Raw genomic sequence first — 184,757 nt, 5'->3', positions numbered from 1 at the left:
CCCCGCAACCAAAATCCTTCGCGTAATCAAACGCTTAAGCGCCGCCCTCCGGGGCGGCGTTTGCGTTTCCAACACCCGTGGAAGCACTGTGGAAGCAAGAGGGGCCGAAGTCCCTCATATCGCTTCGAAACTCTAAGGTCGCATGGATTCGTGCTCGAGTCCTAGGTAGTCGCGCAGTGCGCAGATCAAACGTATGAGGTCGATCATGTCCTCAACGAGTGCCTCCTCTGCGACATACCTCTGCAATCGTCCCTTACCTGCTTTGGTGAATTCGCGATGCACGCGTCCCGCCATCTTCTGCTCGCGGATGAGCGCGCCGGGATTTGCATCGCAGAACCCCCGGACCAGATCTTCTGGCAGGAAATCCTCAATCTCCCAATCCAGCCCTGCGCAACTGCCGTTCTGCGCCTCAGCCCGGCGCTGCAGTTCAGGACCCAGGACGCCGTTCGACGCCGGCATGACCGGATGCAGCAGAAACACGTCCCGGTAGTGCTTAACCCGGAAATCCATCTCGCAGAGCATTCGGGCGTGCTTACGGCCCGCGTGGTCGTTGTCAAACAACCCCACGAATTTTCGTTCGGTCATTAGACTTGCTGCGTCTTGGGAAGCCATCTGCCGCAGCGTCTGCAACTCTCGCACTACCCCTTGAACGCCGCCGTCATCCTTCAGCCCCGCTTCGAATATCGCAAATCCAGATTCGAAGAGGTCATGATTGCTCTCGCGTTGCCAAAGATCTCTGGCGAGGCGCAGGTAGCGGACATCGCTCGTCCCTTCGACAAGGACATTAGCCGTGCCGACGTTCCAGCCTTTTCCACTGGCGTATCTCTCTACAAGTCCGATCAACGCTCAACCTGCCGTCAGCGGCCGCAGTAGCGGACCGTTATGGCCGAAGGAGATGAGGCCGCTGATATTTATGCCAGGCCGCAGTTGGGTGCCATCGAACTCGGCTATACGAAACGGGACCCGTTCGTTCTGGAGTTCTTGGACCCTGGCATGAAGTCGTGCTCCGTCTCCGCCCGAGGCGATGCGGGCGCGGACCTGCCGCCTATTCCCCGTGCTCTCGTCGATCAACCAGCGGAGACGGTCCGGAACTTCTACGTAGTGTTCCCCTCGCGCCCAGAGCTGGCGCAATTTCTGGAACCGCCGCGATGCCTCGTGGTGGCGGCTTCTCTGATGCATGAGAAGCGCCAATTCCAGCTCTAGCTGCGGCGAAAGGATCGCCCGGTTGCCATCGAGGGTTTCGAGCAACTCCAGTTGCAGGGCGAAGTCCTTCGGGTGATCCATACAGGCCAAGATGTAGCGCAGTCGGACCGCCTGTGCGTTGGACCGCAACAGTGGATGCCCTAGCCGGGCAGCCGCGTCGATCCGGTTCGCGCGGGGGAAGTCATCCAGCGACATGTCCTCACGCCTGGTTATCCCTTCGCCCAAGGCAGACAGTGCTTGCTGGATTGCCTCGCCTTCAGATGAGGGCTCGGTGTCACGCACCGCCCCGGCTGAACGAAGCAGCAGTTCGAAAGCCTTGTCGGCGAGGCGCGACAGTGCGTTTCGCCGCAACTCTGCGGTCTCTCGCTGCATGGCCCCGTAGACGATACCCAGAACTTCTAGCGCGACACTTGCCGCGCCGTCCGGATCCTCATCAGCCCCTATGAGCCGGTCGCGCGCATAGACTTCCAGAACGTAGGAATTGTCAGGGTTCAGCCTGTAGGCATTACGGGTCGCCCTGTTTGCCTTGGCGCGCAGGGCCGCCACCTGTTCGGCCGGCATTCCGCGACGTGCCTCCACCTCGGCGAGGTCGTGATATGCATGAGCGAGCGAATTGTAGAGGTTCAGGTCAGGCTCGCCGCCTGGGTCGTACTCAAGAGCCAGCGCGGCTTCGATATCCCCAGTGGTGCGCAGTAGCAAATCGGCGCGCTCGTCATCGGTGATCGGGAACATGACGTCGTCCTTTGCGATGCGCCGCCGCGATATCGAGCCATGGTGAAGAAACGTCCGGCTGGTCATCCGAAATGCTTTCGGCATAGTGTCCAGAGCCTCCAGCGCTTCGCGCCAATAGAGGGCGAACTCGCTGCGGCCTTGTCCGGGGTCGATCTTGAAGATGCTAGTGGCGAAGGTTTCGGCCAGTTCCACTAGGTCCGGGTGCGCAAGCATCGGGTTGGAGGCGATCTGCGCTAAAACCATCAGCCGCAGGTGCTCGGGATTCTGCGCCTCAGTCAGCCCGGCCGAAGCGCGGGCGGGGGCATCGTAAAACAGGCCGGTCAAAAGGAACCGTCCCAGTTGATCGTGGATCATCGCCCAGTGGCTTACCGTGTCGAAGCGCTGGCGCACCACGCCCAAGGCTCCGACGGTCGATTGCAGATCAGAGAGTTTGTCACGGGTCGGAAAGTCTTCGGACCGTGGCAGCAGTATTTCAGGCAGAAGCTGGCGCACCGTGCTCATGGCGGCGATGTCGATTATCGCGCGCCGCACAACCGGATCAGCCACCTTCTGCCGAAACTGTTCATAAAGCCAACCTTGTACGGTTTCGGTAAGGTCGATTTGTCGTTGCAGCCAGAATGCCAGCGCGATCCAGAATACGGAATGGCCCGCCGCGGGTCCGACGAGTGAGTGGTTGACGAACGCCTGCCATTCGTGAGCATCGCGCGCTGTGCCAAGTGGTTTAAGAAACCGGTTCAGGTGTCCGCCCAAGTCCATCGCCGCTTCCTGCGAGATCTCGTGGGACAGATCGCAAAGATGTTCCAGACGCTTCTCGGAATAGATGGCGACTGGTAGCAGTGCATCGGTGACGAAGACGATGCAGATCCGGCGCCCAGCCTCCGTGATCTGCCTGGCAAATGTCGCGATATCCCCTTCGCGTCCCTCCCACTGCGACCGATCAAACACGATCAGCCAAGGTGCCTCGTACTGGCGCAGGCCCTTTCCGATTTCAGCCGAAGCGATACTGTTCAAGCAGGAGGTAATGAAATTCGCGACGGCGCGTCCGCTGGGCGCAAAGGGGGCTTGAGTAGCTATCAGCGTCGGATAACCGTCCATGGCCGCACCGAAGGCAAGGTCACGGATGAACGTGGTCGCCCCTGCTCCGGACTCCGCCCGGATGTAGAACATCCGACTGGCCTCCGGTCCGTTACGGTCGAGTTGCCGCAGCGCCTTTGTTACGGTGTTCCTGGCGCCATCGTCCCGAGACCACGGCATTTGCGCAGCATAGGGTCGCCACGAGGCCGACGGATCCTGGAAGAACCCGTTGATTTCCTCCGAAGTCAGCCCCTCTGGCGTCACGTATTCCAGATGAGCCTCGGAGAGCAGTTCGTAATTGCCCAGTAGCGGATGCTCGGGATCATCGCGTCCCGACAGGTCGACGCGGTGTCGGGCCCCTTGGGCATCCCGGACGCGGATGATGAGCCGGTCGTCGGCGCGCTCCGTGTAGCGCCTGTGCAGGGCATCCGACAGCAGCGCCGCGGGGGCTGGCAGCAGCGTAACGCGCCACGCCCCCGCGTCGGCCTGCCATTCGGTGATCTTCTTTCGAGCCTCGGGATCATCGCTGACGATTGTCAGGCCGCACTGGAATCCGTCCTGCCAGAGTTGTCCCAATTCAACGGGCAGCGTCAGATCGGGTCCGCCGAGCACCACGAGATTCCGGACCCCGCGCTGCTGCAACTCCATGATCATTTCCATGCGGCGTGCACGAGCGGCAAACCCTGCCTTGTCGCCCTCGGTGCGGCCGTTGAGCAGAAAGACTGGAAGGCTCCGGGGCGGCAGCACGGTGTTTGAGGGTGGGACATCGATGACGTGCACCAGTCCCCGCCGGCGAACGAGCGGTGACTCGATTGCGCTGTCCAAAGCATCAATAGACTTGAGCAGGCCCTCCGACGCGGTCTCGCTCAGGACGAATTCCCAGGGCAAGCCCAACACCTTCGCGGTCGCTTCTGGGCCTGCCGCCTCTGCAAACGACGGCATCAGCCAAAGGCTGGCATCGCGGGAATCAAGTTCCGCGAGAATCGGAAGAGCGTCAGGAGCCAGAATTTGCAGCCCGTTAACAATCTCGCTCATTATTCGTTCATCCGTTCAAATCGTCGATTGTGCCGCGGGGCTTTCGACAAGGAAATCGGAAATCGCGCAAGATGCAATCTCCGTGACTTCATTTAAGCCAAGACCGTTCCTTCTCGAAGAAACCGACGTCTGGACAAGGTGCGTATCACCCAAGCTATCGTTGATCTGAGCCGCAGCATTGGTCGAGAAAGGCTTGCAGCGGCAGCGTCCTGCGTTGCGCTCAGATAGTCTGCAGCTTGACCATCTTGAGCTTTGTTTTAGGCCATGGCGAGCGTCCCCTTTACCCGTCGATGGCTTCGATTCGACAGTTGGCGTCGGCCTTGAGGAGATTGACTGGCTCAGTCGCCGCACAATATCGCTCAGTGGATAACTTTTGGGGTCGTGAGAATTCACTATCACCTTAGATCTCATGAATGACCGGCTGTGCATCACACACCTCCTTCGCGATTTCGACGACGTGACGGTGATGCGTCAGGTAGATTGCTTGGCCACTTCTACCGATCCGTTCCATCAAGCGGCACGCTGCGCGCGTCCGATCCTCATCAAAGGTCTCGAAAACGTCGTCACAGAAGAAGGGTAGCTGAACGCCCTGTGCTACCATTTGTTCGTAGGCCGCCGCGCGCAGCGCCAGATAGAGTTGGAACCGCGTTCCCTTCGACAAGTCGCCGATCTGCTTGGCGGTGCCGCTCGCATCGACCGCCAACAAGATTTCAGCCCCACCGTCCGGTTGCGTCAGCAGCTTCTGATAGGCGCCGTTCGTGAGTTCCGCAAAGGCGCGCTCTGTGGATGCCATCATGTCGCTCCGGTGCCTGTCGCGATAGCGGCGGATGGCATCTTCGGCGAGGCGTAGACCGAAGTCCAACTCCAGATAGTCAAGAACCGCCTCTTCGATCTGAATCTGCAATGTGGCGCGCCGCTCGACCAGGTCAGCGATCTCTGCGCCGCCGGTAACACTGCCGAGGTCCCGCTCGGCATTGGCTCGGTCCACGGTGGCGGTGGACATCCGCTCTTCCGCGAGGTTGAGATCGGTATCTAGGGACTTCGCTTTCGCCTTGAGCGTTGCAGCGGTTTCATCGGCAAGTAGCTGGCGGGCTTCCTCCACTTTCCTCAGCGAGAGGTCGTCGAGGATCTGCCGTTCGAGCTCGGCGACCCGTTCTCTTTTTGCGATGACGTCAAGGCCCTTGCCCACAGCGACCCGAAGGGCGTCGATTGTGCTGGTGTCCACCGTCTCCGGGAACACCGCACCAAGTTCCGCCACTTTCCTGTCGATGTCTTCGAGCTTCGCCTCGAGTTCAGTTCGCCGTTTTTCACCGTCTTCAAGCTTAGTGCCGAGCTTCTCGTGCTGTGACTTGTCAGCCTGCGCTTGCTCTGCGAGCTCCCGCAGGCGCCGGAATGTGTCGAGAGGGTCGCTCTCCCCGATGCCGAAACGTGCACCAAGGGCGCCAGAGGCTTCCGTGAACCGGCGTTGATCGTCCTTCATCGTGTTAACCTGACGTTCGGCTTGTCGCCGCTTCTCGTTGTGTTCGCGTAGTTCGCGCAGCTGCCCGAGACCGGCGGCAAGTTGGCCGGGTGAGAGCATCTCGCCGAAAAGTTCATTTACCTTTGCGCTCCAGGCCGCAGCAGTCCTCTCGGCGGTGTCCTCAAGGACACCCTGATCGCCTTGCCGGCGTTCGAGATCCTCCTCGAGGGCGGTGGTCTTGTCTGAGGCCGCCCGCACCTCTTCCTGGTGGCGCCGTTCGTTTTCGGCAAGACGCCGCGCGGCGAGCAACGCGGCATCAAATGTCGGGGTCTCCAAAGCGACGAGGGGCGTGAGCGCCTGACGAAGCTGCTCTGCCCGATCCAGCGTCTCCCGGTGGTGTTCGACAAGCCTGTTGTGTTGCCGCTCAGCGGTTATGGCTTTGCTGTGTAGCGCAACCCAGTCCGAAAAAGCCGAAGGGGAAAGCGCCGGAAGTCCGATCTGCGAACATAGACCGTGGACTTGGCTCTCGAGCTCTCGTGCCTGCTCGGCGAGCCCATCGCGCTGTTCCCGGGTCGTCGTCGCGCGTGCTTCCGCGTCCGCCAGATCCTGCAGGAGCTTTCGCAGTTCGCCGAGCTCGCTCGCGTGGGCGAGACGCGCGGCGTTGATGTCGTCCACCGTTTTCATCGACGGTGCAAAGCTGTCCGCGCTCTCTGATGTCAGGGTTTCACGATGTGCTTGCCAAAGGGCGTCACGTCGGGTCCGCGCCGCCTGTTCCTCTTCGTCGCTCGCAATCCTGGCGTCTTCCGAGAGCCGGGTGGTTTTCGCCTTCACGGCGGCGATGTCCTCGTCCAGACGCTCCAACCTGTCGTCAAGGCGTCCGAGCTTCTCCGCCAGATCGGCGTGGCGTTGGGCAGTGTCTGCTGCTGTCGATGGATCGACCGGGCAGACCGGGAGGGCGCTGAAGGTGCATGCACCGATGGAAAGCGAGTCGAGCGCCTGCTCCAGCGCCGTGTCGGCGGACGCGATGGCTTGTTTCGCCGTGGCGACTGCTGGTGCCAGGGCATCGGCGTCGAACCGCTTGAGCAGATCCACCAAACCCATCTGCGGCGGAGCTTCCTGCAATGATTGATGTGCCTTCCGGGCCTGCTCGATTCGGGTCTGCAAGCCCGCGATCTCGCGTTGCTCGGTCTCCCAAGCCGCGGCGGCGTCTCGCATCTTGTCACGCAGGTCTTCAAGGATGGCAATTTCTCCCGGAGACGCGACAAGTGCGGTGACATCGCAATCTTCAGGTGCCCCCAGATCCCGGGCGATGCGTGCCATGTCCGAAAGAGCCTCCTCATGGGCCCGTTCGCGTCTGGGAAGGTCCAAGACCGCCGTTTGCATCCGGCTGCGCAGTTCGTCGAGATCGTCCAGCCGCTCGGCTAGGGCGAGGCGGTCTGCGTCGATCACCAGCGCCGCGCGCGCCTTTTCAGCCCCGTCAAGTTCGTCCAGCAGCCTCCGTAAGTCGGCATCCGCCTGTCCCCGGTCGGTCCTCATCGTGACCAGATCTTCGGGATTGATGTCGATCCGCTCGGGATAGTCGGCGCAGTCGGCGATCTCGTCCGCGAGGCGGTCCATCTCACCCAATTCGGGCAGGGCCCGGCGCAGCGCGGCAATCTGCGCCTGTTCGGCGCGAAGCTCGTCCCGTGCCTGCCGAGATTGCACCTCTTCATCCCTGGCGGCCTGAAGCGCTTCCTTCAGCTTTCGCCATGCGTTGGCGCTGACATCGAGGGTGCGAATGTTGGTCTCGACCTCACTCAACTCGCGCTTCAGTTCCGCGACGCGCGTGGTGCTGGCGCGCTTCTTGTAAAGGCCGTTTGCCTCGGCCCGCGCCTGTTCCAGAACTGCATTGAGGTCCGCGACACCGGCTGCCGCGGAAAACAGCAAACGGCCGATATCGCCTCGCGCGCTGGCGATGTCTTCGCCACCCTTCTCGATGGTATCGTCGTCGAGACAAAGCAGGCTGCGGTAGTCGTCGAGCGACAACCCGCCGAGGTGAGAGGCGATCGCGGTCTCGGGTATGGCCGCGTCGGCCTCTCCCCTGAGATTGCCACTGCGGGACGGCAGTCGCGTAAACAGGCGGGTTTCGCCTCCGATGTCGAGCAGACCGGAAATCCGAAGATTCTGTCGCTGGTGCTGAAACCCATAGGGCTCCCTATGGGGGAAGCCATAGAGAAGACGCAGATAGGCTTCCATTACTGTGGTTTTTCCGGCTTCGTTCGAGCCGTAGATCACATGGAAATCCGAAGCCTGACCGGCTTTCCCAAAATCGAGGACCTTGCCCGTGAAGTGACCAAAAAAGTCGAGAGAGAGCCGTTCGATCCGCATCAGGGCGTGGCTCCCTTCATTCGCGCAAGGATCCGATCTGCGCCGGCTTCTGCGAGACGCCGCGCAAGCTGGTCCATTGCCGCTTCGTCAGGCAACAGCTCGGCACGTCGTTGCGGCGCCAACTCCTGCAGAATGCCTTCAATCTCAGCACGGCAGGTCTCGGAAAACCCGGGTTCCTCGCGGATGGTCTTCATGATCCCAGCCAACTCGTCCGTGGCGCTGTGCCCGGGCTCTGCGGTGTCGGACAGGTCGAACACGACCTTCTCCAGCCAAAGCGTGCCCGTCTCCCGAGCATATTGCGCCGCGGCCTCTTTCCAGACGTCCTGATCGCGCAGAACCTGCCAACGCCGCCGCGTGCGACCGGTCAGTTGCAGACGGATCACGGCGCTTTCCGAAACCAGGTTTCGCGCCGTGTCTCGCAGGGTCCGTCTAAGCATATCGCGCAGGGCGTCGTCGTTGTCGGTATCCGTGGCGTCCATCTGGAGGTGCAGGAACTCGACGGCCGAGGTCGGCACTTCTTCGATCTCGATTGCCTTGTCGATGGTCAACAGCGTGGCGGATTTCGGACCGGGCTCGCCGATATCGCGTCCCTGGGGCGTTCCGGGCATAACGATCCATGGCGCCTTGGAGTGGACTTGCCGGCGGTGAACATGCCCCAGCGCCCAGTAGTCGAAGCCGGCAGCCGTCAGGTCGCCAACCGTACATGGTGCGTAGGGATCGTGGCCCTCTGCACCGGTGAGGGAGGTATGCAACAATGCGATGTTGACCGCGCCTTCGACTGGTGCAGGGAACCTTGGCAGCAGGCTTTCCGGGGCATGACGATTGGAGAAGCTGACGCCGTGGATCCAGACGCCTTCTGCAAGCTGCACCTTGCCGCCACGGCCGTCAAAGACATGCACGTTGTCAGGGAAGCTCAACTCGCCGGTTAGAGGGTTCTCAGCGTCGTGGTTGCCCTTGATATAAAACACGCGGATCCCGCGTTCACGCAGGCGCTCCAGTTGGAGCGTCAGGAAGGCGGCAGTCCGCGCGCTACGCTCTGCCCCGTCGAACAGATCGCCTGCAATAAGCAGGGCGGCAACTTCCTCGGCAAGCGCGGTGTCGACGATCCTGGTTAGCGCGGTACGGCTCGATGTCCGGACCCGATCCCTCAGCTCGGGGTCGCGCAGCGCTAGGGACCTCAACGGGGAGTCGAGGTGAACGTCGGCCGTGTGAAGGATCCTGATCATTTAGTTGCTCCCGGCTCCGAACGTCACATCCCGCTTCGCTGTTGATACTCTTGGGGATAAGGCGTAACAGTTCGCATATCCGCGAACAAGCGGATTGACAGGGAGAAGAAGCGATGAACCGGCCATGTCCGCCGACGGTGTGACCTTCGGCCAGGCGATTTCGAAGGCCCGCAAGGCACTCGGTCTCAGCCAGAAGGAGCTCGCAGCGCGCGTGATGAAGGAAGAGGGTAGCGGGTCGATATCCCCGCAGTACCTCAACGACATCGAGCACGACCGACGCAGCCCCAGCTCGGGGCACCTGATCCGCCAGTTCTCCGGCATCCTGAACATACCGGAGGACTACTTGTACGCACTCGCAGGCCGGCTGCCGGATGATCTGCGACCGGATGCGTCAACCCCGGACAAGGTCGTCGAGGCCTTCGCCAATTTCAGGAAGACGTTGAAAGAGTAAGGAGGTTCGCATGGTGAAGATGATCCGTGACAACACGGGCCGCTTTGCCGAGCGACCCTTCTACCGCGAGCGGGATCTCGACGATGAATGCGAGCGGCTGATCCGCGACCTCCTGCTGAAGCGCAAGAAGAAGATCGAGTATCCGGTCTCGACCGAGGATCTGACCGTGCTGATCGAGATGCACGATGCAGACCTCGACCCGTACGCCGACCTGTCCGCATACGGGTCCGATGTGGAAGGGGTCACCGAGTTCTTCCCCGACCGCGGGCCCAAGGTGTCCATCTCCGAACGGATCGCGGCCGACGAACGACGCGAGAATCGCTTCCGCACCACGCTCACCCATGAGTTCGGGCACGTGAAGTTCCACGGGCCTCTCTGGGCGCAGAAGTTTGCCAACGGCGACCTGCTCGAGCGCGGGGTGAATGCGAACAAGGCGATCTCCAAGCGCGACAACATCCTGGACGCCCCGCAGTCCGACTGGATGGAATGGCAGGCCGGCTATATCAGCGGCGCGCTGCTGATGCCGGCCACGCCAGTCCGTCGCCTCGTTTCCGACTACTGTGGCCCGCGCGAGCTGCATGGCGATATCCACGTTTCGACGGAGCATGCCGCGCGGCTGATCCAGATGGTCATGGAGCGGTTCGCGGTTTCCGAAGAGGCCGCCCGCATCAGACTGTTGAAGCTGAACCTGATCACATCGACGCACGGGCAGCCCTCGCTCTTCGGGCGCTGATCGCGAATCCGCGGAAGTGCGTATTTTTTCGATTGACTCCCTTCAGGCGCGATATACGCTGATTAGCAGATCAGCCGATATATGGAATCGCCAGAAAGGAGATCACGGTGACTGCACTGTCCGCCTTCCTTCGCAAGACGCCCGGCGAGGCGCTGCGCGAATACTTCGACCGGCCGGAGATCGGCCTGCCCACCGAGTTCGACTGGCCCGCATCGGACGCCGACCTCTCCGGGCCGCTTCTCGGCGCCATCGAGAAGATGTCCCGCGTCCAGCGCGACCGGATCTCGAACGACGCCGAGCGCGTCCATGCCTTGTCCGACGAGCCAGGGCAGGCCGCGATCTACAGCGTGGCCGAGGATCCCGCCCTCCTCGACGGGCTCGCGAACCCGCACGCGCGGTCGCTCTGGATGTTCCTGAACGCGCAGGACCGTTTTCGTCATGCCGAGGAAGTTCGCTTCACGGAGGACCGCCGGCGCGGTCGGATGTGGGCCGGCTACATGACCGACGCCGGATGCGTCGTGCAGCGCGACGCGTCGGCCCGCCATGCCTTCGTCTCCGCGATCAAGGAGTTCTCGGGCGCCGCCCATGCCCATGTCGACATCTTCGACCGGGTGAGGACGACGCATGAGGGCGACGAGTGCGACCTGGTGCAGGTGACGATCTACCGCGAGGGACGGCCCGACGATCTGCTCCGCTTCGACGACAAGGGGTCGCTTGTCCGGCAGGCCTATCGTCCCGTGTTCGAGGCCGCAGTGACCTATGAGCCCGCGACCGGCGGCATCGAGGTGATCGCCAACGACAAGGCGACGCGGAGCGAGATCGTGAAGGCGACGGTCACGCACCTCCTCGGCATCGAGTTCAAGGAGAACCGCCTGCCGCTGCGCTGCTATGATCTCTCGGTGCTTCTGAACCCGTATGATTTCCCGGTCGACCCGGAGGACGGGATCGAGGGCGTCGAGGTGCGCGAGCTGCGCCTGATGCCGATCGACGACAGCGATTTCAGGGTGACGCTGGAGAAGCCCGCGCGCGCCGACGAGACGATCTGGACGAAGGCGGAGGAAAGATTCGGGGATCGCACGCCCCTGAGCGAGGGGTATGTGGTCACGCGGGCCAAGATCGCCGTGAAGCTCGCCCGCCGCCCGGGAGGCGACCGCCGGCGGACGCTGACCCTGACGATCACCTGGCCGCATGGCTGCGATCTGAAGGACCGCACCGCGACCGAGCAGATGATCGGCGAGAAGTACCTGCGGCGCTGGGGGGTCCTGGTCGATGACCTGCAGCTCTTCGAGGATTGATCAGGCCGCCCGCCGGCTGCTCTCGTCCATCGCCGGGACCCGCGACGCACGGGTTTCGGCCATGGCGCTGGCGCACATGCGCGGCGCCGGAAAGACGCTGATGGGTGCCGGACTGCTCGTGCAGCGCGGCAGCGCAATGTCTGTCGTTGCCGAGGACGATCTGGACGACACCCCGACGTCCGTCATCGCCCACCCGATCACGGGGCAACATGGGCATCTCGGCAATGCGGCCTGGCATGACGAACAGGCGAGCGCCCGCCGCCGGGTCTATGCGCTGGACATGGCAGCAGCAGCTCGACGGGTGGTCGCCCGGCTCGATTGCTCGCTCGGCGAAGACCCGGTGCCTTACCTCGACGGCGCGGTGCTGGATTTCGGGACGGCGCGGCTGCCGAAGCGAAGGGCACGTGTCGGGATCTGGGTCGCTCGCGGTCTGACGACGCCAGCCGTGTTCGAGGAGTTCCGCCAGCTCGTTGACCGCCGCCCGGCTGATGGGCTTCGGGTGGTCCTCGTTCTCGACCCTCCGGATCGGAATCGCTTCCGCTTCGTCCGGGGCCACGAGTTCGTCGCGCTGGCGGACGTGGTCGATCATGAAGATGGTCTTGCCGTCGCCCCTGAAGTCTTGAGCGCACGCCTGCTGAAGGGTCCGTCGCATAAAGGCCCTGTCTGGGTTTCCGGCGACGGCGGCGTGCTGATCGTGCATGGCAAATGGCACGAATTTACGGGCGGCAAGCAGAAGATCGCCGTCGCCATGCTCGCCGAGGCCAGGCTTGACGGGGATCCGGTGCTGCCCGTCGCGCGCATCTTGGAGGAAGCCGAGTGCGGGCCTTCGGTGAAGCGACTGAAGAACCTCTTCGACGGCCACCCAACGTGGCAGGAAGTGATCCGGGAGAGCGGCTCCAGCGCCTGGCTAGAGGTGTGACGCCACGGAATCACGACGATCAGGCCGTCCTTCGGGGCGGCCTTTTTCGTTTTCGGGGGCCCCGATCTGCATTCCTCCCGTCTCCCCTCCCTCCGCCCTCCCGTTCTCCTCCCGTCGCACACCCCAGTCTCATTCGCAGGCATTCGGCCAATCGCGAAGGAGACGACGATGTCAGTCACGCATCTCAACCAGGTCGAGCTGGCGGCTCGATGGAAGATCAGCCCGCGCACTTTGGAGCGCTGGCGTTGGACCGGTGAGGGCCCCGCCTTCATCAAGATCGGCGGCCGGGTCGTGTACCGGCTCGAGGATGTCGAGGCCTACGAGGCCAACCGGCACTGCTCGAGCACGGCCGACAAGTCCGCCGTGAAGCTGGCGTGAGGGGGCGGCCATGACGATCCCCAACCGCATCACCCTCGACGACCTTCCCACCATGCCGGTGGGCGAGATCGCCGCTCTGCCGGGCGACCAGCTGGCGCTCCTGAAGCAGGACGCCGACGAGCGGCTGCGCGCTGCCAAGAACCTCAGCGACTGGCTCGATGGCGCTATCGCGCTGAAATATGGCGACCAGGCGCAGGAGGCGCGCCGTGCGGAAGGCAAGGACACCGGCACGGTCAGGCTGCAGGACGGCCCGGTCACCGTGGTCGCGGAGCTCGCCAAGCGGGTCGACTGGGACCAGGCGATGCTCGCCGGTCTGGTCGAGCGGATCCGGGCCGACGGCGCCGATCCCACCGAGTATGTCGACATCGCGTTCAGCGTCCCCGAGCGCAAGTACACCGCCTGGCCCACGGACATCCGCCAGGAGTTCGAGCCCGCGCGCACGGTTCGCACGGCCAAGCCGAAGTTCCGGCTGCTGCTCGGCGAGGAGGTGCGCTGATGGCCATCTCGCTCGCATCCCTGCAAACCTCGACGGCTCTGCGCCCGCCGCGCGTGCTGATCCACGGCGTCGCCGGCATCGGCAAGTCCACCTTCGCCGCGTCCGCCGACGCGCCGGTGTTCGTCCTCACCGAGGACGGTCTCGGCAAGCTGCAGGTGCCGCATTTCCCGTTGGCGACGAGCTATGCCGAGGTCGCCGAAGCGCTCGATGCCCTGCTCGACGAGGACCACGCCTATTCCACGGTCGTCGTCGACAGTGTGGACTGGCTGGAGCCGCTGATCTGGGCCGAGGCCTGCCGGCGCAACGGCTGGCAGTCGATCGAAAGCCCCGGCTTCGGCAAAGGCTACGCCGAGGCGCTGACCATCTGGCGCGAGTACATCGACCGGCTGAACGCGCTCCGCGACCGCAAGGGCATGGCGGTCATCCAGATCGCCCACACCGACATCAAGCGCTTCGACAGCCCCGAGCACGAACCCTACGACCGGTACGTGATCAAGCTGCAGGCCCGCGCCTCCGCGCTGCTGCAGGAGCACTCCGACGTGGTGCTCTTCGCCAACTACCGGATTTCGGTCAGCAAGTCCAACGTCGGCTTCAACAAGAAGGTCACCCGAGCGCTCGGGTCCGGTGCGCGCGTCATGCACACCGAGGAGCGCCCCGCCTTCCTCGCCAAGAACCGCTACGGCCTGCCGGAAACCCTCCCGCTCGAGTGGTCCGAGTTCCTGGCCGCCATGCCCCAATCCGCCTGATTACGACTGAAAGGACAGCACGATGGCACGTTTCGACACCGCCTTTGACGCCGCCGGCATCGAGCCCACCACCGCCTACGAGATCCTGCCCGCGGGCAAGTATCGCGCCCAGATCGTCGAAAGCGAGATGCGCGTCACGAAGAACGGGATGGGGAAGTATCTCTGGCTGATGCTCGACATCCTCGAGGGGCCGCAGCAGGGCCGTAAGGTCTTCGACCAGCTGAACCTGGTGAACGCCAACCCGACCACCGTGGAGATCGCGCAGCGCACGCTGTCGGCGATCTGCCACGCCACGGGCAAGCTGCAGGTGAACGACAGCGAGGAGCTGCACCTGATCCCGATGACGATCCAGGTCGGCGTGAAGCCCCCGAAGGACGGCTACGGCGAGCGCAACACGATCCGCTACATGGTGCCGGAGGCCCCGGTGCAGGCGACCCCGCCCAAGCCCGCCGCGACGCAGCCGGCCAGCGCACCCGCCCAGCCGACCGCCCGCCCGGCCACCGCGCCCTGGAACCGCAAGAGCTGACGCCCTCGGCCGCCGCGGGCTGAGAGCTGGCTCACGGCGGCCCGGACATCGCCAGACCCGAGAGACCGACCATGACGAACACCACCGACGCGGCCTGCGCGGCCGCGAACGCCCCCGGCTTGCCTGACGACACCCGGCGCCTGATCGAGATCGAGGACGCCATCGCGAAGATCCGCACGCAGATCGCGACCGCCGATCTGACGCGGCAGCGGACGGCCAGGCCGATCGACCCCGACTGGTTTCACCGCGCGCGCACGGCGCTGCGTCACCTCAACCGCGAGCGCGCCGAGATCGTCGCCCGTCAGGGTGGCCGCCGCCGGCGCGAACGGCTCAAGGACATGATCATCGCCGTCCTGCGCGAGCGCCATGACAGCGCCGCCTGGACCGCGGTGCTGGCGGAGGCGCGGGCGCGGCTCGAGCGGGAGGAGGCGTGCTGATGGCCGAGCTTCCCGAACCCCCGACGCCGACCCTCTCCGCGATCTACGCCTCCTACGAGGCCCGGCAGGGCGACGGCTTCCGCGAACACCTCGGCGCCTCGCTGATCGGCAAGTCCTGCGCCCGTGCGCTCTGGTACGACTTCCGCTGGGCGACGCCGGCGCGGCACACCGGCCGCATCCTGCGGCTGTTCGAGACCGGGCAGCTGGAGGAGGCCCGGCTCGTCCGCGACCTGCGCGCCACCGGCGCGACGGTTCTGGAGGTCGATCCCGAGACCGGGCGGCAGTTCCGCGTCGAGGCCCATGGCGGGCATTTCGGCGGCTCGCTCGACGCCGTTGCACTCGGCCTGCTCGAAGCGCCGAAGACCTGGCACGTCGTCGAGTTCAAGACGCATTCCGCGAAGAGCTTTGCCGAGCTGATCGCCAAGGGTGTCGCGCTCGCCAAGCCCCAGCACGCCGCGCAGATGCAGGTCTACATGCACCTGACCGGCATCGCGCGGGCGCTCTACGTCGCGGTCTGCAAGGACACCGACGCGCTGCACATCGAGCGCGTCCCGGCCGACCCCGATATGGGTGAGCGCCTGCTGGAAAAGGCGCGACGGATCATCTTCGCCCAGCACCCGCCCGAGCGGATCAGCGCGGACCCCGCCTGGTTCGAGTGCCGGTTCTGCGACCACCACGGGCTCTGCCACGGAGAGGAGGCCGCGGCCGTCACCTGCCGGTCCTGCCTGCATTCCACGCCTGTCGAGGGTGGTTGGCAGTGCGCGCGCCACGACCGGCTGCTCGACCCTTCCGACCAGCGCCGCGCCTGCCCCCGGCACCTGTTCATCCCCGATCTCGTCCCCGGCGAGGTGACCGACGCAGGCGAGGACTTCGTCTCCTACCGCATGCGCGACGGCTCGGCCTGGACCAACGACGCCCGCGAAGAGGAGGCCGCCGCATGCTGACCCTGCGCCCCTACCAGCAGGCCGCGATCGCCTCGATCTACGGCTATTTCGAGAAGGAGAGCGGCAACCCGCTCGTCGTGATCCCCACGGCCGGCGGCAAGAGCCTCGTAATGGCGGCCTTCATCGACGGCGTGCTCAAGGCCTGGCCCGACCAGCGCGTGCTCGTCGTCACCCATGTGCGCGAGCTGATCGCGCAGAACCATGCCGAGATGCTTGGGCTCTGGCCCGAGGCGCCGGCGGGCATCTACTCGGCCGGGCTCGGCCGTCGCGATGCGCGGGCCCGGATCCTCTTCGCCGGGGTCCAGTCGATCCACGACAAGGCGACGCGCATCGGCCATGCCGATCTCGTGCTGATCGACGAGGCCCATCTGATCCCCGGCCGGTCGAACACCATGTATCGCCGCTTCCTCAACGATCTGCAGTCGATCAACCCCGCGCTCAAGGTGATCGGGCTGACGGCGACGCCCTTCCGGCTCGACAGCGGCATGCTGCACGAGGGCGAGAATGCGCTATTCACCGACATCGCCTACGAGGTGTCGGTCCGCGACCTGATCGATCAGGGCTATCTCTCCCCGCTCATCTCGAAGCAGACCAAGACCCGCCTCGACGTGACGGGCGTGGGATCGCGGGGTGGCGAGTTCATCGCGCGCGACCTCGAGGACGCGGTCGACCAGGACGCCATAACACGCGCGGCCGTGGCCGAAGTGATCGCCCATGGCGAAACGCGCCGGTCCTGGCTCGCCTTCTGTTCCGGCGTGCGCCACGCCACCCATGTCGCCGAGGAGTTCCGCCGCTGCGGGGTCAGCTGCGCGACGATCTTCGGCAAGACGCCGAAGGACAAGCGTGACGCGATCATCGCCGCCTTCAAGCGCGGCGAGATCAGGGCGCTGGCCTCGATGGGCGTACTGACGACGGGCTTCAACGCGCCGGCCGTGGACCTGATCGCGATGCTGCGGCCCACCAAGTCGGCCGGGCTCTATGTCCAGATGGCCGGACGGGGCACGCGGCTTTCCGAGGGCAAGGAGAACTGCCTCGTCCTCGATTTCGCGGGGAATGTCCGCCGGCATGGCCCCATCGATCTGGTGCGGCCGAAGCGGCCGGGCGGTCCGGGCGACGGGCCGCCGCCTACGAAGATCTGCCCCGAATGCGGGACCATCGTGGCCATCGCCGCTCTCGAGTGTCCCGGCTGCGGCTTCGAGTTCCCCGGTCGCGAGGTGAAGCTCGAGCCGACCGCCTCGACGCTGGAGGTGCTGTCGACCGGCAAGCCGCAATGGGTCGGCGTCACCGACGTCACCTACAGCCGCCACGAGAAGCGCGGCGGGCGGGTCTCGCTGAAGGTCACCTACCGCTGCGGTCTGGCCTTCCACACGGAATGGGTCTGCTTCGAGCACGAGGGCTATCCGCGCCGGAAGGCCGCGAGCTGGTGGCGCGAGCGGGCGCCCGAGTTGGAGGTGCCCGAGTCCGTCGACGAGGCCCTCATCCTGGCGGACGAGCTGCGTCGTCCCACCGAGATTGCCGTCCGCCCCGCGGGCCGCTTTACCGAAATCACCGCCTACAGGTTCGCCCCATGCCTTACTTCCGTGCCGGGATCTGCGCCGTCTGCCATCGAGAACCCCGCGGCTGGGGCTGGTTCGACGCGCGCTTCCGCGTCGCCGACTCGCGGCGCGACACGAGCCGCAGAGACCTCTGCAGCCGGGCTTGCCAGGACATCTGTCACCGGAGGTCGGGCATGATCGATCCGACCCCCAATGAGACGGCGGCCATGGTCGAGGGCGGCAAGGCTGGCGGCGCCTATCTAGACAGCCTCGGCCGGACCGATCTCGCCCTGCTGAGCGAGGAGGAGTGGGACACCTTCGTCGAGGTGATCGTCACCGGCTACTGTGATCATCTGCGCGACCTCGCGGCGAAGGACCGCGCGCGGCTCGATGGCATGATCCCGGAGGTGCCCTTCTGATGGCGAACACCTCGTGGATGGCGCGCGTCGGCGCGCGTCTCGTGACCAACGGCTACGCGATCCTGCCGATCGCGCCCGGCACCAAGAAGCCCGGCCAGTTCGCTCGCGCGGCCTGGCATGACTATCCGCAGTGGAACCGGCATGCGAGCCGCGCCACGACCGAGTTCGAGGTCGCGACGTGGTCGACCTGGCCCGACTGCGGGGTCGGGATCGTCAGCGGTGCGGTCGCAGCACTCGACATCGACATCGCCGAGGACGGTGAGCTGGCGCTGCACATCGAACGCTTGGCCCGCGAACGGCTGGGCGATACGCCGGCGCTCAGGATCGGCAAGGCACCGAAGCGGCTGCTGGTCTATCGCACGCGAGAGCCCTTCGCCGGGATCCGGCGCGCGCCGCTCGAGGTTCTGTGCCTCGGACAGCAGTTCGTGGCCTATGCCAAGCATCCCGATACCGGCCAGCCCTATGCCTGGCCGGACGAGGGCCTCGCGGATCTCGACATCGAGAGCCTGCCCGAAATCGACGCCGAACAGGCAGCGGCCTTCCTCGACGAGGCGTTGGCGCTGATCCCGCCCGAGCTGCGCCCGAAGAGCCTCGGTGCGAAGGGCGCGAACGGGGCCGGGAATCCGTGTCTGCCGGGCCATGCGCAGGCCGGTACGCTAGAAGCGATCCGGAGCGCGCTCGCCTGGTTGCCGAACGCCGAGCTCGACTACGACAGCTGGATGCGCATCGGCATGGCGCTGAAGGGCGCGCTGGGCGAGGAGGGCGCGACGCTCTTCGCCGACTGGTCGGCGCAGGCGGCCAAGAACGACCCGGCCGCGACGGCGAAGGCATGGACGAGCTTCAAGCCCGCGCGGATCGGCGCGGGCACGATCTATCACCTCGCCATGGAGAAGGGCTGGCGTCCCGACCCCGAGCTGCTGCTCGACGGCAGTCAGAAGGTTTGCGCGGCCGACGTGCATCCCGCGGCCGGCCTCCTCGCGCGGCTCGCCCAGTCCGATGCCCCGATGCCGATCCTCGCGCCTGTGCCGTCATTCACGCTGACGATCCCGGGCGGATTGGTCGGCGATCTCGCGCGCTACATGATCGACACGGCGCGAAGGCCGCAGCCGCTTCTCGCGGTGGGCGCGAGCCTCTGCGCCCTCGGCGCGCTGATGGGGCGGCGCTACCGCACGACAACCGACCTGCGCACGAACCTCTACATCGTCGGCATCGCGGACAGTGGCTCGGGCAAGAACCACGCCCGTGAGGTCGTCAACGAGCTGTTCTTCGAGGCCGGACTCGCGCACCACCTGGGCGGCAACAAGATCGCCTCCGGTGCGGGGCTCCTGACCGCGCTCCACCGTCAGCCCGCGATCCTGTTCCAGATCGACGAGTTCGGGATGTTCCTCTCGGCGGCGGCTGACCGCAAGCGCAGCCCGCGCCATGTCACCGAGATCCTCGACAACATGACCGAGCTCTACACCGCGGCCTGCGGGGTCTTCCTGGGCGCGGAATACGCCAACCGGGACGGCTCGAACGAGCGGCGCGACATCGTCCAGCCCTGCCTCTGCGTCTATGGCACGACCACGCCGCTGCATTTCTGGGGGGCGCTGCAGGGCGCCAATGTCGTGGACGGCTCGCTCGCCCGGTTCATCATCCTGCCGAGCGAGGAGGACTATCCGGACGAGAACCGCCGTGCCGGGCTGCGCACGTCGCCGCGACCGCTGATCGAGGGGCTGCAGCGGCTCGCCGAAGGCGGCGGCCGGGCGAGCGGCAACCTGGCCGGCAAGACCTCCGGGCCCGAGACCGCGGTCGATCCCATGACCGTGCCGATGGACGACGCCGCGCAGGCGCGCTTCGACGCGCTCGGCGAGGAGATCACCGCCGAACTCAGGGCGGCGGCGGGCACGTTCCAGACGCCGATCCTCGCCCGGATCGCGGAGAACGCCGCCAAGGTCGCGCTCGTCCTCGCCGTGGGGCGCGATGCGGTCCATCCCGTCATCCGGCTCGAGGATGCCGTCTGGGCCATCGACTTCGTGCGCCACTTCGCACGGCGCACCATCGACGCCGTCGAGCGCCATGTCGCCGACACCGAGACCGAAGCGCATCTGAAGCGGGTGCGCGAGATCATCCGCAAGGCCGGGTCGGCAGGCGTCACCAAGTCCGAGCTGACACGCGCCTCGCAATGGCTCCGGGCGCGCGACCGCGACGACATCCTGCTCACGCTGGTCGAGAGCGGCGACATCGCCACGGTCGAGCAGGAGACCGGGGGGCGGAAGGCCATGCGCTTCCGGGCACTGTGGTGAGCGCCGGGACCATGCTTCCTTCAACGGCCCCCATCCTTCATTTGAAGGAAGTTCCCGGCCAAGTCGCCGTCCCGCAACGGAAATCCGGCGCGGCGGACTTCTTTCAATATTTCACGCAAGGACCCTCGCGCGCGTGGATGGGGATGGAAGCCAGACACATACCCCATGAAGTAACTGAAATATTGAAAGAAGAGATTAATACTCATTCTGCCAATGGCTTGCGGCCCCACTTCCTTCAAGCGGACGGGGTGAAGCCATTGAAGGAAGCGCTGGGCGCTCCCGGCAACGACAACGTGACCCTGACCAGACCTCGCGATCCCGGTCCGGGCGTGCTTGCTGCCCTCATCAGGCAGCCGTACCGCCCCGGCCTCTCACTCGAAGAGGAGGTCGTCATGGACCGCTCCCCACACATCGCCCCGGCGCCTCTCACGGCTGCCGGCACTCTCGACCGCTGCATTCTCGCGCTGGATCTCGGCACCAGCACCGGCTGGGCGTTGCGCTCGGCCGAAGGGCTGATCACCAGCGGGACCGCGAGCTTCCGCCCCGGCCGCTATGACGGCGGCGGCATGCGCTACCTGCGCTTCACGATCTGGCTCACCGAGATCGACCGGCTGTCGGGGCCGATCGCGGCGATCTGGTTCGAGGAGGTCCGCCGCCACGCCGGAACCGACGCGGCCCATGTGTATGGCGGACTGATGGCCACGCTGACCGCATGGGCGGAACTGCGGGGCGTGCCCTATGCCGGCGTTCCCGTCGGCACGATCAAGCGCCACGCCACCGGCAAGGGTAACGCGCCGAAGGAAGCGATGATCGCAGCCGCGCGGGCCCGGGGCTTCAGCCCCGCCGACGACAACGAGGCTGACGCCATTGCGCTGCTGCTCTGGGCGATCGAGACGAACGGGGGTGTCGCATGAGGTGGCATCCTAAAGGCTACGGCGGCCAGCGCCGGGATCCGGACCAGGTGAAGCGCGACGGCTGGCGCGAGCAGGGTGTGCTCGCCGTCTCGCTCGAGGACGCGCGGCTGACCTGGCCGGAACGCGAACTCGTCCGCCAGCTCGGCGAAAAGCTCTACGGGCCGCGCCCCTCCGACGAGGGAGGGCGCCATGGATAAGTGGACCCCGTCCCTCGTCGAGGCCCGTCTCGCCGAGGCGGCGTTCGTGCTCAAGCGCCTGCCTGAGCCGCGACGGCAGGGCTACTTCAGCACGTGGCCCGAGATCATCCATTCCTTCGCCGACAAGGTCGGCCAGGAGCCGAAGCCCATGCGGGTGCTGCCCTCGCCGCAGGCGATCAGCCGGATGGAGGAGACGCTGACCTGGACTGCCTGCCTCGACCCCGTCGACGGCAAGATCGTCTGGATGCGCGCCCATGGTGAGCGGTGGAAGACCATCTGCTGGACGGTCGGGCTGCAGCGCTCGGCCGCCCATCAGCACTGGCTCTACGGGCTCTGCGTCATCTCGCTGAAGCTCAACCGGCGTCGGTTCAACCGCAACCTGCCGAAGCGGCGCGTGATCGAACTGGCCGGTGGCTCGTAATGCTGCGCGCCAGAGGGGAAGGTGTGCGGCGGACAGTTTTCGACGGGACAGAAAACCGGTTCAGGGGCTAGGTTCGGGATAAGCTCGGGAGAGGCGCGCGCGGCGCGGTCCCGAACGAAACCATCCTTTCGTCGGCGGGGTCCGCTAAGAAAGGAAAGGCGCTAATCCTTTCCTTGCGGACCGCTGTCCGCCCCACCACGCCCCTCGGCCGAGTTCGCGGTTCCTTCCGCGCGACCTGCGTATGCTGGCGGGCTTGGCTCGGCATTTCGCCAGCGTCAGGGCCGGATTTTTGGGAAGCCACCCGGAAGCCGGAGCCACCCGCCACCCACGCGAACCCCAATGAACGCTGGCCTCTGGGCCGGATACCCCGGACACCGCCGGACCCCGCGTGGAGTCCAGCTTGGCATCCGGAATCCGGAGTCCGGCCGGCATCCACCTCATCGACGGAAACCACCCGCCCATGACGCTGAACTTCGCCCCCGAGCGGATCGAGATGTGGCCGCTGGCCAAGCTCCAGCCCTACGCGAAGAACGCGAAGGTGCACGGGGCCGACCAGGTCGCGAAGATCGCCGCCAGCATGGCCGAGTTCGGCTGGACCATGCCGTGCCTCGTCGGCGAGGACGGCGAGCTGATCGCGGGCCATGGCCGCGTTCTGGCCGCGACGCAGCTCGGGCTGACCGAAGCGCCGGTGATCGTGCTGGGGCATCTGACCGAAGCGCAACGCCGGGCGTATCGGATCGCGGACAACAAGCTCACGGAACTCGGCAGCTGGGACGAGGCGCTGCTCTCGGCCGAGCTGCAGGACCTGCTGGCGGACGACTACGACCTGTCGCTCGTGGGCTTCTCCGATGGCGAACTCGACAAGCTGCTGGCCTTCGATCCGGACGGGGGCGGTGAAGAAGAAGGTGGCGCCGGGGGCTCCGTGCCTCCGGTGACCATCCCGGAACCGCCGCGCAACCCGGCGTCGCGGACGGGCGATCTCTGGGTCCTCGGCGACCACCGGCTGCTCTGCGGGGACTCGACCAGCGAGACGGATGTCCGCCGCCTGATGAATGGCGAGCGCGCGATCCTGTTCGCCACCGACCCGCCGTATCTCGTCGACTACGACGGTTCGAACCATCCGACACGCAACAAGGATTGGAGCCAGAGCTACGGCGTCACCTGGGACGACAGTTCGCAGGGAGCAGAGCTCTACGACGGTTTCATCGCCGCCGCCGTGGCCGAGGCAATCACCGAGGATGCCGCCTGGTACTGCTGGCACGCGTCCCGCCGCCAGGCGATGCTGGAGGCCTGTTGGGAGAAGGCGGGGGCTTTTGTCCACCAGCAGATCATCTGGGTGAAGGATCGCGGAGTTCTGACCCGCTCGCACTACCTCTGGAAGCACGAGCCCTGCTTCATGGGCTGGCGCCGCCCAAACCGCCCGCCCAAGGTCGCCGAGGAAACGCTGCCGTCGACATGGGAGATGCCCAGCTTCGCCAAGGACGACCGTCCCGACCATCCGACGCCGAAGCCGCTCGACGCCTTCGGCATCCCGATGCGCCAGCACGTCGCCCGCGGTGGGCTCTGCTACGAGCCGTTCTCGGGCTCCGGCTCGCAGATCATGGCGGGCGAAGCCAACGGCCGCCGCGTCTTCGCGATGGAAATCAGCCCGGCCTACATCGACGTCGCCGTGGAACGCTGGCAGGCCGAGACCGGCCGCGACGCGATCCTCGACGGCGGCGGCCGGACCTTCGCCGAGGTGAAGGCCGAGCGGCTGGGCGAGTCCCCGGCCGCGGCCGAGGGGGCCCACGCGGCCTGACGACGTGGATGGCGTGGCTCTACCTTCCTCCGGCCTGCCTGCCGGAGCCGGCGACGCGTGCCTGTTCGGCCTCTCGCTCTGTTCCGGCGCCGGCGGGCTCGACCTCGGACTGCACCTCGCATGCCCCGGATATCGCACTGTGGGTCATGTCGAGCGGGACGCCTACGCCGCGGCCGTCCTCGTGGCGCGGATGGAAGACGCGGCCCTGGATCCGGCTCCTGTCTGGGACGACGTTGCCACCTTCGGCGGCCGCCCTTGGCGCGGCGCGGTGGACATCGTCACTGCGGGCTATCCGTGCCAGCCGTTCTCCGTCGCGGGCAAGCGCAGAGGCGCGGACGACCCGCGCCACCTCTGGCCGCATGTCGCCCGGATCGTCGGCGAAATCGAGCCGCCCTTCGTCTTCCTCGAGAACGTCGCCCATCATCTCCGCCTCGGTTTCCCCGAAGTCGCCGGAGGACTGGTCGGCATGGGCTACCGCCTTGCGGCAGGCCTCTTCACGGCGGCGGAAGTCGGCGCGCCCCATCGGCGCGAGCGGCTGTTCATCCTCGCCCACCGCGAGCGCGACTACCTGGCCGACCCCGCGCGCCTGCTCCGGCACCCGGTCGAGTGGCGGGAACCGGACGGAACTGCTACGGCTCTGGCCGACGCCGCTGGCGGGCGACAGCAAGGGAACGCGGAACCGGACGAGCAATCGCGGCGAGACGGCGCGCCCGCGCAACGACGGGACGACGCTCTGCGATGCGACGCGTCTCTGGATGACGCCGACGGCGCGCGATCACAAGGACGGGGCGACGAGCCTCGCGAACACGCCGGTGAACGGGCTGCTTGGCCGCCAGGTCCTGGTGACGCCGACGGCTGGCGGGAATTCCTGCGACACGCCCCGGACCTTGAACCCGCTGTTCGTCGAGGCGCTGATGGGCTGGCCCACCGGGTGGACCGGCTTCGGCTCTGTGGCAACGGCGTGGTGCCGCTGGTCGCGGCGCATGCGCTCCGAACTCTCGCAGCTCAATTGCTGGCCGATGGATAAGGGGGCGGCGTGAAGACTTGGACGATTCACGAGGCTGCGGACGCCTTGTTGATGACGACTGGCGAGCTGAGCCAGTGGATCTCGCGTGGTCACTACCGGCCCTCCGAGGAGGTCCGACCCGGTCAGCGCCGGCGGTTCGATTGGCGCGATCTCGCGTGCCTCGCGGTCATGGGCGCGCTTCGGCCGCACTGTCTGTCGATCAACGCGATGGGTCTGATGACCGGCGACCTTCGCGAAGACCTCGCCACGATGGACCGGATCCCCGATCGCCCGAGTCTGTTCTTCTTTGCCGCGAACTGGACCAAGGGCAGACACAGACAGACGGTTGGACTGGTTCCCGAAAAGGATCTCTGCACGGTGCTGAGGAGCCATCCCGAGTCCGTGATCGTCGTCGATGTCACGGCCGTTTACCGAGCGGCTCTCGCGAGGCTCCCTTCTGCGGTCGCCGCGGGAGGCGCTGCAGCATGAAACAGAGCCGCTTCATGTCGATGGTCGAGGCCGCGACGAATGTCGTCGTCGGCTACGTTCTGGCCATCGCAACGCAGATCGTCGTCTTCCCATGGTTCGGGATCGAGACGGGTCTTGCCGAGCACATGACCATCGGTCTCGCCTTTGTCGGCGTCTCGCTGGCCCGCGGCTATCTGCTGCGGCGGCTGTTCGAGCGCCTGCGCGGCTGGTGACCGTTGCGCTGGCGGGCGCTCGGTCGCGCTGGTAGCCTTGGGCCATGTCCGAAGGCTGGCAGCATATCGAGATTAACGATCATGGGACCATGGTCGTCCTGCGTCCGATTTCGGACGAGGGGCGCGGCTGGTTCGAGGAGCATGTGGGCGAGCCGGAGCCGGGCGGAATCTACACCTGCGAGCCTCGCATGGCGCAGGACATCCTGCAGGCCGCCGCGCGTGACCTGCTGTCATGGCAATGAGACACCGCCGCCCCATGCGGGACGGCGGCATCGGGTCCGTCGTGGTGTGCGGCGTCAGTCGTCAACGATCATGTAGGTCCTGCCGCGCCCCTCGATCTTTTCGGAGGTGATCGTCAGGCCCAGCTTCTTCTTGAGTGCGCCGGACATGGCGCCTCTCACTGTGTGAGCCTGCCATCCCGTGGCGTCGACGATCTCGTCGATGGTCGCGCCGCCCTCGGCGCGGAGCATCTCGATCAGCGTCTCCTGCTTGGTGCCCTTGCGGCGCTGGACCGGGGCAGGCGGCGTTTCCGCCGGCGGCATCTCATCCTGCTCGTCCGTGATCCCGAGGGTGCTGTAGGCGAGAGGGGTGGCGCGCAGCGTGATCGGGCCGCGCTCCTCGTCGTGCCGCCAGACCGTGTTGAGATCCGTGGCGGCGATTTCCTCGATCAGGCCCTGCTTGAGAAGGCTCTTGCAGACGTTGCCGACGGCGCCGCCCTTGAGGCTGGCGGTGACGGGGAAGATGGCTCCGTCCTCGCGCGCGCAGGCGGTGGACAGAATGACGGCTTGGGCGTCTGAAAGCTGGATCTGGGCCATGGGATCGTCTCCGTATTCGGGCCCGCGACATGCGGCGCCTTCTACGACCCCGAGCCGCGCAGGGCGCGCGGCGGGAGTTCCGGCTGGGCCGGAGATCAGCGGGCGTGTTCGCCCTCGCCAAAGGCGCTGTCGGTGATGCGCTTGAGGAGGCTGGCGTAGTGTTCGAGGGTGCCGACCATCGCCCAGCCCACCTCGTCGGGATGGCAGTTGAAATGGTCGTCGCTGAGCGCCTGCAGGCGGGCGAGCATCTCGTCGATCTCGGCCTTCTTGCCGATGAAGGCGTTCAGGGCCGCTTCCCTGTTCCGGCGCGCCTTCTCGGCGCGGAGTTCGTGGCGGGGGGTGGTGATCGGGTTCGGGCGGGTGGTCATCGTGGTGGCTCCGGGTGAGTTGCATCATCCTTGTGGGATCGAAGTTCGCTCTGTCCGCGAGGCTTATCAACTCGATAAGCACCTGACTTTGAATGATAACCGGGGTTGGCGATGCAGGGCATGAGCGAGCGCCAGTACGCCGCCCGTGTCGGGCTGTCGCGCGGCGCGATCCAGAAGGCGAAACGGGCCGGACGGCTTGTGCTCTTCCCCGATGACTCCATCGACGCCGAAGCTTCAGACCGGCGACGTGCCGAGACGACTGATCTGTCAAAGAGCAGACCGAAGGCCGCAGGCCGTCCAGGCGGAATGAAGCCGGTGCCGGCGGCGGTCATTGCGTCTGCCAACGAGACGCTGCGCGAGAACGGGGTCACCGTTCCGGAGGTCGGTGAAGCCGGCGCCTACATGAAGGCCAAGACCTTCAACGAGATCATGAAGGCTCAGGAGCGCAAGCTCGGGCTCCAGATCAAGAGGGGCGAGTTGGTCGACCGCAACCGCGCAATCTCGCTGGTCTTCCGGCTCGCGCGCGAGGAACGCGACGCGTGGGTCAACTGGCCGGCGCGGGTGGCTGCGCTGATGGCGGCGGAGTTGGGAACGGAGACGGCGGCCATGCAGAAGGTTCTGGAGGCCCATGTCCGCGCCCATCTCGAGGAACTCGCCCAGCCCCGGATCGCACTCTGATGGCAACGCCTCAAGCAGCGAAGCGATAGACGAGAATATCTCGCAGTTCGACGGGGCGGAGGCGCTGCTCCGGGCCTGGGGCCGCGGGCTCACGCCCGATCCCTGGCTGACCGTCTCGGAATGGTCGGACACGCATCGTTGGCTGAGCTCGCGCGCGAGCGCCGAGCCCGGCCGGTACCGGACCGAGCGCACGCCCTACATGCGGGCGATCATGGACGCGCTCTCGCCCGGCGACCCAACGCAACGGGTGGTGTTCATGAAGGCTGCGCAGGTGGGCGCGACGGAGGCCGGCAACAACTGGATCGGTTTCGTGATCCACCATGCGCCGGGGCCGATGCTGGCCGTCCAGCCGACGGTGGAGCTGGCCAAGCGCAACTCGCGCCAGCGGATCGACCCGCTGATCGAGGAGAGTCCGGCGCTGAAGGAACGCGTCCGCCCGGCGCGGGCGCGCGACAGCGGCAACACGCAGCTGTCGAAGGACTTCCCGGGCGGCGTGCTGGTGATGACCGGCGCGAACTCGGCCGTCGGCCTGCGCTCGATGCCGGCGCGCTACGTATTTCTCGACGAGGTCGACGCCTATCCGGCCTCGGCCGACGAGGAAGGCGATCCGGTCGGGCTCGCCGAAGCGCGCTCGCTGACCTTCGCGCATCGGCGGAAGGTGTTCCTGGTCTCGACGCCGACGATCCGCGGGGTCAGCCGGATCGAGCGGGAATACGAGGCGAGCGACCAGCGCCGCTTCTTCGTGCCGTGCCCGCATTGCGCCGCGATGCAGTGGCTGCGGTTCGAGCGGCTGCGCTGGGAGAAGGGCAAACCGGAGACGGCGGCGTACCATTGCGATGCCTGCGACGAGCGGATCGAGGAGCACCACAAGCCGGCGATGCTGGCTGCGGGCGAATGGCGGGCCACCGCCGAGGCCCGCGACGCGCGGACGGTGGGGTTTCATCTCTCGGCGCTCTATTCGCCGTCGGGGTGGAAGAGCTGGGCCGACATCGCGCGGGACAAGGAGACCGCGGCGGGGTCCGACGAGGCCGAGCGGGTGTTCCGCAACACCGTGCTCGGCGAGACCTGGATGGAGACCGGCGAGGCGCCCGACTGGCAACGGCTGGCGGACCGGCGCGAGGCGTGGGCTCCAGGCACGGTGCCCGAGCGGGGGCTGTTCCTGACCGCGGGCGCCGACGTGCAGAAGGACCGGATCGAGGTCGATGTCTGGGCTTGGGGCCGGGGTCTGGAAAGCTGGCTCGTCGACCACCTCGTGCTTGAGGGCGGGCCCGGCGATCCGGTCTGCTGGCAGCAGCTAACCGACCTGCTGGGTCGGACGTGGACGCGTGTCTCGGGTCAGCCCATGGCGCTTGCCCGGCTCGCGATCGACACGGGCTACGAGACCAGCGCGGTCTATGGCTGGTCCCGCCAGGTTGGCTTCGCGCAGGTGGCGCCCGTGAAGGGCGTCGAGGGGTTTACCCGGACGAGCCCGGTGACGGGACCGACCTATGTCGATGCAACCGTCGCGGGCAAGCGGCTGCGGCGCGGTGCCCGGCTCTGGACCGTGGCCACCTCGACCTTCAAGGCCGAGACCTACCGCTTCCTGCGGCTGGCCCGGCCGACGGCGGAAGAGCAGGAGGAAGGTGCTTCGTTCCCGCCCGGCATAGTGCATCTGCCCGGCTGGGCCGACACCGAGTGGATCCGGCAGTTGACGGCCGAACAGCTGGTGACGGTCCGCAACCGCCGCGGCTTCGCGAAGCTCGAATGGCAGAAGCTCCGCGAGCGCAACGAGGCGCTGGACTGCCGGGTCTACGCCCGCGCCGCCGCCTGGATCGCGGGCGTGGATCGCTGGCCCGAGGCGCGGTGGGCCGATCTGGAAGCGCAGCTCGGGGTGGCGAAGCAGGACGGATCCGAAGCCGGTCCGGCAACGGCGCCGGCCGTCCCGACACGAACGATGCAGCGCCGGCGCACGGTGCGCTCGAACTACATGAGGTGATCAATGGCCACGGCCGCAGAGCTCCGCGCCCGGCGCGACGCCCTGACCGCGCAGCGGTCCTCGGGCGTGGCGCGGGTCAGCTATGACGGCAAGACCGTGGACTATCGCAGCGTCGCCGAGATCGACCGGGCCATGGAGGCGCTGGACCGCGAGATCGCAACGGCCGAGGGGCGCCGGATCGTCCGGCAGCTGCGCGTGACGACGGCCAAGGGGCTCTGATCGATGGGCCTCTTGGACCGTTTCCGCCGCCGGTCGGCCGGCGGCCCCGCGTCCTCCGGGCTGTCGCGGCTCCCCCAGAGCCACGGTCCCTCCGGACTGCGCGCCCGCCTCGAAGGTGCGATGGCGAAGCGCCGGCTGCGCGGGTGGAACCCGCCGCTCGAGAACATCAACGCGCTGGTCGCCTCCGGTGGCCCGCGTCTGCTCGCGCGATCGCGCGAGTTGGTGGTAACCAACGGCTATGCCGCCAATGCCTGCGAGGCCTTCGCGGCGAACCTTGTCGGGGACGGGATCAAGCCGTCCTCGCTCATCGGATACGCGGATCTCCGCGAACGGGTTCAGCGGCTCTGGCTCGCCTGGACCGACGAGGCCGATGCGGACGGGCTGACCGACTTCTACGGCCTGCAGGCCATGGTCGCGCGCGAGATGTTCGTCGCCGGCGAATGCTTCGTCCGGCTGCGCCCGCGCCGGGCCGAGGACGGGCTGCTGGTGCCGCTGCAGCTGCAGCTTCTCCAGTCGGAAATGCTGCCCTTCGAGAAGACCGAAGCCGCGGCCAACGGCAACCGCATCCGCTGCGGGATCGAGTTCGATGCGATCGGCCGGCGCGTGGCCTACCACTTCCGCCGCCGCCACCCGGGCGACAGCACCGATCAGGGGGCGGTCATCCCGGAGACGGTGCGCGTGCCGGCAGGCGATGTGCTGCACATCTACCGCCCCATCGACGCGGGCCAGATCCGGGGGCTGCCGCATATCGCGCCGGCGATGGTGCGGCTGTTCCTGCTCGACCAGTATGACGACGCCGAGCTCGACCGGAAGAAGACCGCGGCGATGTTCGCCGGCTTCATCACCAAGACGGCGCCGGAAGAACCCATGATTGGCGAGGCAGAGGCCGATCTGGACGGGGCTGCCATCGCGAGCCTCGAGCCCGGCACGATGCAGGTGCTGCTGCCGGGCGAGGACGTGAAGTTCTCGTCGCCGGCCGATGTCGGCGGCGGCTACGAAGCGTTCCAGTACCGGACGCTGCTGGCGGTCTCGGCCTCGCTGGGGCTGCCGTATCACCTCGTCACCGGGGATGTGCGGCAGGCGAACTACTCGTCTCTGCGCGCCGAACTCGTCGAGTTCCGCCGCCGCATCGGCCAGCTGCAGCATGGCGTGATCGTGCACCAGTTCTGCCGCGCGGTCTGGCAGCGCTGGCTGGAAACGGCGGTGCTCTCGGGCGCGCTCGATGCCGATCCCGCGACGGTGCGGCCGGTGCAATGGATCCCGCCGCGCTGGGACTGGGTCGATCCGCTGAAGGACATCCAGGCGCAGGTGCTGGCAATGGAGGCCGGCATCACCTCGCGGCGCAAGGTGGTCGAGGCGACCGGCTACGACATCGAGGAAGTGGACCGCGAGAATGCCGCGGACGCCGCCCGTGCCGCGGAGCTGGGCCTGCGCTACCGCACGAACCCCGGCGAGACGCAAGGCGCCCGTGCGAAGCCGGCGACGCGTGCCGAGCCCGGCAATGGCGCCGGCAACGATACGGACGACGGCGCCGCGGCGACCGATCCGGCCACCGAACAGGAGTGACGACATGGCAAGCTGGTATGCGATCCGCGCCCGGGGGACCGGTGCGGAAGTGGCGATCTATGACGAGATCGGCGCCTACGGGGTCTCGGCGAAGGGTTTTCTCGCCGAACTGGGCGCGCTGCCTGAGGGCACGCCCATCGATCTGCGGCTGAACAGCCCCGGCGGCTCGGTCTTCGATGCGGTCGCGATCCACAATGCGATCAAGCGCCACGAGGGCACGGTCACGGTCTGGATCGACGGCATCGCCGCCTCGGCCGCCTCCTACATCGCAATGGCGGGCGACGAGATCGTCATGCCCGAGAACGCCTTCCTGATGATCCACGATCCGGCGGGCCTCGTGATGGGCACGGCCGAGGACATGCGTGCCATGGCCGAGGCGCTCGACAAGGTGAAGGGCAGCCTCGTTTCCGGCTACGCCGCGAAATCCGGCCGGACGCCGGAGGAGGTCTCCGCGCTGATGGCCGCCGAGACCTGGTTCGACGCCGCGGACGCGGTGGCGCAGGGCTTCGCTGACCGGCTGATCGAGCCTGTCCGGATCGCCGCGAACTTCGACATCGGGCGCTTCCGCAACGCGCCGCCGGTGCTGGTCGAGGCTATCGAAGCGGACGAGGAGACCGACGGCGACGCTGAAGGCGATCAGCTGTCTGGTGCCGACGACGAGCAGGATGCCGCCCCCGGCGCGCCTCAGCCACCAGCCAATTCGCCGCCGCCGAGCGGCGCGCCGCCGGACCCCGCCACGATCCGCGCAGAGGCCATCGGCCACGCCCGGGCCGTCATCGATCTCTGCCGCCTTGCGGGCCAGCCGCAGATGGCAGGTCGCTTCCTCGAACAGGACGCGAGCCTCGACGAGGTGCGCGCGGCACTCCTGGCCGCGAAGGCCGAAGCCGAGCCCGAGATCGCGCCCCATCACCCGCAGCCCGGCCGGTCCTCGGCCGCGCGCCCCTGGGGCGAGATCGTCGCCCGCACCTTCAAGCTGAAAGGATGACACCATGACCACGCTCGTCGAAGGCACGCACCCCGGCGGCTTCCTCGTCTGGGAAGCCTTCCGCGACTACACCCGCGAGACGATCACCGTCGCCGCCGGCACGCTCGAGCCCGGCACCGTGCTCGGCAAGATCACCGCCTCGGGCAAGTACGCCGCCCACGATCCGGCCGCCGTCGACGGCACCGAGACCGTCGTCGCCGTGCTCTGGGGCAAGGCGGATGCGTCCGGTGGCGATGCGCCGGCCGTCGCTCTCGTCCGCGGCCCCGCAATCGTCAACCGCCACGACCTCGTCTTCGCCGGCACGCCCAGCGAGGGGGAGACCGCGGCCGCCCACACGGCGCTCCTCGCCGCGGGCATCCTCGTCCGCTGACCCAATTCCCTTATTCACGCGCGCCCGGACGCAAAACCGGCGTCCACTTTTGCCTGGCGCGCTCACGACAGGAGGCATCCTCATGGCCACCATGGACATCTTCGAAGGCGATGCCTTCACCATCGTCGAGCTCACCCGTGCGCTCGAGAACATTCCCTTCAAGCCGGCACTGCTCTCGGGCTCGAACCTCTTCAGCCCGCGCGGCGTGCGTTCCCGCACCGTCGTGATCGAAAGCCGCGACGGCACGCTCTCGCTGATCCCGTTCTCGGAGCGTGGTTCGGCTTACGAGCAGCAGGTGCCCGACCGCCGAGAGATGCGTGCCTTCGTCTGCCGCCAGTTCAAGAAGCAGGACGTGCTCTGGGCCTCGGAGATCCAGTCCGTCCGCGACTTCGGATCGGAAAGCGCCACCCAGCAGGTGCAGACCGAGGTGGCCTATCGGCTGCGCAAGCTCCGCCAGGATGCCGAGACGACCTTCGAGTACCACCTCCTGAACGGCATCCAGGGGCTGGTGAAGGACCCGAAGGACCACGCGACGGTCGTGAACTATTTCACTGAGTTCGGCATCACGCCGGCGGCCGAGATCGACTTCGACCTCGACAACGCGAGCCCAGCCTCGGGGGCGCTTCGCAAGCGCTGCCAGGCGCTCATCGAGAGCGTGGAGGACTCGATGGGAGGGCTCTCGGCCGGCGCCGTGCAGGTGCGTGCCGAATGCGGCTCGGCCTTCTTCGCCGATCTCGTGGCCCACAAGGAGGTGCGGGAGACCTATCTCAACACCGCCGCGGCAGCCGATCTTCGCGGTCGCGTGGCGGACGAGGTCAGCTTCGGCGGCATCACCTTCCGGCGCTACCGGGGCGGCGTCGGCTTCACGGTGCCGACCGACAAGGCGTTCTTCTACCCCGAGGGTATCGAGGGGCTCTTCGAGATCTACTACGCGCCAGCCGACACCTTCGAGACGGTGAACACGCTGGGCCAGCCGCTCTATGCCCGGACGATCCCCGACCGGGACCGCGACGAATGGGTGCGGCTGGAGATCGAGAGCAACCCGCTCCCGATCTGCACACGGCCGCAGGTGTTGCGCTCGGCACGGCGGACCTGAGTCAGAGCGTGACGCCGTATCGGGCGTGAAGATCGCTGAGATGCCGGACCAGCCAGTCGGCCGGTTCGGTATCCTGCCAGAAGCGCCAGAGTTCGGGATAGCTCATCGCCTCGAACGCCGGCGATGATCCTGCCACGCGCGCCCTGAACTCCTCGATCTCGTCTCGATGGGCCACAAACTCGGGACCGGCGGTTGGGTTCGCGGGCTCCCAGAACAGATAAAGCAGCGTCACCGGTCGGTCGGGGAAGCTGCGTGCCAGTCCGAACGCATGCTTGATAAGCTGCGCAGCGTCGAGCCAGGTGTACTTGTCTGGCCGATCCCGGAGGCGCAGCATCTCGCGAAAGTATCCCTGATCGCGCCGCGTGTCCCTGATCTGCTCCTCGTAGGCGTGCGAGAATTCGGCCCGGTGGGCCGACAAGTGTTCGGTCAGCTTGGACTCGATCCCGACCACGCCGCCGGGGCCCGAAAGCACGACGTCCAGGTTGGGTGCACGGCCGCCGCGGAGTCCGGTGGGGCATTTCCGTTCGAAGCGAAGATCGTCGAAACCGGCACCCATCGGCATGGCGAGGTCGGCGATCCGGCTCCGAAACGGCGCGAAGCAGTTGACCGCCAGCCCTGATGAAGAATGGGCCGCCCGAAACTTGGTTTCCAGCTCGTTGCCGTCGCCCGAAGACAGGTCTGCTTCGAAATCCTTCAGCGTGACCTGCGGAAGCAGGGTGTCGCGAAAATCTGCAACGTAGCCCTTCGGGTCGAGAGATGTGTCCGGGTGCTGGTGAACGAAAGCCTCTGAAAGAGCTTGAACGGCTCGGATCCTCGTCGGGCGTTCTGAATTCGATTCCTGTTTCATGGGAGCAGTATAGCTATGACCAGCGCGTTCGCATCCGCCCTCGACGCGCTCTTCGCGGATGCGCATCTCGCGCGCGACATCGTCTACACAGCGGAGGGCGGCGCGTCCTCGCTGGTCCGGGCGATCCTGCGCCGGCCCGATGACGTTACCGGCTTCGGCGAGGCGCGGATCTGGTCGGAGAGCACCCGGCTCGATCTGCGCCTTTCCGAGGTGGCCAACCCGCGTCCCGGCGACCGCATCGAGATCGACGGCGAGGCCTTCCTCATCCAGGGCGAACCCGTCCGCGACCGCGAGCGGCTGGTCTGGACCGTGGATCTGAGGCCTGCGTGAAACTGAAACTCGACATCACGCCGGACCTCGTCGCCGCCATGGCCGCCGAGGTGAAGGCTGGCGAGAAGGCCGTCACCGCCGCCATGCGCGAGGCCGGGACCGGGCTCAAGACCGCCTGGCGTGGCCAGATCACCGGCGCAGGGCTAGGCCGACGGCTGGCGAACTCGATCCGGAGCCAGACCTATCCCAAGGCCGGCGAGAGCCTGAACGCCGCGGCGCTGGTCTGGTCCAAGGCTCCCGTCATCATCGGCGCCCACGACACCGGCCCGCTGATCCGCTCCAAGGATGGCTTCTGGCTCGCAATCCCGACCGAGGCCGCCGGACGCGGCCTCCGAGGTGCCAAGCTCACCCCCGGCGAATGGGAACGCCGTCGGGGCCTGCGTCTCCGCTTCGTCTACCGCCGCCGCGGCCCGAGCCTTCTGGTCGCCGACCGCGCCCGGATCAACAAACGCGGCCAGGCGGTGGCGTCGCGCGCGAAGACCGGTCGGAACCAGGTAACCGCGCCGATCTTCCTGCTGGTGCCGCAAGTCAAGCTGCCTAAGCGGCTGGATCTCGACCGGGACGCCGAGCGTTCGCTCGACAGCGTGCCCGGGCTGATCGTGGCGAACTGGGTGGAGGTAAGAAGTTGGCTGTAGCGCGCCGTTTCCAGTTCACTATCTCGCAGAGGGGATTGCCAGCCAGCCTTGGAGATAGGCGGCCACTAATGCAGCCACTATACTCGCAGTAGCTGCGATGAGCCATGAGGCGGCGGTCGGGGCAAACCTCGTGAAAAGGCCCGTGGGCTTCTTCCCGAGATAGATCGCTGCGAAGGGAAGGTAGCGGCCATGCAGCCAGTTGATCGCGAAGGTCAGTGAAAGGACGGCGGCCATGAGGATCGCTCGATCCCGGAGGCTGCCGAGGCCGGGCAGGAAAATAATCGCGCCGACTACAAGGAGTTGATTGATTCCGAAGCCCAGCCTCTTGAAGTTCGTCGTATAGCTCCGCTCCAATGGCCGGATGCTACGCTTCAGCTTCTCAAGCATACCCAACACCCAGGCCTCATCGCCGCCTTGGGTCATGGCCATGTTGATCTGGGGGCCGAATTCGACCAAGGCGATCCTGTCCAAGCCATTGCCTTCGGGCTCCCGCACGTAGAGCTTTATTACGGCGGCCCGGTCTGCACTAAAGTTGAGCGTTTTGAAATCGGATAGAAATCGGGATTGCTCCGTGTCCGCCGTTACAGTGACGACTACCTGAGCGTTCTTGAAATCGCGCTGGATCTCGTCAGCTATGGCGGTAATCTGCTGGCGATCCACCTCGATAGCCTGGAAATGGTGGCGGACGGTGTGCAGTTGATCTGGCAGCGTGCAGGGGTCGGCTTCGACGGCTTGGGTTTGGTCATGCGGGAATAGGACGAAGGTTCCGGCGGAGCCGATACTGGTTGCCCACTCGCCGGTGAGCGCTCCCCTCGCGCCCAAGCTCGCAGTCGCGGTGAGTTGACCAAACGCAACTCCTTCGATCTGCGTCTGCGGCTGGCCGGTTAGTGTAAGCTGATTGCCGTCAAAGGAACCGTTAATCGCATAGACCACCACGCCGACGCCCGGCTCGTTGAGATGAAGCGTGCCGTTCAGTGCATCATCATCGCCGTCCAGCTTGGTAAATAGGTTACCTGTGTTTGTACCGTAAACTCGGCCAGCCCAAAGTCGTCCTAACGCCATCTGACCTATCCCCCAGCAGCAAAACACAGTTGTTGGGCCGAGAGCGGCAACCCTAAGCCAAGACCACCCACCAATGCCCTAACTGTCTTTTGGGAAACGCCAAATGGCAACCATTCGTGAGTCGATCCTCGCCGCGCTGCATGCGCGGCTCTCGGCGCTTCCCGCCACCGCCCTGCGCGGGGAGGTGCTGCCCGAGCGTGTGCCGACCGAAGGCCTGCTGATCCTGCGCGATGGCGAGCCGGGCGAGCCCGAGGTGACGCTGTCGCCGCTGCGCTACCACTACCAGCACCGGACCGAGATCGAGGCGGTCGTGCAGGGTTCCGACCGTGATGTCGCTTTCGACACGCTGACCGCCAGCATCGGCACGGCAATTGCGGCCGACCGCACGCTGGGCGGGCTCTGCGACTGGGTCGAGGCCGAAGCGCCGCGCCCGGTCGATCTGCCGGTCGAGGGCGCGGCAAGTCTGAAGGCCACCGTGATCCCGGTGGTGCTGCACTATTCCACGGCCGATCCGCTCGGCTGACCCCGACAACCCGAGGAGAACACCATGGCACGAGCCCAGGGGGCGCGGGCGCAGATGGCGCTTGCGTTCGAGACGACCTATGGCACGCCGCCCGCGAGCGGCTTCACCCGCATGCCCTTCTCCAGCACCTCGCTGGGTGCCGAACAGCCGCTGCTGAACTCGGAACTTCTCGGCTACGGCCGCGATCCGCTGGCGCCGATCAAGGACGCTGTCACGGCGGACGGCGATGTCGTCGTGCCGCTCGACGCCGAGGCCTTCGGCTTCTGGCTGAAGGCGGCCTTCGGCGCCCCCACGACCACGGGTGTGGAAGCCCCGTATAGCCACGAGTTCCAGTCGGGGTCCTGGACGCTGCCCTCTATGTCGATCGAGACCGGCATGCCAGAGGTGCCGCGGTACGCGATGTATTCCGGATGCGTGCTCGACCAGATCACCTGGCAGATGCAGCGCTCCGGCCTCCTGACCGCGACGGCCCGGCTGGTGGCGCAGGGCGAGACGGTGGGCACGACCACCAGCGCCGGAACGCCCACCGCGCTGGACCTGAAGCGGTTCGGGCATTTCAACGGGGCGATCACGCGGAATGGGACTGCACTCGGCAACGTGGTCTCGGCCGAGATCACCTGCGCCAACAACCTCGACCGGATCGAGACCATCCGCTCGGACGGCCGCATCGACGGGGCGGATCCGTCCATCGCGGCGCTCACCGGCCGGATCGAGGTGCGCTTCGCCGACCAGACGCTGGTGACGCAGGCCATCAACGGCGAGGCCTGCGAGATGGAGTTCGCCTACGTCCTGCCCTCGGGCGAAAGCTTCACCTTCGCGGTGCACGCCGTCTACCTGCCGCGTCCACGCATCGAGATCTCCGGGCCGCAGGGTGTGCAGGCGACCTTCGACTGGCAGGCGGCGCGCGACAGCGTGGTCGGCCGGATGTGCACGGCAACCCTGATCAACGACATCGAGGTATACTGAGAATGCTCACGCTCGATCTTACGAACGCGCCGCGCTGGCATGACCTCGCCCCCGGCGTGCGGGTGCAATTGCGACCGCTGACCACCGCGCTGATGGTGGCGACACGCAGCGACCCGGCCGTCGAGGCCGTACCCGAGGAAGCATCCGACGAGGAGCGCGCGGTCGCCTTCGCCAAGGCTCTCGCGCGGCGGGCGGTGCTCGCCTGGGACGGCGTCGGCGACGCGGACGGCAACGCCATCGACCCGAGCCCAGAGGCCATCGACGCGCTGCTCGATGTCTGGCCGATCTTCGAGGCGTTCCAGCTGACCTACGTCTCGAAAGGCCTGCTGCTGGAACAGGAAAAAAACGCCTCCGCGCTCTCGCCGAATGGTCTTTCGGCGGGGGCGAGCGCTACTGCGAAGCCTGCGCGCAAGCCTGCCCGGACTGCCCGGCGCGGCTGAACCGTCTGGAAACGCCGGAGGGTTGGCAGGTCTGGGACCTCGTCGGTCGCCTCGGCGGCCAACTGCGCGTCCTGCCCGGCGCGGTGATCGGCTGGGACATGTCGGTGGCGCTGGCGCTCGGTGACGCGCTCGGCGTGCCGCCGCTCGCCATGGCCGAACTGCTGCCCGTCATCGAAGCGGTGATGGTCGCCAAATTCAACGAACAGATGGATCACTCCCATGGCGGAAAAACGGGTTAGCGTCCGCCTCGCGGCCGTGGGCGGACGGCAGGTGCGCGCCGAGCTGGAAGGTGTCGGCGAAGCCGGGTCGCGCGGCTTCGGACGGCTGAGCCGGGAGATGGAAGCGGCCAACGCCCGGCTGGCGGCGTTTTCTCGTCGTGTCGCTGTGGCTGCCGCTGCTGCCGTGGCAGCCGTTGCCGCCGCCGGCGTGGCGATGATCCGCTCCGGGCTACAGACGGTGGACGCGCAGGCCAAGCTCGCGCAGTCGCTCGGCACCACCGTCGCCTCGATCCAGACGCTCGAGCGCGCGGGCGAACTTGCGGGCGTTTCGATGTCGGGGATCGAGCAGGCCACCAAGGACCTGACGCGTCGTCTCAGCCAAGCGGCGGCCGGGACCGGTCCCGCCGCCGACGCGCTGGACCGGCTGGGGCTCTCGGCCGACGAACTGATCGCCCTGCCGCTGGACCAGCGGGTCGGCGCGATCAACGCCGCCATCGAGAACTTTGTGCCTGCCGCCGAGCGCGCGGCCGTCGCAGGTCAGCTCTTCGGCGAGGAAGGCTCCATTGCCATGTCGCGGATCGACACCGCGACGCTGCGCCAGGCGACCGAGGACATGCTTGCTTTCGGTGTCGTGGTCTCCGAGCAGGACGCCGACCAGATCGAGCGGACGAACGACGCGATCTCCCGGCTCGGGCTGATCTGGCGCGGGCTGTCTAACCAGCTCGCGGTCGCCGCGGCCCCCGCGCTGGAAGCCATCGCCAACGCCATGGCGGCGGTCGCTAGCCGCACCGGACCGCTCGGCATCGCGATCCGCGGCCTCTTCGACAACATCGGCCGCCTGAGCACCTATGCCGCCACCTTCGCCGCCTTCCTCGCGGGACGCTGGGTGGCGGGGATGGCCGCCGCGGCCCTTTCGGTCCGGGGCCTCGCCACCGCGCTCGTCCTTCTGCGCGGCGCGCTGATCCGGACCGGCATCGGGGCGCTGATCGTCGGCGCGGGCGAGCTCGTCTACCAGTTCACGCGCCTCGTCTCCGGCGCGGGCGGCTTCGGCGAGGCCATGTCGCTCCTGAAAGATGTCGCCGTCGAGGTCTGGGAGCGGATCCGCATGGGCGCCGCTGCGGCGGGTGCCGCGGCCACGGCGATGTTCTTCGACCTGAAAGCCGACGCCGCGTCGGGCATGCAGAGCGCCATCGAGAGCGTCGTCGGCTTCGGCAACACCGCCGCGAACACGTTCGAGGGCGCCTACGAAGCGATCAAGGCGATCTGGGGCCTGCTGCCCGCCGCCATCGGCGATCTGGCGTTCCAGGCGGCCAACAGCCTTGTCGACGGCGTCGAGGCGATGCTGAACGGCGTGGTCGCGCGCATCAACGGCTTCATCGGCGGGATCAATCAGGGGCTGGAAGCGCTCGGCTCAGAGCGTCGCATCTCGCTGGTGCCCGACCTCGACCTTGGCGAGATCGAGAACCGCTTCGAAGGGGCGGCCAGTGCTGCCACGACAGCGGCGCATACAGCGTTCGACCGGGCCTTCGAGGACAATCCGCTCACCGCACCCGATCTCGGTCTGACCGAGGCGGCGAACAGGGCGCTCGAGTCCGCGAACCTCTACCGTGGCGCTGCGCGCGATCTGGCGGAAGGGGCCCGCGCGCCGCTGGAAAGCTGGCAGGCCCTGCGCGATGCCGTGGGCGGCACCGATGAGGACGGCGCAGATGCGCTCACCGAGGCTACCGGTGCGGCCGAGCGGCTGGAAACGGCGCTTGGCGATGCCGGGCGCGCAGCAACAGGTGCCGGTGCGGCCGCCGGAGCTGCCGCTGCAGCAGCGGAGCCCGCGACCGAGGCCGCCGTCACGGGCTGGCAGGCGGTCACCGCCGCACTGTCGGACTACGCCAGCAAGGCCCGCGACATCGGCGGCGACGTCGGCCAGAGCCTCGTCGGTGCTTTCCAGTCAGCCGAGAACGCGGTGGGCCAGTTCGTGCGGACCGGCAAGCTGAACTTTCGCGACCTCGTCACCTCGCTGCTCGCCGATCTCGCTCAGCTGGCGGCGCGCCGGTTCATCCTCGGGCCGATCGCCAATGCGCTCTCCGGCGTGTTCTCCGGGGCGGGCGGGATCTTCGCCAGCGTCCTGCATGCGGGCGGGATCGTCGGATCGGCCGGACGCTCGCGCATGGTTCCGGCTATGGCCTTCACAGCTGCACCCCGGATGCATTTGGGCGGTATGGCTGGCCTCCGCCATGACGAGGTGCCCGCGATCCTGCAGCGCGGCGAACGGGTTCTGTCGCGACGCGAAGCGCAGAGCTACGGTGCGGGCGGGGTCAACGTCACCATCATGGCGCGTGACGCCGAGAGCTTTCGCCAATCGCGCACGCAGGTCGCAGCCGACATCGCCCGTGCGGTCTCGCTCGGACGGAGGGGCATGTGATGGCGTTCCACGAGGTCAGGTTTCCCGACAACATCAGTCGCGGCGCGCGGGGCGGGCCGGAACGGCGCACGCAGATCGTCGAACTCGCCTCTGGCGACGAGGAGCGCAACGCCAGCTGGGCCAACTCTCGCCGCCGCTACGATGTCGCTTACGGCATCCGCCGCGCCGACGATCTGGCGGCGGTGGTCGCCTTCTTCGAGGCACGGAACGGCCGTCTCCATGGCTTCCGCTTCAAGGACTGGGCGGATCACAAGTCCTGCCTGCCGTCGCAGACGCCGGCGCCGACCGACCAGCTCATTGGCACCGGCGACGGCGCGACGACCGCCTTCCAGCTGGTGAAGCGCTACGCCTCCGGTACCCAGACCTGGACCCGCACGATCACCAAGCCCGTCGCTGGCACGGTCCGCATCGCGCTCGATGGCGCGGAGCAGCTCGGCGGCTGGACCGTCGACACGACCACCGGCCTGGTGAACTTCGACAGCGCGCCCGCGGCAGGTGTCGTCATCTCCGCTGGCTTCGCCTTCGACGTGCCGGTCCGCTTCGACACCGATGCGCTCGACGTGACGCTCGACCTCGAGCGGCTCGGCTCGATCACCTCCATCCCGCTTCTAGAGATCCGGCGATGAACGACGAAACCCGCTTTATCGCTGCTGTTCTGAAAGAACTTGCCACATCCACCGCCGTGATCCTCGCCGCCTGGGGCGCACTCGGCGGCGCGACGAATGCGCTGACCACGAAGATGCACCTGCGGGATGCGCTCCGGCACATCCTGCTCGGCGGGCTGATCGCGGCCGGCATGGGGAGCCTCTCCATGGCCGTCATCACGAGCTGGATGGGCCTGCCGCCCGAGGCGATCCCCGCGGGCGGGGCGGCGGGCTCGGCCGCCTATCTCGTCGGCGTCTTTGGGCCGGCCTTCATCGAAGTGCTGCTGGCCCGCCTGCGTCGTGCCAAGCGGGGCGACGGCGATGAATGAGATCGTTCGCCTCGCGCGCTCCCTCCGCTGCGACCCGGCCGACCCCAAAGCGGCCTTCGCCCACCGTCTGCGCATCGGCTTCGCCGTCGCGGCGCTGATCCTGATCCTCTCGCTTCTCCGGTAATTTCATGCACATGACCGACCGGGGCCTTCTGGCCCTCGTCCGGCACGAAGGACTCGTGCCCGGACCCTATCTCGATGTGAAACAGGTCTGGACCTTCGGCATCGGCCACACGGCTGCGGCCGGGCCACCCGATCCCGCCACCATGCCGCGCGGCATGCCTGCGGACCTCGACGCCGGGATCCGCGAAGCGTTCCGGGTCTTCCGGGCAGACCTCGCTGCTTACGAGACCGCCGTCCTGCGCGCTGTGAAGGTGCCATTGGCGCCGCACGAGTTCGATGCGCTGGTCAGCTTCCACTACAACACCGGCGGGGTCGCCAAGGCCGCGCTGACCCGACACCTTAACGACGGCAATCGCGTTGCAGCCGCCGACGCGTTTCTGAACTGGCGGAGACCGGCCTCGATCATTCCCCGCCGGGACGCCGAGCGCGACCTGTTCCGCCATGGCCGATATCCCGGCGGCACGATCCCGGTCTGGTCTGTGGACCGCGCGGGCCGCGTGGACTTCTCCCGGCCGATCCGTCGCCTGACCGAGGATGAGGCGCTGGCCCTGCTTCGGCGACCTCCAACACCGCGGCCGCCGGTTCGAGATCCTGAACCCGATAGGCCGACCGGCTGGTTCGCCCGGCTGGCCGCTCTTGTCTCCAACCTGATCCGGAGGACCTGATCCCCATGCGCTACGTTCGCCCCAACTCGCTTACCTGGTGGGCGGGACTGCTCGCCATGCTCACCGGCATCGCCTCCCTCGCGCTCCCCAGCGCCGGGCCGTTCGGGGAACTGTCCCGCCTCGTCGCGCTGCTCGCAGGCTCGGGCGATGCCTCGCCCGCTGGGCTCATGTTCCTCGGTCTTGGCCTGATTGGCCTGCGCGACCGGATCGAGCGCGGGTTCCGCGGCGATGCTTGAGTTCCTCGCAGGTCTGGTCGTGGGCGGCTGCCTCGGGGTCTTCGTCGTCGCCCTCTGCGTCGCCGCCGCGCACGGGGATCGGGACGGTGGCTGAGGTCCTGATCTGGCTGGTCGCGGCTCTGGGCGCGGTCGGAGGTGTCGTCCTCGGCCGAGTCTGGGGGCGTGCGGAAGGGGAACGCGCGGGCAAACGGGAGGCGGAACGCGATGCCATGGGAGACAAGAACAAGCGCGTCGAGCGCGGGCGGGATGCGGTTCGCGATGGCCGCGGCGCTGGCGATCCTGCTGACCGGCTGCGCCGCAACGATGGGCGCTGGTGACGCTGGCTGCGCCTCCTATGCCGAGGCCCGACTCGCTCGACCACCCGCCGGGACCGTCGCCGCCGTGCCGCCTGCATGGGCAGACTGGATCGCCGATCTCGACGACCGCATGACGGGAACCTGCCGATGAAAAACCTCTCGCCCGCCCTGCTGGCCCATCTCGACGGGGGCACGACCACGCTCGCCTGGTGCTGGCGGATCAGCCGCGCCGATGGCGTCACCTTCGGCTTCACGGATCACGACCGGACGCTGAGTTTCGACGGCACAGACTTCGAGCCGGAGAGCGGGCTGACGGCCTCCGAGGTGCGCTCGGGCTCGGACCTGTCGGTCGATGCACAGGACGCGGAAGGCGTGCTGACCTCGGACCGGATCACCGAGACCGACATTCTCGACGGCCGCTGGGACAACGCCGAGGTCGAGGTCTGGCGGGTGAACTGGGCCGATACGAGCCAGCGCGTGCTGATGCGCCGCGGGGCCATCGGACAGGTCCGGCGTGGGCGGCTCGCTTTCGTCGCCGAGGTGCGATCGCTGGCCCATGTGCTCGGTCAGACGGTCGGGCGGACCTTCCAGGCGACCTGCGACGCCGCGCTCGGCGATGCGCGCTGCGGGGTCGATCTGGAGGACCCGGCCTACAAGGGGACGGGCGCCGTCATCGATCTCCTGCGCGACCGGGCCTTCACCGCCTCTGGCCTCGGCGGCTTCGCCTCCGGCTGGTTCACCTTCGGCACGCTGAACTGGACGAGCGGCGCGAACGCGGGGCGGCGCGCCGAGGTGCTGGGCCACGACGTGACGGACGGCATCGCCATCCTGACCCTGCTCGAAGCGCTGGTGCGGTCGATCTCCGAGGGCGACGCCTTCGCCATTCGCGCCGGCTGCGACAAGCGGATCGAGACCTGCGGGGCGAAGTTCAGCAACACCGTCAACTTCCGCGGCTTCCCGCACATCCCCGGACAGGACACGATCTTGCGCTATGCGACCAAGGATGGCGGCCACGATGGAGGCGTGCTGTGACGCCGGCCGCCCCAGACAGGGTTATCGCCGCGGCGCGCGCTTGGCTCGGCACGCCCTACCACGATCAGGCGAGCCTCCGCGGCGTCGGCTGCGACTGCCTTGGGCTGGCCCGGGGCGTCTGGCGCGAGGTCATCGGCCCCGAGCCGTTCCCGATCCCGCCCTACAGCCGCGACTGGGGCGAGACCGGCCCGCGCGAGGTTCTGGCCGACAGCGCGCGCGCCATGATGATCGAGGTGTCGCCTGCCGAGGCCGGTCCCGGCGCGCTGGTCCTCTTCCGCATGAGGCCCCGCGCCATCGCCAAGCATGTCGGGATCCTGACCGGGCCCGGCAGCTTCCTCCATGCCTACGAGCGGCTCGGCGTGATCGAGGAGCCGCTCACGACATCCTGGCGGCGGCGCATCGCTTTCGCCTTCCTGTTCCCGCAACGCTGAGACCCCGACATGGCAACGCTCGTCCTCGGCGCCGCCGGTGCCGCCATCGGCGGTTCGATCGGTGGCGCGATCCTCGGCGTCAGTGCGGCGACCATCGGCGGCTTCATCGGTTCCACCATCGGCTCGGTCGTCGACAGCTGGATCGTGTCCTCGCTCGCACCGACGCAGCGAATCGAAGGTGCGCGGCTCGACAGTTTGCGCATCACGTCCTCGACCGAGGGGGCGGTGGTGCCACGGCTCTACGGCCGGATGCGGATCGGTGGCAACATCATCTGGGCCACCGATTTCCGCGAGGAGACAAAGACCACCACGCAGGGCGGCGGCAAGGGCGGCGGGGGCGGCAAGGTCAAGACGACCGAGTATCTCTACTATGCCAGCTTTGCCGTGGCGCTTTGCGAAGGGCCAATCACCGGCATCGGGCGTATCTGGGCCGACGGCAAGCCGATGGACCTCTCCGGCGTCACCTGGCGCTGGTATCCCGGCGACGAGACGCAGAGCCCTGATCCGTTCATCGCCGCGAAGATGGGCTCCGCCAACACCCCCGCCTATCGCGGCACCGCCTATGTGGTCTTCGAGGAACTGGCGCTCTCGACCTACGGCAACCGCCTGCCGCAGCTGTCCTTCGAGGTGTTCAGGCCGCTCGCCGATCCCGACACCGCCGAGGGGCTGACCCGCGCGGTCACCATGATCCCCGCCTCGGGCGAGTTCACCTATGCGACGCAGGCCATCCGCAAGACCGATGGCGGCGCGACGGTGCCCGAGAACCTGAACGCGCTGGCCGACTCCACCGACATGGTGGAGGCGCTCGACCGGCTGCAGGCGATGGCGCTCGCGGTCGAGAGTGTCAGCCTCGTCGTCGCCTGGTTCGGCGACGACCTTCGCGCGGGATCGTGCAAGGTGCGGCCGGGCGTCGAGGTGTCGGCCAAGTCGACCACGCCCGGCATCTGGTCGGTGAATGGCGTGAGCCGTGCCAGCGCCTTCCTCGTCAGCCGGGACGACGAGGACCGCCCGGTTTATGGCGGCACGCCGTCCGACTTCGCCGTCGTGCAGGCGATCCAGGAGATGAAGGCGCGCGGGCTGCGGGTCACCTTCTACCCGTTCATCCTGATGGATGTGCCGCCCGACAACACGCTACCGAACCCCTATTCCGACAACGCCGCCGAGACCGGCCAGCCCGCTTTCCCCTGGCGGGGGCGGATCACCTGTTCGCCTGCGGCGGGGTTCGCGGGGACGGTGGACAAGACCGCCCCTGCGGCCGCGCAGGTCGCGGCGCTGTTTGGCGCGGCCACGCCCGCCAGCTTCAGTGTCTCCGGCCAGTCGGTTTCGTGGACAGGTGCGCCGGGCGACTGGGGCCTGCGGCGCATGGTGCTGCACTACGCCCATCTCTGCGCAGCGGCGGGCGGCGTGGACGCCTTCCTGATCGGCACCGAGATGCCGGGGCTGACCACGATCCGCTCGGGCGCCAGCACCTATCCGGCGGTGCAGGCCTATCGCGACCTCCTCGCCGATGTCCGCTCGATCCTCGGGTCCGGGACCAAGATCGGTTATGCGGCCGACTGGTCGGAGTATTTTGGGCACCAGCCGGGCGACGGCTCGGGCGACGTGTACTTCCACCTCGACCCGCTCTGGGCCGATCCGGAGATCGACCTCATTGGCATCGACAACTACATGCCGCTGTCGGACTGGCGCGACGGGTTCGAGCATGCGGATGCGGCCGAGGGTTGGCCCGCCATCTACGACCGTGCTTACCTGCAGGCGAACATCGCGGGCGGCGAAGGCTACGACTGGTTCTATGCCAGCGCGGCCGACAGGTCGGCGCAGGTCCGCACCGCGATCACGGACGGCGCCTCGGGCAAGCCATGGGTCTTCCGCTACAAGGATCTGCGAGCTTGGTGGTCGAACCCGCATTACGACCGCCCGGGCGGCGTGGAGAGCGGGACGCCGACGGCATGGGTGCCCGAGTCCAAGCCCATCTGGTTCACCGAGCTCGGCTGCCCCGCCATCGACCGGGGCACGAACCAGCCAAACGTCTTTTTCGACCCGAAGTCCTCGGAGAGTTTCACGCCGCATTTCTCGCGGGGCTGGCGCGACGACGCGATCCAGCGCGCCTATCTCGAGGCGACGTATCTCTGGTGGGGTGAGGCCGCGAACAACCCGCTGTCTTCGGTCTACGGCGGCCGCATGGTGCACGTCCCCGAATGCGCCGCCTGGACCTGGGACGCGCGGCCCTATCCGTTCTTTCCGGCGCTGACAGACGTCTGGACCGATGGCGCGAACTGGCGGCTCGGGCACTGGCTGACGGGGCGGCTCGGCGCGGTGTCGCTGGCCGCACTTGTCCGGCACCTCTGCCTGCGCGCCGGGCTTTCCGGGTCCCGGATCGACGTCACCGGGCTCTGGGGCGCGGTCGAGGGCTACGCCATCACGGCGCTGGAGAGCCCGCGAGCCTCGATAACCACGCTGTCGCGGCATTTCGGCTTCGACGCCGTCGAGACCGAGGGCGTCATCCGCTTCGACATGCGTGGCCGGCCCTCCGTCGCCACCCTCGCGCCCGACGATCTCGTCGCGCCTCGCGAGGGCGACGTCCTCGAGCTGACCCGTGGCCAGGAGACGGAGCTGCCGCAGGCCCTGAAATGGCAGGTCGCTCGCGCCGACGAGGATTACGAGGCCGCGCAGGTCGAGGCCCGGCGCATCACGGTCGACACGACGCGGATCGCCTCCGAGTCGTTCCCCATGGCGGTGCCGCCCGAGGAGGCCGAACGGCGTTGCCGCCGCACGCTGATGGAGGCCTGGACGGGCCGCGAGAGCGCGGTCTTCCGCCTGCCGCCCTCGCGGCTCGCGCTCGATCCGGCCGATGTCGTCACCTTTGCCCATGACGGCCGCGCCGTCCCGCTGCGGCTCGTCTCCATCGCCGATGCGGACGCCCGAGGCATCGAAGCAGTCCGCCAGGACCGGGAGGCCTATGACCTGCCGCCCGGCGCTCCGCGGCCCTCGGCGCTCTCGCAGGCCGTCGTGTTCGGCGCGCCAGAGGCGGTGCTGCTCGACCTGCCGCAGCTGACCGAGGACCAACCCGCGCATCGGCCCTTCGCGGCGGCGCATGCCGTGCCGTGGCCTGGCGAGATCGCGGTGTTCCGCAGCCCCTCGACGGATGGCTTCGAGCTGCTGACCACGTTTGGCACGCGGGCCCGGATGGGGACGCTGATCTCGGACTTCTACGCGGGCCCGACCTCGCGCTTCGACCTCGGTAACGTGCTGGTAGTCGATCTGCTGACCGGCGCGCTGGAAAGCGTCACGGATCTGACGCTCTTCGGCGGGGCCAACGCGCTCGCGATCGAGAGTGGACCGGACGTCTGGGAAATCGTCCAGGCGGGCGCGGCCGAGCTGATTGCGCCCGGCCGGTATCGGCTCACCCGGCTCCTACGCGGTCAGCGGGGTACCGAAGCTGGGATGGGCAACCCGGCGCCTGCGGGCGCGCGGGTGGTGGTGCTGGACGACAGCCTCGCATCGCTGGCGATCGCTGAGGCCGACCTCGGCATCCCGTGGAACTGGCGCGTCGGCCCGGCGAGCCGTCCGGTCAGCGACGAGACCTATGTCGCGCAGGCTTTTACGCCCGAGGGCGTCGGACTGCGGCCGTTTTCGGTCGCGCATGTCGAGGAGCCGTGGCGTCGCCCCCGCATGCCCGGCGATCTCACCATCCGCTGGACGCGCAGGTCCCGCGCGCTGGCGGCCGACAGCTGGGGCGGGCTTGAGGTGCCGCTGGCCGAGGAGATGGAGGCCTACGAGGTCGAGGTCCTCGACGGCGCAACCGTGAAGCGGGTGCTGAGCACGACAACCACCAGCGCGGTCTACATGGCCGCAGACCAGACCGCCGATTGGGGCGCGCCGCTCGGCGCCGGCGACAGCCTCACCGTCCGCATCTTCCAGCTCTCCGCCCTCGTCGGGTGGGGCGCGCCCAAGACCGTCACGCTCCTGTTCTGAAGGCCATCCCATGTCCGACGCCACGAGCCATCTCCTGCTGCCCTACATCCTCGCGGCGCAGGCCCAGAAGCATGTCACCCACAACGAGGCGCTGCGGATCCTCGACGGGCTCGTCCAGCTCTCCGTTCTCGACCGGGACCTGACCGCGCCGCCCGGTTCGCCTGCCGATGGCGACCGCCACATCGTCAGCTCCGGCGCGACGGGCGACTGGTCCGGCTGGGACCTGAACGTCGCGCTCTGGACCGATGGCGCCTGGCTGCGCCTGCCGCCGCGAACCGGCTGGAGCGCGTGGGTCGAGGACGAGGGCCTGCTGCTGGTCTATGACGGCGCGGCCTGGGTCGGCACGACGCCGGCCGCGCTGCAGAACCTCGCACTGCTGGGGCTGGGGACAACGGCGGATGCGTCGAACCCGTTCTCGGCCAAGCTGAACGCCGCGCTCTGGACGGCGAAGACCGTGGCCGAGGGCGGCACCGGCGGCCTGTTCTACACCATGAACAAGGAGGCCGCTGGCGACGATCTCGGGCTGACGCTCCAGACCGGCTTCGTGACCAAGGCGCTGGTGGGGCTCTTCGGCTCGGACCGCTTCCGGCTCGCGGTCTCCGCCGATGGCAGCACCTTCGTCGACGGGCTCAGCGTCGACAACGCGAACGGCATCGTCGACCAGCCGCGGCTCCCACGCTTCAAGGCCTATACCAACTACGACAACTATGTCGGCGCCGGCGCCTGGACGAAGATCGCTATCAACAATACGGACTACAACGACCAAGGCGCTTTCGACGCTGCGAACAACCGCTTCGTGGCGCCCGTGGACGGCACCTACCTCTTCGGCGCTTCGCTCGTCTACAAGGTGAACGCCAGCACGTCGGCGCGGATGAGCGGCCGGCTCGTGCTGAACGGCACGACCGAGATCCGCGGCTCGTTCGGCGAGATCAGCGGCGCTCATGTCTCGGAGGCGACCGCGCTCTGGCTGCAGACGATGGTCCCGCTTACCGCCGGTGACACCGTCGAGCTGCAGGGCAACTTCCGCGCGGCGGACGGCTACTTCGCGGCCGACCAGACTTCCTTCTGGGGCGCGAAGATCGGCTGAGGGAGGCGCGCCATGGCCCCACAACGCCCAGAGGACGGCTTCGTCCGCATGCCACGAATGCAGACAGAATCCACGCGGACGGCGGGGCGAGGCCAACAAGAATACTTGGCGCTGCTTTGGCTGCAAGGAGCCTACGAACGCGAAGGGCCGCAAGGCCCCGTCGTAGTTGACAACAGTCCTTCAAAGAATCCCGGTACTCCAGCACCGCCGATGAGCACTGCACGGTCCAGCGTTCGGTTGAACAGTTCGCAAGCTGTTTCAGGAACGAAAAGGCAAGAATGGCAAGCGGCACCGTTCAGTGGGTCGCTTGTTGTGCTGACCCCAGACATGCAGAGCGGATCGGACGAACACCACTCGAGCCGTCTGAGCGCGCGAAGGACTGTTCCTGCAATACGCTGCGACAGTCCTTCGCGTTCCAGCCCTCCAAGCGTCCCCTCATTGTCCGAGGTGGCAGTGTAGATCAGAACGCCGGCCATGGGCGTGCCGTCCGCATTGGCATAGAGTCTTTCAAGCAAGGAGGCCGAACCGTATCCGGACGTAATAGATAGCTCTAGCATAACTGCATGGGAAAATGCATGGACAAGAAGGCCCCGTGCGGTGACTGCTTGCGGAGGAGTTTCGTCGGGGCGGCCGAACCGGTTTTGCCAGTCTGCTACCCACGCGTCGTGCAACTCCCGCGCGCGCGTCTTGACCGAGTCCTCTTCTTCCCACTCTGTTACCCTGTCCTCGTTGAGCGCTAGGAAGATGCCTTCTCCTGAGGAAGCGATGGCCGGACGCCAGTTGATCTTTCGCGAAGACAGCGACGCTACGGTCTGGGCGTCCGTCCCGTCGGGCGGGTTCCGCCGTGTGAACCCTTTGAGAGCGCGGACCTCGCGCAAGCGTGGCACGCGAACGACTCTGGACAACCACGGAGCCAGCACATCTGGAACGGCCTCTTCGCGCACTTCGAATGTCTCGCTTGGCGGGGCGGACGCATCGCAGAACTGCCGCCATTCCTCGCGTCTGATCGCCATGTCCGCGCCAGGTGTCTCCGCGTCGGGCAGGCTATCTAAAATTGCGAGCATTGCATCAAGCCGATCACGCGCCTCCGACTCGGGCACATCCGTGAGTTCCGCAAGACGCTTTGCAACCTTCACGATGGCGCGCTCGAGGTCCCGCTCATCACCGTCCTCTGCAAAGTCTTCGCGAGCAATTTGAATCCGGCTCCAGAGGCCGTATTCTTCCAATACAGCGCGGAACGTGTCCGACCACGGCGGGATCGTGAGGACGGAAGCGACGTGGGGAAAGAAGAGGTTGCTGCTGCCACGCAGCGCGGTCGCCACCTCTTTCGCCGGCGCATCGCAGATTTCTCTTGCCTCGTCGCCAAGCCAAGGACGCCCGCCAAGACAGCCACCGGTAATCTGCTGCGCCTTGGTGAAGGCATCGCGCAGGTTGTCCCCCTTACCGCAGTCGGCACAATCGACATAAAGATTTCGAAGGCCGGCGCCGCGCGACCGCAATTTCAGCTTGCCACTTTGGCGACAGCCATCAGCATGCTTGCCCTCGATCCATTCCCGCCATGGAAAATCGTCCAGATGACCACGTTGGCAAATCATCATTAGGCGCGCGGGGACGACATAAATGGTTCTCCCCATCTTGTTGCTGCAAGCTTGACAGGAAAGCCCTGCTCCCCCTGTTTCTTCGAACCATTGGCTCTGATGACGAAGGCCGTGGCATTCGGGGCATTCCTGCCAGGTTGGGAAACGCACGGCGGGTAGGGCCGGAATACGCTCTTCGTCTCCGCGACCAAGGCTAACCGGTGGCTCATAGAGTTCACGCACACCTAAGAGCTTTTCCAGAACGGGCTCCACGATCCTGCGACACTCGTCTTTTTTCCAAAAATCCAATCCAAGCGTGACCCCAGAGACCGGCGCATTCTTCGCGGCGAGATAGTCCACTACAGCGCCGGGGCCGTGGGTCGAGACCAGTTGAGCCCGCCGCAGTTCGCCCATCTTTGGTCCGTTTCCCGTCGGCATTTTACTTTCCTTCTAGATCGATGCGGACCGTCGCTTCCACGCCTCGGAGCGTATTCGGCGTTGGCTTTGGTTGGCGGGACGCTCGCCCCGCAGCGCGGCGTTGCACGGCCTGCTCCATAGACATCAGCAGCGAGGTGTCACCCTTATCACTCCACCACGTGGACAGACCATCGCGTCTGCACCAACTGTCGAGGAACTTCATCAATTCTTCCCGGGTATCCGCAGCTTCGCAGGCTTCTTGCTCGCCGAGGTTACCTAAGCGTAATACGATCTCATCGATGATATTTTCCAATTCTAGTCGGAAATCCTCTGCCCTGCCTGGAGCCTGCCAAAGCTCGGGGTGGCGGTGCGCGGCGATGGCCACGAAAGGCGCGTGCAAGGCACGACTCCTTGCACGAGGCGCGAAAGGCGTGACCGAAGTCGCTTCAACGTCGCGATACAGAGCGGAATGCCATGTTGCGTGTGTTTCGAAACGGCTCCTGTCGCGCGGGCGGTATGCGGTAAACAGACCAAGAACCAACCCATCGGTCCGGTCGCGTCCAACCCGACTAGTGGCCTGGATGTACTCGGAAACGCCTTTTGGCTGACCGTCCACCACCATCAAACCCAGCCGCCCGACATCGACACCGACTGAGATCATGTTCGTCGCAAGCGCAACGTCGATGGCCCCTACCGCATCGTGCCTCCGCTCAAGCTTTGCCAGCGTCTCTCCGATTTGTTCGGACCCGATGCGGCTTGTGATTTCGATCTGTGTATCGACCGACCGGGTCGGCTCGCCTCGATATGCGGCCAGCCGTCTCATCGTCTCCGGTGCGATCACCTGAAGAAGTGAGACTGATCCTCCAAGTTCCTTGAGCGAGTTAAAGTACCCAAGAAGGGTCCACGCGGCGTCGCGTTCGCTGCCGTCTAGCACTGAAGCCGACTGCAGCAATGACCCGCAGACTGCCTGCAGCATCTCAGGCTTTGAATGCCCAATGGTCGATGCACCGACATACAGGCGCCCTCGCTTTTTCGGGTCTTTCTCGACGACGGCAAAGGCAGAATCACCGGCGTCAATGCCAGGCGGTGGGAACTGCATAGTGCGACGAGCAAATAGCGCACGAACCTGCGATGCAGCGCTCCGGATCGTGGCAGTCGAGCCAATTACCTTGGGCGGGTGCCCGTCGCCGGTTGCCAGAATGTCAATGGCAGTCTCGTACAGGCCACTCAAGGTTCCGAGCGGGCCCGAGATTAGATGGAGCTCGTCCTGTACAATTAGGTCCGGGGGATCGTAGGCGCCTGCACCGAACAAAGCCGCCGTCTTTTCGTTCCGTGCCACCTGCGCGAACTTGTCAGCCGTTCCGATGACCAGCGACGGACGTTCGTCGTATACATCGTCGTCGTTCGTATAGATCGGCAGCGGCCCCGCCTCGCCAACCTCGCACCCATCCGTCCCACAGGTAACCTCGACGCCATCGCCCGCAGAATGCCAATCCAGGCTCTCGTCGCACGCGGGACACTTTATTAAGCGATCGGGTCGTCCGACGTCCTTGAGGTTCGCTCCGTCGAGAAGCTTCGCGGCATCGCCCCGCCTGTTGGGTGTTGTAGACTCTCCCAACCAGAGGCCCAAGGAAATTGGCGTCCGAGTGGTGTCGAAGCCCCGCTCGACCCATTCGAGATTGGCGGCGCAGATCATCGCCGCCGCGCGTTCGAACTGCTGCAGTGTCAAAAGTCGCAGGGTGTAGCGCATGATTGTCGAGACGCCTTCACCGTCTGAGCCTCGTTTAAGCCGCCGCGCGAAGATGGTGAAGGCGGTCAATAGAAGGTAGGCTTCGGTCTTGCCACCGCCGGTCGGAAACCAGATCAGGTCCATGATGCCCCGATCCTCGTGGTCGGGTGCAACGCTCGAGGCGGCCGAGAGAAGTACAAAGCCAAGCTGGAACGGCCGCCAGACCAATGTTCGGCGTTGTTCTTCAGGTTTTCTAAGGTTTTTCCAGTCCTGCTGTCGCGCCATAGTCGCATTGGCAAGCTGGAACGCCATCATCAGATCGGCGTCACCTCGGAGGGCGGCAATTCCGCCGCGCATCCTCCGCGCGGCCGTCCAGCATACTTCAAGATGCGTTCTGGCCTGTTCCGCCCTTGCCGCGGACAAGTCCAGAGTCCTCAGGCGCTTTGCCGTTTCTTTGATCCAGACTTCGTAGGAGTCGACAAGCGCCTCGCAGACCTCCAGCGTCTCAGAGCCGCCCTCTGCCAACACGCTCGCCGCAAGACGGTCGCGGACACTTTCAAAACAGACATGACCTAAGGCACTCGTGTCCGGGACGCGGGTCGATGGAAGCCAAGCTGTCGAGACTTCCTTCACCGCGCCGTCACGCGGGTGCCAAGCCGCCGCACAGGTATGTCCCACCGCGTATTCAACTGTATCTCGCCACAGAAGATCTGCCGACCGCTCGTCGGCATCATCGGTGTCCGGTCCGCTGCGCAACGGACGCCCAATGAACCGTGAACCTTCGTCCGCTCGGATCGTCATGCGAAATTCGAAAAGAGCTTGGCGGTTCTGTTCATACCGATCGAGCGACTCGTTCAGCCCCGAGCCCTCGTTGTACACCACAACGGTTATTAGACGCGCGCTCTCGCCCGGTGTACCATGGTCGAACCGCGACTGGACGATGGTCAGATGCAATCCGTCAAAGCCTTCCGATCCATTGTCGGAAAGGCTAAGTTCATCGTTCTCATCGACTGAGATGGGCAAGTCAGTAGAAACGGCCCGTCTCCACCATACTCGACGTGTCCGGCTTGCGCCGTGGTTATCATCTGCGAGCGGTTCTTGTTCATCCTCGTACCGTGCGCCCGTTACCTCGACCGATACGGATGGTATTTCCCCATCCCTCGTCGCCAGCGCGAAAGACAGCCCGGCGGCTGCTGGCCGTGCCGCGGTTTCGATTCTGGCGGCTGTTCCGTTTTCAGCTTTATCTTCCTTTCCTCCGACTTCGGCCCCGACATCGGGTGTGGTCGAGGGCTCTCTCCTGGACGCCTTTGGAAACAATATCCCTGTCATAAAAGCTTCAGAGGGGATATCGGGCAGAGGCCCGGCCAGCGGTGCTGGACCGATTAGGTCCTCAGCCAGCCGGTCGAGCAGCACACGGAAGGGCGCATCGGCTTCGCCAGGTGCATGAAGATTGGTCACGGGTTTCCCTGTCGTTTAAAATTAATCCAGACGAAGCCATCGGTGACGGGCGCTACTTCTAGGCCTTCTTCTCGGGCAATCGTATACCATTCCACCCGGATTTGGCCTCTGGCGACCGGAACAAAGGGGATCGCTTGCACGGCCGCACAGATCGACGCGATTTCTCGACCGAAGGTTTCGGAAAAGCGCGCCAGCTCTACCTCGTTGTCATCAACCTCTGCGAAAACTCCCCATCCGCTTTCTCTCCGCCAACGGAGCAGCGGTGCCCGAACATGGCCATCGGGCTGTCCAAGAACCGTCATCCCGAGTGCGTCGGATGGCCTCAACTGCACCTGAACACCGGTTTGTGCGGCCCGCCAATGCCGCTCTTTCGTCACGCGCATGGTGCCGGTTTCGGGCGCGACGTAGAGGTGGCGTCTGGCGCGCGTCGCTCCGACGTACAGAACGCGAGCTTCCTCGGCAGCCTCGGCATCCGACAAGCCGTCGCGAGGCTCCGGCAGATGCAACTCAACGTCCAGTGCCTCTCTTCCTTTCGCTGCGTGGATCGTGGAAGCGACCTGTCCAATGGGCGGCTCAGGGGCGGGGGCACGCCCGGTCCGCACCGCCTCGGCCATACGCTTGGCATCGTAGCGTCCATCGACGAGCGCCACCGCAAGCGCCTCTGCGACCTTCGTCGTAGCAGGCAGGGTAGGGTTGCTCCGGACAACTTCCTCTATGGCATTGGGGCCGCGACCCTGTAACAGTTCCATCGCGCGTCCCAGCCACGCAGGTGCCAGCTGGATACCGACGTCGGAAAGGCGCACGCGCATTCCGACCTCACCCAATCGCGCCGCATGACGAGCGGCCGCCGCGTGCGACCGGAATAACGCTAGTTCAGCAACGGGCCGGGCCTCCGCAGACCCAGGCGGCGGCCCATCGCTGACCTCGTAGAGAAGCTCGCGCATCTTCGATAAGGCGGCTTGACCAGATGCGGCATCGAGGACGATCCTGCGCCCCTCGCGAGCGAGACGTCGAAGCGATGATCGACTCGTCCGGTGATTCCCTCCAAGTTCAAACCGCTCGAATCCGGATGCCGTAAGAATCGCGTCTATCGCCATCGGTCCCGCGTGGCCGAATTCACGTGCGCGGTAGTCGTAGATCGCCTGCGCGGGATCGCCGAAGACTGTGACGCCACAGTCACCCGGTAACGCCCCAATCAATGCCGTCAGCATATCGCGCCGCGGGCCAACAACGTCTTGCGCCTCGTCTACGATCAGATGCCGACGGCCATCCAGCCATCGCCGCGCGATTCGGTCGTCCCGCGCGATGAGCGTAGTCGCCTGGCGCACCGTACCTTCATAGTCCGTTTCGCCTATATCTTCGGTCGCATGGCTGACGAACAGGCCGGCGATCGAGTCAAGCGTGCGGATGTCTACCACTTCCCCGTCGATGACGGGCACGCGCGCGAGGAGCTCTGCCACTGCGGTCCGTGAATAGGCGATGACCGAGATGGCTGAGGGATTGAGACCGGACTCAAGCAGGCGGCAAATGCGTCGCTGGATCGTGAAGGTCTTGCCAGCGCCTGGTCCGGCGACGACGACAGCGCGAGCTTCGGGCGGAAGGGCGACAACGCGATCCTGAGAGAAATCCGTCTGAGCCGACGACGTCATACCTGCCCATATCCGCAAGGGTCCGTTTAGCTCCTTCCTCGCATGCTCCGGCCAGTGCAGGGTCAGGGCCGACAAACGTCGGAGTTGAGCAGGCTTGCTACTCAAGTCGCCGTCCAGCAAAAAGGCGTCTTCTCCGCGTTCGATCATCGCGACCCAAGCCGAGGCGTCGTCGGACTGTGCGTTCTGCGCGTTCCCAACGAACTGGTCGAGCGAGGAAGCCTCATATCGCCAAGAGGGTGGACCCAGCAGCTCTTCAAGCGTTTCCACGTCGTCTTTCAGACCGTCGTTTACTTCGGCAGACCCATTGGCAAGAGACCGTCCTGCTATGACGCTGACCGCTGTCTGCGCGACCACATAGACCGGCGTGCTGCGCGTGGTGTGGCGAACCACGACACAATGCTCCACAAGCGCTGCGAGCGCCCCGTGGAAGGCATCATCTATCTCCACGCCGATCATTTTGGCCAATTCGGGGGCCGTCGAGACACCAGCCCGCCTGAGCGCGTGGACCATTTCGTCCTGAAGTGTCGTGTCCTCCACCGATTGGGCACCGACGCCATCTCTTGAGGCCGTTAGGCTAAGAGAGCCATCGGAAAATATCCTTGACATGACCTGCTACCCGTTTGTCCCTCGTCCACAACCAGAGTCCTTGAGGTGATATTGGCCGGAGTGGGGTTGGGCAAGCGTGCTAAGCTACGAGGAAATCGATGCGTATCTGGGAGATCGCTACCGTGCTCTAGCCCAAGAACGTGAAGGAGCGCCGGTTTATGCCATCGAACACGGTCTCAACGTGGAGGATGCACGGTCTCTCGCCTCCAAGATCGCACGACGGCTTCGAGCTACTGGAGCGATCGGGTCCGGAATCAGCTGGCCGCTGCTCGCGCTTACAGCCGAGATCGGCTACGCCTACAGGGGGCTGCTTTCCGGCTACTGGCCGCACCTGGAAGCTGCACTTGGTCTGCACTTGTCCGCCAGTGCTCGCGAGACACTGAGCGACCATTATCTTCGTGCGCATCGTGCCGTCGGTCTTGCTCACCCGGACAACACTCCATTTTCGCGGGCATTCCGGCACATCGCGTGGCCGCTCACCAACGCACTGGCCCCTCGCCAGATCCATGTCGGTTTGAGCGAGGCGCTTCTGGAGGTCGCCATGCTGGATCCGGCCGATTCCGCTTTGGTCCGGGCCGTGCAGCAATGCTGTCGACGGAGCGGTTTGCTGGCGCTCAACGATTGGGCGGCCGGAGAGGCACGAGTGGAGTCCGTCGCCACCGCGATACTCGACGCGCCCGACACGCGATTGTCCCGATCGATCGTCGATCGGCTCCAAAACGACATGATGTCCGCAGCGCCTGTCCGCGATACCCTCGTCCGCGCGAGAGTGGAGCGTCGACGGCGCCAGCGGGAACGGTCTCGTGTCACGGGAGAAAAGGTCGAGCCGTACGGGCCTCAAGACGACGATGGCGCGGCGGCGTTGCCGTTTGAACTTCGCGGCGGACTTCGTCTTGGCGCCCGGCTCTTCGCAGCGGACCTGCCTGTCGTCCTCCATGCCCGTACGCCACTTCGCTTCACCCGCCATGAAGTGTCTGAGCCCGAACGCCTTCTCACCGGGGAGACCGCGCGTCTGATTCTTAGTGATGGTGAACAGCTAGTTTTGGACTACCAAGACGAGCGCAACGTACGCCGCACAACCAGCATGAGGTTCACCCGTCCCGACCCAATCCCTTCTCTAATCTCGGTGCACATGGAGCCTGGTATCCCGGTGCTCGCGGACCTTCGTGAAGATCGTCTCTCGGTATTCGTGTCGCTCGCGCAGCCGCCCGACGACGACCGCGCTCGGACATGGCCGCGGGCACTTCTGGACGTCGAGATGCGCCTGGAGCTGCGCATCCCAGGCGCTCCTACCGTTCTCTCCCGCGAAACCCTGCCCACCATCCCCGGGCGGCTTGCAGCGAGAGGCCCGGGCCTGTCCAACCTGTCATCAGGGTTGCGCGGGTTCGAGGACAAGGGGGAGACGATACGAGCGGCGATGCTGACCATTCGGTGGGATGGGGATTATCGGTCGTTTTCGCTCGCGGATGAACAGCTTGAGATTCGATGGTACGAGGCCGAAGACGGATGGCGTGCCTCCTTACCCGACGGGTCCAAAGACCTTCCCGTTCGCCGCGTTCCTGCCGATGATCCTTTCGCGATCCCGGTTGCGAGTGTCCAAGGCACTGCGGCTCAGCTCCTCAAGGTTGACGGGGTTTCGGCTCCAAACTTCATCGTTGCAGGGCCAAGTCACATGCGGATGACCGATGCACGGCCCGCGGCGCCGGACGTTCATCGGCAACTCGGCCGTTCGAACAGCTGCCCGGGACTGCGCGCCGAAACCGAAGCCTGGCTTGGCTGGAGTAGTGCCCGTCCTGTCCACGTTGTGGCCGCGCTCCAGGCACGAGGAGCCGCTGAGGTTGCCGAACGCGCGATTGTGAATACGATGTGTGGCGAAATCTGGTTGAAAGAAGATTCAAGGCCGTCGGAAGGCAAACGGTTCCGTGACAGCCTCGCTGCAGCAGTGATCCGCCTCGATTTGGCGGGGGTATCTGAGCTGCGGGAGGTCGGACAGGAAATCGGAGAAGCGGACCTGAATGGCTTGCCCGCGGCGCTGGCTGACGCTTTCGCCGACGTTGTGCCCCCCAGCTGCCTCGAAAAGACGCTCGACGAGAAATGGGCGGAAAGGGCAGACGAGCGCATAGATAGAGCTTGGAAATCGCTGACACCGGCGCGCGCAGAGCGGTCGGCCCCTCCCGTTGACTTCGAGGCCTACAACACACCGGAGGCCTGGCAGGCCGCAGTCGCTCACGCCGTCCGAAGCAACGGCCGTCACGTCCTTGCCGGGATGATCCTCCCGCCGCGCCTCTCCAACGCGCTTCGAAACATCGACTACCAAAACGTCGAAACCCTCGAAGTCGCTCGCGCCATCGCAGACTTCAGGATCGATCGTGGGAGCCTTGCTCGCCAGGCGCGACGGATCTCCGGAAGCGACATTCCGGTGGCACTGTCGCTCTGGACCGACCCGCGTGCTTTCGCAATGACCGACTGGCTCCCGATCGTCACTGCGCTTTTCGAGGATCGGATGACTGCCCGTGCAATTCGCTATGCCGCTCTGCGGCTCAGAACTGCTCGATGGGAGGTCGAACGACTATGAACGCCTACCTGCGCATGGCCCACGGTGTGCAGGCGCTCCGCCGGCGCGTGGAGCGCGACCACGCGCTTCTAGGCGCGCTAGGGGTCGCTGCAGATCCCTTGCCTCACCAAATGGCCAACGTGGCCCGAATTCTGGAGGCGCCCGAGCTGCGGCATCTGCTGGCCGACGGCGTGGGGCTGGGTAAAACCGTGCAGACCCTTATGATCTTAAACGCCCTGCGCCTCCAGGACCCGGACCATCGGACGCTGCTCGTGGTCCCAGACCATCTGATCGGCCAGTGGCTACAGGAGTTGACCACTCGTGGCCACTGCGAAGCGGCCTTCATCGACGGCAACACCTCGGAGGATGAGGCCGACGTCTCAGTCAGAATTATCAAGCCATCTTCGTTGTCGGTGCATCTGAGGCATGGGTCCGAACACTACGACCTTCTCGTCTTAGACGAGCCGCAGAGCTTTACAGTCGCACAACGCGACACCCTAGCCCGCGCCCGACCCTTCGCCCAGTTTATTGCTTTGACGGCGACGCCGGAGCTTGGCCGACCGGAAATGCTGCATTGGTTCGTCTCCATGTTGGAGCCCCTTCGCAGCGCTACCGCGGACGACCCAACGGAGGTCATCAGGCGGGACGAGATGACAGCCGCGGCCTCGATCCGGTCCGCAGACGAGGCTCGAACCGCGTTTGAGCGGGATGCATTCGGTCGACGTATCTGCCGGTGGTCGCGGGCCGATTGGCCAGACTACATGCCACGCCGAGACTACACTCGCGCCAACGTCCCGACTTTCGTCCGCGAGGCCGGTCTTGCCGCCACAGCGCGAAAGGTGTTGGCGCGCACCGTCGGCAGCGATCCCATAAGCCGAGCACGGGCGCTCCACCGCCTCGGACGGGCGTCTCGCGACGCGCTTGCCGCCCTCCCCAACGATCTTTTCCAGATGCCCGACAGTGCGGATGCGAATATTGGCGACTCCCGACTGGACGCGCTGCTCGACTTCTTGGCGATGATCCGTGCAGAGGATGCTAACGCCCGTGTGCTCGTGGTCGCGGGAGACAACGACACGATGGCCCGCCTGGAACGTATCTTGCCCGCCTACCTTCAGAGCTCTTCGGAAGGCGAACAGACAAGCATCGCACGTCTAGCGCGCGGTGAGCACACCGCGGCCGATGCCGAGGCAGCAATCCGGCGCAACGTCGATACGATCGGCGATTTCGTGAGCGGCTCCGACGACATCCTGCTGCTGGGCGATTGGGCCGAAGCCGGGCTGAATCTCCATCATGGGTGCGAGACCATCGTCCTCTATTCCTGCCCTTGGACCGTCCGCAGTATCGATCAGCTGGTCGGTCGTCTGGACCGGCTACGACCGGGCGCGGCGCTGGCGGCGGAGGCGCGGCAGGATCAGGGGCGTATTCGCATACACGCCATCACATGGGCCGGGTCGCCCGAGGCAGACGTCGTCGATGGTCTCGAACGACTAGGAGTATTCGAGCGCCCAACACCTCCGATGAGCGTGGAGCGCGCCAAAAAGATCGAGAGGCACCTCGGCGCGCTGGCCGCGGGCCGGGAAGCACCGGCTGCCTTGGCTGACCTGGAGCTTATGGGCGGGGACGGCACCGGCGAACTGGCAGCCTCCCGCCTCGCACAGTACGACCCTAACACGGCGGACGCGGCACGGGCGCGCCATCGCACCATGTTGGAACGCAAGAGCCTGCCTGGCGGATTGCGGCCGTCGCGACCGGAACACGGCGCCCGTGGCCCTGAAGAGGCCGAGCTTCTTGCCTGGCTGGAGGCTCTCCGGGCGTCGAGCCTTTTGGACGTGAGGACGGGACAGAAGGACCAATCGGTAGACGGCGCCCGCTTCGGCAGTGTATGGTATGCTGACCTCGGCGTGAAAGACTCCGGCGCAACTCGTGACTTATCGTTGGAACTGTTCGAGCGTCGGAACGAAGGCGACCGACGTTCCAATCCACGATCCGGTCAGGTCGCCTTTCTACACCACAGACGCCATCTTTCCGACCCTCCGCTCAGGATGGCCACGGACCGCGAAGGTGTCGCCCGGCCCTTGCACTTCATAGACCACGGCGACGAATTTCATGAACAGCTTTGCGCCGCGTTCCTGAGTCTGGCGGATACCGCGCTCGAACGGGACAGAGTTCCAGTGGCCTCGGTGGGATATCCGCCCGGTCATTCTGCGCTGTCCGACCTTCGCCCCCTCCTTGTGACGGCAGCGGCATGCAGCCTGTCGCTGCCAATTGACGAAGACGCCCGGTGGGACGGGCTGTTGGACGGCCTGAACAGCGAGGACGCGCGCCATCTGCGCCGCTACGCTCGCGCCGCCTCACAGGCCGACGATCGCTGGCTGCGCCTCGCTGCGCCGACCCGGCTTATCTTGGAAGGACTGGCCATTAACCCTGAGGGGGGCGATCTCGAGCGGTTGCCGGCGTCCCACGTCACAGCCTTTCTTGACCCACGTGCTGAGACAGGGAGGCTCGTAGCGGGTGACCCCGTAACGCTGCCGGACACCGTTTCCCGACTTCGGGACGCCGCGATGCGCAGGCGGGCCAAGGCCCACGCCATCAAGCCGCACCTACCCGATCCGGGGCAGGTCGCACGCAGGTCCGAATTGGTGAAGGCGGAGGCTCACCGCGAGAAAAGTGAGGCCCAAGCGCGCGCAGCTGCTTTCCGTGCGCAGATTTCGTCCGACGAACGGCAGGCGCGCATTGCCGAAGCACGCGCCATGAGGGTCGAACGCGAGGCCGAGGCGCTGGGGGCTTTTGCATCGCGACGGCTCGAGAGGATTGTTGGGGACGAGAAGCTGATTGATACGAGAGTTTGGCAGGTGATCGTGATTCCATTCGAGCGGATTTGAACGTTGAAAACCGATCAAAATAGAGATCGCAGGCAGGAAACAACCTTGTCGTCGCGCCTGCAACCTGCTGGAAACCTAGGACCTTGATAGCCGGTCAAGCATACGATCGATGAGGCTCTTTGCTGCTACTTGGTTGACGGAACAATCGTAAATCAGATCAAAGACTTCCTTGTAGGTGGCCCTTTTCCGTTCAGGCAGGTGCTCGAAAATGTCGCCTTCTGCTTTGCTTGCATAGGCATCGACTGCCTTCTCGATCGTCATAAGGCGTGACCGCATTGTACGGCGATCAGCATCCTCGAAAAGATCAAAGTCCACAGCTTTTCTCATTTCAGACAGCAGCGTGCCGATCTCAGCCTTGATTGATTTGGCGTACCGATCCGAAATCGCCCCTTGCTTGAGGACATCGAGCTTCTCGTAGACCTTGTCGGCCGCGAGCTCGAATGTCTTGAAGCGGTTTCGCTTTTGTGAGGAGACACGGCACTCGCGCGCCACTTCGGCGCCAACAGGTCTTAGGTGAGCGATGATATTGTCGAGATGTGCGTTGCTCTCGAATTCGTCGCGGCGGCCGTTCGGGACGACGCGACCATCAAGCACGTGAACCTCTCCAATGGTCCAAGAACAGAAGCGATCTTCAGGGAATATCTCCAAGAACAGCCGATCATGGCCGACTTGGATATTGCCGACACGAGCGCGCAAACCCCGGACTCCCTGCGCAGCGGGAATCGCACCTTGGTAGTCATGATGAATGAGCCAGCCGACAGCGGCTGGCGCTCCATCGATGCTCTCAATCTCGAAGGTCTTCAGGCTGCGCAGCGAAGCGCGCTTCGTGTCTGAATATTCGACATGGTCGCGATAGGGCCGGTAGACTGGCTCCTCTGATCCGTTGATGTGAATCCGGTACGCCTTGCCAGCACGGCCATGCTGAGAGAGCAGATCAGCGATCTCCTCACCGAAAGAGAATTCGGGCGAAAATGGACAGGGGCAAACCTGGCTCACGAAGCTCTCGATCTCGATCTCGTTGAGCAGTCTGTCATTGGCGATACGGCGCGGTTTGATGAGCTCGACCTCGAAAAAATGCACCGGATAGTCGTCGGGTTCCAGACGCTTAAGCGTCACCGCCTCCCGAACAATTGAGCGCAGGTCGGAGTCCCTATCATTGGATGCCAGCATGCGCTTAACAACGCGTCCGTCCCACGTGGCCTCGAGGACCTTCGTGTCGCCCTTGGCGCGCGAGCGGAACACAAGCTGCTGAACATAACCGAGCGCAGAAAGCCGGCCGACGCCTCGAAACCCACGTGCGTCCGTGCCTCGTTTATCACTTGCGCCAAAGGAGAGCATTCGCCTGGCGAAGGTCTGGTTGGCCAAACCCGTGCCGTTATCGCGGATCACAACTCGCCGGTCGATATGATCGAGATTAATCTCGATCAGGCCGAAATTACTGGAAGCAAGGAGCCCGGCAGCTACCGCATCATCGACGGCATCGGTGGCGTTCTGAATGTACTCGCGGAAGATGGAGAGCGGATTGACATACATGGAGCTGCTAAGGAGCTCCAACACGTCCTTGCCGACGAAGATTTCTGCATCGTCAAAGCCTTCGTCATCGATATGCGCCGCCTCAGCCATGTCTCCGCTCCCGTTTCTTTCTCACGCGTAAATCTGCGTGATGCCTTTCAGCTGTTTCTTCGTATTCGTGGACGGCTGCACATCCTCATCAGTCAGGCCGGCATCTTCGACTCGCTCATCCTCAGGAACCAGATAGGCGTTGATGTCTTCAACACGCCGGCGCTTTTGAGCTTCCCAGATCCGCGCCTCATCTACTTTGGACATGGGTACGAAGAACCGGGCAGCTTCTCGTAGCTTGCCGGCGGCAACCTCGTTCAGGTCACGCGCATAGTCGTTCTTATCGCGCGTACACAGGAAGCCAAGAAGCTCGGTGCGCTCATCGTCCGAAAGCGCCCTCATCGTCGCTTGGAATTCATCGAACTCAGACCGCCCGTCGTACTGTTCATACCAGTAACGATTGAAGATGTAGTGGTGCGGACGAAGCAAAATGTTTTCGAACTCTTCATAGGTGTCGCCAAACGCCTTCCGGAAGAATTCAGGTGCACCACTGACGATGCCGTGCGTTGCCTGCAAGATCACCTGCATCGAGCGCAGGTAATATGAATTCCAATTCTTTCCGACATGTCCGCGATCAGGTCGAGCGACAGGCTGGTAGCGCATCGGGAAAGAAAAGATGCGTATGTTGAGTTCCTCATTGAGCGTTACGTTCAGCCGCATACGCTCAAATAGATCAGCCGGACTGTCATTGAAATTATAGAGCATGTAGTTGGAAAGCTCTGTCAGTCCGGCATCCGCCGAATAGCGGATCGCCTGGGCGTAAGGCTTCTTTACACCTAGATGGTCGAAGGCGATGCGAAGTGGCTTGAGCGCAATCCGTGCCAGCTGCTGCAAGTACATTGGGTCCTTGCACAGGATGCGCGCATCGACGCCTTGGTTGAAGTCTACGCGCCGCTGCAGTTCGTACCGTCCCCGTTTGAGCTTGGCGCCTCGCTCAAATCCAAGATCGATAATTTCAGCGATGATTTCTTTAAAGTTGGCCGAGGCGACCACGTTGTTGTCCATCAGGATCAGGTCACGTTTCTCGCCATAGAGCTTACTCACACCTTCGACGACTTCGCTCAGCGAATTCGTATCGCGCTGAGCACCCTCGAGCTTCGGGACGCCGCAAAATGCGCATTTTCGCACGCAACCTCGCGAGGCGTAGGTGAAGTACGCGTCATTGACCGGATACTGGTACTCGATGTGGTCGAGGATACTGTAGTCTGGGACGAGGTCCTCGATGGGCTTACCGTTCACGTCATCGGCGTAGAGCTCTTCCTCAAATGGGTCCAGGCCGAGTGAGACGGCCGGCGCTTCGCCAAGGAGACCCTTGATGAAGCGGACGCCACGCCAGCGTGGTTCGTCGATAAAGCTCTCATGCATGAGCGAGGCCGCGATGCCGCCGACGAAGACGCGGTGGGCCTGGCCGCCCACGAGGTCGAGGGCATAGTCAATGCTGCGGGCCGTGCGCTCCCACTCGAACGAAAACAGCGTCGTGATGTACACGCGGTCCCAAGCCGTCTCATAGGCCGAGGAGTCCTCGCCCTTTACGAACCGAACATTGTCCCGCTTGCCGTTCGGGCCATGATACTGCGCAATCTTCATCAGACCCAGCGGCGGGTACTTGTTTCTGTAGCCCGGTTCTACAAGAAGGATGTTCTTGTTGGCCATGGTCTGCCTCGATTCGCGTTCTGTTCCACCTTACCTACCGCAGGCCGGCTTGTCGATCTAGCAGTGGTCACTTCGTGGCTCAGTCTGTGTATGGACCTGACGGGACGGTGTTCGCAACCAAATCCTGACTGCGCGGGCACTATATCGTGTAGGAGCATAGATCGCTGGCACAAAATGCAAGCGGCGTGGCACCCTGCCGGCGGGAAGGCCATCGGCAAGCATGCAAGCACCACGACGTGGACCTGATCAGGTCCTATTGGGACGCGGATTTCGCCTTCTCGAGCTGCTCTCGTATTGTTGCGATTCTGGATTCGATCTTCTTCAGTTCAAACTCTATTTTTTGACGAACTCCGGGATTATGCTCAACAATCTCATCGAGCACATCCGGTTCGCAAATCCAAGAGCGGAAGCGTTTTACCTTGCTGAGTTCGACACTGTCGCCGCCGGCATGCTTGGCGTCGGTGTAGGCTTCCTCCACATCCACATCCCCCTTCGAAAATTTCTTTAGGATCTGCGGTGTCTCACAGATAACCGGGAGCTGGTCTCGAATGTCTACTGCGCGGACTTTTCCAGACTTGATAAGCCTTACGACCCTTTGCTCGAAGTCTGCTATCTCATCGCGGGCCTTCTTAATTTTTCTGGACTTCAAGAACTCGTCATAGTGGCTCCAGCGTTCCCGACTTTCGTCCTTGTTGTCCTTCATGAACTGGAAGACATTGACCAGGTGTCTGACATGTTGCGGACTAACCCCAAGCTCGCGGGCTAAGTCTGGAATGTCGATTTTTTGATCGACATGGCGACGGTATACGAAGCCGGCTTTCTCATACGGCGCCCAGTCTTTCTTCCCTTTGACGTGGTACTGCCCGAGCATCGCGTAGACATCTGCGTCGCTTATGTCGGCAGGCAGAATGCGGCAACGAACCAGGTTCCACTTGGCGGGGTTGTCAGCCGCCAAGGAGCGGTAGGCGGCAAGGCGGCTGTTACCTTCGATGACGACAAAGTCACAGTCGCGAACAATGATGGGGTCGATGAGCCCGCCATTGTCTAGAATATCATGCCTAAGCGCTCTGACATGCTCCAGCTTTAACATCGAACGATAGATCGAATTCTGGTCAGGTTCAGCCTCACTGCGGTCTAGCAGGGAATAAACTCTCGGGTTGTCAGGCCAGAAGTTCAGGTCTTCATGCGGTATGTCGCGTGTAACCGCAGGTATCTTCTTCTGCCGGATCAGGATGTAATCTTCGTCCGGACTCATTCTGCCTCCGCTACGGGGTTCAAAATTTCCGCGACTGCACGACCGAAATCGTAGTCGGCGGCATTCTCATAGTCTTCCTTGCTTACGTCAGACTGCAGCAGTTGTGCGGCCAGACGCTTCGCGCTTAGCAGGCTGTCCACCCAGCAATCGATCGTATCATCGCAGATGAGGTTCCATATGTAGCACTCGCGCTTCTGCGAGATCCGGTGAATTCTGTCCTGCGACTGAAGATAGTCATCCAGACTGAAAGACCTATCATAGTAGATGGCATGGTTGGCTACGGTCAGGGTCAATCCCTCCTTCGCGGCACCCGGTGTCGCCACAAGAACGCTTACATCTTCGCAGTTCTTGAAGTCTTCGATGGCCCGGTTTCTTACCTCTATCGGTAGCTCACCGTGCACTCTGACCGCACCGTACTCCGCCAAGCGCTGACACAGCCAATCGGCGTTCCGCACGAACGAAGTCCAAACGATAACCTTGCTACCGTCGTCGGTTGCCTCGCGCACAAGACGGTTCAGCTCAGCGACTTTGCCAGGTTCCTCCTTGTAGCTTTCATCCACGAGCGCCGGATTTGACGTAACCTGTACCAAACGAAGCAACCGTTTCAGGACGGCTTCAGCGTCATCCTCGGTCAGTTGCCCGTCCTGCATGACTTCCGCGCGTGCTTGCTCGCGATAGGTGTCGTAGAGCTTTGCCTGATGCGGTGCCATGTAGGTGGTGACAGTGCGCACCACCTTGTCAGGGAGTTGGATACCACTTGATTTCTTTGTTTCGCGGATGGAAAACGCCCGAAGTTTCTCGAATACAGAAGCGAGGGCATCCGCGAATTTCTTCTGGCGCTCCGGGCTATGGTGAAGGTCGTTGTCCAGTGACAGGTCTGATCGGAATGCTTCGAAGTCTTCGCCGAGCGCTTCGCCCCCATCGAGAAAGAAGACTTGTGACCAAATATCCTCGGGTCGGTTGGCCACAGGCGTTCCTGTCATGATGACCCGCCGCGCAAAGCCTTCCCGAAGTTCATGAAACGCCTGCGTCAGCGCCGCTGAGGGATTCTTGATCTTCTGCGCTTCGTCAAGGATCACGCCTACTCTGCGCGTCTTCAAGAACATTTCAAGGCGCGGTTGTTCGGAGCGCACCATCTCGAAGTGTCCAAGCACAATCCTCGCAGAAGAGTTGAGAACGAAGAAGTTGTGTTTACGATCCTGGCTGAGGATCCCAGGTTTTATATGAGTGTGACTTGCCAACTCTTGCCGCCAGTTTTCCACCAACGCGCGCTTCGTGATGATCATCACCGTATCGACCGTCCTCTCGGCTAGCCAATGTAAGGCAAGATCGACTGCAATCTTAGTCTTTCCGAGCCCTTGCTCGTGAAAGAGGGCTGCGTATTCCAGAGACTTCACGGCCTCGACCGCATCAATCTGGTAAGGAAACGCCTTAAATCTGGCCGTGAGGTTCAATCTTGGGTCGGGGCGCAGCATATCTAGTAGCCCGTATCAATCGTCAAAATGTGCGATCCTACGGCTCCGTAGGCGGCTTCAAGTTCACGCATCAGCTTCGTCGCGGTGGGCCTGGCAATGAATGGAACGGCCAAGTAGAAGAACGCTGCCTTATGCAGCGAAAGATAGCGCACGAAAGTGGCAAGTTGCCGATGGGAGCGAGGTGATATCAGGTCCGACTGCGTTTTGGCCTCTCCGATAACGACGAATGTGCGGGGCACATCCTGAGCGTATAGGTCGGGTAAATGGCCGCCAATGCGCTGCGGGCGCTCGCGCCCCATCTTCTGGTCATCCAGATACAACGCCAAGTTCCCGGCTCCGCCGTGCTTCTCTCTGACGAATGCCGTCAGCCTGGAGACCAATAGAGCGTGCTCGTCGGACTCACCGGACATCAGCCAGCGTCAACGATCAATGATTGCAGGGTCTGCAGAGCATCTATCGCCGCTTCAACGTGCCTCAATGTGGCTCCGTCATCTTCCCTGAATGACTGAATTTCCGGCATCGAATACGCTTTGCTGGCAATCGCAGCGGCCAGTTGTGCAAGGGATGCCTTCTGCAGTTCGACATTGTCCGCCTCGCGATCGAGCGCCCTGATCGCCATCTTCATCCCGTCTTTGAGAAAGATGGCCTTTGCGTTCTTGTCTTTCAGCACTGCAGGAAGTTGCCTCACCTCCTGCAAGGTGTTGATACGGCGATCCTTAATCCACTCAGCAAAGTCCGTGCCCGAAAAGCCGTTCATGAGGATAGCCTCCTGAACGCGAGGGCTCTGGTACTCGACGAAACCGGAAAATCGCTCCGGATCGAACTCGTCCGCTTCACACAGCGGGCGATAGAACTCCTCCATGTCGGCGTAGGCCTGGATCGAGCGCGTTACGTCCCTCTGATTGCCCCCGCAAAGAGCGACGATTCTCTCAAGAGGCATCAACTCCACGTTCTGTAGCTCGTGCAGATATCGCGCTTTGGAGTAGGCATCCCACGGGCGCGGCCCAACAAGATGAGCCTGCAGACGAATGGCATCGATGCTTTCGGGTTCTAGGCCGTTGTGTACCAGAGCGGGTATCTTCGACCAGTCTCCGGTAGCACCCTTCTTGTGGAGATCGCGATAAATCCACAGCCGCGTGTTGCCTTCGATGCAGACGAGCGAGCCGTCTTCTCGCCTATCCACAATGATCGGCTGGCGAATACCGCGATTGGCAATGATGGACTCTCTTAGCCTAGAGGGCGTTGTGGTGTCGGCCAGAGCTGTCGGGCTATCACTCGATGGTGCATTCAGAGCAAGGCCGATATGGTGATCACCGATCACGCCCTCATCGAATATCTCAAGAAATCGGCGAATTCTTGGGTTCGTCGTATCAAGCTTTACTTGATCGATCGGTAGGTTCTGAAACTCGCCGGATGTCATCGTCTTCCTCCGTCACTGGCGGGTTAGGCGTGCCAAAGCGCTTCATGGCCACAACGGCTAGACTTAATCATAATCAACAGCAGCCGGTCCGGGTCAACAGGGCGGAGACTGGTTCACGCCTCGCGGGTTGCCGACAACGTCGGTACTCGTCCCATGCTGATGGGCATTGTCCAAAGCCACCATGGCTTCGGAGCTCCGCATGACGCGCGCATGGAGTGTGGCAAGCGGGCGGCTGTCCAACTGTCTCGACCACCAAGTGTCGATCGATGCCTAGCAGGTGCCAAACAACGGGTGCATGCGAACTGCGCGATCAATCGAAAAGGGGCGCGTCAGCGCGCGATTATCCCAAGGATTGTCTGAGGTTTTGCGCCACTGCATCCGCCGCCATCCGCACCGGTTCGGCCGCGAGGTGGGCGTAGCGTGCCGTGGTCTGGACCTGCGTGTGTCCAAGGAGCTTGCCGATCATCGGCAGGCCCTGACCGGATGCGACGGCCGTGGACGCGAAGGTGTGGCGCAGGTCGTGGATGCGGACGTCCTTCACGCCGGCGCGGGCGCGGACGCGCTGCCAGAAGGGCTGTAGATCGCTCAGGCGCTTGCCAGACAGAGTGCCGAAGATGACCCACGGGTTCCCGTCGATGCGCTGGGCGTCGCGGAGCAGGTCGACGGCGGGCTGTCCGAGATGGACGACCTTGGCGCCGGACTTGGAATCCGGCAGGCGCAGGACGCGCTCGGCCAGATCGACGTGGGTCCACTGCAACGTCATGATCTCGTTCAAACGACAGCCGGTCAGGATCAGCAGGCGGGCGGCGAGGATGGCCGAGGGCAGTTCGATTCCCTCCGCCTCCATCTCGCGCAGCACCTCGCCGATGCGGCGGAGTTCGGCCGCGCTGAGGAACCGCTCGCGCTTCTCCTCTGGGTACTTCCGGATGTGCTTTCGCGGGTTGGTGCCGTCCGGACGCAGACCCCACATCTCGGCGAGGCTGAACATCTTCGAGACCACTTCGAGGCAGCGGTTCGCTTGATAGGGAATGTGGCGGAGGTCGTGATGGAACTTCGCCACGTCCGCCCGGGTGATGCCCGTGACCGTGAGTTGCCCGAGCGCAGGGAGGATGAAACGTTCGAGGTTGCGGCGGTACTCCTTGGCCGTGCTCGCCTTCACGCGGATCGCGATGTGCTCCTTGTCGAACCTCTCGGCCAGCTCCTTCACCATGATCGCCTTGCGCCCCGCGTCGCGTTCGGCGGCGGGATCCGCGCCGTTGCGCGCGGCAGCGACAATGGAGATGGCGCGGTTGCGCGCCTGCTCGCAGGTCAGGACCGTGCTGGGCCCTAAGCTGATCCGCCGGGATCGGCGTCCGGCGCGATACTGGACCACGTAGCCCTTGCGCCCGCTCGGCAGCACGCGCAGTCCGAAGCCGGGGATCTCGCTGTCCCAGACGAAGTATTCGGCGGGTTGGGCTTCTGCGGCGTCAACGAGGCGTTTGGTGATCTTGGGCATGGCGCTCTTCGGTGGTTCTCTCGAAGTTCCAAAGTGCTGAAGTGCGGCCGACAGTCAACGAACACATTGAAAGCGCGAAGAAAAAGGAAATTCCTCGCGTTTCCGCGCAAGGCGTTTTGGCGCGCTGATGCGGGAAATCGACGAGCCCAGCGAATCAGAACGCATGTTCCGGATCCCGCTGGCCGCTGATAGGCTCGGGGAAAAGAACTGGCGATCCGATGGCCTCCAAGACCACCCTCAATGCGAAGAACCTCGAAGCGCTGGGCACCGAGCGCCTGGCGCAATTGCTGATCGAGGTCAGCACCGGCAATGCGGCGGCCAAGCGCAAGCTGCGTCTGGCGCTGGCGGGCGCCCAGAGCCCGAGGGAGGCAGCGCGGGAGATCACCAAGCGGCTGACCAGCATCGCCCGGGCCCGCAGCTTCATCACCTGGAAGAACCGCAAGGCGGTGGTCACGGATCTCGAGACCCAGCGTCGCGCCATCGTCGAGCAGATCGCGCCCGCCGATCCAGACGAGGCGCTCACGCTCATGTGGCGGTTCATGGCGTTGGCCACGCCCGTCTTCGAGCGCTGCGACGACTCCAGCGGCACCGTCATCGGCATTTTCCACCAGGCCTGTGCAGATCTGGGTCAGCTTGCCAAGAAGGTCCGTCCGGACCCGCAGGCGCTCGCCGGCACTGTTCTCGATGCGCTTCAGGACAACGGCTATGGCCAGTATGACTGCCTGATCGGCATCATGGCCCCGGCGCTTGGCGACGAGGGGCTCGCGGCCCTGAAATCGATGGCCGAAGAACTCGGTCGTTCGCCCGTGCCGGTGCCGCCGAAAGACCAATGGAAAGCGGTGGGCTGGGGCACGGGCGGCACCACCTACGAGCACGAGATGCGGGCGCGTGAGCGCACCAGCACGGTCGCCATGGCGCTCAAGGACATCGCCGACGCGCAGGGAGACGTCGACGGCTTCATCGCCCAGTACGATCCGAAGACCCGCAAGGTACCGCAGATCGCGGCCGAGATTGCGCAGCGTCTGCTCGCGGCCGGCAGGGCGGGCGAGGCGCTGGGGTTCCTCGAGCGCGCGGAGCTCGGCGACGGTTTGCGGGTTCCATTGGCCTGGCAGGACATTCGCCTGCAGACGCTGGAGGCGCTGGGTTGCGGCGAGGAGGCGCAGGCGTTCCGGAGGGACTGCTTCGAACGCACACTCTCCGACAGCTACCTGCGGGCCTATCTCAAGCAGCTGCCCGACTTCGACGACATCGAGGCCGAAGAGCGGGCGATGGCGCACGCCATGGCCTATCCAAGCCTTCTTCACACCCTGCAATTCTTCCTCGACTGGCCAGCGCTGGATCGCGCCGCCGAACTCCTGGTGGCCCGGCACGACGAGATCGACGGCGACCACTACGAGTATCTCGCCCCCGCGGCGGAGGCCCTGTCAGAGCGTCATCCGCTGGCCGCGACCTTGGTGCTCCGCGCGATGATCGACTTCACGCTCACCAGAACGCGGGCGAAGCGGTATCGCTATGCCGCCGAGCACCTCGCCAGCTGCGCGCGGCTCGCGGGCGACATCCCGGACTTCGGCGCGTTCGAGACGCACGACGCCTATGTCGCCCGGCTGAAGGAGGAACACGGCAGGAAGTTCGGCTTCTGGTCGCTCACCGCCGCCTGATGGTCGTGCTACCGGAAAATCAGCTCACGGCCCCTTGGAAGCATTGTGGAAGCACGAGGCCGAAAAACGCTGCGCAATCCCGACAGATCGTGCGAAGCGGAGCCTCAGCTCCGGGATCGGCAAGTGTCCGAAATTGCGCAAGAATTCGCGGTTCCGAGTGATTGTTCATGGTTCGTTCAACACGGCTCATAACCTGAAGGTCAGAGGTTCAAATCCTCTCCCCGCAACCAAATACCCTCGCGCTTCCAAACGCTTACGCGCCGCCCTCCAGGGCGGCGTTTGCGTTTGAACCACCCGTGGAAGCAATGTGGAAGAAAGAGGGGCCGAAGTCCTTCATACCGCTTCGTAAATCGGTGCCTGCGATGACCGTTGCTTCCAGTGCGGCTCGATCGGGATCATCGCATCGATGCCGACCGGGATTCCGGTGCCAAAGGCGAGCTCTCGAACATCGACCGCGACCACATCCAGTACCGGGCGCTCTTCGGTCATGAGCACGAACTCGGTGATCCTTCCTGGCGGGCAGTCCCTCGAGGCCGGGTAAACGAGCGCGAGTCGCTTACAGCGGTAGCGACTGGCGTAGGCGTTCATCTGATACGCGTCGCCGCTCGAGACGCCCGAGTTCGGTTCGGCGAGATCGAGGCGCTTCCATTTCGCATCGAAGATGGCGACGCACTTGTCTCCGGTCTGAACGGTAACGTCGGGGCGCAGCTGGAAGCCCGCCGTCGCGAGGTTCTTCACAGGGCTCTGAAGTCCGACAGAAAGGCGAGCACCGGCCTCTACCTGGCAAGCATGCCGGATGTGCAGTCCGAGTACCGTCTCGAAGAGCTTCTCCATGTTGAACAGCAGAGCGGAACCAGCTGCGTCGCCAATGCGAACATCCGGGTATAGGCCTGACAGCAGCCAGTTGGCCCGCGCAAACACCGGCTCCCAATGTCGGATCGTGCGATCGAACCCCAGGGCGCCGACGTCGCGAGCCCTGACCGACCCTACCAATGCGAGCTCCCGCACCGGAGCACGGAAAGGCGGACGACCTACCGACGCCATCCTCCGCGTACCCGGCGGTAGATCCTGCGCGCAGGTTCCTTCAGTCCGATCCGGGCGAGGCCGCGGATGACCTGACGCTTCGTCCTCGATTGCAGGAAACGAGCGCGATAGACGAAGTCCTGCCACGGCGACCGAAGCGCGACGCTCGGAAGCTGGCGGATCCGCTCGAGATCTTCGGCATCCTGTCCGGCCAGACGGCGCGCCTTCATCGCCGTGACCTGGGACAGGCTGATGAACCGCAGCCCCCAATAGAAGAAATGATACTGCGGATCGGTCAGCAATTCGGTCACCGGGATCCCGTGCCGGTCGCCCTTGTGCCATTCGATCCGATCCGTCTGCGGCCCCGGTGCGGCGGCGACATAGTCGAGATCGGACGGCGCCCGCAATCCGTAGAGGCCCATCACCATGCCGGAGTCGATCGCCACGGCATCCGCCGGGACACCGCTCGCGTCGAGGACGCCGCGGAGTTCCTCCGCCAACTGCCGCACTTCCGGGAAGCGGTTCGGCGAAGCATGGTCGAGCATGTGAACGCCATGGGCGTTCAAAAGCAGCCGCGCGAGGTCGAGTGCCTCGGCATGGTCGTCCGTGATGTGGATCGAGTGCTTGCCCAGGCCGAACAACGCGCGGATCTCGTCCTTTAGCGCCACCCGGTCGCGATCGGGGGGCAGGTCGAGAACCAGAACCCGCAACCCGCCGCCTCCGGAAAAGCAGGGCAGCAACTTGCGGTCGATGCCCGGGTGATCCTCCTCGGCGGGGCCGAGCCATGGCTCGCCACGGTAGACTTGGCTCAGAAGGTTATGCGCCCCCCGCGGCGTGAGGGACAGCTCCTTTCGGTAGACCAGCGGGCCGAGCACGCGCGCGACCTCCGCGTCGCGCCCTTCGGCCGCCGGCCAGAGCAGGGCGACCGCCGCATCCGGGGACAGGCGCACGTAATCGGTGACCGCCGCGTCGAGATCGGCGTCCGACATGCCGCGACCCCGGAAGTAGCGGTAGTCGTAGACGAACGGCTCCAGCCCTGTTTCGATCGCGACGATCTCCCGACCGAGATGCATTGCCGCCGCCGTCCGGTGCGCGCCATTCAGGATCGTGCCATCCGTCGCCAGCGGGACCAAGCTGCGCTGCGGGTCGAATCCCTCCGTGTCCAGTGCGGTGAGCGTCTCGACGAAGGAGGCGCGAAACGCCTCGGCCCCGGATTTGGCCGCACTGTCGGGCTCCTGCATTTCGCCGAGGGAAAACGCCTTGATATGCGCGTCGTAGCGGCGACCGGCGGCCTCGGACGGGCGGTCCCCGAGCGATTCTAGAAACGCCCGTTTGATCGCGAGGTCGAGCCGGTTCCAGGTCAGCTTCGGCACCAGCCTGCGGACCGGCACAGGGTCCGGATCGGGCGCCATGCGGCGCAGCAGGAACGGCTCGACCCGCGTGTCGAGATCGGCCCGCGCGATGCCGGTTTCCAGGTTCATCCGCGCGCCCCGGCGACATCGGACGGCGCGGCGTGACGCGTGGCGAGTGCGACCAGCCGGTCGACGACGGCGCCATAGGTCAGGTCCGCGTTCAGCACGGTCTCGGCGTGCCGCCGCGCGGCGAGACCCATGCGCGCCCGTGCCTCCTGATCGGCGATCAGCCGGTCGAGCGCGTCGACGAAGCCCCCATCCTCCCCCGGAGGCACGAGCAGCCCCGTCTGCTCATGGCGGACCAGTTCGCCGATGCCGCCGAGGTCACTTGCGACCGCGGGCAGACCGGCGGCCGCGGCCTCGGCGAGAACCTGGGGCGACATGTCCAGGGCGGTTGGCAAGCAGAAGATATCCATCTCCGGCAGAAGATCTTGGAACAGCTGCTCTTGCGCCATAGGGCCATGGGCGGTGATGTGGCGGCCCGTGACCTGCGCCGCCGGATCCTGTGACACGATATGCAGATGGCATCGCCCGGCCAGCGGTCCCTCGACCCATTCCACGAGGCGGCGCCCTCCCTTCCGGGCGAAGTCGTTGCCGACGAAGACGATGTTCGGCACCCCGTCATGGCTGCGGGGCGGCGCAAAGGCCGACAATTCGACCGAGGGCGGGCTGATCGTGATCGCCTCGGGCGCGACACGGCATTGCGCGACCAGGGAGGCCCCGGCCCAGTCGCTCATCGGAAAGAGATGCGCCGCTCCGCGAAACAGGGCCGCTTCCCGGACGAGGTCGCCGTCGGACCAGGCCGGCGGCTGGCGCAAGGCGTTGATCCCGTGACGGGTGCAATCGAAGGCGAGCGTATAGGGCAGCGCCGCCGGATCCGAGGCGAAGGCCGCCGCCGGCCAATGCGCGGCGACATGGACGATGTCCGGCCGGCTTCGGCGGATTGCGGCCCGGATCTCGCGGCCGAGATGGAAGCGATAGGCATGGATCGGGTCGAGCGGGCGCAGGAGGCGGGACAGGCGCCCGCCGCCGTGGCGCTTGACCGCCAGTGTGCCGAGGCGCGGCGGCTGCCAGCTGAAGATGTCATGGGAGATGTCGGATCGGGCCTCGAGGGCGCGCCGCATCCGCTTGGCATAGGTTTTCCAGCCCAGGACTTCGCTGGCCACGAACAGGATGCGCGGCGGCCGCGATGGGGTGTCGAGGGGCAGGTCCTTAGCCATTGGATTGACCGCGCGCCCAGCCAAGATCCGCGAAACATGGGCCTTGCGTCGCCTCGGCAAAGCTGACGACGCCGCCCTCCCATTCCAGTACGCGGATCCGACCGCTCGCGTCGCGGACCAGATCCCAGCAGAGATAGCGCGCCAGCGGCAGCTTGCGGTGCAGGGAAGTGACGATCTCAACGAATTCGTCGAGCCCGGGCAGGCTGCGACCTGCAAAGCTGTCGCCGGTATCCGGATGCGCTGTGACCGGCGTCCAATCGGCCAGGTAGCCATCGGCGGCCAGCAGACCCGTGCGCCAGTCGACCGGCACCCGCACCTGGCTGGCCGAGATCACATGCGACTCCGCCTTGCGTCCCATCTTGAGATAGGCGGTCCGGACGGAGACCTCTCCGTCGTGCCCGACCACGGTCCCGATCCGCAGGGTGGCGAGGGAGGGCATGTCGATCTGCGCGAAGCTGTCATGGGGGATCAGGCGCGGTTGCAGCACGCCGTTGCCCAGACGCGCGATCCGCGCGGCGTCGAGGTCGCGGGCCGACAGGAATCGGATGCCGCGCCCGAACCCCGAATGGTCGGGCTTGAAGACGAGATCCTTGGCTTGCCCCGCCAGCTCCGACGGGTCGCAGGGCGTGTAGTCCGCCCACATCAGCCGCCCGTTCACGCAATAGGCCAGATCGGGGAAGGCGTCCGACCCGAACAGAGCCGTGTTCGCGGCGCGGTGGCGGGCCATGTGCTGATAGCCACCATTGGCCCGGTCCAGCACCTCCGAGAAATAGTAGCTGACCGGCAGCCAGCCTTCCCGGAATTCACCGCGACACTCCGAGTAGAGATGCAGCCAGGGAGCGTGTTGCCGGGTGCCGAACACGTCGCCGGAATAGGCCTCGGCGCGGCGCTTGAACTCTGACGAGAGCCCGCCGGGCCGGCGCGAGAGCCGCACGAGGCCGGCCCGCGCCTCCGCCAGAGACCGGCGGACCCGGCGCTCCAGCATCGCGCGCTGGATCATGGACCTGGCCGAGGCGGCGACTCCCACGGGCTATCTCCCCTCGGACGCGTCGGGGGCGTCCTTCGGCAGGGGGGGCGGCATCGCGCGCAGGACGAAGACGAACAGGGCCGCGTAAAGCGTGGCATGGGTCGCCGTCAGCGCGACCATCGACCAAGCGGCGCCCGCGATGCCGTAGCTCGGGATCAGCAGGACCGAGACGACCGCCGCCGCCGCCAGGCCACTCGCCGTCACCAGCAAACGCTTCCGAAAGGCTTGGCCCGCGTTCATCGCGGCGACGAGCGGGGCGCTCGTCACGCTCAGCGCCGAGGCGAAGATCACGATAGTCAGCAGGTCGCCGCGGCGATAGTCGACCCCGAAGACCAGTTCCAGCAAAGGATCGCCGGCCAGCCAGGCCACCGCGACCATCCCCGCTCCGAAGCCGCCGCAGACGAGCGACATCAGCCCCACGGTCCGCAGGAAGGGCGCGCGCCGACCGTTGCGGTAATACTTTCGCAGCCTGGGGGCGACCGCGCCGCCGAGGCTGTTGGCGACCATCAGCATCGCCGAATGGCCATAGGCGAGCACGCCAAACAGACCGACGGCGGCCAGCCCGGCATGGCGTTCCAGGATCAGCGGCGGCGCCGCGAGGGCGGCCCGCAGACACCAGCCCGAAAGCCCCAGCGGCAGGATCCAGTAGGCCAGCCGGAGCACCGTCCGGGCCTGCGCCCGCGACAGCTCCGCCCAGCTGGTCCGCGCCCCGATCCGGCCGAGCAGGGGGCGGTCGACCAAGACATAGCTCGCGACCCAGGCCAGGGCCTCGCAAAGCAGAGCCAGCGGCAGGGCGCGGGTGTACCAGAACACGAGGCCGAACGCCGCCAGCCCCATGCCGCCGCGCATGGCGTTTGAAATCGCCGTGAAATCCAGCCGCTCCGCCCGCTGGAACATCCCGTGATTGAGCGCCATCTGCGCGCCCGAGAACTTCACCAGTGCCAGGGCGATGGCGGAGCCGTAGACCAGGAACCCGTCCTGCCCATATAGCCCCAAAGCGATGGCGGCCGTCGCAAGCAGCGCGAAACTGCCGCCGGCCAGCCGCAGCGCGACGTAATCGGCCCGGCTGTAGGAGACGAGATCGTCGACGCTATGCGCGTCCCGCATCCCCATCGAGGTCAGGAAGAAAAGGGGCGTGACGATGGCCGAGGCAAGCGTCAGCGCCCCGACATCCTGCGGCGTGCCGAGCCGGGCCACGAGGATCAGGATGGCGAATTGGGTGACCGCGAACACCATGCGCCCGCTGACCGCAAATCCGATATTGCGACGGAGAGAGGGCGCCCTGGTGCGCGGAAGGGGTCCGATAGACGTCATCGCGATCTAGAAAAAAGGGCGCCGGTCTGGCGGCAATCGATACGCAGGCATCAAACTCTACGATCCGGCTCCCGTCGCTGTCCACCGCTAACGCCCTGCCTCCGGAGACAGGGCGGCGAAACCGTGCAACTCCTTTTGCGCAACAATTCGGCGTGGGGGCGCAATGCGCCGGGTGAAAAGGTAAATTCACAAATCCGGCGCGAAAGATGCCGAAAAGATAGGCGTTTTGGAAAATCCCGACGCCGACTCGCGCCTTGTCTTTGCCGCGGCCTCGGGGAAGTCTTGCGCCGGCCGGAAGGCGAGACAGGAGCCACGCCATGAATGTCGTCGATACCGCGAAATCCCTCCGTCGCGCGATGCTGGATCGTGCCCTTCCGCAGCGTTTCGTGTTCCATCATGTCCCGAAATGCGGGGGAACCTCCGTCGGGCGCGCCTTGCGCAAGCGCTATCTGCTCAGCCAGGCTACGGTCGTCCCGGAGTCGAGTTTTCGCGCATTCGAGGCGTTCACCGGTCGCAGCGACCGCGAGCGCATGCTCGTCGACGTGCTCGATCTGCGCGAACAGATGCTGCTTTATCTGATGTATGAGGATGTGCGGTGCATTTCGCTTCACGTCCGCTTTTCCGAAGTGGCCTATGACCGTTTCCGGGAGCGCTACAAATTCATCACGATCCTCCGCGATCCCGCCGCGCGCTTTCTGTCCCATTACAACTGGAGCTTCGACAAACCCAATGCGCATGCGAGAATTGAAGAGCCGTTAGAGGAATTTCTAACGACGGACCGCGCCCGTCAGATGGGCGCGAGCTACAGCGAGTTTTTCAGCGGTTTGCCCAGCGATGCCGATTTCGGGTCCGCTGAGGCGATCGAGCGCGCCGTGCTCAATCTCAAGAAGTTCTCGGCCGTCGGCCGCCTCGACGATCTCGACGGATTCCGCGCCCAGCTGAGAGACAGGCTCGGAATCCGGGTCAGGATCGGGCACGAGAATCGCGGCGGCAAAGGGCGCAGTTCGCTGACCCTGTCGGACCTTGCGCCCGAGACCAAGGCCGAGATCCAACGGATCTGCGCCCCGGACATCGCCGTCTATGAACGCGCCTTTGCCGGCGGGATGGATGTCAGGGCCTAGCGGGGCCCGTGATCCGTCACTGTCCCGGGTCGCGCCCCCGCGTCGCCGGCCCGGTCCCGGGGGGCACGGCGCCCTTCACCCCTGGCGGCGGAGGCTCGTCCAGCGGTTGAGCGCAAGGAGCGCGGCAAAGGCCATGATGGCCATCCATTCTCCCAGGGCGGGATGCCCCGCGCCACCCGCGACCCAGACCCGGAACATCGGCAGCAGCGGCAGGACCGCCACCCATTCCGGCCGGATGGGGAGCGTCCAGAAGCCCGGACGGGTCACGATCCTGGCGCAAAAGACCAGCCAGAAGGTGAAGAGGCTCAGATAGGCCGCGACCACCAGCAGGAACGCGAGCAGACCCGAATGCATGAAGGCGCCCAGAAAGAGGTTGTGCACCGGCTGACCATGCAGTTCCGCATAGCCGCTCCCGAGCAGCAGGCTGTCGTTTATCCGCGACATCGCCCAGCTATACTGGCCCAGCCGCGCATCGGTGGAATGGTCGGAAAAGGTGAAGCGGTCCCGCAGCGTCTCGACGATCGCGCTGTCTGAGGTCGCGATGATCGCAAGGGCCACGATCCCGCTGATCGTCGCGAAGGCCATCGCGAAGGCACTGAACAGACCGATCCGCCGCGCCCGGAGCGCCCCGATCAGCGCGGCGAGCAGCAGCGAGACCATCGCGGCCAGCAGCACCGACCGCGCGTTCAGCATCAGCAGCAGAACCAGGAAGACGCCCAGGATCAGAAGGCCCGGGCGGTCCCGCTCGCCGGGCACGCGTCCGGCCGCAAAGAGTTGCATCGCGATCAGCAGGGCCACGGCCACCGCGTTCTTCTGCGCGGCGGTGATCACCAGGTCGTCCGTCTCGAACTGGGCGTTGAAGATGTCCCGGAAGAAGGAATAGGTCAGAAACTCCAGATCGCCCGCCGTAAAGAATCGGGTCAGCGCCTCGACCCAGCTGGTACCGAGGCCACGGGCGATGATCTCGGTCGTGACCACGAAAACGACCGGCGCGGCCAGTCCCGAGAGCCTGAGCACGCGGCCGACATCCCGACCGGCGATCAGCATCGCGCCGAATGCGATCCCTGACCCGATGAAGAAGACCTGCCGGATCGGAATGCCCTGGGCCGGGCTGCCCTTCAGCGCGACCATGATGATCAGCAGGTAGAAGACGTAGGGCAGCAGAAACGGCGTCGCCTCGCGGGTGAGGCCGACGAAGCGGGACGCATGCGCATCCGAGACCGCGATGACCGCGAAGGCGAGCAGCACCGCCAGATAGGGCAGCACGATATCGAAGCCGCCGAGCCGCGTGACCTCGATCCATTGCAGCGGCAGGAACGCCATGAACAGGATGGCGGGATTGACGACCACAAGCCGGTCGAAGAGGCCGGGTCCGGGGCCGCGAAGTGCCGTTTCAGACAGAGACACGGGCCTGAGCCGTGCGCTGCGGCGGACCGGACGGGGTGAAGGCCTCATAGGCCTCGCCGTAATAGGACAGCGTCCTCAGATCGACGGCCGTCAGGGCGATGCCGGCGACCCGGTCGGGCGGAAGCGTGGAAAGCGCGGCGCGCGCCACGTTGCGTGGCGTCTGCGCCCAACGGACCACGAAGGCGACGCTGTCGGCCATTTCCGCAAGGATCTGCGCATCGGCCATGTTGGCGACCGGCGGGCCGTCGATGATGATCACGTCGAAGATCTGCCGCGCGTCTTCAATGTACCAGGACAGTGCCTCGCTTGCGAGCATATCCGACGGGTTCCCCTTCACCTCGCCGGCGGGCAGGGCAAACAGGTTTTCCTCGACCTGGAGCGCCTCGTTCAGATCCCATTCGCCGCTCCGCGCGAGTTCGGCGAGCCCCTCTTCGCCGTCGAGGCGCAGCAGCCGCGACAGGCCCCTGCGGCGCAGGTCCGCGTCGATCAGCAGCGTGCTCTGCCCGGCCAGGCGGGCGGAGGTCGCGAGGGCCGCGGCCAGGCTCGTCTTGCCTTCGCCCGGATTGGCCGAGGTCAGCAGCACGACCTTACCCATCTCGGTTTTGGACAAGCCAACCAGCCGGTGCCGCAACGTGCTGACCGCCTCCGAGAATGGCGCCTGGGGCTGGATCGCGGGCAGGTCCAGGGCACTCGATCTGCGCGGCAACCGGGGCACGCAGGCGAGGACGGGCAGTCCCAGGCCCTGCTGCACCTGCGTCACCTTTCGGAAGCCGGTCTCCATCGCCTCGCGGAAGAGGCCGCGGAAGGTCCCGATCGCGGCCCCGAACATCAGCCCCATGACCACGAAGAACTTGCTCGGCGGATAATAGGCGTCGCGCGGGATCGAGGCGGCGTCGATGATCTCGACCCCGCTCGTCAGGAAGCTGACGCTTTCCTCGGCGAGCGCCGTCTCCGACAGATAGCGCTCATAGAGGATGCGATAGGCGGCGGCACGGCGTTCCAGCTCGCGCAGATCGACGCCGAGACGGCTGGCGGCGTTGGTGTTGCCCCCGACTTGGGCCAGTCTTTCCAGCAGTAGGCTCTGCCGTGCTTCCAGGGTCTCGACCTCGTTGCCGATGGCGACCACGACGCGCCGGACCTCCGCATCGAGCTGCGCTTCGGTCGTGGCGATCTCGTCGCGGATCGCATCGAGGCGCGGGTTCTCGACCCCGCGATTGCCCAACTCCGCCTCGCGCCGCCGAAGGCTCAGCACGTCCTCGCGCAGCGCCGCGATCAGCGGAGAGGCCAGGACGTCGGGCAGCAACTGGATGTCGCCGTTGGCCGCCAGGATCTCGCGCGCGCGGTTATAGGCGGCGCGGCGTTCGGCCAGTTCGGTCTGCGTCAGGATCAGCTGGGTGTTGAACTCGGTCAGCTGCTGCTCGCTGAGGGTCTGGCCCGGGGCGCCGCCGATCAGGTCGTTTTCGATCTTGAAGGCCGCGACGGCATCTTCCGCCTCGGTCACCTGCTGCTGCAACTGGACTGCGCGCTCGTCGAGCCAGCCCGACACCCGTCCCGCCCGTGCTCTCTGCGCGGCCTCGCGGCTCCGGACGAAGGCATCGCCCACCGCATCTGCGACCCGCGCCGCAAGCCGGGGGGATGTGGCGCTGAAGGAGATCTCGATGACGTTCGTGTCGTCCTCGCGGCTGACCGACAGGTTTCGCGCCAGGACGCGGACGGCGAAATCGACCTCGGGGTCGTCTTCCGTATCGGGCCCCGCCGGCGGGGCCGGATTGCCGAGTACCCAGCCGCGGATTGTCCCGATCTGCGTCTGGAGCCAGGATTTCGGTTCGCGCTGAAAGAAGCGTTCCTCGGTCAGGTTCTCGGCGATGACGACTTCGCGCAGCAGCCGGCGGGATTCGATGACGAAGATCTGGCCGTCGACATAGCTGTCATCGGTGATCGCCCCCGGTCCCTCGGCCTCCAGGGGCCGGTCGACCGGCTTCTCCACCAGCAGAAGCAGGTCGCTGCGAAAGCGATCCTCGACCTGAAGCACGAGATAGGCCGCCACGATCCCGCCGAGCAGGGAAAATCCCAGAATGCTCAGCCACCACCGGCGCAGGAAGGCGATGCCCTGGCGGAGCACCTCGGCAAGAGCCGCCTCATCGGGGACCGATTCGGCATGGGTGGGCCGGACATCTGTCATCATTTACCCAATCACTCTGGAGTCGGTTGCTTGTAGCAGAAGCCCCGAAGCTGCGAGGAAAAACTCTGTACGGCGATCCGTGACAATCATCGACTCATCCGCCCCCTGACGCGAAATGCGGCAATCCTGCCAAGCCTGCGGCCACCGCTCGGCCACGCCTGCCGGACATCCGAGCGGGAGGGCGGAATCGGCGCGGCGTGCCCGGGGCCTGCCCCGGGGTGGCGCGCCGAATCGGGCCTTCCCCTCCGTCGATCATCTCGTGGACTCAATTGTAACAGTTATGTATCCTCTACTTTTGGGGTGTGGCGCTTCTGTGGTAGTTTTTTTGCCGCGGGGGGGCGTGTGTGTAAGTGGGTGATGAAGGGGAGGCGGAAGAGTTCGGGGAGAGACGCGGACCGCGAGAGGGCCTAGTGCGTCTCCCGCACCGGTCAACCGTCCTGCCTCCTGACCCGGGCTCCGTTCCGCCCCGTCTCGCCGGGAAAGGAAGGCGAGCCATGAAAGTCCTGAACGTCTGCGAGACCGCGCATGGCGGTGTCGGCATCTACCAGAAGGTGATTTCGCGGCTCGAAGCCGACGGGCACGAAATGCACCATCTGCTTCCGGCGCAACATGCCGACTTCGTCGGAAGCGGCCTGCGCCGCCATCTCTTCGATCGGCCCGGCCGCGGTGCCACGGCGGTGCGAAACATGGTCCGCGCCATGCGGCAACTCGTCCACCGTCTCGATCCCGATATCGTCTTCTTTCACAGCACCTTCGCCCTGGCCGGCCTGGCCGCGCTGCGGCTTGGCGGCGACAGGCGCCCTGCGATCTATTGCCCGCATTCCTGGGCCATCTCGACGGTTCGAACGAACGGCTTGAAGGCGCGGCTGGTGCGCGCCGTCGAGGGGCGGTTGGCGGGTCTGGCGGATTGCGTCGTCTGCGTCTCCGAGCATGAGCGGGCGCTGGCCGAGCGGCTTGGCTATCGCGGACGGTTCGTCGTGCTCGAAAACGCCGTCCTGCCGCCTGCGCCAGACGCGGATGGCGCGCTCTTTTCCGATGCGCCCGATGCGCTGCATCTGCTGTTCGTGGGGCGGCTCGATCCGCAGAAGGGCTTCGACATCCTGTTCGAGGCTCTGCGCCGGGCGGATCGTCCCGACCTCAATCTCTACCTCGTCGGCGGTTCCGTGCGCGGAGACGGGGTCACCGGCCCCCTGCCGCACGGCGTGCACAAGATCGGATGGGTCGCCGGGGACCAGATCGACTCGTGGTACAAATCGGCCGATGCGGTCATCGTGCCGTCGCGCTGGGAAGGCTTGCCGTTGGTCATTCCGGAGGCCTTCCGTAACGGGACCCCGGTTCTGTGCTCCGATCGCAGCGGGATGGACGCCCTGGTGCGCTCGGGCGAGACCGGCGCCGTGTTTCCGCTCGATGCCGAAATCCTCGCCGAGCTGTTGCGGGGCCTCGACAAGCAGGAACTGCGCCGGATGCGCCCGGCCTCCCGCGCGGCCTACGAGGCCCGCTTTTCGGCGGACAGGCTGTGCCGTGGGTTGGACGACCTGTTCCGGGAGCTTGCCGACCCCGATCGCAGGCCCGCCGCGGAGAGCGGCCGTGCCCGCGCCCGGAGGGAGCGTGGCGGCGCATCGCATCTGGCCTCCGCCGCCCGCCTCGAAAGCCATGACCCGTCCCAGATCGCGGGGTCACGGGACTCATGAGCCGATCCACGGCTGCGGCCCAGGCGGAGTGGCTGCCTGACCTGTTCATCTGCGGCGTCCCGAAAGCTGGGACGAGCGCGGTCCACGCCTGGCTTTGCGATCACCCGGACGTCGTCGGGGCGCGTGACAAGGAGGCGTGTTTCTTCGTCGATCCGGACAGCCACATCTACCGCCCGGAGGCCAATGTCCGGTCCGACTGGGAGGCCTATCGCCAGCAATTCGATCTGCCCGGCGACCGCCGTCCCGCGGCGATCCTCGATTCCACGCCCGCCTATATCTACCAGGAGACCGCGCTGCGCCATATTCCCGATCTCGCGACGGCGCCGCGATGTATCTTCATCCTCCGCGATCCGGCAGAGCAGATCCGGTCCCTTTACGGGTATTACCGCAACAACTGGTCCTACATCCCCGAGGCCATGTCCTTCGAAGCTTACGTGGCCGCCCTGCATGCCGGAGGCGAGACCTTCGGCGGCAACGAACTGGCCCGGGACGCGCTGGGGAACGCGGATTACCTGCGCTATCTCCGCCGATGGCGCGCGGCGCTGGGGGAGGAGCGGATGTTCGTGGCGACCTTCGACACCCTTCGCCGGGATCCGCGCGGGTTCATGCAGGATCTGGCGGATTGGATCGGCCTGGAACGGGGCTTCTACGACGGTTACGCCTTCGCGACCGAGAACGAGACCTACCGCCCTCGCAGCCGCGCGCTCCAGCGGCTCAACATCGCCGTCCGGGCGCGGTTGCCGAAGGGCCGGGCCTATCACGCGCTGCGCAAGGTCTATCGCAAGCTCAACGCCCGGCCCGGCGGCGAGGAGGTCGCGGCCGATACCCTGGCGACGCTCCGGGAAGAATTCGCCCCGGGTTATGCCGCGCTGGAACGGGAATTCGGGCTCGACCTGTCCGCCTGGCGGGGCGCGGTCGAGAGCAGCCCTTCATAAAGGGCGATGAGCCGGTCGCGATGCGCCTCCGGAGCGACCCTCCGGGCGAGCGCCGCGCTGTCGAACGTCCCGACCGTGTCCAGCCGCCCGAGCGCCGCCACCAGCGAAGCCGTGCCGGGCGTGTCGTAGACGATCCCGTTCTCGCCGTCGCGGATTTCCTCCGCGGCGGCGCTCCAGCGGCCGCAGACCACTGGGATGCCGCGAAGCTGCGCCTCGATCGGCACGAGGGGCTGGCCCTCGTACCACAGGCTGGGAAAGACCAGGGCACGGGCTTCGGAGAGATGGCGCTGCACGTCCTCCGGGGTGACCCAGCCGGTGATCTCCGCCTCCGGGTTCGCCTTGCGGATCGGGTCCGCTTCCGGTCCGTCGCCGACGAAGCGGACGGGCAGGCCAAGCGCCCGCGCGGCCTCGGCCAGTTGCAGCGCGCCCTTTTCGCGCGAGAGGCGGCCGACGAATACGAGGTGGCGATTTGCGCGCCAATCCACTTGCGGCCCCCCGGCCTCGACCGGGTTCGGCACCGAATGCAGACGGACCCCCTCCGGCAGATAGGCTTCGATGGCGCGCCGCTGCGTCTCCGAGATGAAGATGACGTCGCGCAGCCCGCCCGGCAGCTTGCCGGGCCCGGCCGCCACGGCGCCCCGGACCAGCCGCCACATCTTGTGGGCCCGATGGCGCACATCGCAATCGGTGGCGATGCAGGACGCGCCAAGCGGCTTGCGTGTGCAGATCTCGTTGCGGCGATAGTCGTAGAAGCCGCCATTCGGACAGGCGAGGAAATACTCGTGCATGGTGAAGACGCTGCGCAGGGGGCCATCCGCCAGGACGCGACCGATCGCCGGCGACAGCGCCTTGGCGAAACCGTGACAATGCAGCACCGTCGAGGCGGGATCGTGCTCGGCCGTCACCTTTCGGAGCGCGGTCAGCGCGGGGCCGTTCCAGATCCCGCGCGCCATGGCCCGCAGGCGGTTCGGATCGTCGAGAATGGTGCGCTGATCGAGGCAGACGGTCCGGATGCGCGGATGCTCCAGCGCCGCGCTGACCGGCCCGCAGGCGGCGAAGAAGGTTACGTCGATGCCGCCATCGGCAAGCAGCAGGGCGCTGTCGATCGCCACCTTGGCCTGGCCGCTGATGAGGTCGGCGAAATCTCCGACGATCAGCACCTGGCGCAGGCGGGACGGGCGGGCGGTGCTGTCGGCGTCGGTCATCTGGCGTCGGTCCTCTGGGCAGGGGAAACTGACGGGGGTATCGTTCCCTTTCAAGGCGATCATTTGGCCGGATCGCGGTCCTGTCGGCGCAGGGCGGGCGCCGACTGCGGTCTTTGCGGGTCCGGGTTGCCGCTCGGAGGTCGGACAAGCCGTCCCTCCCCGTCCGAAGCGGCGCCCCCATGACCGCCCCGCCGCGTCGCATTCCGACGACAGGCGCGCCGAAATGTCGTCCCAGCCATGAAATCGGCCCAACCTGATCCCAATTCGGCGTAGTCTTTTCCTGCCCTCCGTTTCGGACATGCGCAGGAGATCAGGATTGGCCCGAAGATTTGACAGACGCAACGTCCTTGCCTCGATATTGAACGTAGCGGTCCTGCTGGCCGGATCGGGGTCCGTCTTTTTCGGTCGGCGCGTGCGTCGCGGCGTCTGGCTGCTTCGGAAAGACGATAGCTGATGATCATCGACCTCAATTCCGGGGACGGCCCCGCCGAAGGGGCCTACGATACCTGCATCATCGGCGCCGGAGCAGCGGGCATCACCCTGGCCCGCAAGCTGGCGCAGGCCGGCAGACGCGTCGCCCTCTGCGAAGGCGGTCTCGACTATTACACCGACGCCTCGCAGGACGTGTATCGCGGCGAGATCCTCGGCGATCCTTATTTTCCGCTCGATTCCTGCCGGTTGCGCTTTCTCGGGGGGAGCACGAACCATTGGGGCGGCATGTGCCGTGTCTTCGACCCCGTCGATTTCGAGCGCGGCGATCTCGGCCCCGAATTCGAATGGCCGATCCGGGCCGACGCCATCGCGCCGTTCCTGGCCGAGGCCTGTGCGCTGGTGGATGTCGATCCCGCCTTCGGCGACGGCCCGGTGGATGGCAGCGCGCGGGTCAAGCATATCGATTTCAAGTTCTCGCCGCCGACCCTGTTCGAGCAGAAATACCGCGCCGAGCTGGAGCGGTCCGACCAGATCGACCTCTATCTCGCGGCGAACTTTCTGGACCTGGAAAGCGACGGGCAGACCGCCAGCTCGGCGCGTTTCGCGAATTACGACGGCGCGCAGGTTACGATCCCGGCGGATCGCTTCGTGCTCGCCATGGGGGGCATCGAGAATTCGCGGATGCTGCTCTGGCTCGACGCGCGTCACGGCGGGCGCTTCTTCGACGCAGGCCTGCCCATCGGCCGCTACTGGATGGAGCATCCCCGCACCCGCGTCGGCGAGGCCATCGTCTCGACCTCGGTCGAGGAGCTGGAGTATTTCGGGCTGCGCTCCTCGGTGCTGCGAGCGAACGGGATCATGAACTGCCGTCTGGAGCTGGATCGGCAGGGCCGCGACCGGACACGCCGGCTTCTGAACGAGATCCTGTGCATCGCGCCGGGCCTCGGACGCCGTCTCGTGGCGCTGGCGGATCGCAACCTGGTCTGTGGCGTGCGGATGCGCACCTCCTCCGAACAGGCGCCCTTTGCGGATAACCGGATCGCGCTGTCGGAGGCGCGGGACAAGTTCGGCATCCCCTTTTCTGAATTGCACTGGCGGACCCGGCAGATCGACCGCGACACGATCCTGTCCTCCTGTTTGCTGTTCAACGAATGGCTGGTGGATAACGATCTGGGCCGCATCCGCCTGGAGGACTGGCTGGCGGACGGGGGCGACTGGCCCGAGCACGAGGATTACGGCGGCAATCACCACATGGGCGGCACCCGGATGGGGCGCAGGGATCTTTCGGTCGTGGATGAGAATTGCCGCATCCACGGCTCGGACAACATCTATGTCGCGGGCTCCTCGGTCTTCGCGACCAGCGGCCACGCCAACCCGACCCTCCCGCTGCTGCAATTCACCCTTCGGCTGGCGGCGCATCTGACCGCTTGACCGGCCCTGGCGGCGCGTCTGGCGCAGGGTGGGCACAGCTCGGCATGGGGTTTGAGGGCGGCTTTATCGTTCGGGCGGCGTTCCGCCGCCTGATGATGGGAAGCCAGCGCGGAGAACGGAATCGCGCGCGAGATCAGCGTGATCGGTTGCCGGTCGAGGGGAGCGACGCGGCCGTTGATCCGGCTCGCGGCCGGTTCCGGATCGACTGCGCCGCGCGGTTCCTCGGTGAAGACGGCGACACCGAGATGCTCGGCAACGCGGCAAGCAACGTTCTCGCCTCGGGCGGTGGCAACGACGTCATGACGGGCGGAGAGGGGGCGGACGACTTCGCCTTCCAACGGACCGATCCCCCGCCGGACGCGGCGATCATGGATTTCGATACGCAGGACAAGCTGCTCCTGGACGACCGGTTCTTCGGGTTGGGCGATAGCGGTACCGACCCCAGAGCACTGGCTCCGGCCGACATCCGGGGGCTGCTGAACGACGGGCTCGCCTCGTTCAGCCTGCGCAACAAGCAGCTCTTCTTCGATATCGACGGACGGGACGGCCCTGGCGGCTGCAGGTGATCGCGACCTTCGAAGGCCCGTTACGGCTCGGCATCGATAACGTGATGCTGTTCTGAGCATGTCGCGCGTCGGGACCTCTCCGCAGGCCAGGGGCCGTTCCCATGGGCATCAAGGCCAACCGACGAGGTTTCACGTGCGCGGCGCGCGTGGCGCGTGCATCGCCTTCGGGCAGCCGGTGGGTGTGCGCGGGGCCTGGGATGCGGCGATACCCCGCTGCGAAAGCCTCGGAGCTTCGTCCGCAATGCGGCCTGTCTCGCGCCAACCGCTGCCGCAGTCCATCGCGAACAGCCGCTTCGGGCTGGCCGCGCCGCCGAATACGGCGGCCGGTCTCCCGCCGCTCCAAGCGCTTCGCGCGCCCGGCTGAGATGTGCGGACCGAGCGTGCCGGATCACCTCTGATCGCGGTCCTTTCTTCCCGGCGGCGCTCCGCCCCCGCCGGGACTGCGATGGCCTGTGCGCCGCGCCTCAGAACAGCAGCACGTCGTCGGCGCCCAGCAGGGGTTTGTCGTCGATCACGGCCACGACGTCGCCGCCGAGGCTCAGCTCGCCGGTGCTGCGGTCATAGGCCGCCGCGCCGGAGGCCAGGGCATTCGCGACCGTCTGGGCGTCGGCCGGGCGCGGGTTGATGCCGGGATCGCCGCCGAAGAAGCGATCGTCGATGGCGAGACGGTCACCCGCGGCGAAATCGGTGATCGTCACCGGGTCCCCGCGATTGGCGAATTCCAGGACGAAGACGTCGTCGCCCCCGCCGCCGGTCAGGATATCCTCACCGCCGCCGCCCCGTAGGATGTTGTTGCCGTTATTCCCGAAGATGCGCTGATCGACGTCGTTGCCGGTCACGTCCAGATTGTCGCGGCCGAGGAGGCGAACGACTTCCACTTCGGCGCTGCCCAGATCGATATCGACGCGGCCAAAGACCTGGTCGGAGCCCTCGCCCGGCAGTTCGATGACGGTGTCGCCTGCATCGGTGATCAGGTAGCGGTCGTCGCCGGGACCGCCCTCATGCACGTCGTTGCCCGCCTGACCGCCCAGGTCGTCATTGCCGGCGAGGCCGCGCAAGATGTCGTCCCCGCCGCCGCCAGTGACGGTGTCGTCACCGCTGCCGCCGGTCAGGGTTTCCGCAGAGGCGGTGCCGGTGATCCGTTGGTTCGGGTCGGGGTCACCGCCGCCAGTGTCGCCGCCGCCTCCGGTGCCGCCATCGCTGCCGCCCGCGTCGTCAAGCGCGTCGGCATTGAAGACGTAAATCTGTCCCGGCCGGTCGAAGCCGTCTTCGCTGATGAGTTGTCCGGGTGCGCCGAGCAGCAGGGACGGGCTCTCGCCCAGCTCTGCCGAGGCGATGGCGAAGCCGAGGGAGTCGTCCTCGCCCGCGGTCAGCTCCGTCACCCCGCCATTGGCGACGCCTTCGGCCAGACCGAGATTGTTCAGCGCGTCGAAGCTTGCGAGGGGCGAGTCGCCGTCGCGGCCACGGATGATGTAGACGGTGCCGGCGCCGATGCCTCCCTCGGACAGACCGACGCCGAAATCGTCGATCCCGTCGCCGTCGATATCGCCCAGACCCACAAGGCCGATCCCGAGCGTCCCGAGGATCTCTTCGTCGGGATTGTCGGTCGTGAAGACATCGTCCAGCGCCACCGGCGCGCTCGCGCCCGCAGTGGCGCCGGTCAGGAAGAGATCGGCCGCCGCCGCCAGCCCGCCTTCCTGCACGATCTGTGTCAGGGCGTCCTCGCCGCCGAACAGGCCGTAGATCCCGCCCGCATTGACATCGAGCGTCGCCCCGCGCTGCACGTCCAGGAGCGGCGCGGAGACCGCGAGATCGTCGAAGCCGTCGCCGTTCACATCGCCAAGATTGGACGGGTTGAAGCCCGCCAGCGTGAACTCCCCGGCCCGTAGGCCCTCCAGGAAGATCTCGTCGCGCAGATCGACAGACGCCGCTGCTGTCTCGGGCGCCGACAGCAGAAACAGCCCGCCGGTGGCATAGGGGTCGGGCGCGGCCGGGTCGACCAGCGTGCCGCCGAAGGCGACCCCGATGGCCAGCTCGTCCCGGCCGTCGCCGTTCAGATCCACCATCGCCAGGCTGTCGAACAGGCCGACGCTGCCGATAAAGTCGGGCACCTGGTCCCCGCCTTCGATGCGGGTCGTCACATAGCCGCGCACGAGGAAGCCCTGGCTGCCGTCGCCGCCGACGATGTCGGTGGCCAGATCGACCGTCGGGCTTGGCGTTTCGCCCCCATAGACGACATAAAGACGGCCGAGCCCTTCCCCGGGGTTCGGGATGTCGATGGGGATGTCGAACCCAGGGATATCGGGGATGTCGGGAATATCGGTGATGTCCGGGACCTCGAATTCCGTCCCGTCCGGGTTGTAGAAGGCGCCCGCCCCCTGGAACGTGCCGACCACCACATCGTCGAACCCGTCGCCATTGAGGTCGCCGCCGCCGGCAAAGCTGAGCCCCAAGCGCACGAAATCGGGTTCGCCCGCGATCGTGGTCACATCGGTTACCGGCGCCGCCAGGTCCAGCAGGCCACTGTTCTGAGCGATGGCCTGGGCGGCGTCCGGGCCGCCATAGAGGATCGTGGCGGTCCCCGGGCGGTGGTCGAAGCCAATGTCGAAGAGGCCGTCGGAGGGGACCTCGACGAAGCTGGGCGCCGCGAGTAGGATATCTGCGAAGCCATCGCCATTGACGTCGCCCGCGGCCTTGGCGTCGGTGAAGTCGTCCGTCAGCGCACCGACGATGCCGAAGCCCAGATCCGTCAGCGCCGTCGTGGACAGGTCCAGTGTGCTGTCCCCGCTCACCGCGGCGGCCAGCGCGCTGCCGCCATAGACCACGAAGGCGCCGCCCGCGTCGGTCCGCGGCGCGACCGGTGAGGGCAGGTCCAGGCCCGGCGTGCTGATGACCACGTCGTCGATCCCGTCGCCGTTGAAGTCGCCCAGGGTCTCGACGCGCGCGCCGACCCCGAGGGACGCGGCACTGGAGCCGGGCTCTCCGAGAGCGGTGAAGTTGAGGTCCCCGCTGTCGCCGAGAAGCGTTCGGATATCGATGGCCATGATATGCTATCCCCTGTTGCGTGCCTCCGCGCCGCAGCCAGGAGGCCGTCCGATGGCTCCGTTATCGTCAGACAAGTGCCTGTTACGCAAGGGGAGGAGGCACGGCGGGCGGTTCGGCGACCTTTGGCGCGAAGGGCAGGACGCCGCCGCCTCGGGCGGAAAAGCCAGCCAATCCCGGCCTCTGCGCGGATGTGCCCGTCCTTGGGGTCGCGGGCGAATTCGTCCTGCGCGTCGCGGACCGGAGGGGCCGCAGCCGGGGAGCCGACCGCCGGAAGCAGCCCTGTCAGCCGCCAGGACGGCCTGACGCGCAGTTCGGCGTTGTGACGCGCTTACAGAGCACTAACTAGGGCGCCATGACTGTTTCCGACGTCCCGTCCCCCCGGCGCGCCCCCGCCATTTTGCTGAGTGTCGCGCTTCTCGCGGCCCTGGGCGCTGGCGTCTGGCTGCTGCGCCCGGCGCCGCCGCAGGTGCTGCCCGCGCCGGGGCTCGACGGGCCGGTGGACGCGGCGGGCCTGCGCGGCGAGGGCTATGGCGTGACGCTCGCTGTGCTGGCCGCGGTCTATGCCGCCTTTGCCGAGACGGAGGAGCGGGCGATCTATGACGGGCTGGCGCAGGTCGCGGCGGGCGACGCGCTGGAGGATCTCTACCTGGAGCGGGCGGGCGCGCTGGCGACGGGCGGCCTGCCCGACCAGGTCGTGCACGAACTCAGCCTGACCGACGGCACCTGGCGCATGGAGGGCGAGGTGATGACCGCCGATGTGCGCTGGGCGGTGCTGGGCGAAGTGGGCCATGCCGAGCACACCCATATCCGCGGCAACGCCTACGCCGCCGAGCTGACCATCGCCCCGGCCGAGGGCGCTTGGCGGCTGACCGGCTTCCGCCTGACCGATGTGGACCGCACCGAGGCGGGCACGCTGACGACCCTCCCCGGCGGCGACGCGGGATCTTCCGACGGATGATCGAAATCCGCGACCTGCGTTTCGCCTATGGCTCGGGCTTCGCGCTGTCGGTGCCCGTTCTGGATGTCGCCGCGCGGGAGCGGGTAGCGGTGGTCGGGCCGTCCGGTGCGGGGAAGACGACGCTTCTGAACCTCGTCTCGGGCATCGCGGTGCCCGATGCGGGCCGGGTGACGCTGGATGGGAGGGCGATTTCGGCGCTCCCCGACCGGGCGCGCCGGGCCGCGCGCGCCGCCTCGGTCGGCTTCGTCTTTCAGGAGTTCGCCCTGGTCGACTACCTCTCCGCCGAGGAGAACGTCCTCTACCCCTATCGCGTGGGCACCGGGCTGGCCTTGGACAAAGAGGCCCGCGCCCGCGCCCGCGCATTGCTCGCCGAGTTCGGGCTGGGCGAGAAGACCCGCCGCCGTCCCGCCCAGCTCAGCCAGGGGGAGCGGCAGCGCGTCGCCATCGCCCGCGCCCTTGTGACCCGGCCCAAGGTCATCCTCGCCGACGAGGCGACCGGGAACCTGGACCCGGCGAACAAGGCAGCCGCGCTGGACCTCCTCTTCGCGCAGGCCGCCGAGACCGGGGCCGCGCTGCTGTGCGTGACCCATGACCACGAGCTCTTGCCTCGCTTTGACCGGGTGATCGACTTCGCCGATCTCGGGGGGACGGCATGAACGCGCTCTATCTCGCCGCCGCCAACCTGCGCTTCCACTGGGCGCGGACCCTGGTGCTGGTGGTGGCCGCCGCTCTTGTTCTGTCGGTGCCGGTGTTGACGCGGACGCTGCTGGCGCAGGGCGAGGCGCAACTCGGCGCCCGGGCCGAGGCGACGCCGCTCTTGCTCGGCACACGCGGTTCGCGGCTCGATCTGGTGATGGCGGGGGCCTATTTCACGGACGACCTGCCGGAGCCCACCAACATGGCCGCCTCCGAAGCGGTGTGGGACTCGGGGCTGGGCATCCCCGTCCCGCTGCATACCCGCTTCACCGCGGGCGGCGCGCGGGTGGTGGGCACGACGCTCGACTATTTCGACCTGCGCGCGTTGGAGGTGGCCCAGGGGCGGCCCTTCGCGCTGCTGGGCGAGGCGGTGCTGGGCGCGGGCGCGGCGGCGCGGCTGGGCGCGGGCCCCGGCGATGCCATCCTGTCGGACCCCGAAAACCTCTTCGACCTCGACGGCGCTTATCCGCTGGAGATGACGGTCGTGGGCGTGCTGGCTCCGACCGGGACGCCGGATGACGACGCCGTCTTCGTGGACATCAAGACCGCCTGGGTCATCGCGGGCATCGGCCATGGCCATGACGACATCCTGGCCGAGGGTGAAGACGCGGCGGCCGCCGCCGCCCGCGCCGTGCAATACGCCCGCATCACCCCGGAGAATATCGACAGCTTCCACTTCCACGGCGATCCCGCGACCTACCCGGTCACCGCGGTGATGGTCGCGCCCTATGACGACCGCTCCGCGACGATCCTGCGGGGCCGCTACCTGGATGCCGAGGGACCGGTGCAGGCCGTCGTGCCCGCCGACGTGATCGAGGCGCTGGTGGCGCGGCTTCTGCGCATCGCGGCGCTGGTGGATGCGGTGACGCTGGTGGTCGGCATCGCGGCGGGTCTGGCGCTGGGTCTCGCGCTGTTCCTCTCCTGGCGGCTGCGCGCGCCCGAGATGCGGACGGCCTTCGCGCTGGGGGCGGGCCGTGGCACGATCGCACGCATGGCGCTGGCCGAAGTCGCGCTGGTGATAGCCGGGGCCGCCCTGCTGGCCCTGCCGCTTGTCATTGTCTTGTTGTCTCAGGCACCTACCATCGCAGCCAGGCTGATCGCCCTCGGATCCTGAAGGAGCATTCCGTGACCCGTCTGACCCTTGCCGCTCTTGCGCTTCTGGCCGGCACCCCCGCCGCCGCGCATTACGGCATGATCATCCCCTCCGACCCGATGCTCGCCCAGGAGGAGGGGCGCGCGGTCGACCTGACGATCTCCTTCTCCCACCCGTTCGAGGAGGACGGGATGGTGCTGGAACGGCCCGAGGTCTTCACCGTCACCCATGCGGGCGAGACGACCGACCTGCGGGGCGCGCTGGCCGACGCGACCGTGATGGGCGCGCCCGGCTTCACCCTGACTCACGCGCTGGGGCGCCCCGGCACCCATGTCTTCGCCATGACGCCGGTCCCTTACTGGGAGCCGGCCGAGGACGCCTTCATCCAGCATTTCACCAAGACCTATGTCTCCGCCTATGGCGACGACGAAGGCTGGGACGCGGAGTTGGGTCTGCGCACCGAGATCGTGCCGCTCAGCAAGCCCTTCGGCCTTTGGGCCGGGAACGTCTTTCAGGGGATCGTCCGCCTGGAGGGCGAACCGGTGCCCTATGCCGAGGTCGAGGTCGAATTCTATAACGAAGGCCAGCAGGCCTCCGCCCCGTCCGAGCTTATGATCACCCAGACGATCAAGGCCGACGCGAATGGCGTCTTTACCTATGCCGCGCCCGCGCCGGGATGGTGGGGCTTCGCCGCGCTCAATACCGCGCCCGAGACGATCGCGTTCGAGGGCGAGGAAAAGCCCGTCGAGCTGGGTGCGGTGATCTGGGTCCATTTCGAGGCATGGCAATGATCCGCGCGCTTGTCCTGACCGTCGCGCTCGCCCTGGCCGGACCCGCGCTGGCCCATCGCGTCAACGTCTTCGCGTCGGTTCAGCCTGCCGATGCCGGGGAGGTCGTGGTCGTCGAGGCCAAGTTTTCCTCGGGCCGCATTCCGGCGCTGGGCGAGGTCGTGGTCGAGGATGCCGAGGGCAGGGTGCTCGCGACCTTGCCGCTCACGGACGGCACCGCGCGGTTTCCATTGGACCGGGGCGCGGCGGCGGGTGGCTTGTCGATCACCGTGCGCACCGATGACGATCACGAGGGCTATTGGCTGCTGACCCCGGCCGATCTGGGGGAGGGCGCATGAGGGCGCTCGCATTTCTGGCGCTGCTGGCGGCGCCCGCCTGGGGGCAGGATCGGCCCGTGATCGTGGCCGACAGCTACGCCGTCGCGCAGTTCGCGCAGGCGCTGGCGGGCGACGCCGCCGAGGTGCGGCTCGCCGTGCCCGAGGGGCGCGACCCGGCCTCCTGGCGGCCGAGCCTGTCCGAGATCGTCGAGATCCAGGCTGCCGATCTGATCGTGCTGAATGGCGCGGGGCTGTCGGACTGGACGACCCGCGCGGCGCTGCCCCGGTCGCGCACGGTCGACACGGCGCGCACCCTGTCGGATGCGCTGATCGCAACGGATACGATCACCCACAGCCATGGCGCCGAGGGCAGCCACAGCCATGAGGGGATCGATCCCCATATCTGGCTCGACCTCGATCTCGCCGCGGAGCAGGCCGAGGCGCTGGCGGCGGCGATGGCCCGTGCGCTGCCCGATGGGCCGGTGGCCGCCAATCTCGATGCCCTGCTCGCCGAACTCGACCGGCTCGACGCCGCGGGCGACGCGCTGGTCGAGGGCATGCCGGTGCCCGCGATCACGAGCCATCCGCGCTATGCCTATCTGGGCCGGGCCTATGGGTTGCAGGTGACGGAACTCGACTGGGGGGCGGGCGTCGCGCCCGAGGCCGCGCAGTTGGCCGAGTTGGAGCGGGCCGCCGCTGAGACCGGCGCGCGCCTGCTGATCTGGGAGGCCGAGCCCCCCGCCGCCGCCCGTGATGCGGTCGCCGCCCTGGGGCTCGCTCAGGCGGTGGTTCCGGCCCTCGCCATCCCGCCCGCCGAAGGCGATTTCGTCTCGGCCGTCGAGGCAGGGCTCGTCGCGCTGGCCGAAGCTCTGGCAGCGGTCTCGCCTTAGGACCGGCCCCCGCGCACAGCCGCCCTGCGTCGGGGCGCCTTTCCCTTGCGGCAGCCTGGTCCCATCTCTCCGGGCGAAAGGGGACAGCCCATGCTCGACACCTACACCATCCGCACCCATGACATGCCCGAGGAGATGCGCATCCTGCTCGACCGCTACCCGCGCGAGAGCTGGGCCGACCATCCGGGCTTCGCCGAAAAGACCCGCCATTGGCTGGGCGCGCATCGGATGTTCCGCCGCTTGGCGGCGGGGATCCGGCAGGACGGCGAGTCGCTTCTGGACGGGGAGATGGAGGCCGGGGCCTATGCCGACCGGCTGGCCTATCTCGGCGGCCATCTGATCGCCAATCTCCACGGCCATCACGGCTGGGAGGATCGCAGCTACTTCCCGGAGCTGTCCGCCGCCGATCCCCGCTTCGACGCCGGTTTGGCCCTGCTGGAGCAGGATCACGCCGATCTCGATGCGGTGCTCGACACGTTCGACCGCCGGGCCAATCGCGCCATCGTTCTGGCCGATCTGGAGCCCGCGCAGTTGCGCGACGCCGCCGGGGAGGTCCACGCGACCGCCGAGACCATCGAGGCCTTCCTGGAGCGTCATCTCGGCGACGAGGAAGATCTGGCGGTGCCGATCATCCTGCATCACAGGCTCAGGGGGTAAACCATGGCGAGCGACACTTCGACCCAAGAGGATCAGACCGACGCCGCCAAGCGCCGCGCCGCGGGCGAATTCGTCCGTGGCGTCAGCGGTTTCCGCCATGCCATCGGCGAGGCGGAATTTCCGGCGGAGCCGGGGCGCTATCACCTCTTCGTCGCGCTGAACTGCCCTTGGTGCCATCGCGTGACGCTGGCCCGCGCCCTGCTGGGGCTGGAGCAGGCGATCACGATGGACGTGGCCTTCCCCAACCGCACCGGCGACGACGACCCAGTGGGGGCAAGCCTGTGGGAATTCGCGCCCGACCGCGTCGCGACGCTCACCGGCGCGCCCTTGCCCGAATGCACGCCCGAGACCGGGACGGGCGAGGGGCTGCGTCTGGCCGTGGACATCTATGGACGGGAAGGATCGTCGGAGCGGTCCTTGCCGATCCTCTACGACAAGACCGCTCGGCGCATCGTCAATAACGAGAGCGCGGAGATCCTGCGGATGTTCGACGCCCAGGCCGAGGCCCTGGGCAGCACGCTCCCCCCGGGAGAGCGCCCGCGTCTCCTGCCCGCCGATCCGGCGCGGCGGGCGGAAGTCGAGCGGCTGAACGACCGCATCTACACGGCGATCAACAACGGCGCCTACAAGGCGGGGTTTTCTTCGGACCAATCGGTCTACGCCACGGCCTTCGACGCCTATTTCGAGACGCTCGCCTTCCTGGACGATCTGCTGTCGGACGGCCGTCCCTTCCTGACCGGAGAGACCTTCACCGAGGCCGATCTGCGCCTCTTCCCGACCCTCTACCGGCACGACCCGGTCTACATGGTTCGCATGAAGCTCAACGGCGCGCGGATTCTCGATTATCCGCATCTCTGGCGCTGGCTTTGCCGGGTGCATGGGATGCCGGGCGTGGCGGCGGCCGGGTCGCTGATCCATTGCCGCCAGGGCTATTTCGGCCGGACGGGAAATGGGGTGGTGCCGCTGGGGCCGCAGGTCCCGATGCCCTACCCGGAGGCCTACGCCCATCCGGAACTGGCCGGGGCCGCGCGGCCCTGACCGGGGGCGGGCGTCAGACCGGCACGGTCTCCACCAAAGCGCCCCGGCCCTGCACGACCTGCGCCGAGAGGTGGCATCCGCGGGCGATGGCGTCGGGCAGGGGTGCGCCTTGGGCGAGCCCCGCCAGAAACCCCGCGTTGAAGCTGTCGCCCGCCGCTGTCGTGTCCACGACATCTTGCACCGGGGCCACCGGCACGGTGCCGTCCGCGTCTGGGCTGCGCCATAGGACGGGATTGGCTCCGTCCTTGACGACGACCAGCCGTGCCCCGGCTTCGGCATAGCGCGCGGCGGTCGCGGCCGGATCGGCGTCGCCGAACCAGGTTGCCTCGTCCTCATGGGAGGGCAGGGCGATGTCGGTCCGCGCGGCCATCTCCATGATGGCCTGAGTCATGCTGGCGGCGTCGGGCCAGAGCCGGGGCCGCAGGTTCGGATCGAAGGCGATCGTGGCGCCGTGCCTCCGCGCGGCGTCCAGCGCGGCGATCAGGGTCGCGCGGGCGTCGGGTGCCAGGATGGCTAGCGTGATCCCGGAGAGATAGATCGTGTCGGCCTCCGCCATGGCGGCGGTCAGGCGGGCGGGATCGTCGGCCAGCCGCCGCGCGGCGGACTGTCCCCGCCAGTAGGAAAAGCTGCGCTCCCCGTCGGCGAGGGTGATGAGGTAGAGCCCCACCGTCGACCCGGGCAGGCGGGCGACATGCGCGGTCCCGACGCCGCCGGCCTGCATCGCGGCCAGCATCCGGTCGGAGATCGCGTCGTCGCCCACCGCCGTGAGATACTCCACCGCCACGCCGAGCCGGGCGAGATACCAGGCGGTGTTGAACGTGTCGCCCGCAAAGCCCAGCCGGTAGTCGCCCGGATTGGGCGCGGGGGCCAGCTCGGCCATGCATTCGCCGATGGAGAGAACGCGCATCAGGCCGGGGCGCCGGACGCGGGGGCGCGGCGTGCGCGGGCGGCGCGCGCCTGAGCGGTCCGGCCTGCTGCGGAGGGATCGAGATGGACAAGGGTCATTCCGGCTATGACAAAGCCATTCGACCGGCTTTGTCCAGAATGCGCCCGTTTGGGGGCGCCGCGACCGCTCAGCACCGGCGCCCCCTTGCCCCGCCGCTGAAAGCGCGGCCGCTCCCCGGCCATCAGGCTGCCTTCGGGGGCGATCTGATCGGATAGCGCCGCCGCGGGCTTGCCGTGCGACAGCAGTTCGGAGGCGCCGTCGGAGGCGCGAGGCGAAGCATACGTCCAGCCCCGCCGTCTCCTTCTCCATGGCGCGGGCGGCGGGCTTCGCCCTCATCCGGCGCCGAACCTCGACGCGCGACCGGTTGCGCCCCGCCCCGTCGTGCCGCGAGGGGTCCAGCGCGTGTCCCGCAATCCTTGCCCCGCACGACAAGGACCGGCGCCGTCAGGTCGCGCGGGGTCAGCCTGCGCGCGCCTGCGTTGGGCGGTGACGTCCGCCCAGGCCGGACGGCGCACCTTTGCCGCGAAGATGCAGCCTCGGCGTCGGAAGACGAAGTTGTGCTCGTTCCAAGGCCGTTCACCCAGGGCGCGCCGCAGGCCAGGACGGTGGCCTGGTGGATGGCTTCCGCTTCAGTGTTTCGGGTGAGGGCCTCCGGCGGAACCGCTCCGCCATCTGCATCCCGGCTCGCGGGAGCCGCGATGCACCACCGGGACCGCTCGATGCACAGGAAGTGCCCTGGGGACCATATGCTCCTGCGCCAGCCGCAGCATCCGCTTGCCCGGCTCGAAAGGGGGGGGCGAGGTGGCGACGTCCAGCGCGGTGGCGGGGTCCGGTTCGCCCAGATCGCTCCTCATCCGCGCGCAGCAGCCATCGGTCGAACGCATCGCCGGATGGATCACTCGCCCGACGGCGCTGTGCGTGCGCAGGATCGGGGCCGTCGTCTCGCGCAGCTTGGCGAGGCACGCGGCCTCGTCCGCGTCGGCGGGGGCAGGTTTTCGTGGCCCGCTACCGCGCCCGCCTCCTGGAGCGGCGGGTGGACGGGCGCGAGCGCCGCGGGGATAGGCACGAGGACCATAGCCATCGGTGCGTTCCAACAGGGCGGAGATCCGTGTCTGCCGCAGTTCAGGGTTATTGAGCGAGGTCGCCTGGGGCGCTTCGCCGTCTCGCGAAGGGCGACGGCCGACGTCAACGACGCCGACCGTCTGCGCGAATTTCTCGTGCGATTCTGGCTGCCCTGGGCCGGTCTGCGCGACGAGGCCGCCGCCGGTCCGTGATGGCCCCTCAGCCGCAGTCGGCCAGCGCCTGCGCGAGGTTGCGCATCATCTGCGGATAAAGCATCGGCCCGGGTTCCAGCCCGGAGCCGAGCGGGTCCATCACGGCGGTGCCCGCCTCGGTCCCGTCGAGCACGGTCGCGACCAGCGCGGCGTTGAACTGCGGCTCCGACAGGACGCAGTCGATGCCCGCGCCCGTCACGCGCGCCTGGATCTCGGCGATGCGCGCCGGACTCGGATCGGTCGCGTCGCTGAGCGAGATGGCGCCCGCGGCGGAGAGGCCGAAAGTCGTCTCGAAATATTGATAGGCATCGTGGAAGACGAGGAAGCTCCGGCCCCGGACAGGGGCGAGCGTGGTCTCGATCTCGGCGGAGAGGGCTTCGATCTCCGCCCGCCCGGCGGCGGCATTGGCGAGATAGGTCTCCGCGTTCGCCGGGTCGGCGGCGGAGAGCTTGCCCGCGATCACGTCCAGCCAGGCCGCGGCATTGTCGGGCGCCAGCCAGGCATGGGTGTCGTGCTCGCCATGCGCATGCCCGGCATGATCGTCGTGACCGTGCTCCTCATCGTCATGCCCGTCGTCGTCATGCCCATGGTCGTCGTGCCCGTGCTCATCGTGTTCGTGCTCGTCGTGATCTTCTTCGCCATGGTCGTGCGCCTCGAAAAGAGCGCCCTCGCGCATCGGCAGCAGCGTCACGCCCTCCGCGTCCAGCAACGCCGTGACCTCGGCCCCTTCGGCCAGCGTGCCCAGGGCGTCGGCCAGCCAGGGCGTCAGATCCTCTCCGGTCCAGAACACCAGATCCGCGTCCTGAAGCGTCCGCGCTTCGGAGGGGCGCAGGCTGTACTCATGCGGGCTCGCCCCGGCCGGGATCACTAGCGCAGGGGTGTCGACGCCCTCCATCACCCGCGCCACGAGCGAATGCACCGGCGCGATATCGGCGGCCACGCGGGGCGCGTCGGCCAATGCGGTGGACGACAGAAGGGCCGTGGCTGCGGGGATCAGGGGCAGCGATCGGATCATTTCTCACTCCGAGTAATTGTATAACATTACGAAACCCGTTACACGCGTCCCAAGATCATGACAAGCATCACCGACACCCCCGCGCCCCTCCCGGGTTTTGCTGAGCACGACCATGGCGACTGCATCGCCTCGGCGCTTCGCTCGGTCGAGGAAACTTGCGATGCCAATGGCTTGCGGCTGACGCCCGTGCGCCGCGCCGCGCTCGAGATCCTGCTCCACGGGCACCGGGCGCTGGGCGCCTATGCGGTGCTCGACGCCCTCAGGGAGCGGGGATTCGGCTCGCAGCCGCCGGTCGCCTACCGGGCGCTCGATTTCCTGGTGGCGCATGGATTCGCACATAAGATCGAGCGGCTGAACGCCTTCGTCGCCTGCGTGGAGCCGGGCGACGATCACGCGCCCGTCTTCATGATCTGCCGGGTCTGCGACGCGGTCGCCGAGGCGCCCGCCGCGCCCGCGCGGGCCGCGCTGAGCGAGGTCGCGCGGGCCAGCGGCTTTACCGTCGAGAGGGCCATGATCGAGGTGCTGGGCGTCTGCCCGGGATGTGCCGAGGCGGCGCCCGCATGAGCCTTGTCACGGTCGAAGGGCTGAGCATCCGCTATGGCGGCAAGACCGCGCTCCGTGGCGTTGACCTGTCGATCGAGCCTGGGGAGATCGTGACGATTGTGGGGCCGAACGGCTCCGGCAAGACCACGCTTCTGCGCGCGGTGATCGGGGCGCTGCGTCCCGCGTCGGGGCGCGTTCGGCTCAAGCCCGGTCTGCGCCTGGGCTATGTGCCACAACGGCTGCATATCGACCCGACCTTGCCGATCACGGTCGGTCGTTTCCTGGCCTTGCCCCACCGCGCGCCTCACGGGGCCCGGCGCGCCGCGCTCCAGCGGGCGGGGGTGCCCGATCTGATGGACCGCCAGATGTCCGGTCTCTCGGGCGGGCAATTCCAGCGCGTCCTACTGGCCCGCGCCCTGATCGGAGACCCCGAGATCCTGCTTCTGGATGAGGCGACGCAAGGGCTGGACCAGCCCGGCTCCGCCGCCTTCTACCGCCAGATCGAGGCGGTCCGCGCCGAGACCGGCTGCGCGGTGCTGATGATCAGCCACGAACTGCACGTCGTCATGGCCGCCTCCGACCGGGTGATCTGCCTCAACGGGCATGTCTGCTGCGAGGGCTCGCCCGCCGTGGTCGCCTCCGCGCCCGAATACCGGGCGCTGTTCGGGACGGGGACGGGCGGCGCGCTGGCGCTCTATCGCCACGACCACGACCACGATCATTCCCACGATCACGCGGCGGAGTAGCGCGATGGATCTGCTTGGCGACTTCATGACCCGCGCGACTTTGGCGGGGATGGGCGTGGCGCTGGCCGCCGCGCCGCTGGGTTCTTTCGTCGTGTGGCGGCGGATGGCCTATTTCGGGGATGCGACGGCCCATGCCGCGATGCTGGGCGTGGCGCTGTCGCTGGCCTTTGGCATGTCGATCTTCGCGGGCGCGCTCGTGGTCGCCTTCACGATGGCGCTGACGGTGAACGCGCTGACCGGGCGCGGCTATGCGATGGACACGCTGCTGGGCGTGATGGCGCATTCGGCCTTGGCCTTCGGGCTGGTCGCCGTGTCCTTTCTCTCCGGGGTCCGGATCGATCTGATGGCCTATCTCTTCGGGGACATCCTGGCGGTGTCGCGCCTGGATCTGGCCGTGATCTGGGGCGGGGCGGCCGTGGTGGCGGGGCTGATCGCCTGGCGGTGGTCGGCGCTGCTGACGGCGACGCTGAACGCCGACCTGGCCTATGCCAGCGGGATCGACCCCCGGCGCGAGCAGCTGGTGCTGACCGTGGCCCTGGCGGTCACGGTCGCCGTGGCGATCAAGGTGGTGGGCGTCCTGCTGATCGCGGCCATGCTGATCATTCCGGCCGCCGCCGCCCGGCCCCTGGCCCGATCGCCCGAGGCGATGGCGGTCATCGCGGGCGCCATCGGCGCGGGGAGTGCGATCGTCGGCCTACGCGCGGCCTTCGTTCTCGACACGCCCGCGGGCCCGACCATCGTCTGCTGTGCGGCGCTCGCCTTCGCGGGGACGTCGCTGTGGCGCCGCGCGCCGCTGGGCTGAGCCCGGCGCTCAGTGCGTCCAGGCGCCACGCCGGTTGGTGGCGAAATTGTCGCCGTAGCCGCCGGGCCGGACATTGGCGCGGCGCTTTTGCGGGCGGAGGACGATGTAGTCGATCCGCTCCTCGCGGGCGTAATCCTCGGCCTCCCGCTGGCTCTCGAAGCGCAGCTTGACCTGGGACTGGGTATCGCGCGAGCCGGTCCAGCCGGTCAGCGGGTCCACCTCCCGCGGGGTCTCGGGCACGAATTCCAGAACCCAGTCGCGGGTCTTGGCGGTGCCAGAGGACATGGCGGTCTTGGCGGGCTTGTAGATGCGGGCGCGCATGGGGGCCTCCGGGACGAAGGGAATTGATGTCGTCCTACAGGAACGGACGGCGCGGCGGCAAGAGGCGACGGAGCCGGGGGTGTCAACGCGGCCGACAGATGCAAGCAATTCTCTGACGTGCAAATTTCGGGAATAAAGTGACTTTTCCCGATGCTGACGCGGCACGCACGGTGTTCGAACGCGCCCGTGACATCTGGCTGCACATCGAAGACCCGCGTGACTATGTCGATTACCCGGATCTGCCCTCCGTGAGCCACGAGTTGGGCCGGTCGATCCTCGCTGCCAAAGATGCGCTGGACGAGTTCCTCGCCTCTTTCGGGGAGGCCCAGGCCGAGCTTTCCGTCCTTGCCGCGCAGGCCGAAGCGATCACGCAGGCCGAGACGGCTTGGCGTCTGATGCGCGAAATCCGCCAGGGCGGCGATGCGCTGGCCTCCGACGCGGTCGCCGCGGCGGAGGCGGCCATCGCGGCGCTCGGCGCGAACCGCCCGTCCATCACGTTAATCGAGGAGGCCGCCCAGGCCGTCACCATCGCCTCCGCCGTGCTGGCCGTGGTCGCCCGTGTCGACATTGAGTTGGCAGGCGGGACGCGGGACATGCTGAGGGAGTCGCGATCTTACCTTGGGGAAACCTTCGAGCAGGGCTTGTTCTTCAGGTTGCCAGGCGCGCTTTTCGAGCCTGAAAGCTTGGATGTCGCAACGAAGCAGCCGGAGGTGCAGTTCCGTGGGTGCGAACCACGATTCGGTGACGATCCCTCAACAGGAGAAATTGAGCTCTGGTGGATCGTCTGGAACGGGACCGTTTCGACGCCGCTCTTGCCCTACGAAATATTCCCAACGTCGCGACCCGCTTCCGGGCGGAACCGGCTGGGCGAAATGTATGTCGTGTATCGCGACGGTGACGGACACGAAATCTCGTCCGGCGAAGCCGAGGCGTGGACGTCGTTCGAAGCGCGTGCTGAAACCCACGAGGAAATCGCCCGCGACATCGCGGCCGTGGAGATCCTTGACGCGTTTCACTTCGATCTGCTGGAGGACGCTTATTCCGCAATCGAGTCCTACCACGCGTTCAGCGTGAAGATCCTTACGGACGAGAGCGATCCGTATGACTTCGATGGATCCACTGTCGCAGATATCCTGTTCGATGGTCCTGATGCTTCGCATCTCAGAGGCGAGGACGGCAATGATCGGCTCTTCGGTGGTGTGGGGGATGACAGCCTCTCTGGAGGCGCTGATGACGACCGGCTGGACGGCGGGCCTGGCGCCGACGAGATGCGTGGCGGGCCCGGTGACGATCTCTTCCTCGTCGATGACCCGAGCGACACCGTCTTCGAATCGCGCGGCCAGGGCGGCTTCGACTTCGTCCGAACCTCCGTCGACTTCTCCACCGGCGCCCAGGAGATCGAGCATGTCTTTGCCGAGAGCGACGCGGGCCTCCGCCTCGCGGGCGGCGTCTTCGATCAGCGGATCACCGGCGGGGCGGGTGACGATACGCTCTCGGGCGGGGAGGGCGCGGACGATTTTCTCTTCGACCGCTGGCCCGGGAAGATGACGATCACGGATTTCGGGTCGGGCGACCGGCTGATCTTCGACGATCGGAGCCTGCGCGCGGGGGACGGGCTGGACCTCGCGGAACCGGGGCATGACTTGCGTCCGCTCTCCCGTGCGCTCTCGCAAGCGGTTCAGGAGGCCGACTTGGCCCGATGGGACGCGGAGACCGGCACGCTCTGGCTGGATCTCGACGCCGGCGCGCCGGGGCTGGAGCGGGTGGTCATGCTCGGGGAAGGGGCGGAGCTCCGGCTCGCCGACATCTGGCTCCTCTGACGGCGCGCTTGAACGCCCGCGCCGAGACGACACATTAGGGCCAATCCGTATCGCGAGCGACCCATGGCCCATAACAACGACAACCGTCCCAAGGGCGAGATCCTGACCCTGCCCGAGCGCGACGTGGACATGCAGTCCCGCGCGCCCGCCGCGCGCCCCAAGCTGGAGGGCGGCAAGCGGCTCAGGATGGAGACGGCGTTCAGCCCGGCGGGCGACCAGCCCACCGCCATCGCCGAGCTGGCCCAGGGCATTCTGGACGGGGAGCGGGATCAGGTCCTGCTGGGCGCGACCGGCACCGGCAAGACCTTCACCATGGCGAAGATCATCGAAGAGACCCAGCGCCCGGCGATCATTCTCGCCCCGAACAAGACGCTGGCCGCCCAGCTCTACGGCGAGTTCAAGGGCTTCTTCCCCGATAACGCCGTCGAATATTTCGTCAGCTATTACGACTACTACCAGCCCGAGGCCTATGTCCCCCGGTCGGACACCTTCATCGAGAAGGAGTCCCAGATCAACGAGCAGATCGATCGGATGCGCCACTCCGCCACAAGGGCGCTCTTGGAGCGCGACGATGTGATCATCGTGGCCTCGGTGTCGTGCATTTACGGCATCGGCTCGGTCGAGACCTATGGCGCCATGACGCAGGACCTGATTGCGGGGCAGGACTACGACCAGCGCAAGGTGATGGCCGATCTCGTGGCGCAGCAATACCGCCGCAACGACGCGGCCTTCGCGCGGGGCAGCTTCCGGGTGCGGGGCGACTCGGTCGAGATCTGGCCCGCCCACCTGGAGGATCGCGCCTGGCGGCTGAGCTTCTTCGGCGAGGAACTGGAGGCGATCACCGAATTCGACCCGCTGACCGGGGCCAAGACCGGCAGCATGGACAAGATCCGGGTCTACGCGAACAGCCACTACGTCACGCCGCGCCCCACCATGCAGCAGGCGATCAAGAACATCCGCGCCGAGCTGGAGGTGCGGCTCAAGCAGCTGGTGGACGAGGGCAAGCTCCTGGAGGCGCAGCGGCTGGAGCAGCGCACCAAGTTCGACCTGGAGATGCTGGAGGCGACCGGCGTCTGCAACGGGATCGAGAACTATTCCCGTTACCTCACCGGCCGCGCGCCCGGTGAGCCGCCGCCGACGCTTTTCGAATACATCCCCGACAACGCCATCGTCTTCGCCGACGAGAGCCACGTCTCGGTGCCGCAGATCGGCGGCATGTATCGCGGCGACTACCGTCGTAAGTTCACCCTGGCGGAGCACGGCTTCCGTCTGCCCTCCTGCATGGACAACCGCCCGCTCAAGTTCGAGGAATGGGACGCGATGCGGCCCCAGTCGGTCTTTGTGTCGGCCACGCCGGCGGCGTGGGAGTTGGAGCAGACGGGCGGCGTCTTCACCGAGCAGGTGATCCGGCCCACGGGCCTACTGGACCCGGAGGTCGAGATACGCCCGGTCGACATGCAGGTCGACGACCTGCTGGACGAGATCCGCAAGGTCTCGGCCAAGGGCTACCGCACGCTGGTCACCACGCTGACCAAGCGCATGGCCGAGGATCTGACCGAGTATCTGCACGAGCAGGGCATCAAAGTCCGCTACATGCACTCGGATATCGACACGATCGAGCGGATCGAGATCCTGAGGGATCTGCGTCTGGGCGCGTTCGACGTGCTGATTGGGATCAACCTCTTGCGCGAGGGGCTCGACATTCCGGAATGCGGGCTGGTCGCGATCCTGGACGCGGATAAGGAGGGGTTCCTGCGCTCCGAGACCTCGCTGGTGCAGACGATCGGCCGGGCGGCGCGGAACGCCGATGGCCGCGTCATCATGTATGCCGACCGCATCACCGGCTCGATGGAGCGCGCCATCGCCGAGACCGAGCGGCGCCGCGCCAAGCAGATCGCCTATAACGAGGAACACGGGATCACCCCCGCGACGGTCAAGAAGAACGTCGAGGACGTGCTGGCCGGGCTCTACCAGGGCGATGTCGACATGAACCGCGTGACGGCCAAGGTCGAGAAGCCGATGCATGGCGGCAACCTCCAGGCGCATCTGGAGGGCCTGCGCGAGCAGATGCGCAAGGCCGCCGAGAACCTGGAATTCGAGGAAGCGGCGCGGCTCCGCGACGAGGTCAAGCGGTTGGAGCAGGTAGATCTGGTGGTCTCCGACGACCCGCTGGCACGGCAATCGGCGGTCGAGCAGGCCGTCGAGGATGCGCGCCGGGCCGAAGGGCGGTCGACGGCCGGACGCCCCGGGCAGCGCGGGGGGAACGTGAAGCGGAAGCGGAAACGGTAGGCGGTCGCCTCACCCCGAGTCGCGTCCAGGGGGCCTCCGCGCGGGCGACGGTGGGCATGGTGATGCCCACCCTACGTGCCGTCCCAGTCCGCGCCGATCTGGCCGGCCCGGATCGCGCCATGGATCGACGAGAATTCCCAATCGGCCGCGCGGTCGACCAGACCGTGCTTGACCGGGTTCGCCCAGACGTAGCGGAGCGCCGCATGCCATTCCCGGTCGTCCCTTATCGCGTGTTCCCAGAACCGCCTCTGCCAGATGCCCCGCTCCCGCGCGCGCCACTTGCTCGCGGATCGGCCCGGCTGAGTCTCGACGGACCGGCTGAAGCGATGTTTCAGTTTGCGCCACCGCTCCGAGAAGTCCGCATCGCCGGGTGGGAGTGTCCAGACCGCATGCAGATGATCGGGTAGCACGACCATCGCGTCGCAGCGCACCGGCATGGTGCGGACCGTCGCCGCATAGGCGGCGCGCAGGGCGTCGATCCGTTGCGTCAGCAGGTCGTCGCCGCGGCGGGCGAGGCCGACGGTGAAAAAGTAGCTTCCCCCAGGGATGCGCAGGCGGCGATAGGTCGACATGCGTCCTGCATGGCCGAAACAGCGTGAACGCGCGGTTAACGTAGGGTGGGCATCACCATGCCCACCGCCCGAGGCCGCAGGTCGGGGGCGATCAGTCCCTCACCCCTCCCCCGGCACCCGCACCGTCAGCCCCAGCATCCGCCAGACCTGCATGCCGCCGCGGTAGTAGCGGATGCGCTCGGCCGGGTAGCCGGCCTCGATGATCCGGCGGATCGCGGTCGGGGACTGGCCGCACCAGGGGCCGTTGCAGAACAGCACGACCTCGGATGCCTCCTCACAGAGGAAGCCGTCGAAATCGAGCTCGCAGCCCAGCTCATGCAGGCGGTCGGCCATCTCGTTATAGGGGATCGAGATCGCGCCGGGGATCGTCCCGCCCTGCCAGTCGGGGCGCACGCGGCTGTCGATCACGATGACCTCCGGATCCTGAAGCGCGGCCAGCACCTCCAACTCGCCGATCGTGGCGACCCCCTCGGCGGGCGTCATCGGCTGGATGCAGAAGTTCGGGCAGGGGCGCGAGGTGCGGGCGAACTCGCCCGTGAGTTCGTGCTCCGTATCCTGGATGCGCGAGATCGTTGCCTCGCCCGATTCGGTCGGGACGGTGACGGACATCATGTCGGGCGTGATGCGGACTTCCTCCGCCGCGAGCGGTGTGGCGGCCATGGCCAGAAGGAGGGGGAAGGCGAGGCGGGTCATCGTTGGGCTCCGGTCTGTTTCGCGCTACAGAACCACGCCGCAACGGCGGCGTCACCCCCGGCGTGACAGCGCCCGCACCACGCCCAGGGTCACCACCGCGCCCACCAGACCGACCGCCGCCACCAGCAGGAGTCCCCCCGCGGCCAACACCGTTATTCCCAGCAGAGCCAGCATGAACGGCGTCGCCACCGCCGCCACCGCGCCGATGGCACCGTAGAGTCGCGGGCTGCGCCCCGTGAGCTTGCCCATGAGCAGGCCAACCGCCAGCCCCACCAGCGCCAGGGTCGCCAGCGCGGCGATGCCGAAACCTTCCAGAACCGCTTCCATCTTCCATCCTCCTCCCACCACTGGGCACTGCCGGGGATCAACCCGCCGGGGCCCGGTCGGGTCCCGCGCGGCGCTCTCCCCGCGCCCGCATGGCCAGCCCGTTTTTCGTTCGGGGCATCTCTGCGTCGAAGCCCCAGGCGCCGATCTTCACCTGATGGACCCGCACCGAGCTGCCTGCCTTCACGGTCGCGCTGGTGATGATCTCAGCGGTTTCCTCGGACGTAAAGACACCTCCCAGCACCCGGCTGTCGATCGATGGTATCGGAGCCTCCTGTCACGGCGGGGGGCAGTGGACGAACACGCCGCTGTCGATCACGGCGGTCTGGCCGGTGATCGTATCGGAGCGGCAGAATTGCATGATCTGCCGGGCCATGTCGGCCAGCGCGGTGGTCGTCCCCAGCACCGCCCGCCTTGCTCGGCGACGGCGCGATGGAGGCATCGATAGGCTTCAAGCCCGCCATCGCGGCGACGGTGACGACGCGGCCGCCGGGGGCTGCGCGCAGATGCGGGGCGGCGGCCCGCGCCATGGCCGCGGTGTCGACCAGGATGTCGAGCCCGCCCGCCGCGCCGACTGTCTGCCGCATCGCCTCGCCACCCCCCTTCCGCCCCGTCTCGCCGAGGGGGTGGAGCGCTGCGCCGATGGCGTCATCGGTGACGGGTCGTCCGTTCCAGATGCGCTCCACGATGGCGTTCGCCCGACTACGGTCCCGCGCCGTTCCGGCTTAGCCTTCTGGCCGTCACATCAACCTCGGGGTCGCCGAGGTGGAGGGCTGTGCGGCCCGTCGCCGGGTCATCGGGATGCAAGGGAGGCGTCATGACGCCTCCGGACCAATGCGGCCACCCCAGGCTCGAGGCGCCATCCGAGACCAGCCCTGCGCCAGGCGCGACCGAGGGGCGCCGATGTGCTAGACTGCCCCGACAGCGGGGGGGGTGCTGATGGACAGTTATTTCGATTTGGGGCGCTACAGCCGCCCCGCCAGCGACGTGCCAGAGGCGCAGATCTGGTTCGACCGGGGCCTCGTCTGGCTCTTCGGCTACAACCACGAGGAAGCGATCGTCTGCTTCGAGCACGTGCTGGAGGCCGATCCCGGCTGCGCGTTGGCGCATTGGGGCATCGCCTATGCGATCGGACCCAACTACAACAAACCCTGGGAGGTGTTCGACCCCGAAGAGAAAGCCCCCGCCCTGGCGCGCGCCCATGCCGCCCTGGCCGCGGGCCTCGATGCGGCGCCTTCGGGCAGCGTCGAGCACGCCATGCTGGAGGCCCTGGCCGCCCGCTATCCGGACGATCCGGGCATCGAGGACTATCAGCCCTTCAACGACGGGTTCGCCGCCGCGATGGCGCCCGTCCAGGCCGCGCATCCCGAAGACCTGGACGTGATCTTCGTCACCGCCGAGGCGATGATGAACCGCACCCCCTGGAAGCTCTGGGACCGGCAGAACGGCGTGCCGAACCCGGAGGCCTCGACCGCGACGGTGGTGGACCTGTTGGAGCGGACCTTCGCCGGGCGGCCCGACGCCTGGGACCATCCGGGCCTCCTGCACATGTATATCCACCTCATGGAGATGTCGCCCCATCCCGAACGCGCGCTGCGCCATGGCGACCGCCTGACCCGCCTCGTCCCCGATGCGGGGCACCTCGTTCATATGGGCACCCATATCGACGTGCTCTGCGGCGATTACGAGAACGTCGTGTCGCGCAACCTCGCCGCGGCCGAAGTGGACGACCGGTTCAAGGCCTATGCCGGCGGCGCGAATTTCTATGCGCTCTACCGCATCCACAACCTGCATTTCGCGCTCTATGGGGCGATGTTCCTGGGCCAGAGCGCCGCCGCGATCGAGACCGCCCGGCGCCTGCGCGGGGAGGTCCCCGACGAGGTCGTGCGCGTCTATCCCGACCTCTTCGAGACCTTCGTGGCGGCGCTGCCCCATGTCTATGTCCGCTTCGGCCTGTGGGACCGGATCCTGGAATTGGACCTGCCCGAGGACAAAGAGCTCTACACCACCACGAACGCGCTGATTCTCTACGCCCGCGCCGTCGCCCTCGCCAATCTCGGCCGCCATGACGAGGCCGAGGCCGCCCGCGCCGCCTTCGACGCCGCCTATGCCGTCGTCCCCGAAGAGCGGATGCTGTTCCAGAACACCGCGCGGGACGTGCTGGCCGTGGCCGAGCGGATGATGCTCGGCGAACTGGCCTTCAAGGCCGGGCGCCGGGCCGAGGGGTTGGACCATCTGCGCGCCGCCGTGGCTCTCGATGACGGGCTCGAATACGAGGAGCCCTGGTCCTGGCCGCAACCCACCCGGCACGCGCTCGGGGCGCTGCTGATGGAGGCGGGGGAGTATGCCGAGGCCGAGGCCGTCTACCGTGCCGATCTAGGACTCGACGCCGCGCTGCCCCGGCCCAGTCAGCATCCCCGCAACGTCTGGGCGTTGCACGGGCTGCACGAATGTCTCGAACGGCGCGGCGAAACGGTGGAGCGGCCGCATGTGCGGCTCCTGCTGGATCAGGCGCTGGCCCGCGCCGACATTCCCATCCGGGCCAGTTGCCTCTGTCGGAGCCGCGCTGCCTGAGACCCTTGACACCTGCGCCCCCCGTTAACTCGGCCTTCAGTCCTGATGTCCAACGGTCCGACCGCGCCTTGACGAGACGGTGGGTCGATCACCGTTCTGCGCCGCCTCTGCGCTGGCGGCGGAGGTGCCGATTCAATCGGAACGAAAGGCCCTGACATGAAGAGATTTCTGACCTCCCTGGCCCTGGCCGCACTCGCCAGCCCGGCCGTGGCCTTGGACGACTAGGAAGCGGCCGCCCGCGCCTATGCCGCCGCCGCCGAATGGGTGAGCGACCCGATGCTGGTCGAGGCGATCGCGGCGCAGAACGCCCGGACCGGATCGCTGTCGTTCGACCAGATCAACGAAATGGACGCTGTCTGGCGCGCCGAGATCGGCGCCCTGGAGACGCCGACCATCGATGGTGTGATCGCCGCGCCCGCCTCGGATTTCCTCCGGGCCCGCGTGGCGGAGGCCGGTGGGCTGATCAGCGAGATCTTCGTGATGGACGGGGTCGGCCTCAATGTCGCGGCCAGCGGCGTCACCTCCGACTATTGGCAGGGCGATGAGGCCAAGTTCACCGAGACCTATCCGCTTGGGTCCGGCGCGATGCATGTCGGCCCACTGGAGTTCGACGAGTCCAGCCAGACGTTCCAGGTGCAGGTGTCGATGCCCATTGTCGATGCCGCGGGCACAGTCATCGGGGCCATCACTTTGGGTCTCAACGCCGAAGCGCTCTGAGCGGCGATCGGAACCAGCTGGTCCCGCCACGGGGTGGGGCCAAGGCAGGCACGTTTCGGGGGACAGATGAGACTCACGACGAAACTCAACGCGACCTTTGCCACCATGATCGGTATGATCGCCGTCGCCTGCCTGTTCGGCTGGTGGGGCCTGACACGGATCGCTGACGAAACGCAGCAGCTGGTCGAGGTCGACTCGCGCAAGACGGCCCTTCAGCAAGAGATCCGCACGAATACCAAGGACGTGCAGCGCCTCGTTCTAAGCTATCTCGACGACTACCTCTTCCTCCAAAGCCCCGAGGCGGTCGAAGCCGCGCTGTCACGCACGGATCGCCTGATCGCCGATGTCGACGCGCTCCGCGCTCAGTTGCGCGCGTTGCCGTCCTCGGTGCGGGAGACAGCGCTCTACGACAGGTTCGACGCGGCCTGGGACGCCTATGTTGCGTCTGAGAACGCGCTGCGCCCCATTGCCTTGATCCGGTCGAACCTTGTCGCCGCCGAGGCCTATGCCGGCCCGGGCGACGAAGCCTTCCGCGGCCTTCGCACGGCCATCGACAGCGGGATCGAAGAGGCACAGGCCGCCGGGTCCAGCCTGGTGATCGCCCTCTCTCGCGCGACCCCCAAGCTGGAGGCGATGCGGGCGATCGAGGGCGAAGTCCTGCTGGGCCGCGCGGTGGAGGCCGACCTGGAAGAGCGGATCGCAGCGCTCCAGAGCGAATTGGGCGAGACCTTCGCCGCCGCGGCGCGCCAGGGGGCCGAGCGCGGCATGGAGATCGCTGCGCGTCTTGACGGCCTCTGGCGCGACTACGCAGACGCGTTCGAGCAAACCCTCTCTCTAGCCGCGGAGAACAGCCGCGCCCGCGCCTATGCCGCTTATGCCGCCGCGAACACGGATTTCACGCTTGCGATCGATGCCATCGACGCCGTCGCCGCCGAAGGCGTCGCCGTGCGGGACGCGCGCGTCGCCTCGACCGAAGCGGCCGCCGAGACGGTCCTGCGCGTCTTGGCCGCCGTCGCTGTGGTCTCTCTGCTCTTGGGGACACTTGCCGCCTTCTGGCTGTCCAGGGGGGTGACCTCCGGACTGGCGCGGGCCCGTTCGGTCATCAGCGCGGTCTCCAAGGGGGATTTGCGCACGGATGACGGCCCGCCCCGGCGCGACGAGATCGGTGGTCTATTGCGGGACATGAACGCGATGGTGGCCGATCTCAGCGAGATGAGTCGCGCGGCCGAAGCGATCTCCGAAGGCGACCTGACCATAGACGTCATGCCCCGATCCGAGCAGGACCGGCTGGGCCGCGCGCTGCGCGACGTCACGCTGCGTCTGCGCGAAGTGCTTGGCGACGCCTCCGTCAGTGCCCGCACGGTCTCGGGCGATGCCGAGGCGATGCAGCGCACTGCCGCAGAACTGAGCGCCGGGTCCGAGAACCAGGCCGCTGCGGTCGAAGAGGCCTCCGCCTCGGTCGAGGAGATGACGGCCAATATCCGTCAATGCGCCGAGAACGCGTCGCAAACCGAAAAGATCGCGCGCCGTTCTTCCGCGGACGCCGAAACATCCGGTGAGGCGGTGGGCACGGCCGTGACCGCGATGCGGACGATCGCCGAGAAGATCCTGGTCGTCCAGGAGATCGCGCGCCAGACCGACCTCCTCGCGCTGAACGCTGCGGTCGAGGCGGCCCGGGCCGGCGAACACGGCCGCGGTTTCGCGGTCGTCGCGGGCGAGGTCCGTGGCCTGGCCGAACGCAGCCGTCAGGCCGCGGTCGAGATCAGCGAATTGTCGGAGCGAACCGTCGAAGCTTCGGGCCGTGCTGGAGAGATGTTGGAGAAGCTGGTCCCGGATATTCAGCGGACGGCCGGACTGGTCGAGGAAATCTCAGCCGCCATGCAGGAACAGCGCGTCGGCGCCGAACAGATCAACCGCGCCATCGGCGATCTGGACCGTGTCGTCCGGCAGAACGCGATGGCTGCGGATCGATCCAAAGCCTCCAGCGAAGAGCTTGCAAACCAGTCGATCCACCTCGCCCGGACCATTTCGTTCTTCCATCTCGACCCGGCTGAAGAACGCGAGACCGGGAGCATGATCGACGCCGGCAGGGCCAATGCCGGCATCGCGCCCCAATCGGCGGATGCCGCGCTCGCGCGGGCTGTGCGCGCGGCCTGATCGGCCGCCCGCGCTTCACACATCGCGACGCCGGGTGCGGCGTGGGAATGCACAGACACGGCGGGCTGTGACCTCCTGTCTCAAGTCTCGCGCGCCAGCATGGGATGATCGATCCAGCCGACATAGAAAGCAGGCAGGGCGGTCGATAAGACGTCTTCCCCCACCCCGCAGATCTACCAGTCGAGCTTGGAAAACTCCTGAAAGTCAGTCGCCGTGACCAGGCGTCATGGGGCATGTCCTCGGCATTGGATATTGAGGAGAGCCGTTCTTTTTTACGGCACGGACTGTGGGTGCTTTGGCGGGTTCAGGCGCGCTCTGTCGATCTGATCGAAGTTCAGTGCAGCGGGCCAGCTTTGGCTGGGCGGGGACGATCTCTCAGGCTCCCGAGCATCGAGCGGGTGGAGCCCTCGTCTTCGAGGGCCCGGCGGGACGCCGTTTCTGACAGTCTTCCAAGGGAGACCTTAGGCAGGCGAGGGCTTGGCGATCCGCACAGATATCACACCAGATCTCACCGGATATCGGTGCAGCCTTCGCTGGCGGATCGAGCGGGGAGGCGAGAGCGTGCGTAATTCCGGCTGCGCCCTAACCGGTGGTGACGCCGCATTGGCCGGGGCGGAGGTCATGCGCGGCGAGATGGCCGGATTTCTATCGGGCAACGACCGACGCAAACCAGCCGAGCCACCGGCACAGCTTCGGCGCGCGCGGGACACGGGCTGATGTCGGCGCCCCACCTCCTCGCGTCACGTGGCTCGCGTGGACGGCATGGAGCGTGGGATCTGCCATTACCTGGGCCACGCGTCATGGGTTCGACAGCTCTATCGGCGTCGTCGAGGGCGGGATCCGGAGCGCGGTGTCGGATTGCTCCCCCCGTCCCGCCGCGCCGGTCGCAAGCTCCGGTCGGGCCGAATCGTCGGACGTCAACGATGGCCGCGCCACACCGAGGATTGCCCGGACTCTTGAGCGGAAGAGCATGTTTTCCTCATTGCGTTCGGGTCGCGATGGCAGGGGGGGCGCTCTGGCCTGGGCCGCCGGGGCCTTGAACGAGAACGCGGTCTTGGGATCGGCAAGGACGCATTGATCCGGCCCTCCGCGACGCTCAGCGGGTTGTGGGAGCCGTGCACCCCTGCACCGGAACAGATCGAGAGCAGCCTGCCGGGCTCCATGCGCCTGGGCCTTTCGGCCTGTCCGGCGAAGATGCCGGCGAGGCCGCTGAAAATCCCGGCCGGGTACCGGCTGTATCGGCCCGTTCCACCGTCGCGCGGCACGAGGCGGCCCGGGATCGCATCGCGCAAGGTGGGCGGCTGACGGCAGAGGCAGGCGTTGCGCGAATCTGCGGGGCGACGATCGCGCCGTCCAGCTATGGAGCCAGTGCGCAAGCACGCTCTAACCGTTGAGAATGGGCTGGCGGCCCGCGCTCGGGATGCGCGTTAGGCCTGCGGCGGGCCGGAGATTCGTGGCCGGACTCCTCGGGGCTCCGTTCGAGGCGCTTTCCGTTGCACAGGCGACGTCTGGGACGACCTGGCTTTCGGATGTGGCGACCGGGATCGGCGGCGATGCGATGAAGGCGGGCCTCCGCAAGATCGGAGGCGCGGCCTTCGATCCGCCCCCGTTATGGATGAAAGCCGAGCAGCCTCCTGCGCCCGTGACAGCGTCTGTCTGGGGCGCGGGGACGACAAGGTCTCGACCCGCGGTGGGGAGGCCCGGCGGCGAGGCCCGGACGTGTGGCCATTCGGGGGCGAGATGACCGGATCGCCCATCTGGAGCGGTCGCAGGCCGGTATTGAACGGGCGTCACACGGCCCTTTGCGGATAGGGGGCTGGGCCTTGATCTCCGGCGTCTCTTTCTCGACGCGGCACGGACCGCGGCGCGCTTCTGGACCCGCGTGGGACCGATCCAAGCAGGAGGCGCAAGTCTCAGGCAGAGCTGCCCGCGGGACCGGGTGGCGCCCATTCGCTTCGGTGGCCATTGCACCGCCCTACGGCCCATGGCACCCTGCCTCATGTCACCTGAGACCCTCCCCTCCTGGCCCGACGCCGCCCCCGATCTGATCGCCATCGCCGCGGGGCGCGCCCCTGCCGAGATCGTGCTGCGGGGTGGCCGTGTCGTGCTGGTCCACACCCGCGAGGTGCTGGACTGGCAGGTCGCCGTCGCCCAGGGCCGCTTCGCTTATGTCGGCCCCGATGCCTCCCATTGCATCGGTCCCGACACCGAAATCGTCGAGTTGGACGGCCGCTATCTGATCCCCGGCCTCTGCGACGCGCATATGCATGTCGAGTCGGGCATGCTCACCCCGGCCGAGTTCGCCGCTGCCGTCCTGCCCCATGGCACGACGTCGATGTTCACCGACCCGCACGAGATCGCCAACGTGCTGGGACTGAACGGCGTGCGTCTGATGCATGACGAGGCGCGAGGGCTGCCCTGTTCGATGTTCGTTCAGATGCCCTCCTGCGCGCCCTCCGCCCCGGGATTGGAGACGACAGGGTTCGAGATTGGGCCCGAGGACGTCGCCGAGGCGATGGAATGGCCCGGCATCATCGGCATGGGCGAGATGATGAACTTCCCCGGCGTGATCCGCGGCAGCCAGCAGATGCTGGAGCAGATGGCCGTTACCGCCCGTGCGGGCAAGGTGATCGGCGGGCATTACGCCTCGCCCGATCTCGGCCCCGACTTCCACGCCTACGCCGCGGGCGGCCCCGCCGACGATCACGAAGGCACCTGCGAGGCCGATGCCATCGCGCGGGTGCGCCAGGGGATGCGGATGATGATGCGGCTCGGCTCCGCCTGGTACGACGTCGAGAGCCAGATCACCGCCGTGACCGAAAAGGGGCTCGATCCGCGCAATTTCATCCTCTGCACCGATGATTGCATGGCGGGCACGCTGGTCAATGACGGTCACATGGACCGGGTGCTGCGCCACGCCATCGCTTGCGGCTGCGACCCGCTGGTGGCGCTGCAGATGTGCACGCTCAACACCGCGATCCATTTCGGGCTGGAGCGGGAGCTGGGCTCGATCGCCCCGGGCCGCCGCGCCGATCTGATCGTGACCGCGTCGCTGACAGAGCTGCCCATCGAGCGGGTCATGGCGCTGGGGCAATGGGTCGCCGAGGAGGGGCGGCTCACCGCGACATGCCCGCATATCGCCTGGCCCGAGGCGGCGCGCGCGACCGTCAACATGGCGCGCGACCTTTCCGCCGAGGACTTCGCCATCCCAGCCCCCGCCGGCGCGGCCGAAGGCGACGATGTGCGCGCCCGCGTGATCGGCGTCGTCGAGAACCAGGCGCCCACCAAGGCCCTGACGCGGACCTTGCCAGTGCGAGGAGGGCGGGTCGCGACGGACGAGCACCCCGATACCTGTCAGATCGCCCTGGTGGAGCGGCACCGCGCCACCGGCGGCGTCACCAACGGGTTCGTCTCGGGCTTCGGCTACGACCGGCCGATGGCGATGGCCTCCACCGTGGCCCATGACAGCCACCACATGATCGTCGTCGGCACCTGCCGCGACCATATGGCGCTGGCCGCCAACCGCCTGCGCGCCCTGGGGGGCGGCGTGACCCTCTGGTCCGACGGGGCGGAGCGGGCCTGTGTTCCGCTGCCGATCGCGGGCCTGATGTCCGACAGCCCCGCCGCCGAGGTCGCCGCTCAGGCCGAGGGCCTGATGCAGGCCATGCGGGACGCGGGCTGCACCCTCAACAACGCCTATATGCAGCATTCGCTGCTGGCGCTCGTCGTCATTCCGGAGTTGCGCATCAGCGATATGGGCCTCGTGGACGTGACGCGATTCGAACTGACCGACCTGATCGAGACCTGATGACCCACCATGCCCCCATCTGCGCGCCCGAGCCCGCGGATCATATTGCCTATACCGATGCCGCCGCGGCGGTGGCGCAACTTCAGCACCTCTATGCCAAGGCCACGGCCTTCCTGCGGGACGGGTTCGCCGCCGCGGTCGAGAGCGGAACGCCCGATTGCCGCTATCGCGCCTTCTATCCCGAGATCCGGATCACTACGACGACATTCGCGCGCACCGATAGCCGCTATGCCTTCGGCCATGTGCCGGTGCCGGGGCGCTATGCGGCCACGATCACCCGGCCGGACCTGTTCGAGAACTATCTGACCGAGCAGATTGGCCTGCTGATGCGCTCCCATGAGGTGCCGGTGCATGTCGGCTGGTCGCGCACGCCGATCCCGATCCATTTCGCGATGCTGGGGGGCGACGATCTGACCGTTCCGCAGGACGGCGTGCTGCCCTTCCTGATGCGGGACGTCTTCGACGTGCCGGATCTCGAGACGACGAACGACGCGATCGTCAACGGCGTGGGCTTTACCTTTCAGGACGGGGCACACCCGCTGGCCCCGTTCACGGCGCAGCGCGTCGATTACTCGCTGGCGCGGCTGGCCCATTACACCGCGACCGCCCCGGAGGATTTTCAGAACCACGTCCTGTTCACTAACTACCAGTTCTATGTGGAGGAATTCGTCGCCTACGCGCGGGCTGCGCTGCGCGACCCGGACTCGGGCTATCAGGAGTTGGTCGGCCCGATGAACCAACGGGTCGGACGCGACGACCCCGACGCGCCGATGGTCGATCCGCCCAAGATGCCGCAGATGCCGACCTATCATCTGACGCGAAAGGACGGGGCCGGGATCACGCTGGTCAATATCGGCGTTGGCCCCTCCAACGCCAAGACAGCGACCGACCACATCGCCGTGTTGCGGCCCCATGTCTGGCTGATGGTCGGCCATTGCGCCGGGCTGCGCAATTCGCAGTCCTTGGGCGATTTCGTTCTGGCCCATGCCTATCTGCGCGAAGATCACGTGCTCGACGACGATCTGCCGATCTGGGTGCCGATCCCGGCCCTGGCCGAGGTCCAGGTCGCGCTGGAGGACGCGGTCGCTGAAGTGACTGAACTGGAAGGGTTCGAGCTCAAGCGGATCATGCGCACCGGCACGGTCGCCACCATCGACAACCGCAACTGGGAACTCAGGGAGCAGGCGGGCCCGGTGCAGCGGCTCAGCCAGTCGCGCGCGGTGGCCCTCGACATGGAGTCGGCCACCATCGCCGCCAACGGCTTCCGCTTCCGGGTGCCCTACGGAACCTTACTTTGCGTCAGCGACAAGCCGCTCCACGGGGAGTTGAAACTGCCCGGCATGGCCTCGGCCTTCTACAAGACCCAGGTGAGCCGACATCTGCTGATCGGGATCAAGGCCATGGAATCTCTTCGCGAAATGCCGCTAGAACGACTCCATTCGCGAAAGTTGCGCTCGTTTGAGGAAACGGCCTTTCTCTGAGCGCATCATATTGCCTGCGCCCGTAGAATGTGCCTTCACACGATGTTGTAGGCCCAGCAAATATTGGGCTAGGTTGCCGCGAAACAATCAGAACCTGCACAGGGAGAGCCGCATATGGCACAGAAACCGATGACGAAGACGCAGCTTGTCGCCGCCTTGGCCGAGAAGATGGAGAGCGACAAGAAAAGCGCCTCCGCCGCACTCGACGCGATCACTGCCGTCATCACCGAAGAAGTGTCCAACGGCGGCGCAGTGACCCTGCCCGGCATCGGCAAGATCATGTGCCGCGAGCGCCCCAAGCGCATGGTGCGCAACCCCGCCACCGGCGAGCAGTTCGAGAAAGAGGCCGACAAGGTGGTCAAGATGACCATCGCCAAGGCACTCAAAGACTCCGTCAACGGGTGACGGTCCAGTCCCGTCCGTGACCGGTATCTCGGGCGGCGGGACGGCTCCGACCCCCGCCCCATCCTGGCTCGGATGACATCCGACATGGCTCGGAGCGCACTTTCCGCTCCGAGCCGTTCCCCGCGAAGCTCGCGGGACACAGAGGCGGCGCCTGCCCTTGGCCCGCCATGGACGCGGCGCTAGACCGGACGCCATGTCGGTCGCTCAGTCTTCGGAACCCATCGAGATCCGGTATCGCGTGTCCGGGATGGATTGCGCCAAGGACGCGGCGCAGATCGCACGGGCCGCGCAAGCCGCCGGTATTCCGCCGGAGGCCGTGACGGTGTCCGCGGCGACGCATATCATGACCCTGACAGTCCCTGAGGCGCTCCTGCCCGGGATCGAAAAGGCCGTGGCGACGACCGGCTACGGGTTCGAGCGGATCGAAGGCGGCGAAGATCGGCAGGGCGGGATGCATCGGGATCCGGCCTATCGGCGCGCTCTCTGGATCGTCGTGCTCCTGAATGTCGGCTACGGGCTGGTCGAGATGGTCGGCGGCGTCATCGCCGGCTCGCAGGCCGTCAAGGCCGATGCGCTCGACTTCATCGGCGACGGGGCGATCACTTTCCTGGGGCTCCTGGCGATCGGCTGGAGCCTCGCCTGGCGGGCACGCTCCGCCCTGATCCAGGGTCTCTTTCTCGGCGTGCTTGGCCTTGCCGTTCTGGCCAACACGCTCTGGCGGGTTTTCGTTCAGACGGTCCCGGATCCGTCCCTGATGGGCTTCTTCGGCTTTGCCGCGCTCGTCGTGAACGTGCTCGCCGTCCTGCCCCTGCTCCGCTTTCGCAAGGGCGATGCGAACATGCGGGCCGTGTGGTTCTTCTCCCGGAACGACGCCATCGGCAACGCGGCTGTCGTCGCCGCCGCCGGGCTTGTGGCGGTGCTCGGAAGCGGATGGCCTGATCTGATCGTCGCCTTCGGGGTCGCGGGGCTGTTCCTGCACTCGTCCTGGAGCATCGTCCGCGACGCTCGCCGCGATCTGCGCGCAGCCTGACGCCCGCCTGAGCCGGCCTTCGCCTCCACGCCCCGGCCGCCTTGCCTTCGCAGCGCCGGGAGGCGTATGGGCCCGGCACCGTCCTGACCCGAGTTTCCCATGGATCTCCGCGCCCTCGTCCTCGGCCTGCTCTTCGCGCTGATGTGGTCCTCGGCCTTTACCTCGGCCCGGATCATCGTGTCCGAGGCGCCGCCGCTTCTGTCGCTGTCCTTGCGCTTTGCGATCTCGGGGGCGCTGGGGGTCGCCCTGGCCTATGCCATGGGGCAACGCATGGCCCTGACCCGAGGCCAGTGGCGCGCGGTGGTCGTGTTCGGGATCTGCCAGAACGCGCTCTATCTCGGGCTGAACTTCGTGGCGATGCAGTGGGTGGAGGCGTCGCTTGCGGCGATCATCGCGTCGGCTCTGCCGCTGATGGTGGCCCTCGCCAACTGGGTGATCTTCCGCGAGGGGACGCGGATCCTGGGGGTCGCGGGCCTCATCGCCGGAAGTTTCGGCGTCCTTCTCATCATGGGGACGCGGCTGCAGGGCGGGACCGATCCGCTGGGCGTCTTCTATTGCGTGCTGGGCGCGGTGGCGCTGACCGCGGCGACGCTGTCGGTGCGAGGGGCCTCGGGGGGCGGCAATCTGATGATGGTGGTGGGGCTGCAAATGCTGGTGGGGTCCGCCGCGCTGCTGCCGGCGGGGCTTGCGCTTGAGACCTGGGACGTCACTTGGACCCCGCGCCTGATCGCGGCGTTGGCCTACACGACGCTGGTGCCCGGGCTGCTTGCGACATGGATCTGGTTCCTGCTGGTCGCCCGGATCGGGGCGACGCCGGCGGCCACGTTCCATTTCCTGAACCCGTTCTTCGGCGTGGTCGTGGCCTGGGCGCTCTTGGGTGAAGCGCTGGGCCCGCTCGACGCGCTGGGCGTGGCGGTGGTGACCGGCGGGATCCTGGCGGTGCAGGTCAGCCGGATGCGGGCGGGCTGAGCCCGGCGGTCAGTCGCCCTCGGGGCTCCATTCCAGATCGGTCGCGTCCTCCGAGGAGGTGGCGGGCAGGATGGACCAGAGACAGGCGAACCCTGCGGCGAAGATGGCGGCGAGGCGGAGCATGGAGATCCTCCTTGGTCGTCAGGCTAGCATGCCATTCCGCGGGCCAGCCGCCAATCCCCCCGAGCGGGGCCTAGCCGATCCGGCCGCCCGCATCCCCGACCTGCCCGCGATGGAGAAGCAGGTGGTCAAGCAGGACGCAGGCCATCATCGCTTCGGCCACCGGCACCGCACGGATGCCGACGCAGGGATCGTGGCGCCCCTTGGTGACGATGGTGGTGTCCTCGCCCGACTTGGTGATCGTGCGCCGCTCCGACAGGATCGAGGAGGTCGGCTTGACGGCGAAGCGCACGACCACGTCCTGGCCGGTGCTGATCCCGCCCAGAATGCCGCCGGCATGGTTCGACGAATAGACCGGCCCGTCCGGCCCCATCGAGATCTCGTCGGCATTGTCGCGCCCGGTCAGGCGGGCCGCGTTCATCCCTTCGCCGATCTCGACGCCCTTGACCGCGTTGATCGACATCATCGCGGCGGCCAGATCGGTGTCGAGCTTACCATAGACCGGCGCGCCCAGCCCCGCGGGCAGGCCGCTGGCGGTGCATTCGATGATCGCGCCGACGGAGTTGTGATCGTCCTTGCGCAACCAATCGAGATGGGCGGCGAACTCTTCGGCGGCGACGGGGTCGGGGCACCAGAACGGGTTCTTGCCGATCTCTTCCCAATCGAAGCGCGCGGGGTCGATGTCGAGCGGGCCCATCGCCACCATGTAGCCGGTGATCCGGATCTCGGGCGCCAGCATCTCCAGCGCCGCCCGCGCCACGCCGCCCGCGGCGACCCGCGCCGCCGTCTCCCGCGCAGAAGAGCGGCCACCGCCGCGATAGTCGCGGATCCCGTATTTCTGCCAATAGGTGATGTCGGCATGACCCGGCCGGAATTTCTCGGCGATGTCGCCGTAATCCTTGGACCTCTGGTCGGTGTTGCGGATCATCAGTTGGATCGGTGTGCCGGTGCTGCGCCCCTCGAACACGCCGGACAGGATCTCGACCGCATCCGGCTCCTTGCGTTGGGTGGTGTGCTTGGACTGGCCCGGCTTGCGCTTGTCCAGCCAGTGCTGCAACGCCGCCTCGGTCACAGGCACGCCCGGCGGGCAGCCATCGACGGTGGCACCCAGGGCGGGGCCGTGGCTCTCCCCCCAGGTTGTGACGCGAAACAGGTGGCCGAAGCTGTTCAGGGACATGGGCGCTCTCCTCGGGGCGAGGGCATAGACAGGCGTCCGGCTGCGCACAAGCGGATCGGCGTCGCACCCATCGCGCCGGGCGCGCGCGCCTGCTAAGGGAAGAAACCCAGAGCGGAGAAAGTCATGGCCCCCACGCGTCCTCGCATCGCAATCGTCGGCGCCGGTCTGTGCGGCTTGCGGCTCGCGCAGGGGCTCGGCCATGCGGCCGAGGTCACCGTCTACGAGAAGTCGCGCGGCTTCGGCGGGCGCATGGCGACCCGGCGGGCCAGCCCCTTCGCCTTCGACCATGGCGCGCAATACATGACGGCCCATGGCGCCGAGTTCCGCGCCTTTCTCGCTACCCATCAGCAAGCGGGCCGCGTGCGCCGCTGGACGCCCCGCCTGACCGTGATCGGCGGCGGCGCGCCCTGCGCCTGGACCGCGCCGCGCTGGGTGGCGGTGCCCGGCATGTCCAGCCTGGCCGGCGCCATGGCCGAGGGCATCGACGTCCGCCGCGAGACGGAGATCGCGGGTCTGGCGCGCCATGGCGAAACCTGGACGCTCTCAGCGGCGGAGGGTCCGGTGGCCGAGGGCCTCGACTGGGTGCTGCTGGCCATTCCCAGCGTGCAGGCGGCGCGGTTGGCGCCCCCGGACATGCTGGGGCGCGACGAGCTGGAAGCGGTTCGGATGCGCGGCGCCTACAGCCTGATGGTGGGGCTGGAGGACGCAGCCGAGTTGCCTTGGGATGCCGCGCAGGTCGCGGAGGGCCCGCTTGGCTGGATCGCCTGCAACGGGACCAAGCCCGGCCGGCCCGAGGTCACCTCCATCCTGGCCCAGACCGGCCCCGATTGGGCCGAGGCGAACCTGGAGCGCGACCAGGACGAGGTGCGCGGCGACTTGCTGGACGCCCTGGCGGAGGCGACGGAGTTCGACCTCTCGTCGCCCGCCTATCTGCGGCTGCACCGCTGGCGCTATGCCTCGGTGGCGCGGCCTGCCGAGACGCCCTGCATGATCGACGGGGCGCTGGGCCTGGGCCTTGCCGGGGATTGGTGCGGTACCGCGCGCCCCGGCCGGGTGGAGGGCGCCTTCGACAGCGCCGAGGCGCTGGCCGAAGAGGTGCTCGCCCGCCTGGGCTGAGCGCTCAGGTCACCGTCACGGTCATCTCGCCCAGCCCCTCGACGGCGAGATCGAGCACATCGCCCCGGACGACCGGGCCAACGCCCGCCGGCGTCCCCGACAGGATCACGTCCCCCGCCGCCAGGGTGAAGTATTCGGAGAGATAGGAGATCATCTCCGGCACCTTCCAGATCATCTGGTCCAGGTTCCCCTCCTGGCGCAGCTTTCCGTTGACCCGCAGCGCGATGGCGCCATGGCTCGGGTGCCCCACCTCGGAGACCGGGTGGATCGGCCCCACCGGCGCGGAGCGGGCGAAGGCCTTGCCGATCTCCCACGGACGCCCGGCCTTCTTGGCCACGCCTTGCAGGTCGCGCCGGGTCATGTCGAGCGCGAGCGCATAGCCGAAGACATGATCCAAAGCGTCGGCCACCGCGATATCGGTGCCGCCGGATTTCAGCATCACCGCGATCTCGGCCTCATGGTGCACATCGCTGCTGCGCGGCGGGTAGGGAAAGCGGCCAGAGGGGTCCAGGTCGTCGGGGTTCTTTTGAAAGAAGAAGGGCGGCTCCCGGTCGGGGTCATGCCCCATCTCGACGGCATGGGCGGCATAGTTGCGCCCGATGCAGTAGACCCGGCGCACGGGGAAGCGCGCCTCGGTCCCGGCGACGGGCAAAAGAGTGGGCGGCGGCGGGGCGATCACGGTCTCGGGCATCGGGGCTCCTGCGGATTGGGTCGCCTCCTTCCTAGCGGCCCGGGCGGGGCAGGGCGAGGCGGCGGATTGGACACACAGCCTGCGGGATATTGCGTCCCCCGCGCCAAGAGAAGAGGCGCCATCGCTCTCCGACCCGGGCGCCGAGGACTGTCGGTGATGGAGGGCGATGACGGCCCCGCCCTGATCTCGGTGCAGAAGGCGGGCATCGCGGTCCTTCGGGTCCGGGGGGACGAAGGGGTGCCGCCGGGGCGTTCGGCCTGATCGGGGAGGCCTTGGATTCGGCTCCGTCCGGCGCGGATGTCGTCGCTGGGATCCTCCACATCGTCGGCATCCCTTCCCGGCCAAAGATCGTGTGGCTGCTGTCATCCAACGCCGCTGCATCAGGACGAGGCCGTCGTCACGTTCTGGGTGCAGGCCATGGCCCGTCGGCATGCGGTGGACCTCGCCGCTGCAAGACCCAGAGCCGCGCCGTCCGATGGAGACCGACGCGCATCTTGAAATCTTGGCTGGAGAGATGCGGCCCAACGGGTCCGCCCGTCCCGAGGTCAGATGAGATGGCGGCATTAAAGACCGTCAGGGACCGGGCGGACCCGTCTGCGACAACGAACCACCAACTAATCGCTTTTCATTTTCGGGAGGTAGACCGTGGTGCCCAGGAGAAGACTCGAACTTCCACTCCCTTGCGAGAACTGGCACCTGAAGCCAGCGCGTCTACCAATTCCGCCACCTGGGCATCCACGGTGCGCGGTGGGTATCTCCGGCCTCGGGCGGCGTCAATCCCCTCTGATGGAAAAATCGTCGGGGGCGGGGGCGGCCATCGCCGGCTCGCCCATGCGACCTCGCGGGGCCTTGTCCGGTGGCCCTCCAAAGCGTATCGCTCGATCCGACCGGACAGGAGGCCCTCATGCAGCAGCTCGTCACCATCTTCGGCGGTTCCGGCTTCGTCGGGCGCTATATCGCGCAACGCATGGCCAAGGCAGGCTGGCGCGTCCGCGTCGCCGTCCGCCGCCCGAACGAAGCGCATTTCGTGCGGATGTATGGCGCCGTGGGACAGGTCGAGCCGGTCTTCGCCAATATCCGGGATGACCGCAGCGTCGAGGCCGCCTTGATGGGGGCCGACGCGGTGGTCAATTGCGTGGGCATCCTGGCGGAGGCTGGCAAGAACCGCTTCGACGCCGTGCAGACCGAGGGCGCGGAGCGGATCGCGCGGATCGCCGCCGGCATGGGGCTGCGGCGCATGGTCCAGCTTAGCGCCATCGGCGCCGACGCGGAGAGCGAAAGCGACTACGCCCGCACCAAGGCCCTGGGCGAGGGGGCGGTGATGCGCCACATGCCCGAAGCCGTCATTCTGCGCCCCTCGATCGTGTTCGGCCCCGAGGACCAGTTCTTCAATCGCTTCGCCGCGATGGCGCGGATCGGGCCGGTCCTGCCGGTGGTCGGGGCCGAGACTCGCTTCCAGCCGGTCTATGTCGACGATGTCGCCGCCGCGGCCGAAGCCGCGCTCCAGGGCAAGGCGGCGCCCGGCATCTACGAGCTGGGCGGGCCCGAGATCGCGACTTTCCGGGAATTGATGCAGCAGATGCTGCGCGAGATCCGCCGCCGGGCGCTGATCGTGGCGGTGCCGTTTGCGGTCGCCCGGTTCATGGGGGCCGGGTTCGATCTGCTTCAGACGATCACCTTCGGCCTGTTCCGCAACACCGTGCTGACGGCGGACCAGGTGCGCAACCTCGCCCATGACAATGTCGCGAGCGGCGATCTGCCCGGCTTCGAGGCGCTCGGCATCGAGCCCACGTCGATGGATGCGGTGCTGGAAGACTATCTCTGGCGGTTCCGCCCCTCCGGGCAATATGCCCAGATCAAAGAATCCGCCCGCAACCTGCGGACCTGACGGAACCCAGAGGGCGCGCGGCCAGTTCTCTCCGCCTGAACGGAGGGCACATGGCCAAGAACGGTCGCGATCTGACCGAAGGCCCGGTCTGGAGGGCGCTGCTGGCGGTCTCGGCGCCGATGATGCTGGGCATCGCGGCGGTAATCTCACTCGGGTTGGTGGATGCCTACTTCCTGTCCAAGGTCTCGCCCGAGGCGCTGACGGCTGTGGGCTTCGTCTATCCGGTGACGACGGCGGTCTCGTCGCTCTCCATCGGTTTGTCGGCGGGGGCGGGGCGATCATCGCGCAGGCGCTGGGCCGTAAGGAAGATGCGCAGGACGTGACCCGCCAGGGGCTGCATGCGCTGGGCCTGGGCTTGGGGCTGGCTGCGCTTGCGTCTCTGATCTTCCGGTGCGCCAACGCGCCGCTTTTCGCTGCGCTGGGGGGCGGCGACGGTGAATGCGCGGTCGAAAGCCGGGCACGCGATGGCGCTGTCGCTTCTGCGGGTGCTTGCGGTCTATGTGCCGCTTGCCTGGCTGGGCGTGACGCTGTTGGGCTATGGCGGCGTGCTGGCGGCGGCCGTGGCGGCCAATGTCTTCGGCGCCTGTGCGGTGCTGGTCGCTGCGTGAGCGACCGGCCTTCTGGGCCCGAAGCTGTTGCCGGTCAAGGGGATCGCCCGGCGGAGCCCCGCGTGACCTAGCCGGCGTAAGCGTAGATCAGCAGACCCGTGCCCAGCAGGATGCGGTAGATCACGTAGGGTGTGAAATCGACCGAGTGCAGCAGGCGCATCATCAGGTGCAGTGCCGCCAGCGCCGCGCCGAAGGCAAAGAGCGCCGCGATCGCCCCGTCCCGTGCCAGCGCCCCCGTGGCATCGCCCACTGCGTCGAGCGACAGCAGCGCGCCCGAGGCGAGGATCGTCGGGATCGACATCAGCATCGCGATGCGCGCAGCCTCGTGCCGCTCGTATCCCATCGCCCGGGCGCCGGTGATGACGATGCCCGAGCGCGACGTGCCCGGGATCAGCGCCACCGCCTGCCAGAGGCCGAGCTTCAGCGCCTGGCCGGGGCCCCAGTCGGCGACGGTCTTTTCCTGCCCGCCCGTCTGGTCGCACCACCACAAAAACAGTCCGAAGAGCAGCGTCGTCCAGCCGATCACTGTGACCGAGCGCAGCGCATCCGTGCCGATGGTCAGGCTGATGAGGAGGCCCGCGACGACCACCGGGGCGGTCGCGATCATGAGGCCAAGGGCCAGCTTTTCCTCCGCACCGCGCCGCTGGCGCAGCAGGCCAACCGTGCCGCGCAGGGCGGCGGCCACGTCCGACCGGAAGTAGAGCACGACGGCGCCCAGCGTGCCGACATGGACGGCGACGTCGAGGAAGGTGCCTTGATCCTCCAGCCCGGTCAGGGCGGGCAGCAGGATCAGGTGGCCTGAGGAGGAGATGGGCAGGAACTCGGTCACGCCCTGGAGGGCGGCAAGAAGTAGGAGATGCCAGAGGGCCATGAATTGCTCGATTCGCCTTTTGAAGGCATAGTGCGAATGTGCGGTCGGGAGGGGAAGAGGCGGACTTGGTCCGAACCGGACCTATATTGACGGAAAATCGACGCCTGCCCCGCGCGCCGTGACAAAAAATCCTCAAGTAGGTCAGCATTACTGACTTTCATTCCCTTCGGACCTTGTATAACGGGGAGGTCCGCTCGCTCAGGAGGAGTCCCGCAATGGCCACGAACAAGATGCTTCGTTTCGTCTCGCTCGAGCGTCAGACGCCCGAGAAGCGGACCGCAGCCGACCGGACCGACGATTTCGAAGAGATCTATCGCGAGTTTGCCGCCGACCGCGCCGCGGAGCAAGCAAGCCGCTGTTCGCAATGCGGCGTTCCCTACTGCCAGACCCATTGCCCGCTGCATAACAACATCCCCGACTGGCTGCGCCTGACCGCAGAGGGCCGCCTGCGCGAGGCTTATGAGATCAGCCAGGCGACCAACACTTTCCCCGAGATCTGCGGACGGATCTGCCCGCAGGACCGCCTGTGCGAAGGCAATTGCGTCATCGAGCAATCGGGGCACGGCACCGTCACCATCGGCGCGGTCGAAAAGTATATCGTCGACACCGCCTTCGAGGAGGGCTGGGTCGAGCCGATCAGGCCCTATGCGGAGCGCGAGGAAAGCGTCGGCATCATCGGCGCGGGCCCCGGCGGGCTGGCCGCGGCCGACATGCTGCGCCGGGCCGGCGTGCAAGTGACGGTCTATGACCGCTACGACCGCGCGGGCGGGCTGCTCACATACGGCATCCCCGGCTTCAAGCTGGAGAAGGACGTGGTCATGCGCCGCAACGCGCAGCTGGAGGAGGGTGGCGTGACGTTCGTCCTCAACTGCGAGGTCGGGCGCGACATCACCTTCGACGAGATCCGCGCCAAGCATGACGCGGTGATCGTCGCAACCGGGGTCTACAAGTCCCGGGAGCTGGCAGGCGAGAACCACGACGCCGACGGGATCGTCCGCGCGATCGACTATCTGACCGCGTCCAACCGGAAATCCTTCGGCGATGCTGTGCCAGAATTCGACAGCGGGGCGCTCTCGGCCGAGGGCAAGCGCGTCGTCGTCATCGGCGGCGGCGACACGGCCATGGATTGCGTGCGCACGGCGATTCGCCAGGGCGCGACCAGCGTGAAGTGCCTCTACCGCCGCGACCGGGCCAACATGCCCGGCTCCCAGCGGGAGGTGCAGAACGCCGAGGAAGAAGGCGTTGAGTTCGTCTGGCTCACCGCGCCCGCCGGGTTCGAGGCGGGGGCGGCCGTGCATGATGCGGGCTCGCCGCTGGTGCAGCTGTCGGTGTCCGGCGTGAAGGTGCAGCGCATGAAGCTGGGCGCGCCCGACGCGACCGGGCGCCAGAAGCCCGAGCTGATCGAGGGCGCGGATTACATCGAGCCCGCGGACCTCGTGGTGAAGGCCCTGGGTTTCGAGCCCGAGGAGCTGCCGACGCTGTGGGAGAAGCCCGAGCTGGAGGTGACGCGCTGGGGCACGATCAAGGCCGATTTCCGCACCCATGAGACGCCGCTCGACGGGGTCTATGCGGTGGGCGACATCGTCCGCGGCGCCTCCCTGGTGGTCTGGGCCATCCGCGACGGCCGCGAGGCGGCGGAGGCGATCCTGGACCGCTTCGCGGCGGCCTCCGCCTCGGTCGCGGCGGAATAGGCCCGATGTTCCACTATCGTTACAAGCCGAGCGGTGGGCATGGTGATGCCCACCCTACGGTCGGTCGGCGCGCGATGCGCGGCCCCGCGTGGATCCTGGGCTGAGCCATCATGGGGTCGCGTGTCGAGACCTTGCTCCGTGACGAGGAGTTGACGCTGCGCTGGCTGCCCGGCCGGGCGCCGCGGCTGGTGGTGGCGTTCACCGGCATGCGCGCGGGCTTCGGCGGGACCCCACTCGACGAGTTCGCGGGCAGCGCGGGGCAGGGCGGCGAGAACAACGTGCTGTTCGTCACCGACCGGCGCGCGACGTGGTATTCGGCGACGGGGCTCTGGGCACGCATTCTCGGCGCCGTCCGCCATTTGGTGCGGGAGCGGCGCGTCCAGGAGACGATCAGCCTGGGTACCTCGATGGGGGGCTATGGCGCGATGCTGCTGCCGCGGCATGTCCGCGTGAAGCGGGCCATCGCCTTCGCGCCGCAGGTCACACTGGACCGCGCGGTGCTGGACGACGACCGCTGGCCGCGCATCGCGCGGCCGGTGCTGCGCGATCTGGCCGCGACGCTGCCGGACACGGGCGCGCATTACTACCTGACGGCAGGTGCCGGCTGCGCGGCGGATGTCGCGCATCTGGACCTTTTGCCGGAGCACAAGCGTGTCCATCGCTACGTGCTGCCCACGGGGCGGCACAACGTGGCGGGTGCACTCAAGGAGGCCGGGCTGCTCGGCCAAGTGATCTCCGCGATCATCCGGGGCCGAAAGACCCGGCTGGAGCGGTTGTATGAGACGTTCGCCCAAGTGGCGGCCTGAACCGGAGGATTTCGGATGACCCACTACTTCACGGACTGGGAACGCGAGCAGGTCGAGTTGCGGGCCAAGACGGCGGCGACGACCCTCTACCACGAGGAGTCCGAGCATTCTTCCTGCGGGGTGGGCCTCGTGGTGTCGCTGAACGGCGAACGCTCCCGCCGGGTGGTCGAGGCCGGGATCGAGGCGCTCAAGGCGATCTGGCACCGCGGCGCGGTGGATGCCGACGGCATGACCGGAGACGGCGCGGGCATCCATGTGCAGATCCCCGCCAGCTTCTTCTACGACCAGGTGCGCCGCACCGGGCACGAGCCCCGTCGCGATCAGCTTATGGCCGTGGGGCAGGTGTTCTTGCCGCGCAACGACTTCGCCGGTCAGGAGGTCTGCCGTACCATCGTGGAGACCGAAGTCCTGCGGATGGGCTACTACATCTATGGCTGGCGCCACGTGCCGGTGAATATCGACGTGCTGGGCGAAAAGGCCAACGCGACGCGGCCCGAGATCGAGCAGATCCTGATCTCGGACACCCAGGGCAAGGGCGAGGAGGCGTTCGAGCGCGACCTCTACGTCATCCGCCGCCGGATCGAGAAGGCCGCCATCGCCGCGCAGGTCGCGGGGCTCTATATCGCGTCGCTGAGCTGCCGCAGTATCATCTACAAGGGGATGATGCTGGCCGAGCAAGTGGCCGAGTTCTACCCGGATCTGAAGGACGAGCGGTTCGAGAGCGCCTTCGCGATCTACCACCAGCGCTATTCGACCAACACCTTCCCGCAATGGTGGCTGGCGCAGCCGTTCCGGATGCTGGCGCATAACGGCGAGATCAACACGCTCAAGGGCAACGTCAACTGGATGAAGTCGCACGAGATCCGGATGGCCTCGGCGGCGTTCGGAGACCAGGCGTCGGACATCAAGCCGATCGTGCCGCAAGGCGCATCGGACTCGGCGGCGCTCGATTCGGTTTTCGAGGTGCTGGTGCGCGCCGGCCGTTCCGCGCCGATGGCCAAGACCATGCTCGTGCCCGAAAGCTGGTCGCAGCAGGCGGTCGAGCTGCCGGATGCCTGGCGCGACATGTATGCCTATTGCAACGCCGTGATGGAGCCCTGGGACGGGCCGGCCGCGCTGGCCATGACCGATGGGCGCTGGGTCTGCGCCGGGCTCGACCGCAACGGGCTGCGCCCGATGCGCTACACCGTGACGGGCGACGGGCTGCTGATCGCGGGCTCCGAGGCGGGCATGGTGACCATCGACGAGTCGAGCGTGGTCGAGAAGGGCGCGCTGGGCCCCGGCCAGATGATCGCCGTCGACATGGAGGAGGGCCGTCTCTTCCACGATTCCGAGCTCAAGGACCGGCTCGCCGGGGAGCGGCCCTTCGGCGAATGGGTCGAGCGGATCACCGACCTGGAGCAGGTGACCGGCGGCGTCGCCGAGACCGCGATCCATTCCGGCCCGGAGCTGCGCAAGCGGCAGATCGCGGCGGGCTATTCCGTCGAGGAACTGGAGCAGATCCTGGCGCCTATGGCCGAGGACGGGAAAGAGACCCTGGCCTCGATGGGCGACGACACGCCCAGCGCGGTGCTGTCGGAGAAGTATCGCCCGCTGAGCCACTTCTTCCGCCAAGCCTTCAGCCAGGTCACGAACCCGCCGATCGACTCTCTGCGCGAATTCCGGGTGATGAGCCTCAAGACCCGGTTCGGCAATCTCAAGAACGTGCTCGACGAGGACGGCTCCCAGACCGAGATCCTGGTGCTCGACAGCCCCTTCGTGGGCAACGCGCAGTTCCAGGCGATGTTCGAGCATTTCGAGGATTCGGTCACGACCATCGACTGCACCTTCCCGACGGGCGGCAAGCTGGGCACGCTGCGCGAGAACCTGGAGCGCATCCGCGCCGAGGCGGAGGACGCGGTGCGCTCGGGCGCGGGCCATCTGGTGCTGACCGACCGGCTCCAGAGTGAGGACCGGGTGCCGATGCCGATGATCCTGGCCACGTCGGCGGTTCATTCCTGGCTGACGCGCAAGGGGCTGCGGACCTTCTGCTCGCTCAATGTCCGCTCGGCCGAGTGCATCGACCCGCATTACTTCGCCGTGCTGGTGGGCTGCGGCGCGACGACGGTGAACCCCTATCTGGCACAGGACAGCCTGGCCGACCGGATCGAGAAGGGCCTGCTGGACTGCACCCTGACCGAAGCGGTGGCGCGCTACCGCGCGGCTATCGACGCCGGGCTGCTCAAGATCATGGCCAAGATGGGCATCTCGGTCATCTCCTCCTATCGGGGCGGTCTGAACTTCGAGGCCGTGGGGCTGAGCCGCGCCATGGTCGCGGAATATTTCCCCGGCATGCTGAGCCGCATCTCGGGCATCGGCGTGAACGGCCTGCAAAAGAAGGTCGAGCAGGTCCACGCGACCGGCTGGCGGTCTCAGGCGACGAACGTCCTGCCCATCGGCGGCTTCTACAAGGCGCGGCGCTCGGGCGAGAAGCACGCCTGGGAAGCGCAGACGATGCATATGCTGCAGGCGGCCTGCGACCGGGGATCCTACGAGATCTGGAAGCAGTTCTCCAAGGCGATGCAGGCCAACCCCCCGATCCATCTGCGCGATCTGCTGGCGATCAAGCCCCTGGGCAAGCCGATCCCGATCGAGGAGGTCGAGTCGATCACCGCGATCCGCAAGCGCTTCGTGACGCCGGGCATGTCGCTGGGGGCGCTCAGCCCCGAGGCGCACAAACTGCTGAACGTGGCGATGAACCGGATCGGCGCGAAGTCCGACTCGGGCGAGGGCGGCGAGGATCCGGCGCATTTCGTGCCGGAGCCCAATGGCGATAACCCCTCGGCCAAGATCAAGCAGGTGGCGTCGGGCCGGTTCGGCGTGACCGCCGAATACCTGAACCACTGCGAGGAGTTGGAGATCAAGGTCGCCCAAGGCGCAAAGCCGGGCGAGGGCGGCCAGCTGCCCGGGATGAAGGTCACCGACCTGATCGCGCGGCTGCGGCATTCGACCAAGGGCGTGACGCTGATCTCGCCGCCGCCGCATCACGACATCTACTCGATCGAGGACCTGGCGCAGCTGATCTACGACCTCAAGCAGATCAACCCGCGCTGCAAGGTGACGGTGAAGCTGGTGGCGTCTTCGGGCGTCGGCACCATCGCTGCCGGTGTGGCCAAGGCCAAGGCCGACGTGATCCTTATCTCGGGCCATAATGGCGGCACCGGGGCCTCGCCGGCCACCTCGATCAAATATGCGGGGCTGCCCTGGGAGATGGGCCTGACCGAGGCGCATCAGGTTTTGGCCATGAACAAGCTGCGCGACCGAGTCACGCTGCGCACCGATGGCGGGCTGCGGACCGGGCGCGACATCGTCATGGCCGCGATGATGGGCGCCGAGGAATACGGGATCGGCACCGCCGCGCTGATCGCCATGGGCTGCATCATGGTGCGTCAGTGCCAGTCGAACACCTGCCCGGTGGGCGTCTGCACCCAGAACCCGGAGTTGCGCGCCAAGTTCACCGGGACGGCGGACAAGGTGGTGAATCTCATCACCTTCTACGCCTCCGAGGTGCGGGAGATCCTGGCGGAGATCGGGGCGCGGTCGCTGGACGAGGTGATCGGGCGCGCCGACCTGCTGACGCAGGTCTCGCGCGGCTCGGCGCATCTGGACGACCTGGACCTGAACCCGCTGCTGATCACGGTGGACGGGGCCGACAAGATCGTCTTCGACCGCGACAAGCCGCGCAACCCGGTGCCCGACACGCTGGATGCGCAGATCGTCAAGGACGCCGCGCGCTTCCTCGACGATGGCGAGAAGATGCAGCTCAGCTACGCGGTGCAGAACACCCAGCGCACCGTGGGCACGCGGGTGTCGTCGCATATCGTGTCCAAGTTCGGGATGCGGAACGGGCTCCAGCCCGACCACCTGCACGTGAAATTGCAGGGCTCGGCCGGGCAGAGCCTGGGGGCCTTCGCTGCTCCGGGGCTCAAGCTCGAGGTTTCGGGGGACGCGAACGACTATGTCGGCAAGGGCCTCTCGGGCGGCACGATCGTGGTGCGCCCGCCCATGGCCTCGCCGCTGGCCGCCGATGAGAACGTCATCATCGGCAATACCGTGCTCTATGGCGCGACCGACGGGCATCTCTTCGCCGCCGGACGGGCCGGGGAGCGCTTCGCCGTCCGCAATTCGGGCGCGAAGGTGGTGGTCGAGGGCTGCGGCTCCAATGGCTGCGAGTATATGACCGGCGGCGTGGCGGTGATCCTCGGGGCCATCGGGGCCAATTTCGGCGCCGGCATGACCGGAGGGATGGCCTATCTCTACGACCCGGAGGGCCGGGCGCCCGCGCTCATGAACATGGAGACGCTGGAAGTCTGTCCTGTCACCGTGGCCCATTGGGAGATGCAGCTGCGCGGCCTGATCGAGCGGCATGCGGAAGAGACCGGCTCCAAGAAGGCGGCCGCGATCCTGGCCGACTGGGAGTCGGAACTGGCGAACTTCCTCCAGGTCTGTCCGACCGAGATGCTGGTGCATCTGCCCGCGCCGCTGTCCGAAGAGCGCGGCGCAGTGCCTGCGGAATGAGGGGAAGCGCCGGACCGGGGCATCGAGCCCCGGTCCGGCGCGCGCCGTCGCGCCCCGCGCCTCGGGGCGGCCGGGGTGTTTGGGTCTCTGGTCGGAGGGGGCTCTGCCCCCGCCCTGCGGGCCCCCCGGAGTATTTCGGACCAGAAGAAGGGTTGACCTGACGGGGCTTCGCTGGTCCGTCGCGAGGTGATGGCGAAGACGAAGAAAAAGGCGAAAGCCAAGGCCAAGGAGCCACGGCGCAGCTTGTTCGACCGTTTGGCGGACGGGATCCGGGCGCTGCGGCGTCTGGCGGTGCGCGTGCTGCTGGCCGCTGTCGCGCTGATCCTGCTCTGGGTCGCCGCCTATCGCGTGATCGATCCGCCAGGCACACCTTATATCTGGTCCGAGGCGGATCGTTTGGGCGGGGTCGCGCGGGAATGGCGTGACCTGGACCAGATCGCGCCGGTCATGGCGCGCGCTGCGGTGGCGGCGGAGGATGCCAATTTCTGCCTGCATTGGGGCTTCGACGTCGACGCCATCAAGGACGCCATCGAAGAAGGGGCGGGCCGTGGCGCCTCGACGATCAGCCAGCAGGTCGTCAAGAACGCCTTCCTCTGGCAGGGGCGCAGCTGGCCGCGCAAGGCGCTGGAGGCGATGCTCACCCCGGTGATGGAGGCGTTCTGGCCCAAGCGGCGGATCATCGAGGTTTATCTCAACGTGGCCGAGTTCGGGGAGGGCGTGTTCGGCGTGGAGGCGGCGGCCCGACATTATTTCGGCGTCTCGGCTGATGCTCTGACGCCTGCGCAGGCCGCCGCGCTGGCCTCGGTTCTGCCCAACCCGAAGCGCCGCGACCCGACCGCGCTCACCCCCGCGCTGCAACGCAAGGCCGCGCTTGTGCGCGACGGCGCGGCCACCATCGCCGCCGATGGCCGGGCCGCTTGTTTCGAGAGTTGATCTGCCCGCGCCGTCGGGGCATCCCCGACACATGATCCAGTTGTGGCACTTTCCCCTGTCTCCCTTCTGCCGGAAGGTCCGGCTTGCGCTGGCCGAGAAGAAGCTGGAGGTCGAGCTGATCGAGGTCCCCTATTGGGAGCGGTCTTCGGAATTCCTGCGCCGCAACGCCGCCGGGAAGGTTCCGATCCTGCGCATCGACGGGCTGACCCTGGCCGAAAGCGACGCGATCTGCGGCTATCTGGAGGACACGGTGCCGACGCCGCCGCTGATCCCCTCGGACCCGGCGGCCCGGGCAGAGATGCGGCGCCTCGTGGGCTGGTTCGACGACAAGTTCCACCAGGAGGTGACGCGGAACCTGGTCTATGAGCGCATTCACAAGAAGGTTTCTCGCCAGGGCTATCCGGACGGGGCCGCGATCAAGGCCGGAGTGAAGGCGATCAAGTTCCACCTCGACTACATGGGGTGGCTGCTGGACCAGCGACGCTGGCTGGCCGGACCGGACCTGACGCTGGCGGATTTCGCGGCTGCCGCGCATCTGTCCTGCCTGGATTATTCGGGCGATGTGGACTGGTCGCGGAACGAGGGCGTTCGGGACTGGTATGCTAAGATCAAGTCGCGCCCCGCCTTCCGATCGATCCTGGCGGATGTGGTGCCGGGGTTCCGGCCGACGGCGCATTACGCGGATCTCGACTTCTGACCGGGGCGCCCGCGGCTTGCGGCGGTATTTGAGTATTTCTGAACCCGTGATGGAGGGGGAGGCGCGTTAACCTTAATGCGGCATTTACCTTGAGCGGAGTGAAGGCGCGGCTGCAGGCCGAGGCGAGGGCGGCGGGCTTTGTCGCGATGGGGGTCTGCCGGCCGGATGCGGTGCCCGAGGCGGCGGGGCGGCTGGACAGGTTTCTCGCCGCGGGGCGGCACGGACAGATGACCTGGATGGGCGAGCGGGTCGCGTGGCGCGGGAGCGCGGCGGCACTCTGGCCCGAGGCGCGCTCGGTGGTGATGCTGGCCCATAGCTATGCGCCGGAGCACGATCCGCTGGACGATCTGCGAGATCCGGGGCGGGGCGCCGTGAGCGTCTATGCCCAGGGGCGGGACTACCACGACGTGGTCAAGAAAGCGCTGAAGCGGGTCGGACGGTGGCTGATGGCGGAGGCCGCAGCGGAGGATCCGGAGATCAAGGTCTTCGTCGACACCGCCCCGGTGATGGAAAAGCCGCTCGCCCAGGCGGCGGGACTGGGCTGGCAGGGGAAGCACACCAATCTGCTGTCGCGCGACTTCGGCAACTGGGTGTTCCTTGGGGCGATCTTCACCACGCTCGAATTGGAGCCCGACGCGCCGGAAGGGGAGCATTGCGGCTCCTGCACCCGTTGTCTCGATGTCTGTCCGACCGACGCCTTTCCGGCGCCGTTCCAGCTCGATGCGCGGCGTTGCATCTCGTATCTGACGATCGAGCATCGCGGGCCAGTGGACCCGGACCTGCGTGTGGGGCTCGGCAATCGCATCTATGGCTGCGACGACTGCCTGGCCGTCTGCCCGTGGAACAAGTTCGCCGTCGCCGCCAGCGATTTGCGCTATCACGGGCCGCATCGGGCGCCGGACCTGGCGGAACTGGCCGGGCTGGACGATGCGGCGTTTCGGTCACGTTTCGCGGGCTCTCCGATCAAGCGGATCGGACGGGATCGGATGGTCCGGAACGTGTGTTACGCTATCGGCAATTCCGGGCGGGAGGAGCTGAAACCGGTGGTGCAGGCACTTTGTGAGGACGAGGACGCAGCGGTCGCGGACGCGGCGCGCTGGGCGGTGGAGCGGCTATGGCGGTCCTCCTGAGTTTCGGACACGGCTTTTCGGCGCGGGCGCTGGCGCCGGTACTGATCGACCGCGGCTGGGAGGTGATCGGCACGACGCGCTCGGAGGAGAAGGCCGAGGCTCTGCGCGCGCAAGGGGTGGAGCCGATGCTGTTCGGCGCGCCGATGGAGGCGGCGTTGGGCCGCGCGACCCATGTGCTGGTCTCGGCCGCGCCGGATGCGGAAGGCGACCCGGTGCTGCGCCGCTACGGCCCGCGCCTGCGCGAGATGCTGCGGCGGGGCGAATGGGTCGGCTACCTGTCGACCACCGGCGTCTATGGCGATCACGGCGGCGACTGGGTGGACGAGGAGACGCCGCTGACGCCCTCCACCGCGCGCGGCAAGGCGCGGGTCGAGGCCGAGGCGGCCTGGCAGGCCCTGGCCGCGGAGACCGGCGCGGCGCTGCATATCTTCCGCCTCGCGGGGATCTACGGACCCGGGCGGGGGCCGTTCTCCAAGGTGCGCGCGGGCACGGCCCGGCGGATCGTGAAGCCGGGGCAGGTCTTCAGCCGGATCCATGTCGACGACATCGCCCAGGCGCTGCTGGCTTCGATCGACCGGCCTCGGGCGGGCGCGATCTACAACCTGTGCGACGACGACCCGGCACCCCCCGAGGACGTGATCGAAGAGGCCGCGCGCCTGCTGGGCGTGCCGGTCCCCGAAGCGGAGGATTTCGAGACCGCGGAGATGACGCCCATGGCGCGCAGCTTCTATGCGGAATCGAAGAAGGTCCGGAACGATCGCATCAAGGAAGAGCTGGGCGTGCGCCTGATCCATCCGGACTACCGCAGCGGCCTTGCGGCGCTTCTGCGACAGGAGCGGGGCGAGATGACTCCGGGGACTTTGGCGGGGACCTGATTCGGGTTAGATTGACGCTAGGACAGCCAACAATAAAAAACGGGCATACAGGTTCAATGGTCTCGATTTCACGGCGCACCGTCCTGGCGGGCGGGCTCTTTTCCCTCGCCGGTTGCGGTGGGAAGTTCATCGAATATCACGGCCCGGAGGTGACCCGGGTCGAGGTGCAGAAGGCCAACCGCCGGATGTATCTGCTGCACCACGACAAGATCGTGCAGCGCTATCGCGTCCAACTGGGCTTTACCGCCGAAGGCCCCAAGCAATTCGAGGGCGACGGCAAGACGCCCGAGGGTCGCTATCATATCGACCGGCGGAACCCGAACTCGGCCTATTTCCTGTCCGTCGGCATCGACTACCCGAACGCCGAGGATCGCGCCTTCGCGGCTACTTTGGGCAAGAAGCCGGGCGGCGACATCTTCATCCATGGCTGGGGAGACCGGCCGCGGGGCCGGTCCAAGGATTGGACCGCGGGCTGTGTCGCCGTGACCAATGAGGAAATGCGGCTGGTCTATGCGATGGTGCGCAACGGGACGCCGGTGGACATCTTCGCCTGAGGGCCGACTCGGCCGTCATCGCATAGGCCCACGTGATCGGTTTCGTGGCGGGGCCGCCATGTCCGGCGGCTGGCCCCGAAGCCTAGGAAGGGGGAATCCCATGGCTGAGTTGCGCTACCGCCGCGCCACCGAAGCCGACCTGAGCGCGATCGTCGCGTTATTGGCCGATGACGTGCTCGGGGCGTCGCGGGAAAGCGCCTCATCGGGCGTGGACGCGCCCTATCGGACCGCTTTCGCCGAGATCGATGCCGACCCGAACCAGTTCCTCTGCGTGGTCGAGGACGGGGGGGAGATCGTCGGCACCCTGCAACTCACCTTCATCCCGGGCCTGTCCCGCAACGGGGCGAAGCGGGGTCAGATCGAGGCGGTCCGGATCGCGCGCGACCGTCGCGGCGAGAAGCTCGGCGAGGCGATGTTCGCCTGGGTAATCGATGAGTGCCGGGCGCGCGGCTGCGCGCTGATCCAACTTACCACCGACAAGTCCCGGCCCGACGCCCATCGCTTCTACGACCGCCTCGGTTTCGAGCCGAGCCATGTCGGCTACAAGCTAAAGCTCTAGGGCAGGGGCGCTCAGGTCCCGACAGTGAGCGTCCACCAGATCTTGCCGTTCTCCTCCTGGAAGAAGGCGAAGCCCATGCGACGTGCCTGGGGGTCGAGGATCACGGCGCGGGGGCCGGGCTCCTGCATCCAGGCGGCGATGGTTTCGAGTTCGGACTCGAAGGTCTCGGAGATCGCCTCGCCCAGAAACACACCATCGAATCCGACCGCGCGCACCCGATCGATCGGCGAGGATCCGTCGGAGCCGAAATGCCAGGGCCGGTTCTGAAGCGACATATCCCGCGAATGGGTCTCGGCCGCCGCCGTCAGCCTGTCGTCCAAGGTCAACGGAGGCACACCGGCCCCCTGGCGCAGCGCGTTCACCGCGTCGAGCGCGCGGAACGGGATGCGGCGGGCATCGGCGCCGGAGATACGATAGAGCTTGGGCAGCGGTCGACCGTCGGGCCCCAGTGTCGGCGGTGGCGGCGCGCAGGCCGCCAGGGCGGTTCCGGCAAGCAATATCAGGGCGAGGCGGCGAGTCATGGCATCGTGTCCATACGATCTGGGTGTCCTCATTGGGTTAGCGCGGAGCGGGGGGCGGTGCAAACCGCGGGGCTCCGCCCGGCGGAGCACCGCAACCGGGAGTCACATATCGGCCCATCCCCGTTGGCTCAGCTAGATTGACGTCTTAGGATCGGGATGCGCTTTTCGGAGGAATCCCCATGCTCCATTCGCCGTCCAATGGCCGCCGCGCATTCCTGATCGGCCTCGGTGCAACCGCCCTGACGACGCCCGCCCTGGCCCAGAGCCTGCCCGACACCGTCATCGAGCGTGACCCGCTGAGCCATAAAGTCTTGCGGAACATAGCCAGTTTCCGCGGCCGCCGCTGGCGCGATCATTTCAGGTCGCTGGATAAGGGTGCGATCCTCGTCGATATCGAAAGCCGCACGCTCCATATGTGGCAGCAAGACGGGACCCATTACCTCTACCCGTCCTCGATCCCGGTCTCGGAGGAGTTGACCCGGAGGGGTCGCACGCGCGTGGTCCGCAAGGTCGTGGGGCCCACTTGGCGGCCGACCGCCAACATGCTGCGCCGCAATCCGGACTGGCCCCGCGTGGTGCCGCCGGGGCCCGGGAACCCCTTGGGAACGCATGCTCTCTATCTCAGCTGGGCGCATTACCGCATCCACGGCACCCATGATCCGCGCAAAATCGGGCGGCGCTCCTCTTCGGGTTGTATCGGACTTTACAACGAGGATATCGCAGAGGTCTTTTCTATGGCGACAATCGGCACACAGGTGTTGCTAATTTGACGAGCCATGGCAGAGTGCCGGGGCAGGCCCACGGTGGCCCGTTGCAATGCGCTTCCAACGCTGTTTAACGGGTCGCACGAGGTACAGTCTTGGGTGCCATATGGTGTGGCAGCTGTCGCCTCACCGATGGCGTATCTTGAAGGATAAATCGACTATGAAGAAAATCGCTCTCGCCGCCGCGCTTTCGCTGGCCGCCACCTCTGCCTTCGCGGGCAATGTCGAGCCGGCCCCGGTTGAGCCCGTCGTGATCGTCGAGGACACCTCGTCCTCGGCCGGTGGCATCATCGTTCCGCTGCTCGCGCTGGTGCTGATCGCCGCCGCCGTCGCCGCGAACGACTGATCGAACGACGCGGTTCCGCCGCGCAAGAAAGGGGCGCCTCCGGATCGGGGGCGCCCTTTTTTTGCGTTTTGGGGGCTATGAACCTGGGTCCCAGCCTCGCGGGCTCGGGTCTTCGTGCCGCCGATCCAAGGACGGGGCATGCTCAATCGGCCGCTCGGGCCTCTTCCTTTCGCCGATTCAACCGGTCGCGCGCCCCGTGACGACAAATTGCGGCGAGACGACCAGATAGGTTCCCTCGGATAGGGCGCGGTCCATTTGGCTCACGACCTCGTCCGCCCGCTCCCGATCGATCCGATCGCTCTGCTGAGCATAGCTGGCCATGTTGCGGATCATTCCCATGAGCCGTCCGGTCAGGTCCGCCGTCGCCGAGATCTTCACTTTGATGTCCTGAAAGCCCGCCATGGCAAAGGCCTGGTGAAGTTTGCGCCCCATGTCCGCGTGCCGGCAGGCATGTGACGCCGCTTTGACGACTGCGCGCCAGTCGTCGTGGTCGAGCGGCTCGGCCACCATCATGTACCAGTCTCCGTCGATGGCGTGGGCCAGGCCGCCGGGCTTTAGAACCCGGTGCGCCTCGCTCAGCGTCGCTACGGGATCATCGACATACATGATGGCGTTGCGCGCGGTGACCCGGTCCACGGACCTGTCCGCGAGCGGCAGCCTGGAGCCATCGTTGAGATGGGTCGTTACGCGATCCGCGACCCCATGTGCCATGGCAGTCTCGCGGGTGAGGTCGAGGAACGCGGCATTTATGTCGATTGCCTCGACGTGGCCGTCAGGACCGACAAGCTGTGCCAGCACCGCGGCGACCTTCCCCGGACCGCACCCGAAATCGACCACTCTATGACCGGCTGCGATCCCCGCGGGATCATAGAGGTGCGCGGCGGCGTCGTCCCATGCGAACCCGTCCCGATACGCGGCCATCCTGTCCGGTCCGATATCGATCCAGTGCGCCTTGTAGAATGGCTCTCCACCCATCGCTTGGCCCCCTCTCGGTGCGGTCGTGCGCCTCCCTAGCACGATCCTCCGCTCCGCGCCCGTTCCGGTTGGTCAGGGCCGCTCCGACCTGGAATGCCTCCTGTCCGGCCCAGTGGTCATGAGCGCAAAAAAGAACCCCCATGGCGCGCGGCCACGGGGGTCAAGGTGCACCCGCCGGACATTGGACAGCGGGCGCAGGCGGTACCTGTGGGGTGGGTCTAGCTCAGGCGCTTTCCCGCCATCTCGTCGCGGATCTGCTGGCGCAGCGCGTCGATCGGGACGCGGCGCCCCTCGCGCTTGAAGTGCCAGTAGGTCCAGCCGTTGCAGGAGGGCGCGCCCTCATAGGCCGCGCCGACCTGGTGGATCGAGCCCTTCACCCCGTCGCCGGACAGTGTGCCATCGGCGCGCACCTTCGCCCGGTGACGTCCGTTGCCGGAGAGGAGCTCCTCGCCCGGGCGAATCATCCCGCGTTCCACCAGTTGGCCGAACGGAACGCGGGGCTCGGCGCGCTTGGAGGCCGTGACCTCGAGCGCCGTTTTCTCATAGGGTCGCACGTCGGCGATGCGGGCGGCGGCGAGGTCGCGATACTCGGCCTCGCGCTCGATCCCGATCCAGCGGCGGCCCAGCATCTTGGCCACGGCGCCGGTCGTGCCGGTGCCGAAGAACGGGTCCAGGACGATGTCGCCCGGATTGGTCGCGGCCAGCAGGACGCGATGCAGCAGGCTCTCGGGCTTCTGTGTCGGATGGGCCTTTTCGCCCCGCCCGTTCTTGAGCCGCTCATGGCCGGTGCAGATCGGCAGCGTCCAGTCGGAGCGCATCTGCACCCCCTCGTTCAGCGCCTTCATCGCCTCGTAGTTGAAGGTGTATTTCGACTTCTCCGATTTCGACGCCCAGATCAGGGTCTCGTGGGCGTTGGTGAAGCGCTTGCCCCGGAAGTTCGGCATCGGGTTGGTCTTGCGCCAGATCACGTCGCCCAGCATCCAGAAGCCCGCGTCCTGGATCGCGGCGCCCACGCGGAAGACGTTGTGATAGCTGCCGATCACCCAGATCGCGCCATCGGGCTTGAGCACCCGGCGCGCGGCGCGCAGCCAGTCGCGGGTGAAAGTGTCATAGGCGGCGAAGCTGTCGAACTGGTCCCAATGGTCGTCGACCGCATCCACGAGGGAGTTGTTGGGACGGTGCAGCTCGCCTTTCAGTTGCAGGTTGTAAGGGGGATCGGCGAAAATCAGGTCGACGGAGTTTTCGGGGAGCGCGTCCATCGCCGCAGCGCAGTCTCCGGACAATATCGTATCGAGCGGAAGCGCGTGCGCCCCCGAGTGGTCTTTCGCCATGTCTCTGCCTCGTCATCGCCCCGGTTTGCCGGGTGCGTCGTTGTTGTGAGGGCAGGATGGCGGGTGGCGCGCGGGCCCGCCACTGGCTGCTTGTGGCGGAATTGAGGCAGCAGTCAGGGACACAATATCTTGCGTATGGGTGCGAAGGAGCGCCGATGATGTGGTGTCACACCGTGACATTTTAGCCCATCCAGATGGGCGCTGGTGCCGTAGCCCATATTGGTCTCCCAGCCGTAGCCCGGGAACTGTTGCGCCAGCGCCGTCATGCCTTCATCTCGCCATGTTTTCGCCATGACCGAGGCAGCCGAGATCGACAATGAGCGTGCATCGCCGCGTTTGATCAGATCGTGGGGACGGTCGACCCAGGCGGGGCGGTCGGTTCCGTCGATCAGGAGGTGGTCCGGCTCGATGGCCAGCCCCTCGACGGCGCGGCGCATGGCGAGATGGGTCGCCTGGCGGATATTGAGGCGGTCGATCTCCTCGACGCTGGCCTCGCCGATGGCGATCAGGCCCGCATCGCGCAGAGCGGGCAGCATCGCGGCGCGGCGGCGGGGGGGCAGCTTCTTGCTGTCGGTCAGGCCTTCGGGCGTGTCCCCGGTCAGGATGAAGGCGCAGGCGGTGACGGGGCCGGCCCAGGGCCCGCGCCCGACTTCGTCGAGCCCGGCGACGGCGCGCGCCCCGCGCGCCTTGGCGCGCGCTTCATAGGCGAGGTCGGGGAGGGCGAAGAGATCGGCCATCGCCCCCCTCTGCCCGCGCCGGGCCGCCCGCGTCAATTGCGGGCGAGCCGGGTCGTCCACCCCTCGGCCCTGAGGCAGCGCGCCTCGTAGAGCGTGCGGTCGGGATGGCGGATGAGGCAGGCGGGCGGCAGCGAGCCAGGGAGGACGACGGCGTTCTGCAGGCATTGCGCATCGTAGCCCTCGATGATCTCGACCGCGTTGGAGACGTCGGCGCGGCACTGTTCGGGCAGCAGCTTCACCTCGACCGGGCGGCGGGTCGGCGGGGCCGGCAGGGGGGCCTCGGGCAGCGGCCCGCGCGCGACCTCGGGCAGGGGTGCGGGGGGCGGCAGCGGCGCGCGCGTGACCTCCGGCACGCCGTGGCGCTGCTGGCTGTGGGGGATGCCGACGACATGGTCGTGCCAGCCGCCGCCACTGCCATCGGCATGGACATGGCTATAGGTCTCTCCCGGTTGGCCGGGCTGTGCCGTGCGGGCGGGGCGCGCGGATTGCTCTTCGCGTCCGTTCCGGCGCTCATTGCGGCGCATCGCCTCGTTGAGCAGATAGAGCGCCGCCAGCCCGCCCAGGATCTTGACCGCGTCGTCGCGGTCCAGGTCGGCCCGGGCAGGGAGGGGCGTGAGCGCGAGCGCCAGCGCGGCGAATAGCGGAAGGATCTTCATGGGGCGCATCTCCTGACTGAGTGTGGCGCGGCGGGCGCCGGGCGTCGAGACCCGGAGCGGCCGCCGAAGGGCATGGGCGGGTCAGCGCCCGGCCGTGACGGTCCAGCCTGCGCGCCGCAGGCAGGCGCGGGGATAGACCTGCCGCCAGCCGCGAGGGGTCCGCACCTCCCGCAGGCAGACATCGGGCAGGAGGCGGGGCCGGTCGACGCTGCGCCACATGCAGCGCGCGCCATAGCCGATCTGCCAGCCGTGGCGGCCCTGGAACGGACGTTCGCAGCGGCGGGGCGCCACGCGGGCGTCGCGATGGGGCCAGCGGTCGGCATGCCGGTCCCAAGAGCGTCCATGCCCGGCATAGGGTTGAAGCTGGCGGGGCCGGTCGGGGCGAGGACCGTGCTGGCGGTGAGCTTCCTGGCGCTGCGCTGGCGCGGCGCGCTCCTTGCGGTTGTCGTCGCGATCTTCCAGCGCCTCCTTGAGGCCGTAGAGCGCGAGCAGCCCGCCGAGGATCTGGGCGGCCTGGGAGCCATCGAGCTGGGCTTGGGCCGGGCCCGGAGGAAGGGCGAGCGCGGCGGAGAGGAGCAGGGCGGCGGCGGAGCGGAACATGGGCTTTCCTTTCGGGTCCGGCAGACTGGGTCCAGGCTGGGCGCCGCCCTGGCGGCACGACAATAACGCCGCCCCGTCATGCGATAACGGCCCGGAGGATATTGCCTGCGCCGCGCCGAGCCCCCAGGCTGGCCCCATGTCACGCCTCATCCCCCTCTTGGTTCTCGCCAGCCTCGCCGCCGGGGCGGCGCAGGCCGCCTGCTATGCCGATTACAAGGCCAAGCAAGACAACCCCCTGCGTCTGCATTACGGCGTGATGGAGGTGCCCGACGGCGCCTGTTCGCGCGAAGCCGCCGCCTCCGTGATCGCGTCTCGACTGCGCGACGGCTGGCAGCTACTCGACGTCGTGTCCGTCTTCGGACCCGAGGGCCTCGACCAAAGGAGAGCCAGTGCAGGCGCCTACTTCCTCCGTTACTGAGACGCGCGCGGCCTCGGCCCGCATCCTTCTGATCGGCATCGCCGCCATCGTCGTCATCCTGGCCGGGGCGGCGGTGTTCCTGTTCGCGACGCTGCCCGATGGCAACGCCTTCAACGCGCGGGTCGAGCGGGTCTTCATCGAGACCGACCTCACCAGCCCGGCCGAGATCGGTCTGTTGGAGGTGCTGGCCCAATCGGGGACGGCGTTCGGCGAAGTGCTGGCCAGCTACCGCACGGTGATCTTCGTGCTGCTGGTTTTCGCCTCGGCGCTTCTGATCGCCTGTGTCGTCCTGCTGGTCGCCATCGTGACGCTGAACCGCCGCATGGGCGAGATCGAGCGCTCGGGCATTCAGGTGACGTCGCTGGTTCTGGCGCGGGCCGAGAACGCGGTGATGCTGAACGATATCGAGCTGAAACTGACCGATGCAGCGATGGAGACCTTGGCCGTGCTGGCCGAGGCGCGGCTCGATGGCGACATGCTGACCGGCGCGCAGATCGAGAGCATGATCTCGGGCAAGCCCGAAGCGGATTGCGACGAGGCGGCGGGGGCGACGCGGATCAAGCGGCTGCGCGACAGCCTGGGCAACCAGATCGTGACCCATCTGCTGATCCGCAACATCACGCGGCAGGGCTATGTCCTGGCGCTCGACCCGAAGGTCATTCGCATGATCTGAGGGCGCCCGGCCGGTCGGTCGGATGGGGCGCGCGTCGCCTGCCCGGTCGATGCTGGACGGGACCCCCGCGCCGTGGTCTCTTCCCCCTCGATTTATCAAGGGGCGGGCCGGATGCGTTTTTTCTTCATTCTATTCCTGGTATCCGCGTGGCCCGCCCTCGCGCAGGCGCCGCGCGGCTTCACCATCGCCACGGGGGGCACGGCGGGCACCTATTTTCCCATCGGCTCACTGGTGGCGTCGGCCATCTCGGCGCCGCCCGGCTCGCGGCCCTGCGCGGAGGGCGGGGCCTGCGGCGTGCCCGGCCTGACGGCGACGGCGATCTCAACGCGGGGCTCGGTCGCGAATGTCGAGGCCATCGCCGCCGGCACCTTCGACAGCGGCTTCGTCCAGGCTGACATTGCCACCTGGGCCGCCACCGGAACCGGCATCTGGGTGGGACGGAACCCGGTCGAGGATCTCGTCGCCATCGCAAATCTCTACCCCGAGTCGATCCACCTGGTCGTCGCCGCCGGGTCGGGGATCGAGGGCGTCGCGGACCTCGCGGGCAAGCGGGTCTCTCTCGACGAGCCGGGATCGGGCACCCTGGTCGAGGCCCGCTTCGTGCTGCGCGCCGCCGGTCTGCGCGAGAGTATGATCGACGCGGCCTATCTCCGCGTCGAGGATGCCGCGCGGGCCTTGCGGGCGGGCGAACTCGATGCGTTCTTTTTCGCGGGCGGCTACCCGGCGCGGGTGATCTCGGAGCTGGCCGACGCCGTGCCTATCCGGATCGTGCCGATCTCCGGGGCGGTGGCCGACCGGATCCTGACGGAGTACGAATTCTTTGCCCCGGACGTGATTCCCGGCGGCATCTATGCGGGCCAATCGGAGGATGTCGTGACCGTGGGCGTCACCGCCCAATGGGTCACGCGGCGTGACCAGCCCGAGGCGCTGATCTACGCGGTCACGGCGGCGCTTTGGAACGATACGACGCGCCGCCTTCTGGATGGCGGCCACCGAAAAGGGGCGCAGGTCGTCCTTGAGACCGCGCTCGACGGCGTCGGCATCGACCTGCATCCAGGTGCGGTCCGGTTCTATGCGGAGATCGGGATGCTGAATTAAGGCATCCGCGCCGTCTGCGCGTCTCGCCGCAGGCGGTGGCCTCAGGCCGGGCCGGTCTCGACGACCCGCGTCCCGCGGTTTTTCGCGATCCCTTGTAAGGCCGATGGCAGCGGCCCATCGGTATAGAGCACGTCCAAGTCCGCGAGACCGCAGATCGCGATGGGCGCCTTGCGGTCGAGCTTGGAGTGGTCGACCACCGCAAAGACCCTGCGCGCCCGCGCCAGGGCCGCCTGGGTCACGACGATCTCCTGCGCGTCGAAGTCGAGCAGATCCCCGTCGCGGTCCAGAGCGGAGCAGCCGATCACGGCGTAGTCGAACTTGAACTGCCGCACCGTGTCGGCGGCAAAGCCTCCGATCAGCCCGCCGTCAGCCCGCCGGAGCATGCCGCCCGCGACGACGATCTCGCAGCCGACATTGCCCGAAAGGATGTTGGCGATGTTGAGGTTGTTCGTGACCACCAGCAGGTTCTCGTGGTCGCGCAAGGCGTGTGCGACGGCCTCGGTGGTCGTCCCGATATTCATGAAGAGCGATGACCCGTCGGGAATATCGGCGGCGCAGGCTTTTGCGATCACCTGCTTGCCCTCCTCGTTGAGGCGCCGCCGCTCCTCGTAGACCAAGTTGACCACACCAGAGGGAATCACGGCGCCGCCATGAACCCGTTCCAACTTGCCCGCATCCGACAGTTCCGACAGGTCGCGGCGGATCGTCTGGACGGTCACGTCGAAGCGGCGCGCGAGGTGCTCGACCACCACTTTGCCGTCGCGGCGGGCCTGTTCGAGGATCTCCGCTTTGCGAAAATTTGTGGCCAAAGGAGCATCTCCGATAATCGCGAAAAGACTAGCATTTCAGCGAACATCGCATCAAGCCTCGAGGAAACGTTCCATAAAGTCAATTTATAACAGTTGGTTATCCGGCATGTTCTTGCCGGCGGGCGCCGGAGGTGATCCTGCTGCGACAAAAAAAGGAATAAAAACGAAAGTTCGATTGACAGCTGGTGCTCTCGCGGTCACGATCCCGCCGAGAGGAATGGCGGCGTGCGTTCGTGCGCGGTCCTTAGGGGAGATTTCGCATGACGCTCGTGCTCGACGGTGTGTCGAAGATGGTGGATGGACAGGTCCATGTCTACCCAACCGATCTGACGCTGGAGGCGGGGACGATGAACGTCCTGCTCGGGCCGACGCTCTCGGGCAAGACGTCGCTGATGCGGCTGATGGCGGGGCTCGACGTGCCCAATACCGGGCGGATCGTCTGGCAGGGCCAGGATGTCACCGGCATGCGGGTGCAGGATCGTGGCGTGGCCATGGTCTACCAGCAATTCATCAACTACCCCTCGATGACCGTTTACGACAACATCGCCTCGCCGATGCGCCTGCTGGGGAAGTCCCGCGACGAGATCGACCGGGCCGTGCGGCAGGCCGCCGATCTGATGCGGCTGTCGCCGATGCTGGACCGCAAACCCCTGGAGCTTTCGGGCGGGCAGCAGCAGCGCTGCGCCCTCGCGCGGGCGCTGGTCAAGAATGCGGGCCTCGTCCTGCTCGATGAGCCGCTGGCCAATCTCGACTACAAGCTGCGGGAGGAGTTGCGCGCCGAGATCCCCAACATCTTCAAGGAATCGGGCTCGATCTTCGTCTACGCGACCACCGAGCCGGAGGAGGCGCTGCTGCTGGGCGGCAATGTCGCCACGCTTTGGGAAGGGCGGGTGACGCAGTTCGGTCCGACCCCCAGCGTCTATCGCAAGCCGGTGGACGCGACGACGGCGCGGGTCTTCAGCGATCCGCCGATGAACTTTGTCGATGTGACGGTGCGCGGCGGCACCGTCGATTATGGCGACGGTCAGAGCGCGCCCGCCCCGGCAGGGGCTGCGGACGGGGCATATCGGGCCGGCTTCCGTCCGAACCATATCGACCTCGCGCGCCATACCGAGGCGGCGCTAGAGTTCGGCTGCGACCTCGCCGTGACAGAGATCACCGGATCGGAGACCTTCGTGCACCTGGACCACAAGGGCCATCGTTGGGTCGGGCTGGTCCATGGCGTGCGGGAGTTGACTCCGGGGACGCGGATCAGCGCATTTCTCGATCCGGCCCATGTCTATCTCTTCGACGCAAACGGGGTGCTCGTCGCCCCCGCCCCTTACGCGGAGGCCGCGTGAATGGCCAAGATCACGCTCGACAATCTCGCGCATTCCTATTCGCCCAACCCTTCGGGTCCCGAGGATTACGCGCTCAAGCAGCTCGACCATGACTGGGTCGATGGGGAGGCCTATGCCCTGCTCGGCGCGTCTGGCTGCGGCAAGTCCACGCTGCTCAACATCATCTCGGGGCTGCTGGAGCCGTCGCAGGGGCGCATCCTGTTTGACGGGGTGGACGTGACCCACGCGCCCACGGCGCAGCGCAACATCGCGCAGGTGTTCCAGTTCCCGGTCGTCTACGACACGATGACGGTGCGCGATAACCTCGCCTTTCCGTTGCGCAACCGCGGCGCCGACGCGGCCTATATCGCCAAGCGCGTCCAGGAGATCGGCGCGATGATCGGCATGGAAGCGGTGCTCGACCGCAAGGCGCGGGGGCTGACCGCCGACGCCAAGCAGAAGATTTCGCTGGGCCGCGGGATGGTGCGGGAGGACGTGAACGCGCTTCTCTTCGACGAGCCGCTGACGGTGATCGATCCCCATATGAAATGGGAGCTTCGCACCCAGCTCAAGTCGCTGCACCAGCAGTTCGGGCACACGATGATCTATGTGACCCACGACCAGACCGAAGCGTTGACCTTCGCCGACAAGGTCGTGGTCATGTATGATGGACGCGTCGTCCAGATGGGCACCCCGCAGGAACTGTTCGAGCGGCCGGAGCATACCTTCGTCGGCTATTTCATCGGCTCGCCGGGCATGAACGTGCTGGCGGCCGAAGTGCGCGGCGACCGCGCCGTGATCGGCGGCCAGGAGATTGGGCTGGGCCGCAGCTTCGGCCAGCCCAAGGGCCGCGTCGAAGTCGGCGTGCGGCCCGAGTTCACGCGCCTCGGCGCCGAGGGTCTGCCCGCGACCGTGAAGCGCGTCGAGGATGTGGGCCGACACAAGATTGTGCGCGCCGATGTCGGTGGAACCGAGGTCAATGTCATCCTCTCCGAGGGCGTTCCCGTTCCCGCCGACGCGACCCGCATCGCCTTCGCGCCGGAGGGCGTGAACGTCTATTCGGACGGTTGGCGCGTCGCGCCCGAGGCAGCCACGCCGGAAGGAGCCGCGGCATGAACAAGACGGTCAACCAAAAGGCGTGGTTCCTGGTCCTGCCGGTCCTCGCCCTGGTCTCCTTCTCGGCGGTCATCCCGCTGATGACGGTGGTGAATTACTCGGTCCAGGACAGCTTCGGGAACAACCAGTTCTTCTGGGCCGGCCTCGAATGGTTCAAGGAGATGCTTGAATCGGAGCGGATGTGGAACGCGCTCTGGCGGCAGCTCGCCTTCTCGGCCATCATTCTGGCGATTCAGATCCCGCTGGGCATCATCGTGGCGCTGAACATGCCGAAATCCGGCTTCTGGGCGTCGTTCTGCCTTGTGCTGATGTCGCTGCCGCTGCTGATCCCGTGGAACGTGGTCGGCACGATCTGGCAGATCTTCGGCCGCGTCGATATCGGCCTGCTCGGCTACACGCTCGACGCCATCGGGATCGAGTACAACTACACGCAGAACTTCTACGCCGCCTGGATCACGGTGATCGTGATGGATGTCTGGCACTGGACGTCGCTGGTCGCGTTGCTGGCCTATGCCGGGCTCCAGTCGATCCCGGACGCCTATTACCAGGCCGCCAAGATCGACCAGGCGAGCCGCTGGGCCGTGTTCCGCTATATCGAGCTGCCCAAGATGGCAGGCGTGCTGATGATCGCGATCCTGCTGCGCTTCATGGACAGCTTCATGATCTACACCGAGCCGTTCGTCGTCACCGGCGGCGGGCCCGGCAACTCCACCACCTTCTTGTCGATCGACCTCGTCAAGATGGCGCTGGGGCAGTTCGACCTGGGACCGGCGGCGGCGTTCTCGATCATGTACTTCCTGGTGATCCTGCTGATTTCCTGGGTGTTCTACACCGTGATGACCAACATGGACAAAAGGGACGGGGTATGACCGATACGACGACTTCCGCGCCCGGCTCGGCCAGCATTCCGGGCCGCGCGACCGAAGCGCCGATCGCGGCGCGCCGCAAGCCGCCGATCAAGGGCGCGGCGGTGGTGATGGGGCTCTACCTGCTGTTCCTGATGCTGCCGCTCTATTGGCTGCTCAACATGTCGCTGAAGACCAACGCGGAGATCCTGGGCAGCTTCACGCTCTGGCCGCGCGACCTGACCTTCGCGAACTACGCGACGATCCTGACGGACCCGTCCTGGTATTCGGGCTATATCAACTCGCTCATCTATGTCTGCATGAACGTGGCGATCACGCTGACGGTGGCCTTGCCGGCGGCCTATGCCTTCTCGCGCTACCACTTCATGGGCGACAAGCACCTGTTCTTCTGGCTGCTGACCAACCGGATGGCGCCACCCGCGGTCTTCGCGCTGCCCTTCTTTCAACTTTACTCCTCGGTTCAGCTCTTCGACACGCATATCGCGGTGGCGCTGGCGCATTGTCTCTTCAACGTGCCGCTGGCGGTGTGGATTCTGGAGGGCTTCATGCGCGGCGTCCCGAAGGAGATCGACGAGACGGCCTATATCGACGGCTATTCCTTCCCGAAGTTCTTCGTGAAGATCTTCATGCCGCTGATCGCGTCCGGCATCGGCGTGGCGGCCTTCTTCGCCTTCATGTTCTCCTGGGTGGAACTGCTGCTCTCCCGCACGCTGACGGCGGTCGAGGCCAAGCCCATCGCCGCCACCATGACCCGCACCGTGGGTGCCTCGGGTGTCGACTGGGGCGTACTGGCCGCGGCCGGGGTGCTGACCATCGTGCCGGGCGCGCTCGTGATCTGGTTCGTGCGCAACTACATCGCCAAGGGCTTCGCCCTGGGGCGGGTGTGATGGACGCATTGCGCCCCATCCTCGCCCCTCAGCCCCGGAATTCGGGCGCCTCGGTGAATACTCGCAACACCGATCTTACGCCGACCGGGCCTTTCACCGCCCGGCCCGAGATCGATACGTAAAGGAGGCGCGACATGCTTGACTGGATGGCCTGGACCTGGCCCACGGCGGCCTTCTTCGCGATCATCGCGGCGACGCTGCTGACCTTCACCTTTCTCGCGATCAAGTTCCCGGAGGCCCCGCGGCTGGGCATCCTCCGGATCGAGACGACGCGCGGCGACCGGCTGTTCATTACGCTGCTGGGCTCCGCCTTCATCAATCTCGCATGGCTGGGCCTGTCGGGCTTGCCCCAATACTGGGCCCTGCTTCTCTGCGCGATCTATGCCGCGGCGGTGTTCCGCTGGGTATAACCCCATAACCGAACGATCTTTCAGGGAGGAAAGACATGAATAGACTATTGATGACCACCACGGCGGTGGCTCTGGGCCTGACCGGCCCGGCCTTCGCCGACATGGAGGCGGCGCGCGCGTTTCTCGACAACGAGATCGCGGGCCTCTCGGTCCTCACCCGCGAGGAGCAGGAAGCCGAGATGCAGTGGTTCGTCGACGCGGCCCAGCCGTTCGCCGGCATGGAGATCAGCGTCGTCTCCGAAACGATCACGACCCACGAGTACGAATCCCAGGTGCTCGCCCCGGCATTCTCGGCCATCACTGGCATCCAAGTCACCCATGACCTGATCGGCGAGGGCGACGTGGTCGAGCGTCTCCAGACGCAGATGCAGTCGGGCGAGAACATCTACGACGCCTATGTCAACGACTCGGACCTGATCGGCACCCACTGGCGCTATCAGCAGGCGCGCAACCTGACCGACTGGATGGCGGGCGAGGGGGCGGACGTGACCAGCCCGACGCTGGATCTCGACGACTTCATCGGCCTCGACTTCACCACCGGCCCGGACGGCAAGCTCTACCAGCTGCCCGACCAGCAATTCGCGAACCTTTACTGGTTCCGCTACGACATGTTCACCGACGAGAAGAACATGTCCGACTTCCGCGAGCAGTACGGCTACGAGCTGGGCGTGCCGGTGAACTGGTCCGCCTATGAGGACATCGCCGAGTTCTTTACCGGCCGCGACCTCAGCCATATGGGCATCGAGGGCGACATCTATGGCAACATGGATTACGGCAAGAAGGACCCCTCGCTCGGCTGGCGCTACACCGATGCGTGGATGTCCATGGCTGGCATGGGAGACGTGGGCGAGCCCAACGGCCTGCCCGTCGACGAATGGGGCATCCGGGTCAACGAGAACTCGCAGCCGGTCGGCTCCTGCGTTGCCCGTGGCGGCGCGACCAACGGCCCCGCCGCCGTCTATGCCGTGACCAAGGCCATTGAGTGGCTCGAGAAGTATTCGCCGCCCACCGCCGCGGGCATGACCTTCGGCGAGGCGGGTCCGATCCCGGCCCAGGGCAACATCGCGCAGCAGATGTTCTGGTACACCGCCTTCACCGCCGATATGGTGGGCGATGGGGCCGATGCCGTGCTCGACGAGGATGGCATGCCGCTCTGGCGGATGGCGCCGTCGCCGCACGGGGTCTATTGGACCGAGGGCACCAAGATCGGCTATCAGGACGCCGGTTCCTGGACGCTGATGGAGTCGACCCCGGTCGACCGCGCCAAGGCCGCCTGGCTCTATGCGCAGTTCGTCACCTCCAAGACGGTGGACCTGAAGAAGTCCGATGTGGGCCTGACCTTCATCCGCGAGTCGACGATCAACTCCGACCACTTCACCGAGCGCGCTCCGCGTCTCGGCGGCCTGGTCGAGTTCTATCGCTCTCCGGCCCGCGTGCAGTGGTCGCCCACCGGCACCAACGTGCCGGACTACCCGCGCCTGGCGCAGCTCTGGTGGCAGAATATCGGCGACGCGATGTCGGGCGATAAGACTCCACAAGAGGCGCTCGACGCGCTCTGCGAGCAGCAGGAGCAGGTGCTGGAGCGTCTGGAGCGCGCCGGCGTCCAGGGCGATCTGGGGCCCGTCATGAACGAGGAGCAAGACCCGGAATACTGGCTGTCGCAGCCGGGCTCGCCCAAGGCCAAGCTGGAGAACGAGGACGAGGAGCCGATGACCGTCTCCTATGACGAGCTGATCCAGTCCTGGCAGAACTAAGCCTCGCGCCATCGACTAACCGAAGGGCCCCCGCGCGGGGCCCTTCTTCATTTGGCGGTCTCTTTGCGCCCGACCGGTCCCCCGATCCGCGGCGCCCCCTTCTTCCCTGCTTAAATATCCCGGGGAGCGCGAGGGGCTGGCCCCTCGCCCGCCGACCGGAAACTGGTGCGTCCCGATCACCGACGTACGGCGGCGACGCCTGGACGGAATAGGACGGAACGGGCAAGCTCCGCGCCATGAGGGGAAGAGCCGACATGTCAAACGCCGTCATCATCACCTGCGCGATCACAGGTTCCATTCACACACCCAGCATGTCGCCGCATCTGCCGGTGACGCCCGATGAGATCGCCGAGGCCGCCATCGGCGCCGCCGAGGCGGGCGCGGCCATCCTGCACCTGCATGCCCGCGATCCCGAGACGGGCCGGCCCGATCAGTCGCCCGAGGGCTTCGCCCGATTCCTGCCGCGCATCAAGCAGGCCACCGGCGCGGTCGTGAACCTGACCACCGGCGGATCGCCGTACATGACGGTGGAGGAACGGGCCCGTCCGGCGACGGAGTTCGCCCCCGAGGTCGCCTCGCTCAACATGGGATCGATGAATTTCGGCCTTTACGGCATGCTCGACCGCTACCCGGATATCGCCGGCTGGGAGCGGGAGTTCCTAGAGGGCTCGCGCGACCTCGTGTTCCGCAACTCCTTCAAGGATATCGAATACGTCCTGCGAGAAGCGGGTGCGCGCGGCACCCGGTTCGAGTTCGAGTGCTACGACATTTCCCACCTCTACAACCTCGCCCATTTCGCCGGGCGGGGCTTGGTCGAGCCGCCATTCTTCGTGCAATCCGTCTTCGGGCTGCTGGGTGGGATCGGGACGCACCCCGAGGACGTGCTGCACATGAAGCGCACGGCGGATCGACTGTTCGGCGCCGACCTGCGCTGGTCGGTGCTGGGCGCGGGAGCGGCGCAGTTCCGCATCGCGGCGCAGGCGGCGGCGATGGGCGGGAACGTGCGGGTCGGGCTGGAGGATTCGCTCTGGATCGGGCGGGGGGCGCTGGCCACGTCCAATGCGCAGCAGGTTGAAAAGATGGTCGCGATGCTCGCCGGGTTGGGAAAGCGCCCTGCGACGCCCGACGAGGCGCGGGAGACGCTCGGCCTCAAAGGGGGCGACCGGGTCGCGTTCTGAGGGGGCGCAGACGGTGGCCCGGCGCTGCGCTCCGGGGGGCAGGCCCTTTGGAGCGGGGTGGTGCCCGGCCGGCCGGTCGGATGCCTCCGGCGGGGATATTTAGGCAGGGAAGAAAGAGGGGCTCAGTTCTTCGTCGGCTTGGGCTTGGCGTGTTTCGCGCGTTTCTCGGGGCCTTTGCCGCCGGCAGGGCGGGGGGGCTTGGGCTTCATCGGCTTGTTTGCTTTCTGAGGCCCCTTGCTCTTACCCTTCGGTTTCGGCGCCTGGGGCGGCGCTTCCGCGGGACGGATGCGGATGCCGTCGGACAAGGCGCCGCCGGTCGCGGCGAAGAAGCTGTCGGCGGCATCCTCGCGGATCTGGACGAAGCTGGCATGGGGCGCGATGCGGATCGCGCCGACATCGTCGCGGGTGACGCCGCCGCCTTTGCAGACGATGGCGAGGATGCGCTTGGGATCCATGCGCTTGTGCCGGCCCGCGTCGAGCTCGAACCAGCGGGAGGGTCCGAATTCGCTGGGGGCGCGGGGCGCGGCGGGCTCGGTCAGGTCCTCGGGCGCGGTCAGCCGTTCGGCGCGCATCTTGAGCAGCGTGCGGGCCAGTTGCTCTGGGGTGAAGCGGGCGGTGAGGTCGGCGACGGTCTGGGGATCGGCGCCCTCCTCCTCCCACCAGATGGGATCCTCGAGCAGGCGGTCGCGGTCGCGCGCGCGCACGGCATCGGCGGAGGGGGGCGGGGTCCAGTCGGCGCTGAGCTTGGCCCAGCCCAGCAGGCGGTGCGCCTTGCGCCGGGCCGAGGGGGGCACGATCAGCACCGCCATGCCCTTACGCCCGGCCCGGCCGGTGCGGCCCGAGCGGTGCAGCAGCGTGTCGGAGCCGGTGGGCAGTTCCGCATGGATCACGAGGTCGAGGCCCGGCAGGTCGATGCCGCGCGCCGCCACGTCGGTCGCGACGCAGACCCGGGCGCGGCCATCGCGCATCGCTTGCAGGGCGTGGCCCCGTTCCGCCTGGCTCAGCTCGCCGGAGAGGGCCACGACCGGAAAGCCGCGGTTGGTCAGCCGCGCCGCGAGCCGGTTCACCGCGGCCCTCGTGTTGCAGAAGACGATGGCGCCGGTGCTCTCGTGATAGCGGAGTACGTTGACGACCGCCGCCTCGACCTCGCCCGAGGTGACCTCATGGGCGAGATAGGTGATGTCGGCATGCTGGCGCTCGGCGGCGGCGACCTGGATGCGTTGGGCGTCGCGCTGGAAGGTCTGGGCGAGCCGCTCGATCGCGGGCGGCACGGTGGCGGAGAAGAGCAGCGTACGGCGCTCGGCGGGACAGGCGGCGAGGATGAACTCCAGATCCTCGCGGAAGCCGAGGTCCAGCATCTCGTCGGCCTCGTCCAGCACCACGGCGCGGATGGCCGAGAGGTCGATGGTCCCGCGCCGGATGTGGTCGGCCAGGCGGCCGGGCGTGGCCACGACCACATGGGCGCCGCGCGCGAGCGCCCGGCGTTCGTCCCGCATATCCATGCCGCCGACGGCCCCGGCCAGCGCGGCGCCGTCATAGAGCCAGGCCAGCTCCCGCCGGACCTGAAGCGCCAGCTCCCGAGTTGGTGCCACGATCAGGGCCAGGGGCGCGGCGGGGGCGTCCCAGGTCTCGGCCTCGCCCAGCAGCGTGGGCGCGATGGCGAGGCCGAAGCCCAGCGTCTTGCCCGACCCGGTCTGGGCCGAGACCAGCAGATCCGCCGTCTTCAGCGTGGGGTCCGTCACCGCCTGCTGCACCGGGGTCAGCGTGTCGTAGCCGCGCTGGGCGAGTGCGTCGGCGAGGATGCGTTTCATAGGGCGTGCCTTCCGGGGCCCGGAGCGGGCCGCAAGGGGCCGCCGGTACGGGCTGCGGGGCCGAATGTCCAGAGGATTGCGGGGCGCTTGCCTTGGCCACGCCTCGGGAAGGGCATGGTTTGGGCCAGAACCGGGCGCAGCCTGCGCGGATGTGTCAATCACGGAGGCGCCGTTGGCCGATCTCAAAGGTGTGGCGCTGGTCGTCCTGATTGCCCTTGCCGCTGCGCCAGCCTTCGCGGTGCCGTCCGTCGCCGGAGCCACCGATGGCGCTCCGCGGTGGGGCCGAGATGAGCGCGCTGCCGCTCGTCATGCGCGATCCCGTCCCCTCCGTCGCGCGGGTGCTCGGCGCGGCCCCGGAGGTAAAGCTGGCTGCGCTGGGCGGGACGCGCTCGATCCGGCAGGCTGCCGCCCAGGACAGGGTCGACCGGCTCAGCCCGCTGGCCCTGACGCTTTCTGTCTTTGCGCTGGCGGGGCTGGGCTCGGCCCGGCGTCAGGCGGTCTATCGCTGGATGGTGCGCAGATAGGTCGCGAGCGCCAGCAGGTCCGCGGGGATCGGCGTGCCGATCCCGTCCTCCTCGACGATCACCGTGTCGCCCATGTCGCCCGCGCCGAATTCCGGCATCACCGCGTCCGGGTCGCCATGGCGTCCGAGCCCGTCGATCTGCGCCATGACCCGCACCGTGGGAAAGGCATCGCCCTGGCCGAGCCCGGTCAGGTCCGGTCCGACCACGCCGGTCCCGTCCGCCCCATGGCAATCGGAGCAGTCGCGCGCGAAGAGCGCCGCGCCGCGGGTCGCATCGACCTCCGCTTCCGTCGGCGGGTGCGGTTGGCAGGCGGCGAGCAGGAGCAAAAGGGCGAGAGGGCGCATGGCAGGGCCTTTCGTTGGATGGGCGAGACGGTGGACGGTGCGGGTCGGATCCGAGTCGATCCCGGTCAGATGACCGCCCGCTCCAGGATGGGGGCGTTGGCGACGAGACGGTCATAGCCGAACGGCGCGAGGTCGAGGCTGCGATATTCGCCGTGGATCAGCATTTCGGCCATGGCGCGGCCCATGCCGGGCGATTGCTGAAGCCCATGGCCGGAGAAGCCGTTCATGAAGTGGAAATTCGTGACCTCCGGATGGGGGCCGATCACCGCGTTCTGGTCGAAGGTGTTGTAGTCGTATTGGCCGACCCATTCGGCGATCACCTTCACCGACTCGAAGGCGGGGATGCGCGTGGCGATGATCGGCCAAGCGTGATCCAGCCAGAAGCTGTGATCCATCGAGAAGTCGTCGGGATCGGCCGCGGGGTCCGGATCGGGGTGGCCGCCGGCCAGATAGGTGCCGCCGCCATTTTCGCGCACATGCACGCCGGACGGGTCGATCGTCAGCGGCAGGTCTCGGTCGAGCGGCTGCTCGGCGCGGAAGATCCAGCTGTAGCGGCGGCGCGGCTCGATTGGCAGGGCGAGGCCCGCCATGGCGGCGACCGTAGCGCCGCGGGTGCCCGCGGCGTTGACCAGCGCGCCGCAGGAGACTCGGGTCCCGGAGGCGAGCTGCACGGCCGTGACGCGGCCGCCCGCCACCTCCAGCGCGGTCACCTCGTCCGCCAGATAGGTGACGCCGCGCTTGCGCGCCCCCCGGCGCCAGGTGTCGAACACGGCCTGCCCGTCCCAGAGCCCTTCGGCCTGGCGGTTATGCGACCCCAGCAGGATGCCCTCCAGGTCGTAGAACGGATAGGCGGCAGCGATCTCCTCGGGCGTCATCAGCGCGGTGGGCGTGCCGCAGGCGTGTTGCACGGCCGCGTTCTGGCGGAGGACCTCGGCGAAGGCATGCGTGTCCGCGAGGTAGAGATAGCCGAAATCGCGGATCTTGAGGTCGGGCGCGGCGGGGTCGCCCGTGCGGGCGGGCAGGTCCTCGATGAACTCGGCGGCGAACTGGGAGATACGGATGTTCAGCGGCTCGGAGAATTGCTGCCGGATGCAGGAATTGGTGTGGGTGGTCGCGGCCTTGGCATAGCTCGGGTCGCGCTCGACCACGAGGATCGAGCCGTCGAAGCCCAGCTCGGTCAGCCACCACGCCGCCGAGGAACCCATCATCGCGCCGCCCACGATGATCACGTCGTAGCTGTCCTGCATCGCTGCCTCCGTTCTCGTGCCCAGGGACCCCGGCGGCAGGGGTGTCGTCAAGCGCTGTGATAGGCTGGGGCGCGTGTGAGCGTCTCGCGCAGCACCTCCGCCACGCGGACCAGCTCTTCGGACAGCGGATGGGCGCGCCGACAGGCAAGGCCCAGCCGGCGGCGACGCGGGCCTCGTGGGGGCCGAGCCCGAGGGCGCGCCGATCGAGGCGCAGGGCTTCGGCTGGAAGAACGGCTTCGAGACGGGGGTTGGCCCGCAGACCACCACCTCGGGCATCGTGGGCGCATGGGCGCCGAACCCGACCACCTGGGACATGGGCTATCTCGACACGCTGCTCAACAACGAGTGAGAGTTGACCAAGTCCCCCGCCGGCGCGCATCAGTGGAAGCCCCTGGGCGACGCCATGGCGGGCACCCTCGTCGAGGCTCATATCGAGGGCAAGACGCACCAGCCGATGATGCCGACCGCCGACATGGCGCTGAAGGTCGACCCGGACTATCGCCGCATCTCCGAGGACTATCTGGCCAACCCGGACAAGTTCGCCGATTCCTATGCCCGCGCCTGGTTCAAGCTGTGCCACCGCGACATGGGGCCGAAGGCGCTCTATCTCGGGCCGGAAGTTCCGGAAGAGGATCTGATCTGGCAGGATCCGACCCCGGCCTCCACGACCGATGTCTCCGAAGCCGACATCGCCGAGCTGAAGGCGGCGGTTCTCGCCTCCGGTCTGACCGTGCAGGAACTGGTGGGCGCCGTCTGGGCCTCCGCCTCGACCTATCGCCGGTCGGACAAGCGCGGCGGGGCCAACGGCACCCGCGTGCGCCTCGCGCCGTAGAAGGACTGGGACGCGAACTCGCCCGCGCAGCTCGCCAAGGTGCTCGACACGCTGGAGGAGGTGCGCACCGCGTCCGGCAAGGCGATCACCATCGCCGACATGATCGTGCTGGCCGGCTCTGCCGCGGTCGAGAAGGCGGCGCGTGACGCCGGCCATGACCTGACCGTGCCCTTCACCCCCGGCCGCGGCGACGCGACCGAGGAGATGACTGACGCCGAGAGCTTCGAGCCGCTGGAGCCCCGTGCCGACGGCTTCCGCAACTACCAGGCCGCGGAGTTCCGCATCTCGGCCGAGGAGCTGCTGGTCGACCGGGCGCAGCTGCTGACGCTGACCGCGCCCGAGATGACGGTGCTGGTGGGAGGCCTGCGCGCGTTGGACGCCAACACGGGCGGCGCCAAGCACGGCGTCTTCACCGACCGGCCGGGTGGGCTGACCAACGACGTCTTCACGAACCTGCTGTCGATGGAGAACGAGTGGCGCCCCGCGAGCGACGACGCCCAGGTCTACGAGGCGTTCAACCGCAAGACTGGTGACAAGGTCTGGACGGGCACCCGGGTCGACCTGGTCTTCGACTCCAACTCGCAGTTGCGGGCCATCGCCGAGGTCTATGACCAGGACGATGCGGGCGAGAAGTTCGTGCGCGACTTCGTCAAGGCCTGGGTCAAGGTGATGGAGCTCGACCGCACCGACCTGCACTGACGCGCGAGACAGGCGAGATAGAGGGCGCGGCCGGCGGGCCGCGCCCCTTTTCTTTTGCGCTCCGACCGGTCAGCCCCGCCGCGTGGCGGAGAAGGCCAGGGCCGGCATCGGGATGCGGTAGACCCCGTCCGACAGGAACGCCGCCATCTGCGCCTCCCAGGCTGTCTCGATCTCGTCCAGGACGGGCTTGGGCTGCGCGTCGAGGATGACCGCCGCCCTGACGGCGAATTGCCGGAACCGCGCCGCGAACGCGCCCTCGGGCGCCTCGAAGACCAGGGGCAGTTCGGCCGCCATGACGCTCTCGAAGCCCGCGGCCTCCAGCGCATCCCCCATCGCCTCGACCGAGGACAGCGCGAAGGGCGGCGGGGACGGGGGAACGAGGCTCATATCGGCGTGTTCCCGCATCGTGCCGAAGACGATGCGGAAAAGCGGCGAGGCGGGCGGTCCAACCCAATGGCTGAGCGCCACGCGCCCGCCCGGCCGCAGGACACGGGCCATCTCCGCGAACATGGCGGCGGGATCGCTGGCATGCATCACGCCGAAGGAACAGATCACCGCGTCATAGGCCCCGCCGGGCCGCGGGATCGCCTCGGCGTCCCCGACAGCGAAGGGCACGCCGGGGAAGGCGGCTTGCGCGGTAGTGACCATGCCCTCCGAGATGTCGATCCCCTCGGCCTCGGCGCCCAAGGCCGCCGCCGCGCCCGCGGCGCGGCCCGTGCCGCAGCACAGGTCCAGCACGCGCCGGCCGGGGACCGCTTCGGCCATCGCCAGCAAAGTCGGGATCGCGCCCGTCGTCACCAGACCGGTCGATGCGTTATAGCCTGAGGCCCGCGCCCCCCAGCCGTCCTTCTCGGCGGTCTTGAATGCGTGATATGTCATGATTTTCCTCGCAAGCATTGCCTGACCGGTCCAGGATGGGGGGCGAACTCACCGCGCATCAGGGCCGGGCTGGCCAGAAACGGACCGGTTCGGCCATCGGCGCCCAGCGGAGGTCTCGCCCATGGTCCTGCGCGATTTCGAAGCCGACCCGCTCCGTATCGACGTCCTGGCCGCCGATAGTTGCCGGGGCGCGATCCTCTACGGCTTGTTCGACCTGCTGACCTCGGTCGGCACCGCCTGGTCCTACCTGACCGAAGGCACGCCCAGCCCGCCGATGACACGGGTCCGGATCGTCGCCCGCGACACCGCGCCCTTCCGCTGCATCAGCGGCGTTCCGGTGATGCCCGATGCCAGCCTCGAGGAGGCCGACGATGCCGAGATCGTCTGCATTCCCAACTTTCGTATCGGGGTGGCGACGCTCCCGCGCGACGTGCTCGGGCCGGAGATCGACTGGATCCTGCGCCGCCACGCGGCGGGCGCCCGTCTGGCGACCGCGTGCTCAGGCTCGGCGCTGCTGGCCGATGCGGGCCTCTTGGACGGGGAGGAGGCGACCGCCCATTGGTCCATGGCCGAGCTTTTCGCGGAGCGCTATCCCGAGGTCGTGTTCTGCCCCGAACGCACCCTCGCTTTCGCAGGCCAGGGCGACTCCATCGTGATGTCCGGCGGGATGGCCTCCTGGCAGGATCTCGCGCTCTATCTGATCGCGCGCTATCTCGGGCCCGAACACGCGGCGCGGTCGGCGCGCTTCTACTGCGTCGACCCCAAGCCGGACGGGCAACGCCATTACGCGGCGCCGATGCGGCGGCTGGCGAGCGAGGACGCGGTGATTCAGGACTGTCAGGCCTGGCTCGCGGATGGCTATCGCGAGGCCGATGCGGTCCCCCGCATGATCGCGCGTTCCGGCCTGCCGCGCCGCAGCTTCGACCGCCGCTTCCGGGCCGCGACCGGCTACAGCCCCAAGGACTACCTGCAATCGCTGCGGGTGGAGGAGGCCAAGCAATGCCTCGAACGCGAGGAGCAGAGCGTGGACGCCATCGCCGAGGCGGTCGGCTACGCCGATGCCCGCGCCTTCCGCCGGCTGTTCCGAAAGATGACGGGGCTCAGTCCGGCGGAGTATCGCCGCCGCTTCTCCGGGGCGCGGTTCCTGTCGGCGCGCTAAGGCAAGTTGGGGGCCGATCCGCTCTGGCCTGCCGCCCTGGGGCATGGGTAGAACGAGGGCAATCAAGGAGCCCGCCCATGAACTGCGTCTTCGTCCAGATCCGCTGCAAGCCCGCCACCGCCTACAAGGTCGCGGAGGCCATCGCCCTGCGGGAGATCCATTCCGAACTCTATTCGACCAGCGGGGAATACGACCTGCTGGTCAAGCTCTACATCCCGAAGGACAAGGATGTGGGGCTCTATATCAACGACAACCTGCTCGACATCGAGGGGATCGAGCGGACGCTCACGACGCTGACCTTCCGGACGTTCTGAAAGCACCGGTCCAGACGGCCAGACTGGCGCGCGCCGGATGACGGTCTCGGGGACGCGGCCGGCTGGCCCCCGCGCCCCCGAGATGTTTCGAGCAAGCCGCGGTTCGCGGCTCTCGGACCGGATCGGCCCTCGCGGGGGGCGGTCGGCAATCTGCGGGGCCGCGGGATCGTGGCGCATCTGGCCTCATCACGGGTTCACAAATACTCATGTTCCTTCGCCAGCCCGGGGCGCGCCCTCCCGGTCAGCGGTGCAGCGCCTCGCGTCGCGTGCGCGGCAGGTGCCATTCTGCCATCGTTGCCATCGCATCCTCGGCGGTCTCGACGAAGCGGAACAGGTCCAGGTCGTCATCTCCGATCGTGCCCGCATCGCGCAGCGCCTCCCAGTCGATGATGCGGCGCCAGAACGTCTCGCCGAAGAGCAGGAAGGGCACCCGCTCCATCCGGCCCGTCTGGATCAGGGTCAGCGACTCGAAAAGCTCGTCCAGCGTGCCGAAGCCGCCGGGGAATACGCAGACCGCCGCCGCGCGCACCAGAAAGTGCATCTTGCGGACGGCGAAGTAGTGGAAGTTAAAGGCGAGTTCGGGCGTCACGTATTCGTTCGGCGCCTGCTCGTGCGGCAGCACGATATTGAGCCCGATCGACCGGCCCCCCGCCTCGGCGGCGCCCCGGTTGCCCGCCTCCATCACGCCCGGCCCGCCGCCGGTGACGATGACGTTCTCGGTGCCCCCGGTCTCGGCCAGCGATTTCTCGGTGACCAGCCGGGCGAAGCGGCGCGCCTCCTCGTATTGGTCGGCCAGGCCGCGCAGCGTCTCCGTGCGGGCCGTGTCGCGGGTCTCCGGTCGGGGGATGCGCGCGCCGCCGAACAGCACGACGGTCGAGACGATGTTGGCCTCGTCCATCAGCAGCGTGGTTTTCAGGAGTTCCAGTTGCAGGCGGACGGGGCGCAGCTCCTCCCGGCAGAGAAAATCCTCGTCGGCGAAGGCCAGGCGATAGGAGGGCGACCGGCTTTGCGGGGTGGAGGGGACGCCGACGCTCGTCTCCACGTCCTCACGGGCATGGCGCATCGGGTGGCGGCGGTCGTGTTCGGTCATCGAGGCGTCCTTGCATCCATCGGGTTTGCCGGGTGTAACGCGCCGCGCGGGGATGTCGAACCGCAAAGGCCCGCCCGGGGGCAGATCGAAGGGGAACAGAATGGACTGGCGCAACGAGATCAAGGCCGCGCGCGCGCGCATCGCCGGTCATGCGCGGGTAACGCCCGTGACGAAACTGACGCTGGCTGGGCACGAGGTGTCGCTGAAGCTGGAGCAGATCCAGCATACCGGCAGCTTCAAGGCGCGGGGAGCTTTCAACACGCTGCTCTCCACCGAGGTGCCGGCGGCGGGAGTGGTCGCGGCCTCCGGCGGCAACCACGGCGCGGCGGTGGCCTATGCGGCGGCCAGCCTGGGCCATCCGGCGCATATCTTCGTCCCGGAGGTGGCCGGTCCCGCCAAGATCGCGCTGATCGAGCGGACCGGCGCCACCTGCCACGTTGTCCCCGGCCTCTATGCCGACGCGATGGAGGCGGCCCGCGCCCATGAAGCGGCGACCGGCGCGATGCAGATCCACGCCTATGACGCGGTCCCGACAGTAGCAGGGCAGGGGACCTGCTTTGCCGAGTGGGACGCCCAGGGGCTCGACGCCGAGGACGTGCTGATCGCCGTGGGTGGCGGCGGGCTGATCGCCGGTGCGCTGGCCTGGTGGGGCGGGGCCCGCCGCGTGGTGGCGGTGGAGCCCGAGCAGACCTGCGCGCTGAACGCGGCGCTCAAGGCCGGGGCACCGGTGGATGTGGACGTCTCCGGCGTGGGCGCCAACGCGCTGGGGGCCAAGCGGATCGGCTCGATCTGCTTCGATCTGGCCCAGGGCATCGACAGCGTCACGGTGCCGGACGACGCCATTCTGGAGGCACAGCGCGTCCTCTGGCAGGAGGCGCGGCAGCTGGTCGAGCCGGCGGGCGCCTGCGCGTTGGCGGGGCTGCTCTGTGGGGCCTGGGTGCCGAAAGGTCCGGTCGCGGTGCTGGTTTGCGGCGCCAACCCGGCGCCGGATCCGCTGGGCTGACGCGGGCGCGGCTCTTTCGCGCAAGCGTCCCCGCGCCCGAGGTCGTGGCGTCCGAAAATCCGGCACAGGGTCCGATCCGGTCGCCCTGGAGCGCCGGGTGCTTGCAAAAATCACGGAAACGTGATCCCTGATCGCTACGGGGCGCCCTACCGGCGCGGACGCGCGGACTCCGCATCGGACCGGTCCCTTCCACACATATCCGTCTGACGGAGGAGCGATGACCGAGGGTTCACCCTCTCGGACAGGCGTGCGCCGCTTGGGAGCGGCGCGTGCCGGGCGTCCGATCGAATGGCCGACCTTGCTGCTGCTGGCCGGGGTCCACGCAACCTGGGCCGCGCTGCTGTGGTGGGGGGATGCGATCCCGCCGCTGGCGGCGCTCCTGATCCTCGGGCCGATCCTGACCCTGCATTCCTCGCTGCAACACGAGGTGCTGCACGGTCACCCCACGGCCGATTCGCGCCTGAACGATGCGATGGTGGCGCTGCCGCTGGGGCTGCTGGTCCCCTATCGCCGCTTCCGCGACCTGCATCTGGCCCATCACCACGACCCAAACCTGACCGATCCCTATGACGACCCGGAGACGAACTATCTCGACCCGGTGCACTGGGCGCGGATGGGCGCGCTCTGGCGGCTGGTCTGGCGCGCGAACAACACGCTGCTCGGCCGGATGGCGTTGGGGCCGGTCCTGGCCCAATGGACGCTGATCCGGGAGGATTGGCGGGCGCGGCACGATCCAGCGGTCCGGAGCGCCTGGGCGTTGCATGGCGTGGGCGTGGCGGTGGTTCTGGCGCTGGTGGCGGCGTCGGAGGTGCCGCTCTGGGCCTATCTGGGCGGCTGTTGGCTCGCGATGTCGATCCTGCGGATCCGCACCTTCCTGGAGCATCGCGCGGCCCATGCCCCGCGTGAACGCAGTGTGATCATCGAGGATCGAGGGCCGCTGGCGCTGCTCTTCCTCAACAACAACTTTCACGCCGTCCATCACGCCCGGCCAACGCTGCCCTGGTATCGCCTGCCCGCCGCCTATGCGGCCGAGCGCGAGACGGTGCTGCGGCGGAACGGCGGCTATCGGTATACGTCCTACTGGCCGGTCTTCCGGGACCATCTGCTGCGCGCGAAGGATCCGGTGCCGCACCCGTTCTGGCATTCCGGCAACCGGACGACCGCGCGGCAGGACGCGGCCGCCGTCCTCTCCAGCATTCTGCCGGAAGGCGCCCCGCCCGCCGCGCCCCAGCCGGCGCGGAGCCGTGTCGAGCGGAGTTAAAGCTCCGCTCGGGGGCGCCGGGTCAGAACGAGATCCGTCAGCGTGACCGAAAGCTCCGTCGTCGGGCTCAGGCTCAGGTCGACCCAGGCCGCAGTGACCCCGCCCGCGGCGAGCGGCGTGAAACCGAGGTCCAACTCCGTCCGCAGCCCCGCGCCCTCGGGCCGGAGGCGATCGGTCAGCGCGTCGGTGTCGGGGCCGTGGCGCAGGTTGAGCCGGGCAAAGAGCGCGTCGGCCCCTTGGGCGACCGCATCGATGCGCAGGACATGGCTCCGCGTCAGCGTGGTGGCCGCGTCCCGTGGCAGGTCGATGGCGAATGACAGGTAGCTGCCCGCGAAGGCGCTCAGTGTCAGCTCCAGCGCGAAGGCGGTCGGCCCCTCTGGCGTGGCCCTCTGGTGCAGCGCGACGGCGTCGGCCCGATCGTCATGGAACAGGGTGCATCCCGGGGCGAGCACTTGGCCACCGGGCGCTATGGGCCCCTGCATGCCGCCCAGGGGCCTTGACCAGGCGACGGGGCGCCAAGCCCAATCCGCAAGGGCGGGCCGGTCCGTCACCGCCGGGTCGGAGCGGGGGGCGTGTCCCCCGCCCGCCGCGCCTCTCATTCAGAGGTCCATGTAGACATGGGACTCTTCGCGAGCGCCGGGATGGGTGCAGGCGCCGTATTTGGCCGATCCGACCAGCTGGGCGTATTTCCACAGCGCGCCCGAGGTGTAGATCGTCTTTCTCGGCCCGTCCCAGGCTTCGCGCCGGGCGGCCAGCTCCTCGTCGCTCAGGTCGACCGACAACTCGCCCTTGATCGCGTCGAGCGTGATGATGTCGCCATCCTTCAAGAGACCGATCGGCCCGCCATGGGCCGCCTCGGGTCCGACATGGCCGACGCAGAAGCCGCGCGTGGCGCCCGAGAACCGCCCGTCGGTGATGAGCGCGACCTTCTTGCCCATGCCCTGGCCGGACAGGGCCGCCGTGGTGGCCAGCATCTCGCGCATGCCGGGGCCGCCGGCGGGACCTTCGTTGCGGATGACGATGACCTCGCCCTCCTTGTAGGCGCGGGCCTTGACCGCCTCGAAGGCCTCCTCCTCGCTCTCGAACACGCGGGCCGGGCCGACGAAGCGCTGGTGCTGCGCCTCCATGCCCGCGACCTTCACGATGGCCCCGTCGGGCGCGAGGTTGCCCGTCAGGCCGACCACGCCGCCGGTCTTGGTGATCGGGGTCTCGACCGGGTAGATGACGCGGCCATCGGCCTCGCCCCTTGTCTCGTCGATGACCTCGCCCATGGTCTTACCGGTCGCCGTGATGCAATCCTCGTGGATCAGGCCGGCCTTGCGCAGCTCCTTCATCACGATCGGCACGCCGCCCGCCTCGTAGAGGTCCTTGGCGACGTATTTGCCGCCCGGCTTCAGGTCGACGAAATAGGGCGTGTCGCGGAAGATGTCGCAGACGTCCTGGAGGGTGAAGTCGATCCCCGCCTCGTTGGCGATGGCCGGCAGGTGCAGGCCGGCATTGGTCGAGCCGCCGGTGCAGGCGACGACGCGGGCGGCGTTCTCCAGCGACTTGCGCGTGACCACGTCGCGGGCGCGGATGTTCTTCTCGATCAGACGCATCACCGCTTCGCCCGAGGCGATGGAATACTGGTCCCGGCTCTCGTAGGGCGCGGGGGCGCCGGACGAGTTGGGCAGTGCCAGACCGATCGCCTCGGAGACGCAGGCCATGGTGTTGGCGGTGAACTGGCCGCCGCAGGCCCCGGCCGAGGGACAGGCCACCCGCTCCAGGATGTCGAGCGCGGCGTCGCTGAGGTTCCCGGCCTGGTGGTTGCCCACCGCCTCGAACATGTCCTGAACCGTCAGGTCGCGGTTCCGGTATTCCTCGGGCACGTCGGACCCCGACGGCGCCCGGCCCGGCAGGATCGAGCCGCCATAGATGAAGACAGACGGCGTGTTGAGCCGCACCATCGCCATCATCATGCCGGGCAGCGACTTGTCGCAGCCCGCGAGACCCACCAGCGCGTCATAGCAATGCCCGCGCATCGTCAACTCGACCGTGTCGGCGATGGCCTCGCGCGAGGCCAGCGAGGAGCGCATCCCCTCATGCCCCATGGCGATGCCGTCGGTCACGGTGATCGTGGTGAACTCGCGCGGCGTGCCGCCGCCTTGCTTGACGCCCAGCTTCACGGCCTGCGCCTGGCGGTTGAGCGCGATGTTGCAGGGCGCGGCCTCGTTCCAGCAGGTGGCGACGCCAACCCAGGGCTGGTGGATTTCCTGGTCGCCCAGGCCCATCGCGTAGAAATACGACCGATGCGGCGCCCGGGCGGGCCCCTCGGTCACATGGCGCGACGGCAGCTTCGACTTGTCGGTGGGTCCCTTGAGCATCACGGCCTCCTGAATTCTCCGCTTCGGGGATAGAGAAGCCCCCCGCGCGCGACAAGCGCGATTGCCGGGGCAGAGGGCCGGCGCTACCGTTCCGGAAAACACGCATATCGAGGGAACCGAGCATGTGGACCCCCGCCTTCGCGCGCTTCGTCGCGCCGGCCCGCGCGCGGGCGTCGCTCTGGCGGCTGCTCTTCGGCGTGCTCACGATGGTCGTGATCTACTTCCTGGGCATCCTCGCGATCCTGGCCGCGGTCTGGGGACTGGTGGGGAATGCGGGGCTGAACGGCTGGATGCAGCACATCGCCAAGGCCGACACGCCGACGGCGGTGCTGCTGATGTTAGGCACCTTCCTGGGCATGTTCGCCGGCACCCTCCTGGCGGCGCGGCTGCTGCACAAGCGTCCGATGAAGACCCTGTTCGGTCCCGGCCTCTGGTCCGGCGCGGTCCTCGGCGCCGGGGTCTCGCTGGCGATCTTCGCGGCCAGCTTCCTGATCCCGGTGCCCTTCGACCTGGTGCCCAACGTGCCCTGGAGCCTCTTCCTGCCCTTCCTGCCGCTCGCGCTGCTGGGCCTGGCGCTCCAGACCGGCGCGGAAGAGGTGCTCTTCCGCGGCTATCTGCAACAGCAGCTCGCGGCGCGGTTCGTGCACCCCGCCATCTGGATGGTGGTGCCGTCGCTCGCTTTCGGGGCGCTGCATTTCGATCCGAACAATGCGGGGCCGAACGCGGTCTGGCTGGTCGGGGCGGCGACGCTGTTCGGGCTGGTGGCCGCCGATCTGACCCGCGTGACCGGCTCCATCGGCGTGGCTTGGGGCGTGCATTTCGCCAATAATGCCGTGGCGATCCTGATCGTGGCGCTGGATGGCTCGCTCTCCGGTCTGGCGCTGTGGAAGACGCCCTTCACCGCCGCCGATACCGAGACCCTGCGCCCGCTGATCCTGGCGGATATTCTGACGACCGTGATCGTCTGGGCCGTGCTGCGGCTGTGGATCGCACGGCGGGAGGCGCAGCCCGCATGAGACCTCAGCGGTGAGCGAGGACGCAGGCGCCCGGCTTTGGACCGCCGCGTTCCGGCGCATGATCGCGCCCGCGCGGGCGCGGCCCGGGCTCGGCCGGCTGATCGCGGGGTTCCTCATGGTCGAGGCTCTGTTTTTCGGTGGAGCGGTCCTGCTGCTCGGCCTGACCGCCGATCTGCTCTTCGCACCCGGGCCGAGCGTGACGGACCCGGAGAGCTGGGGCTATCGCTCCACGCCGCTCGGGGTGGTTCTGGTGCTGCTCACGCCCGCCTTCCTGTTCGTCTGGGTGCGCTGGGTGGCGGGGCGCCTGCAGGGCCGGCGGATGGGCGATCTGATCGGGGCGTTCGATCCGCGCCTGCTCGGGGGCGCGGCGGCGATCACGCTGGGGCTCGCGCTCGTCGGCGAGATCCTGATCTGGACCGACCCGCTCCTGCCGAACCTGCCGCTCGGGACGCTCCTGGCCTGGATGCCGCTCGCCCTGCCGGTGCTCTTGCTTCAGGCCGGCGGGGAGGAGCTGTTCTACCGCGGCTATCTCCAGACCCAACTGGCCGCGCGGTTCGAGGATCCGGTCATCTGGCTTGGCGGCCCCGCGCTTCTGTTCGGGCTGGCCCATGTCGATGTCTGGCATCTCGTCATGACGGGGGCGTTCCGGGGCAACGATGGCGGCTGGCTGATCGTTCTCGTCTCTTCCGGCCTGATCGCCGGGGACCTGACCCGCGTGACCGGAGGGATCGCGGCCGCCTGGGGCTGGCATTTCGGGAACAACATCTTCGCGGTCTTCGTGGTGACCTTCGATGGCCCGGTCTCGGGCCTGTCGCTCTATCTGCTGCCCTTCACCGCCGACGAGGTGCCGCTGGGCGCGCTGGTCCTGGCGCAGCTGCTGGCGAGCCAGGTGATCCTCTGGGCGCTTCTGCGGCTGTGGCTGGCGCGCCGGGGCCTGCCGGGCTGACGGCGCCGCTCGATTGCATTCGACCGCGCCCCGGCCTATCTCGCCCCCGTGCCCCGGAGGAGCCCCGCGATGAACTGGATCACCAACTACGTCCGGCCCAAGATCAACTCGCTGTTCTCCCGGCGCGAGGTGCCCGAGAACCTGTGGACCAAGTGCGACGAGTGCGGGACGATGCTGTTCCACCGCGAATTGCACGACAATCTCTATGTCTGCACCAACTGCAACAACCACATGTATATCACGCCGCGCGACCGCTTCACCGCGCTCTTCGACGGCGGCGTCTACAGCGAGGTCGCGGTCCCCGCGCCGATCGAGGATCCGCTGAAGTTCCGCGATCAGAAGCGGTATCCCGACCGGCTGAAGGCCGCGCGCCAGGCCACCGGCGAGACCGAGGCGATGCTGGTGGGCGAGGGCGAGATCCTGAAGACGCCGGTCGTCGTCGCCGCCCAGGACTTCGCCTTCATGGCCGGATCGATGGGCATGCATGTCGGCAACGCCATCATCGCCGCCGCCGAGCGCGCGGTGGCGGCGGGCAAGCCGCTGGTGCTATTCTCGGCTGCGGGTGGCGCGCGCATGCAGGAGGGCATCCTGAGCCTGATGCAGATGCCCCGCACCACCGTCGCCGTCGAGATGCTGCGCGAAGCGGGCCTGCCCTATGTCGTCGTGCTGACCCATCCGACCACCGGGGGCGTCACCGCCTCCTATGCGATGCTGGGCGACGTGCAGATCGCCGAGCCCGGCGCGCTGATCTGCTTCGCCGGTCCCCGCGTGATCGAGCAGACCATCCGCGAGACCCTGCCAGAGGGCTTCCAGCGGGCCGAATATCTGCTGGATCACGGGATGTTGGACCGGGTCGCGCCGCGCTCGGCGCATCGGGTCGAGATCGCGACGGTGCTGCGGATGCTGATGGGTCTCGGGCCCGTCGTCCATGGCGACCTGCCCCGTCCGGTCGAGACCACGCAGATCGACCCCGCCCCCGAGCCCGAGCCCCTGCCCAGGCTGGAGTCCGTGCCGGACGACGCCCCCAAATCCTGAGCGCCTGATCCTTCGCCGGCCGACCGGCGAGGAAGCGGCGGCCGTCCGCCGCGTTTCCCTGCCCCCTGCGAGAGCGACATGCAGACCTCCGACGTGATCCTCGACCGCCTGATGGCGCTGCACCCCAAGGTGATCGACCTCGTGCTCGACCGCGTCCACCGCCTGCTCGACGCGCTGGATCACCCCGAGACGCGTCTGCCGCCGGTGATCCATATCGCGGGCACGAACGGCAAGGGCTCGACCCTGGCCATGATCCGCGCCGGGCTGGAGGGCGCGGGGGATGTGTGCCACGCCTATACCTCGCCCCATCTCGCCCGCTTCCACGAACGCATCCGTCTGGCCGGAGAGCTGATCGGAGAGGACGCGCTGGCCGACCTGCTGGCCGAATGCGAGCGGGCGAATGGCGACGCGCCGATCACCTTCTTCGAAATCACGACGGTGGCCGCGTTCCTGGCGTTTTCACGTCTGCCCGCCGACTGGACCCTGCTGGAGGTGGGGCTCGGCGGGCGGCTCGATGCGACGAATGTGGTGGTCCCGCGCCTGACCGTCATCACCCCGGTTTCGATGGATCACGAGGCGTTCCTGGGCGACAGCATCGAGGCCATCGCGGGCGAGAAGGCGGGTATCCTGAAACCCGGCGTGCCCTGCGTCGTCGGACCCCAGCAAGAGGCCGCGCTGGAGGTGATCGAATATCGCGCCGCCCGCTTGGGGGCGCCGCTCCATGTCTACGGCCAGCACTGGCATGTCGCCGAGGAGAATGGCGGCGTCGTCTTCCAAGACGAGACCGGGTTGATGGACTTGCCTCCGCCGCGTCTGCTGGGCGCGCATCAGGTGCAGAATGCCGGAATGGCCGTAGCGGCGCTGCGGCTGCTGGGCCGGGCCGACGGGGCCGCGGCGGCGATGCGCGACGCGCATTGGCCCGCGCGGATGCAGCGCCTGTCCCGCGGGCCGCTGGTCGAGTTGGCCGGCGCGGCGGGACTCTGGCTTGATGGCGGGCACAATCCGGCGGCGGGCATCGCCCTGGCCGAGGCGTTGGGCCGCTTGCCGGCCCGGCCGACCTATCTGATCTGCGGCATGCTCAACACCAAGGACGTCACCGGCTACCTGCGCCCGCTCGCCGGGGCGGCCGTGCGGCTGAATGCGGTCCCGATCCCGGGCGAACGCAACACTCTGCCCGCCGCCGAGACCGCCGCCGCCGCGCGTAGCGTGGGGCTGGAGGCGGAAGAGATGTCGACGGTCGCGGAGGCGATCGAGGCGATCACCGCCGAGACGCCGGACGCCCGGATCCTGATCTGCGGCTCGCTTTACCTGGCGGGGCGGGTGCTGCGGGAGAACGGATAGACCCGCCCCGGGCGCCGTGCCCGGCGTCAAGGTCGGGTTTGAGGACTTGTGAACCCGTGATGAACGGGATGGCGCGCCGCTGCTTTCAGGGGGTGGACGTGATGACGACTTCGACCCGGCGGTTCGTCTCCCGGCCCTCGGGCGTGTCGTTGGGCGCGACAGGGGCGAAGAAGCCGACGCCATAGGTCTCCACCCGGGCCGGATCGATGCCATAGGGGCCGGTGAGCAGGTCGCGGGCGCTGTCGGCCCGGCGGCGAGAGATCGCCATATTGCCCTCGGCGCCGCCCTCCGCATCGGTATGCCCGACCAGAGCGACGGTGACCTCGGGGTTGGCGCGCAGATAGTCGGCCAAGGCGGCGAGCGAGGGGTAATCGGTGCCCGGCAGCGTGGTCGAGCCGGTCTCGAAGGCGAGGTCCGACAGCACCGCGCGGCCCGTGGCCGCGAGCGTGGCGGCGACATCGGAACTCGCCGTCAGGTCTGGCGTCGGCGCCGGGCGCGCGTCGGAGGTCACGATGGGCTGGGCCGCGTCCACCGGGGCCACGGTCGCGCGCTGCACATAGCCTTCGCCCGCCGAGGTGGAGACGACCAGCGATGTCCAGGCCCCGTCCCGCCGCGCGGAGAGGTAGCGATAGGCGGAGAGATCGACGAACATCTCCGGCGCGCGGGCCACGTCGATCTCGAACCGGAAGAGAAAGCCGCCGCAGGCGCGGTCGGCGCAGGTGAACACGATCTCCCAGCCCTCCGCCTCCAACTGGTCCCGCAGCGGCGCGAGCAGTTGCAGCGGCGTGGCGCCGGGCGCGGCCATCCGGTGCACCTCCCGCACGAGCCGCCCCTCGACCGTCTCGGCCGGCAGGCCGTCGTCATAAGGGCCGGTCGCGAAGCGGTAGCTGGTCAGCGGCAGGTCTTCGGACAGGGTGAGCGTGGCCGGCAGCGGCATGGTCAGCGCGGCGGCGGGCGCCGCCAGCAGCCAGAGCGCCGCCGCCAGCCTCACCGGGCCTGGCCGTGATATTCCGGGTTCGGCGCCATCGCGATGGCCGAGGCGACCCGGTTGGTCATGTTGAAGAAGCCGGCCACGGCGGCCACGTCGAAGATATCGCGATCGCTCAGGCCCGCGTTGCGCAGGACCTGCCGGTCCGCTTCTTCGATGGTCGCCGACGCCTTGGTCATCTTCACCGCGAAGTCCAGCATCGCCCGCCGGCGCGAGTCCAGGGGCGCCACCCGATAGTTCATCGCGATCATCTCGCCCAGGGCGGGGTCGCCCGAGAGTTGCCGCACGGCGGCGCCATGGGCCACGAGACAGTAGAAGCAGCGATTCTCGGCGGAGACGGCGACGGCGATCATCTCACGCTCCAGCTTGTCGAGGCCCGAGGGCCCAAGCATGAGATCGTTATACATCGCCGTGAAGGCATTGAGCTTATCGATATCGAAGGCATAGGCCCGCAGGACGTTCGGCACGAAGCCCAATTTTTCGGTGCAGATGTCGAAATAGCGCTGCGTCTCGGCGGGCAGGTCGGCCTGCGGCAGGTCCAGGGCGGTGGGGGTCATGGCTTGCTCCAGTAGCGGTAGCCGCCGACGCGGGTCATCCCCGCGCGGGCGTAGAGGGCGGTGGCCGCGTCGTTCGACGCCTCTACGGGCAGGGCCAGGGTGTCGGCGCCCTGCGCGGCGGCCCAGGTGGCGGCGTGGCGCAGGCCCAGCAGGCCCACGCCCTTGCGGCGGTGCTGCGGCAGGGTCAGCACGAGGTGAAGGACGGCGAAGCGGTCATGGATGCCGACGAAGAGCGCGCCCGCCGCCCGGTCGTCGGTCCGCAGCAGGATGGCGGTCCGCGGCTCGGGCGCGCGATACATCGGCGCCCGGCGGGCCGCGTCATTGCCATGGGTGTCCCAGAGCGCGGCGCAGATCGCCAGCGGCGGCCAGTGCGGAAAGCCTGAGACCCGGGGCAGCTCACCCAGCAGCGGCGCGACCGGCCCGGCCAGCAGATCCGAGAGACCGCCCGCCACATAGCCGCGCGCGGCCAGCCGCTCGGCCGTGGCGTCCTCCAGATCGTCGATGGTGCCGAAGATCGTGCCGGGGCGCGCCTGCTCGACGGTGGCGATATCGGCCTCGGTCGCGACGGCGCCCTGCACGAGGCGGGCGGATGTGGCGCGCCGCGTCCCCTGCCGTTCGGCGGGCAGATCGAAGGGGCCGAGCCGCTCCAGCCCCGAAGGCGGCCAGCTGGCGCGGATCGCCTCCATGACTTCCGCGGCCGAGGTCACAGCAACGCCTTCAGGCGCGCCGTCGCGGCCTCGACCCGCGCGGCGTCCTCGCCACGGATCACGACATTGGTGCCGAACTTGCCGTCCTTCTGGAACGGGTAGGATCCCATCGACAGGTCCGGGAAATCCTGGGCGAGCGCGCCGAGCGGCGCCGCGATATCCCCCTCGCCCCGGTCGATCCGCGTCGAGGTGGAGGTCAGCGGCACACCGCCGGTCAGCGTTGGCAGGACCGAGGCGACCATCGCCTGGAAAACCGCGGGCACGCCCGCCATGACATGCACGTTGCGGATGGTAAATCCGGGGGCGATGGAGACAGGATTGTCGATCAGCGTCGCGCCCTCGGGGATGCGGGCCATGCGCAGGCGGGCGGCGTTGAGCTCGCTGCCGGTGCGGGCGTAATGCTCGGCCAGCAGGGTGCGGGCGTCCTCGCGGACGTCGACCGCGGCGCCAAAGGCCGCGCCGATGGCGTCGGCGGTGATGTCGTCATGGGTCGGCCCGATCCCACCGGAGGTAAACACCGTGTCCCAGGCTTCGGACAGGGCGCGCACGGCCGCGACGATGGCGTCATGGTCGTCGGAGACGACCCGCACCTCGCCGAGGGTGATCCCGGCCTCGGTCAGCCGCCCGGCCAGATGGTGCATGTTGGCGTCGCGGGTGCGGCCCGAGAGGATCTCGTCTCCGATCACGAGCATCGCGGCGGTGGGGCGGGCAGCGGGCATGGGCGTCTCCTTCCAGACGGGGTATAGGCCGGGGCCATGCGCTTCGCCACACCGCTCGTCCCCGCCACGCTGATCCGCCGCTACAAGCGGTTTCTGGCCGATGTGCGGCTCGAGGACGGGCGCGAGGTGACGGCGCATTGCCCCAATCCCGGCGCGATGACCGGCCAGGCCGCGCCCGGCGGGCGGATCTGGCTGGAGCCGAACGACGACCCCCGCAAGAAGCTCAAGTTCGGCTGGCGTCTGGCGGAGTTGCCCGGGGGCGGCTTCGTCTGTGTGGATACGGGGCTGCCCAACCGCGTGGTCGGAGAGGCGCTGCGGGCCGGCGCGGTGCCCGGGGTCACGGGCGAGGTCCGCTCCGAGGTGGCCTATGGCGCCGGAAGCCGGGTCGATTTCGTGGTCGGCGGCGCTTTCGTCGAGGTGAAGGCGGTCACGCTGCGCCGGAGCGGCACGCTGGCCGAATTCCCCGATAGCGTGACGGCGCGGGGGGCGCGTCACATGAGCGAGCTGGCGGAGGTGGTGCGCGGCGGCGGGCGCGCCGTGCTTCTCTACCTCTTGCAGCGCGACGATTGCGACGCGGTCGGCATCGCCCGGGATATCGATCCGGCCTATGCCGCCGCCTTCGACACGGCCCGTGCCGCCGGGGTTGAGGTGCGGGCCCATGCGACCCGGATCGACACGGGCGGGATCGCGCTGGGCCAAGCCGTTCCGGTCGCTGGTGGATAATCCGTCTTTCTGTCATTATGTGGCCCGCAGCGGCGCAACGGAGGACGATCCCGTGGACGAATTCAGAGGCCGACTGACCCGTGACGGCATCCGCATCCACGAGGATTCGGATTTTGCGGGCATGCATGCCGCCGGACGGCTGGCGGCCGAGATCCTGGACCGGATCGGACCGCATGTCGTGCCGGGTGTCACGACCGGCGCACTGGACAAGCTCATCACCGATTGGGTCGAGGAGGCCGGCGCGACCTCGGCCACGATCGGCTACAAAGGCTATCAGCACGCCTCCTGCATCTCGGTGAACCACGTGGTCTGCCACGGGATTCCGGGCGACAAGGTTCTCAAGGACGGGGATATCCTGAACATCGACGTCACCGTGATCGTCGATGGCTGGTTCGGGGACACCTCGCGGATGTTCATCGCCGGCAAGGCGTCGCGCAAAGCCGAGCGGCTGATCCAGGTAACCCATGACGCGCTGATGAAGGGGATCGAGGCGGTGAAGCCGGGCAAGACCTTCGGCGATATCGGCTTTGCGATCCAGTCCTATGCCGAGGCGCATCGCATGTCGGTGGTGCGCGATTTCTGCGGGCACGGGCTGGGCCGGGTGTTCCACGCGCCGCCCAACGTGCTGCATTACGGCCGCCCGGGCACCGGCGCCGTGCTGGAGGAAGGCATGTTCTTCACCATCGAGCCGATGGTGAACCTGGGCCGCCCCGAGACCAAGGTGCTGGCCGACGACTGGACCGCTGTGACCCGCGACAAGTCGCTCTCGGCCCAGTTCGAGCATTCCGTCGGCGTGACCGCGACGGGGGCCGAAATCTTCACGCTCTCGCCCGAGGGCCGTTTCCTGCCGGAGCTCTGACCGGGAGCCGGTCCGTGCGTTAACCTCGTTTTAACCAGGCGGCGGCGAGAGTGCCGTCATGACGCGACGCGACACGCACTTGTCCGAGGCCCCTGCCGGCGACCTGTTCTCGCCCGCGATGGCCGTGCCGCTCCGGGCGCCGCGCCCCGCAGCCGTGCCCGATGACGAGCCTGACCACCGTCTCGCCCATCGCGCCCGCCTGCGCGCCCGCTTCATGGAAGGCGGCGCTCAGGCCATGCCGGATTACGAATTGCTGGAGCTGATCCTGTTCCGCGCCCTGCCGCGCGGCGACACCAAGCCTCTGGCCAAGCGGCTGCTGCGCACGTTCGGGGACCTCAACCGGGTGATGGCCGCCCCCGCCGCCCGGCTGGCCGAGGTGAAAGGCGTCGGCCAAGCGGTGGTGGAACAGCTCAAGATCATGGAGGCGGTGGGTCACCGCATGGCGCGCGCCAAGGTGATCGACCGGCCAATCCTGTCCTCCTGGGACGCATTGCTGGCCTACCTTCAGACCGCGCTCGCCCATCAGGGGATCGAGCAGTTCCGCACGCTCTACCTGGACCGCAAGAACGTACTCATCGCCGACGAGATGCTGGCCGAAGGGACGGTCGATCACGTGCCCGTCTATCCCCGCGAGGTCATCAAGCGCGCGCTGGAACTGAACGCCTCCGCTCTGATCCTGGTCCACAACCATCCGTCGGGCGATCCGACCCCGTCCGAGGCGGACATCTCCATGACCTACGCGATCCGAGATGCCGCGCAGGTGCTGGGCCTGGTGCTGCACGACCACCTGATCGTCGGCAAGGCGCGGGAGCTGTCCTTCCGGTCCGAAGGTATCCTGTGACGGGGGCCAAAGTCTTCGTTGAAGACTTTTCGCCCGGTCTCAGCCGACCGCGTCCATGATGTAGCGTGCGGTCATGAGATCCAGATGCGCGCCGCCGCCGTTCTTGAACATTGTGATCTCCGCGTCGGAGCCGCGCCGCATCGCGTCGCCGTCGTAATAGTCCGCCAGGACGGCATCGCGGTCGATCACGCCCTCTGCCAGTGGGATCTTCAACTCTCCGATATGGTCGAGGGTCGTCTCTCGGCTGTCGACGAAGATCCGGGCGCGGCGGAGCGCGTCGTCGTCCACCTCCCGCATGTCGGGGCGATAGGCGCCGATGAGGTCCACATGCTGACCGGGGCGCAGCCAGGCGCCGCACAGAACGGGCTCGGTGGTCATGGTGGCGCAGGCGACGATATCCGCCTCCGCGACGGCGGCCTCCAGGTCGGGCGCGGGGCTGGCGTCATGGGCCTCGGCGAAGGCGCGGGCATTATCGGGGTTGCGGGACCAGACCGTGAAGCTGGCCTCCGGGAAGGCCGCAGCATAGGCCTGCCGCAGCGAAAGCGCCACGGTGCCTGAGCCGACCAGGAGGATGCGGCGGCTGTCCGGTCGCGCCAGCCTCCGGGCGCCCAACAGCGAGTCGCCGGCCGTCTTCCACTTCGTCAGCAGGCGGAAATCCATCGTCGCCGCCAGCGTGCCGTCTTGGTCGGAGAAGATCGAGACGCCGCCGCCCACCGCCGGCTTGCCCGCCGCGACATTGCCGGGGAAGATCATCGCCGTCTTCACCAGCGCGCCCAGCCCGTCGATCCAGGCCGCCCGCGACAGCATTGTGTCATCGCGGCGATAGAGGAAGGTATCGCCCACGGTCGCCCGCGGCAGGGTGTGGCCGGCGGCCAGCGCATCGGTCAGCGCGATCCAGTCGAGCGCGCGTTCGGCTTCGGGTCCGATATGGGGTGCGGTCATGCGGCGTCCTCCTCGGTCAGCAATCCTTCCGCGACGAGCCGGGCGGCCCAGCCTTCGGGCCCGTCGAAGAGATGGGCGCGCCAGCCGCGCGCCTCGGCGGCGGCGACATTGTCGGGCCTGTCGTCGGCGAAGAGCAGCGCCTCGCCCGTGAGCCCCGTGCCCGCCTCGACGGCGGCATAAATGGCGGGGGCGGGCTTGATGACCTGAAGATGGCCCGAGACGAAGGCCATGTCGAATTCCGTCAGGAAGTCGTATTCGGTCTGGGCCAGCGCGAAGGTCTCGACGCCGAAATTGGTCAGGGCATGCACCGGGATGCCTTTGCTACGCAGCGCCCGCATAAGTCGGACCGAATGCGGAATGACCGGCGCGGCCAGTTCCAGCCAGCGGTCGTGCCACATCGCGATCTCATGGGCGAAGTCCGGGTGCGCGGCCTCGGTCTCGCGGACGACCTTGGAGAAGTTCTCGCCCGAGTCGATCCGGTCGTTCATGGCATGGAGGTCGATGGCGGCGAACATCTCGCGGCGCCGTTCTTCGCCGACCTCCCGGTCGAAGAAGTTTTCGGGCTGCCACTCGATCAGGACGTTGCCGATGTCGAAGACGACCGCCTGCACCGTCATGCGAGATGCTCCGCATGGAAGGCGACATGGGCCGCAGCGAAGCTGGAGACGAAGAAATAGCTGTGGTCGTAGCCGTCGCGCAGGCCGATCTCGGCGGGCGTCCGGGTGCGGACCAGGGCGGCCAGGAAGGCTTCGGTCCCCAGCTTGTCCCAGAATTGGTCTGAGAGGCCGGTATCGATCATCAGCGGCGCGTCCAGTCCGCGATCCTCCAGCAGGAGAGTCGCGTCATGGGGCTCGGTCGTCCCGGTATAGGCCGTCAGTTGCGGCCGTCCCCAGTCAGAGACGGACGGATTGCAGATCGGCGCGAAGGCGGAAACGGAGCGGTAGCGGCCCTGATGCTTCATCGCCAATGTCAGCGCGCCGTGGCCGCCCATGGAATGGCCGGTCACGGCTTGGCGCTCCGGGTCCAGATCGAAGGCGGCGAAAACGGTCTCGGGCAAATCCTCCGTGATATAGCTTTCCATCTTGAAGTGCTGCGCCCACGGACCCTTGGTCGCGTCGACGTAGAACCCGGCGCCCTGGCCCAAGTCGAAGGCGTCATCGTCGGCCACCGCATCGCCCCGGGGTGAGGTGTCGGGGAAGACGACCGCAAGGCCCGCCTCGGCGGCCAGGGCCTGCATGCCGGCCTTGGTCATGGCGTTCTCATGGGTGCAGGTCAGGCCCGAGAGATACCACAGGACCGCGCCGGTCGGGTGGGGCGGCATGTAGAGGCCGAAGGTCATCTGCGTGCCGGTCACTTCGGACGCGTGGGAATAGACGCCCTGCGTGCCACCGAAGCAGCGGGATTCGGATAGGGTCTTCATGGGGCTCCTCCAGTGAGCAGGGCGATGACGGCCGTCAGCGATACGATGGACACGGCCGTGGAGACGAGGATGGCGGCACTGACGCGCTGGGGCGCGACGCCGTAATGCTGGGCCAGCATATAGACATTGCCCGCCACCGGCATGGCCGCCGCCGAGATCATGACCGTGGCCGCGAAGGGGTCGTCCAAGGGAAAGATCACCAGGACGGATAGCGCGACGGCCGCCGGGTGCAGCACCAGCTTGCAGAAAGTGAGCCAGCCCGCGACGGCCAGACGTTCCGCCGATTTGCTGGCCAGCGAGGCGCCGATGGCGAACAGCGCGCCGGGCGTCGCCGCGGCGCCGAGGATCGACAAGAACTCGTTCACCGGCTCCCAGAGCTCCCGCCCGGTGGCGGACCATG

General features: G+C 67.2%; 174 protein-coding genes, 1 tRNA gene and 2 pseudogenes (1 of these 177 cut by a window edge). 116 read left to right on the top strand and 61 right to left on the bottom strand.

Going from position 1 to position 184,757, the window contains the following annotated elements; all coding sequences use genetic code 11:
* Positions 1–132 precede the first annotated feature (132 nt).
* From DTQ71_RS14615 to DTQ71_RS14600, 4 genes are all read right to left on the bottom strand, one after another.
* Positions 133–843, bottom strand: a complete 711-nt coding sequence (locus DTQ71_RS14615) for a hypothetical protein (RefSeq protein ID WP_146204870.1) — start codon at positions 841–843, stop codon at positions 133–135.
* Positions 844–846: 3 nt separating this feature from the next.
* Positions 847–4,044 carry a hypothetical protein gene (locus DTQ71_RS14610; RefSeq protein ID WP_109565034.1) on the bottom strand — a complete coding sequence of 1,066 codons (3,198 nt, stop codon included), beginning with the start codon at positions 4,042–4,044 and terminating at the stop codon, positions 847–849.
* A 400-nt stretch (positions 4,045–4,444) separates the two neighbouring features.
* A complete protein-coding gene (locus tag DTQ71_RS14605) occupies positions 4,445–7,870 on the bottom strand; it encodes an ATP-binding protein (RefSeq protein WP_109565033.1) in 3,426 nt (1,141 codons plus the stop codon).
* Positions 7,870–9,096 carry a metallophosphoesterase family protein gene (locus tag DTQ71_RS14600; RefSeq protein WP_109565032.1) on the bottom strand — a complete coding sequence of 409 codons (1,227 nt, stop codon included), beginning with the start codon at positions 9,094–9,096 and terminating at the stop codon, positions 7,870–7,872. Before DTQ71_RS14600 ends, DTQ71_RS14605 begins: the two co-directional genes overlap by 1 nt.
* Before the next feature lie 124 nt (positions 9,097–9,220).
* Between DTQ71_RS14600 and DTQ71_RS14595 the strand changes: the two genes are divergently transcribed.
* The 22 genes and pseudogenes from DTQ71_RS14595 to DTQ71_RS14495 all read left to right on the top strand — a co-directional run bounded on the left by DTQ71_RS14595 (position 9,221) and on the right by DTQ71_RS14495 (position 25,539).
* Positions 9,221–9,547, top strand: a complete 327-nt coding sequence (locus tag DTQ71_RS14595) for a helix-turn-helix domain-containing protein (RefSeq protein ID WP_109565031.1) — start codon at positions 9,221–9,223, stop codon at positions 9,545–9,547.
* A gap of 10 nt (positions 9,548–9,557) precedes the next feature.
* Positions 9,558–10,280 (top strand): ImmA/IrrE family metallo-endopeptidase, encoded by a 723-nt coding sequence (locus DTQ71_RS14590; RefSeq protein WP_109565030.1) that lies wholly within the window; start codon positions 9,558–9,560, stop codon positions 10,278–10,280.
* A 107-nt stretch (positions 10,281–10,387) separates the two neighbouring features.
* The gene (locus DTQ71_RS14585; RefSeq protein ID WP_109565029.1) at positions 10,388–11,575 is read left to right on the top strand and encodes a hypothetical protein; all 1,188 of its coding nucleotides are present in this window, start codon (positions 10,388–10,390) and stop codon (positions 11,573–11,575) included.
* A gap of 61 nt (positions 11,576–11,636) precedes the next feature.
* Entirely contained in the window at positions 11,637–12,494 is an 858-nt protein-coding gene (locus DTQ71_RS14580) for a hypothetical protein (RefSeq protein ID WP_170125439.1), read from the top strand.
* 168 nt (positions 12,495–12,662) lie between these two features.
* Entirely contained in the window at positions 12,663–12,872 is a 210-nt protein-coding gene (locus DTQ71_RS14575) for a helix-turn-helix transcriptional regulator (RefSeq protein ID WP_109565027.1), read from the top strand.
* Between the two features lie 10 nt (positions 12,873–12,882).
* Entirely contained in the window at positions 12,883–13,368 is a 486-nt protein-coding gene (locus DTQ71_RS14570) for a hypothetical protein (RefSeq protein WP_109565026.1), read from the top strand.
* Positions 13,368–14,114: an ATP-binding protein gene (locus DTQ71_RS14565; RefSeq protein WP_109565025.1), complete on the top strand. Its 747-nt coding sequence runs from the start codon at positions 13,368–13,370 to the stop codon at positions 14,112–14,114. The genes DTQ71_RS14570 and DTQ71_RS14565 overlap by 1 nt, the downstream gene beginning before the upstream one ends.
* A gap of 22 nt (positions 14,115–14,136) precedes the next feature.
* A complete protein-coding gene (locus tag DTQ71_RS14560) occupies positions 14,137–14,640 on the top strand; it encodes a DUF669 domain-containing protein (protein ID WP_109565024.1) in 504 nt (167 codons plus the stop codon).
* 71 nt (positions 14,641–14,711) lie between these two features.
* Positions 14,712–15,077: a hypothetical protein gene (locus tag DTQ71_RS14555; protein ID WP_109565023.1), complete on the top strand. Its 366-nt coding sequence runs from the start codon at positions 14,712–14,714 to the stop codon at positions 15,075–15,077.
* Positions 15,077–16,021, top strand: coding sequence for a PDDEXK family nuclease (locus DTQ71_RS14550; protein WP_109565022.1), 945 nt, complete (start codon positions 15,077–15,079; stop codon positions 16,019–16,021). Before DTQ71_RS14555 ends, DTQ71_RS14550 begins: the two co-directional genes overlap by 1 nt.
* Positions 16,015–17,754, top strand: a complete 1,740-nt coding sequence (locus DTQ71_RS14545) for a DEAD/DEAH box helicase (protein WP_109565021.1) — start codon at positions 16,015–16,017, stop codon at positions 17,752–17,754. Before DTQ71_RS14550 ends, DTQ71_RS14545 begins: the two co-directional genes overlap by 7 nt.
* Complete coding sequence (locus DTQ71_RS14540; RefSeq protein ID WP_021096367.1) at positions 17,751–17,975, top strand: DUF6511 domain-containing protein; 225 nt, start codon at positions 17,751–17,753, stop codon at positions 17,973–17,975. Before DTQ71_RS14545 ends, DTQ71_RS14540 begins: the two co-directional genes overlap by 4 nt.
* On the top strand, positions 17,975–20,260 hold the full coding sequence (locus DTQ71_RS14535) for a PriCT-2 domain-containing protein (RefSeq protein ID WP_109565020.1): 2,286 nt from the start codon (positions 17,975–17,977) through the stop codon (positions 20,258–20,260). The genes DTQ71_RS14540 and DTQ71_RS14535 overlap by 1 nt, the downstream gene beginning before the upstream one ends.
* An 11-nt stretch (positions 20,261–20,271) precedes the next feature.
* A complete protein-coding gene (locus tag DTQ71_RS24940) occupies positions 20,272–21,174 on the top strand; it encodes a crossover junction endodeoxyribonuclease RuvC (RefSeq protein ID WP_425452104.1) in 903 nt (300 codons plus the stop codon).
* Positions 21,171–21,371, top strand: coding sequence for a hypothetical protein (locus DTQ71_RS14525; protein ID WP_109565018.1), 201 nt, complete (start codon positions 21,171–21,173; stop codon positions 21,369–21,371). The genes DTQ71_RS24940 and DTQ71_RS14525 overlap by 4 nt, the downstream gene beginning before the upstream one ends.
* Positions 21,364–21,792 (top strand): DUF6362 family protein, encoded by a 429-nt coding sequence (locus tag DTQ71_RS14520; protein WP_109565017.1) that lies wholly within the window; start codon positions 21,364–21,366, stop codon positions 21,790–21,792. Before DTQ71_RS14525 ends, DTQ71_RS14520 begins: the two co-directional genes overlap by 8 nt.
* A 460-nt stretch (positions 21,793–22,252) precedes the next feature.
* On the top strand, positions 22,253–23,590 hold the full coding sequence (locus tag DTQ71_RS14515; RefSeq protein ID WP_109565016.1) for a site-specific DNA-methyltransferase: 1,338 nt from the start codon (positions 22,253–22,255) through the stop codon (positions 23,588–23,590).
* Between the two features lie 4 nt (positions 23,591–23,594).
* Positions 23,595–24,095: pseudogene (locus DTQ71_RS24340) on the top strand (DNA cytosine methyltransferase); the annotation flags it as partial.
* 250 nt (positions 24,096–24,345) lie between these two features.
* Positions 24,346–24,630, top strand: a complete 285-nt coding sequence (locus DTQ71_RS24335; RefSeq protein WP_245947548.1) for a hypothetical protein — start codon at positions 24,346–24,348, stop codon at positions 24,628–24,630.
* A complete protein-coding gene (locus DTQ71_RS14505) occupies positions 24,627–25,085 on the top strand; it encodes a MerR family transcriptional regulator (RefSeq protein ID WP_109565014.1) in 459 nt (152 codons plus the stop codon). Before DTQ71_RS24335 ends, DTQ71_RS14505 begins: the two co-directional genes overlap by 4 nt.
* Entirely contained in the window at positions 25,082–25,297 is a 216-nt protein-coding gene (locus DTQ71_RS14500; RefSeq protein ID WP_109565013.1) for a DUF7220 family protein, read from the top strand. Before DTQ71_RS14505 ends, DTQ71_RS14500 begins: the two co-directional genes overlap by 4 nt.
* Positions 25,298–25,341: 44 nt before the next feature.
* Positions 25,342–25,539: a hypothetical protein gene (locus DTQ71_RS14495; RefSeq protein ID WP_109565012.1), complete on the top strand. Its 198-nt coding sequence runs from the start codon at positions 25,342–25,344 to the stop codon at positions 25,537–25,539.
* Positions 25,540–25,593: 54 nt separating this feature from the next.
* On the opposite strand, the gene DTQ71_RS14490 is transcribed toward DTQ71_RS14495, so the two are convergent.
* A complete protein-coding gene (locus tag DTQ71_RS14490; RefSeq protein WP_109565011.1) occupies positions 25,594–26,112 on the bottom strand; it encodes a DUF3489 domain-containing protein in 519 nt (172 codons plus the stop codon).
* A gap of 95 nt (positions 26,113–26,207) precedes the next feature.
* Entirely contained in the window at positions 26,208–26,480 is a 273-nt protein-coding gene (locus DTQ71_RS14485) for a hypothetical protein (RefSeq protein ID WP_109565010.1), read from the bottom strand.
* Between the two features lie 111 nt (positions 26,481–26,591).
* Here DTQ71_RS14485 and DTQ71_RS14480 point away from each other — a divergent pair, with 111 nt between their 5' ends.
* From DTQ71_RS14480 to DTQ71_RS14450, 7 genes are all read left to right on the top strand, one after another.
* Positions 26,592–27,158, top strand: a complete 567-nt coding sequence (locus DTQ71_RS14480) for a hypothetical protein (RefSeq protein ID WP_109565009.1) — start codon at positions 26,592–26,594, stop codon at positions 27,156–27,158.
* Positions 27,109–29,133, top strand: a complete 2,025-nt coding sequence (locus tag DTQ71_RS14475) for a phage terminase large subunit family protein (RefSeq protein ID WP_172500062.1) — start codon at positions 27,109–27,111, stop codon at positions 29,131–29,133. The genes DTQ71_RS14480 and DTQ71_RS14475 overlap by 50 nt, the downstream gene beginning before the upstream one ends.
* A gap of 3 nt (positions 29,134–29,136) precedes the next feature.
* Positions 29,137–29,352 (top strand): phage head-tail joining protein, encoded by a 216-nt coding sequence (locus DTQ71_RS14470; RefSeq protein WP_109565008.1) that lies wholly within the window; start codon positions 29,137–29,139, stop codon positions 29,350–29,352.
* Between the two features lie 120 nt (positions 29,353–29,472).
* Complete coding sequence (locus DTQ71_RS14465) at positions 29,473–30,918, top strand: phage portal protein (protein ID WP_245947544.1); 1,446 nt, start codon at positions 29,473–29,475, stop codon at positions 30,916–30,918.
* Positions 30,919–30,922: 4 nt separating this feature from the next.
* Entirely contained in the window at positions 30,923–31,903 is a 981-nt protein-coding gene (locus DTQ71_RS14460; RefSeq protein WP_170125438.1) for a head maturation protease, ClpP-related, read from the top strand.
* A gap of 4 nt (positions 31,904–31,907) precedes the next feature.
* A complete protein-coding gene (locus DTQ71_RS14455) occupies positions 31,908–32,273 on the top strand; it encodes a head decoration protein (RefSeq protein ID WP_109565006.1) in 366 nt (121 codons plus the stop codon).
* A gap of 82 nt (positions 32,274–32,355) precedes the next feature.
* The gene (locus tag DTQ71_RS14450) at positions 32,356–33,369 is read left to right on the top strand and encodes a major capsid protein (protein WP_109565005.1); all 1,014 of its coding nucleotides are present in this window, start codon (positions 32,356–32,358) and stop codon (positions 33,367–33,369) included.
* Between the two features lies 1 nt (position 33,370).
* On the opposite strand, the gene DTQ71_RS14445 is transcribed toward DTQ71_RS14450, so the two are convergent.
* The gene (locus tag DTQ71_RS14445) at positions 33,371–34,216 is read right to left on the bottom strand and encodes a PGN_0703 family putative restriction endonuclease (RefSeq protein ID WP_109565004.1); all 846 of its coding nucleotides are present in this window, start codon (positions 34,214–34,216) and stop codon (positions 33,371–33,373) included.
* A 15-nt stretch (positions 34,217–34,231) separates the two neighbouring features.
* On the opposite strand from DTQ71_RS14445, the gene DTQ71_RS14440 reads away from it, so the two are divergent.
* Both DTQ71_RS14440 and DTQ71_RS14435 read left to right on the top strand, forming a co-directional pair.
* Positions 34,232–34,546: a head-tail joining protein gene (locus DTQ71_RS14440; protein ID WP_109565003.1), complete on the top strand. Its 315-nt coding sequence runs from the start codon at positions 34,232–34,234 to the stop codon at positions 34,544–34,546.
* The gene (locus DTQ71_RS14435; protein ID WP_109565002.1) at positions 34,543–35,181 is read left to right on the top strand and encodes a DUF6441 family protein; all 639 of its coding nucleotides are present in this window, start codon (positions 34,543–34,545) and stop codon (positions 35,179–35,181) included. Before DTQ71_RS14440 ends, DTQ71_RS14435 begins: the two co-directional genes overlap by 4 nt.
* A gap of 18 nt (positions 35,182–35,199) precedes the next feature.
* Here DTQ71_RS14435 and DTQ71_RS14430 read toward each other — a convergent pair whose 3' ends face one another.
* Positions 35,200–36,243, bottom strand: a complete 1,044-nt coding sequence (locus tag DTQ71_RS14430) for a hypothetical protein (RefSeq protein WP_109565001.1) — start codon at positions 36,241–36,243, stop codon at positions 35,200–35,202.
* A gap of 103 nt (positions 36,244–36,346) precedes the next feature.
* On the opposite strand from DTQ71_RS14430, the gene DTQ71_RS14425 reads away from it, so the two are divergent.
* The 16 genes from DTQ71_RS14425 to DTQ71_RS14360 all read left to right on the top strand — a co-directional run bounded on the left by DTQ71_RS14425 (position 36,347) and on the right by DTQ71_RS14360 (position 49,624).
* Complete coding sequence (locus tag DTQ71_RS14425; protein ID WP_109565000.1) at positions 36,347–36,766, top strand: acyl-CoA transferase; 420 nt, start codon at positions 36,347–36,349, stop codon at positions 36,764–36,766.
* Positions 36,767–36,790: 24 nt separating this feature from the next.
* Entirely contained in the window at positions 36,791–37,732 is a 942-nt protein-coding gene (locus DTQ71_RS14420; protein ID WP_109564999.1) for a phage tail tube protein, read from the top strand.
* Positions 37,733–37,734: 2 nt separating this feature from the next.
* Positions 37,735–38,172 (top strand): hypothetical protein, encoded by a 438-nt coding sequence (locus tag DTQ71_RS14415; protein ID WP_109564998.1) that lies wholly within the window; start codon positions 37,735–37,737, stop codon positions 38,170–38,172.
* 83 nt (positions 38,173–38,255) lie between these two features.
* A complete protein-coding gene (locus DTQ71_RS24330) occupies positions 38,256–38,411 on the top strand; it encodes a DUF7697 family protein (RefSeq protein WP_245947542.1) in 156 nt (51 codons plus the stop codon).
* Positions 38,392–40,806, top strand: coding sequence for a phage tail tape measure C-terminal domain-containing protein (locus DTQ71_RS14410; protein WP_109564997.1), 2,415 nt, complete (start codon positions 38,392–38,394; stop codon positions 40,804–40,806). Before DTQ71_RS24330 ends, DTQ71_RS14410 begins: the two co-directional genes overlap by 20 nt.
* Positions 40,806–41,432, top strand: a complete 627-nt coding sequence (locus DTQ71_RS14405) for a DUF2460 domain-containing protein (protein WP_109564996.1) — start codon at positions 40,806–40,808, stop codon at positions 41,430–41,432. Before DTQ71_RS14410 ends, DTQ71_RS14405 begins: the two co-directional genes overlap by 1 nt.
* Complete coding sequence (locus tag DTQ71_RS14400; RefSeq protein ID WP_109564995.1) at positions 41,429–41,779, top strand: hypothetical protein; 351 nt, start codon at positions 41,429–41,431, stop codon at positions 41,777–41,779. Before DTQ71_RS14405 ends, DTQ71_RS14400 begins: the two co-directional genes overlap by 4 nt.
* Positions 41,772–41,903, top strand: coding sequence for a hypothetical protein (locus tag DTQ71_RS24645; RefSeq protein ID WP_281271244.1), 132 nt, complete (start codon positions 41,772–41,774; stop codon positions 41,901–41,903). Before DTQ71_RS14400 ends, DTQ71_RS24645 begins: the two co-directional genes overlap by 8 nt.
* Positions 41,904–41,913: 10 nt before the next feature.
* The gene (locus tag DTQ71_RS14395; protein ID WP_245947540.1) at positions 41,914–42,567 is read left to right on the top strand and encodes a lysozyme; all 654 of its coding nucleotides are present in this window, start codon (positions 41,914–41,916) and stop codon (positions 42,565–42,567) included.
* A 5-nt stretch (positions 42,568–42,572) separates the two neighbouring features.
* Positions 42,573–42,803: a hypothetical protein gene (locus DTQ71_RS14390; protein ID WP_109564993.1), complete on the top strand. Its 231-nt coding sequence runs from the start codon at positions 42,573–42,575 to the stop codon at positions 42,801–42,803.
* Positions 42,796–42,897: a DUF3789 domain-containing protein gene (locus tag DTQ71_RS24935; RefSeq protein ID WP_109564992.1), complete on the top strand. Its 102-nt coding sequence runs from the start codon at positions 42,796–42,798 to the stop codon at positions 42,895–42,897. Before DTQ71_RS14390 ends, DTQ71_RS24935 begins: the two co-directional genes overlap by 8 nt.
* A 152-nt stretch (positions 42,898–43,049) precedes the next feature.
* Positions 43,050–43,250 carry a hypothetical protein gene (locus DTQ71_RS23195; RefSeq protein ID WP_146204869.1) on the top strand — a complete coding sequence of 67 codons (201 nt, stop codon included), beginning with the start codon at positions 43,050–43,052 and terminating at the stop codon, positions 43,248–43,250.
* Positions 43,247–44,131: a DUF2163 domain-containing protein gene (locus DTQ71_RS14375; protein WP_109564990.1), complete on the top strand. Its 885-nt coding sequence runs from the start codon at positions 43,247–43,249 to the stop codon at positions 44,129–44,131. The genes DTQ71_RS23195 and DTQ71_RS14375 overlap by 4 nt, the downstream gene beginning before the upstream one ends.
* Entirely contained in the window at positions 44,128–44,562 is a 435-nt protein-coding gene (locus DTQ71_RS14370; RefSeq protein WP_109564989.1) for an NlpC/P60 family protein, read from the top strand. The genes DTQ71_RS14375 and DTQ71_RS14370 overlap by 4 nt, the downstream gene beginning before the upstream one ends.
* Positions 44,563–44,571: 9 nt before the next feature.
* Positions 44,572–48,537 (top strand): baseplate multidomain protein megatron, encoded by a 3,966-nt coding sequence (locus DTQ71_RS14365; protein WP_109564988.1) that lies wholly within the window; start codon positions 44,572–44,574, stop codon positions 48,535–48,537.
* Between the two features lie 10 nt (positions 48,538–48,547).
* Positions 48,548–49,624 carry a DUF2793 domain-containing protein gene (locus DTQ71_RS14360; RefSeq protein ID WP_109564987.1) on the top strand — a complete coding sequence of 359 codons (1,077 nt, stop codon included), beginning with the start codon at positions 48,548–48,550 and terminating at the stop codon, positions 49,622–49,624.
* 131 nt (positions 49,625–49,755) lie between these two features.
* Here DTQ71_RS14360 and drmB read toward each other — a convergent pair whose 3' ends face one another.
* From drmB to DTQ71_RS14345, 3 genes are read right to left on the bottom strand one after another with little or no spacing between them, the layout of a single operon-like run.
* A complete protein-coding gene (gene drmB / locus DTQ71_RS14355) occupies positions 49,756–51,615 on the bottom strand; it encodes a DUF1998 domain-containing protein (RefSeq protein WP_170125437.1) in 1,860 nt (619 codons plus the stop codon).
* Between the two features lie 25 nt (positions 51,616–51,640).
* A complete protein-coding gene (locus tag DTQ71_RS14350) occupies positions 51,641–54,805 on the bottom strand; it encodes a helicase-related protein (protein ID WP_211317139.1) in 3,165 nt (1,054 codons plus the stop codon).
* Positions 54,802–56,991, bottom strand: coding sequence for a UvrD-helicase domain-containing protein (locus DTQ71_RS14345; protein WP_170125436.1), 2,190 nt, complete (start codon positions 56,989–56,991; stop codon positions 54,802–54,804). Before DTQ71_RS14345 ends, DTQ71_RS14350 begins: the two co-directional genes overlap by 4 nt.
* 145 nt (positions 56,992–57,136) lie before the next feature.
* Between DTQ71_RS14345 and DTQ71_RS23190 the strand changes: the two genes are divergently transcribed.
* Positions 57,137–59,635, top strand: coding sequence for a hypothetical protein (locus DTQ71_RS23190; RefSeq protein WP_146204868.1), 2,499 nt, complete (start codon positions 57,137–57,139; stop codon positions 59,633–59,635).
* Positions 59,632–62,496, top strand: coding sequence for a DEAD/DEAH box helicase family protein (locus DTQ71_RS14330; protein ID WP_170125435.1), 2,865 nt, complete (start codon positions 59,632–59,634; stop codon positions 62,494–62,496). Before DTQ71_RS23190 ends, DTQ71_RS14330 begins: the two co-directional genes overlap by 4 nt.
* A gap of 75 nt (positions 62,497–62,571) precedes the next feature.
* On the opposite strand, the gene DTQ71_RS14325 is transcribed toward DTQ71_RS14330, so the two are convergent.
* The 7 genes from DTQ71_RS14325 to DTQ71_RS14295 form a co-directional block, all read right to left on the bottom strand.
* Complete coding sequence (locus tag DTQ71_RS14325; RefSeq protein ID WP_109564981.1) at positions 62,572–64,119, bottom strand: ATP-binding protein; 1,548 nt, start codon at positions 64,117–64,119, stop codon at positions 62,572–62,574.
* A 21-nt stretch (positions 64,120–64,140) separates the two neighbouring features.
* The gene (locus DTQ71_RS14320) at positions 64,141–65,769 is read right to left on the bottom strand and encodes a radical SAM protein (RefSeq protein WP_109564980.1); all 1,629 of its coding nucleotides are present in this window, start codon (positions 65,767–65,769) and stop codon (positions 64,141–64,143) included.
* Positions 65,770–66,022: 253 nt separating this feature from the next.
* Positions 66,023–67,024, bottom strand: a complete 1,002-nt coding sequence (locus tag DTQ71_RS14315) for a ParB N-terminal domain-containing protein (protein WP_109564979.1) — start codon at positions 67,022–67,024, stop codon at positions 66,023–66,025.
* Positions 67,021–68,499, bottom strand: a complete 1,479-nt coding sequence (locus DTQ71_RS14310) for a DEAD/DEAH box helicase (RefSeq protein WP_109564978.1) — start codon at positions 68,497–68,499, stop codon at positions 67,021–67,023. The genes DTQ71_RS14315 and DTQ71_RS14310 overlap by 4 nt, the downstream gene beginning before the upstream one ends.
* A gap of 2 nt (positions 68,500–68,501) precedes the next feature.
* Positions 68,502–68,825, bottom strand: a complete 324-nt coding sequence (locus DTQ71_RS14305) for a hypothetical protein (RefSeq protein ID WP_146204867.1) — start codon at positions 68,823–68,825, stop codon at positions 68,502–68,504.
* Between the two features lie 83 nt (positions 68,826–68,908).
* Entirely contained in the window at positions 68,909–69,919 is a 1,011-nt protein-coding gene (locus tag DTQ71_RS23185) for a ParB N-terminal domain-containing protein (protein ID WP_146204866.1), read from the bottom strand.
* 340 nt (positions 69,920–70,259) lie between these two features.
* Complete coding sequence (locus DTQ71_RS14295) at positions 70,260–71,414, bottom strand: tyrosine-type recombinase/integrase (protein ID WP_109564975.1); 1,155 nt, start codon at positions 71,412–71,414, stop codon at positions 70,260–70,262.
* Between the two features lie 218 nt (positions 71,415–71,632).
* Between DTQ71_RS14295 and DTQ71_RS14290 the strand changes: the two genes are divergently transcribed.
* The gene (locus DTQ71_RS14290) at positions 71,633–73,072 is read left to right on the top strand and encodes a DUF6880 family protein (RefSeq protein ID WP_109564974.1); all 1,440 of its coding nucleotides are present in this window, start codon (positions 71,633–71,635) and stop codon (positions 73,070–73,072) included.
* Positions 73,073–73,405: 333 nt separating this feature from the next.
* Here DTQ71_RS14290 and DTQ71_RS14285 read toward each other — a convergent pair whose 3' ends face one another.
* The 5 genes from DTQ71_RS14285 to DTQ71_RS14265 are packed head-to-tail and all read right to left on the bottom strand — an operon-like array spanning position 73,406 to position 78,990.
* Positions 73,406–74,080, bottom strand: a complete 675-nt coding sequence (locus DTQ71_RS14285; RefSeq protein ID WP_211317138.1) for a 5-methylcytosine restriction system specificity protein McrC — start codon at positions 74,078–74,080, stop codon at positions 73,406–73,408.
* A 23-nt stretch (positions 74,081–74,103) separates the two neighbouring features.
* The gene (locus DTQ71_RS14280; protein ID WP_109564973.1) at positions 74,104–75,576 is read right to left on the bottom strand and encodes a hypothetical protein; all 1,473 of its coding nucleotides are present in this window, start codon (positions 75,574–75,576) and stop codon (positions 74,104–74,106) included.
* On the bottom strand, positions 75,573–76,673 hold the full coding sequence (locus DTQ71_RS14275) for a glycosyltransferase family 4 protein (RefSeq protein ID WP_170125434.1): 1,101 nt from the start codon (positions 76,671–76,673) through the stop codon (positions 75,573–75,575). The genes DTQ71_RS14280 and DTQ71_RS14275 overlap by 4 nt, the downstream gene beginning before the upstream one ends.
* A gap of 46 nt (positions 76,674–76,719) precedes the next feature.
* A complete protein-coding gene (locus tag DTQ71_RS14270; RefSeq protein WP_170125433.1) occupies positions 76,720–77,754 on the bottom strand; it encodes a sugar-transfer associated ATP-grasp domain-containing protein in 1,035 nt (344 codons plus the stop codon).
* A 3-nt stretch (positions 77,755–77,757) separates the two neighbouring features.
* On the bottom strand, positions 77,758–78,990 hold the full coding sequence (locus DTQ71_RS14265; RefSeq protein ID WP_109564970.1) for a lipopolysaccharide biosynthesis protein: 1,233 nt from the start codon (positions 78,988–78,990) through the stop codon (positions 77,758–77,760).
* Between the two features lie 395 nt (positions 78,991–79,385).
* On the opposite strand from DTQ71_RS14265, the gene DTQ71_RS14260 reads away from it, so the two are divergent.
* Positions 79,386–80,189, top strand: a complete 804-nt coding sequence (locus DTQ71_RS14260; RefSeq protein WP_109564969.1) for a sulfotransferase family 2 domain-containing protein — start codon at positions 79,386–79,388, stop codon at positions 80,187–80,189.
* A gap of 75 nt (positions 80,190–80,264) precedes the next feature.
* Here the strand turns inward: DTQ71_RS14260 and DTQ71_RS14255 are convergent, their stop codons facing one another.
* Both DTQ71_RS14255 and DTQ71_RS14250 read right to left on the bottom strand, forming a co-directional pair.
* Positions 80,265–81,596, bottom strand: a complete 1,332-nt coding sequence (locus tag DTQ71_RS14255) for a hypothetical protein (protein ID WP_146204863.1) — start codon at positions 81,594–81,596, stop codon at positions 80,265–80,267.
* Positions 81,583–83,781: a GumC family protein gene (locus DTQ71_RS14250; RefSeq protein WP_109564967.1), complete on the bottom strand. Its 2,199-nt coding sequence runs from the start codon at positions 83,779–83,781 to the stop codon at positions 81,583–81,585. The genes DTQ71_RS14255 and DTQ71_RS14250 overlap by 14 nt, the downstream gene beginning before the upstream one ends.
* A 491-nt stretch (positions 83,782–84,272) precedes the next feature.
* Between DTQ71_RS14250 and DTQ71_RS14245 the strand changes: the two genes are divergently transcribed.
* Positions 84,273–85,469, top strand: coding sequence for a glycosyltransferase family 4 protein (locus DTQ71_RS14245; protein WP_109564966.1), 1,197 nt, complete (start codon positions 84,273–84,275; stop codon positions 85,467–85,469).
* Positions 85,466–86,404 carry a sulfotransferase family protein gene (locus DTQ71_RS14240; protein ID WP_109564965.1) on the top strand — a complete coding sequence of 313 codons (939 nt, stop codon included), beginning with the start codon at positions 85,466–85,468 and terminating at the stop codon, positions 86,402–86,404. Before DTQ71_RS14245 ends, DTQ71_RS14240 begins: the two co-directional genes overlap by 4 nt.
* On the opposite strand, the gene DTQ71_RS14235 is transcribed toward DTQ71_RS14240, so the two are convergent.
* Positions 86,329–87,609 carry a glycosyltransferase family 4 protein gene (locus DTQ71_RS14235; protein ID WP_170125432.1) on the bottom strand — a complete coding sequence of 427 codons (1,281 nt, stop codon included), beginning with the start codon at positions 87,607–87,609 and terminating at the stop codon, positions 86,329–86,331. The genes DTQ71_RS14240 and DTQ71_RS14235 overlap by 76 nt on opposite strands.
* 453 nt (positions 87,610–88,062) lie before the next feature.
* Between DTQ71_RS14235 and DTQ71_RS14230 the strand changes: the two genes are divergently transcribed.
* Positions 88,063–89,472: a GMC oxidoreductase gene (locus DTQ71_RS14230; RefSeq protein WP_109564963.1), complete on the top strand. Its 1,410-nt coding sequence runs from the start codon at positions 88,063–88,065 to the stop codon at positions 89,470–89,472.
* Positions 89,469–90,038, top strand: coding sequence for a hypothetical protein (locus DTQ71_RS14225; RefSeq protein WP_146204862.1), 570 nt, complete (start codon positions 89,469–89,471; stop codon positions 90,036–90,038). Before DTQ71_RS14230 ends, DTQ71_RS14225 begins: the two co-directional genes overlap by 4 nt.
* A 464-nt stretch (positions 90,039–90,502) precedes the next feature.
* On the opposite strand, the gene DTQ71_RS14220 is transcribed toward DTQ71_RS14225, so the two are convergent.
* The gene (locus tag DTQ71_RS14220) at positions 90,503–93,082 is read right to left on the bottom strand and encodes a calcium-binding protein (RefSeq protein ID WP_109564961.1); all 2,580 of its coding nucleotides are present in this window, start codon (positions 93,080–93,082) and stop codon (positions 90,503–90,505) included.
* Between the two features lie 353 nt (positions 93,083–93,435).
* On the opposite strand from DTQ71_RS14220, the gene DTQ71_RS14215 reads away from it, so the two are divergent.
* From DTQ71_RS14215 to DTQ71_RS14180, 8 genes are all read left to right on the top strand, one after another.
* Complete coding sequence (locus DTQ71_RS14215; protein WP_109564960.1) at positions 93,436–94,041, top strand: hypothetical protein; 606 nt, start codon at positions 93,436–93,438, stop codon at positions 94,039–94,041.
* Positions 94,038–94,697, top strand: coding sequence for an ABC transporter ATP-binding protein (locus tag DTQ71_RS14210; RefSeq protein ID WP_109564959.1), 660 nt, complete (start codon positions 94,038–94,040; stop codon positions 94,695–94,697). The genes DTQ71_RS14215 and DTQ71_RS14210 overlap by 4 nt, the downstream gene beginning before the upstream one ends.
* Complete coding sequence (locus tag DTQ71_RS14205) at positions 94,694–95,851, top strand: ABC transporter permease (protein ID WP_109564958.1); 1,158 nt, start codon at positions 94,694–94,696, stop codon at positions 95,849–95,851. Before DTQ71_RS14210 ends, DTQ71_RS14205 begins: the two co-directional genes overlap by 4 nt.
* Positions 95,852–95,862: 11 nt before the next feature.
* The gene (locus DTQ71_RS14200) at positions 95,863–96,621 is read left to right on the top strand and encodes a DUF4198 domain-containing protein (protein ID WP_245947536.1); all 759 of its coding nucleotides are present in this window, start codon (positions 95,863–95,865) and stop codon (positions 96,619–96,621) included.
* Positions 96,618–96,956 carry a hypothetical protein gene (locus DTQ71_RS14195; protein WP_109564957.1) on the top strand — a complete coding sequence of 113 codons (339 nt, stop codon included), beginning with the start codon at positions 96,618–96,620 and terminating at the stop codon, positions 96,954–96,956. Before DTQ71_RS14200 ends, DTQ71_RS14195 begins: the two co-directional genes overlap by 4 nt.
* Positions 96,953–97,825, top strand: coding sequence for a metal ABC transporter substrate-binding protein (locus DTQ71_RS14190; protein WP_109564956.1), 873 nt, complete (start codon positions 96,953–96,955; stop codon positions 97,823–97,825). Before DTQ71_RS14195 ends, DTQ71_RS14190 begins: the two co-directional genes overlap by 4 nt.
* 90 nt (positions 97,826–97,915) lie before the next feature.
* The gene (locus DTQ71_RS14185; protein ID WP_109564955.1) at positions 97,916–98,482 is read left to right on the top strand and encodes a hemerythrin domain-containing protein; all 567 of its coding nucleotides are present in this window, start codon (positions 97,916–97,918) and stop codon (positions 98,480–98,482) included.
* Between the two features lie 3 nt (positions 98,483–98,485).
* Positions 98,486–99,520 carry a glutathione S-transferase C-terminal domain-containing protein gene (locus tag DTQ71_RS14180; protein WP_109564954.1) on the top strand — a complete coding sequence of 345 codons (1,035 nt, stop codon included), beginning with the start codon at positions 98,486–98,488 and terminating at the stop codon, positions 99,518–99,520.
* A 13-nt stretch (positions 99,521–99,533) separates the two neighbouring features.
* Here the strand turns inward: DTQ71_RS14180 and DTQ71_RS14175 are convergent, their stop codons facing one another.
* On the bottom strand, positions 99,534–100,427 hold the full coding sequence (locus DTQ71_RS14175) for a sugar kinase (protein WP_109564953.1): 894 nt from the start codon (positions 100,425–100,427) through the stop codon (positions 99,534–99,536).
* A 1,320-nt stretch (positions 100,428–101,747) separates the two neighbouring features.
* On the bottom strand, positions 101,748–102,755 hold the full coding sequence (locus DTQ71_RS14165; RefSeq protein WP_109564951.1) for a zinc ABC transporter substrate-binding protein: 1,008 nt from the start codon (positions 102,753–102,755) through the stop codon (positions 101,748–101,750).
* A gap of 57 nt (positions 102,756–102,812) precedes the next feature.
* Here DTQ71_RS14165 and DTQ71_RS14160 point away from each other — a divergent pair, with 57 nt between their 5' ends.
* The 3 genes from DTQ71_RS14160 to DTQ71_RS14150 are packed head-to-tail and all read left to right on the top strand — an operon-like array spanning position 102,813 to position 104,846.
* A complete protein-coding gene (locus DTQ71_RS14160; RefSeq protein ID WP_109564950.1) occupies positions 102,813–103,319 on the top strand; it encodes a Fur family transcriptional regulator in 507 nt (168 codons plus the stop codon).
* On the top strand, positions 103,316–104,044 hold the full coding sequence (locus tag DTQ71_RS14155; RefSeq protein WP_109565046.1) for a metal ABC transporter ATP-binding protein: 729 nt from the start codon (positions 103,316–103,318) through the stop codon (positions 104,042–104,044). The genes DTQ71_RS14160 and DTQ71_RS14155 overlap by 4 nt, the downstream gene beginning before the upstream one ends.
* Positions 104,045–104,054: 10 nt before the next feature.
* Positions 104,055–104,846, top strand: coding sequence for a metal ABC transporter permease (locus tag DTQ71_RS14150; protein WP_109565045.1), 792 nt, complete (start codon positions 104,055–104,057; stop codon positions 104,844–104,846).
* Positions 104,847–104,855: 9 nt separating this feature from the next.
* Here DTQ71_RS14150 and DTQ71_RS14145 read toward each other — a convergent pair whose 3' ends face one another.
* Positions 104,856–105,167: an ETC complex I subunit gene (locus tag DTQ71_RS14145; protein WP_109564949.1), complete on the bottom strand. Its 312-nt coding sequence runs from the start codon at positions 105,165–105,167 to the stop codon at positions 104,856–104,858.
* A gap of 137 nt (positions 105,168–105,304) precedes the next feature.
* On the opposite strand from DTQ71_RS14145, the gene DTQ71_RS14140 reads away from it, so the two are divergent.
* Complete coding sequence (locus DTQ71_RS14140) at positions 105,305–106,987, top strand: calcium-binding protein (protein ID WP_146204861.1); 1,683 nt, start codon at positions 105,305–105,307, stop codon at positions 106,985–106,987.
* 63 nt (positions 106,988–107,050) lie between these two features.
* On the top strand, positions 107,051–109,276 hold the full coding sequence (gene uvrB / locus DTQ71_RS14135) for an excinuclease ABC subunit UvrB (RefSeq protein ID WP_172500061.1): 2,226 nt from the start codon (positions 107,051–107,053) through the stop codon (positions 109,274–109,276).
* A gap of 71 nt (positions 109,277–109,347) precedes the next feature.
* Here the strand turns inward: uvrB and DTQ71_RS14130 are convergent, their stop codons facing one another.
* The 5 genes from DTQ71_RS14130 to DTQ71_RS24640 all read right to left on the bottom strand — a co-directional run bounded on the left by DTQ71_RS14130 (position 109,348) and on the right by DTQ71_RS24640 (position 111,271).
* Positions 109,348–109,848, bottom strand: coding sequence for an REP-associated tyrosine transposase (locus tag DTQ71_RS14130; RefSeq protein WP_109564947.1), 501 nt, complete (start codon positions 109,846–109,848; stop codon positions 109,348–109,350).
* A 99-nt stretch (positions 109,849–109,947) separates the two neighbouring features.
* Entirely contained in the window at positions 109,948–110,541 is a 594-nt protein-coding gene (locus DTQ71_RS14125) for a rhodanese-like domain-containing protein (RefSeq protein ID WP_109564946.1), read from the bottom strand.
* 51 nt (positions 110,542–110,592) lie between these two features.
* On the bottom strand, positions 110,593–110,868 hold the full coding sequence (locus DTQ71_RS14120) for a GlsB/YeaQ/YmgE family stress response membrane protein (RefSeq protein WP_109564945.1): 276 nt from the start codon (positions 110,866–110,868) through the stop codon (positions 110,593–110,595).
* A gap of 37 nt (positions 110,869–110,905) precedes the next feature.
* Entirely contained in the window at positions 110,906–111,109 is a 204-nt protein-coding gene (locus DTQ71_RS23780; RefSeq protein WP_174900361.1) for a hypothetical protein, read from the bottom strand.
* Positions 111,110–111,142: 33 nt separating this feature from the next.
* On the bottom strand, positions 111,143–111,271 hold the full coding sequence (locus tag DTQ71_RS24640; RefSeq protein ID WP_281271243.1) for a hypothetical protein: 129 nt from the start codon (positions 111,269–111,271) through the stop codon (positions 111,143–111,145).
* A 533-nt stretch (positions 111,272–111,804) separates the two neighbouring features.
* On the opposite strand from DTQ71_RS24640, the gene DTQ71_RS14110 reads away from it, so the two are divergent.
* The 8 genes from DTQ71_RS14110 (at position 111,805) to DTQ71_RS14075 (ending at position 124,006) form a co-directional block, all read left to right on the top strand.
* Positions 111,805–113,439, top strand: coding sequence for a hypothetical protein (locus DTQ71_RS14110; protein ID WP_109565043.1), 1,635 nt, complete (start codon positions 111,805–111,807; stop codon positions 113,437–113,439).
* A 264-nt stretch (positions 113,440–113,703) separates the two neighbouring features.
* Entirely contained in the window at positions 113,704–114,156 is a 453-nt protein-coding gene (locus tag DTQ71_RS14105) for a PDC sensor domain-containing protein (protein WP_245947535.1), read from the top strand.
* 66 nt (positions 114,157–114,222) lie between these two features.
* Positions 114,223–116,313: a HAMP domain-containing methyl-accepting chemotaxis protein gene (locus DTQ71_RS14100; RefSeq protein WP_109564944.1), complete on the top strand. Its 2,091-nt coding sequence runs from the start codon at positions 114,223–114,225 to the stop codon at positions 116,311–116,313.
* A 1,999-nt stretch (positions 116,314–118,312) separates the two neighbouring features.
* Positions 118,313–120,121 carry an adenine deaminase gene (locus tag DTQ71_RS14095; RefSeq protein ID WP_109564943.1) on the top strand — a complete coding sequence of 603 codons (1,809 nt, stop codon included), beginning with the start codon at positions 118,313–118,315 and terminating at the stop codon, positions 120,119–120,121.
* Positions 120,121–121,602 carry an AMP nucleosidase gene (locus DTQ71_RS14090; RefSeq protein WP_109564942.1) on the top strand — a complete coding sequence of 494 codons (1,482 nt, stop codon included), beginning with the start codon at positions 120,121–120,123 and terminating at the stop codon, positions 121,600–121,602. Before DTQ71_RS14095 ends, DTQ71_RS14090 begins: the two co-directional genes overlap by 1 nt.
* Positions 121,603–121,716: 114 nt before the next feature.
* Complete coding sequence (locus DTQ71_RS14085) at positions 121,717–122,007, top strand: HU family DNA-binding protein (protein ID WP_109564941.1); 291 nt, start codon at positions 121,717–121,719, stop codon at positions 122,005–122,007.
* 193 nt (positions 122,008–122,200) lie between these two features.
* The gene (locus DTQ71_RS14080) at positions 122,201–123,037 is read left to right on the top strand and encodes a cation efflux transmembrane domain-containing protein (RefSeq protein WP_245947533.1); all 837 of its coding nucleotides are present in this window, start codon (positions 122,201–122,203) and stop codon (positions 123,035–123,037) included.
* Between the two features lie 99 nt (positions 123,038–123,136).
* On the top strand, positions 123,137–124,006 hold the full coding sequence (locus DTQ71_RS14075) for a DMT family transporter (protein WP_109564940.1): 870 nt from the start codon (positions 123,137–123,139) through the stop codon (positions 124,004–124,006).
* Positions 124,007–124,199: 193 nt separating this feature from the next.
* Here the strand turns inward: DTQ71_RS14075 and aroC are convergent, their stop codons facing one another.
* A complete protein-coding gene (gene aroC / locus DTQ71_RS14070) occupies positions 124,200–125,303 on the bottom strand; it encodes a chorismate synthase (protein ID WP_109564939.1) in 1,104 nt (367 codons plus the stop codon).
* A gap of 123 nt (positions 125,304–125,426) precedes the next feature.
* Here aroC and DTQ71_RS14065 point away from each other — a divergent pair, with 123 nt between their 5' ends.
* Positions 125,427–126,419: an NAD(P)/FAD-dependent oxidoreductase gene (locus tag DTQ71_RS14065; protein ID WP_109564938.1), complete on the top strand. Its 993-nt coding sequence runs from the start codon at positions 125,427–125,429 to the stop codon at positions 126,417–126,419.
* A gap of 4 nt (positions 126,420–126,423) precedes the next feature.
* On the opposite strand, the gene DTQ71_RS14060 is transcribed toward DTQ71_RS14065, so the two are convergent.
* Together DTQ71_RS14060 and DTQ71_RS14055 are read right to left on the bottom strand one after the other, a co-directional pair.
* Complete coding sequence (locus DTQ71_RS14060) at positions 126,424–127,110, bottom strand: fumarylacetoacetate hydrolase family protein (RefSeq protein ID WP_109564937.1); 687 nt, start codon at positions 127,108–127,110, stop codon at positions 126,424–126,426.
* Between the two features lie 646 nt (positions 127,111–127,756).
* A tRNA-Leu gene (locus DTQ71_RS14055) sits at positions 127,757–127,843 on the bottom strand.
* Between the two features lie 171 nt (positions 127,844–128,014).
* Here DTQ71_RS14055 and DTQ71_RS14050 point away from each other — a divergent pair.
* The 3 genes from DTQ71_RS14050 to DTQ71_RS23520 all read left to right on the top strand — a co-directional run bounded on the left by DTQ71_RS14050 (position 128,015) and on the right by DTQ71_RS23520 (position 129,606).
* Positions 128,015–128,998 (top strand): complex I NDUFA9 subunit family protein, encoded by a 984-nt coding sequence (locus DTQ71_RS14050; RefSeq protein ID WP_109564936.1) that lies wholly within the window; start codon positions 128,015–128,017, stop codon positions 128,996–128,998.
* A 50-nt stretch (positions 128,999–129,048) separates the two neighbouring features.
* Positions 129,049–129,321, top strand: coding sequence for an MATE family efflux transporter (locus tag DTQ71_RS14045; protein WP_109564935.1), 273 nt, complete (start codon positions 129,049–129,051; stop codon positions 129,319–129,321).
* A 141-nt stretch (positions 129,322–129,462) separates the two neighbouring features.
* Positions 129,463–129,606 (top strand): hypothetical protein, encoded by a 144-nt coding sequence (locus DTQ71_RS23520; protein WP_170125431.1) that lies wholly within the window; start codon positions 129,463–129,465, stop codon positions 129,604–129,606.
* Positions 129,607–129,673: 67 nt separating this feature from the next.
* Here the strand turns inward: DTQ71_RS23520 and DTQ71_RS14040 are convergent, their stop codons facing one another.
* A complete protein-coding gene (locus DTQ71_RS14040) occupies positions 129,674–130,477 on the bottom strand; it encodes an undecaprenyl-diphosphate phosphatase (protein WP_109564934.1) in 804 nt (267 codons plus the stop codon).
* A 215-nt stretch (positions 130,478–130,692) separates the two neighbouring features.
* On the opposite strand from DTQ71_RS14040, the gene DTQ71_RS14035 reads away from it, so the two are divergent.
* The 9 genes from DTQ71_RS14035 to DTQ71_RS13995 all read left to right on the top strand — a co-directional run bounded on the left by DTQ71_RS14035 (position 130,693) and on the right by DTQ71_RS13995 (position 142,279).
* Positions 130,693–132,168 carry an NAD(P)-dependent oxidoreductase gene (locus DTQ71_RS14035; RefSeq protein ID WP_109564933.1) on the top strand — a complete coding sequence of 492 codons (1,476 nt, stop codon included), beginning with the start codon at positions 130,693–130,695 and terminating at the stop codon, positions 132,166–132,168.
* A gap of 110 nt (positions 132,169–132,278) precedes the next feature.
* Positions 132,279–132,974 carry a hypothetical protein gene (locus DTQ71_RS14030; protein WP_109564932.1) on the top strand — a complete coding sequence of 232 codons (696 nt, stop codon included), beginning with the start codon at positions 132,279–132,281 and terminating at the stop codon, positions 132,972–132,974.
* 15 nt (positions 132,975–132,989) lie between these two features.
* Positions 132,990–137,531 carry a glutamate synthase large subunit gene (gene gltB / locus DTQ71_RS14025; protein ID WP_109564931.1) on the top strand — a complete coding sequence of 1,514 codons (4,542 nt, stop codon included), beginning with the start codon at positions 132,990–132,992 and terminating at the stop codon, positions 137,529–137,531.
* A 189-nt stretch (positions 137,532–137,720) separates the two neighbouring features.
* Positions 137,721–138,464, top strand: a complete 744-nt coding sequence (mtgA, locus tag DTQ71_RS14020) for a monofunctional biosynthetic peptidoglycan transglycosylase (RefSeq protein ID WP_109564930.1) — start codon at positions 137,721–137,723, stop codon at positions 138,462–138,464.
* A 31-nt stretch (positions 138,465–138,495) separates the two neighbouring features.
* Entirely contained in the window at positions 138,496–139,161 is a 666-nt protein-coding gene (fzlA, locus tag DTQ71_RS14015) for an FtsZ-binding protein FzlA (RefSeq protein ID WP_109564929.1), read from the top strand.
* A 146-nt stretch (positions 139,162–139,307) separates the two neighbouring features.
* A complete protein-coding gene (gene queG / locus DTQ71_RS14010) occupies positions 139,308–140,291 on the top strand; it encodes a tRNA epoxyqueuosine(34) reductase QueG (protein WP_245947546.1) in 984 nt (327 codons plus the stop codon).
* A complete protein-coding gene (locus DTQ71_RS14005; RefSeq protein ID WP_109564927.1) occupies positions 140,276–141,166 on the top strand; it encodes an SDR family oxidoreductase in 891 nt (296 codons plus the stop codon). Before queG ends, DTQ71_RS14005 begins: the two co-directional genes overlap by 16 nt.
* A 56-nt stretch (positions 141,167–141,222) precedes the next feature.
* Positions 141,223–141,720 (top strand): L,D-transpeptidase family protein, encoded by a 498-nt coding sequence (locus DTQ71_RS14000; RefSeq protein WP_109564926.1) that lies wholly within the window; start codon positions 141,223–141,225, stop codon positions 141,718–141,720.
* Positions 141,721–141,820: 100 nt separating this feature from the next.
* On the top strand, positions 141,821–142,279 hold the full coding sequence (locus tag DTQ71_RS13995) for a GNAT family N-acetyltransferase (RefSeq protein ID WP_109564925.1): 459 nt from the start codon (positions 141,821–141,823) through the stop codon (positions 142,277–142,279).
* 11 nt (positions 142,280–142,290) lie between these two features.
* Here the strand turns inward: DTQ71_RS13995 and dalA are convergent, their stop codons facing one another.
* Positions 142,291–142,800, bottom strand: a complete 510-nt coding sequence (gene dalA / locus DTQ71_RS13990) for a divisome-associated lipoprotein DalA (protein WP_109564924.1) — start codon at positions 142,798–142,800, stop codon at positions 142,291–142,293.
* Positions 142,801–142,979: 179 nt separating this feature from the next.
* Here dalA and DTQ71_RS13985 point away from each other — a divergent pair, with 179 nt between their 5' ends.
* Together DTQ71_RS13985 and DTQ71_RS13980 are read left to right on the top strand one after the other, a co-directional pair.
* Positions 142,980–143,570 carry a L,D-transpeptidase gene (locus tag DTQ71_RS13985; protein ID WP_109564923.1) on the top strand — a complete coding sequence of 197 codons (591 nt, stop codon included), beginning with the start codon at positions 142,980–142,982 and terminating at the stop codon, positions 143,568–143,570.
* A 154-nt stretch (positions 143,571–143,724) separates the two neighbouring features.
* Positions 143,725–143,910, top strand: coding sequence for a hypothetical protein (locus tag DTQ71_RS13980; RefSeq protein WP_109564922.1), 186 nt, complete (start codon positions 143,725–143,727; stop codon positions 143,908–143,910).
* Positions 143,911–144,087: 177 nt separating this feature from the next.
* On the opposite strand, the gene DTQ71_RS13975 is transcribed toward DTQ71_RS13980, so the two are convergent.
* The 5 genes from DTQ71_RS13975 to DTQ71_RS13955 form a co-directional block, all read right to left on the bottom strand.
* Entirely contained in the window at positions 144,088–144,885 is a 798-nt protein-coding gene (locus tag DTQ71_RS13975; RefSeq protein WP_109564921.1) for a methyltransferase domain-containing protein, read from the bottom strand.
* Between the two features lie 218 nt (positions 144,886–145,103).
* Positions 145,104–146,216, bottom strand: coding sequence for a site-specific DNA-methyltransferase (locus DTQ71_RS13970; RefSeq protein ID WP_109564920.1), 1,113 nt, complete (start codon positions 146,214–146,216; stop codon positions 145,104–145,106).
* Positions 146,217–146,329: 113 nt separating this feature from the next.
* Positions 146,330–146,953 (bottom strand): ribonuclease HII, encoded by a 624-nt coding sequence (locus DTQ71_RS13965; protein WP_109564919.1) that lies wholly within the window; start codon positions 146,951–146,953, stop codon positions 146,330–146,332.
* Between the two features lie 32 nt (positions 146,954–146,985).
* On the bottom strand, positions 146,986–147,609 hold the full coding sequence (locus DTQ71_RS13960) for a hypothetical protein (protein ID WP_109564918.1): 624 nt from the start codon (positions 147,607–147,609) through the stop codon (positions 146,986–146,988).
* A gap of 81 nt (positions 147,610–147,690) precedes the next feature.
* On the bottom strand, positions 147,691–148,209 hold the full coding sequence (locus tag DTQ71_RS13955) for a hypothetical protein (RefSeq protein ID WP_109564917.1): 519 nt from the start codon (positions 148,207–148,209) through the stop codon (positions 147,691–147,693).
* A gap of 136 nt (positions 148,210–148,345) precedes the next feature.
* Here DTQ71_RS13955 and DTQ71_RS13950 point away from each other — a divergent pair, with 136 nt between their 5' ends.
* The 3 genes from DTQ71_RS13950 (at position 148,346) to DTQ71_RS13940 (ending at position 150,398) form a co-directional block, all read left to right on the top strand.
* Complete coding sequence (locus tag DTQ71_RS13950) at positions 148,346–148,627, top strand: hypothetical protein (RefSeq protein WP_109564916.1); 282 nt, start codon at positions 148,346–148,348, stop codon at positions 148,625–148,627.
* Positions 148,599–149,300, top strand: a complete 702-nt coding sequence (locus DTQ71_RS13945) for a winged helix-turn-helix domain-containing protein (protein WP_109564915.1) — start codon at positions 148,599–148,601, stop codon at positions 149,298–149,300. The genes DTQ71_RS13950 and DTQ71_RS13945 overlap by 29 nt, the downstream gene beginning before the upstream one ends.
* A gap of 111 nt (positions 149,301–149,411) precedes the next feature.
* Complete coding sequence (locus DTQ71_RS13940; protein WP_109564914.1) at positions 149,412–150,398, top strand: TAXI family TRAP transporter solute-binding subunit; 987 nt, start codon at positions 149,412–149,414, stop codon at positions 150,396–150,398.
* Positions 150,399–150,439: 41 nt separating this feature from the next.
* On the opposite strand, the gene DTQ71_RS13935 is transcribed toward DTQ71_RS13940, so the two are convergent.
* Positions 150,440–151,207 (bottom strand): DeoR/GlpR family DNA-binding transcription regulator, encoded by a 768-nt coding sequence (locus DTQ71_RS13935; RefSeq protein ID WP_109564913.1) that lies wholly within the window; start codon positions 151,205–151,207, stop codon positions 150,440–150,442.
* Positions 151,208–151,467: 260 nt separating this feature from the next.
* Between DTQ71_RS13935 and DTQ71_RS13930 the strand changes: the two genes are divergently transcribed.
* The 7 genes from DTQ71_RS13930 to kce all read left to right on the top strand — a co-directional run bounded on the left by DTQ71_RS13930 (position 151,468) and on the right by kce (position 158,737).
* Positions 151,468–152,547, top strand: a complete 1,080-nt coding sequence (locus DTQ71_RS13930) for an ABC transporter ATP-binding protein (RefSeq protein ID WP_109564912.1) — start codon at positions 151,468–151,470, stop codon at positions 152,545–152,547.
* Entirely contained in the window at positions 152,548–153,642 is a 1,095-nt protein-coding gene (locus DTQ71_RS13925) for an ABC transporter ATP-binding protein (protein WP_109564911.1), read from the top strand.
* On the top strand, positions 153,639–154,511 hold the full coding sequence (locus DTQ71_RS13920; RefSeq protein ID WP_109564910.1) for a carbohydrate ABC transporter permease: 873 nt from the start codon (positions 153,639–153,641) through the stop codon (positions 154,509–154,511). The genes DTQ71_RS13925 and DTQ71_RS13920 overlap by 4 nt, the downstream gene beginning before the upstream one ends.
* Positions 154,508–155,395 (top strand): carbohydrate ABC transporter permease, encoded by an 888-nt coding sequence (locus DTQ71_RS13915; RefSeq protein ID WP_172500059.1) that lies wholly within the window; start codon positions 154,508–154,510, stop codon positions 155,393–155,395. The genes DTQ71_RS13920 and DTQ71_RS13915 overlap by 4 nt, the downstream gene beginning before the upstream one ends.
* Before the next feature lie 134 nt (positions 155,396–155,529).
* Complete coding sequence (locus DTQ71_RS13910; RefSeq protein ID WP_109564909.1) at positions 155,530–155,805, top strand: DUF2160 domain-containing protein; 276 nt, start codon at positions 155,530–155,532, stop codon at positions 155,803–155,805.
* Between the two features lie 35 nt (positions 155,806–155,840).
* The gene (locus DTQ71_RS13905) at positions 155,841–157,559 is read left to right on the top strand and encodes an ABC transporter substrate-binding protein (protein WP_109564908.1); all 1,719 of its coding nucleotides are present in this window, start codon (positions 155,841–155,843) and stop codon (positions 157,557–157,559) included.
* Between the two features lie 254 nt (positions 157,560–157,813).
* Positions 157,814–158,737, top strand: coding sequence for a 3,5-dioxohexanoate:acetyl-CoA acetone transferase (gene kce / locus DTQ71_RS13900; protein WP_109564907.1), 924 nt, complete (start codon positions 157,814–157,816; stop codon positions 158,735–158,737).
* Positions 158,738–158,859: 122 nt separating this feature from the next.
* Here the strand turns inward: kce and DTQ71_RS13895 are convergent, their stop codons facing one another.
* The gene (locus DTQ71_RS13895) at positions 158,860–160,548 is read right to left on the bottom strand and encodes a DEAD/DEAH box helicase (protein ID WP_109564906.1); all 1,689 of its coding nucleotides are present in this window, start codon (positions 160,546–160,548) and stop codon (positions 158,860–158,862) included.
* Between the two features lie 263 nt (positions 160,549–160,811).
* Between DTQ71_RS13895 and DTQ71_RS13890 the strand changes: the two genes are divergently transcribed.
* The gene (locus tag DTQ71_RS13890; RefSeq protein ID WP_109564905.1) at positions 160,812–161,072 is read left to right on the top strand and encodes a hypothetical protein; all 261 of its coding nucleotides are present in this window, start codon (positions 160,812–160,814) and stop codon (positions 161,070–161,072) included.
* On the opposite strand, the gene DTQ71_RS13885 is transcribed toward DTQ71_RS13890, so the two are convergent.
* Positions 161,048–161,416: a c-type cytochrome gene (locus DTQ71_RS13885; RefSeq protein WP_109564904.1), complete on the bottom strand. Its 369-nt coding sequence runs from the start codon at positions 161,414–161,416 to the stop codon at positions 161,048–161,050. The genes DTQ71_RS13890 and DTQ71_RS13885 overlap by 25 nt on opposite strands.
* 65 nt (positions 161,417–161,481) lie before the next feature.
* A complete protein-coding gene (locus DTQ71_RS13880; protein ID WP_109564903.1) occupies positions 161,482–162,663 on the bottom strand; it encodes an NAD(P)/FAD-dependent oxidoreductase in 1,182 nt (393 codons plus the stop codon).
* Between the two features lie 175 nt (positions 162,664–162,838).
* Here DTQ71_RS13880 and DTQ71_RS24930 point away from each other — a divergent pair, with 175 nt between their 5' ends.
* From DTQ71_RS24930 to DTQ71_RS24920, 3 genes and pseudogenes are all read left to right on the top strand, one after another.
* Positions 162,839–163,012, top strand: a complete 174-nt coding sequence (locus DTQ71_RS24930) for a hypothetical protein (protein WP_407066408.1) — start codon at positions 162,839–162,841, stop codon at positions 163,010–163,012.
* Positions 163,013–163,015: 3 nt separating this feature from the next.
* A complete protein-coding gene (locus tag DTQ71_RS24925; RefSeq protein WP_407066407.1) occupies positions 163,016–163,495 on the top strand; it encodes a hypothetical protein in 480 nt (159 codons plus the stop codon).
* A 12-nt stretch (positions 163,496–163,507) separates the two neighbouring features.
* Positions 163,508–164,194: pseudogene (locus DTQ71_RS24920) on the top strand (peroxidase family protein); the annotation flags it as partial.
* Positions 164,195–164,263: 69 nt separating this feature from the next.
* On the opposite strand, the gene DTQ71_RS13870 reads toward DTQ71_RS24920, so the two are convergent.
* On the bottom strand, positions 164,264–165,073 hold the full coding sequence (locus DTQ71_RS13870) for a class I SAM-dependent methyltransferase (RefSeq protein WP_170125430.1): 810 nt from the start codon (positions 165,071–165,073) through the stop codon (positions 164,264–164,266).
* A gap of 121 nt (positions 165,074–165,194) precedes the next feature.
* Between DTQ71_RS13870 and DTQ71_RS13865 the strand changes: the two genes are divergently transcribed.
* Together DTQ71_RS13865 and DTQ71_RS13860 are read left to right on the top strand one after the other, a co-directional pair.
* The gene (locus DTQ71_RS13865; RefSeq protein WP_109564901.1) at positions 165,195–166,232 is read left to right on the top strand and encodes a GlxA family transcriptional regulator; all 1,038 of its coding nucleotides are present in this window, start codon (positions 165,195–165,197) and stop codon (positions 166,230–166,232) included.
* Between the two features lie 77 nt (positions 166,233–166,309).
* Positions 166,310–166,546, top strand: coding sequence for an Lrp/AsnC family transcriptional regulator (locus DTQ71_RS13860; RefSeq protein WP_109564900.1), 237 nt, complete (start codon positions 166,310–166,312; stop codon positions 166,544–166,546).
* 241 nt (positions 166,547–166,787) lie between these two features.
* On the opposite strand, the gene DTQ71_RS13855 is transcribed toward DTQ71_RS13860, so the two are convergent.
* Positions 166,788–167,636, bottom strand: coding sequence for an LOG family protein (locus DTQ71_RS13855; RefSeq protein ID WP_109564899.1), 849 nt, complete (start codon positions 167,634–167,636; stop codon positions 166,788–166,790).
* 100 nt (positions 167,637–167,736) lie between these two features.
* On the opposite strand from DTQ71_RS13855, the gene DTQ71_RS13850 reads away from it, so the two are divergent.
* Both DTQ71_RS13850 and DTQ71_RS13845 read left to right on the top strand, forming a co-directional pair.
* Complete coding sequence (locus DTQ71_RS13850; protein ID WP_109564898.1) at positions 167,737–168,639, top strand: threonine/serine dehydratase; 903 nt, start codon at positions 167,737–167,739, stop codon at positions 168,637–168,639.
* A gap of 217 nt (positions 168,640–168,856) precedes the next feature.
* Positions 168,857–169,900, top strand: a complete 1,044-nt coding sequence (locus DTQ71_RS13845; RefSeq protein ID WP_109564897.1) for a fatty acid desaturase — start codon at positions 168,857–168,859, stop codon at positions 169,898–169,900.
* On the opposite strand, the gene DTQ71_RS13840 is transcribed toward DTQ71_RS13845, so the two are convergent.
* Together DTQ71_RS13840 and ilvD are read right to left on the bottom strand one after the other, a co-directional pair.
* Entirely contained in the window at positions 169,897–170,499 is a 603-nt protein-coding gene (locus DTQ71_RS13840) for a DUF6478 family protein (RefSeq protein WP_146204860.1), read from the bottom strand. The genes DTQ71_RS13845 and DTQ71_RS13840 overlap by 4 nt on opposite strands.
* Positions 170,500–172,263 (bottom strand): dihydroxy-acid dehydratase, encoded by a 1,764-nt coding sequence (gene ilvD, locus DTQ71_RS13835; RefSeq protein ID WP_109564895.1) that lies wholly within the window; start codon positions 172,261–172,263, stop codon positions 170,500–170,502.
* Between the two features lie 122 nt (positions 172,264–172,385).
* On the opposite strand from ilvD, the gene DTQ71_RS13830 reads away from it, so the two are divergent.
* The 4 genes from DTQ71_RS13830 (at position 172,386) to DTQ71_RS13815 (ending at position 176,601) form a co-directional block, all read left to right on the top strand.
* Positions 172,386–173,279 (top strand): CPBP family intramembrane glutamic endopeptidase, encoded by an 894-nt coding sequence (locus tag DTQ71_RS13830; protein ID WP_109564894.1) that lies wholly within the window; start codon positions 172,386–172,388, stop codon positions 173,277–173,279.
* Between the two features lie 10 nt (positions 173,280–173,289).
* Positions 173,290–174,225, top strand: a complete 936-nt coding sequence (locus tag DTQ71_RS13825; protein WP_109564893.1) for a CPBP family intramembrane glutamic endopeptidase — start codon at positions 173,290–173,292, stop codon at positions 174,223–174,225.
* Positions 174,226–174,294: 69 nt separating this feature from the next.
* Entirely contained in the window at positions 174,295–175,260 is a 966-nt protein-coding gene (accD, locus tag DTQ71_RS13820) for an acetyl-CoA carboxylase, carboxyltransferase subunit beta (RefSeq protein ID WP_109564892.1), read from the top strand.
* Positions 175,261–175,338: 78 nt separating this feature from the next.
* Positions 175,339–176,601 (top strand): bifunctional folylpolyglutamate synthase/dihydrofolate synthase, encoded by a 1,263-nt coding sequence (locus DTQ71_RS13815; RefSeq protein WP_109564891.1) that lies wholly within the window; start codon positions 175,339–175,341, stop codon positions 176,599–176,601.
* Between the two features lie 85 nt (positions 176,602–176,686).
* Here the strand turns inward: DTQ71_RS13815 and DTQ71_RS13810 are convergent, their stop codons facing one another.
* Genes DTQ71_RS13810 through DTQ71_RS13795 form a run of 4 tightly spaced genes read right to left on the bottom strand, consistent with a single transcriptional unit; the run spans position 176,687 to position 179,572 of the window.
* Positions 176,687–177,592, bottom strand: coding sequence for an OmpA family protein (locus DTQ71_RS13810; RefSeq protein WP_109564890.1), 906 nt, complete (start codon positions 177,590–177,592; stop codon positions 176,687–176,689).
* Positions 177,589–178,146 carry a peroxidase-related enzyme gene (locus DTQ71_RS13805; RefSeq protein ID WP_109564889.1) on the bottom strand — a complete coding sequence of 186 codons (558 nt, stop codon included), beginning with the start codon at positions 178,144–178,146 and terminating at the stop codon, positions 177,589–177,591. The genes DTQ71_RS13810 and DTQ71_RS13805 overlap by 4 nt, the downstream gene beginning before the upstream one ends.
* Positions 178,143–178,853, bottom strand: a complete 711-nt coding sequence (locus DTQ71_RS13800) for a GNAT family N-acetyltransferase (RefSeq protein ID WP_109564888.1) — start codon at positions 178,851–178,853, stop codon at positions 178,143–178,145. Before DTQ71_RS13800 ends, DTQ71_RS13805 begins: the two co-directional genes overlap by 4 nt.
* Complete coding sequence (locus DTQ71_RS13795) at positions 178,850–179,572, bottom strand: competence/damage-inducible protein A (RefSeq protein ID WP_109564887.1); 723 nt, start codon at positions 179,570–179,572, stop codon at positions 178,850–178,852. Before DTQ71_RS13795 ends, DTQ71_RS13800 begins: the two co-directional genes overlap by 4 nt.
* Positions 179,573–179,608: 36 nt before the next feature.
* Here DTQ71_RS13795 and sfsA point away from each other — a divergent pair, with 36 nt between their 5' ends.
* Genes sfsA through radC form a run of 3 tightly spaced genes read left to right on the top strand, consistent with a single transcriptional unit; the run spans position 179,609 to position 181,995 of the window.
* Entirely contained in the window at positions 179,609–180,295 is a 687-nt protein-coding gene (gene sfsA, locus DTQ71_RS13790) for a DNA/RNA nuclease SfsA (protein WP_109564886.1), read from the top strand.
* 52 nt (positions 180,296–180,347) lie between these two features.
* Entirely contained in the window at positions 180,348–181,154 is an 807-nt protein-coding gene (gene map / locus DTQ71_RS13785) for a type I methionyl aminopeptidase (RefSeq protein ID WP_245947531.1), read from the top strand.
* Positions 181,155–181,212: 58 nt separating this feature from the next.
* Positions 181,213–181,995, top strand: a complete 783-nt coding sequence (gene radC, locus DTQ71_RS13780) for a RadC family protein (protein ID WP_245947529.1) — start codon at positions 181,213–181,215, stop codon at positions 181,993–181,995.
* 39 nt (positions 181,996–182,034) lie between these two features.
* Here radC and DTQ71_RS13775 read toward each other — a convergent pair whose 3' ends face one another.
* The 4 genes in view from DTQ71_RS13775 to DTQ71_RS13760 are tightly spaced (each overlapping or abutting the next) and all read right to left on the bottom strand, a layout consistent with a single transcriptional unit that may run on beyond the window.
* The gene (locus tag DTQ71_RS13775; RefSeq protein ID WP_109564884.1) at positions 182,035–182,937 is read right to left on the bottom strand and encodes an ornithine cyclodeaminase family protein; all 903 of its coding nucleotides are present in this window, start codon (positions 182,935–182,937) and stop codon (positions 182,035–182,037) included.
* On the bottom strand, positions 182,934–183,554 hold the full coding sequence (locus DTQ71_RS13770) for an HAD family hydrolase (protein ID WP_109564883.1): 621 nt from the start codon (positions 183,552–183,554) through the stop codon (positions 182,934–182,936). Before DTQ71_RS13770 ends, DTQ71_RS13775 begins: the two co-directional genes overlap by 4 nt.
* The gene (gene fghA / locus DTQ71_RS13765) at positions 183,551–184,357 is read right to left on the bottom strand and encodes an S-formylglutathione hydrolase (RefSeq protein ID WP_109564882.1); all 807 of its coding nucleotides are present in this window, start codon (positions 184,355–184,357) and stop codon (positions 183,551–183,553) included. The genes DTQ71_RS13770 and fghA overlap by 4 nt, the downstream gene beginning before the upstream one ends.
* On the bottom strand, positions 184,354–184,757 hold the end of the coding sequence (locus DTQ71_RS13760) for an AEC family transporter (RefSeq protein WP_109564881.1). The gene runs 535 nt beyond the window's last position; 404 of the gene's 939 nt are visible here — the last part of the coding sequence; the start codon falls outside the window, past its right edge; its stop codon occupies positions 184,354–184,356. Before DTQ71_RS13760 ends, fghA begins: the two co-directional genes overlap by 4 nt.

Source organism: Jannaschia seohaensis, from assembly GCF_900116765.1.
GTDB lineage: Bacteria > Pseudomonadota > Alphaproteobacteria > Rhodobacterales > Rhodobacteraceae > Jannaschia > Jannaschia seohaensis.
This window is presented reverse-complemented; position numbering and strand designations above follow the sequence as displayed.

Bases quoted from the DNA above. Each gene is read 5' to 3' on its own strand.
- DTQ71_RS14330 (WP_170125435.1), top strand. From the start codon at position 59,632: ATGAACGCCTACCTGCGCATGGCCCACGGTGTGCAGGCGCTCCGCCGG.
- DTQ71_RS13910 (WP_109564909.1), top strand. From the start codon at position 155,530: ATGCTTGACTGGATGGCCTGGACCTGGCCCACGGCGGCCTTCTTCGCG.
- aroC (WP_109564939.1), bottom strand. From the start codon at position 125,303: ATGTCCCTGAACAGCTTCGGCCACCTGTTTCGCGTCACAACCTGGGGG.
- DTQ71_RS14205 (WP_109564958.1), top strand. From the start codon at position 94,694: ATGAACGCGCTCTATCTCGCCGCCGCCAACCTGCGCTTCCACTGGGCG.
- DTQ71_RS13890 (WP_109564905.1), top strand. From the start codon at position 160,812: ATGGCGCTCCGCGGTGGGGCCGAGATGAGCGCGCTGCCGCTCGTCATG.
- DTQ71_RS14230 (WP_109564963.1), top strand. From the start codon at position 88,063: ATGATCATCGACCTCAATTCCGGGGACGGCCCCGCCGAAGGGGCCTAC.
- kce (WP_109564907.1), top strand. From the start codon at position 157,814: ATGTCAAACGCCGTCATCATCACCTGCGCGATCACAGGTTCCATTCAC.
- DTQ71_RS14555 (WP_109565023.1), top strand. From the start codon at position 14,712: ATGACGAACACCACCGACGCGGCCTGCGCGGCCGCGAACGCCCCCGGC.
- DTQ71_RS14605 (WP_109565033.1), bottom strand. From the start codon at position 7,870: ATGCGGATCGAACGGCTCTCTCTCGACTTTTTTGGTCACTTCACGGGC.
- DTQ71_RS14260 (WP_109564969.1), top strand. From the start codon at position 79,386: ATGAATGTCGTCGATACCGCGAAATCCCTCCGTCGCGCGATGCTGGAT.
- DTQ71_RS14075 (WP_109564940.1), top strand. From the start codon at position 123,137: ATGGATCTCCGCGCCCTCGTCCTCGGCCTGCTCTTCGCGCTGATGTGG.
- DTQ71_RS14595 (WP_109565031.1), top strand. From the start codon at position 9,221: ATGTCCGCCGACGGTGTGACCTTCGGCCAGGCGATTTCGAAGGCCCGC.
- DTQ71_RS14485 (WP_109565010.1), bottom strand. From the start codon at position 26,480: ATGACCACCCGCCCGAACCCGATCACCACCCCCCGCCACGAACTCCGC.
- DTQ71_RS14060 (WP_109564937.1), bottom strand. From the start codon at position 127,110: ATGCCCGAGACCGTGATCGCCCCGCCGCCGCCCACTCTTTTGCCCGTC.
- DTQ71_RS14245 (WP_109564966.1), top strand. From the start codon at position 84,273: ATGAAAGTCCTGAACGTCTGCGAGACCGCGCATGGCGGTGTCGGCATC.
- dalA (WP_109564924.1), bottom strand. From the start codon at position 142,800: ATGACTCGCCGCCTCGCCCTGATATTGCTTGCCGGAACCGCCCTGGCG.
- DTQ71_RS14185 (WP_109564955.1), top strand. From the start codon at position 97,916: ATGCTCGACACCTACACCATCCGCACCCATGACATGCCCGAGGAGATG.
- DTQ71_RS14440 (WP_109565003.1), top strand. From the start codon at position 34,232: ATGACCAGCGCGTTCGCATCCGCCCTCGACGCGCTCTTCGCGGATGCG.
- DTQ71_RS14525 (WP_109565018.1), top strand. From the start codon at position 21,171: ATGAGGTGGCATCCTAAAGGCTACGGCGGCCAGCGCCGGGATCCGGAC.
- DTQ71_RS13975 (WP_109564921.1), bottom strand. From the start codon at position 144,885: ATGGGTGGAGAGCCATTCTACAAGGCGCACTGGATCGATATCGGACCG.
- DTQ71_RS14030 (WP_109564932.1), top strand. From the start codon at position 132,279: ATGGGGTCGCGTGTCGAGACCTTGCTCCGTGACGAGGAGTTGACGCTG.
- DTQ71_RS13885 (WP_109564904.1), bottom strand. From the start codon at position 161,416: ATGCGCCCTCTCGCCCTTTTGCTCCTGCTCGCCGCCTGCCAACCGCAC.
- DTQ71_RS14295 (WP_109564975.1), bottom strand. From the start codon at position 71,414: ATGCCCAAGATCACCAAACGCCTCGTTGACGCCGCAGAAGCCCAACCC.
- DTQ71_RS14215 (WP_109564960.1), top strand. From the start codon at position 93,436: ATGACTGTTTCCGACGTCCCGTCCCCCCGGCGCGCCCCCGCCATTTTG.
- DTQ71_RS14465 (WP_245947544.1), top strand. From the start codon at position 29,473: ATGGCGAAGCGCCGGCTGCGCGGGTGGAACCCGCCGCTCGAGAACATC.
- queG (WP_245947546.1), top strand. From the start codon at position 139,308: ATGGGGGTCTGCCGGCCGGATGCGGTGCCCGAGGCGGCGGGGCGGCTG.
- DTQ71_RS14495 (WP_109565012.1), top strand. From the start codon at position 25,342: ATGTCCGAAGGCTGGCAGCATATCGAGATTAACGATCATGGGACCATG.
- accD (WP_109564892.1), top strand. From the start codon at position 174,295: ATGAACTGGATCACCAACTACGTCCGGCCCAAGATCAACTCGCTGTTC.
- DTQ71_RS13965 (WP_109564919.1), bottom strand. From the start codon at position 146,953: ATGGCCGATCTCTTCGCCCTCCCCGACCTCGCCTATGAAGCGCGCGCC.
- DTQ71_RS13770 (WP_109564883.1), bottom strand. From the start codon at position 183,554: ATGACGGTGCAGGCGGTCGTCTTCGACATCGGCAACGTCCTGATCGAG.
- uvrB (WP_172500061.1), top strand. From the start codon at position 107,051: ATGGCCCATAACAACGACAACCGTCCCAAGGGCGAGATCCTGACCCTG.
- DTQ71_RS14095 (WP_109564943.1), top strand. From the start codon at position 118,313: ATGTCACCTGAGACCCTCCCCTCCTGGCCCGACGCCGCCCCCGATCTG.
- DTQ71_RS13985 (WP_109564923.1), top strand. From the start codon at position 142,980: ATGCTCCATTCGCCGTCCAATGGCCGCCGCGCATTCCTGATCGGCCTC.
- DTQ71_RS14190 (WP_109564956.1), top strand. From the start codon at position 96,953: ATGAGGGCGCTCGCATTTCTGGCGCTGCTGGCGGCGCCCGCCTGGGGG.
- DTQ71_RS14580 (WP_170125439.1), top strand. From the start codon at position 11,637: ATGGCGCTGGCGCACATGCGCGGCGCCGGAAAGACGCTGATGGGTGCC.
- DTQ71_RS14310 (WP_109564978.1), bottom strand. From the start codon at position 68,499: ATGCTGCGCCCCGACCCAAGATTGAACCTCACGGCCAGATTTAAGGCG.
- DTQ71_RS13995 (WP_109564925.1), top strand. From the start codon at position 141,821: ATGGCTGAGTTGCGCTACCGCCGCGCCACCGAAGCCGACCTGAGCGCG.
- DTQ71_RS24940 (WP_425452104.1), top strand. From the start codon at position 20,272: ATGCTTCCTTCAACGGCCCCCATCCTTCATTTGAAGGAAGTTCCCGGC.
- DTQ71_RS13865 (WP_109564901.1), top strand. From the start codon at position 165,195: ATGGTCCTGCGCGATTTCGAAGCCGACCCGCTCCGTATCGACGTCCTG.
- DTQ71_RS13925 (WP_109564911.1), top strand. From the start codon at position 152,548: ATGGCCAAGATCACGCTCGACAATCTCGCGCATTCCTATTCGCCCAAC.
- DTQ71_RS14400 (WP_109564995.1), top strand. From the start codon at position 41,429: ATGAACGACGAAACCCGCTTTATCGCTGCTGTTCTGAAAGAACTTGCC.
- DTQ71_RS14535 (WP_109565020.1), top strand. From the start codon at position 17,975: ATGGCGAACACCTCGTGGATGGCGCGCGTCGGCGCGCGTCTCGTGACC.
- DTQ71_RS14570 (WP_109565026.1), top strand. From the start codon at position 12,883: ATGACGATCCCCAACCGCATCACCCTCGACGACCTTCCCACCATGCCG.
- DTQ71_RS14240 (WP_109564965.1), top strand. From the start codon at position 85,466: ATGAGCCGATCCACGGCTGCGGCCCAGGCGGAGTGGCTGCCTGACCTG.
- DTQ71_RS14035 (WP_109564933.1), top strand. From the start codon at position 130,693: ATGGCCACGAACAAGATGCTTCGTTTCGTCTCGCTCGAGCGTCAGACG.
- DTQ71_RS14450 (WP_109565005.1), top strand. From the start codon at position 32,356: ATGGCCACCATGGACATCTTCGAAGGCGATGCCTTCACCATCGTCGAG.
- DTQ71_RS14065 (WP_109564938.1), top strand. From the start codon at position 125,427: ATGGCCCCCACGCGTCCTCGCATCGCAATCGTCGGCGCCGGTCTGTGC.
- gltB (WP_109564931.1), top strand. From the start codon at position 132,990: ATGACCCACTACTTCACGGACTGGGAACGCGAGCAGGTCGAGTTGCGG.
- DTQ71_RS14080 (WP_245947533.1), top strand. From the start codon at position 122,201: ATGTCGGTCGCTCAGTCTTCGGAACCCATCGAGATCCGGTATCGCGTG.
- DTQ71_RS14425 (WP_109565000.1), top strand. From the start codon at position 36,347: ATGGCAACCATTCGTGAGTCGATCCTCGCCGCGCTGCATGCGCGGCTC.
- DTQ71_RS14145 (WP_109564949.1), bottom strand. From the start codon at position 105,167: ATGCGCGCCCGCATCTACAAGCCCGCCAAGACCGCCATGTCCTCTGGC.
- DTQ71_RS14470 (WP_109565008.1), top strand. From the start codon at position 29,137: ATGGCCACGGCCGCAGAGCTCCGCGCCCGGCGCGACGCCCTGACCGCG.
- DTQ71_RS14315 (WP_109564979.1), bottom strand. From the start codon at position 67,024: ATGAGTCCGGACGAAGATTACATCCTGATCCGGCAGAAGAAGATACCT.
- DTQ71_RS14195 (WP_109564957.1), top strand. From the start codon at position 96,618: ATGATCCGCGCGCTTGTCCTGACCGTCGCGCTCGCCCTGGCCGGACCC.
- fzlA (WP_109564929.1), top strand. From the start codon at position 138,496: ATGATCCAGTTGTGGCACTTTCCCCTGTCTCCCTTCTGCCGGAAGGTC.
- DTQ71_RS14490 (WP_109565011.1), bottom strand. From the start codon at position 26,112: ATGGCCCAGATCCAGCTTTCAGACGCCCAAGCCGTCATTCTGTCCACC.
- DTQ71_RS14600 (WP_109565032.1), bottom strand. From the start codon at position 9,096: ATGATCAGGATCCTTCACACGGCCGACGTTCACCTCGACTCCCCGTTG.
- DTQ71_RS13850 (WP_109564898.1), top strand. From the start codon at position 167,737: ATGGACTGGCGCAACGAGATCAAGGCCGCGCGCGCGCGCATCGCCGGT.
- DTQ71_RS14375 (WP_109564990.1), top strand. From the start codon at position 43,247: ATGAAAAACCTCTCGCCCGCCCTGCTGGCCCATCTCGACGGGGGCACG.
- DTQ71_RS14430 (WP_109565001.1), bottom strand. From the start codon at position 36,243: ATGGCGTTAGGACGACTTTGGGCTGGCCGAGTTTACGGTACAAACACA.
- drmB (WP_170125437.1), bottom strand. From the start codon at position 51,615: ATGGGCGAACTGCGGCGGGCTCAACTGGTCTCGACCCACGGCCCCGGC.
- DTQ71_RS14000 (WP_109564926.1), top strand. From the start codon at position 141,223: ATGGTCTCGATTTCACGGCGCACCGTCCTGGCGGGCGGGCTCTTTTCC.
- DTQ71_RS14410 (WP_109564997.1), top strand. From the start codon at position 38,392: ATGGCGGAAAAACGGGTTAGCGTCCGCCTCGCGGCCGTGGGCGGACGG.
- DTQ71_RS14265 (WP_109564970.1), bottom strand. From the start codon at position 78,990: ATGGTGTTCGCGGTCACCCAATTCGCCATCCTGATCCTCGTGGCCCGG.
- DTQ71_RS14325 (WP_109564981.1), bottom strand. From the start codon at position 64,119: ATGGCTGAGGCGGCGCATATCGATGACGAAGGCTTTGACGATGCAGAA.
- DTQ71_RS13795 (WP_109564887.1), bottom strand. From the start codon at position 179,572: ATGCCCGCTGCCCGCCCCACCGCCGCGATGCTCGTGATCGGAGACGAG.
- DTQ71_RS13905 (WP_109564908.1), top strand. From the start codon at position 155,841: ATGAATAGACTATTGATGACCACCACGGCGGTGGCTCTGGGCCTGACC.
- DTQ71_RS14180 (WP_109564954.1), top strand. From the start codon at position 98,486: ATGGCGAGCGACACTTCGACCCAAGAGGATCAGACCGACGCCGCCAAG.
- DTQ71_RS14250 (WP_109564967.1), bottom strand. From the start codon at position 83,781: ATGATGACAGATGTCCGGCCCACCCATGCCGAATCGGTCCCCGATGAG.
- DTQ71_RS13870 (WP_170125430.1), bottom strand. From the start codon at position 165,073: ATGACATATCACGCATTCAAGACCGCCGAGAAGGACGGCTGGGGGGCG.
- DTQ71_RS14405 (WP_109564996.1), top strand. From the start codon at position 40,806: ATGGCGTTCCACGAGGTCAGGTTTCCCGACAACATCAGTCGCGGCGCG.
- DTQ71_RS13915 (WP_172500059.1), top strand. From the start codon at position 154,508: ATGACCGATACGACGACTTCCGCGCCCGGCTCGGCCAGCATTCCGGGC.
- DTQ71_RS13895 (WP_109564906.1), bottom strand. From the start codon at position 160,548: ATGAAACGCATCCTCGCCGACGCACTCGCCCAGCGCGGCTACGACACG.
- DTQ71_RS14220 (WP_109564961.1), bottom strand. From the start codon at position 93,082: ATGGCCATCGATATCCGAACGCTTCTCGGCGACAGCGGGGACCTCAAC.
- DTQ71_RS14500 (WP_109565013.1), top strand. From the start codon at position 25,082: ATGAAACAGAGCCGCTTCATGTCGATGGTCGAGGCCGCGACGAATGTC.
- DTQ71_RS14280 (WP_109564973.1), bottom strand. From the start codon at position 75,576: ATGAACCTGGAAACCGGCATCGCGCGGGCCGATCTCGACACGCGGGTC.
- DTQ71_RS14415 (WP_109564998.1), top strand. From the start codon at position 37,735: ATGCTCACGCTCGATCTTACGAACGCGCCGCGCTGGCATGACCTCGCC.
- fghA (WP_109564882.1), bottom strand. From the start codon at position 184,357: ATGAAGACCCTATCCGAATCCCGCTGCTTCGGTGGCACGCAGGGCGTC.
- DTQ71_RS14100 (WP_109564944.1), top strand. From the start codon at position 114,223: ATGAGACTCACGACGAAACTCAACGCGACCTTTGCCACCATGATCGGT.
- sfsA (WP_109564886.1), top strand. From the start codon at position 179,609: ATGCGCTTCGCCACACCGCTCGTCCCCGCCACGCTGATCCGCCGCTAC.
- DTQ71_RS14550 (WP_109565022.1), top strand. From the start codon at position 15,077: ATGGCCGAGCTTCCCGAACCCCCGACGCCGACCCTCTCCGCGATCTAC.
- DTQ71_RS13840 (WP_146204860.1), bottom strand. From the start codon at position 170,499: ATGAGAGGCGCGGCGGGCGGGGGACACGCCCCCCGCTCCGACCCGGCG.
- DTQ71_RS14610 (WP_109565034.1), bottom strand. From the start codon at position 4,044: ATGAGCGAGATTGTTAACGGGCTGCAAATTCTGGCTCCTGACGCTCTT.
- DTQ71_RS13830 (WP_109564894.1), top strand. From the start codon at position 172,386: ATGTGGACCCCCGCCTTCGCGCGCTTCGTCGCGCCGGCCCGCGCGCGG.
- DTQ71_RS14575 (WP_109565027.1), top strand. From the start codon at position 12,663: ATGTCAGTCACGCATCTCAACCAGGTCGAGCTGGCGGCTCGATGGAAG.
- DTQ71_RS14130 (WP_109564947.1), bottom strand. From the start codon at position 109,848: ATGTCGACCTATCGCCGCCTGCGCATCCCTGGGGGAAGCTACTTTTTC.
- DTQ71_RS14360 (WP_109564987.1), top strand. From the start codon at position 48,548: ATGTCCGACGCCACGAGCCATCTCCTGCTGCCCTACATCCTCGCGGCG.
- DTQ71_RS14090 (WP_109564942.1), top strand. From the start codon at position 120,121: ATGACCCACCATGCCCCCATCTGCGCGCCCGAGCCCGCGGATCATATT.
- mtgA (WP_109564930.1), top strand. From the start codon at position 137,721: ATGGCGAAGACGAAGAAAAAGGCGAAAGCCAAGGCCAAGGAGCCACGG.
- DTQ71_RS14590 (WP_109565030.1), top strand. From the start codon at position 9,558: ATGGTGAAGATGATCCGTGACAACACGGGCCGCTTTGCCGAGCGACCC.
- DTQ71_RS14420 (WP_109564999.1), top strand. From the start codon at position 36,791: ATGGCACGAGCCCAGGGGGCGCGGGCGCAGATGGCGCTTGCGTTCGAG.
- DTQ71_RS13970 (WP_109564920.1), bottom strand. From the start codon at position 146,216: ATGGCGAAAGACCACTCGGGGGCGCACGCGCTTCCGCTCGATACGATA.
- DTQ71_RS14320 (WP_109564980.1), bottom strand. From the start codon at position 65,769: ATGGCCAACAAGAACATCCTTCTTGTAGAACCGGGCTACAGAAACAAG.
- DTQ71_RS13940 (WP_109564914.1), top strand. From the start codon at position 149,412: ATGCGTTTTTTCTTCATTCTATTCCTGGTATCCGCGTGGCCCGCCCTC.
- DTQ71_RS14050 (WP_109564936.1), top strand. From the start codon at position 128,015: ATGCAGCAGCTCGTCACCATCTTCGGCGGTTCCGGCTTCGTCGGGCGC.
- DTQ71_RS14445 (WP_109565004.1), bottom strand. From the start codon at position 34,216: ATGAAACAGGAATCGAATTCAGAACGCCCGACGAGGATCCGAGCCGTT.
- DTQ71_RS14040 (WP_109564934.1), bottom strand. From the start codon at position 130,477: ATGGCCCTCTGGCATCTCCTACTTCTTGCCGCCCTCCAGGGCGTGACC.
- DTQ71_RS14210 (WP_109564959.1), top strand. From the start codon at position 94,038: ATGATCGAAATCCGCGACCTGCGTTTCGCCTATGGCTCGGGCTTCGCG.
- DTQ71_RS14560 (WP_109565024.1), top strand. From the start codon at position 14,137: ATGGCACGTTTCGACACCGCCTTTGACGCCGCCGGCATCGAGCCCACC.
- DTQ71_RS13855 (WP_109564899.1), bottom strand. From the start codon at position 167,636: ATGACCGAACACGACCGCCGCCACCCGATGCGCCATGCCCGTGAGGAC.
- DTQ71_RS14390 (WP_109564993.1), top strand. From the start codon at position 42,573: ATGCGCTACGTTCGCCCCAACTCGCTTACCTGGTGGGCGGGACTGCTC.
- DTQ71_RS13920 (WP_109564910.1), top strand. From the start codon at position 153,639: ATGAACAAGACGGTCAACCAAAAGGCGTGGTTCCTGGTCCTGCCGGTC.
- DTQ71_RS23520 (WP_170125431.1), top strand. From the start codon at position 129,463: ATGGCGCTGTCGCTTCTGCGGGTGCTTGCGGTCTATGTGCCGCTTGCC.
- DTQ71_RS14085 (WP_109564941.1), top strand. From the start codon at position 121,717: ATGGCACAGAAACCGATGACGAAGACGCAGCTTGTCGCCGCCTTGGCC.
- radC (WP_245947529.1), top strand. From the start codon at position 181,213: ATGACGCGACGCGACACGCACTTGTCCGAGGCCCCTGCCGGCGACCTG.
- DTQ71_RS13955 (WP_109564917.1), bottom strand. From the start codon at position 148,209: ATGTTCCGCTCCGCCGCCGCCCTGCTCCTCTCCGCCGCGCTCGCCCTT.
- DTQ71_RS14165 (WP_109564951.1), bottom strand. From the start codon at position 102,755: ATGATCCGATCGCTGCCCCTGATCCCCGCAGCCACGGCCCTTCTGTCG.
- DTQ71_RS14290 (WP_109564974.1), top strand. From the start codon at position 71,633: ATGGCCTCCAAGACCACCCTCAATGCGAAGAACCTCGAAGCGCTGGGC.
- DTQ71_RS13960 (WP_109564918.1), bottom strand. From the start codon at position 147,609: ATGAAGATCCTTCCGCTATTCGCCGCGCTGGCGCTCGCGCTCACGCCC.
- DTQ71_RS14120 (WP_109564945.1), bottom strand. From the start codon at position 110,868: ATGGAAGCGGTTCTGGAAGGTTTCGGCATCGCCGCGCTGGCGACCCTG.
- DTQ71_RS13775 (WP_109564884.1), bottom strand. From the start codon at position 182,937: ATGACCGCACCCCATATCGGACCCGAAGCCGAACGCGCGCTCGACTGG.
- DTQ71_RS13815 (WP_109564891.1), top strand. From the start codon at position 175,339: ATGCAGACCTCCGACGTGATCCTCGACCGCCTGATGGCGCTGCACCCC.
- DTQ71_RS13845 (WP_109564897.1), top strand. From the start codon at position 168,857: ATGACCGAGGGTTCACCCTCTCGGACAGGCGTGCGCCGCTTGGGAGCG.
- DTQ71_RS13805 (WP_109564889.1), bottom strand. From the start codon at position 178,146: ATGACCCCCACCGCCCTGGACCTGCCGCAGGCCGACCTGCCCGCCGAG.
- ilvD (WP_109564895.1), bottom strand. From the start codon at position 172,263: ATGCTCAAGGGACCCACCGACAAGTCGAAGCTGCCGTCGCGCCATGTG.
- DTQ71_RS23195 (WP_146204869.1), top strand. From the start codon at position 43,050: ATGCGGTTCGCGATGGCCGCGGCGCTGGCGATCCTGCTGACCGGCTGC.
- DTQ71_RS14235 (WP_170125432.1), bottom strand. From the start codon at position 87,609: ATGACCGACGCCGACAGCACCGCCCGCCCGTCCCGCCTGCGCCAGGTG.
- DTQ71_RS13860 (WP_109564900.1), top strand. From the start codon at position 166,310: ATGAACTGCGTCTTCGTCCAGATCCGCTGCAAGCCCGCCACCGCCTAC.
- DTQ71_RS14005 (WP_109564927.1), top strand. From the start codon at position 140,276: ATGGCGGTCCTCCTGAGTTTCGGACACGGCTTTTCGGCGCGGGCGCTG.
- DTQ71_RS13950 (WP_109564916.1), top strand. From the start codon at position 148,346: ATGTCACGCCTCATCCCCCTCTTGGTTCTCGCCAGCCTCGCCGCCGGG.
- DTQ71_RS14480 (WP_109565009.1), top strand. From the start codon at position 26,592: ATGCAGGGCATGAGCGAGCGCCAGTACGCCGCCCGTGTCGGGCTGTCG.
- DTQ71_RS14475 (WP_172500062.1), top strand. From the start codon at position 27,109: ATGTCCGCGCCCATCTCGAGGAACTCGCCCAGCCCCGGATCGCACTCT.
- DTQ71_RS14175 (WP_109564953.1), bottom strand. From the start codon at position 100,427: ATGCGCGTTCTCTCCATCGGCGAATGCATGGCCGAGCTGGCCCCCGCG.
- DTQ71_RS24645 (WP_281271244.1), top strand. From the start codon at position 41,772: ATGAATGAGATCGTTCGCCTCGCGCGCTCCCTCCGCTGCGACCCGGCC.
- DTQ71_RS13980 (WP_109564922.1), top strand. From the start codon at position 143,725: ATGAAGAAAATCGCTCTCGCCGCCGCGCTTTCGCTGGCCGCCACCTCT.
- DTQ71_RS14565 (WP_109565025.1), top strand. From the start codon at position 13,368: ATGGCCATCTCGCTCGCATCCCTGCAAACCTCGACGGCTCTGCGCCCG.
- DTQ71_RS14455 (WP_109565006.1), top strand. From the start codon at position 31,908: ATGACCACGCTCGTCGAAGGCACGCACCCCGGCGGCTTCCTCGTCTGG.
- DTQ71_RS14520 (WP_109565017.1), top strand. From the start codon at position 21,364: ATGGATAAGTGGACCCCGTCCCTCGTCGAGGCCCGTCTCGCCGAGGCG.
- DTQ71_RS13930 (WP_109564912.1), top strand. From the start codon at position 151,468: ATGACGCTCGTGCTCGACGGTGTGTCGAAGATGGTGGATGGACAGGTC.
- DTQ71_RS24935 (WP_109564992.1), top strand. From the start codon at position 42,796: ATGCTTGAGTTCCTCGCAGGTCTGGTCGTGGGCGGCTGCCTCGGGGTC.
- DTQ71_RS14160 (WP_109564950.1), top strand. From the start codon at position 102,813: ATGACAAGCATCACCGACACCCCCGCGCCCCTCCCGGGTTTTGCTGAG.
- DTQ71_RS13880 (WP_109564903.1), bottom strand. From the start codon at position 162,663: ATGCAGGACAGCTACGACGTGATCATCGTGGGCGGCGCGATGATGGGT.
- DTQ71_RS24335 (WP_245947548.1), top strand. From the start codon at position 24,346: ATGACGCCGACGGCGCGCGATCACAAGGACGGGGCGACGAGCCTCGCG.
- DTQ71_RS14540 (WP_021096367.1), top strand. From the start codon at position 17,751: ATGATCGATCCGACCCCCAATGAGACGGCGGCCATGGTCGAGGGCGGC.
- DTQ71_RS23185 (WP_146204866.1), bottom strand. From the start codon at position 69,919: ATGACATCCGGCGAGTTTCAGAACCTACCGATCGATCAAGTAAAGCTT.
- DTQ71_RS14125 (WP_109564946.1), bottom strand. From the start codon at position 110,541: ATGACCCGCCTCGCCTTCCCCCTCCTTCTGGCCATGGCCGCCACACCG.
- DTQ71_RS14365 (WP_109564988.1), top strand. From the start codon at position 44,572: ATGGCAACGCTCGTCCTCGGCGCCGCCGGTGCCGCCATCGGCGGTTCG.
- DTQ71_RS14110 (WP_109565043.1), top strand. From the start codon at position 111,805: ATGGACAGTTATTTCGATTTGGGGCGCTACAGCCGCCCCGCCAGCGAC.
- DTQ71_RS14545 (WP_109565021.1), top strand. From the start codon at position 16,015: ATGCTGACCCTGCGCCCCTACCAGCAGGCCGCGATCGCCTCGATCTAC.
- DTQ71_RS14045 (WP_109564935.1), top strand. From the start codon at position 129,049: ATGGCCAAGAACGGTCGCGATCTGACCGAAGGCCCGGTCTGGAGGGCG.
- DTQ71_RS14395 (WP_245947540.1), top strand. From the start codon at position 41,914: ATGACCGACCGGGGCCTTCTGGCCCTCGTCCGGCACGAAGGACTCGTG.
- DTQ71_RS14460 (WP_170125438.1), top strand. From the start codon at position 30,923: ATGGCAAGCTGGTATGCGATCCGCGCCCGGGGGACCGGTGCGGAAGTG.
- DTQ71_RS14515 (WP_109565016.1), top strand. From the start codon at position 22,253: ATGACGCTGAACTTCGCCCCCGAGCGGATCGAGATGTGGCCGCTGGCC.
- DTQ71_RS14155 (WP_109565046.1), top strand. From the start codon at position 103,316: ATGAGCCTTGTCACGGTCGAAGGGCTGAGCATCCGCTATGGCGGCAAG.